At 74.8% G+C, this 225,490-nt stretch carries 218 protein-coding genes (2 of these 218 cut by a window edge); 112 read left to right on the forward strand and 106 right to left on the reverse strand.

The features are described from left to right. Positions 1–104 carry the 3' portion of an AraC family transcriptional regulator gene (locus tag K1J57_RS25090; RefSeq protein WP_220561116.1) on the forward strand. 847 nt of this gene lie to the left of the window's left edge, so only the last 104 of its 951 coding nucleotides appear in the window; its start codon lies off the left edge, out of view; it ends in the stop codon at positions 102–104. A 181-nt stretch (positions 105–285) separates the two neighbouring features. On the opposite strand, the gene chrA is transcribed toward K1J57_RS25090, so the two are convergent. Further along, positions 286–1,509 carry a chromate efflux transporter gene (chrA, locus tag K1J57_RS25095; RefSeq protein WP_220561118.1) on the reverse strand — a complete coding sequence of 408 codons (1,224 nt, stop codon included), beginning with the start codon at positions 1,507–1,509 and terminating at the stop codon, positions 286–288. A 904-nt stretch (positions 1,510–2,413) separates the two neighbouring features. Here chrA and iscB point away from each other — a divergent pair. Further along, positions 2,414–3,721 (forward strand): RNA-guided endonuclease IscB, encoded by a 1,308-nt coding sequence (iscB, locus tag K1J57_RS25100; RefSeq protein WP_220561120.1) that lies wholly within the window; start codon positions 2,414–2,416, stop codon positions 3,719–3,721. Between the two features lie 129 nt (positions 3,722–3,850). After that, positions 3,851–4,597 carry an alpha/beta hydrolase gene (locus tag K1J57_RS25105; protein ID WP_220561122.1) on the forward strand — a complete coding sequence of 249 codons (747 nt, stop codon included), beginning with the start codon at positions 3,851–3,853 and terminating at the stop codon, positions 4,595–4,597. 3 nt (positions 4,598–4,600) lie between these two features. On the opposite strand, the gene K1J57_RS25110 is transcribed toward K1J57_RS25105, so the two are convergent. Beyond that, entirely contained in the window at positions 4,601–5,074 is a 474-nt protein-coding gene (locus tag K1J57_RS25110; protein WP_220561125.1) for an Rrf2 family transcriptional regulator, read from the reverse strand. Positions 5,075–5,163: 89 nt separating this feature from the next. On the opposite strand from K1J57_RS25110, the gene K1J57_RS25115 reads away from it, so the two are divergent. Both K1J57_RS25115 and K1J57_RS25120 read left to right on the forward strand, forming a co-directional pair. Continuing rightward, on the forward strand, positions 5,164–5,922 hold the full coding sequence (locus tag K1J57_RS25115; protein WP_220561127.1) for an SDR family oxidoreductase: 759 nt from the start codon (positions 5,164–5,166) through the stop codon (positions 5,920–5,922). 126 nt (positions 5,923–6,048) lie between these two features. Beyond that, on the forward strand, positions 6,049–6,396 hold the full coding sequence (locus tag K1J57_RS25120; protein ID WP_220561129.1) for a hypothetical protein: 348 nt from the start codon (positions 6,049–6,051) through the stop codon (positions 6,394–6,396). A gap of 8 nt (positions 6,397–6,404) precedes the next feature. Here K1J57_RS25120 and K1J57_RS25125 read toward each other — a convergent pair whose 3' ends face one another. Then, positions 6,405–7,019: a TetR/AcrR family transcriptional regulator gene (locus K1J57_RS25125; RefSeq protein ID WP_220561131.1), complete on the reverse strand. Its 615-nt coding sequence runs from the start codon at positions 7,017–7,019 to the stop codon at positions 6,405–6,407. 76 nt (positions 7,020–7,095) lie between these two features. Here K1J57_RS25125 and K1J57_RS25130 point away from each other — a divergent pair, with 76 nt between their 5' ends. Then, positions 7,096–9,504 (forward strand): PEP/pyruvate-binding domain-containing protein, encoded by a 2,409-nt coding sequence (locus K1J57_RS25130; RefSeq protein WP_220561133.1) that lies wholly within the window; start codon positions 7,096–7,098, stop codon positions 9,502–9,504. Positions 9,505–9,645: 141 nt separating this feature from the next. Here K1J57_RS25130 and K1J57_RS25135 read toward each other — a convergent pair whose 3' ends face one another. Beyond that, positions 9,646–10,134: a macro domain-containing protein gene (locus tag K1J57_RS25135; RefSeq protein ID WP_220561135.1), complete on the reverse strand. Its 489-nt coding sequence runs from the start codon at positions 10,132–10,134 to the stop codon at positions 9,646–9,648. Positions 10,135–10,245: 111 nt separating this feature from the next. On the opposite strand from K1J57_RS25135, the gene K1J57_RS25140 reads away from it, so the two are divergent. After that, entirely contained in the window at positions 10,246–10,665 is a 420-nt protein-coding gene (locus K1J57_RS25140) for a MarR family winged helix-turn-helix transcriptional regulator (protein ID WP_220561138.1), read from the forward strand. 6 nt (positions 10,666–10,671) lie between these two features. On the opposite strand, the gene K1J57_RS25145 is transcribed toward K1J57_RS25140, so the two are convergent. Together K1J57_RS25145 and K1J57_RS25150 are read right to left on the reverse strand one after the other, a co-directional pair. Next, the gene (locus K1J57_RS25145; RefSeq protein WP_220561140.1) at positions 10,672–11,232 is read right to left on the reverse strand and encodes a GNAT family N-acetyltransferase; all 561 of its coding nucleotides are present in this window, start codon (positions 11,230–11,232) and stop codon (positions 10,672–10,674) included. 99 nt (positions 11,233–11,331) lie between these two features. Then, positions 11,332–11,979: a TetR/AcrR family transcriptional regulator gene (locus tag K1J57_RS25150; protein ID WP_220561142.1), complete on the reverse strand. Its 648-nt coding sequence runs from the start codon at positions 11,977–11,979 to the stop codon at positions 11,332–11,334. 67 nt (positions 11,980–12,046) lie between these two features. Between K1J57_RS25150 and K1J57_RS25155 the strand changes: the two genes are divergently transcribed. After that, positions 12,047–12,733 carry a GAP family protein gene (locus K1J57_RS25155; protein ID WP_220561144.1) on the forward strand — a complete coding sequence of 229 codons (687 nt, stop codon included), beginning with the start codon at positions 12,047–12,049 and terminating at the stop codon, positions 12,731–12,733. Between the two features lie 100 nt (positions 12,734–12,833). Beyond that, entirely contained in the window at positions 12,834–14,720 is a 1,887-nt protein-coding gene (locus K1J57_RS25160; protein WP_220561146.1) for an ABC transporter ATP-binding protein, read from the forward strand. Between the two features lie 55 nt (positions 14,721–14,775). Here K1J57_RS25160 and K1J57_RS25165 read toward each other — a convergent pair whose 3' ends face one another. Further along, the gene (locus tag K1J57_RS25165) at positions 14,776–15,666 is read right to left on the reverse strand and encodes an NAD(P)-dependent oxidoreductase (protein WP_220561149.1); all 891 of its coding nucleotides are present in this window, start codon (positions 15,664–15,666) and stop codon (positions 14,776–14,778) included. 134 nt (positions 15,667–15,800) lie between these two features. Between K1J57_RS25165 and K1J57_RS25170 the strand changes: the two genes are divergently transcribed. Beyond that, entirely contained in the window at positions 15,801–16,124 is a 324-nt protein-coding gene (locus K1J57_RS25170) for a helix-turn-helix domain-containing protein (RefSeq protein ID WP_220561151.1), read from the forward strand. Positions 16,125–16,175: 51 nt separating this feature from the next. Here the strand turns inward: K1J57_RS25170 and K1J57_RS25175 are convergent, their stop codons facing one another. From K1J57_RS25175 to K1J57_RS25185, 3 genes are all read right to left on the reverse strand, one after another. Further along, on the reverse strand, positions 16,176–16,718 hold the full coding sequence (locus tag K1J57_RS25175) for a sugar O-acetyltransferase (RefSeq protein ID WP_220565782.1): 543 nt from the start codon (positions 16,716–16,718) through the stop codon (positions 16,176–16,178). A gap of 134 nt (positions 16,719–16,852) precedes the next feature. Next, positions 16,853–18,022, reverse strand: coding sequence for an acyltransferase (locus K1J57_RS25180; RefSeq protein WP_220561153.1), 1,170 nt, complete (start codon positions 18,020–18,022; stop codon positions 16,853–16,855). A gap of 33 nt (positions 18,023–18,055) precedes the next feature. Then, positions 18,056–18,676, reverse strand: coding sequence for a TetR/AcrR family transcriptional regulator (locus K1J57_RS25185; RefSeq protein ID WP_220561155.1), 621 nt, complete (start codon positions 18,674–18,676; stop codon positions 18,056–18,058). Positions 18,677–18,804: 128 nt separating this feature from the next. Between K1J57_RS25185 and K1J57_RS25190 the strand changes: the two genes are divergently transcribed. Together K1J57_RS25190 and K1J57_RS25195 are read left to right on the forward strand one after the other, a co-directional pair. Then, complete coding sequence (locus K1J57_RS25190; RefSeq protein ID WP_220561157.1) at positions 18,805–19,422, forward strand: bifunctional 2-polyprenyl-6-hydroxyphenol methylase/3-demethylubiquinol 3-O-methyltransferase UbiG; 618 nt, start codon at positions 18,805–18,807, stop codon at positions 19,420–19,422. Between the two features lie 229 nt (positions 19,423–19,651). Further along, positions 19,652–20,383 carry a hypothetical protein gene (locus tag K1J57_RS25195; protein ID WP_220561159.1) on the forward strand — a complete coding sequence of 244 codons (732 nt, stop codon included), beginning with the start codon at positions 19,652–19,654 and terminating at the stop codon, positions 20,381–20,383. A gap of 84 nt (positions 20,384–20,467) precedes the next feature. Here K1J57_RS25195 and K1J57_RS25200 read toward each other — a convergent pair whose 3' ends face one another. After that, positions 20,468–21,517 carry a saccharopine dehydrogenase NADP-binding domain-containing protein gene (locus tag K1J57_RS25200; protein ID WP_220561161.1) on the reverse strand — a complete coding sequence of 350 codons (1,050 nt, stop codon included), beginning with the start codon at positions 21,515–21,517 and terminating at the stop codon, positions 20,468–20,470. Between the two features lie 72 nt (positions 21,518–21,589). Here K1J57_RS25200 and K1J57_RS25205 point away from each other — a divergent pair, with 72 nt between their 5' ends. Continuing rightward, positions 21,590–22,546 carry a GlxA family transcriptional regulator gene (locus tag K1J57_RS25205; RefSeq protein ID WP_220561163.1) on the forward strand — a complete coding sequence of 319 codons (957 nt, stop codon included), beginning with the start codon at positions 21,590–21,592 and terminating at the stop codon, positions 22,544–22,546. Positions 22,547–22,601: 55 nt separating this feature from the next. Here K1J57_RS25205 and K1J57_RS25210 read toward each other — a convergent pair whose 3' ends face one another. Next, positions 22,602–24,869, reverse strand: coding sequence for an excinuclease ABC subunit UvrA (locus K1J57_RS25210; protein WP_220561165.1), 2,268 nt, complete (start codon positions 24,867–24,869; stop codon positions 22,602–22,604). Positions 24,870–24,939: 70 nt separating this feature from the next. On the opposite strand from K1J57_RS25210, the gene K1J57_RS25215 reads away from it, so the two are divergent. Further along, a complete protein-coding gene (locus K1J57_RS25215; RefSeq protein WP_220561168.1) occupies positions 24,940–25,752 on the forward strand; it encodes a TetR/AcrR family transcriptional regulator in 813 nt (270 codons plus the stop codon). Here the strand turns inward: K1J57_RS25215 and K1J57_RS25220 are convergent. Continuing rightward, entirely contained in the window at positions 25,741–26,580 is an 840-nt protein-coding gene (locus K1J57_RS25220) for an alpha/beta fold hydrolase (RefSeq protein WP_220561170.1), read from the reverse strand. The genes K1J57_RS25215 and K1J57_RS25220 overlap by 12 nt on opposite strands. 136 nt (positions 26,581–26,716) lie before the next feature. On the opposite strand from K1J57_RS25220, the gene K1J57_RS25225 reads away from it, so the two are divergent. Both K1J57_RS25225 and K1J57_RS25230 read left to right on the forward strand, forming a co-directional pair. Next, entirely contained in the window at positions 26,717–27,052 is a 336-nt protein-coding gene (locus K1J57_RS25225) for a hypothetical protein (protein ID WP_220561172.1), read from the forward strand. 118 nt (positions 27,053–27,170) lie between these two features. Then, positions 27,171–27,527, forward strand: coding sequence for a hypothetical protein (locus tag K1J57_RS25230; protein WP_220561174.1), 357 nt, complete (start codon positions 27,171–27,173; stop codon positions 27,525–27,527). Here the strand turns inward: K1J57_RS25230 and K1J57_RS25235 are convergent. After that, positions 27,524–28,270 (reverse strand): class I SAM-dependent methyltransferase, encoded by a 747-nt coding sequence (locus K1J57_RS25235; protein ID WP_220561176.1) that lies wholly within the window; start codon positions 28,268–28,270, stop codon positions 27,524–27,526. The two genes, K1J57_RS25230 and K1J57_RS25235, sit on opposite strands and share 4 nt — an antisense overlap. Before the next feature lie 157 nt (positions 28,271–28,427). On the opposite strand from K1J57_RS25235, the gene K1J57_RS25240 reads away from it, so the two are divergent. Both K1J57_RS25240 and K1J57_RS25245 read left to right on the forward strand, forming a co-directional pair. Continuing rightward, on the forward strand, positions 28,428–29,006 hold the full coding sequence (locus K1J57_RS25240; RefSeq protein WP_220561179.1) for a TetR/AcrR family transcriptional regulator: 579 nt from the start codon (positions 28,428–28,430) through the stop codon (positions 29,004–29,006). A gap of 9 nt (positions 29,007–29,015) precedes the next feature. Then, complete coding sequence (locus K1J57_RS25245) at positions 29,016–30,176, forward strand: GDSL-type esterase/lipase family protein (RefSeq protein WP_220561181.1); 1,161 nt, start codon at positions 29,016–29,018, stop codon at positions 30,174–30,176. Here K1J57_RS25245 and K1J57_RS25250 read toward each other — a convergent pair. The 8 genes from K1J57_RS25250 to K1J57_RS25285 form a co-directional block, all read right to left on the reverse strand. Further along, the gene (locus K1J57_RS25250) at positions 30,173–30,646 is read right to left on the reverse strand and encodes a MerR family transcriptional regulator (protein WP_220561184.1); all 474 of its coding nucleotides are present in this window, start codon (positions 30,644–30,646) and stop codon (positions 30,173–30,175) included. The two genes, K1J57_RS25245 and K1J57_RS25250, sit on opposite strands and share 4 nt — an antisense overlap. A gap of 9 nt (positions 30,647–30,655) precedes the next feature. Beyond that, on the reverse strand, positions 30,656–31,522 hold the full coding sequence (locus K1J57_RS25255) for an SDR family NAD(P)-dependent oxidoreductase (protein WP_220561186.1): 867 nt from the start codon (positions 31,520–31,522) through the stop codon (positions 30,656–30,658). 54 nt (positions 31,523–31,576) lie between these two features. After that, on the reverse strand, positions 31,577–31,912 hold the full coding sequence (locus K1J57_RS25260) for a helix-turn-helix transcriptional regulator (RefSeq protein ID WP_220561188.1): 336 nt from the start codon (positions 31,910–31,912) through the stop codon (positions 31,577–31,579). Positions 31,913–31,990: 78 nt separating this feature from the next. After that, positions 31,991–32,773 carry a MerR family transcriptional regulator gene (locus tag K1J57_RS25265; protein WP_220561190.1) on the reverse strand — a complete coding sequence of 261 codons (783 nt, stop codon included), beginning with the start codon at positions 32,771–32,773 and terminating at the stop codon, positions 31,991–31,993. A gap of 12 nt (positions 32,774–32,785) precedes the next feature. Beyond that, positions 32,786–33,616, reverse strand: coding sequence for an alpha/beta fold hydrolase (locus tag K1J57_RS25270; protein WP_220561193.1), 831 nt, complete (start codon positions 33,614–33,616; stop codon positions 32,786–32,788). A gap of 175 nt (positions 33,617–33,791) precedes the next feature. Further along, a complete protein-coding gene (locus tag K1J57_RS25275; protein WP_220561195.1) occupies positions 33,792–34,238 on the reverse strand; it encodes a nitroreductase/quinone reductase family protein in 447 nt (148 codons plus the stop codon). An 82-nt stretch (positions 34,239–34,320) separates the two neighbouring features. Then, positions 34,321–34,827, reverse strand: coding sequence for an NUDIX hydrolase (locus tag K1J57_RS25280; RefSeq protein WP_220561197.1), 507 nt, complete (start codon positions 34,825–34,827; stop codon positions 34,321–34,323). A gap of 99 nt (positions 34,828–34,926) precedes the next feature. Next, entirely contained in the window at positions 34,927–35,721 is a 795-nt protein-coding gene (locus K1J57_RS25285; protein ID WP_220561200.1) for an SDR family NAD(P)-dependent oxidoreductase, read from the reverse strand. 85 nt (positions 35,722–35,806) lie between these two features. Here K1J57_RS25285 and K1J57_RS25290 point away from each other — a divergent pair, with 85 nt between their 5' ends. Beyond that, on the forward strand, positions 35,807–36,658 hold the full coding sequence (locus K1J57_RS25290) for a helix-turn-helix transcriptional regulator (protein ID WP_220561202.1): 852 nt from the start codon (positions 35,807–35,809) through the stop codon (positions 36,656–36,658). A gap of 19 nt (positions 36,659–36,677) precedes the next feature. Here K1J57_RS25290 and K1J57_RS25295 read toward each other — a convergent pair whose 3' ends face one another. Both K1J57_RS25295 and K1J57_RS25300 read right to left on the reverse strand, forming a co-directional pair. Further along, positions 36,678–37,730 (reverse strand): serine hydrolase, encoded by a 1,053-nt coding sequence (locus K1J57_RS25295; protein ID WP_220561204.1) that lies wholly within the window; start codon positions 37,728–37,730, stop codon positions 36,678–36,680. Continuing rightward, positions 37,727–38,275, reverse strand: coding sequence for a PadR family transcriptional regulator (locus tag K1J57_RS25300; RefSeq protein WP_220561207.1), 549 nt, complete (start codon positions 38,273–38,275; stop codon positions 37,727–37,729). The genes K1J57_RS25295 and K1J57_RS25300 overlap by 4 nt, the downstream gene beginning before the upstream one ends. 304 nt (positions 38,276–38,579) lie before the next feature. Here K1J57_RS25300 and K1J57_RS25305 point away from each other — a divergent pair, with 304 nt between their 5' ends. Continuing rightward, positions 38,580–39,026, forward strand: coding sequence for a hypothetical protein (locus K1J57_RS25305; protein WP_220561209.1), 447 nt, complete (start codon positions 38,580–38,582; stop codon positions 39,024–39,026). Positions 39,027–39,099: 73 nt separating this feature from the next. On the opposite strand, the gene K1J57_RS25310 is transcribed toward K1J57_RS25305, so the two are convergent. Then, a complete protein-coding gene (locus tag K1J57_RS25310) occupies positions 39,100–41,892 on the reverse strand; it encodes a LuxR C-terminal-related transcriptional regulator (protein ID WP_255646581.1) in 2,793 nt (930 codons plus the stop codon). A 91-nt stretch (positions 41,893–41,983) separates the two neighbouring features. On the opposite strand from K1J57_RS25310, the gene K1J57_RS25315 reads away from it, so the two are divergent. Continuing rightward, positions 41,984–42,817: a metalloregulator ArsR/SmtB family transcription factor gene (locus K1J57_RS25315; RefSeq protein WP_220561213.1), complete on the forward strand. Its 834-nt coding sequence runs from the start codon at positions 41,984–41,986 to the stop codon at positions 42,815–42,817. After that, the gene (locus tag K1J57_RS25320) at positions 42,814–43,413 is read left to right on the forward strand and encodes a dihydrofolate reductase family protein (RefSeq protein ID WP_220561215.1); all 600 of its coding nucleotides are present in this window, start codon (positions 42,814–42,816) and stop codon (positions 43,411–43,413) included. Before K1J57_RS25315 ends, K1J57_RS25320 begins: the two co-directional genes overlap by 4 nt. 67 nt (positions 43,414–43,480) lie before the next feature. Here the strand turns inward: K1J57_RS25320 and K1J57_RS25325 are convergent, their stop codons facing one another. After that, entirely contained in the window at positions 43,481–43,906 is a 426-nt protein-coding gene (locus K1J57_RS25325) for a hypothetical protein (RefSeq protein ID WP_220561218.1), read from the reverse strand. A gap of 154 nt (positions 43,907–44,060) precedes the next feature. On the opposite strand from K1J57_RS25325, the gene K1J57_RS25330 reads away from it, so the two are divergent. From K1J57_RS25330 to K1J57_RS25340, 3 genes are read left to right on the forward strand one after another with little or no spacing between them, the layout of a single operon-like run. Then, positions 44,061–44,708 (forward strand): DUF998 domain-containing protein, encoded by a 648-nt coding sequence (locus K1J57_RS25330; RefSeq protein ID WP_220561220.1) that lies wholly within the window; start codon positions 44,061–44,063, stop codon positions 44,706–44,708. 40 nt (positions 44,709–44,748) lie between these two features. Then, positions 44,749–45,120 (forward strand): YciI family protein, encoded by a 372-nt coding sequence (locus K1J57_RS25335; RefSeq protein WP_220561222.1) that lies wholly within the window; start codon positions 44,749–44,751, stop codon positions 45,118–45,120. After that, positions 45,117–46,352, forward strand: a complete 1,236-nt coding sequence (locus tag K1J57_RS25340; protein WP_220561224.1) for an RNA polymerase sigma factor — start codon at positions 45,117–45,119, stop codon at positions 46,350–46,352. Before K1J57_RS25335 ends, K1J57_RS25340 begins: the two co-directional genes overlap by 4 nt. 10 nt (positions 46,353–46,362) lie before the next feature. Here the strand turns inward: K1J57_RS25340 and K1J57_RS25345 are convergent, their stop codons facing one another. Further along, on the reverse strand, positions 46,363–46,773 hold the full coding sequence (locus K1J57_RS25345) for a RidA family protein (protein WP_220561226.1): 411 nt from the start codon (positions 46,771–46,773) through the stop codon (positions 46,363–46,365). An 82-nt stretch (positions 46,774–46,855) separates the two neighbouring features. On the opposite strand from K1J57_RS25345, the gene K1J57_RS25350 reads away from it, so the two are divergent. The 3 genes from K1J57_RS25350 to K1J57_RS25360 all read left to right on the forward strand — a co-directional run bounded on the left by K1J57_RS25350 (position 46,856) and on the right by K1J57_RS25360 (position 49,056). After that, on the forward strand, positions 46,856–47,233 hold the full coding sequence (locus K1J57_RS25350; protein ID WP_220561228.1) for a helix-turn-helix domain-containing protein: 378 nt from the start codon (positions 46,856–46,858) through the stop codon (positions 47,231–47,233). Between the two features lie 252 nt (positions 47,234–47,485). Further along, the gene (locus K1J57_RS25355; RefSeq protein ID WP_220561230.1) at positions 47,486–47,872 is read left to right on the forward strand and encodes a DoxX family protein; all 387 of its coding nucleotides are present in this window, start codon (positions 47,486–47,488) and stop codon (positions 47,870–47,872) included. 56 nt (positions 47,873–47,928) lie between these two features. Continuing rightward, the gene (locus tag K1J57_RS25360; RefSeq protein ID WP_220561232.1) at positions 47,929–49,056 is read left to right on the forward strand and encodes a barstar family protein; all 1,128 of its coding nucleotides are present in this window, start codon (positions 47,929–47,931) and stop codon (positions 49,054–49,056) included. A gap of 3 nt (positions 49,057–49,059) precedes the next feature. Here the strand turns inward: K1J57_RS25360 and K1J57_RS25365 are convergent, their stop codons facing one another. From K1J57_RS25365 to K1J57_RS25375, 3 genes are all read right to left on the reverse strand, one after another. Further along, entirely contained in the window at positions 49,060–49,536 is a 477-nt protein-coding gene (locus K1J57_RS25365; RefSeq protein WP_220561234.1) for a hypothetical protein, read from the reverse strand. Between the two features lie 179 nt (positions 49,537–49,715). Continuing rightward, on the reverse strand, positions 49,716–51,314 hold the full coding sequence (locus tag K1J57_RS25370; RefSeq protein ID WP_220561236.1) for an OmpA family protein: 1,599 nt from the start codon (positions 51,312–51,314) through the stop codon (positions 49,716–49,718). Between the two features lie 86 nt (positions 51,315–51,400). Then, on the reverse strand, positions 51,401–54,304 hold the full coding sequence (locus K1J57_RS25375) for a LuxR family transcriptional regulator (protein WP_220561239.1): 2,904 nt from the start codon (positions 54,302–54,304) through the stop codon (positions 51,401–51,403). A gap of 226 nt (positions 54,305–54,530) precedes the next feature. On the opposite strand from K1J57_RS25375, the gene K1J57_RS25380 reads away from it, so the two are divergent. Then, positions 54,531–55,019: a DUF1772 domain-containing protein gene (locus tag K1J57_RS25380; RefSeq protein WP_220561241.1), complete on the forward strand. Its 489-nt coding sequence runs from the start codon at positions 54,531–54,533 to the stop codon at positions 55,017–55,019. A 10-nt stretch (positions 55,020–55,029) separates the two neighbouring features. On the opposite strand, the gene K1J57_RS25385 is transcribed toward K1J57_RS25380, so the two are convergent. The 7 genes from K1J57_RS25385 to K1J57_RS25415 form a co-directional block, all read right to left on the reverse strand. Further along, positions 55,030–57,636, reverse strand: coding sequence for a hypothetical protein (locus K1J57_RS25385; RefSeq protein ID WP_220561244.1), 2,607 nt, complete (start codon positions 57,634–57,636; stop codon positions 55,030–55,032). Between the two features lie 183 nt (positions 57,637–57,819). Then, complete coding sequence (locus tag K1J57_RS25390; RefSeq protein WP_220561246.1) at positions 57,820–59,268, reverse strand: FAD-dependent oxidoreductase; 1,449 nt, start codon at positions 59,266–59,268, stop codon at positions 57,820–57,822. 98 nt (positions 59,269–59,366) lie between these two features. After that, the gene (locus tag K1J57_RS25395; protein ID WP_220561247.1) at positions 59,367–61,454 is read right to left on the reverse strand and encodes a molybdopterin oxidoreductase family protein; all 2,088 of its coding nucleotides are present in this window, start codon (positions 61,452–61,454) and stop codon (positions 59,367–59,369) included. Continuing rightward, on the reverse strand, positions 61,451–62,851 hold the full coding sequence (locus K1J57_RS25400; protein WP_220561248.1) for an MFS transporter: 1,401 nt from the start codon (positions 62,849–62,851) through the stop codon (positions 61,451–61,453). The genes K1J57_RS25395 and K1J57_RS25400 overlap by 4 nt, the downstream gene beginning before the upstream one ends. 199 nt (positions 62,852–63,050) lie before the next feature. Further along, positions 63,051–63,689: a maleylpyruvate isomerase N-terminal domain-containing protein gene (locus K1J57_RS25405; RefSeq protein ID WP_255646582.1), complete on the reverse strand. Its 639-nt coding sequence runs from the start codon at positions 63,687–63,689 to the stop codon at positions 63,051–63,053. A gap of 188 nt (positions 63,690–63,877) precedes the next feature. Next, positions 63,878–64,045 carry a hypothetical protein gene (locus K1J57_RS25410; protein ID WP_220561249.1) on the reverse strand — a complete coding sequence of 56 codons (168 nt, stop codon included), beginning with the start codon at positions 64,043–64,045 and terminating at the stop codon, positions 63,878–63,880. A gap of 94 nt (positions 64,046–64,139) precedes the next feature. Next, positions 64,140–64,607 carry an Lrp/AsnC family transcriptional regulator gene (locus tag K1J57_RS25415; protein WP_220561250.1) on the reverse strand — a complete coding sequence of 156 codons (468 nt, stop codon included), beginning with the start codon at positions 64,605–64,607 and terminating at the stop codon, positions 64,140–64,142. Positions 64,608–64,728: 121 nt separating this feature from the next. Here K1J57_RS25415 and K1J57_RS25420 point away from each other — a divergent pair, with 121 nt between their 5' ends. Together K1J57_RS25420 and K1J57_RS25425 are read left to right on the forward strand one after the other, a co-directional pair. Further along, positions 64,729–65,139 (forward strand): DUF2000 domain-containing protein, encoded by a 411-nt coding sequence (locus K1J57_RS25420; protein WP_220561251.1) that lies wholly within the window; start codon positions 64,729–64,731, stop codon positions 65,137–65,139. Positions 65,140–65,178: 39 nt separating this feature from the next. Then, positions 65,179–66,171: a GNAT family N-acetyltransferase gene (locus K1J57_RS25425; protein WP_220561252.1), complete on the forward strand. Its 993-nt coding sequence runs from the start codon at positions 65,179–65,181 to the stop codon at positions 66,169–66,171. 15 nt (positions 66,172–66,186) lie between these two features. On the opposite strand, the gene K1J57_RS25430 is transcribed toward K1J57_RS25425, so the two are convergent. Together K1J57_RS25430 and K1J57_RS25435 are read right to left on the reverse strand one after the other, a co-directional pair. Beyond that, positions 66,187–66,744, reverse strand: a complete 558-nt coding sequence (locus tag K1J57_RS25430; RefSeq protein ID WP_255646583.1) for a hypothetical protein — start codon at positions 66,742–66,744, stop codon at positions 66,187–66,189. A 102-nt stretch (positions 66,745–66,846) separates the two neighbouring features. Further along, positions 66,847–67,035, reverse strand: coding sequence for a CsbD family protein (locus K1J57_RS25435; protein ID WP_220561253.1), 189 nt, complete (start codon positions 67,033–67,035; stop codon positions 66,847–66,849). A 169-nt stretch (positions 67,036–67,204) separates the two neighbouring features. On the opposite strand from K1J57_RS25435, the gene K1J57_RS25440 reads away from it, so the two are divergent. Beyond that, on the forward strand, positions 67,205–67,990 hold the full coding sequence (locus K1J57_RS25440; protein WP_220561254.1) for a DUF4253 domain-containing protein: 786 nt from the start codon (positions 67,205–67,207) through the stop codon (positions 67,988–67,990). A gap of 4 nt (positions 67,991–67,994) precedes the next feature. On the opposite strand, the gene K1J57_RS25445 is transcribed toward K1J57_RS25440, so the two are convergent. Together K1J57_RS25445 and K1J57_RS25450 are read right to left on the reverse strand one after the other, a co-directional pair. Beyond that, complete coding sequence (locus K1J57_RS25445; protein ID WP_220561255.1) at positions 67,995–68,516, reverse strand: NUDIX domain-containing protein; 522 nt, start codon at positions 68,514–68,516, stop codon at positions 67,995–67,997. A gap of 88 nt (positions 68,517–68,604) precedes the next feature. Then, positions 68,605–69,243, reverse strand: coding sequence for a bifunctional 2-polyprenyl-6-hydroxyphenol methylase/3-demethylubiquinol 3-O-methyltransferase UbiG (locus K1J57_RS25450; RefSeq protein ID WP_220561256.1), 639 nt, complete (start codon positions 69,241–69,243; stop codon positions 68,605–68,607). A 72-nt stretch (positions 69,244–69,315) separates the two neighbouring features. Between K1J57_RS25450 and K1J57_RS25455 the strand changes: the two genes are divergently transcribed. Further along, positions 69,316–70,215: an NADP-dependent oxidoreductase gene (locus K1J57_RS25455; protein ID WP_220561257.1), complete on the forward strand. Its 900-nt coding sequence runs from the start codon at positions 69,316–69,318 to the stop codon at positions 70,213–70,215. A gap of 39 nt (positions 70,216–70,254) precedes the next feature. On the opposite strand, the gene K1J57_RS25460 is transcribed toward K1J57_RS25455, so the two are convergent. Continuing rightward, positions 70,255–71,019 (reverse strand): MerR family transcriptional regulator, encoded by a 765-nt coding sequence (locus K1J57_RS25460; RefSeq protein WP_220561258.1) that lies wholly within the window; start codon positions 71,017–71,019, stop codon positions 70,255–70,257. Between the two features lie 135 nt (positions 71,020–71,154). Between K1J57_RS25460 and K1J57_RS25465 the strand changes: the two genes are divergently transcribed. After that, positions 71,155–71,970: a thioesterase family protein gene (locus tag K1J57_RS25465; protein ID WP_220561259.1), complete on the forward strand. Its 816-nt coding sequence runs from the start codon at positions 71,155–71,157 to the stop codon at positions 71,968–71,970. Positions 71,971–72,257: 287 nt separating this feature from the next. Here the strand turns inward: K1J57_RS25465 and K1J57_RS25470 are convergent, their stop codons facing one another. Then, positions 72,258–73,019 carry a metallophosphoesterase gene (locus K1J57_RS25470; RefSeq protein ID WP_220561260.1) on the reverse strand — a complete coding sequence of 254 codons (762 nt, stop codon included), beginning with the start codon at positions 73,017–73,019 and terminating at the stop codon, positions 72,258–72,260. Between the two features lie 105 nt (positions 73,020–73,124). Here K1J57_RS25470 and K1J57_RS25475 point away from each other — a divergent pair, with 105 nt between their 5' ends. Continuing rightward, positions 73,125–73,724 carry an ABATE domain-containing protein gene (locus tag K1J57_RS25475; RefSeq protein WP_255646584.1) on the forward strand — a complete coding sequence of 200 codons (600 nt, stop codon included), beginning with the start codon at positions 73,125–73,127 and terminating at the stop codon, positions 73,722–73,724. A 79-nt stretch (positions 73,725–73,803) separates the two neighbouring features. Next, complete coding sequence (locus K1J57_RS25480; protein WP_220561261.1) at positions 73,804–74,238, forward strand: hypothetical protein; 435 nt, start codon at positions 73,804–73,806, stop codon at positions 74,236–74,238. Here the strand turns inward: K1J57_RS25480 and K1J57_RS25485 are convergent. From K1J57_RS25485 to K1J57_RS25495, 3 genes are read right to left on the reverse strand one after another with little or no spacing between them, the layout of a single operon-like run. Next, complete coding sequence (locus K1J57_RS25485) at positions 74,217–75,098, reverse strand: metal ABC transporter permease (RefSeq protein ID WP_220561262.1); 882 nt, start codon at positions 75,096–75,098, stop codon at positions 74,217–74,219. The two genes, K1J57_RS25480 and K1J57_RS25485, sit on opposite strands and share 22 nt — an antisense overlap. Beyond that, positions 75,086–75,850, reverse strand: a complete 765-nt coding sequence (locus tag K1J57_RS25490; RefSeq protein WP_220561263.1) for a metal ABC transporter ATP-binding protein — start codon at positions 75,848–75,850, stop codon at positions 75,086–75,088. The genes K1J57_RS25485 and K1J57_RS25490 overlap by 13 nt, the downstream gene beginning before the upstream one ends. Beyond that, positions 75,847–76,791: a metal ABC transporter substrate-binding protein gene (locus tag K1J57_RS25495; RefSeq protein WP_255646585.1), complete on the reverse strand. Its 945-nt coding sequence runs from the start codon at positions 76,789–76,791 to the stop codon at positions 75,847–75,849. The genes K1J57_RS25490 and K1J57_RS25495 overlap by 4 nt, the downstream gene beginning before the upstream one ends. Before the next feature lie 235 nt (positions 76,792–77,026). Between K1J57_RS25495 and K1J57_RS25500 the strand changes: the two genes are divergently transcribed. The 3 genes from K1J57_RS25500 to K1J57_RS25510 all read left to right on the forward strand — a co-directional run bounded on the left by K1J57_RS25500 (position 77,027) and on the right by K1J57_RS25510 (position 80,236). Further along, positions 77,027–78,811 carry a serine/threonine-protein kinase gene (locus tag K1J57_RS25500; RefSeq protein ID WP_220561265.1) on the forward strand — a complete coding sequence of 595 codons (1,785 nt, stop codon included), beginning with the start codon at positions 77,027–77,029 and terminating at the stop codon, positions 78,809–78,811. 97 nt (positions 78,812–78,908) lie between these two features. Further along, complete coding sequence (locus K1J57_RS25505) at positions 78,909–79,388, forward strand: GbsR/MarR family transcriptional regulator (RefSeq protein ID WP_220561266.1); 480 nt, start codon at positions 78,909–78,911, stop codon at positions 79,386–79,388. Further along, positions 79,385–80,236: an alpha/beta fold hydrolase gene (locus K1J57_RS25510; protein WP_220561267.1), complete on the forward strand. Its 852-nt coding sequence runs from the start codon at positions 79,385–79,387 to the stop codon at positions 80,234–80,236. Before K1J57_RS25505 ends, K1J57_RS25510 begins: the two co-directional genes overlap by 4 nt. 52 nt (positions 80,237–80,288) lie before the next feature. Here the strand turns inward: K1J57_RS25510 and K1J57_RS25515 are convergent, their stop codons facing one another. Beyond that, on the reverse strand, positions 80,289–80,915 hold the full coding sequence (locus K1J57_RS25515) for a TetR/AcrR family transcriptional regulator (protein ID WP_220561268.1): 627 nt from the start codon (positions 80,913–80,915) through the stop codon (positions 80,289–80,291). 53 nt (positions 80,916–80,968) lie between these two features. Here K1J57_RS25515 and K1J57_RS25520 point away from each other — a divergent pair, with 53 nt between their 5' ends. After that, on the forward strand, positions 80,969–81,916 hold the full coding sequence (locus K1J57_RS25520; RefSeq protein WP_255646586.1) for a saccharopine dehydrogenase: 948 nt from the start codon (positions 80,969–80,971) through the stop codon (positions 81,914–81,916). Between the two features lie 4 nt (positions 81,917–81,920). On the opposite strand, the gene K1J57_RS25525 is transcribed toward K1J57_RS25520, so the two are convergent. Next, entirely contained in the window at positions 81,921–82,589 is a 669-nt protein-coding gene (locus K1J57_RS25525; protein ID WP_255646587.1) for a winged helix-turn-helix transcriptional regulator, read from the reverse strand. A 66-nt stretch (positions 82,590–82,655) separates the two neighbouring features. Between K1J57_RS25525 and K1J57_RS25530 the strand changes: the two genes are divergently transcribed. The 6 genes from K1J57_RS25530 to K1J57_RS25555 all read left to right on the forward strand — a co-directional run bounded on the left by K1J57_RS25530 (position 82,656) and on the right by K1J57_RS25555 (position 89,154). Then, positions 82,656–83,534, forward strand: coding sequence for an alpha/beta fold hydrolase (locus K1J57_RS25530; RefSeq protein ID WP_220561269.1), 879 nt, complete (start codon positions 82,656–82,658; stop codon positions 83,532–83,534). Positions 83,535–83,936: 402 nt separating this feature from the next. After that, the gene (locus tag K1J57_RS25535; protein WP_220561270.1) at positions 83,937–85,091 is read left to right on the forward strand and encodes a Gfo/Idh/MocA family protein; all 1,155 of its coding nucleotides are present in this window, start codon (positions 83,937–83,939) and stop codon (positions 85,089–85,091) included. Next, positions 85,088–86,248: a dihydrodipicolinate synthase family protein gene (locus K1J57_RS25540; RefSeq protein WP_220561271.1), complete on the forward strand. Its 1,161-nt coding sequence runs from the start codon at positions 85,088–85,090 to the stop codon at positions 86,246–86,248. The genes K1J57_RS25535 and K1J57_RS25540 overlap by 4 nt, the downstream gene beginning before the upstream one ends. Next, positions 86,245–87,141 carry a sugar phosphate isomerase/epimerase gene (locus K1J57_RS25545; RefSeq protein ID WP_220561272.1) on the forward strand — a complete coding sequence of 299 codons (897 nt, stop codon included), beginning with the start codon at positions 86,245–86,247 and terminating at the stop codon, positions 87,139–87,141. Before K1J57_RS25540 ends, K1J57_RS25545 begins: the two co-directional genes overlap by 4 nt. A gap of 26 nt (positions 87,142–87,167) precedes the next feature. Continuing rightward, entirely contained in the window at positions 87,168–88,073 is a 906-nt protein-coding gene (locus K1J57_RS25550; RefSeq protein WP_220561273.1) for a 5-dehydro-4-deoxyglucarate dehydratase, read from the forward strand. A gap of 4 nt (positions 88,074–88,077) precedes the next feature. After that, the gene (locus K1J57_RS25555) at positions 88,078–89,154 is read left to right on the forward strand and encodes a mandelate racemase/muconate lactonizing enzyme family protein (protein WP_220561274.1); all 1,077 of its coding nucleotides are present in this window, start codon (positions 88,078–88,080) and stop codon (positions 89,152–89,154) included. A gap of 122 nt (positions 89,155–89,276) precedes the next feature. Here the strand turns inward: K1J57_RS25555 and K1J57_RS25560 are convergent, their stop codons facing one another. From K1J57_RS25560 to K1J57_RS25570, 3 genes are all read right to left on the reverse strand, one after another. Continuing rightward, entirely contained in the window at positions 89,277–89,483 is a 207-nt protein-coding gene (locus tag K1J57_RS25560; protein WP_220561275.1) for a hypothetical protein, read from the reverse strand. A 41-nt stretch (positions 89,484–89,524) separates the two neighbouring features. Beyond that, the gene (locus tag K1J57_RS25565; RefSeq protein WP_220561276.1) at positions 89,525–90,424 is read right to left on the reverse strand and encodes an SDR family oxidoreductase; all 900 of its coding nucleotides are present in this window, start codon (positions 90,422–90,424) and stop codon (positions 89,525–89,527) included. A 108-nt stretch (positions 90,425–90,532) separates the two neighbouring features. Next, the gene (locus K1J57_RS25570; RefSeq protein ID WP_255646590.1) at positions 90,533–91,429 is read right to left on the reverse strand and encodes a LysR family transcriptional regulator; all 897 of its coding nucleotides are present in this window, start codon (positions 91,427–91,429) and stop codon (positions 90,533–90,535) included. A gap of 81 nt (positions 91,430–91,510) precedes the next feature. Between K1J57_RS25570 and K1J57_RS25575 the strand changes: the two genes are divergently transcribed. Then, on the forward strand, positions 91,511–91,693 hold the full coding sequence (locus K1J57_RS25575) for a hypothetical protein (protein WP_220561277.1): 183 nt from the start codon (positions 91,511–91,513) through the stop codon (positions 91,691–91,693). A 7-nt stretch (positions 91,694–91,700) separates the two neighbouring features. On the opposite strand, the gene K1J57_RS25580 is transcribed toward K1J57_RS25575, so the two are convergent. The 5 genes from K1J57_RS25580 to K1J57_RS25600 form a co-directional block, all read right to left on the reverse strand. Then, on the reverse strand, positions 91,701–92,735 hold the full coding sequence (locus K1J57_RS25580) for a LacI family DNA-binding transcriptional regulator (protein WP_220561278.1): 1,035 nt from the start codon (positions 92,733–92,735) through the stop codon (positions 91,701–91,703). Positions 92,736–92,817: 82 nt separating this feature from the next. Next, a complete protein-coding gene (locus tag K1J57_RS25585; protein ID WP_220561279.1) occupies positions 92,818–93,711 on the reverse strand; it encodes an NAD(P)-dependent oxidoreductase in 894 nt (297 codons plus the stop codon). 52 nt (positions 93,712–93,763) lie between these two features. Further along, positions 93,764–94,606: a PmoA family protein gene (locus K1J57_RS25590; protein WP_255646591.1), complete on the reverse strand. Its 843-nt coding sequence runs from the start codon at positions 94,604–94,606 to the stop codon at positions 93,764–93,766. After that, a complete protein-coding gene (locus K1J57_RS25595) occupies positions 94,603–95,763 on the reverse strand; it encodes a Gfo/Idh/MocA family protein (RefSeq protein WP_255646592.1) in 1,161 nt (386 codons plus the stop codon). The genes K1J57_RS25590 and K1J57_RS25595 overlap by 4 nt, the downstream gene beginning before the upstream one ends. Further along, positions 95,760–97,073: a Gfo/Idh/MocA family protein gene (locus K1J57_RS25600; RefSeq protein ID WP_220561280.1), complete on the reverse strand. Its 1,314-nt coding sequence runs from the start codon at positions 97,071–97,073 to the stop codon at positions 95,760–95,762. The genes K1J57_RS25595 and K1J57_RS25600 overlap by 4 nt, the downstream gene beginning before the upstream one ends. 422 nt (positions 97,074–97,495) lie before the next feature. On the opposite strand from K1J57_RS25600, the gene K1J57_RS25605 reads away from it, so the two are divergent. From K1J57_RS25605 to K1J57_RS25615, 3 genes are read left to right on the forward strand one after another with little or no spacing between them, the layout of a single operon-like run. Next, positions 97,496–98,464: a carbohydrate ABC transporter permease gene (locus tag K1J57_RS25605; protein WP_220561281.1), complete on the forward strand. Its 969-nt coding sequence runs from the start codon at positions 97,496–97,498 to the stop codon at positions 98,462–98,464. Further along, positions 98,454–99,332: a carbohydrate ABC transporter permease gene (locus K1J57_RS25610; RefSeq protein WP_220561282.1), complete on the forward strand. Its 879-nt coding sequence runs from the start codon at positions 98,454–98,456 to the stop codon at positions 99,330–99,332. Before K1J57_RS25605 ends, K1J57_RS25610 begins: the two co-directional genes overlap by 11 nt. 22 nt (positions 99,333–99,354) lie before the next feature. Beyond that, positions 99,355–100,665, forward strand: coding sequence for an ABC transporter substrate-binding protein (locus K1J57_RS25615; RefSeq protein ID WP_220561283.1), 1,311 nt, complete (start codon positions 99,355–99,357; stop codon positions 100,663–100,665). Positions 100,666–100,737: 72 nt separating this feature from the next. Here the strand turns inward: K1J57_RS25615 and K1J57_RS25620 are convergent, their stop codons facing one another. From K1J57_RS25620 to K1J57_RS25635, 4 genes are read right to left on the reverse strand one after another with little or no spacing between them, the layout of a single operon-like run. Continuing rightward, complete coding sequence (locus tag K1J57_RS25620) at positions 100,738–101,379, reverse strand: response regulator transcription factor (RefSeq protein WP_220561284.1); 642 nt, start codon at positions 101,377–101,379, stop codon at positions 100,738–100,740. Positions 101,380–101,407: 28 nt separating this feature from the next. Further along, positions 101,408–102,577, reverse strand: a complete 1,170-nt coding sequence (locus tag K1J57_RS25625; protein WP_255646593.1) for a sensor histidine kinase — start codon at positions 102,575–102,577, stop codon at positions 101,408–101,410. 22 nt (positions 102,578–102,599) lie between these two features. Next, complete coding sequence (locus K1J57_RS25630) at positions 102,600–103,433, reverse strand: ABC transporter permease (protein WP_255646594.1); 834 nt, start codon at positions 103,431–103,433, stop codon at positions 102,600–102,602. Beyond that, positions 103,433–104,350 carry an ABC transporter ATP-binding protein gene (locus K1J57_RS25635; RefSeq protein WP_220561286.1) on the reverse strand — a complete coding sequence of 306 codons (918 nt, stop codon included), beginning with the start codon at positions 104,348–104,350 and terminating at the stop codon, positions 103,433–103,435. Before K1J57_RS25635 ends, K1J57_RS25630 begins: the two co-directional genes overlap by 1 nt. 272 nt (positions 104,351–104,622) lie before the next feature. On the opposite strand from K1J57_RS25635, the gene thrS reads away from it, so the two are divergent. Together thrS and K1J57_RS25645 are read left to right on the forward strand one after the other, a co-directional pair. Next, positions 104,623–105,846 (forward strand): threonine--tRNA ligase, encoded by a 1,224-nt coding sequence (gene thrS, locus K1J57_RS25640; protein ID WP_255646595.1) that lies wholly within the window; start codon positions 104,623–104,625, stop codon positions 105,844–105,846. 99 nt (positions 105,847–105,945) lie between these two features. Beyond that, positions 105,946–106,911, forward strand: coding sequence for an exonuclease domain-containing protein (locus K1J57_RS25645; RefSeq protein ID WP_220561288.1), 966 nt, complete (start codon positions 105,946–105,948; stop codon positions 106,909–106,911). Positions 106,912–106,973: 62 nt separating this feature from the next. Here K1J57_RS25645 and K1J57_RS25650 read toward each other — a convergent pair whose 3' ends face one another. After that, complete coding sequence (locus K1J57_RS25650) at positions 106,974–108,119, reverse strand: hypothetical protein (protein WP_220561289.1); 1,146 nt, start codon at positions 108,117–108,119, stop codon at positions 106,974–106,976. Positions 108,120–108,371: 252 nt separating this feature from the next. Between K1J57_RS25650 and K1J57_RS25655 the strand changes: the two genes are divergently transcribed. Further along, positions 108,372–109,238 (forward strand): AraC family transcriptional regulator, encoded by an 867-nt coding sequence (locus K1J57_RS25655; RefSeq protein WP_220561290.1) that lies wholly within the window; start codon positions 108,372–108,374, stop codon positions 109,236–109,238. Here K1J57_RS25655 and K1J57_RS25660 read toward each other — a convergent pair. Next, the gene (locus tag K1J57_RS25660; RefSeq protein ID WP_220561291.1) at positions 109,178–110,497 is read right to left on the reverse strand and encodes an MFS transporter; all 1,320 of its coding nucleotides are present in this window, start codon (positions 110,495–110,497) and stop codon (positions 109,178–109,180) included. The genes K1J57_RS25655 and K1J57_RS25660 overlap by 61 nt on opposite strands. A 150-nt stretch (positions 110,498–110,647) precedes the next feature. Between K1J57_RS25660 and K1J57_RS25665 the strand changes: the two genes are divergently transcribed. Further along, positions 110,648–111,226, forward strand: coding sequence for a TetR/AcrR family transcriptional regulator (locus K1J57_RS25665; protein WP_255646596.1), 579 nt, complete (start codon positions 110,648–110,650; stop codon positions 111,224–111,226). Then, a complete protein-coding gene (locus K1J57_RS25670; RefSeq protein WP_220561292.1) occupies positions 111,223–112,743 on the forward strand; it encodes an MFS transporter in 1,521 nt (506 codons plus the stop codon). Before K1J57_RS25665 ends, K1J57_RS25670 begins: the two co-directional genes overlap by 4 nt. Before the next feature lie 52 nt (positions 112,744–112,795). Here K1J57_RS25670 and K1J57_RS25675 read toward each other — a convergent pair whose 3' ends face one another. Both K1J57_RS25675 and K1J57_RS25680 read right to left on the reverse strand, forming a co-directional pair. Further along, the gene (locus K1J57_RS25675) at positions 112,796–113,602 is read right to left on the reverse strand and encodes an alpha/beta fold hydrolase (protein WP_220565792.1); all 807 of its coding nucleotides are present in this window, start codon (positions 113,600–113,602) and stop codon (positions 112,796–112,798) included. A gap of 326 nt (positions 113,603–113,928) precedes the next feature. Then, complete coding sequence (locus K1J57_RS25680) at positions 113,929–115,239, reverse strand: MFS transporter (protein ID WP_220561293.1); 1,311 nt, start codon at positions 115,237–115,239, stop codon at positions 113,929–113,931. 424 nt (positions 115,240–115,663) lie between these two features. Between K1J57_RS25680 and K1J57_RS25685 the strand changes: the two genes are divergently transcribed. Next, complete coding sequence (locus K1J57_RS25685; protein WP_220561294.1) at positions 115,664–117,211, forward strand: alkaline phosphatase; 1,548 nt, start codon at positions 115,664–115,666, stop codon at positions 117,209–117,211. A 46-nt stretch (positions 117,212–117,257) separates the two neighbouring features. Here K1J57_RS25685 and K1J57_RS25690 read toward each other — a convergent pair whose 3' ends face one another. From K1J57_RS25690 to K1J57_RS25700, 3 genes are all read right to left on the reverse strand, one after another. Further along, a complete protein-coding gene (locus K1J57_RS25690) occupies positions 117,258–117,956 on the reverse strand; it encodes a metal-dependent transcriptional regulator (RefSeq protein WP_220561295.1) in 699 nt (232 codons plus the stop codon). A gap of 64 nt (positions 117,957–118,020) precedes the next feature. Continuing rightward, positions 118,021–118,224: a hypothetical protein gene (locus tag K1J57_RS25695; RefSeq protein WP_220561296.1), complete on the reverse strand. Its 204-nt coding sequence runs from the start codon at positions 118,222–118,224 to the stop codon at positions 118,021–118,023. A gap of 305 nt (positions 118,225–118,529) precedes the next feature. Beyond that, positions 118,530–118,736: a hypothetical protein gene (locus K1J57_RS25700; protein WP_220561297.1), complete on the reverse strand. Its 207-nt coding sequence runs from the start codon at positions 118,734–118,736 to the stop codon at positions 118,530–118,532. Between the two features lie 108 nt (positions 118,737–118,844). Between K1J57_RS25700 and K1J57_RS25705 the strand changes: the two genes are divergently transcribed. From K1J57_RS25705 to K1J57_RS25715, 3 genes are all read left to right on the forward strand, one after another. Beyond that, a complete protein-coding gene (locus K1J57_RS25705; protein WP_220561298.1) occupies positions 118,845–119,762 on the forward strand; it encodes a LysR family transcriptional regulator in 918 nt (305 codons plus the stop codon). A gap of 217 nt (positions 119,763–119,979) precedes the next feature. Then, the gene (locus tag K1J57_RS34205; protein ID WP_370634692.1) at positions 119,980–120,282 is read left to right on the forward strand and encodes a GNAT family N-acetyltransferase; all 303 of its coding nucleotides are present in this window, start codon (positions 119,980–119,982) and stop codon (positions 120,280–120,282) included. A gap of 91 nt (positions 120,283–120,373) precedes the next feature. Next, a complete protein-coding gene (locus K1J57_RS25715; RefSeq protein ID WP_220561299.1) occupies positions 120,374–120,793 on the forward strand; it encodes an SgcJ/EcaC family oxidoreductase in 420 nt (139 codons plus the stop codon). A gap of 54 nt (positions 120,794–120,847) precedes the next feature. Here K1J57_RS25715 and K1J57_RS25720 read toward each other — a convergent pair whose 3' ends face one another. Continuing rightward, the gene (locus K1J57_RS25720) at positions 120,848–121,858 is read right to left on the reverse strand and encodes an alpha/beta hydrolase (protein ID WP_220561300.1); all 1,011 of its coding nucleotides are present in this window, start codon (positions 121,856–121,858) and stop codon (positions 120,848–120,850) included. 231 nt (positions 121,859–122,089) lie between these two features. Here K1J57_RS25720 and K1J57_RS25725 point away from each other — a divergent pair, with 231 nt between their 5' ends. The 3 genes from K1J57_RS25725 to K1J57_RS25735 are packed head-to-tail and all read left to right on the forward strand — an operon-like array spanning position 122,090 to position 123,693. Further along, complete coding sequence (locus K1J57_RS25725) at positions 122,090–122,689, forward strand: molybdopterin-dependent oxidoreductase (RefSeq protein ID WP_220561301.1); 600 nt, start codon at positions 122,090–122,092, stop codon at positions 122,687–122,689. Between the two features lie 3 nt (positions 122,690–122,692). Next, positions 122,693–123,418, forward strand: coding sequence for a ferredoxin reductase (locus K1J57_RS25730; RefSeq protein WP_220561302.1), 726 nt, complete (start codon positions 122,693–122,695; stop codon positions 123,416–123,418). Next, entirely contained in the window at positions 123,415–123,693 is a 279-nt protein-coding gene (locus tag K1J57_RS25735; protein WP_220561303.1) for a DUF6510 family protein, read from the forward strand. The genes K1J57_RS25730 and K1J57_RS25735 overlap by 4 nt, the downstream gene beginning before the upstream one ends. 371 nt (positions 123,694–124,064) lie before the next feature. Here K1J57_RS25735 and K1J57_RS25740 read toward each other — a convergent pair whose 3' ends face one another. Next, on the reverse strand, positions 124,065–125,087 hold the full coding sequence (locus K1J57_RS25740) for an acyltransferase domain-containing protein (protein WP_220561304.1): 1,023 nt from the start codon (positions 125,085–125,087) through the stop codon (positions 124,065–124,067). 210 nt (positions 125,088–125,297) lie between these two features. On the opposite strand from K1J57_RS25740, the gene K1J57_RS25745 reads away from it, so the two are divergent. Beyond that, entirely contained in the window at positions 125,298–126,905 is a 1,608-nt protein-coding gene (locus K1J57_RS25745) for an AMP-binding protein (protein ID WP_220561305.1), read from the forward strand. A 58-nt stretch (positions 126,906–126,963) separates the two neighbouring features. Here K1J57_RS25745 and K1J57_RS25750 read toward each other — a convergent pair whose 3' ends face one another. Further along, positions 126,964–127,254: a 4a-hydroxytetrahydrobiopterin dehydratase gene (locus tag K1J57_RS25750; protein WP_220561306.1), complete on the reverse strand. Its 291-nt coding sequence runs from the start codon at positions 127,252–127,254 to the stop codon at positions 126,964–126,966. A gap of 347 nt (positions 127,255–127,601) precedes the next feature. Here K1J57_RS25750 and K1J57_RS34055 point away from each other — a divergent pair, with 347 nt between their 5' ends. From K1J57_RS34055 to K1J57_RS25770, 4 genes are read left to right on the forward strand one after another with little or no spacing between them, the layout of a single operon-like run. Further along, complete coding sequence (locus K1J57_RS34055; protein WP_220561307.1) at positions 127,602–129,839, forward strand: ATP-binding protein; 2,238 nt, start codon at positions 127,602–127,604, stop codon at positions 129,837–129,839. 5 nt (positions 129,840–129,844) lie between these two features. Beyond that, on the forward strand, positions 129,845–130,261 hold the full coding sequence (locus K1J57_RS25760; protein WP_255646597.1) for a roadblock/LC7 domain-containing protein: 417 nt from the start codon (positions 129,845–129,847) through the stop codon (positions 130,259–130,261). Next, a complete protein-coding gene (locus tag K1J57_RS25765) occupies positions 130,258–130,605 on the forward strand; it encodes a DUF742 domain-containing protein (RefSeq protein WP_255646598.1) in 348 nt (115 codons plus the stop codon). The genes K1J57_RS25760 and K1J57_RS25765 overlap by 4 nt, the downstream gene beginning before the upstream one ends. A gap of 24 nt (positions 130,606–130,629) precedes the next feature. Continuing rightward, a complete protein-coding gene (locus tag K1J57_RS25770; protein ID WP_220561309.1) occupies positions 130,630–131,208 on the forward strand; it encodes an ATP/GTP-binding protein in 579 nt (192 codons plus the stop codon). Positions 131,209–131,297: 89 nt separating this feature from the next. On the opposite strand, the gene K1J57_RS25775 is transcribed toward K1J57_RS25770, so the two are convergent. From K1J57_RS25775 to K1J57_RS25785, 3 genes are read right to left on the reverse strand one after another with little or no spacing between them, the layout of a single operon-like run. Then, positions 131,298–132,107 carry an ABC transporter ATP-binding protein gene (locus tag K1J57_RS25775; protein ID WP_220561310.1) on the reverse strand — a complete coding sequence of 270 codons (810 nt, stop codon included), beginning with the start codon at positions 132,105–132,107 and terminating at the stop codon, positions 131,298–131,300. Between the two features lie 39 nt (positions 132,108–132,146). Then, positions 132,147–133,232, reverse strand: coding sequence for an iron chelate uptake ABC transporter family permease subunit (locus K1J57_RS25780; RefSeq protein WP_220561311.1), 1,086 nt, complete (start codon positions 133,230–133,232; stop codon positions 132,147–132,149). After that, positions 133,229–134,263, reverse strand: a complete 1,035-nt coding sequence (locus K1J57_RS25785) for an iron ABC transporter permease (protein WP_220561312.1) — start codon at positions 134,261–134,263, stop codon at positions 133,229–133,231. Before K1J57_RS25785 ends, K1J57_RS25780 begins: the two co-directional genes overlap by 4 nt. Before the next feature lie 239 nt (positions 134,264–134,502). On the opposite strand from K1J57_RS25785, the gene K1J57_RS25790 reads away from it, so the two are divergent. Further along, complete coding sequence (locus K1J57_RS25790) at positions 134,503–135,444, forward strand: iron-siderophore ABC transporter substrate-binding protein (RefSeq protein ID WP_255646599.1); 942 nt, start codon at positions 134,503–134,505, stop codon at positions 135,442–135,444. 56 nt (positions 135,445–135,500) lie between these two features. Here the strand turns inward: K1J57_RS25790 and K1J57_RS25795 are convergent, their stop codons facing one another. From K1J57_RS25795 to K1J57_RS25820, 6 genes are all read right to left on the reverse strand, one after another. Continuing rightward, positions 135,501–135,764: a LapA family protein gene (locus K1J57_RS25795; protein WP_220561314.1), complete on the reverse strand. Its 264-nt coding sequence runs from the start codon at positions 135,762–135,764 to the stop codon at positions 135,501–135,503. 252 nt (positions 135,765–136,016) lie between these two features. Next, positions 136,017–136,937, reverse strand: a complete 921-nt coding sequence (locus K1J57_RS25800; RefSeq protein ID WP_220561315.1) for an SPFH domain-containing protein — start codon at positions 136,935–136,937, stop codon at positions 136,017–136,019. Between the two features lie 104 nt (positions 136,938–137,041). Then, the gene (locus tag K1J57_RS25805; RefSeq protein ID WP_220561316.1) at positions 137,042–137,812 is read right to left on the reverse strand and encodes a TSUP family transporter; all 771 of its coding nucleotides are present in this window, start codon (positions 137,810–137,812) and stop codon (positions 137,042–137,044) included. 174 nt (positions 137,813–137,986) lie between these two features. Further along, entirely contained in the window at positions 137,987–138,622 is a 636-nt protein-coding gene (locus K1J57_RS25810) for an alpha/beta hydrolase (RefSeq protein ID WP_255646601.1), read from the reverse strand. Beyond that, positions 138,619–139,569, reverse strand: a complete 951-nt coding sequence (locus tag K1J57_RS25815) for a ring-cleaving dioxygenase (protein WP_220561318.1) — start codon at positions 139,567–139,569, stop codon at positions 138,619–138,621. The genes K1J57_RS25810 and K1J57_RS25815 overlap by 4 nt, the downstream gene beginning before the upstream one ends. A gap of 33 nt (positions 139,570–139,602) precedes the next feature. Then, positions 139,603–140,892 carry an MFS transporter gene (locus K1J57_RS25820; RefSeq protein WP_255646602.1) on the reverse strand — a complete coding sequence of 430 codons (1,290 nt, stop codon included), beginning with the start codon at positions 140,890–140,892 and terminating at the stop codon, positions 139,603–139,605. 70 nt (positions 140,893–140,962) lie between these two features. Here K1J57_RS25820 and K1J57_RS25825 point away from each other — a divergent pair, with 70 nt between their 5' ends. From K1J57_RS25825 to K1J57_RS25840, 4 genes are all read left to right on the forward strand, one after another. Beyond that, complete coding sequence (locus K1J57_RS25825) at positions 140,963–141,901, forward strand: LysR family transcriptional regulator (protein ID WP_220561320.1); 939 nt, start codon at positions 140,963–140,965, stop codon at positions 141,899–141,901. A gap of 51 nt (positions 141,902–141,952) precedes the next feature. Further along, entirely contained in the window at positions 141,953–142,732 is a 780-nt protein-coding gene (locus K1J57_RS25830) for an SDR family oxidoreductase (RefSeq protein ID WP_220561321.1), read from the forward strand. A 215-nt stretch (positions 142,733–142,947) separates the two neighbouring features. After that, on the forward strand, positions 142,948–143,646 hold the full coding sequence (locus K1J57_RS25835) for a GntR family transcriptional regulator (RefSeq protein ID WP_220561322.1): 699 nt from the start codon (positions 142,948–142,950) through the stop codon (positions 143,644–143,646). 83 nt (positions 143,647–143,729) lie between these two features. Then, positions 143,730–144,656 (forward strand): sucrase ferredoxin, encoded by a 927-nt coding sequence (locus K1J57_RS25840; protein WP_220561323.1) that lies wholly within the window; start codon positions 143,730–143,732, stop codon positions 144,654–144,656. 37 nt (positions 144,657–144,693) lie between these two features. Here K1J57_RS25840 and K1J57_RS25845 read toward each other — a convergent pair whose 3' ends face one another. Together K1J57_RS25845 and K1J57_RS25850 are read right to left on the reverse strand one after the other, a co-directional pair. After that, a complete protein-coding gene (locus K1J57_RS25845; protein ID WP_220561324.1) occupies positions 144,694–145,383 on the reverse strand; it encodes a hypothetical protein in 690 nt (229 codons plus the stop codon). A 201-nt stretch (positions 145,384–145,584) separates the two neighbouring features. Then, positions 145,585–146,070, reverse strand: coding sequence for a MarR family winged helix-turn-helix transcriptional regulator (locus tag K1J57_RS25850; protein ID WP_220561325.1), 486 nt, complete (start codon positions 146,068–146,070; stop codon positions 145,585–145,587). Between the two features lie 124 nt (positions 146,071–146,194). On the opposite strand from K1J57_RS25850, the gene K1J57_RS25855 reads away from it, so the two are divergent. After that, a complete protein-coding gene (locus K1J57_RS25855; protein ID WP_220561326.1) occupies positions 146,195–147,403 on the forward strand; it encodes an NAD(P)/FAD-dependent oxidoreductase in 1,209 nt (402 codons plus the stop codon). A 7-nt stretch (positions 147,404–147,410) separates the two neighbouring features. On the opposite strand, the gene K1J57_RS25860 is transcribed toward K1J57_RS25855, so the two are convergent. Continuing rightward, complete coding sequence (locus K1J57_RS25860; RefSeq protein WP_220561327.1) at positions 147,411–149,249, reverse strand: serine/threonine-protein kinase; 1,839 nt, start codon at positions 149,247–149,249, stop codon at positions 147,411–147,413. A 283-nt stretch (positions 149,250–149,532) separates the two neighbouring features. Here K1J57_RS25860 and K1J57_RS25865 point away from each other — a divergent pair, with 283 nt between their 5' ends. The 5 genes from K1J57_RS25865 (at position 149,533) to K1J57_RS25885 (ending at position 154,925) form a co-directional block, all read left to right on the forward strand. Beyond that, a complete protein-coding gene (locus K1J57_RS25865; RefSeq protein WP_220561328.1) occupies positions 149,533–150,786 on the forward strand; it encodes a cytochrome P450 in 1,254 nt (417 codons plus the stop codon). Between the two features lie 3 nt (positions 150,787–150,789). Next, positions 150,790–151,947 (forward strand): endo-1,4-beta-xylanase, encoded by a 1,158-nt coding sequence (locus K1J57_RS25870; protein ID WP_255646603.1) that lies wholly within the window; start codon positions 150,790–150,792, stop codon positions 151,945–151,947. Positions 151,948–151,958: 11 nt separating this feature from the next. Then, positions 151,959–152,873, forward strand: a complete 915-nt coding sequence (locus tag K1J57_RS25875; RefSeq protein WP_220561329.1) for an aminoglycoside phosphotransferase family protein — start codon at positions 151,959–151,961, stop codon at positions 152,871–152,873. A gap of 104 nt (positions 152,874–152,977) precedes the next feature. Beyond that, a complete protein-coding gene (locus K1J57_RS25880; RefSeq protein ID WP_220561330.1) occupies positions 152,978–153,946 on the forward strand; it encodes an alpha/beta hydrolase fold domain-containing protein in 969 nt (322 codons plus the stop codon). Positions 153,947–153,965: 19 nt separating this feature from the next. Continuing rightward, the gene (locus tag K1J57_RS25885; RefSeq protein ID WP_220561331.1) at positions 153,966–154,925 is read left to right on the forward strand and encodes a helix-turn-helix domain-containing protein; all 960 of its coding nucleotides are present in this window, start codon (positions 153,966–153,968) and stop codon (positions 154,923–154,925) included. On the opposite strand, the gene K1J57_RS25890 is transcribed toward K1J57_RS25885, so the two are convergent. Next, positions 154,893–155,861, reverse strand: coding sequence for an AraC family transcriptional regulator (locus K1J57_RS25890; protein WP_220561332.1), 969 nt, complete (start codon positions 155,859–155,861; stop codon positions 154,893–154,895). The two genes, K1J57_RS25885 and K1J57_RS25890, sit on opposite strands and share 33 nt — an antisense overlap. Before the next feature lie 74 nt (positions 155,862–155,935). Between K1J57_RS25890 and K1J57_RS25895 the strand changes: the two genes are divergently transcribed. Beyond that, entirely contained in the window at positions 155,936–156,763 is an 828-nt protein-coding gene (locus K1J57_RS25895; RefSeq protein WP_220561333.1) for an SDR family oxidoreductase, read from the forward strand. On the opposite strand, the gene K1J57_RS25900 is transcribed toward K1J57_RS25895, so the two are convergent. Both K1J57_RS25900 and K1J57_RS25905 read right to left on the reverse strand, forming a co-directional pair. Beyond that, positions 156,747–157,448, reverse strand: coding sequence for a pentapeptide repeat-containing protein (locus K1J57_RS25900; RefSeq protein ID WP_220561334.1), 702 nt, complete (start codon positions 157,446–157,448; stop codon positions 156,747–156,749). The two genes, K1J57_RS25895 and K1J57_RS25900, sit on opposite strands and share 17 nt — an antisense overlap. Before the next feature lie 48 nt (positions 157,449–157,496). Further along, positions 157,497–159,065, reverse strand: a complete 1,569-nt coding sequence (locus K1J57_RS25905) for a PucR family transcriptional regulator (RefSeq protein WP_220561335.1) — start codon at positions 159,063–159,065, stop codon at positions 157,497–157,499. 224 nt (positions 159,066–159,289) lie between these two features. Here K1J57_RS25905 and K1J57_RS25910 point away from each other — a divergent pair, with 224 nt between their 5' ends. From K1J57_RS25910 to K1J57_RS25970, 14 genes are all read left to right on the forward strand, one after another. Then, positions 159,290–160,162 (forward strand): xanthine dehydrogenase family protein subunit M, encoded by an 873-nt coding sequence (locus K1J57_RS25910; RefSeq protein ID WP_220561336.1) that lies wholly within the window; start codon positions 159,290–159,292, stop codon positions 160,160–160,162. Continuing rightward, positions 160,153–160,677 (forward strand): (2Fe-2S)-binding protein, encoded by a 525-nt coding sequence (locus K1J57_RS25915; RefSeq protein WP_220561337.1) that lies wholly within the window; start codon positions 160,153–160,155, stop codon positions 160,675–160,677. The genes K1J57_RS25910 and K1J57_RS25915 overlap by 10 nt, the downstream gene beginning before the upstream one ends. Then, positions 160,674–162,044: an 8-oxoguanine deaminase gene (locus K1J57_RS25920; protein WP_220561338.1), complete on the forward strand. Its 1,371-nt coding sequence runs from the start codon at positions 160,674–160,676 to the stop codon at positions 162,042–162,044. Before K1J57_RS25915 ends, K1J57_RS25920 begins: the two co-directional genes overlap by 4 nt. Continuing rightward, complete coding sequence (gene pucD, locus K1J57_RS25925; protein WP_220561339.1) at positions 162,044–164,443, forward strand: xanthine dehydrogenase subunit D; 2,400 nt, start codon at positions 162,044–162,046, stop codon at positions 164,441–164,443. Before K1J57_RS25920 ends, pucD begins: the two co-directional genes overlap by 1 nt. 219 nt (positions 164,444–164,662) lie before the next feature. Beyond that, positions 164,663–166,102: an NCS2 family permease gene (locus K1J57_RS25930; protein ID WP_220561340.1), complete on the forward strand. Its 1,440-nt coding sequence runs from the start codon at positions 164,663–164,665 to the stop codon at positions 166,100–166,102. Positions 166,103–166,276: 174 nt separating this feature from the next. Further along, entirely contained in the window at positions 166,277–167,944 is a 1,668-nt protein-coding gene (locus tag K1J57_RS33705) for a serine/threonine-protein kinase (protein WP_255646604.1), read from the forward strand. Between the two features lie 172 nt (positions 167,945–168,116). Then, a complete protein-coding gene (locus K1J57_RS25940; protein ID WP_220561341.1) occupies positions 168,117–170,717 on the forward strand; it encodes a molybdopterin-dependent oxidoreductase in 2,601 nt (866 codons plus the stop codon). Beyond that, positions 170,714–171,649 carry an FAD binding domain-containing protein gene (locus tag K1J57_RS25945; RefSeq protein WP_220561342.1) on the forward strand — a complete coding sequence of 312 codons (936 nt, stop codon included), beginning with the start codon at positions 170,714–170,716 and terminating at the stop codon, positions 171,647–171,649. The genes K1J57_RS25940 and K1J57_RS25945 overlap by 4 nt, the downstream gene beginning before the upstream one ends. Positions 171,650–172,120: 471 nt before the next feature. Continuing rightward, positions 172,121–172,900, forward strand: coding sequence for a phytanoyl-CoA dioxygenase (locus K1J57_RS25950; protein ID WP_220561343.1), 780 nt, complete (start codon positions 172,121–172,123; stop codon positions 172,898–172,900). A gap of 6 nt (positions 172,901–172,906) precedes the next feature. Further along, complete coding sequence (locus K1J57_RS25955; protein WP_220561344.1) at positions 172,907–173,479, forward strand: DUF6309 family protein; 573 nt, start codon at positions 172,907–172,909, stop codon at positions 173,477–173,479. After that, positions 173,476–177,642 (forward strand): AMP-binding protein, encoded by a 4,167-nt coding sequence (locus tag K1J57_RS25960; protein WP_220561345.1) that lies wholly within the window; start codon positions 173,476–173,478, stop codon positions 177,640–177,642. Before K1J57_RS25955 ends, K1J57_RS25960 begins: the two co-directional genes overlap by 4 nt. A 38-nt stretch (positions 177,643–177,680) precedes the next feature. Next, positions 177,681–178,541: a TauD/TfdA family dioxygenase gene (locus K1J57_RS33710; RefSeq protein ID WP_255646605.1), complete on the forward strand. Its 861-nt coding sequence runs from the start codon at positions 177,681–177,683 to the stop codon at positions 178,539–178,541. Continuing rightward, on the forward strand, positions 178,538–179,296 hold the full coding sequence (locus K1J57_RS33715) for an SDR family oxidoreductase (RefSeq protein WP_255646606.1): 759 nt from the start codon (positions 178,538–178,540) through the stop codon (positions 179,294–179,296). Before K1J57_RS33710 ends, K1J57_RS33715 begins: the two co-directional genes overlap by 4 nt. Before the next feature lie 183 nt (positions 179,297–179,479). Next, complete coding sequence (locus K1J57_RS25970) at positions 179,480–180,442, forward strand: S1C family serine protease (protein ID WP_220561346.1); 963 nt, start codon at positions 179,480–179,482, stop codon at positions 180,440–180,442. A 63-nt stretch (positions 180,443–180,505) separates the two neighbouring features. Here K1J57_RS25970 and K1J57_RS25975 read toward each other — a convergent pair whose 3' ends face one another. Beyond that, positions 180,506–181,456, reverse strand: coding sequence for a D-alanine--D-alanine ligase (locus K1J57_RS25975; protein ID WP_220565797.1), 951 nt, complete (start codon positions 181,454–181,456; stop codon positions 180,506–180,508). 48 nt (positions 181,457–181,504) lie between these two features. Continuing rightward, positions 181,505–182,737, reverse strand: coding sequence for a PLP-dependent aminotransferase family protein (locus tag K1J57_RS25980; protein WP_220565798.1), 1,233 nt, complete (start codon positions 182,735–182,737; stop codon positions 181,505–181,507). A 543-nt stretch (positions 182,738–183,280) separates the two neighbouring features. Between K1J57_RS25980 and K1J57_RS25985 the strand changes: the two genes are divergently transcribed. Continuing rightward, complete coding sequence (locus K1J57_RS25985; protein WP_220561347.1) at positions 183,281–183,793, forward strand: hypothetical protein; 513 nt, start codon at positions 183,281–183,283, stop codon at positions 183,791–183,793. Between the two features lie 280 nt (positions 183,794–184,073). Here K1J57_RS25985 and K1J57_RS25990 read toward each other — a convergent pair whose 3' ends face one another. Next, a complete protein-coding gene (locus K1J57_RS25990) occupies positions 184,074–185,393 on the reverse strand; it encodes a GAF domain-containing protein (protein ID WP_220561348.1) in 1,320 nt (439 codons plus the stop codon). Between the two features lie 309 nt (positions 185,394–185,702). Next, the gene (locus K1J57_RS25995; protein WP_255646608.1) at positions 185,703–187,199 is read right to left on the reverse strand and encodes a PucR family transcriptional regulator; all 1,497 of its coding nucleotides are present in this window, start codon (positions 187,197–187,199) and stop codon (positions 185,703–185,705) included. Positions 187,200–187,428: 229 nt separating this feature from the next. Between K1J57_RS25995 and speB the strand changes: the two genes are divergently transcribed. Next, positions 187,429–188,382 carry an agmatinase gene (gene speB, locus K1J57_RS26000; protein WP_220561349.1) on the forward strand — a complete coding sequence of 318 codons (954 nt, stop codon included), beginning with the start codon at positions 187,429–187,431 and terminating at the stop codon, positions 188,380–188,382. Between the two features lie 389 nt (positions 188,383–188,771). On the opposite strand, the gene K1J57_RS26005 is transcribed toward speB, so the two are convergent. The 3 genes from K1J57_RS26005 to K1J57_RS26015 all read right to left on the reverse strand — a co-directional run bounded on the left by K1J57_RS26005 (position 188,772) and on the right by K1J57_RS26015 (position 191,597). Next, entirely contained in the window at positions 188,772–189,389 is a 618-nt protein-coding gene (locus K1J57_RS26005) for a TetR/AcrR family transcriptional regulator (protein WP_220561350.1), read from the reverse strand. A 207-nt stretch (positions 189,390–189,596) separates the two neighbouring features. Beyond that, complete coding sequence (ddaH, locus tag K1J57_RS26010) at positions 189,597–190,442, reverse strand: dimethylargininase (protein WP_220561351.1); 846 nt, start codon at positions 190,440–190,442, stop codon at positions 189,597–189,599. A 207-nt stretch (positions 190,443–190,649) separates the two neighbouring features. After that, positions 190,650–191,597: a Ku protein gene (locus tag K1J57_RS26015; protein WP_220561352.1), complete on the reverse strand. Its 948-nt coding sequence runs from the start codon at positions 191,595–191,597 to the stop codon at positions 190,650–190,652. A gap of 159 nt (positions 191,598–191,756) precedes the next feature. Between K1J57_RS26015 and K1J57_RS26020 the strand changes: the two genes are divergently transcribed. Next, the gene (locus tag K1J57_RS26020) at positions 191,757–192,851 is read left to right on the forward strand and encodes a zinc-binding dehydrogenase (protein WP_220561353.1); all 1,095 of its coding nucleotides are present in this window, start codon (positions 191,757–191,759) and stop codon (positions 192,849–192,851) included. 34 nt (positions 192,852–192,885) lie between these two features. Here the strand turns inward: K1J57_RS26020 and K1J57_RS26025 are convergent, their stop codons facing one another. After that, complete coding sequence (locus tag K1J57_RS26025) at positions 192,886–193,701, reverse strand: hypothetical protein (protein WP_220561354.1); 816 nt, start codon at positions 193,699–193,701, stop codon at positions 192,886–192,888. A gap of 1 nt (position 193,702) precedes the next feature. Next, positions 193,703–194,506: a hypothetical protein gene (locus tag K1J57_RS26030; protein ID WP_220561355.1), complete on the reverse strand. Its 804-nt coding sequence runs from the start codon at positions 194,504–194,506 to the stop codon at positions 193,703–193,705. A 238-nt stretch (positions 194,507–194,744) separates the two neighbouring features. Between K1J57_RS26030 and K1J57_RS26035 the strand changes: the two genes are divergently transcribed. Next, positions 194,745–196,406 (forward strand): FAD-binding dehydrogenase, encoded by a 1,662-nt coding sequence (locus tag K1J57_RS26035; RefSeq protein WP_220561356.1) that lies wholly within the window; start codon positions 194,745–194,747, stop codon positions 196,404–196,406. 68 nt (positions 196,407–196,474) lie between these two features. Here the strand turns inward: K1J57_RS26035 and K1J57_RS26040 are convergent, their stop codons facing one another. Together K1J57_RS26040 and K1J57_RS26045 are read right to left on the reverse strand one after the other, a co-directional pair. Then, positions 196,475–196,696, reverse strand: a complete 222-nt coding sequence (locus K1J57_RS26040) for a hypothetical protein (RefSeq protein WP_220561357.1) — start codon at positions 196,694–196,696, stop codon at positions 196,475–196,477. A gap of 15 nt (positions 196,697–196,711) precedes the next feature. Further along, a complete protein-coding gene (locus K1J57_RS26045; RefSeq protein WP_220561358.1) occupies positions 196,712–197,638 on the reverse strand; it encodes an SPFH domain-containing protein in 927 nt (308 codons plus the stop codon). A gap of 108 nt (positions 197,639–197,746) precedes the next feature. Here K1J57_RS26045 and K1J57_RS26050 point away from each other — a divergent pair, with 108 nt between their 5' ends. Beyond that, positions 197,747–198,244 carry a PH domain-containing protein gene (locus tag K1J57_RS26050; RefSeq protein WP_220561359.1) on the forward strand — a complete coding sequence of 166 codons (498 nt, stop codon included), beginning with the start codon at positions 197,747–197,749 and terminating at the stop codon, positions 198,242–198,244. Beyond that, positions 198,241–199,941 (forward strand): PH domain-containing protein, encoded by a 1,701-nt coding sequence (locus K1J57_RS26055; RefSeq protein ID WP_220561360.1) that lies wholly within the window; start codon positions 198,241–198,243, stop codon positions 199,939–199,941. The genes K1J57_RS26050 and K1J57_RS26055 overlap by 4 nt, the downstream gene beginning before the upstream one ends. Positions 199,942–200,105: 164 nt before the next feature. Here the strand turns inward: K1J57_RS26055 and K1J57_RS26060 are convergent, their stop codons facing one another. Then, a complete protein-coding gene (locus K1J57_RS26060; protein ID WP_220561361.1) occupies positions 200,106–200,444 on the reverse strand; it encodes an STAS domain-containing protein in 339 nt (112 codons plus the stop codon). 360 nt (positions 200,445–200,804) lie between these two features. Between K1J57_RS26060 and K1J57_RS26065 the strand changes: the two genes are divergently transcribed. Continuing rightward, positions 200,805–201,341 (forward strand): NUDIX hydrolase family protein, encoded by a 537-nt coding sequence (locus K1J57_RS26065; protein WP_220561362.1) that lies wholly within the window; start codon positions 200,805–200,807, stop codon positions 201,339–201,341. A gap of 83 nt (positions 201,342–201,424) precedes the next feature. Continuing rightward, positions 201,425–202,105, forward strand: coding sequence for a nucleoside/nucleotide kinase family protein (locus tag K1J57_RS26070; RefSeq protein WP_220561363.1), 681 nt, complete (start codon positions 201,425–201,427; stop codon positions 202,103–202,105). A 10-nt stretch (positions 202,106–202,115) separates the two neighbouring features. Here K1J57_RS26070 and K1J57_RS26075 read toward each other — a convergent pair whose 3' ends face one another. Continuing rightward, on the reverse strand, positions 202,116–203,309 hold the full coding sequence (locus tag K1J57_RS26075) for an NAD(P)/FAD-dependent oxidoreductase (RefSeq protein ID WP_220561364.1): 1,194 nt from the start codon (positions 203,307–203,309) through the stop codon (positions 202,116–202,118). Positions 203,310–203,590: 281 nt separating this feature from the next. Between K1J57_RS26075 and K1J57_RS26080 the strand changes: the two genes are divergently transcribed. Continuing rightward, complete coding sequence (locus tag K1J57_RS26080; RefSeq protein ID WP_220561365.1) at positions 203,591–204,955, forward strand: MFS transporter; 1,365 nt, start codon at positions 203,591–203,593, stop codon at positions 204,953–204,955. A 51-nt stretch (positions 204,956–205,006) separates the two neighbouring features. Here the strand turns inward: K1J57_RS26080 and K1J57_RS26085 are convergent, their stop codons facing one another. After that, positions 205,007–205,612: an HAD family phosphatase gene (locus K1J57_RS26085; RefSeq protein WP_255646609.1), complete on the reverse strand. Its 606-nt coding sequence runs from the start codon at positions 205,610–205,612 to the stop codon at positions 205,007–205,009. A gap of 467 nt (positions 205,613–206,079) precedes the next feature. Between K1J57_RS26085 and K1J57_RS26090 the strand changes: the two genes are divergently transcribed. Further along, on the forward strand, positions 206,080–207,858 hold the full coding sequence (locus tag K1J57_RS26090) for a GAF domain-containing sensor histidine kinase (protein WP_220561366.1): 1,779 nt from the start codon (positions 206,080–206,082) through the stop codon (positions 207,856–207,858). Between the two features lie 55 nt (positions 207,859–207,913). On the opposite strand, the gene K1J57_RS26095 is transcribed toward K1J57_RS26090, so the two are convergent. Next, the gene (locus K1J57_RS26095) at positions 207,914–208,567 is read right to left on the reverse strand and encodes a response regulator transcription factor (protein WP_220561367.1); all 654 of its coding nucleotides are present in this window, start codon (positions 208,565–208,567) and stop codon (positions 207,914–207,916) included. 324 nt (positions 208,568–208,891) lie between these two features. Here K1J57_RS26095 and K1J57_RS26100 point away from each other — a divergent pair, with 324 nt between their 5' ends. From K1J57_RS26100 to K1J57_RS26110, 3 genes are all read left to right on the forward strand, one after another. After that, positions 208,892–209,446, forward strand: coding sequence for a pyridoxamine 5'-phosphate oxidase family protein (locus tag K1J57_RS26100; RefSeq protein ID WP_220561368.1), 555 nt, complete (start codon positions 208,892–208,894; stop codon positions 209,444–209,446). A 152-nt stretch (positions 209,447–209,598) separates the two neighbouring features. After that, complete coding sequence (locus tag K1J57_RS26105; protein WP_220561369.1) at positions 209,599–210,735, forward strand: SPFH domain-containing protein; 1,137 nt, start codon at positions 209,599–209,601, stop codon at positions 210,733–210,735. 141 nt (positions 210,736–210,876) lie between these two features. Continuing rightward, on the forward strand, positions 210,877–211,878 hold the full coding sequence (locus tag K1J57_RS26110) for a hypothetical protein (RefSeq protein ID WP_255646610.1): 1,002 nt from the start codon (positions 210,877–210,879) through the stop codon (positions 211,876–211,878). Positions 211,879–211,893: 15 nt separating this feature from the next. Here the strand turns inward: K1J57_RS26110 and K1J57_RS26115 are convergent, their stop codons facing one another. Beyond that, positions 211,894–212,508 (reverse strand): transcriptional regulator, encoded by a 615-nt coding sequence (locus K1J57_RS26115; protein WP_220561371.1) that lies wholly within the window; start codon positions 212,506–212,508, stop codon positions 211,894–211,896. Positions 212,509–212,580: 72 nt separating this feature from the next. Between K1J57_RS26115 and K1J57_RS26120 the strand changes: the two genes are divergently transcribed. Beyond that, entirely contained in the window at positions 212,581–213,819 is a 1,239-nt protein-coding gene (locus K1J57_RS26120; RefSeq protein WP_220561372.1) for an MFS transporter, read from the forward strand. A gap of 44 nt (positions 213,820–213,863) precedes the next feature. Continuing rightward, positions 213,864–214,655: a phosphotransferase gene (locus K1J57_RS26125; protein ID WP_220561373.1), complete on the forward strand. Its 792-nt coding sequence runs from the start codon at positions 213,864–213,866 to the stop codon at positions 214,653–214,655. On the opposite strand, the gene K1J57_RS26130 is transcribed toward K1J57_RS26125, so the two are convergent. Then, positions 214,652–215,353: a class I SAM-dependent methyltransferase gene (locus K1J57_RS26130; protein WP_220561374.1), complete on the reverse strand. Its 702-nt coding sequence runs from the start codon at positions 215,351–215,353 to the stop codon at positions 214,652–214,654. The two genes, K1J57_RS26125 and K1J57_RS26130, sit on opposite strands and share 4 nt — an antisense overlap. Before the next feature lie 419 nt (positions 215,354–215,772). Between K1J57_RS26130 and erm the strand changes: the two genes are divergently transcribed. From erm to K1J57_RS26145, 3 genes are all read left to right on the forward strand, one after another. Next, a complete protein-coding gene (gene erm, locus K1J57_RS26135; protein ID WP_220561375.1) occupies positions 215,773–216,552 on the forward strand; it encodes an ErmE/ErmH/ErmO/ErmR family 23S rRNA (adenine(2058)-N(6))-methyltransferase in 780 nt (259 codons plus the stop codon). A gap of 54 nt (positions 216,553–216,606) precedes the next feature. Beyond that, the gene (locus K1J57_RS26140; RefSeq protein WP_220561376.1) at positions 216,607–217,185 is read left to right on the forward strand and encodes a hypothetical protein; all 579 of its coding nucleotides are present in this window, start codon (positions 216,607–216,609) and stop codon (positions 217,183–217,185) included. Between the two features lie 63 nt (positions 217,186–217,248). Further along, the gene (locus tag K1J57_RS26145; protein ID WP_220561377.1) at positions 217,249–217,728 is read left to right on the forward strand and encodes a hypothetical protein; all 480 of its coding nucleotides are present in this window, start codon (positions 217,249–217,251) and stop codon (positions 217,726–217,728) included. A 60-nt stretch (positions 217,729–217,788) separates the two neighbouring features. Here the strand turns inward: K1J57_RS26145 and treZ are convergent, their stop codons facing one another. The 3 genes from treZ to treY all read right to left on the reverse strand — a co-directional run bounded on the left by treZ (position 217,789) and on the right by treY (position 222,998). Beyond that, positions 217,789–219,588 (reverse strand): malto-oligosyltrehalose trehalohydrolase, encoded by a 1,800-nt coding sequence (gene treZ / locus K1J57_RS26150; protein WP_255646611.1) that lies wholly within the window; start codon positions 219,586–219,588, stop codon positions 217,789–217,791. Between the two features lie 102 nt (positions 219,589–219,690). Next, positions 219,691–220,527 (reverse strand): putative RNA methyltransferase, encoded by an 837-nt coding sequence (locus K1J57_RS26155; protein WP_370634693.1) that lies wholly within the window; start codon positions 220,525–220,527, stop codon positions 219,691–219,693. Positions 220,528–220,610: 83 nt separating this feature from the next. Then, complete coding sequence (treY, locus tag K1J57_RS26160; protein WP_220561379.1) at positions 220,611–222,998, reverse strand: malto-oligosyltrehalose synthase; 2,388 nt, start codon at positions 222,996–222,998, stop codon at positions 220,611–220,613. 211 nt (positions 222,999–223,209) lie between these two features. Here treY and pstS point away from each other — a divergent pair, with 211 nt between their 5' ends. Then, positions 223,210–224,325, forward strand: coding sequence for a phosphate ABC transporter substrate-binding protein PstS (gene pstS / locus K1J57_RS26165; RefSeq protein ID WP_220561380.1), 1,116 nt, complete (start codon positions 223,210–223,212; stop codon positions 224,323–224,325). 12 nt (positions 224,326–224,337) lie between these two features. On the opposite strand, the gene K1J57_RS26170 is transcribed toward pstS, so the two are convergent. Further along, positions 224,338–225,490: the 3' portion of a glycosyltransferase family 2 protein gene (locus K1J57_RS26170; RefSeq protein ID WP_255646613.1), read on the reverse strand. 494 nt of this gene lie beyond the right edge of the window; 1,153 of the gene's 1,647 nt are visible here — the last part of the coding sequence; its start codon lies beyond the right edge, outside the window; its stop codon occupies positions 224,338–224,340.

Below are 225,490 nucleotides of genomic sequence, written 5' to 3' on the forward strand. Positions count from 1 at the left end.
AGAGCGCGTTCAGCACCGCGTTCCGCCGGGTGGTGGGCGTGTCACCGGCCCGGTTCCGGTCCCGGGCGCGCTCGGCCGCCGGCGTGAAGGCTCGGCCGGCCTGAGCCCGCACGGAGGCGGGCCGGTGACCTCGCCCCTCGCCCGCCCGCGGGAGGCGCGGCCGAGGAGTCGGGGAAGGCGCACGGCGTCACGCTGGGACCACGAGTCCCCGGGCGGCCGAAGGCCGCTCCGGGGCCGCGCCTTCCTCGTGGTGACGGGCCGCGGCGGGTCCGCCGCCCGGCCGGGTCACAGGAGCAGGAAGCCGATCGCGCCGGACGCCGCGACGACCGCCCAGGCCGGGGCCCGCCACACCGCCAGCGCCACGAACGCGGCCGCGGCCAGCGCCATCGTCGCGGGCGAGACCACGCCCTGGAGGAAGACCGGGTCGTACAGCGCCGCGGCCAGGATGCCCACCACCGCCGCTCCCGCGCCGGCCAGGGCCCGCCGGGCGCGGGCGTCGCCGCGCAGCCGCTCCCAGAACGGCAGGGCGCCCACCACCAGCAGCGCCGAGGGCAGGAAGACCGCTACCAGGGCCAGCGCGGCGCCCAGCAGCGGGCTGCCCGCCACGGGCATGAGCGCCCCCAGGTAGGCGGCGAAGGTGAACAGCGGTCCCGGCACGGCCTGCGCCGCCCCGTAGCCGGCCAGGAACGAGGTGTGGTCCACCGCTCCGGAGCCCACCGTCTCGGCCTCCAGCAGCGGCAGGACCACGTGGCCGCCGCCGAAGACCAGCGACCCGGCGCGGTAGAAGCCGTCGGCGGTGCCCAGGGCCGCGTTGCCGGTCAGCGCGGCCGCCGCGGGCAGGCCCGCGAGCAGGACGGCGAACACCGCCAGGCAGGCCAGGGCCGTGCGGCGCCGCACCGGCACGCCGGCCCCGGTCGTGTCGCGGTCGGCCGACGCCCCGGAGGAGAGCCAGAGCAGGCCGGCCAGGGCGCCCAGGGCGATGGCCGCCACCTGGCCCAGGGCCGAGGGCACCAGCAGGGCCAGGACCAGTGCGGCGACCGCGATCGTGGCCGGGCGGCGCCCCGCGGCCAGGGTCGCGGCCATGCCCAGGACGGCGTGGGCGACCACGGCCACCGCCGCGGCCTTGAGGCCCAGCAGCCACCCGGCCCCGGGTTCGGCGCCGATGGCCTGCACCCCCAGGGCGAAGCCCGCCATGAGCACGGCCGAGGGCAGGGTGAAGGCCGTCCAGGCGGCGGCCATCCCGGCGTAGCCGGCGCGGCGCAGTCCCAGGGCCATGCCGACCTGGCTGGAGGCGGGGCCGGGCAGGAACTGGCATAGGGCCACCAGGTCGGCGTAGGCGGCCTCGGAGAGCCACCGGCGGCGCACGACGAACGCCTCGCGGAAGTAGCCCAGGTGCGCCACCGGTCCGCCGAAGGAGGTCAGGCCCAGCAGCAGGAACGCGCCGAAGACCTCGCCGGCCGTCCCGCGGTCCGCGGGGGCAGTGGCGGCGGTCGGGTCCGTCTCGCTCACGCGGGCACCGCCCGGGCGGGCGGGGGCGGGGATGGGCGCACGGTGCTGTTCCTCCCGGGAGGGCGCACGCCGTCCCGGCGTGCTCCGATACGGCCGAACGCTATCGGAGGGCGTCAGCGTGCCGCCGTGCGGGGTGTCCGGCAGGGTCGCCCCCGGGGAGCGGCCTGCGGGCGGTTCACCTGCGGGGCATTTCATATCAGGACATAAGCCGTCGAAATACACGGTGAATCGAAAAGGCGAACGATAAAGAAGCGAATTCGGGCTTCGCGGCCGTCCGGCCGGCCCTAGACTGCACACGAGAACACGATCCATGTCCCCCATGTCACGGAAAAAATCGGATCCTCCCGGTACCACCAACACCCTGACGACTTCCGACCGACCCCCATCCTGCTGAACCAGGAAGGCGGCTAGGCGTGAATTCCAGTCCCTCGATTGCGCACACCCAAAACTGGAGGAAAATCCTCGCTCCTATCCCCCGCAAACGCCCCAAGGGGGCGATGGGCCGAATCGGACCGCCCAACGAGGAGGTGGTACCCGTAAAGGGATCCCGGGCCAAGCATCCCGGGCTTTCAGCCCATGTGGTTGGGGGCCGCCTTTACCAGACCCGGCCATCACCGCATAGGAGGTGACCTCGATGGCTACGTTCCGCACAGGACAGAAGACCCACCAGGCCGTGCTTCCTCAGCGGCCTGCTCTGGAATCCGCGTCAGCAGACACTCCCCGGATCGGGAACGAAACGGGACGCGGACACCGCCGCTCGACGGCGGTACCCGGTGCGGAACATGGTCGAGGGGAGACCACCGGCATCTCACCTGGTGCCGGTGGCGTCACCCCCGAGCCCCTCGGGGCCGGGGAGCGGGGCCGTGAGGCCCATGGCAACACCACCAGAACCACCCACCCGTGCGTGTTCGTCCTCGACAGGCACGGCACGCCCCTGCAGCCCTGCCCACCGGCCAGGGCCCGCAGGCTTCTGTCCCGGGGCCGGGCGGTGGTCGCCCGGCACACCCCGTTCACGATCCGGCTCAAGGACCGCACCGCCGCCGACTCCGAGATCGACGGCGTCGAGATCGGTATCGACCCCGGATCGAAGCACACCGGCATCGCCGTGTTCACCTCCCAGGGGGGTGAGCGGCGGGGCCGGTACGCCCTCCAGATCGACCACCGGGGTGCGGCCATCCGCAAGAAGATGGGCCAGAGGTCCGGGTACCGGCGGCGGCGCCGCACCGCGAACCTGCGCCACCGCGCCCCGCGCTTTTCCAACCGCACCCGGCCCCGGGGGTGGCTCGCTCCGAGTCTGCGCCACCGGGTGGAGACCACCCTGTCGTGGGTGGACCGGTTCGCCCGGTGGGCGCCCGTCACGGCGGTGCACGTGGAGCGGGTCGCGTTCGACACCCACGCCCTGTCCGCGGGGAGGCCCCTGGAAGGGATCGAATACCAGCAGGGCACCCTGCACGGGTACGAGGTCCGCGAATACCTGCTGGCCGAGTTCGACCGCGCCTGCGTCTACTGCGACGCCACCGGGGTGCCGTTGAACATCGACCACGTCCGCCCCCGCTCCCGCGGCGGCTCCGACCGGGTCGCCAACCTGGTCCTGGCGTGTGTCCCGTGCAACCGGGCCAAGGCCGACCGACCTATCGAGGAGTTCGTCGCCGACCCCCGCGTCCTGGCCAGGGTCAAAGCCCGGGCCAAGGCGCCGCTCAGGGACGCCGCCGCGGCGCAGTCCACCCGATGGGCGCTCTGGCGCGCACTCGACCGGCGCCTGCCCACCCGTGTGGGCTCGGGCGGGCGCACGAAGTGGAACCGCGCCCGCAACCGACTGCCCAAGTCCCACACCCTGGACGCGCTGTGCGTCGGCAAGACCGACACCGTCACCCAGATCGTGGGCACGGTGCTGATCGCGGGGTGCACCGGGCGTGGCACGTATGCCAGGACTACGCCTGACCGTTATGGCTTCCCCCGGCTGCGGCGGGGCCGGGTCAAGCGGCACTTCGGATTCACCACCGGCGACCTGGTACGCGCCGTCGTCCCGGCCGGGAAGCGACGGGGTACCCACACCGGCCGGGTCCTGGTCCGCGCCGGGGGCAACTTCGACATCACCACCGCCCAGGGCCGCCGTCCCGGCATCAACCACCGACACGTCCGCCTGCTCCAGCGAGCGGACGGCTACGCCTACACCACCAGAAAGGAAAAGGGCGTTCCCTCCCCGGCCTGAAGACCGAGTCCTCCACACCCGACAATCAAGTCAAAGCTGTATCGACATGGGTGCTCCCCTGCGGGGTCACGGTCGGGCGATAGGTCGCCCGGGAGCGCCGTCCACGAGCACTCCCGAAGGAACACGACCATGCACTTCACCTCCGAACAGCGCCTCGACGGCGGTCTCCTCGAGCGCGCCTTCACCCTCGGCGACGTCCCCGGCATCCTGTGGACGCCCGAGTCCGCGACCGCCTCCTCGCCGGCCCCGCTGGTCCTGCTCGGCCACCCCGGCGGCCTGCGCGGGATGTACCCCCGCCTGGCGGCCAGGGCCCGGCGGTGCGCCGCGGACGGCTTCGCCGCGGCCGCCGTCGAACTCCCCTGGAGCGGCGACCGGCCCCGGTCGGACACGGCCGAGCAGGCCCGCGCCGACCTGCGCCGCGCACTGGCGGCCGGCGAGCGGCCCGGCGAGGACCTCGTGGACCGGCTGGTCCTGCCGGTGGTGGAGGCGGCGGCCCCGGAGTGTCGGGCCGCCCTGGACGCCCTCCTGGCCCTGCCCGGGATCGGCGGCCCCGTCGGCTACTCGGGCGGGATCGTCTCCCTCGGCGTCCGGCTCGCGGCGGTCGAGCCGCGCATCGCCGCCGCCGTCCTGTTCGCCGGCAGCTTCGTGCCCCGCTCGGTGTTCGACGAGGCCCGCCGGGTCACCATCCCGCTGCACCTGCTGTTGCAGTGGGACGACGAGGGCAACGACCGGCAGTCGGCCCTGGACCTGTTCGACGCCTTCGGCTCCCCGGAGAAGGCGCTCAACGCCAACATGGGCGGGCACACCGGCGTCCCGGCCTGGGCCGGGGAGGACGCGGCCCGCTTCCTGGCCCGGCACCTGGGCGGAGAACGGTAGGGGTCAGCGCACCGCCGCCAGGCGGGCGCGGGTGCGGGCCGGGGCCCCCGGGGGCAGCGTGGCGAGGATGTCGGCCAGGCTGCTCCCGGCCAGGCTCCGGCGCCACGCCTGGTGCGCCTCGGCCATCCTGCGCGCCAGCACGCAGGTGTCCCGGCACTCCTCGGGCGGCAGCGCCCCCGCCCCCCGCTGCCGGATCTCCGCGCACAGGTAGGGCGAGGAGGCGCCGTCGACCGACTCCACGATCTGGAGCAGGTCGATCTCCCGGGCGGGACGGGCCAGCCGGAACCCGCCCCGGGGGCCCGGCGTCGCGCTCAGCACACCGGACCTGACCAGGGCCTTGAGCTGCTTGGCCAGGTAGGGCGCGGGCAGGTCGAAGTACAGGGACAGCTGGGCCGTGGAGGCGGTGTCCCCCGGTTCGAGCTGGGCCAGGGTGGTGGCGCAGTGCAGGACCCATTCGGTGCTCGCGGGAAGCTTCATACCGCCAGCCTATCGAAGACATTGTGGATCTGTTTGGTCCACGATATGTTCGGCTTCGGGACCACCACCGAGCGAAAGAAGGAACCGCCATGCGTGTCGCCGTCGCCGGGGCCACCGGCAACATCGGCTCCCTCACCTGCGCCGCGCTGCGCCGGCAGGGCCACGAGGTCGTCGGGATCAGCCGCTCCCTCGGCGTGGACCTGGCCACCGGGGAGGGGCTCGACCAGGCCCTGCGCGGGGTGGAGGCCGTCGTCGACGCCACCAACATCGCGGCCGCCGACCGCGAGGGCTCGGTGGAGCGCTTCGCGCACCTGACCCGCGCCCTGCTCGCCGCCGAGGAGCGCGCCGGGGTGGGCCACCACGTCCTGCTCTCGATCGTGGGCATCCACCGGGTGGAGGGCAACCCCCACTACGCGGGCAAGCGCGAGCAGGAGCGCCTGGTGGAGAGCGGGCCCGTGCCCTGGACCATCGTGCCCGCCACCCAGTTCCACGACTTCGCCGCCATGGTGGCCGGGTGGACCGAGCAGGACGGCGCGGCCGCCATCGCCCCGCTGCTGGTGCAGCCGATCGCCCCCGCCGACGTCGCCGAGATCCTCGCCGAGGTCGCGGTGGGCGGGCCGGTGGGCCGCCACCCCGACATCGCCGGGCCCCAGACGCAGGACCTGGTGGACATGGCCCGGCGCACCCTGGACGCCCGGGGGCGGCGGGTGCGCCTGGTGCCGACCTGGTCGGGGGTCTTCGGGACGTCCATGGCGGGCGAGGTGCTGCTGCCCGGGGAGGGGGCGCGCATCGCGCCGACGACCTTCGAGGAGTGGCTGGACTCCCAGACGGCCCCCTCCGCACCCTGACCGGGACCGCCGCGAACGGGCGCGGGGGCCGGCGCCGCACCCGGCCCCGCGTCCGTCCCGGGGGCTGGGCCCCGGGGCGGGAGCGCCCTACACTACGGGGACATCTCGCCCGGGAGGGGAAGGCGCATGGGGTACAGGGAACGGCGGGCCGCCATGGTCGCGGAGCGGGCCGCGCCGCACCTGGAGCCCGGCGAGCGGGTCCAGACGGGGTTCATCGCGCTGACCGGATCGGGCATCTTCACCGTCCCGGCGGCGACGTTCGTGGTCACCGACCGCGCGATCCTGGTGGTGGACCGCGAGGGCGCGCAGCGCCTGCCCCGCGACTTCCACTTCGGCGACCCGGCCGGCTTCTACCACCGGATCGAGTACGGCGGCGCCTACAAGGTGCACCGGCAGTTCTACCCGGAGGTCAACGCCGCCAACGAGGCCCTGCGGCAGATGCGGGCCCGCGGCAACCCCCCACAGGACGGGTAGGCCCGGCCTCACCCCGGCGGGGCGCCGCCCGCCGGCGCGGGCGCCGGGGCGAAGACCAGGTCCAGGTGGGCGTCCAGCGCGGCGACCGCCTCCCGCGCCCCGCACTGGCGGGCCAGCACCTGCAGCCCCAGGCCGTCGACGAGCGCCAGCAGTCCGGCCGCCGCGCGTTCGGGGTCCACCCCCCGCGCCCCGCCCGCCCGCAACTGCCCGGCCAGGAAGGCGCGCATCTGCGCGGCCTCCTCCCCCAGCCCCGAGACCATCGACGGCTTCGTCGCGGCGTAGGCGAGGAAGGCGAGGGAGACGTGGCCCTCCAGGCGGCGCGTCTCGTCCAGCGGCAGGATCTCCAGCAGCAGGGCGCGGACGAGCGCGCGCGGCTCCTGGGGCGCCTCCCGCGCCGATGACCGCTCGCGGATCCGGTCCATGACCATCGTGACGGCGAACGCCATCATCTCGTCCTTGGTGCGGAAGTAGTGCTGCACCATCCCGGTCGAGACGCCCGCCTCGGCCGCCACGTGCCGCAGGCTCACCTTCTCCAGGCCCTGCGCGGCGGCCAGGCGCATCAGCGCGTCGGCGAGCAGCTCGCGGCGCTCCCGGCGCTCGCGGTCGTCGATCTTTCGGGGCATGCGGCCCACCTTACATTGCGACTGTATTGCCACGCATGTACATTGCAGTCGTATTGAAAAAAAGGGGGGTGCCGGAATGGACGTGCTCGAACTGTCGGAGGTCGACCCGGGCCGGCGTGACCTGGTGGGCGGCAAGGCAGCGGGCCTGGCCGCGCTGATCCGCCTGGGCGAACGGGTCCCGGACGGCTTCTGCGTCACGACCCGGGCGTACCGGCGCGGCGAGGTGCCCCGCCGAGAGGTGCTCGCGGCCTACGCGCGGCTCGGCGGCGGGCCGGTCGCCGTGCGCTCCAGCGCCACCGCCGAGGACCTGCCCGAGGCCGGCTTCGCCGGACAGCACGACACGTTCCTGGCGGTGGAGGGCGCGCAGGACCTGCTCGCGGCCGTGCGCGCCTGCTGGGACTCGCTCCACAGCGACCGCGCCGGGGCCTACCGCGAGGCCGCCGGGATCGCCCACGGGGACGCGCACATGGCCGTGGTCGTCCAGCGGATGGTCGACGCCGAGGCGGCGGGCGTGCTGTTCACCGCCGACCCGCTCACCGGCACACGCGGCCGGGCCGTCGTCGAGGCCGCCCCCGGCCCGGGCACCGCCGTGGTCGAGGGGACCGCGGCCGCCGACCGCTACGTCCTGGACGGCTCCGCGCCGACCGGGCACGGCTGCCTCACCCCGGACCGCCTGGACGAGCTGCGCCGGGCCGGCGAGCGCCTCCGCGGCGCCCTCGGCGCCGAACAGGACCTCGAGTGGGCCTACGACCGCGAAGGCGCCCTGTGGCTGCTGCAGTCGCGGCCGATCACCACCCTGTTCCCGCCGCCCCCGCGGGGCGCGGCGCCGGGCCCGCGGCTGTACGTCGAGTTCGGGCACGTCCAGGGCATGCTCCGCCCGGCCACCCCCATGGGCATGGCGACCCTGAAGTCGGTGCTGGCGGGCATGCTCGCCTCCTTCGGCCTGGCCGTCGAGATCGTCGACATCGGCGGGCGGCTCTACGGCGACCTGACCGACGCGATGCGCGACCCCGCGACCCGGCGGCGCCTGGTGGGGCTGATGGCGGTCGACTTCGGGCCGCGCGCCCAGGCCGTGGTCGAGCACATGCTCGACGACCCCCGCTTCGCCCCGCTGCCCGCCGCGCGCAGGCGCGGCGCGGTCGCACTGGCGGCCGCGCCGCCGGCGGCCGCCGGGATCCTCGGCGCGCTGGCCCGCCCCGGGGCCGCGCGCGCCCGCGTGTTCGACGAGCTCGAACGCCTGCGGCTCCGGCCCGTCGCCGACCCGCCCACCCTCGGGGAGCTGCTGGACCTGGTCGAGGAGGGCGAGCACCCGCAGGAGCGCCCCGACCCGGTCCTGTGGCCCGTCGTCAGCGGCCTGGCGGTCTGCGCCGCCCTGCCCCCGCTGCTTCGGGGGATCGCCACCGACGAGGAGATCCGCACCGTCCTGGGCGGCATGCCGCACAACGTCACCCTCCAGATGGACCTCGCGCTCTGGCGGATGGCCCGCAAGGCCGAGCCCTACCGGGAGCGGCTGCTGGGCACCCCGCCCCAGGAGCTCGCGGCCGCCCACCTGGCCGGCGAACTGCCGGACTTCGGCCTGGACGCCTTCCTGGACCGCTACGGCGTCCGCTCGGCCGCCGAGGTCGACGTCGGCGTCCCGCGCTGGTCGGAGGACCCCGCACCGGTCTTCGCGGCCCTGGCCGGCTACCTGCGGGTCACCGACCCCGGGCAGGCCCCCGACCAGAGGTTCGGGCGGGCCGCCGCCCGGGCCGAGGCCATGCTCGCCGAACTCTCCGCTCGGGCGCGCCGCGCCCGACCGGTGCGCGGCCGGGTCGCCGCCTTCTTCCTGCGCCGGGCCCGCGAACTGGGCGGGCTGCGCGAGGCGGGCAAGTTCGCCGGGCTGTACGCGCTGCGCGACCGGCGCAGGCGCCTGCTGCTGATCGGTGCCCGGCTCTACGGGCAGGGGCTCCTGGACCGGGCCGGGGACGTCATGTTCCTCGACCCGTCCGAGCTGCGCTCGGTGGCGGAAGGCGGCGCGGACCCGCGCGCCGAGGTCGCCCGGCGCCGGGAGCTCCACGCCCGGGAGCTGCGGCGCCGGCGGGTCCCGGTCGCCCTGCTCGACGACGGCACCGACGTGGAGACCCTGCTGCCGCCCCGGGCCGCGGACGGCAGGGCGCTCACCGGCACCGGGGCGGCCCCCGGGCGGGTCACCGGCCGCGCCCGTGTGGTGCGCGACCCGGCGACGGCGTCGGTGGAGCCGGGCGAGGTCCTCGTCGCGCCCACGACCGACCCGGGGTGGACGCCGCTGTTCCTCACCGCGGGCGGGCTCGTCACCGAGACCGGCGCGGTGATGGCGCACGGGCCGACCGTGGCCCGCGAGTACGGCATCCCGGCGGTGATCTGCGTCCCGGAGGCCACCGAGCGCATCCGGACCGGGCAGACGGTCACCGTGGACGGCGCCGCCGGAACGGTCACCGTCCACGGGCCCGAGGGCCGGGTGGACTGATCCGGGAGGCCGGGGACGCGGGAGGCGGGAGGCCTGCGGGAGCGGCCCCCGGGGGAGAGCCCGTGGCCGCAGGCCGTCCGTCGGGGGCCTTTGGCCGCTCGTAGGGCGGGCCGAAGCGGCGGCGGCTCGAAGGGGTGCGGGCTAGTCGACGTCGTAGACGGTGACGGCCACGCCGCGGGCGCACAGCTCCTCCCGCACCAGCGGTTCGACGCGCTCCCACCTGCCGCCCGCCAGGCCGCAGCCGATCCGCGGCATGTGCACGGTGGCGCCCAGCTCCAGGGCGTGATCGGCCACCGTGCGCAGGCCGGTGGCGATGGCCTCGTAGCGCACCGGCGGGCCGCCGCTGCCGCGCCTGGTGCCGTGCTGGCCGACCATGTTGGCCACCCAGGTGTCGGCCCTGACCCGCACCAGGCGCACCGCGCCCAGGCCGAAGCCGTTGCGGGCCCGCTCCCGGTGCCAGGCGCGGTAGTCGCGTTCGGGTTCGGGCCAGCGCTTGGAGAGGGCCAGCACGAACCCCTTGCCCCAGCCGCCGCGGTCGTTGCACACGTGGGCGATGATCTTGGGCCCGGCGGCCTGGGGGACGGTGGCGTCGCCGCGGACGATGCGCAGCGGGGCGGGGGTGTCGGGCATGGCGGCCAGGTTAGCGGGCGGGTAGGACACAGACGGGGGACGACACCGGAACCATAAAGATGTATCTTTACCGATGTCGATAGTAAGTGACTGTCTCCAAAGGGGGAGAGCATGTCGGACCTGCCCATCGGCTACTGGCTCAAGCACCTGGACCGGCTCATCGAGAACGACTTCGACCGGACCCTGGCCTCGGAGTCGCTGGGCCGGCGCCACTGGCAGGTGCTCCACTCCCTGTACGAGGAGCCCGGCACCCTGGCCGACCTGGACCGCAGGCTCGCCGCGTTCCTGGACGACAGCGAGGTGAGCACGGCCCCCGCGGTGGAGGACCTGCGCCGGCGCGGCTGGCTGGAGGGCCTGGTCGCCCTGGACCTGACCGACGCCGGCCGCCGGGCCCACGACGACCTGTTCGGGAAGGTCCGGGCCTCCCGCGAGCGCATCTCGCGCGGTATCAGCTCCGAGGAGTACCGGGCCGCCGTGAGCGTCCTGGAACGGATGTCGGCCAACCTGGAGGCCGGGCCCGACGCCGACTGAGGCCGCTCAGGCGGGCAGTTCCCGGGTCAGCTCCACGAAGGCCAGGTCGTCCCGGCGCGGCAGCCCGAAGGCCTCGTCCCCGTAGGGGAACGGCTCGGTGCGGCCGGTGTTGGTGTAGCCGCGCCGCTCGTACCAGGCGATCAGCTCCGGGCGCTGCTTGAGGACCTTCATGCGCATCAGGCGGCAGCCCCACTCCTGGGCGGCGGTGCGCTCGGCCTCGGCCAGGACGCGCCGGCCCAGGCCGCCGCCCTGGATGTCGGGGCGCACGGAGAACATCCCGAAGTAGGCGCCGTTGACGCCGCGCTGGAGCTCGCAGCAGGCCACCAGGACCCCGTCGGCCTCGGCGAGCAGGATGAGGGTGTTGGTGCGCTCCAGCAGCGCGGCCAGCCCCTCGGCGTCCACGCGCTGGCCCTCCAGCAGGTCGGCCTCGGTGGTCCACCCCCGGCGGGAGGAGTCGCCGCGGTAGCAGGAGTTGACCAGCTCGACCAGGGCGGGCACGTCGTCCCGGCCGGCGTGGCGGTAGGTCAACTCCGGCCCGGTGGCCTTCTCCGTGCTGTCCGTGGTCACCCGTGCCCCCCGTGGTGGTGTCGCTGGGCTCACACCCTAACGGCCCGGGCGCGGTGCCCAGAATCCGGACCTTGGTCACATCGGGCACCAAAGGGCGCTTCAGTCATCGTTCGGGGCGTTCTTCTCGCGGTACTCCGCCGCCTCGGCGACCCGGGCCAGGAAGGCGCGCAGCCTGCGGCGGCAGTCCTCGGGGTCGGTCATGCCCGGGGTGACCATCAGCTGTAGGGCCAGGCCGTCCACGATCGAGTGCAGGTGCGTGGACCACTCCTCCACCCACGGGTCGGCGTGGGGGCTCTCGGAGTCCTCGCCCACCTCGACCCCGGCCAGCGCGGAGACCAGGCGGCGGTACAGGCCGCGCTGCTGCTGCCAGCGCCGGGCGCGGTCGCGGTCCTGTTCCCGGAGGATCCCGGCCGACTCCCAGGCCCGGTACTCGGCCCGGCGGTCGTCGTCCAGCGGCAGCAGCTGCTCGGCGTAGGCGGCCAGGGTCTCCAGCATGGACAGGCCCGGCTCCAGGTGCTCGTGCAGGCGGGTGATCCGCTCCACGGCCCGGGCCTCGGACAGGTCCATCGCGAACAGCAGCAGCTCCTCGCGGGTGGGGAAGTAGTGGCGCAGCGCCCCCGGGGACCAGCCCGCCTCGGCGGCGACGGAGCGGATGGACACCCCGGCCGGCCCCTGGGAGGCGACGATCCGCCACAGGGCGTCGGCGAGCTCGCGACGACGTTGTTCATGGTCAACGATCTTCGGCATGCGTACTTTCTAACACACCTGTGTTATTTTATTTCGCACAGCCGTGAGAAAAACAGAGGAGCCCCCCGTGCCGTCTCTGAACGTCCTGTTGCCGGTCGCCGGGCTGGCCCTGCTGGACACCCTCAGCCCCGCCGTCATCGGCGTCTCCCTGTACGTGCTCCTGAGCGGGGCGCGCTCGGTGGCCCGCCCGCTGCTGGCCTACCTGGGCACCGTCGCCGCGTTCTACTTCGCCCTGGGCTGCGCGCTCATGTTCGGCGCCGGCGTCGCCCTGGAGGGGATCGGGGGCCTGCTCGACGACACCGCCCTGGGCTGGGTCCTGACCGTGGCGGGCGGCGCGGCCCTCGTGTACTCGTTCTTCATGTCCACCGAGCCGCGCCCCCGGCGCCCGGAGTCCCTGCGCGTGGGGGCGATGGTCGCCCTGGGGCTGGGCACCGGGCTGCTGGAGGGCTCCACCGCCCTGCCCTACTTCGGCGCCATCGGCATCATGACCGCCGCCGGCCTGTCCCCCGCCGTGTGGCTGCCGGTGCTGGCCGCCTACAACCTCGTCATGGTCGCGCCGGGCCTCCTGCTCTACCTGGGGTACCGGGCCCTGGGCGAGCGGGCGCGCCCCCGGCTGGAGAAGTGGCGGACCGGGATCGAGTCGAGCGGGCGCGAGGCGCTGCCCTGGATCGTGGGCATCGTCGGCTTCCTGGTGCTGCGCCAGGGCCTGTGGCTCTCCGGCGCCCTGGAGAGGTTCGGGGTCCACGTCGGCTGAATCCGCCGACACGGGCCGGCCCCGGAAGTTGACCTCAACATTGGTTCAGGTCGTAACGTTCCGGTATCCGCAACTCCCCGAACGGAACCGGTGACCGCCCATGAGCATGGAGATGGCCGCGTGGAACTCGATCTACCACGCCATGCACGCCCGTGAGGACCGCCGACCCTTCTCCTTACCCGTCCTGCGCCGCATCGCGGGCTTCGCCCGGCCCCACGCCCGCGTCCTGACCTGGTTCCTCGCGTTGAGCGTGGCCGTCTCCGTCCTGGCGGTCGCCTCCCCGCTGCTGGCCGGCCGGGTCGTGGACACCATCGTCAGCGGCGGGGCGCCCCGCACCGTCCTGCTGCTGGCCGGTCTCATCGCCGCCGTCGCCCTGCTGGAGGCCGCCCTGGGCCTCATCGTGCGGCGCCTGTCGGCCGGGCTCGGCGAGGGCCTCATCCTGGACCTGCGCACCACCGTCTACGACCACGTCCAGCGCATGCCGGTCGCGTTCTTCACCCGCACCCGCACCGGAGCCCTGGTCAGCCGCCTCAACAACGACGTCATCGGCGCCCAGCGGGCCTTCAGCAGCGTCCTGTCCGGGGTGGTCAGCAACCTGGTCACCCTCGTCCTGGCGCTGGCCGTGATGCTCACCCTGTCCTGGTGGATCACCCTGGCCGCCTTGGTCATGCTGCCCGTGTTCGTCTACCCCGCCCGCCGCATGGGCGCCCGCCTGGCCCGCATCGAACGCGAGCGCACCCAGCACAACTCCGCCATGAGCACCCAGATGACCGAGCGGTTCTCCGCGCCCGGGGCCACCCTGGTCAAGCTCTTCGGCTCCCCCGAACGCGAGTCCGCCGAGTTCGCCCGCCGCGCCGACCGCGTCCGCGACATCGGCGTGCGCACCGCCATGGTCCAGGAGGTGTTCTTCACCGCCCTGACCCTGGTCTCGGCCCTGGCGCTGGCTCTGGTCTACGGGCTGGGCGGCTTCAGCGCCCTGTCCGGCGGCCTGGACGCCGGCACCGTCGTGGCCATGGGCATGCTGCTCACCCGCCTGTACGCGCCGCTGACCGCCCTGGCCGGGGCCCGCGTGGAGGTCATGAGCGCCCTGGTCGCCTTCAGCCGGGTCTTCGAGGTCCTGGACCTGGAGCCGCTGGTGCGCGAGGCCCCCGGCGCCGCCGACCTGCCGCCCGGGCCGGCGTCCCTGGAGTTCGACCGGGTCTCCTTCGCCTACCCCGCCGCCGACAAGGTGTCCCTGGCCTCCCTGGAGGAGGTCGCCGTCCTGGACCCCGCCGAGGGCCGGCAGGTCCTGCACGAGGTGTCCTTCACCGTCGAACCCGGCACCACCGTGGCCCTGGTCGGCTCCTCCGGGGCCGGCAAGTCCACCATCGCCCAGCTCGCCCCGCGCCTGTACGACCCCGACTCCGGGACCGTCCGCCTGGGCGGGCGGGACGTGCGCGAGCTGTCCTTCTCCTCGATCCGCGGGGCCCTGGGCATGGTCACCCAGGACGGCCACCTGTTCCACGAGTCCATCCGCGCCAACCTGACCCTGGGCCGCCCCGACGCCGGCGACGAGGAGGTCTGGGACGCCCTGCGCCGCGCCCGCCTGGCCGACCTGGTGGCCTCCCTGCCCGACGGGCTGGACACCGTCGTCGGCGAACGCGGCTACCGGTTCTCCGGCGGGGAGCGCCAGCGCCTGACCATCGCCCGGCTGCTGCTGAGCGACCCCCAGGTCGTCATCCTGGACGAGGCCACCTCGGCGCTGGACTCCACCTCCGAGGCCGCCGTCCAGGCCGCCCTGGCCGAGGCCCTGGAGGGGCGCACCGCCCTGGTGATCGCCCACCGGCTGGCCACGGTCCGCGCCGCCGACACCATCCTGGTCGTGGAGGGCGGGCGGATCGTCGAACGCGGCGACCACGCCGGGCTGCTCGCCCGGGGCGGCCGCTACGCGGAGCTGTACCGCACCCAGTTCGCCACCGGGGAGCCCTCCGCCGCCGCCCCCTCCTGAGGGGCCGACCGACCCCGTCCCCCGGTGGCGCCACACCGGGGGGCGGTCACCTTCGTCAGGACACCGGCTCGGGCCGCCGGAGCAGCTCGTACAGCGCCGCGATGCTCCGGTCGCCGAGCCCCTGCGCGACGGCCCGTTCGAGCAGTTCGTCCATGGCCTCGCGCCAGGCGGTGTCCACGCCGGCCTCCCGCGCCGCGTGGGCGGCCTCGGGGATCCCCGCGTGGAAGGTCGCCACCGTGGAGACCGGATCGGAGTAGTCGCCGGAGTCGATCTCCCGCGCGAACAGGGGCAGGACCGAGGCGATCATCTCCAGCCATCTGACGGAGTAGGGCACCAACGCCGCCGCCTCCAGCCCCCGCTCGCGCATCAGGGCCGCCCCCTCGAAGAAGCCGAGGAGGGCCGGCAGCAGCGGGACGCCCACCGCCGTCTCGTACAGGGCGGCCAGGTCGGGCTCGGACCCCAGGTGGACGGTGTCGCCGCCCAGGACCCGCAGGACCGGCTCATGCTCCTCGAACACCTCGCGGTCGCCGCCGTAGTACAGCAGGGTGTCCGCTCCCCCGACCGCGGTGGGCACGTCCTTGACCGCGCCGTCCAGGAACCGGGCGCCGTGCCCGGCCGCCCACCGCGCCATCCGCCGCGCCCCCGCCGGGGCGCCGGAGTTGAGGGTGACCAGGGTGCGCCCCCGCAGCCCGGAGGCGGCCGGGCCCAGCGCCGCGAGCGTGGCGTCGTAGGTGCTCAGGCACGCGATGACCAGCGGGCTCGCCGCGACCGCCGCCGCGACCGACCCGGCGGCCCCGGCCCCCTCGGACACCAGCGCGGCCGCCTTGCCGGGGCTGCGGTTCCACACCGTCGTCGGATGGCCCGCGCGGACGAACGCCCGCGCCAGCGCCGAGCCCATGAGCCCGAGTCCGATGACGGTCACCGCCGTGCGCCGCTCTTTCGCCATGTCGTTCTCCCCGTCCTCGAAGGAATCCCCGGGCCTGCGCCCGGGTCCGCTCCCATGCTGGTCGGGGTACGAACATTTCTTCAAGTACCGATATTTTTATCGGGTACCGGCATTTTTATCAGTGAGGAGGGGCGATGGGCGGGCGGACCTACATCTGCGGGCTCGACGCGGCGATGCACGCCATGGGGGGCAAGTGGAAGGCCCTCATCCTGTGGTGGCTCCAGGAGAGGCCGCTCCGGTTCGGGGAGCTGCGCCGCACGGTCGAGGGCATCAGCGAACGGGTGCTCATCCTCCAGCTGCGCGAACTGGAGGCGCACGGGCTGGTGCACCGGCACGTCCACGAACAGGTCCCGCCCCGGGTGGAGTACTCCCTCACCGACTTCGGGCGCTCCCTCGTCCCCGCGCTGAACGCGCTGGGGGCCTGGGGGGAGGAGAACATGGACCGCCTCCAGGGGTGAGGGGCCCGCCCGCGGGCGGGCCCCTCACCGCGGCCCGTCACAGCGGGGTGCTCAGGACTCGGGGTCGATCTCGCGGATCACCCGGGCCGGGTTGCCCACCGCGACCACGTTGGCGGGCAGGTCGCGGCTGACCACCGCGCCCGCGCCCACCACCGTGTTCTCGCCGATGCTCACGCCCGGGCAGACGATGACGCCGCCGCCCAGCCACACGTTGTCGCCGATGGTGATGGGCTCGGCCGCCTCCCACTTGTCGCGGCGCGGCCCCGGCTCGATCGGGTGCGTGGGGGTGAGCAGCTGGACGTTGGGGCCGATCTGCACGTCCGCGCCGATCCGGATCGGGGCCACGTCCAGCATCACGGCCCCGCAGTTGACGAACGAGCGGGGGCCGATGGTGATGTGGTAGCCGAAGTCCACCCGCAGCGGCGGCCGGATCCAGGTGTCCTCGCCCAGCCCGCCCAGGAGTTCGGCGAGCGCCTCGCGGCGGGCGGGGTCGTCCGGCTCCATGGTGTTGTAGCGGTGCGCGAGCTTCTCCGCGCGGATCAGCTCGGCCTGGAGCTCGGGGTCGTCGGACCGGTAGAGCTCACCGGCGAGCATGCGTTCCTTCTGACTGGCCACACGGGTCCTTTCCCAGGGATGGTCGACCCCCGCACCCTAGCCGTCCCGCCTCCCCGCGGGCACCCGGAAAAAAAGGGGGGCCGCCCCGTGCGGGGCGGCCCCTCCGGATCAGGTCACAGGATCCTCTTGACGCCCGGGACCGCCCGGACCGCGGCGGCCAGTGCCCAGCAGCCGGGCACCGCCAGCGCGGACAGGGCCAGGAACTTCACCGCCGCGGGCGCCTCCCACCCGGCCAGCAGCACCCCGCCGGCGACCAGCACCAGCGGGTGCAGGACGTAGACGGCGAACGCGTTGGCGGACAGGAACCGGGAGAGGGGCCCGCCGCCGGCGACGAACCGGCGGAAGAACACCAGCAGCGCCAGGATGGTGCCCACCGACAGGAAGGTCTCCAGCACCATCAGGGCCAGCGCCTGCGGGGTGCCCGCCGCGGCCTCCGCGCCGCCCAGCGCCCCCTGGGCCGCGAAGAAGGCGACCAGGGCCGTCAGCGCCGTGCCCGCCCCGTACCACCCGGCCGCGCCGGGCAGGCGGGTGGCCCAGTTGCCGCGGAACGCGAGGATCCCGACCACGAACAGGGAGACGTACTGGGGCAGGTAGTTCGGGCTGGGCAGGCCCAGGACCGGCCAGTAGTAGGGGGCCGGGTTGACCCACCGCCACAGGAACGAGACCACGGCCAGCGCCAGGGTGAACCCCACCACCGGCCACAGCCAGCGCAGCCGCGCGTCGTCGGCCGGGCGGGGCTCCGGGGCCCGGCCGCGGTCCCGGCGCAGCCGCCGGACCAGCGCGTAGGCCAGGCCGAAGACCAGCAGCACCTCCACGAACCACATCGGGCCCGGGTCGTAGGCCACGATCGCGAACAGCCAGAACGGCATGTCGCCGGCCAGGCCCTGGGCCACCGCGTCCTGGTAGGGCGGGATCATCAGCAGCGGCCGCACCAGCAGCACGAACAGCAGGAAGGGCACCCCCAGGCGGACCAGGCGCTCGCGCACGAACCCGCGCACACCCCTGCGGTCCGCCGAACCGGGCGTGAAGTAGCCCGCCAGCAGGAAGAACAGGCCCATGAAGTAGGTCTGGTTGAGGACGATGAACAGGTCCAGCAGCCCGGCCGAGGCGTCCCCCACCGGTTCCAGGTAGAACCACACGGGGATGTTGCTGTAGGTCAGGGCCGCGTGGTGGAGCACGACCAGGATGGTCAGCGCCACCCGCAGGTTGTCGATGTAGTGCAGGCGGGTGCGGGGCCCGCCGCCGGGTCCGGCGGCGGTGCTGGGTGGGGCGTGCTGTGACATGGTGTCCTCGTCCAAGGGGATGGGGGGTACGGCTCAGTCGGGCCGCACCGCGCGTACCAACAGGTCTGCGAGCTCGCGGGCGTGGGCGAGCAGGTCGGTCTCGGGGCGGGAGATCCAGTAGCCGAACATCGCGTCGATGGCCGACTGCTGGGTGACCGCCATGACCCGGACGTCGAATTCGCGCAGCTCCCCGCGCGCCTGCCCCTCGCGGTAGAGCCCCTCCAGGGACTCGTACAGGGGCTCGGCGGCCACGGCGCCGTAGCGGGGGACCCCGTCGGCGCCGCGGTCGTGCACGAAGATCTCGGTGAGCGCGCGCAGCCGGTCCGGGTGGGCCAGGGCGTACTCGGCCACTCCCAGGACATGGGCGCGGACGACGTCGGTGGCGCTCTCCTGCTCGGCGAGCCGGGGCAGGAGCGTGTCGGCGATCTCGGTGTACACCGTGACGACCACTTGGTCCACCAGTTCGTCCTTTCCCGCGAAGTGGTAGGAGATGACTCCCTTGCTGACGCCCGCCGTGGCGGCGATCCGGGCCAGGGAGGCCTTCGGGAAGCCCACCTCGGCGATGGTCTCGACCGCCGCCGCGATGATCTGCTTCCGCCGGGCCTCCTCGATGAAGGACCTCTTCTGACCGCCCGTCTCATTTTTTGACCGCATGGCCAGAATCTAACACGGGCGGCCTGGAATCCATCGGGGATGCCCCTGAGCCGCCCCCGACCCGCCCCCGGGGTCCGGATGCGGAAAACCCCTCGCCCCGCATCGGCCGTGCGGCTAGCGTCCCCGGCATGGACACCGACCCCAAGGAGACCGTGCGGCGCGGCTACGACGCCCTGTCCCACCGCTACGACGAGGCCTTCGGCACCGATGCCAAGTACGGGCCGTGGATCGCCGACCTCCTGGGCCGGCTGCCCGGGCAGGCCGAGGTGCTGGACCTGGGCTGCGGCACCGGGGTGCCGGTGGTCCGCGACCTGGCCGCGGCCGGGCACCGGGTGCGCGGGGTGGACATCAGCGCGGTGCAGATCGCGCGGGCGCGCGCCCTGGTGCCCGCCGCCGCGTTCGCCCGGGCCGACATCGCCGCCCTGGACCTGCCCGGGGAATCCCTGGACGCGGTGGTGTGCCTGTACGCGCTCATCCACCTGCCCCTGGCCGAGCAGCCCGCGCTGCTGGGCCGGATCGGCCGGTGGCTGCGGCCGGGCGGGACCCTGCTGGCCACCACGGGGCACCGCGCCTGGACCGGGACGGACCCCGACTGGCTGGGAGGCGGCGTCCCCATGTGGTGGAGCCAGGCGGACGCCGCCCGCTACCGCGAGTGGATCACCGGGGCGGGGCTGGTGGTGGAGGCGGAGGAGTTCGTGCCCGAAGGGGAGGGCGGACACGCCCTGTTCCTCGCCCGCCGCCCCTGAACAGGGCCGTCGGGACACCCGCGCGGGGCGGGCGGGCTTGGAGGAACCGGTGGGGACGGAGTACCCTGGAGGTGTGGCGCCGTCCCGCGCCCAACCCCCGGTTCCGGCGCCCACGCCGCCGGCTGAGAGGGGGCAAAGGGGACCTGAGAGTCCTCGGGACGCCGGTCTGATGCGCCCTACCGGCGGGGTGGACGAGCGTGGGTCGTGCCGCCGTCGCCCAGGAGCCGTCATGACCAGGCACAAGTCCTTCAAGCAGCAGGTCCGCACCCGGATGGCCAAGACCGGGGAGAGCTACACCGCGGCCCGCGCCCACCTGCTCCCCGACGGGGCCCGCCCCGCGGCCGGGGAGGCCCCCGCACCCGCCGCCACGGCACCGGAGCCGGCCGCGCCCGCCGCCCCGGAGCAGACCACCGCGACCATGCGGGCCCGGGTGTCCTCCGACGCGGTGCGCGAGCGCACCGGGCGCGGCTACGACGAGTGGTTCGCCGTGCTGGACGCCTGGGGCGCCACCGGTCGCACCCACAAGGAGATCGCCGCCCACCTGGTCCGGGAGCGGGGCGTCGCGGGCTGGTGGGCGCAGTCGCTGACGGTCGCCTACGAGCAGGAGCGCGGGATGCGCGCCCCCGGCCAGCGCAAGGACGGCTACTCGGCCAACGCCTCCAAGACGGTGCGCGCGCCGGCGGAAGAGGTCTTCGCGGCGCTGTCGGAGAAGGACGTCCGCGAGCGGTGGCTGGCCGACGCCGACCTGACGGTGCGCTCGGACAACCCGCCCAAGCGGGTCACCGCCGACCTGGGCGACGGCACCCGGGTGGTCTTCTACCTCACCGCCAGGGACGCCGACCGGGTGTCGGTGGCGGTGGAGCAGTCCCGGCTGGCCGACCCGGACGCGGCCACCGGGGCCAAGGAGTTCTGGCGCGAGCGCCTGGGCCGCCTCAAGGACCTGGTGGAGCGGGATTCCTGACCTGTCCCCTCGCAGGTCCGGTGCGGCCGCCCGAGCGGGCGGCCGCACCGGGAACACGCGGTGCCGGGCCTCGGGGCCGCCGCCCTAGGGGACCGGGACCGCTGCGGGCAGGGTGAGGGCCAGGGGGTCGGGGGCCAGCGCCGACAGGAAGTCCGCGGCGTCGAACACCTCGCCCGGGGCCAGGGCCCCGACGGCGCGGACGCGCCCGTCCAGCAGGCGCACCACCGCCTCGGCCAGCAGCGGCGCGGTCACCGCGTAGATGTCCTGCCCCGAGGCGGTGGCCCGCCGCTCGGTCCCCTCCACCCGCACCCGCACGTCGACGGCGAACCGCTGGGCCGACCTGCCGGTGGCGTCGGCGGCCTCGGGGCCGGGCGTGGCCGGGTCGCGCAGCTCGGCCAGGGGCCCCTCGTTGAGGTAGGAGGTGATCCGGTCCGCGCCCAGGTGGCGGTGGAGCAGCACGATCTCGGAGAAGGGCAGGGGGACCGTCGCCTGGCGCCCCAGCGGCCCGGGGAAGTCCCAGTCGCGGCCGGCGGGCGCGACCTCCTCCAGCCGCACGAGCCGGCCCCCCTCGACGAGCAGGCGCGGGGCCGTGTTGCGCTCGCCGGTGACGCGCGTGCCCTCGGTGGGCCGCCACCCGTCCAGGCCCACGGCCACGGTGACCTCCTGCACCGGGTCGCCGCCGGCCGCGGCGGTGGCCAGCAGGTCGGCCAGCCCACCGTAGAACGCCATCGCGGGCAGCACCGCCACCCCCGCCGCCGCGGCGGACGCGGCGTGCTCGCGCAGGGTCGCCGCGGCGGCGGGCTGCTCGGCGGTCACGTCCAGGTAGTGGGCCCCGGCCGCGACGGCGGCCGCCGCCACCGGCCCGGCGGTGTCCAGGAAGGGGCCGGCGGCGTTGACCACCGCCGCGGCGCCCGCCACCGCCCGGCCCAGCGCCCGCGCGTCCGGGGCCGGGCGCACCTCCAGGCCGGGGTGGGCCGGGGCCAGGTCCGCGAGGCGGTCCGCGTTGCGCCCGGAGAGCACCGGCTCCAGCCCGCGCCGCAGCAGTTCGGCCACCACGAACCTGCCGGTGTGCCCGTAGGCCCCGTACACCACTACCCTGCCGCGCGCGGACCGATGAGTCGTCGAGGAGTTCATGACCCCTATCCTCGGGCCCGGCAGGCCCCACCGACCAGCGTCCGATCCGACGCCCTGCGTACACTTTCGGACATGCACACGGTCGGGATCGCCCTGCACGAGCACACCATGCCCTACGAGACGGCGATCGCCGCCGAGGTCTTCGGGGTGGACCGCTCCGACCTGTCCGCCGACGGCGACTGGTACCGGCTGAGCGCGCACACCGCCGACGGCGCCCCCGCCCCCCTGCTGCCGGGGGTGCCCGCCCGCCGCTGGGAGGACCTGGCCGCGGTGGACACCGTGGTCGTGCCCGCCTCCCACCGGCCGCTGGAGGAGCCCGACCCGGTGTTCCTGGCGGCGCTGCGCGCCGCCCACGCCGCCGGGCGGCGGGTGGTCTCGCTGTGCACGGGGGCGTTCGTACTGGCCGCCGCGGGGCTGCTGGACGGCCTTGCGGCCACCACGCACTGGATGCACGCCGGTGAGCTGGCCCGCCGCCACCCGCGCGTGGACGTGCGCGCCGACGTCCTGTACACCGACGGCGGGCGGGTGCTGACCGCCGCGGGCAAGACGGCGGCGCTGGACCTGTGCCTGCACGTGGTGCGCACCGACCACGGGGCCGCCGCGGCCAACGGGCTGGCCCGGCGCCTGGTCGCACCGGCCCACCGGCCGGGCGGGCAGGCCCAGTTCATCGCCCCGCCCGCCGTGCCGCGCACCCGCGACGGGCTGGGCGAGGCCCTGGAGTGGGCCCGCGCCCGGCTGGACCGGCCGCTGACCGTGGCCGACCTGGCCCGCCGGGCGGGGCTGAGCCCGCGGCAGCTGGCCCGGCGCATGCACGCCGAGGCCGGGGCGTCCCCGCTGGAGTGGCTGCACCGCCAGCGCGTGGGCCTGGCCCGGGAGCTGCTGGAGGGCACCGACGCGAGCGTGGAGCAGATCGCCGCCCGCTGCGGCATGGGCACGGCCGCCACGCTGCGCCGCCACTTCCACCGCGCCGTCGGGGTGAGCCCCCTGGCCTACCGCTCGGCCTTCCGCTCCCTGCACCCCTCCCGCTGACCCGCCCGCCGCGGGGAGCGCGGCGGGCGGGCCGGCGGCACCGCCGCCCGCCGGGTCAGCGGCCCAGGTAGGTGCGCAGGTGGCGGGCGGTCAGGGTGTCGCCCTTCTCGACCAGCTCGGCCGGGGAGCCCTCGAACACCACCCGGCCGCCCTCGTGCCCGGCGCCCGGGCCCAGGTCGATGATGTGGTCGGCGTGCGCCATCACCGCCTGGTGGTGCTCGATCACGATCACCGTGTTGCCGTCGTCCACCAGCCGGTCCAGCAGCGCCAGCAGCCGGTCCACGTCGGCCAGGTGCAGGCCGGTGGTGGGCTCGTCCATCACGTACACCGCGCCCTGGCGGGCCATGGAGATCGCCAGCTTCAGCCGCTGGCGCTCGCCGCCCGACAGGGTGGTCAGCGGCTGGCCCAGGCCCAGGTAGCCCAGGCCCACGTCGTGCAGCCGGTCCAGGATGACCCGGGCGTTGCCGGAGGCGAAGAAGTCCCGGGCCTCCACCACCGACATGGCCAGCACCTGGCTGATGTCCTTGCCGCGCAGGGTGTGGGCCAGCACCTCGGGGCGGAACCGCTTGCCCTCGCACTGCTCGCAGGTGGTGGCCACCCCGGCCATCATCGCCAGGTCGGTGTAGATGACCCCGGCGCCCTTGCACTCGGGGCAGGCGCCCTCGGAGTTGGCGCTGAACAGCGCCGCCTTGACCCCGTTGGCGCGGGCGAAGGCGGTGCGGATCGGGTCCAGCAGCCCGGTGTAGGTGGCGGGGTTGGAGCGCCGCGACCCCTTGATCGGCGACTGGTCGACCACCACCACGCCCTCGCGGCCCGGCAGCGCCCCGTGGATCAGCGAGCTCTTGCCCGACCCGGCGACCCCGGTGACCACGGTGAGCACCCCCAGGGGGATGTCCACGCTGACGTCCTTGAGGTTGTGGGAGGTGGCGCCGGTGATGGACAGCACTCCGCGGCCGGTGCGCACGTCCTCGCGCAGCCGCGCCCGGTGGTCCAGGTGGTCGCCGGTGAGGGTGCCCGAGGCGCGCAGGCCCGCCACGTCGCCGGTGTAGGTGATGCGCCCGCCCGCGGGGCCGGCGCCCGGTCCCAGGTCCACCACGTGGTCGGCCAGGGAGATGGTCTCGGGCTTGTGCTCGACCACCAGGACGGTGTTGCCCTTGTCGCGCAGGCTCAGCAGGAGGTTGTTCATCCGCTCGATGTCGTGCGGGTGCAGGCCGATGGTGGGCTCGTCGAACACGTAGGTGACGTCGCTGAGGCTGGAGCCCAGGTGGCGGACCATCTTCACCCGCTGGGACTCCCCTCCCGACAGGGTGCCCGACTCCCGGTCCAGGCTCAGGTAGCCCAGGCCGACCTCCACCAGGGAGTCCAGGGTGTGGCCCAGCCCGTCCAGCAGCGGCTTGACCGAGGGCTCGTCCAGGGCGCGCACGAACGCGGCCAGGTCGTCGATCTGCATCGCCGAGCACTCGGTGATGCTGCGCCCGGCGACCTTCACCGACCGGGCGGCGGCGTTGAGGCGGGTGCCCTCGCACTCGGGGCAGGTGGAGAAGGTGACGGCGCGGTCGACGAACGCGCGCAGCCCCGCCTGCATCTTCTCGCGGTCCTTGGACAGGTAGGTGCGCTTGATCTTGGGGACCAGGCCCTCATAGCTGATGTTGTTGGTGCCGACCTTGACCTTGGTGACCGGGTGGTACAGGAAGGTCTCGCGCTCCTGCTCGGTGTAGTCGCGCACCTTCTTGTCCGGGTCCAGCAGGCCGGAGCCCGCGAAGACCTGCCAGTACCAGGTGCCCACCCCGTAGCCGGGGGCGGTGATGGCCCCCTCGTTCAGGGACAGGTCGGCGTCGACCAGTTCGCCGATGTCGATGGCGTTGACCCGGCCCAGGCCCTCGCACTCGGGGCACATGCCCTCGGCGTTGTTGAAGCTGAACGCGCTGGAGGGCTCCAGGCGGGGGGTGCCCACGCGGCTGAAGACCACGCGCAGCATGGCGGCCGCGTCGGTGGCGGTGCCCACGGTGGACCGGGAGTTGGCGCCCATGCGCTCCTGGTCGACGATGATCGCGGCGCTGAGGTTGCGCAGCGCGTCCACCTCGGGGCGGCCGACGTTGGGCATGAACGACTGGATGAAGGTCGTGTAGGTCTCGTTGATGAGCCGCTGGGACTCCGCGGCGATGGTCCCGAAGACCAGGGAGGACTTGCCGGAGCCGGACAGGCCGGTGAAGACGGTCAGGCGGCGCTTGGGGATGTCGACGTCGACCCCCGCCAGGTTGTTCTCCCTGGCACCGCGGACCTGGATGGTGTCGTGGCCGTCGGCCGGATGCTCGGTTCGCACGCTGTTCTCCAGGTTTCCTTATGCGATAAACTCTCAGACCGATCGAGTTTATGCCATAAGGAGGACATTCGTGGTCGTGTACCCCGGGCGCGGAGACGCACGCCGCACGATGTCCCTGCTGTGGCGCTCCCCGGCCGGGGCGGCCCCCGCCCCGGCCGCGGGCCGCCGGCCCGAGCTCACCGTGGACCTGGTGGTGGCCACCGCCGTGGAGGTGGCCGACGCCGAGGGCATGGAGGCGCTGTCCATGCGGGCGGTCGGGGAGCGCCTGGGCCGCACCGCCATGTCCCTGTACACCTACGTGGCCAGCAAGAACGAACTCGTCGAGCTGATGTACGACCACGTCTTCGGCGAGCCCGCCGACGCCGCGGAGGCCGACCGCTCCCCCGGCTGGCGCGCCGCGACCGAGGCCTGGGCCGTGCGGCTGTGGGACTTCTACCTGCGCCACCCCTGGACCCTGGAGGTCTCCACCGCCCGCCCGGTGCTGGGCCCCAACGAGTACCGGCTCTTCGAGTCGCTGGCGGCGGTGCTGCACCGGGCGGGCCTGCCCCCGGCGCGCATCCGCACCGCCTACGGGACCCTGTTCAACCTGGTGCGCGGCCAGGTGCAGGTCGCCGCCGAGGCCCGCCGGGCGGGTGCGGTCACCGGGATCCCCGAGGACGTGTGGTGGCACGAGCGGTCGGGCCTGCTGGACGAGGTCGCCCCGGACTTCGGCGCGCGCTTCCCCACCCTGACCGCGATGGCGCAGGCGGGGGCGTTCGCCAACGGGGACGAGTCCGAGCCCTACCTGGAGCAGGAGGCCCGCGAGACGTTCCGGGCGGGGCTGGCCTCCGTCCTGGACTCCCTGGAGTCGCAGCTGGAGGTCCCGGAGCGCTCAGGCGCGTAGGAAGTCCAGCACCGCGGGGCCCTGCCCGATGACGGCGTGCCCGACGCCGGGTAGCACGGTGACCTCGGCGTGCGGGACGTGGGCGCGCAGCCGCCGCGCGGTGTCCGCCGAGTCGAGCATCAGGTCCCTGTCACCCACGACCGCCATCACCGGCATGTCCAGGGAGCACAGGTCGGCGTCGGAGAACACGGGCAGGGTCTCGGTGCGCGGCCGGAACTCCCCGAAGGCGGCGGCGACCTCCTCCACCAGCGGCGCGTACCGGGGGTCGTGCAGCCCCAGGACGGCGCGCACCGAGCGGAGCCTGCCCCACCGGCCGAAGGGGGTCCAGGCCAGGGCCGGGGCCAGCCGCAGCGGGGTCTGGCGGCCGATGCCGCCGGGGCACACCAGCGCCAGCCGCTCGACCCGGCCGGGGCGGCGGACGGCGTGGTCCAGGGCGGCCCACCCGCCCAGGGACATCCCGACGAAGGCCGCCCGGGACAGGCCGAGCCCGTCCATGACGTCGTCCAGCCACAGGGCGACGGCGTCGGAGCCCAGGGCGGGGCGCGCGGGGGCGCTCAGCCCGGGCTCGCCGACCAGGTCCACGGCGTACATCCGCAGGTGCCGCGACCAGGTGGGGGCGTCGCCCGCCCACACCGCGGAGTTGGCCCCCGAGCCGTGCAGCAGCACCACGGGCGGCGCGTCGCGCGGGCCGCAGACCAGGACGAACGTCTCGCCCTCCCGGGTGGGCAGGCGCACCCGCTCGGCGGGTACCGGCCAGGCGTCCAGCGCCTCCAGGTACCGCCGCCGGACCTCCCGCTCCCCGGCCTCGGACCGGTAGATGGCGTTCATCGGAACTCCCTTTCCTTCCCTACCACTCCCCACTGGAGTGCTTTTTTGTACTCTAAACCTCCCTTTCGGGGGGAGTCAAAGGGAATGTTGGGGAGTAGTGGCCACGGCTGTCGCACCCCTGGCCGATACTCACCCCATGACGACCAAGGCATGGAACGAGAGCGGGCGGACGGTCCACGCCCCCACCCCCCGGGACGTGGACACGATGGTGGCGGGCCTGGAGGCGGGCAACGAGTTCCTCATCGTCGAACGCGCCGACGACCACTACGTGCAGGTGCTGTGGAGGCATCGGGAGGGCAGGTACCAGCTCGAGTACCGCGACGGCGGCCCGACCGAGCACCACCGCACGTACACCGAGTCCCCCGAGGAGGTCGTCACCGCGATGTCGGGCTGGCTCACCGGCGCCCCCGCCTGGCGCGAGCCCTTCACGTGGGAGGACATCTCCCACTACTTCACCGGCGACGGCTCCTGAGCCCGGACCGCGGCCAGGGGCGGCGCGGACCCGCCCGCGGTGCCGGCCTGCGAAAACCGGGTGCGCGGCCCGGGCGGCGGGACTATCGTCGACCGGGCCCGCACCGAGGAGGGACCCCATGAGCGCCGACCGGCCCCGCACCTTCGAGATCCTCGTCCCCGGCTTCGCCACCGGCGAGGAGGCCCTGGCACAGGGCGAGGCCGTCGCCCGCCTGCTGTGCCCCGAACCCGAGCACGACGGCCCCTGCCCGATCCCCTGGAGCACGGGCGCGCGCCTGGAAGAGGAGGAGCCCGACCCCGTGGGCACCGGCCACACCGTCGTCGCCGGGGTGTACGCCACCGCCGGCGCGGCCCGCGCGGCGGCCGAGCGGATCGGGGAGACCCTGGGCCGGCCGGCCCACCTGGTGGAGGTGCCCGCGCGGGAGTACCCCGACCTCGCCGAGCAGTACCGCATCGAACGCGGCCTGGAGCCCTAGGGCACCTCGGCCGCCACGAACAGGAAGTTCGGCATCCGGACGTACGCTCCGACGCCCGGATCCGCCGCCACCGCCCCGCGCGCCGCGTCCGGGTCCAGCCCCGGCTCGGCGACCTCGCGCAGCCGCAGCCCCAGGGCGGCGACCTCGTTCAGGTACGCCGACAGCGGCCGGTGGAAGTCCGGCGCGGCGGGGCCGTGCACCACGTACTCCTCCAGGTAGCGGTCCTGCCGGTACTCGCCGTGCCGGCGCCAGCTCCCGGCCAGCCCCTCGAAGGCCGGGTGCACGATCCCGAAGACGAACAGCCCGCCCGGCCGCAGCGCCCGCGCGCAGGCCGCCATCGCGGGCCGCCAGTCGGGGACGGCCATCAGCACCATGCTGCACACCACTGCGTCGAACGGCCCGCCCGGGACGGGCGTCCGGGCCAGGTCCCCCTGGACGTACTCCACCCCCAGGGGGTCGCTCTCCTCCCGCTCCCGGGCGAAGGCGACCATCGCCCCGGCGGGCTCCAGGCCCACCACCCGCGCCCCGCGCGCGGCCAGCATCCGGCTCAGGTAGCCGTCGCCGCTGCCCGCGTCCAGGACCCGCAGCCCCGACACCGGCCCGAGCATCCGCAGCAGGGCCGGATTGGCCAGGTGCCGTTTGGCGAAGTCGCCGTCCCGGCCGTGCGCCTCCATGGCCTCCCGGGTGGCGGAGGCGTCCCACCGCGCGATCGCGGCCTCGTCGGTCCATTTCCGAGGGTCCATTCGCCGAACCTATGCTCCGGCCCGGCCCGTGGGAAGGGCCCCGCGCGGCCGCGCGGGCGGACGGCGTGAGCGGGATCGCATTCCTTACAGGAATCCAGCGATTTCCTAAACCCTTTAGGCATATGTAGGGTCGCTGTAGCCGAAAAGGGAGGTCACGATGGCACGCGCCGGGCTCAGCACCGGACTCCTCGTCCGGGCGGGGGCCGACCTCGCCGACGAGGCCGGGTTCGAGCACGTCACCCTCTCCGAGGTCGCCCGCCGGTTCGACGTCAAGGTCGCGAGCCTGTACTCGCACCTGAAGAACTCCCACGACCTCAAGACCCGGATCGCCCTGCTGGCCCTGGAGGAGCTCGCGGACCGGGCCGCCGACGCCCTGGCCGGGCGCTCGGGCAGGGACGCCCTGGCCGCCCTGGCGGACGTCTACCGCGACTACGCCCGCGAGCACCCCGGCCGCTACGACGCCACCCGGTTCCGGCTAGACGCCGCCACCGCGGCCGCCGGCGCCGGCCCCCGGCACGCCAGGATGACCCGGGCCGTCCTGCGCGGCTACGACCTGCCCGGCGCCGAGGAGACCCACGCCGTCCGGCTGCTGGGCGCCACCCTGCACGGCTACGTGAGCCTGGAGATGGGCGGGGGCTTCGACCACAGCGCCCCCGACACCGAGGCGACCTGGTCGCGCACCATCGACGCCCTCGACTCCCTGCTGCGGAACTGGCCCGCACCCGACCACCACTAGGAACCCGCCATGGACCCCGTCACCACCCCGGTCACCGCCGACCTGCTGCGCGGAGCCGTCGAGATCCGGCCCACCGACCACGGCCCCCGCCCCATGCGCCTGCCCCGGCGGGCCCTGGCCCAGGCGCCCGACCCGATGATGGACCACATCGCCGCCCAGACCTCCGGCGTCCGCCTGGCCCTGCGCACCCGCGCCACCGTCGTCGAACTCGACGCCCTGCCCACCAAGCGCACCTTCACCGGCGCCCCGCCGCGCCCCGCCGGGGTCTACGACCTGCTCGTGGACGGGCGCCTCACCGCCCAGGGGCACGTCGACGGCGGGGACACCCTGGTCATCGACATGGCCACCGGTGCCGTCGAGCACCGCCGCGGCCCGGTCGGGACCGTCCGCTTCACCGGCCTGCCCGACCGGGACAAGGACGTGGAGATCTGGCTGCCGCACAACGAGGCCACCATCCCCGTCGCCCTGCGCACCGACGCCCCCGTGGCCCCCGCGCCCGCCGGCGGGCGGCGCGTCTGGCTGCACCACGGCAGCTCCATCAGCCACGGCTCGGACGCCGCGGGCCCCACCGCCACCTGGCCCGCCGTCGCCGCGCTGCGCGCCGGGGTCGACCTGGTCAACCTGGGCCTGAGCGGCAACGCCATGGTGGACCCCTTCACCGCCCGCACCCTGCGCGAGGTCCCCGCGGACGCGATCAGCGTCAAGCTCGGCATCAACGTCGTCAACCAGGACGCCCTGCACCGGCGCGCCTTCGGCCCGGCCGTGCACGGGTTCCTGGACACCGTCCGCGAGGGCCACCCGGACACGCCGCTGCTGGTGGTCTCCCCGATCCACTGCGCCATCCACGAGGAGGTCCCCGGGCCCACGCAGATGGACATGTCCGCCCTCGCCGAGGGCCGACTGTCCTACCGGGCCGGGGGCGACGCGGCCGCGCGCGCGGCCGGGCGGCTCGCGCTCGCCGACATCCGCGGCGAGCTGGCCCGCATCGTCGCCGACCGGGCGGCCGACGACCCGCACCTGCACTACCTGGACGGCCTGGAGCTGTACGGGGAGGCGGACGCGGCCGAGCTGCCCCTGCCCGACTCCCTGCACCCGGACACCGCGGCGCACCGCCGCATCGGCGAGCGGTTCGCCGACCTGGCCCTGGGCGCCGGCGGCCCCCTGGCCTAGACCCCCTCGGGGCCGGCCGCTCCCCCGTAGGTCGCGATCTTGTAGTCGATCGCGGCCAGGGACAGGGCCAGTCCACGCATCCGGCGGCGGGTGGCCTCGCGGTGCTCGAGCAGCATGGACAGCCGCTCGGGCACCGTGTGCTCCCCGGCGTCGACCAGCTCCACGTAGCGGCGCAGGTCGCGCACCGCCATCCCGGACAGCCGCATCCGGGTCAGGAACACCAGGCGCCGCACCGCCCCGGCGTCGTACACCCGGTGCCCGCCGGCGTCGCGGGCCACCCGGACCAGCCCCACGCGCTCGTAGTAGCGCAGCGTGTGCGGGGACAGCTCCAGCCGGTCCGCGACCTCGGCGATCGTCATCGGCCCGGCGGCGACGGCCGGGTCGGTGAGCCGGTGGATCGCCTCGACCGACGGCGGGGCGCCGTCCTCCAGGGCGGCCAGGGCCCGGTTCATCAGCTCATCGGTGGCCATGGCGCCAGACTAGACCGGCCGGACCGAGGCCGGCACCCCGGCGAAGTCGGCGTCGCGGGCGGTCCCGGCCCACCGCTCCAGCTCGGCCAGGCCGCGCCGGTGGGCCGCGCCCAGGCGTTCGACGGCCTCGCGGCCCAGCGGCAGCCGCAGCGGCACCTCCCCGCCGCGCACCAGGGACACGATGATCCCGGCCGCGCGCCCGGGGTCGCCCTCCTGACGGCCGTCCGCCCCCGCCATGTCGGCGCGCACCGCCGCGAGCACGTCGCGGTAGACCGCCGAGTCGGCGGCGAACTCCAGCACGTCGGCGCCGTTGAACCCGGTCCGGAACCGGCTGGGCTCCACCAGCATCACCCGCACCCCGAACGGCGCGACCTCCCCGGCCAGGGACTCCGACCAGCCCTCCAGGGCGAACTTGGACGCGGAGTAGGCCGACACCCCGGGGAAGGAGATCCGCCCGCCCTGGCTGCTCATCTGCACGATCGTCCCCGCGCCGCGGGCGCGCATGGCGGGCAGCACGGCGCGGACCAGGGCGGCGGGGCCGAACAGGTGCAGGTCCATCAGCTCGCGCAGCGGGCCGTCGCCGACCTCCTCGGCCGCTCCGACCACGGCCCGCCCCGCGTTGTTGACCAGCACGTCGATGCTCCCGAACCGGTCCAGGACCGCCCGGGCCAGGGACGGGGCGGCAGCGGTGTCGCGGACGTCGTGGGCCAGGGCCAGGAAGCGGTCGGGGTGCCCGGCGGCCAGGTCGGCGACGCCGCCGGGGTCGCGCACGGCGGCCGCCACGCGCTCGCCCGCGGCCAGGGCCGCCTCCGCCAGGGCGCGCCCCAGGCCGCGGGAGGCGCCGGTGATGATCCAAGTGTTCGGTGTCGTCGTCATGCGCGGGACGCTAGGCCTTCGAGCGCGCTCGAACGCAAACCCGCGCGGCGGACCTCACCGGGCGGCGGCCCGCTCCGCCCGGTCCGCGGCCACGACCGACTCCAGCAGGCCGGGGAAGGCGGCGTCGATCTCCCGGCGGCGCAGCGTGTTCATCCGCGAGGTGCCCTCGTAGTACTGGCGGATGAGCCCGGCCTCGCGCAGCACCCGGAAGTGGTGGGTGGCGGTGGACTTGCCGACGGGCAGGTCGAAGCCGCCGCAGGCGACCTCGGCCGGGGCGTCGTAGAGCTGCTCGACGATGCTGCGCCGCACCGGGTCCACCAGCGCCTCCAGGAGCCGCTGCAGGGTGAGGGCCGCGACGTCGGGGTGCGGGGGGATCCGCTCGGTGTGCATGCGGCCATTGTACGAGCGGGATCGAAGTTCGGCGCCGTACGGGCCGGCCGCCACGCCTGCGGGCCGTCCGCCACGGCCTCACCGGGGGCCGGTGTCCCCCTCGACCCGTGCGAGCCTGGTCCAGCCGGACCAGCCCCGGCCGCGCAGCAGCTCGATCAGCCGGCGGGCCTGCGGCACGGTGTCGAAGGCCAGCGCGTCCATCAGGCCGGCCATCGTCGGCTCCACGTCGACGTCGTCCACATAGGCGTCCCCCATCTCCTCGGCCAGCCCGGTGATGTAGGACGCCAGCCCGTCGGCGAGCTCCTCCAGCCGCGGGTCGTCGTCGCGGTCCAGGACCGAGCCCAGGGTCCGGTAGAAGCCGGCGAACCGCGGGTCGCGGATCTGGTCCGTCTTGCGCGCGATCCACTCCGGGATCCGCTCGGGCGCGTGCGCGGCCAGCGGGATCCAGCCGTCGCGCTCGGCCCGGACGATCCGCTCGTCGACCCCGAGCTCCCGGAGCCGCTCCAGGTACCCGACCACCTCCGGCGGCAGCACCAGGCCGTCCCCGGCGGCCAGGCGGGCGATCTGCTCCCGGTGGTGCTGCAACCGCAGGATCTCGGCCCGCAGCCGCGCGTCGATGTCGTCCACGGCCGCGGCGAACCCCTCCCGGTCGGCGCGCAGCAGCTCCCGCACCCGCGACAGCGGGACCCCGGCCCGGGCGAGCGTGCGGATCCGGATCAGCTCGATCACGGCGTCGGCGCCGTACCGGCGGTAGCCGGAGCGGTCCCGCTCCGGCTCCGCCAGCAGCCCCTCGGCGTGGTAGTGCCGCACGGCACGCACCGTCACCCCGGCGTAGGACGCCAGTTCCCCGATGGTCAGCATCGGACCAGTCTCCTACGCGGTCGTCGCCGGGCCGCCGTGCGCCCCGCGGATGATCCGGGCGATCTCCGCGGCGTGGGTGAACGGCATCCGGTGGTCGGCGTCGAGCCGCGTGACCGCGACGCGGGGCAGCTCGCGCACCAGCCGGTCGATGCCGGCGCGCCAGTTCCGGTCCAGGCGCTCCCCGTGCGCTCCCGCGCCGCCCCCGGACAGGGAGGCCGAGGCGATCACGGTGACGGGCGGGACGATCCTCCGGTAGCGGTCGAGGATCCGCGCCCGGACCGCGTCGACCTCGATGTTGAGGTCCAGGATCTCGCGGCCGGTGAGGAGCACCTGCCGGTCGGTGCCCAGGTCCGCCGCGCGCCGGGCCGCCGCGTCCTCCCACATCGCACGGAACAGCGGCAGGAGGTCCTCGGTGACGAACGGCTCGGGGACCGGGTTCGCCCCGTCGATGAGGACCAGTCCGGCGACGCCGTCCGGGTGCTCCGAGGCGTAGTGCACGGCCAGGTCCGCGCCCAGGGAGTAGCCCACCAGCAGGGGCGCCGTTCCCGGGCGCCGCGTGCGCGCCATCACGGCGGACAGGTCGCCGAGGAACGCCTCGAAGGTGTAGCGGCCGGCGGCCGGGGAGAGGCCGTGGCCCCGCAGGTCGAAGGCCACGACGTCGTGGTCGCGCCGCAGCAGCCCGACCAGTTCGCCCAGCTCGGCCCGGGTCGTGTCGAGGCCGGGGCACAGGACCAGCGGGCGGCCCCGGCCGCCGCGGGAGACCGCGATGGCGACTCCGTCGTGGTGGATCGTGAAGTGGCGCATGGGCTCGCAGCCTTTCTCGGTACGGGTGGTGCGGCCCATGCTGGGGGGTTGACCCTGCGGCAGGGTCAAGCCCCGCGGCGCCGCGTCCCCGTCACGGAACCCGGCCACGGCGCGCGCGGCGATCGACGTCGCGCCGCTCTCCCCCCGGACTCACCGGAACCGGCTCCGCCTCCACGCCCAGGCCATCGCCCAGGCCGCCGCCTCATAGCCCCGGTCAGGCCGGGTCCAGGACGACCACCGGGATGGTGCGGCGGGTGCGGGGCTCGTAGTAGGTGCGGTAGACCGGGGCGCGCTCGGCCATCATGGCCCACAGGCGTTCGCGTTCGGCGCCTCGGGCGGTGCGGGCGCGCATGCGCAGGCGCCGGTCGCGCACCTGGACCTCCACCTCCGGGTGGGCGGTCACGTTGAGGTACCACTGCGGGTGGGTGTGGGTGATCGCCGCCCCCGAGGCGACCAGCACCAGCGAGTCCCCGTCGGTGCCGAAGAACAGGCCGGTGCGGTAGAGCCGCCCCGAGGTGCGGCCGCGGTGGGTGAGGACGAGGTTGGTCGTCCCGCCCTCCAGGTAGCCGCTGGCGCCGCCGGTGGCGATGTACCGGCGCACGTGCTCGGCGACCGAGGGGTCGGGGCTGTCGATGGGGCCGCTGTCGGCGGGTGTGCTCATACCCGTGAGAGTGCCCGCCCCGGGTCCGGACAGGCTCACGGCCGCCTCAGGAACACCTCAGGGTCCGCCCCGGCGGGCGCGCTCAAGGCCCCAGGACGGGGTGGCCGTTCTCCAGGTACACGGTCTCCCCCGCCGCGGCGGCGGCCAGGCCCGCCGCGACCCGGCGGGCCGTGTTCGGGGCCAGCAGGCCGCCGACGCGGCCGGGGTCCGCCCACATCCACCCGGACAGCTCCTCCGGGGGAAGCCGGAGCCGGGCGCCCCCGGGCAGCTCGGCGGTGAACAGCCAGTGCAGGGCGGTGGTGCGCACCCCCTCGGCCGCCACCCAGTCCACGGCGACCAGCCGCCGGACGGCGGCCGCCACCCCCAGCTCCTCGGCCAGCTCCCGGCGGCAGGCGGCCAGCGGGGACTCGTCGCGCTCGACGACGCCGCCCGGCAGGCCCCAGGGCGAATCGGGCCGGTAGGTGCGCTCCACCAGCAGGACCTCCCCCGCCGGGGACAGGATCAGCGCCCCGGCCGCCCCCCGTGTCGCGGGCAGGCCCGCGAAGAACCGCCGCTCCGCCGCCTCGTCGGCCGCACTGTCGTCTCCCACCGCGCTGGGTCCCTCCGGTCTCGGCTCGAAGGCCCCCCGCGGGGGCCGCCGGGATCCCTACCCGGGAAAGCGCCGCCGGCCCCCGCGGCCGCGGGCGGGTCACGCCGTGTGCAGCCCCCCGTCCACCGGCAGGACCACCCCGGTCACGTAGGAGGCCCGCTCGCTGAGCAGCCAGGCGGCCGCCTGGGCGATCTCCCCGGGCGCGGCCGCCCGGCGCAGCGGGGTCCGGGCGTTGAGGGCGTCGACGATGCCCGGGGACACTTCCTCCCAGGCGCTCACCATGTCGGTCAGCGTGGTGCCGGGCGCGACGGCGTTGACGCGGATGCCCTCGGGCCCGTAGGTGATCGCGGCCGACTCGGTGAGGCTGTTGAGCGCCCGCTTCATCGCCCCGTAGGCGGGCAGGAGGGCGTTGCCCCGCCAGCCGCCGACGGAGGAGCAGTTGACGATGGCGCCCGTGCCCGCGGTGGCGCGGATGGCGGCGACCTGGGCTGCCAGGGCCGCCCAGGTGCCCTTGAAGTTCACGGTGTAGATCAGGTCCAGGTCGGCCTCGGGGGCCTGGTCGAGCGGGCCGGGTGGCAGGGCGACCGCCCCGTTGTTGAAGGCGGCGTCGAGCCGGCCGTACACCTCGACGGTGCGCTCGACCGCGGCGCGGACGGCGTCCGTGTCGCCCAGGTCGCAAACCGTGTACTCGGCGGTGCCGCCGGCGGCCCGGATCTCCTCGGTCACGGCCTCGAGTCGGTCCCCGGTCCGGGCGGTGAGCATGACCCGGGCCCCCTCGGCGGCGAACAGGCGCGCCGCGGCGGCGCCGATGCCCCGGCTCGCGCCGGTCACCAGGACGGTCCGGTCCGCCAGCAGGCCGGGGGTGCGGGTGTGGTGTTCGTTCACAGTGTCCATGGCCATGAGCGTGGGCCCGGCGGCGGAACGGATCCAGGTACCGGCGGTACCTGGATCGGCCCCGCCGCCCGGGCACACTGGGAGGGTGGACAGACGAGAGCTGGCCGGCTTCCTGCGCGGCAGACGCGAGCGCATCACCCCCGCCGACATGGGCCTGTCCGCCGGTCCGCGGCGCCGCACCCCGGGGCTGCGCCGCGAGGAGGTGGCGCAGCTGGCGTTCATCTCCACCGAGTACTACACGCGGCTGGAGCAGGCGCGCGGCCCGCACCCCTCCCGCGAGGTGCTCGCCGGGCTGGCCCGGGCGCTGCGCCTGTCGGACGCCGAACGCGACCACCTCCACTACCTCGCCGGCTCCCCGCCCGGACCGCCGGCCGGCCCCTCCCGCGAGGTGCGCCCGAGCATCCTGCGTCTGCTGGGCAAACTGCCGGGCGCCGCGGCGGTCGTGCTGTCGGCGACCTACGAGGTCATCGCCTGGAACGACCTGGCGGCCGCCCTGATGGGGGACTTCTCCGCCCTGTCCCGCCAGGAGCGCAACCTCGTGCGGCAGGTCTTCCTCGCCCCGCCGGGGTCGGACCGGCGACGGTACCGGCTGTCGGACCTGGCGGCGTTCTCCCGGATCGCGGCCCGGGACCTGCGCGTCACCGCCGCACGCTACCCCGACGACCCCGAGGTGGCGGCCCTGGTGGGCGACCTCCTCGCGGGCAGCGCGGAGTTCGCCCGGCTGTGGGCCGCCCACGACGTGGGCCCGGCCCCCGCCCTGCGCAAGACCATCGAGCACCCGCTGGTCGGGCCGGTCACCCTGGACTGCGACGTCCTGGACGTCGCCGACCGGGACCAGCGGGTCGTCATCTACACGGCCGAGCCCGGCTCCCCGTCGGAGGGCGCCCTGCGCCTGCTCTCGGTGGTCGGCACCCAGCGTCTGGACACCCCCGGCTGAACCGGGCCCGGGCCGCCCCTCAGAACCGGGCGACGAGCTGCGCCACCAGGCCGTGCACCAGGGAGCGCGGCTCCATCTGGTTGACGGTGGCCGCCACGTACAGGTCCCGTCCGGGCAGGTGGTAGAGGGCGTTGCCGAAGGCGCCGGAGTGGCCGACCATCGTCGGGACCGGCGCGAACGGCGACAGCACGCGGGGCACCCGGAACCGCATGATCCCGGTCCCGTAGTCGATGGGGGTCAGGCGCGAGAAGACCGGGTTCCAGCGCGCGGTCATCTCGGCCAGGTAGTGCTCCGGGAACAGCCGGCCGCCGGTGAACGCCCGTAGGAACCGCAGCTGGTCGGAGACGGTGGAGACCACCGCGCCGTCGGGCGGGAACGAGGCGATCGCCCGGGGGATGTGCAGGGCCCGGCGGCGGTGCAGGAGCGGGGCGACCTCGCCGTAGCGATCCAGGGTGTCCGGGGTGAGCATCCAGGTGTCGCGCAGGCCCAGCGGGCCGGTGATCCGGGTGCGCAGGGCCTCCTCCTGGCTCTCGGAGGTCACGGTCTCGATGATGCGCCCGACCAGCTGGTAGTTGGTGTCGCTGTAGTACGCCCGGCCCGGGGTCGAGGGGGCGAACGGGCTGGGCAGGCGGCGGGCCATGTCGATGAGCTCGTCGGTGGTCCAGGCGGCGTCGGCGCGCAGGACGTCGTCCAGGAAGGTGGTGCCGTCGGGGCGCTTCTGCTCGAAGTAGTCGGGGATGCCGGAGGTCTGCGACAGCAGCTCGCGCACCGTGATGCGCGGTCCGTGGTCGCGTCCGCCGTGGGTGTTGAGGCCGCGCATCGTGTCCGCGCCGATCAGGTCGGCGGCGGGGGTGTCCAGGGTCAGCGCGCCCTCGTCGCGCAGCTGCATGACGACCGCGACGGTGTACAGCTTGGTGATGCTGGCGATGAAGTAGGGGCGCTCGGTGTCGCCGTGGCTCCAGGAGAACCCGGTGGAGGGCTGCTCGATCGCGGCGGCGAAGGCCGACACGGTGGGCCTGGCGGCGTAGCGGGCGGCGATCCGGTGCAGCCGGGCGGCGGGGGGCGGGCTCATGGGGTGATCCGTTCGAGTCGTTGTTCGGTGGCGTCGAGCCAGGCGAGCTCGGCCCGGGCGTGGGCGATGCCGTTGTCGAGGGCGGCCAGGCGCAGCTGGTAGCCCAGCGCGGAGACGCCCTCGGGCAGGTCGGCGGGGTCGGGGGTCTCCACGGCCTCCAGTTCGGCCAGTTCCGCGGCGATCTCCCGGCGGCGGGCGTCCAGGAGCGCGCGGACGTCCTCGGGCGGCAGGCGGTCGGCGAAGAACACCCGGGCCAGGAAGGCGTCGCGGGTGGGCGGGGTCTTGAGGGGCGAGGCGAGCCAGCGGTCGAGCTCGGCCAGTCCGGCCTCGGTGACGGTGTGGGGGTGCAGGGTGGGGCGGCCCTCCTGGACGACGGTGCCGCGGGACGCCAGCCCCTCCTCCACCAGGGCGGAGAGGGTCCGGTAGATCTGCGACTGGTCGGCGGTCCAGAAGTGGCCGACGCTGCCGTCGACGGCCTTCTTGAGGTCGTAGCCGCTCATGGGTCGGATGGACAGGATGCCGAGGATGGCGTGCCGCAATGACATGGATAGAGGATAGCGCACATATATGCATGGTCTGATAAGTGCGCGGTCCTCTAGCGTCTCCGCCGACCACCGGCCGTCGGGACCGGCAGGGCCGGCAGGGCCGGGACCGCCCTGCCGGGCCGAGGACGTGCGGCCCGCGGCCCGGTGCGGCGCCGCCGGACCCTGCGGGACCACCGGGACCGCGATCCGTGGTGGTCTCCGTGGCCACCACGGAGGCGCCCCTGACCCGCGCCGGGGCAGGATGGTGGTCACAGGGGGCCGGGACGACCCGGCCGGGCACCATCCACGACGACGGGGAGCGACCATGGCCGACAAGGGAACGTACGAGGGGTTCACCGCCGAGGAGCGGGCGGCGATGAAGGAGCACGCTCAGGAGCAGAAGAAGGCGTCGCGGCGGGCCTCGCGCGAGGAGAAGGCCGCCGAGGCGGTGCGGGACGTGCTCGCCAAGATCGCCGAGATGCCCGACGAGGACCGGGTCCTGGCCGAGCGCGTGCACGCCATCGTCACCCGCGAGGCGCCCTCGCTGGCGCCCAAGACGTGGTACGGGATGCCCGCCTACGCGCTGGACGGCAAGGTCGTCTGCTTCTTCCAGAGCGCGGCCAAGTTCAAGGCGCGCTACGCCACGCTGGGGTTCAACGACCCGGCCCTGCTGGACGAGGGGCCGATGTGGGCGACCGCGTTCGCCCTGGTGGAGGTCACCGACGAGGTCGAGAAGCGGATCGCCGACCTGGTGCGGCGGGCGGCGGGCTGAGCCCCTCCCCCGGCGGGGCCGCCTCCGCGCGGACCCGCTGCGGCCCCCGCGGAGGCGGCCCCGGACGGGCCGCTCAGGTCCCCGGGACCAGGCCCAGGGCGGTGAGCGCGGCCTCGCCCGCCGCCCGGTGCCCGCCCCCGGCGAGCACCAGGGTGCGGGCCGCCTGGTAGCGGCAGCCCGCCGCCTCGAACGCCGCCGCGATGGCCGGCAGCCCCGGCGCGTCGCCGTCCAGGAGCGCCCGCGCCCGCTCCACCTGGGCGGTGGCCACCGGGTTCCCGGCCACCACCGCCCGGGCCGCGTCGACCAGCTCCCGGGCGTCGGCGCGCCCGGCGAGCACCGCCGCCTCCGCCCGCAGCGCCGTGTACCAGTGCAGCCACACCCAGCACACCCACTTCCACACCCGCCCCGGTTCAGGGGCGACGCGCTCCAGGGCGCTGTCGGCGTCCCCGTGGTGGAGCAGGAGCAGGGCGTCGAAGACCGCCCCGTAGCCCAGGCGGTGGTCGTCCCCGGGCCCCGCCCGGTCGATGACCTCCAGCCACTCGGCCCGGGCGTCGGGGTCCCCGCGCAGGCCGTGGACCATCGCCACCGCCGCCGCGGCCGGGCCCAGGGAGCGCGTCCGCAGCCGGCCGCTGCGCTGCCAGGCCTCCTTGAACCTCTCGGCGCCCGCGAGCACCCCCTCGACCTCGCCCGCGAACGCGTCGGCGACCAGGAGCCAGGAGGCGGCGTGGTGCCCCGCCTCGGACAGCAGCGGGTGGTCGGCCATCCGCCGGCCCCACCGGCGGGCCCGGGGCAGGTCGCCGACGCCGATCGCGGTCGCCGCGGCCATGGCCAGGGCGTCCATCAGCTCGTGCGTGGCGGCGGGCGAGGGCGGGACGCGGTCCAGGATCTCGATCCGGCGCCGGGACGCCTCCGCGGAGGCGAAGGAGTCCCCGGTCCAGCACTGGGCGCCGGAGAGCGCGTCCAGGGCGGCGGACTCGGCCACCGGGTCCCCCGCCTCGCGGGCGAGGTCGACGGCGTGCCGGGCGCTGGCCACCGTCTCCGGGGCCGGGTTGTCCGGGTCCCCCTGGAGCGCCCCGAAGGCGTCCGCGACCACCGCGGCCTCGGCCAGGGCGAGCGCCGCCCGCGAGGCCGGGGAGTCGTCGGCCAGCTCGCGGGCGCGCGCGAGCGCCTCCTTGACCTCCTCGGCGGGGGGAAGCTGCGCGAAGGACGTGGAGAAGCGGTACGCGACCACGGCCGAGTCGGCCAGGTCCCGTGCCGCCGCCGGGCCGTCGCCGGCGCGCTCCGCGGCCACGGCGGCCCAGCGGTGCAGGCGGTAGGAGTCGCCGTCCAGCCCGCGGCACCCGGCCACCGCGGCGGCGCTGCGCAGCGCCGCGACCGCGGGGCCGCCCCGGTCGGCGAGCCCGGCCGCCTGCACGTACCGCTGCTGGGCCTCGCCGAGCAGGGTGCGGGTGAAGGCCAGGCCGCCCATGGACAGGGCGAGCCGGTGGACCCCGGCGCGGTGTTCGGGCCGTTCGGCGGTGGCGGTGAGGGCGGCGCGCAGGTCCTCGGCGACGGCGTCGAACCGGGTGCGCCAGCCGGCTCCCCCGCCGCCCTCCAGCTCGGCGGCGCGGGCCAGGCACCAGCGCAGGTGGCGGGCGCGCACCTCGTCCTGCTCGCCGGCCCCGGCCAGGTGCTCGGCCCCGTACTGGCGGATGGTCTCCAGGGCGTGGTAGCGGGTCCCGGTCGAGGAGGGGGCGACCGAGAGCAGGCTCTGCTCGGCGAGCCTGCCCAGCCCGTCGACCACCGCGGCCTTGTCCAGGGGCGCGAACCCGGCGATCTCGGCGGCCGCCTCGGGGGTGAACGGCGCCACGAACACCGAGACGCGGCGCAGCAGGGCCCGGTCCTCCGGCTCCAGCAGTCCGTGGCTCCAGTCCAGCACCGCGCGCACCGACCGGTGCCGGTCGTCGGCGCGGGGGCCGCCGGTGAGCACGCGCAGCTGGTCGGCGAGCCCGGCCATGAGGCCGTCCGGGCCCAGCGTGGACCACCGGGCCGCCGCCAGCTCGATGGCCAGCGCCATGCCCCCGAGCCGTTCGCAGACGGCCGCGACCTCCTCGCCCACCGACGTCCCCGGCGGCGGGCCGACCGCCGCGGCGCGCTCCAGGAACAGGGCCGCCGCCTCGGAGTCCTCGCCGCCCTCCAGCGACAGCGGCGGGAGCGGGAAGGTGCGCTCGAAGGGCACCAGCAGCCGGGCGCGGCTGGTGACCAGCACGTGCAGCAGCGGGCAGGCGGTGAGCAGCCGCTCCAGGAACGGGGCGACGCCCTCGCGCACGTGCTCGCAGTTGTCCAGGACCAGCAGGGCCCGGCGGTCGGCCAGGGCCTGCGACACCGCCTCGTCGAAGTCGCCGCCGGGGCGCTCGCCCACGCCGACCGCGGCGGCCACGGCCGCCCCCACCCGCCCGGGCTCGGTGAGCGGGACCAGGTCAGCGAACCACACCCCGTCGGGGAAGTCGTCGGCGGCCTGCGCGGCCACCGCCAGGGCCAGGCGGGTCTTGCCCACCCCGCCGGCGCCGGCCACGGTCACCAGGCGGTGCCCGCGGACCGCCTCGGCCAGGTCGCGGCGCTCCCCCACCCGGCCGACGAACGTCGTCAGCGGCGCGGGCAGGGCCGGAGCCGACCGGTCCCGCCCCCCGCCGCGGGAGCGCTCGGCAGCGGCACGGGCGAGCGCCCGGCGGTCGGGCATTCCGAGCTTGCGCAGCAGGGAGGAGACGTGCGACTCGACGGTGCGCACGGAGATGAACAGCCGTGCGGCGATCTCCGCGTTGCTGAGGTGCCCGCCGAGCAGGTCGAGCACTTCGGCCTCACGGGCCGAGATTTCCGGGGTGGTCACCGGGACATTATCGGGCCGGGTCGGGCGGGGTCCGGCACCCGAACCGGAGTATTCCTTGACAGGAATATTCCCTTTGGTGAATACTCGGGTCATGCACGAACGACTGGAGGCGCTGGGCGAGCCCGCCCGGCTGCGCATCGCCCGCATCCTGGCGGAGCGCCCGCTGTCGGTGGGCCTGGTCGCCGAACGCGCCGGACTGCGCCAACCGCAGGCGACCAAGCACCTGCAACGCCTGGAGCGGGCGGGCCTGGTGACCTCCCACCGCACCGGCAACCGGCGCATCTACGCGCTGGAGCCCGGACCGCTCCGCGAGCTGGCCGGCCTCCTGGAGGGGCTGGCCGGGCAGGCGCGGGAGCACCGCGGGTCCTTCGACGCCTACGCCGCGTCGCTGGCCGCCGAGACGCGCGCCGCCGACCGGGAGCGCTGGGCCGACGAGCGGAGCTTCGCCTTCACACGCGTACTGGACGCGCAACGGGAGACCGTGTGGCGCCACCTCACCGAGCCCGGCCTGCTCGCCCGCTGGTGGACTCCGGACGACCTGGCCGTCACCGAGGCCGTCCTGGAGGCGCGGCCCGGCGGCCGGGCGGTGCTGGCCTACCGCGACGCCGCCGACACCTCCGGCGCGGACGGTGTCGTGGGCCGCGCCGAGGGGGTGGTGGACGAGGCCGTCCCGGGCGAGCGGATCGCCTTCCGGCTCTCCCCGCTGCTGCCCGGGGGCGGCGTCGCGTTCACCGGCCACTACGGGTTCGCGCTCGAGGACGCCGGCGGCGGGACCCGGCTCCGCGTGCGGCTGCGGATCACCGACAGCACCGTCGCCTCCGCCGACTTCGTCGCCGGCATCGGCCTGGGCTGGGACCAGGCCCTGGACCGGCTCGCCGCCACCGTCGGCGGCACCCCTTCCGACACCCCGAGGAGCACGAAATGACCGGACACGCCGACCGCAGGGTCATCGCGAACATGAACCTCTCCCTCGACGGGAGGTACTGCGGGCCCGGCGGCCCGCAGGACCACGCCTGGGTGGTGCCGTACGCCGTCACCGACGTCGCCCGCGACCACCTCACGGACCTGTGGCGGACCGCCACCACTGCGCTGATGGGGCGGGTCAACGCCGAGGGGTTCCTGGGCTACTGGCCGCCGGTGGCCCACGACGAGGCGGCCGACCCCCGCGACCGGGGGTTCGCCGCCTGGCTGGCCGAGACCGAGAAGGTGGTCCTGTCCCGGACCCTGGCCGCCTCCCCGTGGGAGGGCACGCGGATCGAGAACGCCCCCGCCGCCGAGGTGGTCGACGGGCTCAAGACACAGGAGGGCGGGGACATCCTCGTGCCGTGCAGCGCCAGCCTGATCAGGCCGCTGCTCGCCGCCGACCGGGTCGACCGGCTGGCGCTGATGATCGTCCCCGAGTTCATCGGCGGCGGCCCGCGCCTGTTCGAGGACGGCCTGCCCGCCGAGAAGTGGGCCCTGGCCTCCCACGCCGCGGGCGAGCACGGGACGGTCACCCTGGTCTACGACCGCCTGCGCTGAGGGCCGCCCCGCACGGCCCGGGGCCCGCACCGTGCGGTGCGGGCCCCGGGCGCGACGGCCCCCGGCCTCAGATCCGGGTCATGGTGGAGTCGTAGCCGCCCCCGCCGGGGTAGACCCACGCTCCGGTGACGGTGGAGCCGTCCGCGGAGAACTCCCCCGTGAAGTAGGCGGGGCCGCCCCGGACGCCTCCCCAGATGGTCAGGGTGTCGCCGACCAGCTCGTAGACGTAGTCCAGGGTGTTGCCCCGGGAGTCGTAGAACCGGGACACCACGTCGGAGCCGACCGGCTCCCCGAACGGGTGCGGGTTGCCGATGACCTCCATGCCGGTGACCGGCTCGCCGAACTGGGTGAGCTCCACGTGCTGGAGCAGGAAGAACCCGCCCTCCATCCACTCGTACCGCACGGTGCCCTCGGCGCCGCCGGTCACCGCCCAGGTGCCCACGAGCCGGTCCAGGGCCGTGACCGCTTCGCTCGGCCGGGTGTTCTCGTTCATGCCGTCCTCCTCGATCGGGGTTGCACCGACACCTCGCGGCCGGGCCCCGGGCTTCGACACCCTCGAAGTGTGACTTGGATCACATCAAATGGGTGTCGAGATCCCCCGGGCGGCCCCGAGGTGACGGCGAGAACCCACCAAGGAGGACACACGCATGAGCACCGTCACCGCCCCCGCGCCCGGCACCTCGGCGACCGCCGCCACCCGGCGCCTGCTGGCCGCCGGAGCCCTGGCCGGGCCGGTCTTCTTCACGTCCGCTGTCGCCCAGATCCTCACCAGGGAGGGCTTCGACATCACCCGGCACCCCATCAGCCAGCTGGCCACCGGCGACCTGGGCTGGATACAGATCGCCACGTTCGCCACCGCCGGGCTCGGCGCGCTGGCCCTGGCGGCGGGCACCGCCCGCACCCTCACCGAGGGCCTCGGCCGGCGGGCGCTGCCGGTCCTGGTCGCCGTCTTCGGGGTCGGCCTCATCGCGGCCGGGGTGTTCACCATGGACCCCGAGTACGGGTTCCCGGTCGGCACCCCGGACGGGCCGGTAGAGGAGATGTCCTGGCACAGCATCGCCCACTCGGCCGCCGCCGCGGTCGCGTTCACCGCCCTGGCCGTCGCCGCCGCCGTGCTCGCCGTCCGCCACGCCCGGAGGCGGGCGGTCGCGCCCGCCGTGCTGAGCGGAGCGGCCGCGGCCGTACTCCTCCTCCCGATGTCGCCCGACCACATGAGCGTGCAGATCGCCGTCAACGGCCTGGTCGCGTTCACCTGGGCGACCGCCGTGGCACTGTGGCTGCGCCGCACCGCCTGACCGGTACCGTACCCGCATCGACGACAGAGACGAGGACACCGTGAAATACCTGCTCCTGGGCTACACCCCGGCCGCGGCCTGGGACGCCGCGACCGCCGACACGCCCTCGCAGGACGCGCTCGACGCGTTCGCCGCCTACCAGCGGCTCGAAAAAGAATTGCTCCACAGCGGCGAGCTCGTCGCGACCGAGGGACTGGGCCACCCCGCCGTCAGCACCACCGTCCGCCGCTCACCCGAGGGGGTGGTCGCCACCGACGGGCCCTTCGCCGAGCTCAAGGAGGTCCTGGCCAGCTTCGCCGTGATCGACGTGTCCGGCCACGAGCGCGCCGTCGAGATCGCCTCCCGGATCGTGGAGGTGCTCGGGGAACCCGTGGAGATCCGGCCGATCATGGGTGAGGACTTCGCCGCGTGAACCCCGAGACCGAGCACCTGCTGCGCACCGAGGCGCCGCAGGTGCTCGGCGCCCTGGTGCGCCGCTTCGGCCGCTTCGACCTCGCCGAGGACGCGGTGCAGGAGGCCCTGCTGGCCGCGAGCCGGACCTGGCCCGAGGAGGGGGTCCCCCAAGAGCCCCGCTCCTGGCTCATCCGGGTCGGCTACCGACGCATGGTCGACCTCCTGCGCTCCGACCAGGCCAGGCGCCTGCGCGAGCAGCGGGCGGCCGAGTCCGTCCTGCTCGACCCCGGCCGGTCCGCGCCCCCGGCGCCGGCCACCGACGACAGCCTCACCCTGCTCCTGCTGTGCTGCCACCCGGTGCTGGGCCCGGCGGACCGGGCGGCCCTGACCCTGCGCGCCGTCGGCGGCCTGACCACGGCCGAGATCGCCCACGCCCACGGCACGACCGAGGCGACCATGGGCACGCGCATCAGCCGCGCCAAACAGCGCCTGGCCCGCGCGGGCGCCCGGTTCGCCCCGCCGACCGACGAGGACCTGGAGCAGCGCCTGGCCTCCGTGATGCGGGTGCTCTACCTCGTCTTCAACGAGGGGTACACCGCCACGACCGGGGGAGCGCTGGCCCGCACGGACCTGTCCGCAGAGGCGATCCGGCTGGCCCGCATGCTCCGCGACCTGCGCCCCGACGACGGCGAGGCGGCCGGGCTCCTGGCGCTGATGCTGCTCACCGAGGCGCGGCGGCCCGCCCGCACCGGGCACGACGACGAACTCCTGACCCTGGACGACCAGGACCGGACGCTGTGGGACCGCGCCCTGGTCGACGAGGGGACGGAGCTGCTCGACGCCGCCTGGGACCCGCACGAGACCGGGCCGTACCGGCTGCAGGCGGCCATCGCGGCCGTGCACGCCGCCGCCCCGGCCCCGGGGCGGACGGACTGGACCCGGATCGCGGTGCTGTACCTGTGGCTGGAGCGCCTCTCCCCCAGCGCCCCGGTACGGCTGGCCCGGGTGGTGGCGGTCGCCCGCGCCTACGGCGCGCAGCGGGGGCTGGCCCTGCTCGCGGACCTGGACCGGCGCCACGGCCTGGCCGAGGACCCGCTGACGCGGCGCAGGCACCCGGCGGTGCGGGCCCACCTGCTGGAGGAGACCGGGGACGCGGCGGGCGCCGTCGCGGCCTACCGCGCCGCGGCCGCCCTGGCGGTCAACCCGGTCGAGGAGAAGTACCTCCTGGACCGGGCCGCCCGCCTCGCCTGAGCCCCGGGGGTCAGTCCAGCAGGGCCGTGGCCTCGACCTCGACCAGCACGTCGGGCTCGAAGAGGTGGTCCACGCCGATGAGCGACGCCGGGGGCATCGGCCGCGGCAGGCCCAGCTCCACCGACACCTGCTCCACGCCCTCCATGAAGGCGCCGATCTTCTCCGGCTCCCAGTCGGTGACGTAGAAGGTCAGGCGCAGCACGTCGGCGAAGGTCGCCCCCGCCCCGGCCAGGCCGGCGGCGGTGTTGCGCAGGGCATGGGCGACCTGCCCGGCCAGGTCCCCGGGGGCCGACGGGGAGCCGTCGGCGGCGCGGGCGATCTGGCCGCTGACGTGCACGTGCCGGGTGCCGGTCCCGACGGCGACGTGGTGGTAGGGGACGGGCTGCATCATGCCCTCGGGGGTGAAGCGGCGGACGGCCATGGCGGTCTCCTCGTGACGGGTGCCGAAGTGGTTTACCCTTGGTACCTGGTATCCGAAAGAAACTTCAACGAGACCAGGTGTCATGCCGGAAACCTCCCCGCGGGCCCACGACGCCCTGGAGATCACCGCACCCCACCGCGAACTCCTAGACCAGGTCCTGGACAAGTGGTCGCTGGAGGTGCTCGCCGTGCTGTGCGAGAGCCCCTCCCGGTTCAACGGGCTGCGCCGCGCGATCCCCGCCGTCACCCAGAAGTCGCTCACCGCCACCCTGCGCCGCCTGGAGCGCAACGGCATCGTGGAACGGGAGGTGGTCGCCACCCGGCCCGTCGCCGTGGAGTACCGGATCACGCCGCTGGGCAAGACGATGCGGGAGCCGGTGGACGTGCTGCTCGCCTGGATCCGGGACCACACCCCCGAGGTCGAACGGGCCCGCGACCGCTTCGACGCCGCCGGCACCTGACCCCGGCGGCCCGAACCCCTGCGCCGACGGACCTCGCGCACACGGCGGCCCACCGCCCGTCCATTCCGAGCCCGACCTGTCCGGCCGCCCGTCCCCCGACCGCGCCCTGGAGATGTCGGCCGCCGCCGTCCTGCTTGCGGTGCGCTCGCCGACCGGGGGGAAGGGGGCGGGCTGAGCCGCGCCGCCGGGGCCCTGTCACATTCGGCCGGGGACCGGTGTCCACAGGGGTGAGAACGAACGAGGAGGACCCCTGTGGACATCGCGCTGTGGATCGTCGCCGGACTGCTGGCCGCCGCCTACTTCTTCGGCGGCGGCGGCAAGATCCTCATCCCCAAGGAGAAGATCCTCGCGACCGGGGCCGCCGCGCAGTGGGTCGAGGACGTCCGCCCCGGCACGGTGAAGGCCATCGGCGCCCTGGAGGTGCTGGGGGCGCTGGGCCTGATCCTGCCGCCGCTGCTGGGCATCGCCCCGGTGCTGGCGCCGCTGGCCGCCATCGGCCTGGCCCTGATCATGGTCGGCGCGGCGATCACGCGCATCCGCCGCCGCGAGTTCAAGCTGATGGCGGTCGACCTGGTCTACCTCGCCCTGAACTGCTTCGTGGCGTGGGGCCGCCTCGTCGCCGAGCCCTTCACCGGCTGAGACACGGGCGCCGGGCCCCGTAGAGTGCTCGGAGCACACGGGCACGGAGGGCGCGGATGGAACGGGCGGACCGGGGCCGGGACGTGCCGTTCCGGTACCTGCTGGTACACGAGGAATCCGACCGCGGCGAGGTGCCCTGGGCCCGGTGCACGATGGTCCAGGGTCTGTTCGCGCCGCCGCGCACGGCACGCAACCTTTTGCGGCTGCGCGGCTGCGACCCGCGCGGGCGGCTGGACGCGGCCCTGGACCCCGACGGGCCCGGGCCGGCGGCCGGACTGTCGGTGGAGGTCGACGGCGGGCACGAGGACCGGGTCCAGTGGTTCCTGCTGAGCGGCGTCCACGTGCTGGGACGGCGGCCCGACCCCGAGGACCCGCGCCTGTGGGAGGTGTTCCTGGAGGCCGACGTGGTCTCCCACGACCGTCCGCTCGCCCATCCTCCGGGGCCGTGGGCCCGGTACACCGTGTACCCGCGGCACCGGGCGGACGAGGGGTCGCGGGCGCACTGCCGCCGCGTGGACGGCCTGTACGACTACACGCCACCGTCGCAGCCCCCGCTGCGGCTGCTGGGCTGTGAGCCGACGGCGGAGCTGCGCGGGGTGCTGCGCCGCCCGCGGCGGTGGCGCGGCGCACAAGGCCTGCTGCGCGCGCTGGACCGGGACGGGCGGGTGCTGCGCGACGTCCTCCTGGATTCGGAGACCGTCGAGACCCGGCCGTCCGTCCTGGGCGGGACGCTCGTCGACATCACCCTGGAGGACGAGGGCGACGACCGGCCGGACCCGCAGTCCCGGCCGGTGTGGGAGCTGTGGGGCCGCGGCGTCCCCCGGGAGGCGGGCCTGTGGCGGCCGCTGCCGACGGCGGCCAGGTGGGAGTGGCTGCGCCTGGCCATGGCGAACAGGAGCGGGGGACCCGATCGTGCGGGCGGCGCCTTCCTGCTGGACGGCGCCGCGGTCACCGACGAGCCCGGCCTGTACTGCGCGCTGGCGGAGGCCCTGGTCGGACCGGGCCGGTACTACGGCTGGAACCTGGACGCCCTGGACGACTGCCTGCGCGGCGGCTTCGGGCCGCTCCCGCCGTTCACCCTGGTCTGGGAGCACCTGGAGGAGTCCCGGCGGCTGCTCCCCGACCTCGTGGACGCCGCCTTGGAGGTCCTGCGGGCCCGCGGGGTGGGGGTCCGCGGACGCTGACGGCTACCGGTCGCGGCCGCCGTTGTACTGGACGCCGATCACGTCGCGGCCCGCCGTGGCCCCGGACCGGTCGATGCGGTCCCCCTGAATGGTGTCGCCGACACCGCCGCCGACGTCGCGGGCCTGCACCACCACACCGCCCGAGACACCGCCGTCGACGGTGTTCGCCGTCCCCTCCGGGGCGGGCGCGTCCAGCCTCCGCAGCAGGTCCCCGAGCCGCTCCGCCGCCCCCGGGTCCGCCTCCAGCAGCCGCCGCAGCTTGGGGCGCCACTCCCCCGCCGCCTCCGGCGCCAGGTCGGGCCGGGCGGCCACCTCGGCGCGGGAACGCTGCAGCTCCGCAGCGGCCACGTGGCTCGCCCTGGCGAAGAGCTCCGCGTAGCCCTCCAGGGTGAGCCGCCACTGCGGGGCCTCGTCACCGGCCATGGACCGGATCAGGGCGTCGGTGGCCCGGGAGACCAGCCGGGAGGTGTCCTCGTGCACGGTGGCTGCACCCGCTTCCTCGGTTCGGGAGTGCGTCGGGGCCACGGTAACCCGCCGGAAGGTGCTTTTGCGGGGAAGCGTCCGCTCTGCGGCGGGCCGCGTCGGCCCGGACCGGCGGCGGCCCCGGGGCGAACGGGCGCCGGGCCGGGCGGCGGGGCGCGGCCCGCCACCGCGCCCTCCTACCGGATGGGCACGTCGGGGAACTCCCCGAAGGCGCCCGCGTGCAGGGTCATCGACTCCACCTCCGGACCCGGGGCCGGGAACACCGCCAGCGCCAGGTACTCGTCCCCCGGCGACAGGGTCAAGACCTCGTCCGCGAAGTCCTCGTAGCCGTCCTCGGTGACCAGGCGCACCACGTACCGGGTCGTCCCGCCCGGCTCCAGCAGGCGGAACCCGCCCAGGGTGCCCTCGGTGACCCGGTCCGGCCCGCCCGCCTCCTCCCCGGCGGCGCCCAGGTCGGCCTCCAGGTCCGCCAGGGTCGAGTTCCCCAGGCCCACCATCTGGAACAGGTACGCGCCGTCGCGCACCAGCGGGTACACGTTGAGCTCGACGTCCCCGTGCTCGGCGGCGGCCACCGGTTCCAGGTCCTCGAAGAACACCGCCGGTCCGGCCACGTGCCGGGCCGCGGACTCCAGCCCCCCGTCCCCGCCCGCCGCGGCGGCGTCGGGCACCGTGAAGACGAACTCCACCCGCCGGTTGCGGGCCCGCGCCTGCTCGTCGTCCGCGCCGCCCTCCTCGGCGACCGGGTCCCGGGAGCCGCGCCCCCGCGCCGTGAGGGTGAAGCCCTCCCCCAGCTCCTCGGCCAGCAGGTCGCGCACGGCCTCCGCGCGGCGCAGCGACAGCTCGTCGTTGTGGGCCTGCGAGCCGCTGCCGTCGGTGTGGCCGACCACGGTGACCTCGCCCGACCCCGGGTTCTCCCGCAGGGTCAGGGCGGTGCGCCGGATGGTCTCGGCCGCCTCGGCGGTGGGCTCGGCGGCGTCCACGTCGAACATCCGGTCGGCGTGCAGGGAGATGGTCTCGGTGTCCCCCGACCGGGTGGTGGACGACTCCGGGGTGTCCACGAAGCTCTCGATGCCCTGGCGGAACCGGGACACGTCCATCCCCGGCTCGGGCACCTTCTCCGGGTAGTGCAGCTCCTCGGGCAGCTCCTCGGCGGTCCTCTCGGCGTACTCGTTGAAGTAGTCGTGGATGTCGGGCTCGGGCGAGGGGGTGAACTCGTCCACGTACTCCACCGGCAGCCCCGGCACGTGCCCCAGCCCCGACCCGGTGAAGGTCAGGTGCTCCGCGTCCCGGGAGGGCGCCGGGAAGTACCGCCGGAAGGTGGTGGGGACGCCCTCGTGGACGGGGGTGATGTCGGAGCCCTCGTTGAAGTAGGTGCCCAGCGACAGGTCGGTCCCGGGATCCTTGATGGCGCTCAGGACCTCGCCGGTGACCGGGTCGAGCAGGCGCAGGGGGGCGGTGCGGTCGGTGGCCGTGCCGCCGGTGCGCAGGGGCTCCAGGAAGTCGTGGTCGACCTCGAGCATGAGGTACTCGCCGTTGTGCTGGAGCCTGCGGAAGGTGACCTCCAGCATGACGTCGCTGCCGCCCTCCAGGAACATGCGCCCCTGGCGGGTCAGGGGCAGGTCGCGGTGGGCCGGGGCGGCCTCCGGCGAGGCCGAGGGGGCCGGATCGCCGGCGTCCCCGTCCCCCGCGCCCAGGCCGGGGACGATCCCGCAGGAGGTCAGCAGCAGGCTCAACGCCAGGGCGGCGCAGGTCGTCGCGGGCACTCGTGCGGTCATCGGGCGCGGTCTCCTCGGGGGGTCGGCACCGCCGTGCCGGAACCGGGGAGCGCGGGTCTGGGGGCGGGGAGGGCGGTGCGGGGTGCTCAGTCGGGGGGAGGGGTCAGGTCGCGGCGCGACCGCAGCCCGAGTTTGGACAGGGCGTTGGCCACGTGCGTCTCCACAGTACGCGGGGACAGGTGCAGCAGCGCGGCGATCTCCCGGTTGGTGCGGCCGCGCGCGGCCAGGTCGGCGATCTCCCCCTCGCGCGGGGAGAGCCTGCGGTCGTGGTGGGGCCGGGCCGGGGCGGCGGCGGGGGTGACGCCGTGGGAGCGCATCAGGCGGCGGACCCGGGCTGCGTCCCAGGTCGCGCCCAGCCCCGCGTACTCCTTCAGGGCGGCGCGCAGGGCGGCCACCCCCGGTTCGGCGCCCTCACCGCGGGGGCGGGCGAAGTGGACGCGGGCACAGGCCTCGCGCACCTGGGCGGCGTCGTAGGGGCGGGGCATGGCGCGGTAGGCGTCCTCGGCCTCGGCGTACAGCAGCAGGGCCCGGTCGTGGTGGCCGCGGTGGCCGGCCAGGGCCGCCTCCAAACGCAGCAGGCAGGCGGCGGCGGCCGGGGCGTCGGTGTCGCGCAGCCCCGCGCGCAGGCGGGCGCACAGGTCGCGGGCGACGGCGCCGCGACCGCACTCCACCAGGGCCTCCATACCGGGGAGCAGGTCCGCGGCCCACACCCAGATGCCCTTGGCCGCGATGAGGGAGACCAGGTCCTCCACATGCCCCCAGGCACGGGCCGGCTCGCCCTGGGCGGTGGCCATGCGGGCCAGCAGCCCGGCGGCGAAGGCCCGCACCGGAACGGTGTAGTCGGGCGGGGCCTCCTGCCCGCCGCCCCCCACCGGACCGCCCGGGGCCTCTGCGGCGCCGCCGGGCCCGGGGCGGATACGGACCAGCAGGGTGCGGGCCAGCCCGGGGTCGCCCTGGGCCAGGGCCAGGGCGGCGCGCAGCAGCCCGAGCTCGGCGGTGACCGAGTGCAGGTGGGCCAGGCGGGGCGATTCGCGGTGGCGGTCGACCTCCTCGGCCAGGCCCTGCCAGCGGCCGCGCGCCCAGTCCAGGGTCAGGCGCAGCGCGCGCACGCTCTCGTGGATGTAGGGGGCGTCGTCGGCGCCCGACCACGCGGCCGCGTCGTCGAGGTGGCCGTCGGCGCGCTCGTAGTGGCCGAGCATGACGGCGGCGTCGGCGAGGTTGAGCGAGCCCCGGGCGAACTCGCGGCGGCGGGCCAGGGTGTCGGGGGTGGGCGGGTCGTGGGGTGTGCCCGGGGCGGGCAGCTCCACCTTCCAGGCGGCGGGGTCGCCGACCTGGGCCAGCAGGGTGGCGTGGTTGACGGCCACGGTGTGGGCGACGGTGGTGTCGTGGCTGCTGTGGGCGGCGGCCAGGGCCTGGTCCATCCAGCGGCGGTGGGTGTCGACGGAGTCGGGGGTGCTGCGGGGCACGGCCAGCGCGCACATGGCGCGGGCGGCCAGGTCGGGGCGTTCGGCGAGCTCGGCGGCGGCACGGACCAGCTCGCCGCGGGCGCTGCGGTTCTGGGCGGCCTGGTTGAGCAGCAGCAGGCCCAGTTCCATGCGCAGTTCGCCGCGCTCGGCGGCGGGCAGGCCGGGGGTGGCCAGGACCTCGCGCAGCCGGGCGATCGCGTGCTCGGCGGAGATACCGGTCAGGGCGGCCCGGCCGAGCTTGAGGGCCAGGTCGCGGCGGCGCCGCGAGGGCAGGTCGGGGCGGGTCAGGGCGTCGCGCAGCAGGACCACCGCCGTGCTGTCCTCACCCTGCTCCAGGGCATGGTCGGCGGCGCGTTCGGCGTGGTCGGTCCACTCCTCCAGCAGCCCCGCCTCGCGGGCGTGGCGGGCCAGCCGGGCGTGGGGCGGCTCCGCCGACAGGGCCAGGGCGGCCAGGGCGACGCGGTGCAGGCGGCGGCGCTTGCCGTGCGGCAGGGACGCGTGGCAGACCTGGGCGAGCAGCGGGGTGGCGGGGGCCAGGGTGGCCGGGGCGGTGGGGGTGAGCAGGCCGCTGCGGCAGGCGCGGGACAGGGCCCTGTCGGCACGGGCGGGGGTGAGCTCGGCGACGTGGGCGATCAGGGGCTCGGTGGCGGGACCGCCCAGGACGCAGGCCGCGCGCACCAGGCGGCGGGCGTCCCCGTCCAGGGCGTGCAGGCGGTCCAGGAGCCAGTCGCGCAGGGAGGGCGGCACGGGCGGCCGGTCGGGGATCCGCGGCCGGGGGTCGGAGCCGTCCCCGGAGGCGGCGAGGCCGTACAGGGTCTCCACCGCGGCCAGGGGCAGCCCCCCGGTCCAGGCGTGCAGGCGGCGGGCGTCCTCCAGGGTGGGCGCACCGCCGGGGAGGGCGTGCTCGGCCAGGGCGAGCAGGTCGTGGGGGGTGAGGGGGCCCAGGGTCAGCTCCCGGTGGCCGGTGCCGGGGGGAGTGCGGGCGGCCAGGGCGGCCACCGGGAAGGAGCGGGGCAGGTCCTCGGGCCGGTAGGTGAGGACCAGGCCCAGGTGGGCGGGCAGCCGGGGGGTGAGGTAGGCGAGCAGGTCGCGGGTGTCCGGGTCGGCCCAGTGGACGTCCTCCAGGACCAGGACGGTGGGCTCCAGCGCGTCGAGGAGCTCGGTGAGGGCGCGGTACAGGCGGTGGCTGCCCGACGCCGGGTCGGCGGCCGGCTCCGGGGCCGGGGGAAGGCGGTCGGCGTGTTCGGGGAGCAGGGCGCGCAGGGCTCCGCACAGGGGGCTGAGCCCGCCGGGGACGGGGACCCGGCGCAGGGCTTCGATGAGCGGCGCGAAGGGGAACGGTTCGGCGCCCGGCGGGCAGTGTCCGGCCAGGACCGCCGTCCCGTGCGGGTCGTGCAGTTCCCGGACCAGGCGGGTCTTGCCGGTTCCGGCGGCGCCCGCCAGGAGGGTCACGGTCCCGGGGGTGGCCGCCGCGCGCAGTAGCCGTCGTTCCCGCTCGCGCCCCACGAGCGGGGAGGAGCACATTACCCGACGGTATAGCGATACGACCTTCCGGAAAAGAGGGATAATGGTGACATTCCGTGGTCATATTCATGTAACCGCGGAGAAAGTATTCATGTTCGGCCGGGTGTGCGGCGCATTCCGCCGATTCTTACAGGCCTTGAGGACATGGCCGCGACGGTGACACCGGGCGTACAATCCGCCCAGATACTGCGGGCTTCACGAAAAAAGAGCATGGGGTGGCCGGTTGTTGGCGGGCATGGTGTACGCGGTGGTGCCGGTGTTGTCCGTGGTGTTGACGGGATTGTTCGCCGGCCTGTTCTTCGCCTTCTCCATCGCGGTGATGCCGGGGCTGGGCCGGGCGGGCGACCGGTCCATGGTCGAGGCGATGCAGGGCATCAACGTCGCCATCCTCAACCCGTTCTTCGCGGTGGTGTTCATCGGCGCCCCCGTGGTCCTGCTGGGGCAGACGGTCCTGCACTGGGCCGCGGGCCACACGTCCTCGGCCTGGTGGGCCGGGGCGGCCCTGGCCCTGCTGGTCCTGGTGCTGGTGGTGACGTTCGCCGTGAACGTGCCGCGCAACAACGCCCTGGACCGGGCCGGGTCGGCGGAGCGGCTGGCCGACCCGGCCGCGGTGCGCGGCGACTTCGAGGCGGTGTGGGTGCGCTGGAACCATCTGCGCACCCTGGCCTCCGCCGCGGCCCTGCTGTGCACGGCCCTGGCCGTGACCACCGGCTGAGCCGGGACGCTCAGGCGCCGGCGCCCCCGGGGGCGCGCGCGCCGGTGAGCGCGGCGCGGTCGGCGCGGACGCGCTCCACCAGCTTCTCGCGTCGGACCCCCAGCTCGGCGGTGGCGGCCACCACGCGGACCACACCCGCGCGGACCTCCTCGCGCACCACCCCGGGCAGGTGCTCGTCCAGGGCCTTGAGCACTCCCGCGGCCCCCTCGGCCGAGTGGGCGTCGACCAGCGCCCGGGCCCGCCCGGGGTCGGCGCCGCGCAGCGCGGCGGAGGAGCCGGGGTCGCGGGGCCGCAGGAAGTGCCAGAACCCGACGGGCGGGTAGAACGGCAGGTCCCCATGCCCGGAGTCGGGCGACGTGCGCACCTCCCACTGGAGGGTGTCGTCCTCGACCGCGACGCCGAAGGCCTCGTTTCGCCGACCGTAGCCGGGCCCCCAGGTGACGACGAGGTCGACCCCGGTGCCGGGGAACCGCAGGATCCCCATGGGCCCGCCGGTGGCGCCCCGCACCAGGTGGCGGGCCCGGCGGCCGTCCGCCCCCTCCAGGACGTGCTCCCCCGTCCCGCCGTGGTGGTCCTCGACCGCGGCCCGCAGCCCGCTGAGCCCGTCCTTGTGGCCGAGCGGCGAGTCGACCCCCTCGGGCAGGCGGACCAGGGACAGGTGCTCCGAATCCCAGCGCATCCCCTCACCGGGGCCTCCCGCGAAGAACCCGGGCAGGGACGTCCTCTTCTCGACCCCCGCGCCGGTCAGCACATGCCAGGTGTACCGCTCGAAGTAATCGTGGTGGACCCAGACGGCCGTGCCGTCGCTCATCTGCCGCATGACGCTGTGCTGTGACGGACTCGGCGCGAACCGGTACCCCGAGCGCTCGCCCTCGTCGCGGAGGGACTGCTGCTCGGACCAGTTCACGATGTCCGGGTCCGCGGTGGGGGCGAGGACGAACGTGTCGCCGGGCCGGTCGGACCAGTACGCACTCCCGGACACCGCGACGAGGAAGCGGCCGTCCAGATAGCGCACCACCGGGATCTCGCCCTTCCCGGACGAGAACCCGATCGAGTCCCGGCGGCCGGTGTGGTCCACGGCGATCGCACGGTCGGCGCCCACCAGGGTGAGCACCGGCCAGGAGGGGCACAGCCGCCGCACCCCGCCCGGCCCGCCGAGCTCGGCGACGGCCTCGTCGAAGGCGGGCCAGCCCAGTTCCTCGGGCAGGCCGCCGTGCAGGGCGCGCAGCAGCGGGCGCAGCGGGTCGACCGCGGCCAGCTCGTCCTCGATCCCCTCCAGCGCCGCGACCGCGGCGCCGTCGAGCAGGTCGTCCAGCTCCCCCAGCGCAAAGCGGGCCTCGGGCAGGCCCGCCCGCCCGACCCGGGAGAGGCACCCCTCGGCCCGGACGCGCACCACCGGGACCGCCTCGGGCACCCCGGGGTAGAACCCGATCGCGCTGCGCACGCCGGGCGGCGCGCCGGTGTGGTGGCGGTGCAGGCGGGAGATCTGGAGCTCCGCGCGCGGCCCCAGCACGGGGTGCGCGAGCAGGACGCCCAGGTGCGGAGAGTCCTTGATATAGGAGAGCTCCATCGTGCGCGGCGGGATCAGGACCGGGATGCCGTGGGCCAGGCAGGCCGCGAGCAGCATGCCGTCGAGATTGCCGTGGCCCGAGCCGGAGGTCCAGGTGTCCAGGAGCCGACCCTCGGCCCGCAACCGCGGGGCCAGGCGCGGCAGGAGCGCGTACAGCTCCGGCGGCATGCGCTGCACGATGACCCCGTCACCGGAGGCGACGAACAGGTGCAGGCGGACGAACCGCTGGAGCCAGCCCGCCACCCCCGCCTCGGGGGTCACCTCACCGCGGACCAGGGCGTCGACCGCCCCGGAGGCGTCGAGCATGCGCAGCCACGTACCGCCGTCGTTCTTGGCGTAGCGCCCCGGCGGGAACAGCTCCCAGAACGCCGCCAGGTGCCCGGCGGGCGGCGGGGTCCGGGCGAACACCCCGGCCGCCCCCGTGAACAGCGCGGAGGGGACCGCGGTCCCACGGGAGGCGGCGAGCACCCCGGCCAGCGCCCGGGACTGCTCCTGCTCCCCCACCCCGGCGGCCTTCGCGCTCTTGGCCAGCAGGGTGTGGGTGCCCGCCGCCGGTGCGCTGCCGCCCGCGGCGCGGGCGGTGATCAGCCCGGTCAGGGCGGGGTAGGCGCGCTCGGGGGGCAGGGTCTGCGTGATCCACGTCTGGAAGGCGCGCACCTCCTTGGCCGGCAGGACACCGCTGCGGGCCACGAAGAGGGTGTGGGAGGCGTGGTGGTCGGGGTCCACGGGCAGGCCGTGGTCGGCCTCGGCCCGGCGGGCCCGGGCGTGGGCGCGGGGCGCCGCCCACCGGCACTTGTCCCCGCCCTGCAGCAGCAGCGCCTGGGTGACACCGTCCCAGAACCAGGGACGCAGTTCCGGGGGCAGGTCCTCGGCCCGGCGGTCCATGAACCGGAGGAACCGGTCGGCCTTGCGAACGGCCGCCGGGAGCTCCCCGTGCATGTCCTGCTGGGCCTTCTCGGCGGCGGGCAGGTCGGCGGGGCGATTCTCGCGCGTCCAGTCGACCAGCAGGGACACCTGGTCGCGGGAGGTGGGAAGGGCGAAGGTCATGCCCGCATGCTGGCACGGCCCGGTGACAGCCCGTGTCCCGGGCCCCGCTCCGCGCCCTCCCGCCCCGGGGGAGGGCACGGCCCCGTCCTGGCCGACGGGGCCGTGCGCGCCGCCCGCCGCCCGGAGAGGGGCGGTGAGGGAAGGGGGCCGGGCCGCGGGCGGCCGTCCTTCAGCGCACCGGCCTCAGGACACCGGGGCCTTGGTGTCCCACCCCGACAGCAGGGCGTTGACGTCGCGCACGCACCCGCCGCAGCCCGTGGTCGCCCTGGTGGCGGCCGCGATCGACTCCCGGGTGCGCGCCCCGTCCAGCCACGCCTGCTCCAGGTCGTCGCGGGTCACCGCGTTGCACCGGCACACCACCGGCGCCGGCCGCTCCCCCGCCTCCCCGGCGGGCGCCGCGGGCACGGTCCCCTGGAGCAGGGCCAGCCGGTCGGCGGGCACCGGGGCACCGGAGTCGTGCAGCTGCGACAGCACCGCCGCGGCCTCCGGGAACCCCAGCAGCACCGAGCCCACCAGCCGGTCCGCGCGCACCACCAGCTTGGCGTAACGGCCCCCGTGCGGGTCGCTGACGGTCAGCATCTCCAGGTCCCCGCCGTCCTCCTCGTCGGTGTGCACCTCACCGAACGCCGTCAGCTCGATCCCCTCGGCCTTGAGCCGCGTCACCGGCCGCGAACCGGTGTAGCGGGCCTGCGGCTCGGTCCCGGTCAGCCGCCGGGCCAGCACCGCGGCCTGCTCCCAGCCGGGCTGCACCAGGCCGGCGCCCCCGCCGGGGTGCTGGGCGCAGTCGCCGATGGCGTGCACGCGGGCGTCGGAGGTGGCCAGGGCGTCGTCCACCAGGACCCCGTGCTCCACCTCGATCCCCGCGTCCTTGGCCAGCTCGATGTTGCCGCGCACCCCGGCGGTCACCACCAGGGCGTCCCCCGGCAGCACCCGCCCGTCGTCCAGCTCCAGACCGGTACCGGGGATCCAGCGCGAGGCCACCCGCCAGGAGTGCACCTTCACGCCCAGCGCGTCGTAGCGGCGCCGCAGGATGTCGGCGGCCGCGCGGTCGATCTGGCGGCGCATGATCCACGGCGAGGACTCCACCACCGACACCCGGGCCCCGCGGCTCTGGAGCCCCCGGGCGGCCTCCAGGCCCAGGACGCCGCCGCCCAGCACCACCACGGGGGCGCCGGGGCGCACCAGGGCCAGCAGCCGGCGGCAGTCGTCCAGGTCGCGCAGGGCGCACACCCCCTCCCCCGGGGCGCCGTCGGCGGCCGAGACCCCCGTGACGGGCGGGAAGGCCGCGCGGGCACCGGTGGCCAGCACGAGCTCGTCGTAGTCCAGGCCCGTGCCGTCGTCCAGGGCGACGGTGCGCGCCGCGGTGTCCAGGGAGACGGCCGACAGGCCCGTGCGCACGGTCACCCCCGGCGTGTCGGGGACGGGCAGCCGGATCTGCTCGGCGGTGTAGTCCCCCGCCACCAGACCCGACAGCAGGACCCGGTTGTAGGCGGGGTGGTGCTCGGCCCCCACCACGGTCACGTGGACGCGCTCGCCCGCCGGGTCCAGGCGGGCCACCTCCTCGGCGAACCGAGCGCCGACCATTCCGTTGCCGACGACCACGATCCGGCGTGCACCCTGCACGGTGTTCAACTGCTGCCTCCTACGGGGTGGGGTGTCGCGCCGGACGGCGTCGGCCGGGCGGGGACGGGCACGGGGCGCGGGCCGCGCGTGCCCGGGGCTCTGCGGGGTCACGGGCCCGGTTCCGGCGGGGCCGGCTCCAGGCGCACGGCGCTCACCTTGAACTCGGGCATGCGGCTGACCGGGTCCAGGGCCGGGTTGGTGAGGTTGTTGGCGGCCTGCTCCCCCGCGTAGTGGAAGGGCAGGAAGACCGTGTCGAGGCGGGCCGCGGGCTCCAGCCGCACCCGGGCGCGCGTGGCGCCCCGGCGCGAGGTGACCAGCGCCGCGTCGCCCTCGCCCAGCCCGGCACGGGCGGCCGTGTCGGGGTGCACCTCCACGTACACCTCCGGCTCGGCCCCGGCCAGCTCGGGCACCCGGCGTGTCTGGGCGCCGGACTGGTAGTGGCCCATCAGCCGCCCGGTGGTGGCGATCAGCGGGAAGGCCGCGTCGGCCGACTCGGCCGGCGGCCGGTGGGCGACCGGGACCAGGCGCGCCCGGCCGTCGGGGTGGGCGAAGCAGTCCAGGAACAGGCGCGGCGTGGGCCCGGCGCCCCGCCGCACCGGCCAGTACAGGGCCTCGCCGGCGGCCAGCCGCTCGGGGGTGACCCCGGAGTAGTCGGCCGGGGCGCCCTCGGTGGCCCGGCCGAGCTCGGCCAGCACCGCGTCGGGTTCGGTGGGGAACCGGTCGGCGGGCTGGCCCAGCCGCACCGCCAGCCCCGCCAGCACCTCCAGGTCGGTGCGCACCCCCTCGGGCGGCGCGAAGGCGCGGTTGCGGCGCAGCACCCGCCCCTCCAGGTTGGTCATGGTGCCCGACTCCTCCGCCCACTGGGCGACCGGCAGCACCACGTCGCCCAGGGCCGCCGTCTCCGACAGCACGAAGTCGGCGGTGACCAGCAGGTCCAGGGACTCCAACCGGGAGCGCACCCGGGTGCTGTCGGGGGCCGACACCACCGGGTTGGAGCCGAACAGCAGCAGGGCGCGGGCGCCGCCGCCCTCCCCCAGGGAGTCCAGCAGCTCGAACGCGGAGCGGCCCGGCCCGGGCAGGGCGCCCGGGTCCACCCCCCACACGGCCGCCACGTCGGCGCGGGCGGCCGGGTCGTCGATACGGCGGTAGCCGGGCAGCTGGTCGGCCTTCTGGCCGTGCTCGCGGCCGCCCTGGCCGTTGCCCTGCCCGGTGATGCACCCGTACCCCGAACCCTCCCGGCCGGGCAGGCCCAGCGCCAGGGCCAGGTTGATCCAGGCGGTGACGGTGTCGGTGCCCTTGGCGTGCTGCTCGCTGCCCCGGCCGGTGAGGATGTAGGCCGAACGCGCCCGGGCCGCGGCCCCCAGCACGTCGGCGGCCTCGCGCAGGCGGACGGCGGGCACCCCCGTGACCTGCTCGGTGCGCTCGGGCCACCAGGCGGCGGCGTGCGCCCACGCGTCCTCGAACCCCGTGGTGCGCTCGTCCAGGTAGGCGCGGTCGATCCAGCCCCGCACCCCGGCCAGGTGCAGCAGCCCCAGGGCCAGCGCCAGGTCCGTGCCCGGCCGCGGGGCCAGGTGCAGTCCCCCGTTGTCCAGGGCCACCCGGGCGGTGGCCGAGCGGCGCGGGTCGATGACGATCAGGCGCGGCGCCGACAGGTGGCCCATCATCGGCGGCATGGTCTCGGCCGGGTTCGCGCCCGCCAGCACGACGACCTCGGAGGCGCCCACGTCGGTCAGCGGGAACGGCATCCCCCGGTCCAGGCCGAACGCCCGGTTCCCCGCCGCGGCCGCCGAGGACATGCAGAACCGGCCGTTGTAGTCGATCTGGGAGGTGCCCAGGGCCAGGCGGGCGAACTTGCCCAGGGCGTAGGACTTCTCGTTGGTCAGCCCCCCGCTGCCGAACACGGCCACGGAGTCCGGGCCGTGCTCGGCGCGCAGCGCCAGCAGGCGCTCGGCGACGTGGTCCAGCGCGGTGTCCCAGTCGACCTCGCCGAACCCCCCGGTGCGGTCCTTGCGCAGCAGGGGGCGGGTGAGGCGGTCGGGGACGCCCAGGACCTCGGCGGAGGTCCACCCCTTGCGGCACAGCCCGCCACGGTTGGTGGGGAAGGGGGCCGGCCGGGCGGCGGGGCGGCCGTCCGGACCGGTCTCCAGGTGCATGGCGCACTGCAGCGCGCAGTAGGGGCAGTGGGTGGTGGTCATCGCTGCGCGGACTCCACGGCGTCGTCGGTGCGGTCGGCGGTACCGGGGGCGGCGGCGCGGGGACGGCGCAGGTAGACCGCCCAGGTGACCGCGGCGCACACCAGGTAGAAGCCGAGGAAGGCGAGGAACCCGGGGGCGGCCGACTCCGTCATCCGGAAGGACTCCCGGAAGACCAGGTTGATGGCCACACCGCCCAGGGCGCCCATCGCCCCGATCAGCCCCAGCATGGAGCTGGCGATGCGCTTGTTGTAGGAGTGGGCCTCCAGGGGGTCCTCGCCCCGCGAGACCGCGTCCTGGGCCCGGGCCGCGTAGATGGACGGGATCATCTTGTACGTCGAGCCGTTGCCCAGGCCGGTGAGGACGAACACCACCCCGAAGGCGCCCACGAACAGGGGCAGCGAGTCGGCGTTGATCGCGAACACGACCACCGCGGTGCCCGCGACCATCGCCAGGAAGTTCCACAGGGTGACCCGGGCGCCGCCCAGCCGGTCGGCCAGGCGCCCGCCCACCGGGCGGACCAGCGAGCCGATGGCCGGGCCCAGGAAGGTGATGGAGGCCGCCTGGAGGGGCTCCAGCCCGAACTGGTTCTGCAGCAGCAGGCCGAAGGCGAACCCGAACCCGATGAAGGAGCCGAAGGTGCCCACGTACAGGAACGACATGATCCAGAAGTGCCGGTCCCGGGTCGCCGCCAGCTGCGCGGCCACATCGGTGCGGGCACCGGTGAGGTTGTTCATGTGCCGGAACGCGACCCAGATGGCCAGGAGCAGGAAGGGCACGTAGAAGAGCGGCACCAGCCGGGCGCCGTCGAGGGTGAACAGGGCGATGACGCCCAGGCCCACCAGCTGCACCGTGGCCACGCCGATGTTGCCGCCGCCGGCGTTCAGGCCCAGCGCCACCCCCTTCTCCCGCTCGGGGAAGAAGAAGTTGATGTTGGCCATGGACGAGGAGAAGTTGCCCCCGCCCAGCCCGGCCGTCGCCGCCAGGACCACGAACACCCAGTAGGGGGTGTCCGGGCTGCCGATCAGGTACACGGCCAGCAGGGTGGGCAGCAGCAGCGCGGCCGCCGAGATGATGGTCCAGTTCCGGCCGCCGAAGAACGGCACCGCCAGGGTGTAGGGGACGCGCAGGACCGCGCCCACCAGGGAGACCACCGACACCAGCAGGAACTTCTGCTCCGGGGACCAGTCGAACCCCGTCTGGGGGGTCATGAACAGCACCAGCACCGACCACAGGCTCCACACGGAGAAGCCGATGTGCTCGGAGAAGATGGACGCCCACAGGTTGCGGCGGGCGGTGCGGCGGCCTCCGTCGTTCCAGAAGGCGGTGTCCTCGGGATCCCAGTGGGAGATCCAGCTCTTGCCCGTGCGCGGTGCGCGGCGGCCTGTCTCGGGGGTCACGGCCGGCCCTTCCTGTTCGGTGTCGGCTGACGTTATCGAAGGTAGGAAGGGTGCGTTGCCTGGACGTGTCGGGCCGTAACACGGGGGAAACAGTGGGCTCACCCGGAGGCCGGGGCGTCCGTGAGAACCCCCTGTTCGCGCAGGTTACCGGCGGTGCCGAAGGCCCGGGTGTGGCCTTCGACACCTGTGTCACCTCGTCTCAGCCGACCCGGGCCGACCCCCGCCACGCCTTCAGGGCGCGCCGGTCCCCGGCCAGGGCGCCGGGGGCGGGCTCGGCCCGGTTCCACAGCACCAGGTACAGCTCGGCCGCCGGCGCGGCCAGGACGGCGTCGGGGGCGTCGGCGTCCCCGCGGGCCGGGGACGAGCCCTGCGGGGTCATGGCCGCGGTCCAGGCGTGGCCGGTGTCGGTGGAGCGCACCGCCAGGGTCAGCGGCGGGTCGGAGGCCGGCCGGTTCTTCGGCCGGGCCAGGAAGCCCATGAGGAGCTCGTCGACGCCGTCGGCGGCCACCTCGGGGGCGACCGCCGGGTCCGGCGCGTCCGCCGGGGGGCGCAGCGCGCTCTGGGCGTCGATGCGGTGGACGGTCGTCTCGTGGCACTGCCGCCGGGCCCAGAACGCCAGCGGGGAGGGGGCCGGCAGGAAGGCGAAGCACTCGGTGCCGGGGGCGGCGCCGGCGAGCGTGCCGACCAGGGCGGCGTGCCCCTCGCGGAACCACGACAGGAGGCGGGCGTCCTCGGGCAGGCGGCCTGCGCGGGCGGGCCGCCGTTGCCCGAGGCCACGTGCGAGGCGGCCCAGCGGTGGACGCGGCCGGTGTGGGCGAGCAGGTCGCGGACCGTCCACCCGGGGCAGGTGGGGACGGGGGCGTCGAGCCCGGCGCGTTCGGCGGCCTCGGCCAGGAGGCGGCCCTCGGCGGCCAGGGCGTCGATGTGGTGGGGAATGTCCATGGGGACATCCTGGCCGGGGGCGCCGGGGCCGGACCGCCCCGGGGTGCCTCGACGACCGCCCCACCCCCGGCGCGGGCGGCGGGGTCAGGAGTCGTCGCGCTTGGAGCCGGCGGCGGACGCCCCGGCCCCGAAGGCCACACCCAGGGCCACGCCCATGGCGATCCCCAGCGCGATGTTGTCGAAGAGCATGCCGAAGACGATGCCGAAGGCCACGCCGAGCGGCAGGGAGAAGGCGGCGTTCTTCGCGTTCATGGGCGGCCTTTCCGGACGGTGCGGGTTCCCCCCTCTGACGCACCCGACCCCCCGCCGGTTCCCCCGCCCCGCGTGCGCACCCCCTTTTCCCGGCTCAGCCGGTGCCGGGCTCCAGCGGCTCGGCCACCGTCTTCACGACACTGTCGTAGATGATCTGGCTGCGAAAGCCCGCCACCTCCCGGCGCTCGGTGAGCCGGTCGATGAGGAAGGAGTGCAGCGCGTCCAGCGACGGCGCGGACACGTGGACCAGGAAGTCGTGCTCCCCCGCGACCACGTACACCGCCGACACCTCCGGCAGGGCGTGCATCGCCGCCTTGAAGCCCTCGATCGCCCGGCGGCTGGGCGGGCGCAGCTGCACCGACACGAACGCCTGCACCCGGCGCCCCAGCGCCTGCGGGTCGATGTCGGCGTGGAAGCCGCGGACGACGCCGCGCCGCCGGAGCAGGCGCACCCGCTCCAGACAGGTGGAGGGCGCCACCCCCAGCTTCGCGGCCAGCGCCCGGTTGGTCTGCCGCGCATCGCGCTGGAGTTCGCGCACGATCGCCGAATCTAGTTCGTCCACGGTCCGTTCCCCGCCCCTCGCTCCGAATGATGTTCGGCATTGCACCATCGACGGCATCCAGCTGTCTAGCCTGATGCGCGTCCACTTGGCGGATGAACGGAACACGGGAGCGAGGCGGACCATGGCAATGGACACCAAGATCGTCGTCGTACTGCGCGAGGACCTGCCGCCCGGGCAGGCGGCCAACGCGGGCGCGGTGCTCGGGCTCGCACTGGGCGGCCGGCTGGAGCACTCGGTGGCGGCCGACGGCAAGGACGCGGGCGGACGGGTGCACGCCGGCCTCAACCCGCACCCGGTGCCCACCCTGACCGCCACCGGGGAGCAGCTGCGCGAGATCAAGGAGGAGGCCGAGGACCAGGGGCTGCTGGTGGTCGGGTTCAACGAGGTGGCCCGCCGCTCGCGCGACTACGTCGCCTACCTGGACGCGCTGGCCGACACCGCCCCGGAGGAGGTGGAGTACACCGGGCTGGCGCTGCTGGGGGCGCGGGGGGAGGTCAACCGGCTCACCAAACGGCTGTCCTTGCTGCGCTGAACCGGGACAGGGGCGGGGGTGGTGTGAAACGGTGGACGTGTGAGTCCAGTGGTGGAGGTCTTCGATCCCCTCACGGCCGCCCCCGCCGACCTGGCGGCGTGGAGCGCGGTCCATGTGGCGGGGCGACGTGAACTGTCCGCAAGCGCCCCCGAGCCCGACGAACTGGCCCAGCGGCTGGGGCAGGGGCGCGGCGGCCGGGCCTGGCGGTGGGCGGCCCGCCCCGACCAGGGGGGACCGATCCTGGGCACCGCCGAGCTGCGGCGCCAGCCCCACGACGAGGGCATCGGGTTCCTGCGCCTGTTCGTGGACGCCCCCGCCCGCCGCCGCGGCCTGGGCACCCGGCTGCGCGCGGCGGCCGCCGCGCGGGCCCGCGCCGAGGGCATGACCCGGCTGCAGAGCACCGTCCTGGCCGGCCGGGCCGGGGAGGCGTTCGCCCGCACCAGCCCGAACCTGCGCACCCTGCTGCACCTGGAACTCCAGGTGCAGACCTTCGACGAGGAGACCCTCCAGCGGTGCTGGCGGCTGGCGTCGGCGCCCAAACGCGGGTACCGGATCACCCACTGGGTGGGGTCGGCGCCCCCGGCGCTGGTGAAGTCCTTCGGCGAGGTGATGAACCACCTGCTGGACGCGCCCGGCGCCGCCTTCCAGGAGGAGCCGCGCCGGTGGGGCCCCGACGACGTGCGGGCCTGGGAGCGGAGGATCACCGAGGACGGCTCGCGGCTGCTGGTGGGCGCGGTGGTCGACCGGTTCTCCGACGAGGTGGTGGCGGCCACCGTGTGCACCGTGACGCACGGGCCGGTCGCCGACCAGCACGACACCGCCGTGCTGCCCGCCCACCGGCGGCGGGGCCTGGCCAGCCGGGTCAAGGCCACCCAGACCCTGCGGGTACACGACAACTTCCCGCACGTGCAGGCGATGGCGGTGACCCTGAACCGGGAGAACACCGCGATGCTCCAGGTCAACCGGCTGCTGGGCTACGAGAAGACCGCCGAGCGGCTGCTGGTGGAGGAGGACCTCACCGCACAGGGCTGAGGCGCCCGGGCCCGGTCACCGGCGGGCCGCCAGGCGCAGCAGCTCATCGAGGGAGGCCACGCTCTCCACCTGGGCGTCGGTGAGCCCGTCGATCAGGCGGCGGTAGGCCTGGGCCTGCGCGGTGGTCGGCATGCGGCCCGCGTACACCTCGGGCAGGCTCAGCTCCATCCCGCACACCGCGCGCGGCCCATACCGGTGCGGATGGCGGGCCACCGTCCAGGCCACCCGCACCGCGTGCTCGTTGCGCGGCGCGACGGCGGGGCGGTCGACCTCGCGGGCGGCGTACCGGTTGCCGTCGGCCAGGTCGCAGGGGCCGCAGCCGCGCTCCCCCGACCCCAGGGGCGCACCGCAGTCGGGGCAGGCGAGCAGGTCCAGTGCGGCGTCCACGACGCGCCACTCGAACCGGTCGGGCGCGTCGGCGACCAGCGCGGCCAGGTCGCGCTCGGCCGGGGTGCCCGGGGCCGCGCCCCACTCGGCCAGGGTCCGTTCCCAAGCGCGGTCGGCCTCGGCGGCGATGGCCGCCACCGTCTCGGCCAGCGCGGGGGCGCGCCAGCGGGTGCGGGTGATGTTCACCGGGGTACGGTAACCGCCCCCGGCCGCCCCGTGCCAGGCGTTTTCCCGCACCCCCGGGCAGGTGAGGGCCCCGCCCTCCCGGGCGGGGCCCTCACACCGCGCTCAGCGGTTCTTGTCGTCGGAGGTGAAGGCGTCCTTCACCTTCTCGCCGGCCTGCTTGAGCTTGGCCTTGTTCTGCTCGACCTTGCCCTCGGCCTCCTGCTCGCGGTTGCCGGTGACCTTGCCCGCCTGCTCCTTGGCCTTGCCGCGGAGCTCGTCGAACTTGTTCGGGCCCTTGTTCTCCTCGGCCATCGTGTCCTCCTGTTGCTCCGGATCGTTCTCCTACCGGGGCCACTGACCGTCCGGGGGATTTTCATGCATCGCCGCGGACCCGCACCCCTCCGGGGAGTGGCCCGCCCCCGGGAGTCGGTACTCTGCCTGCGCGATCCGAGCGTGGTCGAAGGAAGACGAGGAACCCCCTATGGACCCCCAGGCCGACATCTCCATCCAGCTCCCGCCGGGCAAACCCGCGCTCTCCGGGGCCGGCGAACCCGTCATGTGGATCAGCGACGGCACCGCCCCCGACGGGCTGTGGCAGGAACTGCGCGCCGCCCACGCCGACTCGGGGTGGTGGCCGCTGCTGCTGACCTCCATGAGCGACGAGGACGGCGACCGCCCCTGGGAGACCGGCGAACTCTCCCCGCCCGCCCCGGGCGCGGCCGCCGACCACGACGTGGAGGCCGTCCTGGCCAAGGCCTGGAGCGGCTCCACCGAGGTCGACGAGGAGTACGACCACCTCGTCCCCGAGCAGCGGCTCGCCGTCACCGCCCCCCACGGCCTCACCTGGCCGGGCCTGGCCCCCGAGGCGCCGCTGACCGCCGACCCCGGCGAGTGCGCCGACCGCAGCGCCGCCTGGCTCGCCCAGCGGCCCGACCCCCGCCTGGGCCTGGTCCGGGCGGCCTCCGGCGCCGAGGCGCTCAGCGTCATCGGCTGGCAGGGGGCGGTCAACCACGGCCTGGACGTCACGGCGATCTCCGCGGTCCTGGCCGACTGGGAGCGCCGGTTCGGGACGCGGCTGGTGATGGCCGGGTTCGACACCCTGGTGCTGAGCACGGCCTGCGTCGTCACCGACCGCGAGCGGGCGATGCGCGTGGCCGCCGAGCACTTCGCCCTGTGCCCCGACAACGTCTGGCAGGGCACGGGCAGCCTGGAGTCCTACGCCGAGTCGCTGATCGGCGACGAGACCTGGTCCTTCTGGTGGGACTGACCGCTCACGCCCGGCAGAGCAGGTAGAGGAGGGCGCTGACGGTGGTGGCGCCGACCAGCTCGCCGCGGGCGACCAGCGCGGGGACCTCCGCCAGCGGCACCCAGTCCCGGCGCTCGGACTCCCAGGCGTCGGCGGGCTCGCCTACGCGCACCGCGTCGTCGGTGACGAACACGTGGTGCTCGCTGTCGGTGAGGCCGCTGGAGGGCTGCACCCGCAGCAGCGGCTCCAGGGTGCCCGGCCGCCAGCCCGTCTCCTCCTCCGCCTCACGGGCGGCGGCCGCGCACGGGTCCTCGCCCTCGTGGACGCCGCCCATGGGGATCTCATAACCCCAGGTGTCGGTGATGAACCGGTGCCGCCACAGCAGCAGCACCCGGCCGCCGTCGCGCAGCACCGCCCCCGCGCCGCGGGGGCGGCGGATCAGCCGGTGGTCGAGGTGCCGGCCGTCGGGGAGCTCGACGTCGGCGACGCGCACGTCCAGCCACGGGTCGGTGTAGAGGGGGCGCTCCGAGTGGACGGTCCAGCGCACGGGCGGCTCACTTCCCAGTGAATTCGGGCGTTATGTGGATTTTCCTGTGGAACTGTGCACCGTGTCCGCGCCGACACGCCACCCGTTTTCACCCTTCCGCCCGCCACAGCAGGGAGTGGCGCCAGAACAGGTGCCGCCGCAGCCGCACCCCCGGCAGGATCCGGCCCGCCTCGCGGGCGATCTCGGGCAGCGTCATGGCGGCCGGCGCGGTGCGGGCCGTCATCGCCTCCGGGCGCGGGCGGCGCCCGCGCGCCCAGCCCACGGCGAGGTTGGCCGGGACGGCGGCGGCGCCCAGCAGGTGGTCGGTGAACTGCGACGGCTCGTGCACGCCCAGCACCAGCAGCGTCCCGCCCGGGGCGAGCCGGTCGCGCATCCGCTCCAGGGCCGGGGCGAACGGCAGGTGGTGCAGCACCGCCACGCAGGTGACCACGTCGAAGGGCCCCTCGGGCAGCTCCTCGGCGGCGTCGGCCACCCGGAAGGAGACGCCCGGGCACCGCCCCGTCGCCGCGCGGGCCAGGTCCACCACACGCGGGTCGGCGTCCACCCCCACCACCTCCGCGGCCCGCCCGGCCAGCGCCCGCACCAGGTCGCCGGTACCGCAGCCCACGTCCAGGGCGCGGTCCACGCGCGCCGGGAGCTGTTCCAGGAGCCACCGGTGGTAGTGGGCGTTGTGGTCCCAGGGGTGGGCGTCGTTGAACCGGTCGACGGCGGCCAGGAGTCCGGGCATGTCTCCTCGTTCGGGACGGGGGCGGGGCGGGCACGTTAGGTTAGACCACCCGTGGGACGAGAGGAACGCCCGATGCACACTGTCCGTTTCGCCGAGTACGGCGCCCCGTCGGTGCTCACCGTCGAGGAGGCCGACCGCCCCGAACCCGGGCGCGGGCAGGTACGGGTGGCGGTCAAGGCGGCCGGGGTCAACCCGTTCGACGTCAAGGTGCGCTCGGGCGCCATGCGGTTCGGGACCCTGCCGCGCGGCCTGGGCTCGGAGGTCGCCGGAACGGTCGACGCCCTGGGCGAGGGCGTCACCGACACGGCGGTGGGCGAGGCGGTGGCGGGCTGGGCGCTGACCGGCGGATACGCCGAGTACGCGCTGGTGGGGACCTACGCGGCCAAGCCCGAGGAACTGGACTGGGCGCAGGCCGCGGCACTGCCGGTGGCCGGGGAGGCGGCGCTGCGCGGACTGCGGGAGCTGGCGCCCCGCAAGGGCGAGACGCTGCTGGTGCACGGGGCGTCCGGAACGGTCGGGGCGATCGCCGTGCAGTTCGCGGTGGCCGGCGGGGTGACCGTCGTCGGCACCGCCGGGGAGGCGAACCTGGAGCGGGTTCAGGCGCTGGGCGCGATCCCGGTCGCCTACGGCGAAGGGTTGGCCGACCGGGTCCGCGAGGCCGCTCCCCAGGGGGTGGACGCGGTGCTGGACGCCGCCGGGCACGGGGTGCTGCCGGACGCGATCGCGCTGCGCGGCGGCACCACAGAGCGGATCGTCACCCTGGCCGACGGCGCCGCCCAGGAGCTGGGGGTGCGGTTCTCCTCCGGCGGCGCGGCGGGGCAGACCCCCGAGGTGCTGCGCACCCTGCTGGACGCCCAGGCCCAGGGGCGGCTGGTGATGCCCGAGCCCCGCCTGATGAGCCTGGCCAACGCCGCCCAGGCCCACGCCGAACTGGAGGCGCACGGCTCGGGCAAGATCGTCCTCATCCCCTGAGCCCTCGCTCCCGCCCCGGGTCGCCCCGGGGCGGGGCGGTCAGGGGCGTTCGCGGCGGTCGGCGTTGGCGGCGAAGGCCTCGCGCAGGTAGAGGCTCAGCCCCGGGGCGCCGGCGTCGATGGTGGCGGTGAACCGCTCGTCGTCGACGTACAGGGCGCCCAGGCCGCGGTGGATCTCGGTGGTGCAGTCGTAGTACCAGCGGGTGATGTGCTCGCGGTGGCGCTCGGCCAGGTCCATGGCCCGCTCGCCGTCGGCGGGCGCCCCCTCGGCCATCGCGTCGGCCAGGGCCCGGTAGATCTCGGCGGCCTCGGCCTGGTTCCGTCGCCAGTCCTCCTTGGTGTAGGAGCCCACCTTGCGCTGGGACTGCGCGTAGGCCTCGCAGCCGCCCCAGCGCCGTTCGGCCTCGGCGGAGTGGGACTCCACGTCGAAGTCGCCGAAGAGCTCCAGGCGCTCCTCGGGGGTGATGTTCAGTTCCATGGTGTCGGCCTCCAGCAGGAGTTCCAGGCTGCGCGCCAGGGCGCGCAGGCGTTCGATGCGTTCGGTCACCAGGCCGTGCTGGCGCAGCAGGTGGGAGCGGGTGTCGGCGGCGGGGTCGTCGAGGATCCCGGCGATCTCCTCCAGGCCGAAGCCCAGCTCCCGGTAGGTGAGGATGCGGCGCAGCCGCTCCAGGTCCCCGTCGCTGTAGCTGCGGTAGCCGGAGGGGGTGCGCTCGGCCGGGACGAGCAGCCCGATCCGGTCGTAGTGGTGCAGGGTGCGCACGGTCTGCCCGCTCAGGCGGGCGACCTCGCCCACGGTGCGGCCCATCGGCCCTCCTTGTGTCCGCGCAGGTGACGGGGGTGTTCCCGGTCCCTCCGACGCTAGGCCCTGACGCCGCGTCAGGGTCAACCCGTTTCGCCTCCGCGCCCCCGACCGGCCCCTACTCGCCGGTAACATTGCGGCATGAGCCCTGACCCCATCACCGAGCAGTACCGGTTCGACCGCGACACCCGCGTGGAGAAACTGGCCGACGGCGAGTTCGCAGCCACCCTCACCGACGCCTGGACCACCTTCACCTCCCACCCCAACGGCGGGTACGTCCTGGGCACCGCCCTCAACGCCCTGCGCCAGAACCTCGGCCAGCCCGACCCCCTGGCCGTCTCCGCGTTCTTCCTGCGACCCGCCGCGCCGGGCCCGGCCACCGCCCGCACCGAGGTCATCCGCGAGGGCCGCCGCACCGCCACCGGCCAGGTGGTCCTGGAGCAGAACGGCAAAGAGGTCATCCGCGCCACCGCCACCTACGGCGACCTCACCCCGAACCCCGCCGCCCGGGTGCTGACCCTGGACACCCCGCCCGACCTGCCCGCCCCCGGGGACTGCCCCGTCCCCGACGAGTTCGCGGACAAACCCGACGGGCTCGGCATCGCCCACAGCGTCGAGTACCGCTACCCCACCCGCCCCGGCTGGCTGGACGGCAGGAAGGACGGCCGCCCCCACGCCGAGTTCTGGATGCGCTTCGCCGACGGCCGCGAACCCGACGTCCACGCACTGCCCGCCATGGTCGACTTCGCCCCGCCCGCCGTCCTCGACATCGGAGAGTTCACGACCATCACCGTCGAACTGAGCGTCCACGTGCGCGCCCGGCCCGCCCCCGGCTGGCTGGCCTGCCGCGTCTTCACCAAGCACGTCTCCGGCGGCCTGCACGAGGAGGACATGGAGATCTGGGACTCCACCGGGACCCTGGTCGCCCAGTGCCGCCAGCTCGCCATGCTCCTCTGACCGGGACCGGCGACTCCCCCCGCTCGCCTAGAATCCCAACGGGTCCGACGGCGCCCGGCCCGACCTGCCCGGGCCCGTCGAACCGGGAAGCGCTCCGACCAGGCCGCGCCCGCGCGGCCACCGGTTCGGTCGGGACCTTCCGCCCGACGGGGCCGCCACCGACTCGTGGCGGCCCCGAAGTGCTCCCCGGCACCGCCGCCCCCGCGCACACCACCCGCCCCCCGACGGCATGGCCCGACCGGCGAAAACGCGGCGCCACCCCCCGCGCGCACGGCGCGCCCGCCCGCTCAGACCTCCGCCCCGGCGCGCATCACCGCACGGAAGTGCGTGCTCAGCCGCTGGTCCTCGTCCAACAGGTGGAACGCCACCCCCGGCGGCTGGGTGCGGTCGGCCACCGGCTCGCCCTCCCAGGGCATGCGCAGCGTCCACGTCACCCCCGGCGCCAGCAGCAGCGGCCGCCCCGCGAACATCGTCGCCCCGCCGGTGTGCATGTGGCCCACCAGGATGCCCGCCACCCGGGGGTGGGCGCGCAGCAGCCCCGCCAGGTCGTCGGCGTTGCCCAGGCGCATCGAGTCCGGCAGCGGGTGGTGCATCCGCACCGGCGGGTGGTGGAAGGCCAGCAGCGCCGGAACGTCCGCCGGCAGGTCGCTCAGCGTCTCGTTGATCCACACCAGCGTGGCCGTGTCCAGCCGCCCGCCGTCCTCGCCCGGAATGGTGGAGTCGCAGGCCAGCACCGCCGCCCCCGCCACGTGGTGCACCCGGTTGAACGGCTCCGCCGACGCCCCCTCCCCCAGCAGGTGCGTGCGCAGCCCCGCCCGGTCGTCGTGGTTGCCCGGGCACACGATCACCGGGAACGGCAGGTCCAGCAGCCGGGCCGCCTCCTCGTACTCCTCGCGCGCGGGGGTGTCGGCGATGTCCCCCGTGACCAGCAGGGCGTCCGGGGCCTGCGGCAGGTCGCGCAGGTAGGCCACGGTGCGCTCGGCGCGCTCGGTGGCGCGCTCGGAGCCGTCCAGGTGCAGGTCGCTGATGTGCGCGAGAAGAAGAGTCATCGGGGTCCTTTCCGGGTTCACCGGAGACGAGGTTCTAACGGATAAGTTAGTGTTAACCGTTAGAACGCTAGCCCGTGGGGAAGGATGCGGGCAAGTGGGGTTGCGGTGAACGAACGGGGGATCATGGACGGCCGACTGGCACTCGAACTGGCCGGGACGATCCGCCACGACGGCTCCGGCGTGGCGGACGACCTGGACGGCGTCGAGGGGACCGCGCACTGGCTGGCCGCCGCGGCCCACCTGCTGCCCGAGGGCGCGGCACCGCCGGTGGACGAGGAGCTGCACGCCCAGGTGGTGACCCTGCGCGGGGCGGTGCGCACGCTGTTCGCCCGCGTGGTCGGCACGGCCCGGCCCGACCCCGCCGACACCCGCCTGCCGCCCCCCGACCGGGAGGCGCTCGCCCTGCTCAACGCCGCGGCGGCCCGCCAAGCCGTGGTGCCCCGGCTGCGCTGGGAGGGACCGGACGTGCCCACCGTGGAGTTCGCCCCCGGCGGCGGCTGCCCGGACACCGTCGCGGCACTGGCCCGCGCCGCCATCGCCTTCCTGGAAGGGCCCGACCGCGAACGGCTGCGGGTCTGCACCGCCCCGCGCTGCGAGCGCTACTTCGTCCAGGCCCACGGACGCCAGCAGTGGTGCGGCACCTCCTGCGGCAACCGGGCCCGCGCCGCCCGCCACTACCGCCGCCACGCCGCCGCCCGCACCTGAACCGGGCACCGGCCCGCCCCCCGACCGCCCGGCCCACGGCGCGGGGCCGAATGTCGCGGGGATGCGGTGTACTGGCGCCATGCCGATCTACGACTACCTCGCCGCCGCCGACGACACCGCGGCCGCCGCCCTGCTGGAGGCCGACCTCACCGAGGCCGGCGTGCCGCTGCTGTCCGTCAAGGGGGTCCACCCCGCCGTCGACCTGGGCGGGCTGGAGGCGGCCCTGACCGGACTGCCGGCCGACGAGGTCGGCCGGGACCCCCGGGCGGCGGCACTGCTCACCGACCCGGCCCACGGCGGCATGTGGATGATGGCGCTCACCGACCGGCTGCGCGACGCCCTGGCCGCGGCCACCCCCTCCGAGCGGGAACGCGCCGCGGCCGCGTGGGCGGCCGGCCTCCTCCCGGACGGCGCCGACACCTCGGGCCCGGCCGGCTTCACCGAGGGGCTCGCCGACCTGGCCCGCACCGCGGCCGCCCGGGGACACCGCCTCTACTGCCGGGCCGTGCTCTGACCCGCAGGCCGGCGCCGCCGCCGGCCCAGAACACCGTGCAGCGGCGAGAACAGGTAGGCCAGCGCGAACGCCGTCGCCTGCGCCAGCACCACGGACCCGCCGGTGGACACGTTCAGGTGGTAACTGGCGAACACCCCCGCCACCGCCGCCACCACGGCCACCCCCACCGAGATCACCAGCATCCGCTCGAACCGGTCGGTGAGCAGGTAGGCGGTCGCCCCCGGGATGATCACCATGGCCACCACCAGGATGATCCCCACCGCCTGCAGCGCCACCACCACCGTCACCGCGAGCAGCCCCAGCAGCAGCGTCTCCAGCAGGCGCGGGTTGATCCCCACCGCGTGGGCGTGCACCCGGTCGAACGCGTACAGCGTCAGGTCGCGGTGCTTGAACCACACCACGCCCAGCACCACCGCCGCCAGCACCAGGATCTGCACGATGTCGGCGTCGGACACCCCCAGCACGTTCCCGAACAGGATGTGCCCCAGGTCGGTCTGGCTGGGCACCGCCGACACCAGCACCAGCCCCAGCGCGAACATCGCGGTGAACACCACCCCGATGACCGCGTCCTCCTTGACCCGGGAGGTGCGGTTGACCACCCCGATCAGCGCCACCGACCCGGTGCCGAACACCAAAGCGCCCAGCGCGAACGGCAGCCCGAACATGTACGACAGCACCACCCCCGGCAGCACCGCGTGGGAGACCGCGTCGCCCATGAGCGACCAGCCCACCAGGGTCATCCAGCACGAGAGCACCGCGCACACCACCCCGGCCGCCACGGCCACCAGCAGCGCGCGGCGGACGAAGTCGAACTGCACCGGCACGGCGAACCAGTCGACGACCGCGGTCAGCGCCTCCACCGCTCCCCCTCCTCCTCGACGTGGACGCCGAAGGCCTCCATGACGGTCTCCGGACGCAGCACCTCCTCGGGCGCGCCCCGGGCGACGACGCGCCGCTGCAGCAGCACCGCCTCGTCGCACAACTCCGGCACCCGGGCCAGGTCGTGGGTGGACAGCAGCAGGGTGCGGCCCTCGTCACGCAGCCTGCGCAGCAGCGCGGTGATGGTGGCCTCCGACCCCTTGTCGACCCCGGCGAAGGGCTCGTCCAGCAGCAGCACGTCGGCGCCCTGGGCCAGGGCGCGGGCGACGAACGCCCGCTTGCGCTGGCCGCCCGAGAGCGCGCCGATCCGGCGCTCGGCCAGGCCCGTCAGGTCGGTGCGCTCCAGCGCGTGCTCCACCGCCTCGCGGTCGGCCGCGCGCGGGCGCCGGCGCGGCCCCATGCGCCCGTAGCGGCCCATCATGACCACCTCGCGCACGCTCACCGGGAAGTCCCAGTCCACCTGCTCGGTCTGGGGCACGTACCCCACCAGCCCCCTGCGGCGGGCGGTGGCGCCGTCCAGGCCCAGCAGCCGCACCCGGCCGCGGTCGGCGCGCACCAGCCCCAGGACGGTCTTGAACAGGGTGGACTTGCCCGAGCCGTTGGTGCCCAGCAGCCCGCAGATCCGGCCCGGCCCCACCGACAGGGACACCCCGTCCAGGGCGAGCACGTCGCCGTAGTGGACGGTGGCGTCCACGACCTCCACCGCGGGCGCCGGAGGCGCCGCGGCGCTCACGGCCGCCCCCCGGCGAGCCCGGCCACGATGGCCTCGGCGTCGTGGCGCAGCAGGTCCAGATAGGTGGGCACGGGGCCGCCCTCCTCCGACAGGGAGTCGACGTACAGGGGTCCGGCGAACTCGGCCCCGGTCGCCCGGGCGACCGAGCGCTGGGTGCCGTCGTTGACGGTGCTCTCGCAGAACACCGCGGGCACCCCGTTGTCCTCGACGTACCGGGTGACCTCCGCGATGCGCTGCGGGGTGGCCTCGCTCTCGGCGTTGACCGGCCACAGGTACATCTCGGCGAGCCCGGCGTCGCGGGCCAGGTAGGAGAAGGCGCCCTCGCAGGTGACCAGGGCGCGGGCGGGCTCGGGGACGGAGCCCAGCTCCTCCTCCAGGTAGTCGCCGACCTCGGTGATCTCGGCCTTGTAGGCCTCGGCGGCGGCCGTGTACCCGGCCTCGCCCTCGGGGTCCAGCCCGACCAGGGCGTCGCGGATGTTGTCGACGTAGACCAGGGCGTTGTCGGGGGACATCCAGGCGTGCGGGTTGGGTTCGCCCTCGTAGTCGCCGGAGGAGATGGGGATGGTCTCCACGCCCTCGGAGAGCACGGCGGTGGGGGCGTCCACCCGTTCGGTGAACTGGGCGAACCAGGCCTCCAGGCCCAGGCCGTTCTCCAGGATCAGGTCGGCGTCCTGTCCGCGGACGAGGTCGTCGGGGACGGGCTCGTAGCCGTGGATCTCGGCGCCGGGGCGGGTCAGGGAGGCGACCCGGACGCGGTCGCCGGCGACGTTCTCGACCATGTCGGCCAGGACCGTGAACGTGGTCAGGACCAGGGGGCGCCCGTCGTCGGCGCCGGCGGAGGAGGAGCCCGCCGGGGAGGAGCAGGCGGTCAGGGCCAGGGCGAGGACGAGCGGAGCGGCGGCCCAGCGCGGTGAAGGGTTCCAATCTCTGAAGTTCGGCACACCTAACTTTTTACCACGTACGGGCGAAACCATGCGTGTCGGACGTGGCGTCCCCCATTCCCGCCCCCACCCGCGCCCCGCCCCTCCCAGCTCAGGCCGGTGCGCACCCGCCGACGGGCCGCGGCCCCGCACCGGGGGCGGTCCGGGGCGGGCGCGCACATCACTACAATCGTGCCCTGGCCGCCCCCCGTGCGCGCCTCTTCCGTACACGACGGCCCGCACCCGAGGGAGCCCGATGGGGTCCGAGACCGAACCCGAGCGCCTGCTGCGCGAGCGCTACCGCCTCACCGCCGAACTCGGCCGCGGGGGGATGGGGCGGGTCTGGAAGGCCCACGACGACGACCTCAACCGCACCGTCGCCGTCAAGGAGATCCTGTTCGGCCCCGGGCTGAGCGAGGAGGAGCGGGCCCGCGCCGCCGCCCGCGCCCGCCGCGAGGCCCAGGCCGCCGCCATGGGGTCGCACCCCAACATCGTCACCGTCCACGACGTCTTCGAAGAGGACGACCGCCCCTGGATCGTCATGGAGTTCCTCACCGGGTGCTCCCTGTACGAACTGGTCCGCCGGGAGGGCGTCCGCCCCGCCCAGGAGGTCGCCCGGTGGGGCCTGGACCTGCTCAGCGCCCTGGACACCGCGCACCGGCAGGGCATCACGCACCGGGACGTCAAACCCGAGAACGTCATGGTGACCGACGGCGGCCGGGTGGTGCTCACCGACTTCGGCATCGCGACGATCGCCGACACCACGGCCGTCACCCAGACCGCCGGGATCATGGGGTCGCCCGCCTACCTGCCCCCCGAACGCCTCTCGTCGGGGCCGGCCACCCCCGCGGGCGACCTGTGGTCGCTGGGGGCGACCCTGTACCTGGCGGCCACGGGGATCTCCCCGTTCCGCCGCGAAGGGGTCCCGGCGACCCTCAACGCCATCCTCCACCAGGAACCGCCGGAACGGCTGGCCCCGGGGCCGCTGCGCGAGGCGGTGCACGGACTGCTGGCCAAGGACCCGCAGCGGCGCCTGGACGCCCGGCGCTGCCGGGCGCTGCTGGAGGCCGGGACGGCCCCCGCGCCCGCCCCCCGGGCCCCGGCGGCCACGGCCCTGGCCCCTGCGGCGGCGCCCCAGGTCCCCCCGCCCGGCACCGGACCCCAGGCGCCGGCCGCACCGCCGGCCCCTGTCGGCCCCCCGGTACAGTCCGGCCCCGCGGCGGCCGGCACCACCCGGCAGGTCGCCCTCACCGGCTCCTTCATCCCGCCCCGCACCGCCCCCACCCTCCCGGTCCAGCCCCCGCCCCCGGGCGCCCCCGACGGGCGCCCCCGGCCCCGCGCGGGGCGGCCCGCCCCGCGCGGCCGCCTCTCCTGGCCGGTGGTGGTCCTGACCCTGGGCCTGGCCCTGGTCGTCGCCGGGGCCGCCGTCCTGGTGGTGGTCGACCCCTGGGGCGCCCCCACCGGGACCGCCCTGTCCGACGGCTCCGGCCCCGGCGACGGCGCGCCCTCCGACGACGCGGACGCCGCCGACACCACCGCAGCCGCCGACGCCACCCCCGGGACCGGGCAGACCCAGGAGGAGCCGCAGGAGCCCGCCCACAGCGGCATGACCTGGACACCGGACCCCGAGAACGGCTTCTCCATCCTGGTGCCCGACGGGTGGATCCGCCGGGTCGACGGCACCAGCGTCTTCTACGACTCCCCCACCGACGCCACCTACCTCCAGATCGACAGCGCCGAACACCCCACCGAGGACGAGTACCAGCACGTGCTCGACCAGGAGCAGGGGGTCATCGACTCCGGGCGGCTGCCGGACTACCGGCGGATCCTGGTCGAGGACGTCACCGACCGCACCCCCTTCCAGTCGGCCGCCGACTGGGAGTTCGGCTGGACCGGCGACGGGCAGCAGCGCCGCGTCCTGGCCCGCAACATCACGGCCTCCCCCGGCGTGTACTACACCGTCGCCTGGGCCGGCCTCGAGGGGGACTGGGCCGGGTACGAGGACATGCGCGCGGCCGCCCTGGACTCCTTCGCCCCCTGACCCGCCCCGGTCGTCGGCGGCCGTCCACGGCACCACGCCCCCCGCACACCCATTACCGTTGTTGCAGTCATGACTGCAACGACGGTAATCTGTTCGCATGAGCGCACCCACCGACGACGAGGCCGCCTTCGTGGACGAGGTCGCGGAGTTCTTCGCCCGCGAGGGCCTGCCCCTGATCTCCGGCCGGGTGGTCGGCTGGCTGCTGATCTGCGACCCGCCCCAGCAGAGCCCCGCCCAGATCGCCGAGGCCCTCCACGTCAGCCGCAGCTCCCTGAGCACCGCCGCCCGCCTGCTCACCCCCAGCGGCCTGGTCGAGACCGTGCGCCGCCCCGGCGACCGCAACGCCTACCTGCGCATCTCCGCCGACGGGTGGAGCCGCATGCTGGAGCGCCGCTACGCCCAGGCCTCCGGCTTCCGCGAGGTCACCGAGCACGGCCTGCGCGTCCTGCGGGACGCCTCCGCGCAGCGCCGCGAGCGCCTGGCCAACGTCAACGAGCTGTACCGGTTCCTGGAGTCGGAGCTGCCCGCCCTCTTCCAGCGCTGGCAGCGGACCCGCGGAAAGGACCCCGCACCGTGACCCACGACCCCTTCGACCGCACCGTCATCACCCGCCCCGAAGGCCCCCTCAGCGTCGCCGTCGCGGGCGACCAGGGCCCGCCCGTCCTCCTGCTGAGCGGCGCGGGACAGGACAACGCCCTGCTCAGCTGGCGGCACCTGATCCCCGCCCTGGCCGCGGACCACCGCGTGTTCGCCCCCGACTGGCCCAAACAGGGCCGCAGCCGCCCCTGGCGGGGCACCGCCGACCACCACGTGCTGCTGAGCGTCATCGACACCGTCCTGGACCACTTCGCCCTGGACCGGGCCGCCCTGGTGGGCCTGTCCCAGGGCGGCGCGCTCACCCTGGCCTACGCCATCGAACACCCCCGCCGGGTGGAGCGCCTGGTGGCGATCGCCCCCGCCGGAACGCTCTCCTTCCCGCCCGTGGTGCACCAGCTGCTGTGGCTCACCGCCCGCAGCCGGCTCCTCAACACCACCCTGCCCGGGATGATGATGCGCTCGCGCGCGGGCGTGGAGCGCTTCGTGCGCTCCGCCCTGATCCCCGGGCCCGTCGAGGACTTCGACGCCATCGTGGACGAGGTCCTCCAGGAGGCCCGGACCAACGGCACGGGCTCCTCCGACTGGCAGAACGCCTCCATCGGCCCCATCCGCATGAACGTGGACCTGCGCCCGCGCCTGGGCGAGATCTCCTGTCCGGCCCTGTTCGTCCAGGGCGACCGCGACATCGGCGTCGCCCCCGCCCGCACCGCCGCGGCGGCCGCGGCGGTGCCCGGGGCGCGGCTGGAGGTGGTCCAGGGGGCCGGGCACTGGGTCAACCGCCAGTGCCCGGACCGCGTGGCCGAACTGGTCCGCGGCTTCCTGGCCTGACCCCCGGGCCGTTCAGGACCCCGAGCCCGGAACCGGGCAGGGCGGCCCCCGGTCAGGACCGGACCACCTGGAGCAGCAGCGCGTCGGCGGTGTGCTCGCGCCACCACTCCACCGAGCGGCCCAGGTGCACGGTGTACAGGGTGAACAGCTCCGGGGAGAGCAGGCCGACCATGAGGTCGGCGGCCTGTTCGGCGTCCAGCCCCGGGCGCAGCGCCCCCCGGTCGGCCAGGGCGCCGGCGAACACCCGCTGCACGGTACGGCGCTGCTCGACGTTGGTACGCCACAGCCCGGCGAGGTCGGGGTCGGCGGCCCCGCCCCGCACCGCCTCCAGCAGCCCGGCGACCCGCTCCATCACCGCACCGGTCCCGGCCACCTGCAGGCGCACCTGGCCGCGGGCGTCGGGGGCGGCCAGCGCCTCGCGCACCCAGGGGCGCTCCAGGGTCGGGACGGGCTCGGCGTCCCCGGCCACGGCCTGGTCCACGGCCTCACCGAGCACCGCCGCCTTGGTCTTGAACGTGTAGTACACCGTCTGCACACCCACCCCCGCCTCGGCGGCGATCGCCGCGACGCTGGTGGCGGCGTACCCCCGCGCGGTGAACAGGGCGGCGGCGGCCCGCGCGATCCGGGCGCGGGTGGCCAGGGAGCGGGCGGTGCGCCCGTCGACGGCGTGCGTGTCCATGGCCACGATCCTAGGACTTGACTGTAGTGCCACTCCACATATCTATTTGGAGTATGACTACAAGAACTCTGCGGGTGCTGGCCCTGGGCGGCTACGGCGCGGTGGGCGCGCCCGCCACGGCCGCACTGCGCGCGGCCGGACACACCTGCCTGACCGCCGGACGCGACCCCCGCCGCGCCGACCTGCCCCTGGACCTGACCCGCCACGACGACTACCGCGACGCCCTGGAGGGCATCGACGTCGTGGTCAACGCCGCCGGGGCCGAGGACCCCGCGCTGGCCGCGATCGCCGCCGACCACGGGGCGGCCTTCGTCGACCCCACCGCCACCGCCGGCTACACCGCCCGGCTCGAACGCCTGGCCCCGCGCGCACCGGTACTGCTCAGCGTGGGCCTGGCCCCGGGCCTGACCACCCTGCTCGCCGCCGACCTGCACGCGGCCCACCCGGGCACCGACCCCATCGACGTGGCCGTGCTCCTGGGCGAGGGCGAGGCCCACGGGGCGGCCGCCACCGCGTGGACCCTCGGACTGCTCGGCCGCTCCTTCCCCGACCCGGCCACCGGCGAGGCGGTGCGCAACCTGTCCCGGGGCGCACGGCTCGACCTGCCCGGGCAGGGGCGGCGACGGCTGCTGCGCGCCGACTTCGCCGACCAGCACGTGCTCACCCGCGACCTGGGCCGCCCGGTCCGCACCCACCTGGGACTGGACTCCCCCGCCCTGACCCGGGGCCTGGGGCTGCTGGCCCGCCTGCCCGGCGCGGGCCGCCTGCGCGGGGTCCCGCACCTGCCGGGCACGGACGCCTGGACGGCGGCCGCCCGCAGCGGCCCCCACCTGCGCCGGGCGCGCGGCCGCGGCCAGTCACGGGCCACCGCCCTGGTGACCGCCCACGCGGCGGTCCTGGCCGCGAATCTGCCGCCGGGCGTGCACCACCTGCACCGGGTCACCGCACTGGCCGACCTGCCCGCCCTGCCCGGCGTCACCCTGGACCCCCGCGGCGCCTGAGCCCCTACCCGGCGGCAGGGGGCGGCGCCGCGGCCGCGACGAGGCGCTCCAGCAGGTCCGGATCGCCCTCGACCTCCAGCCGGCCCGCGGCGACCGCGCCGGCCACAGGCTCCTCCCGCGCCAGGACCCGCCGCCAGGCCTCCTTGGTGGTGCGCACCACCACGTCCGCCCCCTCCGGGTCCCGCCCCCGGGCCAGGTGCGCCAGCCGCCCCCGCTCGACACCGATCCGGTAGCGCTCGCGCCCCAACAGCACCTCGTAGCGCGCCGACCAGGGCTCGTGCCCCTCGGGCGGGGAGAAGAAGGTCCGCAGGCCCAGCATCACGGAGTCGGCGCTGACGTGCCCCGACAGCGGGACGACCGGGGAGCGCGCCCCCCACCGGGCCAGCGCCCGGAAGACCGGCTCCAGCTCCGCGCCCCACTCGGTCAGCTCGTACACCCGGCCCGCCGCGGGGGGCTCCAGCTCCCGGCGGCGCAGGACACCGACGGCCTCCAGGTCCTTCAGGCGCTGGGAGAGCACGGTGGGCGCGATGGCGGGCAGCGCCTCCTGCAGGTCGCTGTAGCGGCGCGCCCCCAGCCGCAGCTCCCGGACGACGAGCAGCGCCCACCGCTCGCCGACCAGGTCCAGGGAGTGCGCGATCGGGCACCCCTCGCCGTAACTCCTCTTACCGGGCACTTGTCCTCCTCGCAAAACTATGAAAATAATAGTAGCAGCTATTAATTCAGTAGTTAGGAGAGCGCCATGTCCACCGACCCCGCCCGCTCCGGAGAACTGCTCCTGCCCTCCGGCGACGCCCTGATCTGCGCACAGGCCTTCGGCTCGGCCCAGGACCCCACCGTCCTGCTCATCGGCGGCGCGGCCTCCTCCATGGACTACTGGGAGGACGGCTTCTGCGCCCGGCTCGCCGCCGCCGGACGCCACGTGGTCCGCTACGACCTGCGCGACACCGGCCGGTCCACCGCCTACCCGGCCGGAGCGCCCGCCTACACCCGCAAGGACCTGGTGGCCGACGCCCTGGCCGTCCTGGACGGGGTGGGCGCGCACACCGCCCACCTGGTGGGGATCTCCATGGGCGCCGACCTCGCCCAGCGCATCGCCCTGGACCACCCCGGGCGGGTGGCGACCCTGACCCTGCAGTCCACCACCCCCGGCGGCACCGGCGGCCCGGACCGGCCCGAACTGCCGCCGATGGAGCCGCGGCTCCAGGCCGTGTTCGCCGACCAGGGACCCGGGCCGGACTGGAGCGACCGCGAGGCCGCCATCGAGGCGATGGTCGAGGGCGAGCGCGCGTTCGCCGGGTCGGTCTTCGACGCCGAGCGCTCGCGCGCGCTCTCCGCGCGGGTCTACGACCGCACCGCCGACATGGCGGCGACGCAGACCAACCACTGGATCCTGGAGGAGGACGGCTCCTCCGACCCCGACCCGGCGGCCCTCACCGTTCCCACGCTGGTGCTGCACGGCACCGAGGACCCGATGTTCCCCCTGCCCCACGGGCGGGCGATGGCCGCGGCCGTCCCCGGCGCCCGGCTGGTGCCGCTGCCCGGCGTGGGCCACCAGTACCCGCCCGAGCCGCTGTGGGACCTGGTGCTGGCCGAGGTCACCGCGCACACCGCCCGCTGACGCCCGGCCCGCCGCCCCGTCCGGGGCGGCGGGCCCGATCCCCGGAAATGTAAGCGCTTTCCGTTTTCCGGGGGCGCGATCGGCCCCCCGGAGCACCGGCGGCCCCCGGTGGGGCCGCCCCCGCGGGGCGCCCGCGGCGGCGGAGTCCGCCCAGGTCGGGCCCGCCGGGAAAACCGGGGAAAGCGCGCCCGGTCCGCCGCGGCGCGCGGCCGCGGCGGATCCAGCCCGCGTCCGGAGCCGCGGCGGACCCCCGCCCCCGCCGCGACCGGTGACCAGCCCCTTCACCCTCCCGACCACTGCACCCGGCCGCCCCCGCCGCCGGCCGCGTGCTTCGCCACTGGTGTGGAGGCGAACTTTGCCGTAAGGTGGAAAGCGCTTTCACAAGAGAGGTGGTCACATCAGATGAGCGATCGCGTACTGGGCATCGCCATGAACGGCGTCACCGGGCGCATGGGATACCGACAGCACCTGACCCGGTCCATCCTGGCCATCCGGGACGACGGCGGCATCGCACTGCCCGACGGCTCCCGGCTCCTGCCCGAACCCATCCTGATCGGCCGCTCCGAGCGCAAACTGCGCGAGATCGCCGACCGGCACGGCCTGACCCGCTGGTCCACCGACCTGGACACCGTCCTGTCCGACCCGCAGGTCTCGGTCTACTTCGACGCCCAGATCACCCACGCCCGCGAAGCGGCCGTCCGCTCGGCCATCGCCGCCGGCAAGCACATCTACGTCGAAAAGCCCACCGCGTCCACCCTGGACTCGGCCCTGGACCTGGCCAAACTCGCCGAACAGGCGGGCGTGCGCAACGGCGTCGTCCAGGACAAGCTCTTCCTGCCCGGCCTGCTCAAACTGCGCCGCCTGGTGGACTCCGGCTTCTTCGGCGAGATCCTGTCCGTACGGGGGGAGTTCGGCTACTGGGTCTTCGAGGGCGACTGGCAGCCCGCCCAGCGCCCCAGCTGGAACTACCGCGCCGAAGAGGGCGGCGGCATCGTCCTGGACATGTTCCCCCACTGGCACTACATCCTGGAGCACCTCTTCGGCCCGGTGCGCACCGTCACCGCCCGCACCGCCACCCACATCCCCCGCCGCTGGGACGAGGACGGCGCCCCCTACGACGCCACCGCCGACGACGCCGCCTACGGCATCTTCGAACTGGAGGGCGGCACCGTCGCCCAGATCAACTCCTCCTGGAGCGTGCGCGTGGACCGCGACGAACTCGTGGAGTTCCAGGTCGACGGCACCCACGGCAGCGCCGTGGCGGGCCTGCGCTCCTGCCGCGTCCAGCCCCGCGCCCTCACCCCCAAGGCCGTCTGGGACCCCGACGCCGCCGACCCCGGCCGCTACCGCGAGCAGTGGGAGCACGTCCCCGACAACACCGACTTCCCCAACGGGTTCCGCGCCCAGTGGGAGGACTTCCTGCGCCACGTCGCCACCGGCTCCCCCTTCCCCCACGACCTGCTCTCGGGGGCGCGCGGCCTGCAGATGGCCGAGGCCGGCCTGGAGTCGGCCCGCACCGGCCGCACCATCGAACTCGGCGAGGTCTCCATCCGATGAGCCCCCTGCTGCTGCCCGAGGGCGACGGCACCCTCGCCCCCTTCACCCCCGCCGGCCCCGCCGCCGACGCCTCCCCCCTGCCCCCCGCCCGCACCCGCACCGCCTACGCCGCCGCGCACGTGGTCGCCGACCCCCTGCTGCCCAACGCCCCCGGCGCCCCGGCCCGCCTGGACTGGGACGCCACCCTGGCCTTCCGCCACCACCTGTGGGACCAGGGCCTGGGGGTGGCCGACGCCATGGACACCGCCCAGCGCGGCATGGGCCTGGACCCCGACACCGTCGCCGAGCTCATCCGCCGCTCGGGCGCCGAGGCCGCCGCCCGCGGCGCCGCCCTGGCCTGCGGCGTGGGCACCGACGGACTGGAGCCCTCGCACGCCGATCTGGAAAGCGTTATCACCGCCTACGGCGACCAGCTCGACCTGGTCCACAAGGCCAGGGCCGTCCCCGTCCTGATGGCCTCGCGCGCCCTGGCCGCCGTCGCCACCGGACCCGCCGACTACACCCGCGTCTACTCCACCCTGCTCGACCGCGCCCAGGGCCCGGTGATCCTGCACTGGCTGGGCGCCGTCTTCGACCCCGCCCTGGACGGGTACTGGGGCTTCCCCGACCCGGCCGACGCCATCGAACCCGTGGCCGCCCTCATCGCCGACCACGCCGACCGCGTCGACGGCATCAAGGTCTCCCTCCTCGACGCCGGCCTGGAGGTCCGGCTGCGCCGCCTGCTGCCCCCCGGAGTACGCCTGTACACCGGCGACGACTTCCACTACCCCGACCTCATCGAGGGCGACGACCACGGCCACTCCCACGCCCTGCTGGGCGTCTTCGCCGCCATCGCCCCGGCCGCCGCCCGCGCCCTGGCCGCCCTGGACGCCGGCGACACCGACCGCTACCGGGCCCTGCTCGAACCCACCGTCCCCCTGGCCCGCCACCTCTTCGGCGCGCCCACCCCCCACTACAAGACCGGCATCGCGTTCCTGGCCTGGCTCAACGGCCACCAGCACGGATTCCACATGGTCGGCGGCATGCAGTCCGCCCGCGACCTGCCCCACCTGGCCCGCACCCTGCGCCTGGCCGACACCGCCGGAGTCCTCACCGACCCCGACCTGGCCGTCGAGCGCATGCGCGCCCTGCTGCACGTGGCGGGGGTGCACCAATGAGCACCCCCGTCCCCACCCCCGTGGACGTCCCCACCGGACTCCCCGCCACCGTCCCCACCCCCGAACCCGGCGACCCCCGCCTGGCCCGGCTGTCCCTCAACCAGGCCACCGTCCGCCCCGCCACCCTCGTCCAGGCCGTCGACGGCTGCCTGCGCGCCGGCGTCCCCGCCATCGGCCTGTGGCGCGAACACGTCGCCGACCTGGGCCTGGACAAGGCCGCCGCCCTCGTTCGCCGCTCAGGGCTGCGGGTCACCTCCTACTGCCGGGGCGGCTTCCTCACCGGCCACGACCCCGCCCCCGCCCTGGACGACAACCGGCGCGCCATCGACGAGGCCGCCGCCCTGGGCGCCCCCGTCCTGGTCATGGTCGTGGGCGGCCTGCCCGAAGGCGACCGCGACCTGCCCGGCGCACGCGCACGCGTCGCCGACGCCCTGGCGGCCCTGGCCCCCTACGCCGCCGAGCGCGGCGTCCGCCTGGGCCTGGAACCCCTGCACCCCATGTTCTGCGCCGACCGGGCCGTGCTGTCCACCCTGGGCCAGGCCCTGGACCTGGCCCGGGACCTCCCCGCCGAAGCGGTCGGCGTCACCATCGACACCTACCACGTGTGGTGGGACCCCGACGTGCGGACCCAGATCGCCCGCGCCGGCCGCGAGGGACGCATCGCCCTGTTCCAGGTCTGCGACTGGGTCCTGCCCCTGCCCGCCGACGCCCTGCTGGGCCGCGGCATGGTCGGCGACGGCCACATCGACGTGCGCTCCCTGCGCGAATCGGTGGAGGCCGCCGGCCACACCGGCGACATCGAGGTCGAGATCTTCAACGCCGACATCTGGGCGGCCGACACCGACGACGTCATCGCCACCACCGCCCGCCGCCACATCGAACACGTCCTGTGACACCCCCCTTCCCCCCGAGGAGAGCCATGCGCTTCGACGGAATCCTCTTCTTCCCCCTCACACCCTTCGGCCCCGACGGGGCCGTGGACCTCGACGTCCTCGCCGACCACGTCGCCTCCGGCGTCGCCCACGGCGCCGGAGGGGTGTTCACCGCCTGCGGCACCGGCGAGATCCACGCCCTGTCGGCCGCCGAACACGCCGCCGTGGTCGCCCGCACGGTCCACACCGTCGCCGGCGCCGTCCCGGTCGTCGCCGGCGCCGGCGGCAGCGTCGCCACCGCCGTCGAACAGGCCCGCGCAGCCAAGGAGGCCGGCGCCGACGCCATCCTCCTCCTGCCCCCCTACCTCGTCACGGCACCCCGCAAGGGAATGGTCGAGTACGTGCGCACCGTCGCCGCCGCGGCCGACCTGCCGGTCATCGTCTACCAGCGCGGCACCCTCGTCCTGACCCCCCAGACCGCCGCCGAGATCGCCGCCCTGCCCTCGGTGGTCGGCATCAAGGACGGCATCGGCGACCTGGGGCTCATGCACCGGATCGTCCTCGCGGTACGCAAGGTCCGCGGCGACGACTTCACCTTCTTCAACGGCCTGCCCACCGCCGAACTCACCGTCCCCGCCTACCGCGGCGTAGGCGTACCCCTGTACTCCTCGGCGGCGTTCGCCTTCGTCCCCGAGGTCGCCGACGCCTTCCACAAGGCCGTCCAGAACGGCGACCCGCTGGCCGACCGCCTCCTCGCCGAGTTCTTCGACCCCCTCGTGGCCCTGCGCGACCGCTCCCCCGGCTACGCCGTCTCCCTGGTCAAGGCGGGAGCACGCCTGCGCGGCCTCCCCGTGGGCGGGGTCCGGGCCCCCTTCACCGACCCCACACCCGAGGAGGAGGCCGACCTGGCCGCACTCATCGAGACCGGCCTGGCCCTGGTCGGAAAGGGCTGAACACGTGCGCGTCACCGCAATGCGCGCCCGCGCCCACCGCCTGCCCCTGCACCGGGCGTGGGACGGCGGAGTGGACCGCAACGACATCGTCGTGGTGGAGGTGGACACCGACACCGGCCTCACCGGAACGGGGTTCTCCTGGACCCCGCTCATCGGCGCCCGCTCGGTGCGCGCCCTCCTCGAAGACGACCTGCGGCCCGCCCTCCTGGGCGGGCCCGCCCACCCCTCCCGCTGGGACGAACTGCGCCGGCACCTGCGCGAGGCGGGCACCAGCGGCATCACCCTCATGGCCCTGGCCGCGGTCGACATCGCCCTGTGGGACCTGACGGCCAAGGCCGCCGGCCTGCCCCTGGTCGAACACCTGGGCAGACGCCGCACGACGGTCCCCGCCTACGGCAGCGGCGTCAACCTGGACTACCCCCTCACCGACCTCCAGGACCAGGTCCGCCGATGGCTGGCGGCCGGACACCGGGCCGTCAAGATCAAGGTCGGCTCCCCCGACCCCGCCCGCGACGCCGAACGCGTACGGGCGGTACGCACCCTCCTGGGCGCCGACGGCCTCCTCATGGTCGACGCCAACCAGCGCTGGGACGTGCCCGCCGCGGCCCGCGCCCTGACGGCACTGGCCGAGCACCGACCCCACTTCATCGAGGAACCGCTGCCCGCCGACGACCTGCGCTCCCACGTCCGGCTGCGATCGCGCACCCCCGTGCCCTTCGCCCTGGGCGAGAACCTGCGCACCGTCGAGGAGTTCGAACGCTACATCGACGCCGGGGTGTGCGACATCGCCCAGCCCAACGTCGTACGCGTGGGCGGCATCACCCCCTTCCTGCGCATCGCCGAGGCGGCCGACCGCCGGGGCGTCCCGGTCGCCCCCCACCTGCTGCCCGAACTGTCCGGGCAGCTGGCCCTGTGCCTGTCCCGACCCGCCATGGTCGAGGACATCGACCGCGCCTCCTTCGCAGACCTGGGGGCATTGGCCGCCCCCAGCGGCGTGCGGGTGGAGCGCGGAGCGCTGTCGGCGGACACCGGCCTCGGGCACGGTGTGGTGTTCGCCGACACGCTCAACCCCCTCCCCTAGCACCGGACGGGACGTGTCGCGGCGGACCGCCACGGTCCGCCGCGACACCCGGCACCAGGGCCACCGCCCGCCCCGGAGACCGGAGAAACCGTGGGAGGGTGAGGGCCGCTCAGCCCTCCTGATCAGCGGGTGAACCCGGCGCGACCAGCGGCGTAGAGCTGACCGCTGCTGTCGAGCCCCTCAGCGATGAAGAGGTTTTCGAGTTCGTCCCGGGTGGCTGGGGCGGGATCGTCGCGGCCGCAGTTCGGACAGGAGCGCACCGGGGTGCCGATGATGGCCTCGCAGTCACGGCACCGGATCCCCTGCCCCTCCAGGCGGAGCTGATCCACCCGCCGGTACAAGGCGGAGCGGCCCACACCTGAGCGGCCGCTCACCGGTTACCCGTCCTGTTGCCGGGTGTCCGGGAGCTCCCCGCGCTGAGCCGGCCACCACCCCTTCCCGGCTGGTCCCGCCCGGCTCCCGAAGGACGCCGACCGTCGGGGTCGAAGACGCGCGCCATCATCAGGGCGTTCCAGCGTCGGCTCATGAACCGGCTCATGAACACGCTGAGCTTGTTGAGGTTCCCGTCGATGACGGCCGGTCCGGGGCTGCGGCGCTCGAGGTGGCGCAGCGTGGTGGTGACGACATCCTCGGGCGTGCGCAGCTTCCCGGCGGTCAGCACTTCGGCATCCGGCCCCATCCCGGTGGTGAAGTCGGTGGCGGTGGCACCGGGCGAGACGGCGAACACGGTGAGGCCGGTGCCGCGCAGCTCCGTCCACAGTGACTCGGTGAAGCTGAGCACAAATGCCTTGGTGGCACTGTAGACGGCCATCCGGGGAGACGGGAGGTAGGCGGAAACACTGGCGAGGTTGATGACGAAGCCGTTGCCGGCGTTCACCATCTGGGGCAGGAACGCCGCGGTCAGCTGTACCGGCGCCATCGCGTGGACGGCGATCTCGGCGGTGAGCCGCCCAGGATCCGCGCCGGGGAACAGGGCGAACGAGCCGAACCCCGCCCCATTGATCAGGCTCGTGACCCGGATGCCCCGATCGGCGACCGCCTGGTGGAGTTCGTGTGCGGCGGACGGGTGAGAGAGATCCGCCGGGATCGCCTCGATACGGGCAGCTGTGGTGCGGCGCAGCTCGTCCGCCATCGAAGCCAGCCGCTCGGCGCGCCGGGCGACGATCACGAGGTTCGAACCGCGTGCGGCCAGGGCTTTGGCGAAGGCGGCTCCGATCCCGGAGCTGGCCCCGGTGAGCAGAACGGTCTGTGCGCGGTAGTCAACGGTCATGCGACCAGTCAACGGGTTCGACGGCGGCCCCGTCCAAGACCTGTTCCGCAACCCGTCATGCAGCTCCTGCATGACGGGCGGGACCTATCGGGCCGACAGCGCCGGAGATCAGGTGTGCCGGACGAGGAACCGCTTGGCGGACTCGACGAACTCCGCGACGAGGGGGCCGGTGTCCGCGGACCGGGTGGCGACGACGACCCGGCAGGGCTCGACCTCCTCGACCGGAACGGCGATCAGGCCGGGGCGGAGGGTGTGGCGCAGGTCGCCTGACGGAACGACGGCGACGGCGTTCCCCTCGGCGATGGCCTCGATCTTGTCATCGTAGGTATCGGCAAGGGTGGGGCCCAGCGGGGCGGGGACATCGCCCGGCCGGGGTTCGAGCCGCCAGAAAGCGGTCCAGTCGGCACCCGCACCGGTGCAGCCGACGAGCGGCTCCGCGGAGATGTCGGCGACCGTGACCGACTCCTTGCCTGCGAGGCGGTGGGACGCGGGCACGAGCAGGACCCGGGGCTCGGCGTAGAGGACCACAAGGTCAAGGCCGTCGGCCGGGATCGGCAGCGGTGTGCGGATGACCAGGGCGTCGACCTGCCGGGCGGGCAGGGCGCCGGCGTCCCGCGAGCCGAGGTGGCGGGTGCGGACGTGGGCGTCGGGACACCGGTGGCGCAGGTCGCGTACAGCGGGCGTGATGATCAGATCGTCGGCGTACCCGATGGTGACCGTGCGCGCCGGCGCGGCAGCGCGTGCGGTGAGCACCGCCTGCCGGGCGTCGTGCACCAGCCGCTGAGCCCGGGGAAGGAACGCCGCGCCGGCGGCGGTGAGCCGGCTGCCCTGGGTGGTGCGCTCCAGCAGGCGCACGCCGAGGGCGTTCTCCAGCCGCTGGATCTGACGGCTCAGGGAGGGCTGGGCGACCCGCAACTCCTCGGCGGCACGGGCGAAATTCAACTGCTCGGCGACGACGGTGAAGTACCGGACCAGCCGCAGATCCAGATCGGGAGGCATGCTCATGCCGCACAACCTATCCGTTATGCGATTCACGCATGACGAGGTACAGAACAGGCCGCCAAAAACGGACTGCTCGCCGGCCCCATGGCCGGCGCCGCCGCACGGGCCTTCGCCCAGGACGCCCTCTACCCCGTCCGCCTCGCCGCCAAGGACATCGCCCTGGCCACCACCACCGCCGACCTGCCCGTCCTCACCCGGGTGCACGCACTCCTGACCGCACACCCCGGCCTCGCCGACCGGGACCTGTCCGCCGTCCTCACCGGCTGACCACCCCTCAGGGGGCGGTGGGCGGCGCGGTGCTCTCCCGCGCCACCACCTCCCCCGGCACGGTCACCACCCGGAACTCCCCCTCATGGTCGGCGTCCAGGGCCAGCTCCGCGGCCTTCTCCCCCATCTCCTCCAACGGCAGCCGCACCGTTGTCAGCGCCGGCGTCAGATCACGCAGGGTCGGAATGTCGTCGAACCCCGCCACCGACAGGTCCTCGGGCACCTTCATCCCCAGATCCCGCAGAGCCGCCATCGCCCCCGTCGCCATCACGTCGTTCACCGCGAACAGACACGTCGCGTCCGTCCCCAGCGTCATCAGCCGCCGCGTGGACTCATACCCCCCGTCCCGCGTGAACGCCCCATGCATCACGTTGTTGTGGTCCAACGCGATCCCCGCCGCCGACAACGCCCCGTGGAACCCGTCCAACCGCTCCCGGGCCGTACGCAGATCACTGGGCCCGGCCAGGATCGCGAACCGGCGGTGCCCCAACCCCACCAGGTGCCGGGCCAGGGCCGCGGCCCCCGACGCGTTGTCGGGACTGACCGTGTCCGCCGGCAGCCCCGGCTGGGAAACGCACGCCACCCGCCCGCCCTGACGCCGGAACGCCTCGATCTCCCGGGCCAGCCGGGCGTTGCTCTCCTCATCGGTGGAACGCGACCCCACCAGGATCACCGCCTTGGCCCGGTGCGAACGCAGCGCCGCCAGCACCCGCCCCTCCTTCTGCACCGACCGGCCGGTGGTGCCCAGCACCAGCACCAGCCCCTGCTCCTCCGTGCACCGCGTCACCCCCGCCGCGATCGACGAGAAATAGGGGTCGGAGATGTCGTGCACCAGCAACCCCACCAGCGAACTGCTGTTACGCGCCAACGTCTGGGCCGAGGCGTTGGCCAGGTACCCCAACTGCTGCGCACTGGCCGTGACACGGTCCCGCAGCCGCTGGCTGACCTGCCGGGTACTGCCGTTGATGACCCTGGAGGCGGTCGCCAGGGAGACCCCGGCGTGCTCGGCCACCTGCTCCAGCGTTACGTAACCCGAGTCCACGCCCCTGGCCCTTCTCGTCCCACGTCCTGGAAAACTCTTTCCCAGCGTAGCCGAGCGGGCGGCGCCCCGACGCTGCACCGCCTCACCCCGCCCGGTCGACGCGCAACCGGTCACGCCAGGTCCCACGGGGCTCCCACCCCAGGTCCCGGCGGGCCTTGTCACTGGAGAACACCGCACGCCCGTCCGCCAGCGCACCGGCCACCGGCGCCGACCCCGGGTGCAGACGCGCCATCAACCCGTCCACCGGCCCCTCCGCCAACGGATCGGCCGCCACCGCGTTGTACACCCCGCCGTGCTCGACCCGCTCCGGGGCCTCCACCACACGCGCGAACAGATCCGCCGCATCGGCCGCGTCCACATAGTTGAACAGCGACACCCCCGCCAACTCCGGATCCGCCACCCGCTCGGCCATCGTGTGCCCCAACTGGGTGGGCGCCCCCTCCCACTCCTGCGGCGCCACCACGTACCCCGGCCGCACCGCGCACAGCACACAGTCCCCCGAGGTCCGCGCCAGCGCCCGCACCGCCTCCTCCACGATGAGCTTGCTCAGCCCGTAGGCGTGCCAGGGCGCCACCGGGTGCTCCTCGTCCAACGGCAGGTACCGGGGCCGCCACCCCGGGGTGTTGTAGCCGTACACCGTCGGACTGGAGGCGGCCACCGCCACCCGGGCACCGTGCTCCACCGCCGCACCCAGCACCGCCCAGGCCAGACCCGTGTTGACCTGGAGCGTCTCCACATCCGGACGCGCGAACGGCACCGCGATCCCGGCCAGGTGCACCACCGCCTCAGGACGCACCTCGGCGAAGACCCCCGACCGCGCCTCCGCGTCCAACAGGTCCGCCACCACCCCCCGCACCCCCGGCGGCCCCTCGGCCGGCGCCACGTCCACCGAGACCACCTCGTGGCCCCGGGCGGCCAGACCGGCCACGACACTGCGGCCCAGCCGCCCCGAACCTCCGGTGACGAGCACACGCATGCGGGTCTTCCCTCTCTCGTTCTTCGATTCCGCGTACATCCCGACGCACCGCTCAGGGCAGGGCGACCACGGCCGCCGCCAGGGCGTCCAGGTCCCCGGGGTGCCCGTCCACGACGGCGGTGCGCAGACACCTGGTCAGCTCCCCTCCCGCCGGGAGCGGCAACCGCTCCTCCCAGGCCAGCGCCGGACCCACCCCCGGGTACTCCCGCGCACGCACGAACCAGGGATCGGTGTGCCCGCCCGGCTGGTGGAACAGCAGCGTCCACGGCCCGCCCGCGTCCCCCTCCAAAGCCAGCCACCCCGCACGCGACCCGTGCAGCCCCTCCTCCCCCCGCACACCCTCCGGGCCCAGGACCCGGGGCGCCGAAGGGCCGATCGGGGCCCGCCAGAACAGCCCCCCGTACCCCGCCCCGGGACGGCCGTTGGTGGCCGGGCTGCCGATCGACAGGTCACGGCCGCCGGTGTTGCGCAGCGTGCACTCCAGGTCCAGCACCCACGCCGACCCGTCCAGGCCGCGGACCCGCCACCGGCGCTCCTCGCGCAGCAGCTCACCCCGCCCCGGACCGGTCCAGGACACCTCCTCCACCCACACGCCCCCCGGCCCGGCGACCGGGCCCCGCGAACTCTGGCGCCCGTGGTTGTCCAACATCACCGACCCCCGGTCCGGGGTGAAGGTGCGCCCGCCCCAGAACGACGTACCCGACACGTCCGGCACCGCCACCCCCACACCCAGGTGGTGGCGGTGGTCCTCGGGCACCACCTCGGTCACCACCACCCCGGCCCGGGTGCGCACCGGGTGCAGGTACGGGCGCGGCGACAGCCGCGGCTCCACACCCGCCCCGTCGTTCCACACCGCCACCGCCGCACCGGCCCCGCCGGGCGCCATCCTCGTCATGAACCCGCCTCCGCATCCACCCGCGCCCAGGGAACATCCAGCTCGCGGAACAGGGACAGGGACTCCGCGGCACGCGACACCAGGTCGGTGACACCGTCCACCGTCCGGTGGACCACCCCGTCCTCCTCCCACACCCGCTGGTGCTCCGGGCCGATCGGCACCGGATCGGGCCCGGTCCGCACCGCCTCCAACACGTGCATGAACCCCCGCGTCGCCCCCGGCGGCACCAGCAGCGGCGTCCCGTGCCGCAGATGGTCCACCAGGTCCGCCACCAGGTGGCGGCGCGGATGGGTCGCCGTCACCGGCGCCCGACCCGGCCGGTGCACACTCACCCGGTCCAGCGTGTACTCCAGCTCGATCCGCCCCCGCTCGCCGTGCACCAGCAGCCGCGGCGGGACCTCCGCCGGCGCGCACAGGCTCGTCGCCAGCACCACCGGCACCCCGCCCGCCGTGCGCAAACGCAGCGCCGAGGTGTCATCGCTCTCGATGGGATGCGCCCGGTACAGGTCCAGCTCGATGTCCGAGGGCGCGTGGGCCCCCTCGCCGACCAGCGCCAGCGCGGTGGCCGTCGCGTGCGCGAACGGGTTGGTGATCGCCCCGTCCACCACCTCGCGCCCGTCCAGGCGGCGCCGCCCCGCCCACGGCGCACGCCCGTAGTAGGCCGAGGTGCGCACCCACGCGGCCCAGCCGCCGATACCGCGCACCCGCCCCACCGCACCCTCGGCGATCAGGGCCCGCACCGCGTCCACCGCCGCCGACCCCAGGCTCTGGAACCCCACCTGGCAGGCCAGCCCGGAGGCGTCGACCGCCTCCACCAACCGGTCCAGCTCTGCCAGGGTCGCCGTGGTGGGCTTCTCCAACAGCACGTGCGAACCGTGCTCCAGAGCGGTCAGGGCCAACGGCAGGTGCGTGTGGATGGGGGTCACCAGCACGGTGACACGCGCACCGGTCCGCCCCAGGGCGGTGGCCAGGTCGTCGAAGAACGGCACCGCACCGTGCCCCTCCAGGTCGTCGCCCGCCGCCGGCGCGACCCGGTCGCACACCCCCGCCAGCCGCACCGTCCCGGCCTTGACCAGCGGCAGCAGCGAACGCAGGTGGGAGCGGCCGTGGCCGTGCAGGCCCACCAGCAGCAGCGGCACCGGGCCCGCGGCGCTCACGCGTCCTTCCCCGCGACCAGGTCGGCGACGCGCACCGGCGCCCCCGAGGCCATGGAGGCGTTCGCGGCCAGCCCCGTCAACAGCGCGTTGCCGCCGTCGGCGTGGTCGGGGCGGATGCCGTCGTCCAGCCGGCCCAGCAGCGCGTCGAGCATCGCGGTGTCGCCGCCGCCGTGGCCGCCTGTCCCCACCTCCACCGGGACCTCCTCGGGCTCGCTCCAGTGGCGGCGCAGCACCAGCCGCGAGACCGTGTCCTCCTTGGGGGCGGGCATGCCCCGCACCGGGTTGTCCTCGGTACGGCCCGCCACCGTGCGGTCGAACTCCACCATGTCCAGCTCCAGGCGGCCGCGGCTGCCGGTCACGGCCAGCCGGTACCCCTCCCAGGGGGCGTACGCGGTGAGGTGGTAGGTCAGACGGGCCCCGGTGTCGTAGCGCACCAGCACCGACATGTCGTCCTCGATGGTGATGCCGGGACCGAACACGTTGAGGTCGCGGCGGTAGCCGTCCTCGTGCTCGGCGTCCAGGTACAGGGCGCTCAGGTCGGGGCTGTCGGCCAGGTGCAGGGCGAAGGGGTCGGCGTCGGCGGCCGCCGAGCCGTGGCCGCGCTCGTAGTCGGCGGCCAGCCCGTGCCGGCGCCCGTTCTCCTCCCCGTAGAAGAACAGCCGCCCGGAGGCGAACACCTCCTCCGGACGCGCGGAGATCCACCAGTTCACCAGGTCGAAGTGGTGGCTGGCCTTGTGCACCAGCAGCCCCCCGGAGTTGGCCTTGTCCCGGTGCCAGCGGCGGAAGTAGTCGGCGCCGTGGCGCAGGTCCAGCATCCACTCGAAGTGGACCGAGCCGACCTCGCCGATCGCGCCCTGGGCGATGAGCTCGCGGACGCGGCGGTGCACCGGGTTGTAGCGGTAGTTGAAGCCGACGGTGACCCGGCCGCCGGTGCGCTCGCGCGCCTCCTCGATGCGGCGCAGCCCCTCCAGGTCGGTGGTCATGGGCTTCTCGGTGATGACGTCGGCGCCGTGCTCCAGGGCGGCGACGATGTAGTCGGCGTGGGTGTGGTCGACGGTGCACACGATCACCTCGTCCACGGCCTGCTCGGCGAGCATGCGGGAGAAGGCGTCGGCGGCGTAGGCGGGCACGGGGTCCAGGCCCGCCTCGGCGACGATCCGGTTGTGCACGGCCATGCGGGTGGCGTTGGTGTCGCACAGGGCGACGAGGGCTCCGTGGCGGCGGTGGGTGGCGGCCAGGGCCCGGGTGTACATCCGGGCCCGGGAACCCGTGCCGACGATCGCGTACCTGCGTTGCGTGGTGTGGTTCACACCAGGATGGTAAACGCTTTCCCATTGGAACCACAATGCCCGGGAGCGATCCCATGACCGAAACGGGTGGGGCGCACGGGGCGAACAAGGGGATGAAACGGGCACAAGGGGGCAGGAAGTTCCGGCCGAAACCCCGGCTCAGCGGGCGAACCGGAAGGTAACGATCCGGGCGGCGCTTGCCCCGCAAGGGGAAACCGGGCGTTGACACCCTTGTAACCCGGTGCTAGAAACTGAGCATCCTAATAGCTGGATAGCGCTTACCAACCCATAACCTGCGCTTTTCCGCAGTGTTCTCGGACACAGGGGCCATCGGCCCCGGTCCGCGCCCCTCCCCGATCAGATTGGCGGTCCGTGACCATGCACCCTGGTACGCGCGTCTCCACCTCACGGTCGGAGACCGCCCCCACAGGAGGCGGATCCCTGTGAGCGCGCTCCTCCAGCGCGGCACCCGCCCGGCGGCGGCGCCCGCGGCCCCCGCCGGCGGCGGCCGACGCGCCCCCAAAGGCGGCACCGGCCGCCGCAAGCGCGAGAACCTCGCCGCCTACGGCTTCCTCGCCCCCTGGTTCGTGGGCCTGGCCCTCATCACCGCCGGCCCCCTGCTGGCCTCGCTCTACTTCTCCTTCACCGACTACAACCTCATCGGCGACTACGAGTTCGTGGGCTGGGCCAACTACGAGCGGATGCTCGAGGACGCCCGCCTGCACAGCGCCCTGCGGGTCACCTTCGTCTACGTGTTCGTGTCGGTGCCCCTGCAGCTCGCACTCGCACTCGCCCTGGCGATGGTCCTGGACCGCGGCGTACGCGGCCTGGCCCTGTACCGGTCGGTGTACTACCTGCCCTCCCTGCTGGGCGGCAGCGTCGCCGTCGCCATCCTGTGGCGCCAGGTCTTCGGAGCCGAGGGCCTGGTCAACCAGGTACTGGCGTTCTTCGGCATCCAGGGCGAGGGCTGGGTCTCCCACCCCGACCACGCCCTGAGCACCCTCATCGTGCTGAACGTGTGGACGTTCGGCGCACCCATGGTCATCTTCCTGGCCGGGCTGCGCCAGATCCCCGCCATGTACTACGAGGCCGCCGCCGTGGACGGGGCCGGCAGACTGCACCGCTTCTGGCACATCACCGTCCCCATGCTCACCCCCATCATCTTCTTCAACCTGGTGCTGCAGATCATCAACGCCTTCCAGACCTTCACCCAGGCGTTCATCGTCAGCGGCGGCACCGGCGGCCCCTCCGACTCCACCCTCTTCTACACGCTCTACCTCTACCAACGGGGGTTCGGCGCGTTCGACATGGGCTACGCCTCGGCGATGGCCTGGCTCCTGCTGATGATCATCGGGGGATTCACCGCGGTGAACTTCCTCGCCTCCAAGTTCTGGGTCTTCTATGGCGACTGACACACGGCTCCCCGCCCGCCCCCGCGGCACCCGCGACCGCAACGACCGCATCCGGCGACTGCTCACCCACATCGGCCTGATCGGCTTCGGCCTGATCATGCTCTACCCGCTGCTGTGGATGCTGTCGAGCTCCTTCAAACCCACCGCCGAGATCTTCCGGGAACCGGGCCTGATCCCCTGGAACTTCACCCCGGAGAACTACAGCGAGGGCTGGAACGCCCTGCAGTACCCCTTCCACCACTACCTGCTGAACTCCGCGATCGTGGTGGGCGGCTCCATCGTCGGCAACCTCATCGGCTGCTCCATGGCCGCCTACGCCTTCGCCCGCCTGGAATTCCGCGGCAAGCGGCTCTTCTTCGCGATCATGCTGGCCACGATCATGCTGCCGATCCACGTCGTGATCGTCCCCCAGTACATCCTGTTCGCGGAACTGGACTGGATCAACACCTTCTACCCCGTCATCGTCCCCAAGCTGCTGGCCACCGACGGATTCTTCATCTTCCTCATGGTCCAGTTCATCCGCGGCCTGCCCCGCGACCTGGACGAGGCCGCCCGCATCGACGGCTGCGGACACGTGCGCATCTTCCTGCGCATCATCCTGCCCCTGTCGATGCCCGCCCTGGCCACCACCGCCATCTTCACCTTCATCTGGACCTGGAACGACTTCTTCAGCCAGCTGATCTTCCTCACCCGGCCCGACATGTACACGGTCCCGGTGGCGCTGCGCACCTTCGTCGACTCCAGCTCCCAGACCTCCTGGGGTCCCCTGTTCGCCATGTCCGTGGTGGCCCTGGGACCCGTGTTCGGATTCTTCCTCGCCGGCCAGCGCTACCTCGTCAAGGGCATCGCGACCACCGGCATCAAGTAGATATCGAGAGGACCCACCCCCTATGTCCCCCGTGAACAAGCGCCGCGCCCGCCGGCCACTGGCCCTGGCCGCCACCATGACAGCACTGGCCCTGGCCGCCACCGCCTGTGGAGGCGGAGGCTCCGAATCCGAGGACGGCGTCGTCGAACTGCGCTACTCCTGGTGGGGCGCCGACGACCGCCACTCCACCCTCCAGCAGGTCATCGACATCTTCGAGGCCCAGAACCCCGACATCCGGATCGTCGCGGACTACACCGACTGGGGCTCCTACTGGGACAAGCTCGCCACCGCCACCGCCGCCGACGACGCCCCCGACATCATGATGCAGGAGGAGCGCTACCTGCGCGAATACGGCGACCGCGGCGCCCTGGCCGACCTGTCGCAGATGGAAGGCCTGGACCTGTCCAAGATCGACCCGCTGGTCGCCGAGAGCGGCGACCTGGACGGCGCCACCTACGGCATCGCCAGCGGCGTCAACGCCTACACCATCCTGGCCGACCCCGAGGCGTTCGAGGCCGCCGGCGTGGAGATGCCCGACGACACCTCCTGGACCTGGGAGGACTACATCGAACTGTCCGCCGAGATCACCGAGGCCTCCGGCGGCGACATCGTCGGCACCCAGAGCATGGGCTACAACGAACAGGGCTTCCAGATCTTCGCCCGCCAGCGCGGCGAACGCCTCTACAACGAGGACGGCACCCTGGGCTTCTCCGAGCAGACCCTCGTCGAATGGTTCGAGCTCAACCAGGAACTCCTGGAGACCGGCGGCCAGCCCGAGGCGGCCCAGAGCGTGGAGATCGAGGCCGGCGGCCCCGACCAGTCCGTGCTCTCCACCGGCACCGGCGCCATGGCCCACTTCTGGACCAACCAGCTGGGCGGCATCACCGAGTCCTCCGGCCACGAGATCGAACTCCTGCGCTACCCCGGCGAGTCCACCGGCGAGCGCACCGGCATGTTCTTCAAGCCCGCCATGTTCTACTCCATCTCCGCCGGCTCCGAGCACCCCGAGGAGGCCGCCCGCTTCGTCGACTTCATGCTCAACAGCACCGACGCCGCCGAACTGATCCTGGCCGACCTGGGCCTGCCCGCCAACGTCGACGTCCGCGGCAGCATCCTCAGCTCCCTGCCCCCCGCCGACGAGCGCAGCGCCGTGTTCATGTCCGAGATCGAGGACGGCATCGTCGACGGCAACCCGCCGCCGCCCATCGGCGCCGGCCAGGTCGTGGAGATCACCAAGCGCGTCACCGACTCCCTCGCCTTCGGCGAACTCACCCCCGAGGAGGCCGCCCAGCAGTGGATCTCCGAGGTGGAGGCCGCCATCGGCGCCCAGTGACCCCCTGACCCCCCACCGCGGGGCCGCACCCCGGGCCGGGTGCGGCCCCGCCGCCGTACCCGCCCCGGCCCCTCACGCCCCCAGATAGCGCAGCACCGCCCGCACCCGGCGGCTGTGCCCCGTCCCGTGGTCCAGGTCCAACTTGTCGAAGATCGCGTTGACGTGCTTCTCCACCGCGCTCAACGACACGTGCAACCGCTCCGCGATCGCCGGGTTGTTCCACCCCTGCGCCATCTGCTCCAGTACATCGCGCTCACGCGGCGTCAACCGGGCCAGCGGATCGGGCCGGGCGTGCGCCAGCAGCCGCCGCACCACCTCCGGGTCGAACGCCGCCCCGCCCGCCACCACCCGCTCCAGCGCCGCCAGGAACTCCCCCACATCCGCCACCCGGTCCTTGAGCAGGTACCCCACCCCGCCCGGCGACCCCGTCAACAGCTCGGTCGCATAACGCCGCTCCACGTACTGCGACAGCACCAGCACCGCCACACCCGGATGCCCCGCACGGATCTCCAGCGCCGCCCGCAACCCCTCGTCGGTGTGCGTGGGCGGCATCCGCACGTCCACCACTGCCGCATCCGGCGCGTGCCGCACCACCTCGGCCACCAGCGCCCCGGCATCCCCGACCGCCGCCACCACCTCGTGCCCCTCCTCCTCCAAAAGGCGCACCAGACCCTCCCGCAACAGGACCGAGTCATCGGCGATCACCAGACGCATGAACCCTCCACCCTCCTCGAAACGCCCCTCACCCCGGCAGCACCGCGCACACCGTCGTCGGCCCGCCCACCGGACTGTCCACCGACAGTGTGCCGTCCAAAGCCGCCACCCGCCGCGCCAGCCCCGTCAACCCGCCCCCCGCCGGATCCGCCCCGCCCCGGCCGTCGTCCCACACCCGCAACTCCCAACCACCGCCCCCACCCGTCAGGTGCACCGCCACCTGACCGGCCCCCGCGTGCTTGACCGCGTTCGTGATGGCCTCCCGCGCCACGAAGTACAACGCCGTCGCCGGCACCCCCACCGGCACCGGATCGGCCGACACCCGCACCGCCACCGGCAGCGGACACCGGTCGGCCACCTCCGTCAACGCCGCCTCCAACCCCAACGTGTCCAACGCGTTGGGGTACACCCGCCAGGCCACGTCCCGCAGCTCCTCCAACAGCACCAGCGCCTCGGCGTGGGCATCGCGCACCAGCCCCGCCGCCCGCTCCGCGTCCCCACCGCGCCGCGCCCGCCCCAACAGCATCGACAACGCCACCACCCGCTGCTGCACCCCGTCGTGCAGGTCCCGCTCGATACGGCGCCGCTCCTCGTCCACCGCCCGCACCACCTCCGACCGCGTACGGGTCAGCTCATCGATACGCCGCACCATCAGATCCCGGGTACTGGGCCCCACCAGGCGCCGCGCCAACAGCGCCTCCACCGACGCCACCGCCTCGGTGCCCGCCCACAGGAGCCCGGCGGTGCCCAGGCCGAAGATCGCCCCCAACGACAACGAGGACACGTGCATCCGCACCCCCGTCATCCGGATGTCCACCGCGGAGGCGCCCCCGGTCAACGCGTCCCACACCAGACCGACCCCGAACAGCACCGCCAACCCGCCCAGCACGAACAGCAGCAGCGACGCCACCAACGCCACCGGCAACCGCGCCACCAGGTACAGCACCCGCGCACGCACCCCCGGATCGGGGTGCACCGCCCGCCCGTACCAGCGCGCCAACCGCCCCAGGTCCCACTCGGCGACCCGCACCGCCCACCCCGCCACCGCGGGCCGCAACGGCGGCCACAGCGCCGCCGGCGCCGCCACCACCCACAGCACCGTCACGGCCGCCGTCACCTGCCCCGCCCACGCCCCCGCCAGGGACCGGGCGAACCGCCCCGCCACCGCCGCGACCGGCTCCCACCAACGACCCGCCACCGCGGCCCTACCCCCGCTCACCTCAGGCGTCGCGGCGGGCGAGCACCACCGCACCCGCCGCCAGCGCCACCGCCGACCAGCACAGGAGTACCACGCCCGCCGCGAACGGCCCGATCCCCACCGGCCCCAACGCCAGATCGGTGTCCATGAACCCCGCACCGGCCACGAACAGCGTCCGCTCGCCCAGCACCACCGACAGCTCGCCGCCCATCATCAACAGCATCACCGGCAACCCCACGATCAGCAGGAACAGCGTGGTCAGCGCCCCGGCCACCGACCGCAGCGCCGCACCCGCCCCCAGCGCCGTCACCGCCACCAGCGCCAGGTACACACCCTGGCGCAGCACGGACACGACCGCCTCGCCCGCCTCCAGCGTCCCGTACCCCGCCAGGTAGGGGTGGGACATCACCGCGAACGACAGCACCGTCCCGACCGCCGCGGCCACCACCCCCAACACGAACACGAACCCCGCCGCCACCACGGCCTTGGCCGCCAGCAGCCGCCACCGCACCGGCACCGCCTGCAACGACGCGTGCAACGACCGGGAGGAGTACTCGGTGGTGATCACCGGCAGCACCAGGCCGACCACCACGAACTGCACCACCCACAAAGTGGCGTAGGCCGCCATCTCCGAAGCCGGCACCTCCGCCACCGGCACCGACCCGTTCTGGGCGTTGGACACGGTGGAGACCGCCACCGACGGCGCCACCGCGCACATCAACGCCAGCGCCACCGCCGCACCCCACCAGGTGGTGCGCACCGACCGCAGCCGCACCCACTCCGCGGACACCGCCGCACCCAGGTCCGACAGGGCACGGCGCAACCCGGCCGGCCTTCCCACAACGGCAACGGACATCATCGCCCTCCCCCGTTCCGGGCGGTGTACTGCACCGCGTTCTCGGTCAACTCCCGGTAGGCCTGCTCCAGCGAGGCGTCCCGGGTGCGCAGCTCGTGCACCACCACCCCCGCCCGGTGGGCCAACTCCCCCACCCGCTCCATCCCCAGGCCGGTGACCACCAGTTCGGTGGGGCCCGGCCGCTCCACCCCCGCGCCCTCGGCCTCCAGCGCGGCCACGAGGTCCTCCGGGTGGGGGCTGCGCACCACCACCGCCGTCCACGCGCTGTGCGCCAGCACCTCGGCCAGCGGCGCGTCGGTGATCAGCCGACCCCGCCCGATCACCACCAGGTGGTCGGCGGTCAGCTGCATCTCGCTCATCAGATGGCTGGAGACGAACACCGTCCGACCCTGCCCGGCCAGCTCCCGCATCAGCTCACGGATCCACCGCACCCCGTCGGGGTCCAGCCCGTTCACGGGCTCGTCGAACAACAGCACCCCCGGATCCCCCAACAAAGCCGCGGCGATCCCCAACCGCTGGCTCATCCCCAGCGAGAACGTCCCCGCCCGCCGCCGCGCCGCACCCTCCAGCCCCACCTGCTCCAGCACCTCGTCCACCCGCCGGTCGGGGATGCGGTGGGTACGCGCCAACGTCAACAGGTGGGCGCGCCCGCTGCGCCCCGGGTGCACGGCACGGGCGTCCAGCACCGCACCCACATGGTGCAGCGGCCGGTCCAGCTCCCGGTAGGGGCGCCCGCCCACCAGCGCCCGCCCCGACGTGGGGTGGTCCAAACCCAGCACCATGCGCATCGTGGTGCTCTTGCCCGCACCGTTGGGCCCCAGGAACCCGGTGACCCGCCCCGGGCGCACCTCAAGGTCCAACGAGTCCACCGCCAACACGTCGCCGTAGCGCTTGGTCAATCCCCGCAGGGTGATCATCGGCTCTCCCGTCCTCGCTTCCCGACGGTGCCCATGCTGGCCGCCGCGCCCCGGCCCCGGCCATGGTGCCGCCCGCCGAAGAGGGGTGCGGTTTACCGCAGGACACCCCGCCGCGACCTCTGGTAGGGTCACACCATGCAGCGCGCCCACAGCACGACGACGCCGGAGATGCCACCGGCGCGCTGACTCTTGCACTCAACGAAGCCCCGGGGCGCACCTCCCCGGGGCTTCGCGCATCCGGTGGTCCGCCCCCGCACCCTCGGGAGGAACCCGTGACCACCGCCGACCACCGCCGCCTGGGCCGCGACCTGGACCTGTTCGACACCGACCCCCTCATCGGCGCCGGGCTGCCGTTCTGGCTCCCCGACGGCGCCACCGTCCGCCACACCCTGGAGGAGTACGTGCGCGGCCTGGAACGCGAGGCCGGGTACGTGCACGTGTACTCCCCCGCCCTGGGCAAACGCGCCCTGTACGAGAAGTCCGGCCACTGGGCCCACTACCGCGACGGCATGTTCCCGCCCCTGGACGACGGCGGCGACCAACTGGTGCTGCGCCCCAGCCTGTGCCCCCACCACGCCCTCCTCTACCGCTCCCGCGGCCGCAGCCACCGCGAACTGCCCCTGCGCGTCGCCGAACTCGGCGACATGTACCGCCACGAGCCCTCCGGATCCCTGGGCGGCCTCACCCGCGTACGCGCCATCCGCCTCAACGACGCCCACATCTTCTGCACCCCCGACCAGGTCGTCGACGAGACCGCCGACGCCCTGGACCTCATCGGCCGCGCCCACCGCGCCCTGGGCATCACCCCCCTGCGCCACCGGCTGTCCCTGCCCGGCCCCGGCGGCAAGTACGCGGGCGAGGCGGCCACCTGGGAACGCGCCACCGGCCTGCTGGTATCCGCCCTGGAACAGGCCGGCCTGGACTGGGAGGAGGGCCCCGGCGAGGCCGCGTTCTACGGACCCAAGATCGACGTGCAGATCGCCGACCCCGCCGGACGCGAATCCACCCTGTCCACCGTCCAGGTCGACCTGCACCAGCCCGAACGCTTCGACCTGCACTACACCGGCCCCGACGGCGCCCGCCACCGGCCCGTCATGGTCCACCGCAGCGTCATCGGCAGCATCGAACGGGTCGTCGCCCACCTCATCGAGGTCCACCAGGGCGCCTTCCCCGCCTGGCTCGCACCCCTCCAGACCATCGCCCTGCCCGTGACCCCCGACCAGGAGGCGGCCGCCGCCCACCTGGCCGACCGGGCCCGGCGGCGCGGACTGCGCGCCGACACCGCCCCCGCCGGCACCGGCGCCCTGGGCGCCCGCATCCGCACCCACCGCCTGGTGCCCTACCAGGCCGTCATCGGCGCCCGCGAGGCCGCCCAGGACACCGTCGCGGTACGCCTGCGCGACGGCCGCCGCCTCCCGCCCCTGCCGGCCGAGGAGTTCCTGGACCGGGCCGCCGCCCTGACCGCCGCCCACACCACCGACCTGTGGGACGAATGAAACCCCCGGTACCGGGGGCCGGCCGACCAAACCGCGCCCCCGGCACCGGAATACGACGGTAGCCTCAACGCGTCAACACAGTGCGGGGAGGAGAACAGGGTGACGGACAGCTGGACCGCGATCGACTTCGAGACCGCCAACCAGGACCGGGGCAGCGCCTGCGCCGTCGGCCTGGTCAAGGTGCGCGACGGAATCATCGCCGACCGCCACACCACCCTGATCCGCCCGCCCGCCGGGATCGACTTCTTCTCCCGCCACAACATCGCCGTCCACGGCATCACCCCCGACGACGTCGCCGACGCCCCCACCTGGCAGAGCGTCCACGCCCGCATCGTGGAGTTCGCCGACGGCGACCCCCTGGTCGCCCACAACGCCCCCTTCGACATGGGCGTCATCGCCCAGGCCTGCGCCCGCACCGGCCTGACCACCCCCGACTGGGACTACGCCTGCACCCTGGCCCTGTCCCGCCGCACCTGGGCCGAACTGCCCGACCACCGGCTGCCCACCGTCAGCGCCCACATCGGCCACCGCGTCACCCACCACCACCGGGCCGACGCCGACGCCGAGGCCGCCGCCCGCATCGCCATCGCCGCCATGGAACGCCACGGCACCACCTCCCTGGCCGACCTGGCCCGCGCCGCCGGCAGCGCCCTGCGCCGCCTCACCCCCCTGCCCCCCGCGGCCCCCGGGGCCGCCGCACCGGCCCCCCAGGCCTTCGGCGAGGACCGGTTCGCCCGCTGGCAGCGCGCCGCCCGCACCGACCTACCCGCCCCCTCCCCCGACGCCGACCCCTCCGGCCCCCTGTACGGCAAGGTCGTATGCGTCTCCGGCGACCTGGAGACCATGGACAAACCCGAGGTGTGGCGGCGCATCGCCGAGGCCGGCGGCACCCCCGCCAAGAACGTCACCAAGAAGACCGACATCCTGGTCATCGGAGGCCACGACGGCCCCGGCAAGACCTCCAAGCACCGCCAGGCCGAGACCTACGCCGAACGCGGCCAGGCCATCGCCTTCCTCACCGAGGCCGACCTGCTCCTCCACCTGGGCATGACCACCGGCGCCTGAACACACGACACGAAAAAACGGGGGCCGCCCGCACCGCGGACGACCCCCCTCGCTCCTGCCCGTCACCGCTCCGCGCGCTGGCGCGGGAACCGCAGGATCGCACCACTGCCCGCGGCGGGCTCACCGTCGTCCAGCACCTCACTGAACCCCGCATCAGCCATCACCGCCGACCGCAGCATCAGCGCACTGGCCGGAGCCCGGAACGCCGCACCCGGATCGTCCAACCCCTCGGGCTTGGCCGCCACCAGGATCGGCGCGGTGGAAGACCCCCACAGCTCCGGCTCACCGTCGCGCTCGGCACCCAGCAGCAGCGTGCGCACCCGCGCCTCCGACAGCATCGGCAGCGTCGACTCGGTACCCCGCACCGCCTGGTCCTGGGCGAGCTTCTGCTCGAACTCCTCCAACGCCCCCTTCTGGGAGTCGGCCACGAAGGCGCGCAGCGCCTGCGCCGCGGCCTGGTGCAGGCGCTGCTCCGCATCGGGCCCGCCGCGACCGCCCGGCACCACCTCGATCGGGATGGAGAGCCTGCGCTCATGGATGTTGTCGCGCAGATACGAGATCGCCTCGTCGTCCCCGCCCACGATGATGATCCGGGCATCGACCTCCGCCACCGCCTCACGCACCAGCTCGGCCAGCCTCGCCGTGTTCTCCCGCCAGGTCTCCAAGTGGTACTGCTTGCGGACGTAGTCGCCGTTGTACCCGCCCAGGCTCCCCGGCCCCCCGCGCCCCATCGTGTCGATGTTGTGCAGGTCCGCACCGGTGAAGTCCCTCTCCGACACCGGCCTGGGATCGGGGTCGCCCGCATAGGCGAACACCTTCGCCTTGACCCGGTCCAGGGCCACCAGCGCGTACGGCAGGTGCCGGCCCCGGTCCACCACCACCGGCAGCGCGTCGGGGACCGGCGCCCACAGCGCCCGGTCCCGCGCCGGCGGCTCACCCAGCGTGTACTCGCCCAGCAGCCGCCCACCCGACGCGAACAGCGCCTGGCCGTGGTCGCCGTAGGCCCGGGAGGAACCCTCCCCGACCGCCTCCTCCAGCACGTCCAAGGTCGCCTCATCGGCCCCCTGGGCGCTCAACCGCTCGCGCAGGTGCCGCCAGCGCAGCTCGATCTTCTTGTCCGCGTCGGTGGTGTCACGGCTGGTGTCCAGATGCACCGAGGCCACCGGGGCGTCGTTGTCGTACAGCGGTCGCAGAAAACCAAGGTCCATGTATCCGCGGGGCGCGATCCTGGCCTCGCCCCGCCCACCTCCTTCTCGGGGTCGGCCTGTCGGGCCATCCTCAGCTGAGGGTGATGCCACCGTAACCGCCCACGTCGGGGGCGACGCAAGTCCTTGCCCAACGATTCCCCGACCTTGCCCGAAGCCCGGGCGTGCGACCCGACACGACACGCACGCCCCCGGTCGGGTACGCACACCCCCGCACCCCCTAGCGTCGAAGACCGGACCGAAAGGAGCACGACCGTGCTGGAGGCACTGAACCGGGCACTGGACCTGGTGGAGGAGGACACCTCCCGGCCGGTGGACGTGGCACGGATGGCGCGCGCGGCACTCACCTCCGAACACCACCTGCGCCGCATGTTCACCTCCCTGGCCGGGATGCCCCTGTCGGAGTACGTGCGCCGCCGCCGGCTCACCCTGGCCGCGGTGGAGGTCGCCCAGGGCGACGCCACCCTGCTGGACATCGCCGTCCGCTACGGCTACGGGTCCGCCGAGGCGTTCGCCCGCGCCTTCCGCGCCCTGCACGGGGTCGGCCCCGGCCAGGCCCGGCGCACCGGCGCGGTCCTGACCTCCCAACCGCGCATGACATTCCGACTGACCGTGGAAGGAGGTACCGCCGTGCGGTACCGGATCGTGGAGAAAGAGGCGTTCCGCCTCGTGGGCTACCGGGCACGCGTACCCCTGGTGCACGAAGGCGTCAACCCGGACATGGACGCGTTCGTCCGCGGCCTGGGCGAGACCGCCTGGGAACGCCTGGCCGCCCTGTCCGACGGCGAACCCGGCGGAGTCGTCTCGGCCGTCGACAACATCGAACCCGAACGGGCCGAGGGCAGCCTGCTGGACTACTACCAGGCGGCGGTGAGCACCGCCCCCGCCCCCGAGGGGATGGACGTCCTGGAGGTCGCGGCGGGCACCTGGGTGGTGTTCCCCTTCGAGGACGCGCCCTTCCCCGAGGGCATCCAGCGGGTATGGGTCGACGCCTACGGCCAGTGGTTCCCCTCCCACCCCACCCACCGCACCGCCCCGGGCCCCGAACTCGTCACCGCCGACTACGGCGAGGACGGGTCCACCGCCTCCGGAGAGGTCTGGGTGCCCGTCGAACGCGTGTGAGACCCGGCCCCCGCCTCGGCCGCGCGCACCGCCCGCGTGGTCAGGCGGGCCGCCGACACCGCCACCAGGACCGCACTGAGCACCCCCGCCGCCAGGAACGGCGCCGACAGCGCCCACACCCGCCCCACCACCGGCTCCAGCATCGCGGCCAGACCCCCCGCGGCCAGCGCCCCCACCGGCGCGGTCCCCCACCCCACCGTGCGGTAGGCCGCCAGCACCCGCGACAGCAGGTGCCCGGGAACGATGCGCTGGCGCAGCGACACCGTCACCACGTTCCACCACATGGTGAAGAACCCCACCGCCACGAAGCACACCGCGAACACCCACACACGGTGCACCGACCCCACCAGCAGGTAACCGACCGCCTGCACCGCCAGGGCGGCGGCCAACGCCACCCCCGGCGCCACGAGCGGCACCAGCCGGTGCACCACCTGCGCCCCCAGCACCATCCCCACCGACACCGCCGTCAACAGCAGCCCGAACCCGGCCGCCCCCACCCCCAGCACGTCCCGGGCGAACAGCACCAGCACCGCGGCGTTCATCGACGCCGCCAGATTGGACAGGCCCAGCACCACCGCCAGGGTGCGCAGCAACCGGTGCCCCCACAGCCACCGCACCCCCTCACCCACCAGGACCCGCAACGGCACCGCCGCCCCCGCCCCGGCCACCGGCGTGAAATCCCCGCGCAGGGCCAGCAGCGCCCCCACCGCCCCCGCCGCCAACAGGGCCTGCGCCCCGAACGCCGCCGCCGCGGACACCGCCACCAGCACCCCCGCCAACGGGGCGCCCGCGAACCGGCCCGCGACCTCCTCCACACTCCACAGCATCCCGTTGGCGCGCTCCAGGCGCTCGCGCGGCACCACCATCGGCATCAGGGACTGGGCCGTGTTGTCGAAGAACACCTCGCACACCCCCACCAGCAGCGCCGCGGCGACCACCACCGGCACCGGCGCCGCCCCCACCGCCGCCAAAGCGGCCAGCACCACCAGGACCAGCGCCTTGCCCGCCCCCGCCCGCACCATCAGGCGGCGCCGGTCCATCCGGTCGCCCACCGCCCCGGCCACCAGCGCCCCCAACCAGGGCAGCCGCCCCGCGGCCGCCACCACCGCCACCGCGACCGGGTCACCGGTCAACGTCGCGGTGTACCAGGGCAGCGCCACCAGGGCGATGCCATCCCCCAGGTTGCCCAGCGCCCCGGCGGCCAGCAGCCGCCGATACCCCGGGCCCAGCGGCGGGAGCGTACTGCCAGGAGCCGCCATGGGGCCTCGCCTCCTCGGTCCGGGAACGGTGCGCGCCATCCTGGCACACCCCGCCGCCCCACAGGGGCCGCTCTGCGCACCGCAGAACCCGAACCCCCCACATGTACACTTGTACATGTACGTTTGTTCCAGAAACCGTGGAGCGCCCCCGTGACCGACACCGACCGCGACCCACCCCGCCCCCGCGACCCCCAACGCCGCCGCCGCGCCATCATCGAAGCCGCCGCCGACCTCATCGTCGGAGAAGGCGCCGCCCACCTCACCCACCGCCGCGTCGCCGCCCGCGCCCAGGTCCCCCTCGGCTCCACCACCTACTACTTCGCATCCCTCACCGAACTCAAGACCGCCGCCCTGGAACACCTCACCCGCGAAAGCGACACCTGGCTGGAACAGGTACGCACCACCCTCGCCGACCACCACGGCGACCCCCGCGGCCTATGCGACCTCATCGCCCACTACCTCGCCGACCGCGACCAGGTCGCCACCGACTTCGCCCTCGCCACCGCCGCAGCCCACGACCCCGCCCTCCGCCCCCTGGCCCTGACCTGGTTCAACGGCCTCGTCGACGCCCTGACCACCTACACCGACCCCCACACCGCCCACGCCATCGCCGTCTTCACCGACGGCGCCCTCATCCACGCCCTCCTCCACGACACCCCCCTGGACACCGACACCCTCTACCGCTCCATCACCGCCCTCACCCACACCGCCCACCCGAGGACCCCATGACCACCCACCCCCCGCCCACCACCACCCGGCGCCGCCGCTGGGCCGGCCTGGCCGTCCTGTCCGCCGGCCTCCTCGTGGTCGCCATGGACATGACCGTCCTCAACGTCGCCCTCCCCGACCTGGCCGCCCACCTGCGCCCCACCGCCGCCCAACAGCTGTGGATCATCGACATCTACTCCCTGGTCCTGGCCGGCCTACTCGTCCCCATGAGCGCCCTGGCCGACCGATGGGGCCGCCGCCTCCTCCTCCTCACCGGATTCACCGTCTTCGGCGGCGCCTCCCTCCTGGTCCTGCTCGCCGACACCCCCGCCACCGTCATCGCCGTACGCTCCCTCCTGGGCGCCGGCGGCGCCATGATCATGCCCACCACCCTGTCCATGATCCGCAGCCTCTTCCCCGACCCGCGCGAACGCGCCACCGCCCTGGGCGTCTGGGCCGCCACCTCCTCCCTGGGCATGGCCGTGGGCCCCATCCTGGGCGGACTGCTCCTGGAACACTTCACCTGGCACGCCGCGTTCCTGGTCAACGTGCCCGTCATGGCCGCCGCCCTGGCCGCCGGCCTGCTCCTGCTCCCCGAAGCCCGCGACCCCGCCCCCGGCACCTGGGACGCCACCGCCACCGTGCAGGCCATCGTCGGCATGGTCGCCCTGGTCTGGGCCATCAAACACTTCGCCAAGGCCGGCCCCGGCGACCCCGCCGCCTGGGCCGCCCTCGCCGCCGCCCTGGCCGTGCTCACCTGGTTCGTCCTGCGCTGCCTGCGCCGCCCCGACCCCCTGCTGGACGTGCGCCTGTTCGCCCGCCCCCAGTTCACCGCCGGAGTCCTGGCCGCACTCACCTCCATGCTGGCCATGGCGGCCCTGCTGCTCCTGGTCGCCCAATGGCTCCAACTGGTCCTGATGCTGTCCCCGTTCATGGCCGGAATCCACCTCACCCCCATGGCCGCGGGCGCCGTGATCGCCTCACCCCTGGCCCCCCGGGTGGCCGACCGCATCGGGGCGCGCGCCGCCCTGTCCGGCGGACTGGCCGTCGCCGGAGCGGGCCTGGCCCTGCTCCACCTGGCCCCGCCCCTGGTCCCCGTCGTCCTGACCGCACTGCTGCTCATCGGCTGCGGCGCCGGCGCCCTCACCATCGCCTCGGCCATCATCATGTCCGGCACCCCCGCCGCCAAGGCCGGCAACGCCGCCGCCATCGAAGAGACCGCCTACGACCTGGGCAACGTCCTGGGAGTGGCCGTCCTGGGCTCCACCGCCGCCGCCCTCTACCGCGCCCGCCTGGACACCGCCGGCATCACCGGCCCCACCACCACCGAACTGGCCCACGCCCGCGAATCCCTGGGCGCCGCCCTGGAGATCGCCGAACGCACCGGCACCACCGAACTGGCCGCCCGCGCCGGCACCGCCTTCACCGACTCCCTGTCCCTGACCGGCCTCATCGGCGCACTCGTCATGCTCACCGCCGCCGCCGCGGTCTTCGCCCTGGTCCCCCGCCGACTGGACCTGCACACCCAGCACCACTGACACACACCGCCCCCGCCCCCAAAGAAACGGGGGCGGGGGCGGGGACAGCAGGTCAGATACCGGTCCGGCTCAACCGCGTACGCGAACGCTCCAAGAACCGGCGCAGCACCTCGTTGAACCGCTCGGGCCGCTCCAGATTGGGCAGATGACCCGCCCCCTCGATGATCTCCACCACCGAATCCGGGATGCGCACATGCATCGCCTCGGTGAACTCCGGCGGCGTGAACCCGTCCTCCTGCCCCGCCACCAACAGCGTCGGCGCCGAGATACGCCGCAGCAACGGCAGATGGTCGGTACGCTCGGCCCGCCCCAGCAGCGCCGCCGCCGCACCCTCCGCCGGCGCCGCGTACATCATCGCGCGCACATGGTCGGCCACCGCGGGCAGCGCCCGCACATTGGCCTCGGTCATCATCCCCACCAGCATCTCGTCGGTGTAGCCCACCATCCCCTCGGCCCGCAGCCGCGCCGCCACCGCCCGCCGCGACGCCCGCCCCTGCTCGGTCTCGGCATAGGGGTTGGTGGCCGCCAGCGTCAGGGAGTCCACCCGGTCCGGGAAGAGCCGGCACAGCTCCAGGGCGATCTGGCCGCCCATCGACAACCCCACCACCCCCACCGAGTCCAACCCCACATGCTCCAGCAGCGCCGCCAGGTCACGGGCGAAAACATCCATGGTGGTGACCCCCGGAACGACCGTCGTACGGCCGTACCCGCGCAGATCCGGCACGACCACCCGGAAACCGCGCCCGGCCAGCGCCCGGACCTGCGGCTCCCACAAGGTGTGGTCGAAGGGGTGCCCGTGCACGAACAGCAGCGGATAGCCCACGCCGCGGTCCACATAGTGGACGTCGATACCGCGCACGCGGGCTGTACCCGTTCCGTCACCGTTCACCGGGTTCGTCTGATGTGCCACAAGAAACGATGCTATTCACGCGCGCAAGAGCATCGATCCGTGGGGTACCGCCCACCCACGGGGAAGGGCCGTAGGCGGTCCCTCGACACCTACGGCCCCCGCGCACCGCGACCTCCGTCCTCGGCCACGGTGCCCGCGTGGCGAACACCACGCCCCCCTCGGGGTCCAGGACACCCGATCACAGGAGGAGACGCCCCGGGAACCGGTCGGGTTCGGCCCCCGCGGCGACTTCATCGCAGGAATCATCCCCCCGCGACCCGACCGGCGAAACTTTCCTACCCGCCCGAACGCCCCCTGCGCCCCAGCACCCACGCCGCCACCAGATAGGGCGCCGCGAACACCGCGAACGCCCACCCGTGCCCCGTCAGCGCGAACACCACCGCGTACAACGGATACGCCGCCGTCGTCACCAGGTCCGTGCCCAGCCCCGCCACCGACGTCACCGTGGCCCGGCTCGACCCCGTGATCCGCTCCTGCAACCGGGCATCGGCCACCACACAGGCCGCCTGGCACACACCGAACCCCGCACCCAGCAGCACCCACCCCACGGCACCGCCCAGCAGCGCCCCCGACGCCACGGCCACCGCCGCCGCACCCAGCAGCACCGCGAACACACCGGCCGGCAGACGCGAGACCGGGCCGGCCAGCAGACCGCCCACCGTCACCCCCGCCCACACCACCGCCAGCACCGCGGGCACCCCCGCGGCCGCCACCCCGTGGCCCGACACCAGCAACGGCACGTACTCGTCCAGCATCCCCCAGAAGGAGGTCACCACCACCAGCAGCACGACAGCGCCCCGCACCCGCCGGTCCCGGCGCACCTGCACCAGCCCGGCGCGCAGGACCGCACCGTACTCCCGCAACGTGGCGGGCTCGGGGTCCTCATCCCCGTCCCCACCGACCTCCGCGGCGGACGGGACGGCCGGGGCCGAGGGGTGGTGGGGCCGGTGCGGACCCGCACCCACCGCACCCGGCGCCCCCGAAGCGACCCCCGAGCCCGGCCGGTACTCGGGCAGCACCAGACCGGCCAGCGCGCACACCCCGCACACCGCCACACTGGCCGCACCCACCGCCGCGTACCCGCCCCAGGCCATCACCGGCACCGCGGCCAGGGTGGCCGCACCCACCGCCGCCACCCCCAGCGCCCGGGCCACACCCATCACCCGCGCATAACGGCCCACCGCACCACGGTGCGCCAGCTCGTCGTGGACCAGCGCCTCAAGACAGCCCGAGGACAGGGAACCCCCCACCCCCCACAGCACGAACCCCGCAGCGAACGCACCATAACCCGGCGCCAGCAGCCACAGGGCGAAACCGGCGGCCGTGAACACCGGGGCCGCCGCCAACAGGTACCGGCGCGGGACGACGTCGGCCAGCGCCCCGGCCGGCACCGAGAACACCAGCCCCACACCGGACCAGAGCATGAAAAGGGAACCGATCTGCGCCACCGACAGGCCGTGGTCGGCGAACAGCAGGGCGTACACCGGATACAGGAGGACGAACTCCTCCGCCGCCGCGTACACGTACAGCGGCCCGGTCAGCCGGAACACGCGCGCACCCGGGGCGCGCACGGACTTGACAGTCATGGATGAGGTCTTTCGGTCGAACGTGCAGGGACACCAAAGAGCGGTGCCGCCGGGCGGGGCCCGGGCACGGACCGAGGACCGTCGTAGGACTTAATGTCGCTTGCGCATGCCGCCAGCATACGCCGCCCCGCCCCTCCACGGGCAGGGGCGGGGCGCCCACCCCACCCGACAGGACCGGAACCGGGCTCAGGGGGCGGTGCGACCACCCGCCACCCCCGGCGGACACACCGACCACGCACACACCCCGCCCCCGCCCCCGCGAAAGCAAAAGGTTCCCCAGGCCCGTCGCGCACCGTCACCGATTCGCCACCCCATGTCAGAAGATGTTCACCCCGGCAAGACCGGAGAGTTCGCCCCCCTGTGACCGGATGGAACACGGCCCCGCCACCCCCGGCGGGCACCGACCCCGCACCGAGGAGAACCCATGCCGGACACCCCCATCACCCGCCGCCGCGTCCTGGCCGGCGGCGCGGCCCTGGGCGCCGCCGCCCTGGCCGGCGCCACCCCCTGGCACACCCCCGCCGCCGCGGCCGCCCCCCGCCCGGCCCCGCGCACCGACCCCTTCACCCTCGGCGTCGCCTCCGGCGACCCCGACCACACCAGCGTCGTCCTGTGGACCCGCCTGGCCCCCGACCCCCTCGCCCCCGACGGCCGCGGCGGCATGCCCGACCGGGCCGTCGACGTCCACTGGCAGATCGCCGAAGACGAACACTTCACCCGCCCCACCGCCTCGGGAACCACCACCACCGGCCCCGCCGACGCCCACGCCGTCCACATCGAGGCCCGCGGCCTGCGCCCCGGCGCCCACTACCACTACCGGTTCCGCACCGGCACCCACATCAGCCCTATCGGACGCACCCGCACCACCCCCGCCCCCGGCGCCCGCACCGACCGCTTCGCCTTCGCGTTCGCCAGCTGCCAGAGCTTCACCCACGGCCACTACACCGCCCAACGCCACCTCGCCGACGAGGACCTCGACCTCGTCGCGTTCCTGGGCGACTACATCTACGAGACCGGCGGCACCGGAACGGCCGGCCGCCCCCACATCCCCGCCCGCGAAGTCCACGACCTGCCCGGCTACCGCATCCGCCACGCCCAGTACAAGACCGACACCGACCTCCAGGCCGCCCACGCCGCCTTCCCCTGGGCCGTCGTCTTCGACGACCACGAACTGGAGAACAACTGGGCCGACGACCACCCCCACGGCGGACAGCCCTCCCCCGAGTTCACCCGCCGCCGCACCGCCGCCCTCAAGGCCTACTACGAACACATGCCCCTACGGCCCGCCCAACGCCCCCACGGCCCCGACCTGCACCTGTACCGCACCCTGACCTTCGGGCGCCTGGCCCGCCTGCACCTGCTCGACACCCGCCAGTACCGCGACGTACAGTCCACCCCCGACCGCGAGGACCCCGACCGCACCCTCCTGGGCACCGAACAGAAACACTGGCTGCTGGACGCACTGGCCACCACGCCCGCCCAGTGGAACATCCTCGCCCAGCAGGTGTTCTTCTCCCAGCGCGACTTCGCCGCCGGCACCCCCCGCGGCTTCAGCGACGACGCCTGGGACAACTACAAGGCCGAACGCGACCAGGTCCGCGACCACCTGGCCGGCGTGCGCAACCCCGTGGTCATCACCGGCGACGTGCACGCCAACTACGTCGTCGACGTCAAGGCCGACTTCGACGACCCCGCCTCCGCCACCGTCGCCACCGAACTCGTCGGCACCTCCCTCACCAGCGGCGGCGACGGCACCCACCACAACCCCGGCGACGCCGTCCAGCTCGCCGAGAACCCCCACATCACGTTCATCGACCGCACCCGCGGCTACGTCCGCAACACCCTCACACCCACCCACTGGCAGGCCGACTACCGCACCGTGGAACGCGTCTCCGCACCCGGGGCGCCCATCGCCGACCTGGCCCGGTTCACCATCGCCGACGGCACCCCCGGAGCAATCCCCCAGGCATGACACACCCCCTGTGGGACCCGCCCCCCAGGGCGGGCCCCACAGGGGGTCAGGATTCCGCCGGCGCGATCCACAGGGCCTCGGCGGCCACCAGCCCCAACGACCGGTCCCGCCCCCGTCCCCCCGGCCCCGAACGCACCGTGATGCGCAACGACCCCGCGAAGGGCAGCCGCTCCTCGACCCGCACCGTCATCCCGATCCCGATCTCGATATCGGCCAGGTACCGCAACAGGTCGGGGTCGGTGTCGTTGACCCGCACCACCGTGCCCTCCACACCCTCCTCGGCCTCCGACAGCAGCACCGAGGGCCGCTCCACCACACGCCCGTCACTCGTGGGGATCGGATCACCGTGCGGATCGACCACCGGATCGCCCAGATACGACGCGATCCGGTCCACGAACTTGTCCGACACCACGTGCTCCAGGATCTCGGCCTCGTCGTGCACCTCGTCCCAGGAATAGCCCAGCGCCGCCACCAGGTACGTCTCCAGCAGACGGTGGCGGCGCAGCACCGACAGCGCCGCCTTGGTCCCCTCCTCGGTCAGGCGCACCGACCCGTACCGGCGGTGGTCCACCAACCCCAGATCGCCCAGCTTGCGCAGCATCCCCGACACCGAGGAGTTGGAGACCGACAACCGCTCCGCCATCCCGGAGATGGTCACCGGACCGGTACCGCGCTCCTGCAGGTCGTAGATGACCTTCACGTAGTCCTCAACCGACGTGGACGGTCGTGTCGGGGTGTCGTTCATGGTCGTAACCGTATCGCGGACCACCCCCGCGCCACGATTTCCGCACCGCCCCCCGCAACGGCCCTCACCGGCCGGGGGAGGCGAAGGACAGGCCCCGGGCGGCCAGCTCCTCCTCCAGGATCCGCACCGCCTTGGGGCCCACCCCGTGGATCTTCAGCAGATCCGCCGCCGTCACCCGCGTCAGGTGCTCGAACCGGGTGTAGCCGTGCAGCGCCAGCTCACGCGGCGCCACCTTGCCCATCCGCCGGGGGAACTCGGTCGCAGGCACACCCTCCTGCCCGTCCATGGCGACCCTCCCGCCACATCGACGACACGTCCGGGATGAGCCTAGACGCCGCCACCGACACCGCCCGACGGGGTTCTCCAGGCCCACAGGAGCGGTCCCCGAGGGAGGCCTGTGACGTAGGCCGACCGTCGAGGGCGGCGGCGGGTGACGGGCGGGCGAGGACCGCGACGGAGGTTCTGGAGATCCCGCCCTCGGGGTACCGGGTACGGCGGCCGAGCTGCGGCCGCAGGCCGCCCGTTGAGGACCTCCTGAGGACCTCAGCACAGCCCGGACGCCGACACCGGCCCTCAGGCCGGGCAGCCGTCACCGCCCGGCACCAGGTCCGGACGCCCCCGCGAGACCACACGCACCCCCGCCACGCCCACCTCGCGGACCTGCAGGGAACCGCACGCACAGCGCACCCACACCGTCGACCCGGCCGCCGTCACATGCCGGGACACCACACGGAAGGGCTGGGAGTCGGGCCAGCCGCAGTGCGGGCAGGTGCTCGTCATCGTCGTCCTCGATTCCTTCTCCTCGGAGACCGGACCACTCCAGCCTCCCTCTCCACACCATCAATGTCCACGTTGAATTTCTGGACAAGACCATGAAGCATGGACTACATGATCGACCTACGGCGCCTGCGCGTCCTACGCGCCGTCGCCCACTACGGAACCGTCACCGCCGCAGCCGAAGCCCTCCACATGACCACCTCGGCCGCATCCCAACAGATCCGCCTGCTCGCCGGAGAACTCGGCGTCCCCCTGCTCGAACCCCGCGGCCGCGGCGTACGCCTCACCCCCGCCGCCCACGACCTGCTCACCCACGCCGACGACATCACCGCCCGCTGGGAACAGGCCGAGATCCAGATCCGCGGCCTGGGCACCGAACCCGCCGGACTCCTGCGCGTCGCCTGCTTCCCCGTCGTGATGTCCCGCCTACTGGCCCCCATGGCCGCCCGCCTGTCGGCCGACCACCCCCGACTGGACGTACGCCTCACCGAGACCGAACCCGGACCCGCCCTGGACCTGCTCTTCCAGGGCGAGGTCGAACTCGCCGTCATCGAAGCCGCCCCCGGCGTCCCCCCGCCCACCGACACCCGCTTCGACCAGACACCCCTCCTGGACGACGTCCTGGACCTCGTGGTCCCCCACGGCCACCCCCTGGCCGACCTCACCGAGGTACCCCTGGCACAGGCCGCCGACCAGACCTGGGTCCTACCGCCCCCCGACACCACCTGCCACGCACACGCCATGTCCGCCTGCGGCGCCGCCGGCTTCACCCCCCACGGCCCCCACCGGGCCCGCGAGTGGAGCGCGGTCGCCGCCCTGGTCGCCCACGGCCTGGGAGTCGCACTCATCCCCCGCCTGGCCGACCTGCCCGCCCTGCCCATCACACGCGTCCCCCTGAAGGGTAAGCCGTCCCCCGCGCGCAAAATCCTCACCTGCACCCGCCGCGGCTCGCGCACCCACCCCGCCGTCACCGCCGCCCTGACCCTCCTGACCGGCCTGGCCGCCGACCTCGCCCACCCCCGCCCCTGAACCGCACCCCCCGCCGCCCGCACCGCAGTGCCCACCATCACACCCGAAAGGCACCGCCATCACCCACACCATCACCCCGGGCACCACCGCCGACCACCCCGCCTGCGCCGACCTGTGGACCGCCGCCCTCGCCCACCGCGACGGCACCGCCCCCGACCCCCAGGCCCGCGCCCGCGCCCGCCGCGCACTCCGGCACACGCCCAGCCTGCTCCTGCTCCTGCGCGCCCCCGGCCACCCCCCAGGCGGCTACACCCTCACCCACCTGCCCACCGCCCCCGACCGCACCGCCCACCTGGCCTACCTCGCCATCGCCCCCGCCCTCCAGGGCGGCGGCCGGGGACGCCTCCTGCTGGACACCACCCTGGAACACCTGGCCCGGGCCGCCGACGCCGTCACCCTCCAGGTCGCGCCCGCCAACACCGCCGCCCGCGCCCTGTACGAATCCACCGGCTGGCAGCCCCTGGGCCCGGACCGCTTCGACTCCGGCCGCCCCGCCCTGCGCTACCGCAAGACCCTATGACCCCACCCCTTGACCTCAACATTGGTCGAGGTTGTCGAATGGTCGGCGACACCCCGCCCCCACGGGCCCCACCCGACCACCGGAGCACCCCATGACCACCATGACCGTCGGCCCCATCACCGACACCGACCGCACCGACGCCACCGCCACCGTCCACGCCCTCCAGGACGCCTTCAACACCAACGACCCCCACGCCCTGGGCGCCCTCTACACCGACCACGCCTCCTGGACCAACGCCGCCGGCACACGCCTGGACGGCCGCACCCAGATCACCGCCTTCGCCGAAAAAGCCATGACCGGCCCCCTCACCGACTCCCGCGCCCGCTACGACATCGTCAAACTCCTGTCCCTGTCCCCCGACCTCATCGCCGCCAACGTCCACCAGACCCCCGTCGACACCACCGGACACCCCGCCCCCGGACCCCACGGACGCGCCCTGTACATCCTCGCCCGCACCCCCTACGGATGGCGCATCGCCGCAGGCCAGAACACCGCCATCGACCCCACCTGAACCACACGCGAAAGGCGGGGCCCCACCGGGCCCCGCCCCCGCACACCACGACCGTCAGCGCACCGCCGCCCCCGTCCGCCCCGCCTGCTGACGCGGCACCGACGGCCGGACCTCCAGCACCCCCGCCAGGAAATCCGACACCAACAGCAGCGCCGCCCGGTTCGCATGCGTATCACGCATGCTGTCCACCATCATGAAATCGTGGATCATCCCCTGGAAGCGCACCGCCGTCACCGGCACCCCCGCCTCCCGCAACCGACGCGCGTACGCCTCACCCTCATCACGCAGCACATCCGCCTCACCATTGAGCACCATCGCCGGCGGCAGCCCCCGCAACTCCTCCAACGACGCCCGCAACGGCGAAGCATAGATCTGCGCACGCTCCTGCGGATCGGTCGTGTACTGGTCCCAGAACCAGATCATCCCGTCCCGGTTCAGGAAATACCCCGTCGCGAACTCGTGGTACGAACCGGTGTCGAAATCCGCGTCGGTCACCGGGTACAGCAGCGCCTGCCCCTTGAGCTCCACACCCCCGCGGTCCTTGCACATCAGCGCCAGCACCGCGGACATGTTCCCGCCCACCGAGTCCCCGCACACCGCCATACGCGACCCGTCCAGGCCCCTGCCCGCCCCGTGCTCCACCACCCACCGCGCCGCCGCGTAGTTCTGCTCGATCGCCGTCGGGTACTTCGCCTCCGGCGCCCGGTCGTACTCGGGGAAGACCACCGCCGCCCCCGTCCGCACCGCCAGCTCCCGCACCAGCCGGTCATGGGTGTTCGCACTGCCGAACACCCAGCCCGCCCCGTGGATGTAGAAGACCACCGGCAAGGTCCCGGTCGCCCCCGCCGGGCGCACGATCCGCACCGGCACCTGCCCCGTCGGACCGCCCTCCACCGTGACCCACTCGTCGGTGACCTCCGGCTTGGGCACACCCTCACCGCTCTGCACACCCTCCAGGACCTCCCGGCCCTGCTCCGGCGGCAGCTCGTAGATGAACGGCGGATTCGCGTTGGCGTCGGCGAACTCCTGGGCGGCCTGCTCCAGGACCACCTTCTTCTCGGACATCCATCCCCCCGTGGAAAAACCCCGGACCGCGCTCCCGCGGCCCGGGGCCACCCTTTTCCACCGCACCGCCCCCGCAAACGGCCGATTCCCCTACCCTGACCAGGCCATCACCCACCCATGCCCCACCTGCCCCCGCACCCGCCCGCCTCTTTACCCCCACCCGGCCCTGACCAGGCACACCCCCGGGTACGACGCCCGGGACGACACCACCACCGGCGAGGGACCACGCACATGAACCTCATCACCAGGGGCTTCCACGGACGCCGCGGCGGCGACCCCGACCGCATCCCGCCCGGCCAGTACCAGACCCACGACTTCCCCGTCCTGACCGTGGGCCCCACACCCCGCGTCGACACCGACACCTGGACCCTCACCATCACCACCGAGACCGGCACCCGCCACACCTGGACCTGGCGGCAACTCCTGGACCTGCCCCAGGAGAACCCCCACACCGACATCCACTGCGTCACCCGCTGGACCAAACTCGACACCGACTGGACCGGCGTCAGCCTCGACACCCTCCTCCACGACGTCGAGACCACCGCCGACTACGCCCTGGCCCACTCCCACGGCGGCTACACCACCAACCTCCCCCTCCAAGACCTCACCGACGGCCAGGCCTGGATCGCCCACACCTTCGACGGCCGCCCCCTCACCCCCGAACACGGCGGCCCCGCCCGCCTCCTCGTCCCCCACCTGTACTTCTGGAAATCCGCCAAATGGATCAGCGGCCTCACCCTGCACCACGAAGACGAACCCGGCTTCTGGGAACAGGCCGGCTACCACGACTACGGCGACCCCTGGCGCGAACAGCGCTACCGGGGGGACTGACCCATGGCCCCCTGGACCCCGGCCACCCTGGAAACCGACCGGTGGGAGACCCCCACCGCCCGCACCCTGGTCCTCTCCGTCCCCGGCTGGACCGGCCACCGCCCCGGACAACACGTCGACCTGCGCCTGCGCGCCCCCGACGGCTACACCGCCGAACGCTCCTACTCCATCGCCTCCGCCTCCGGCCCCGACCGCCTGGAGATCACCGTCCAACTCGACCCCGACGGAGAGGTCTCCCCCTACCTCGTCCACGACTTCACCCCAGGCGACCAGGTCGAACTACGCGGCCCCCTCGGCGGCTGGTTCGTCTGGGACACCACCTCACCCGACCCCGTCGTCCTCATCGGCGGCGGCTCCGGCATCGTCCCCCTGGCCGGCATGGTCCGCGAACGCCGCCGCACCGGAAACAGAGCCCTCTTCCGCCTCCTGTACTCCCTGCGCACCCCCGACGACCGCTACTACCGCACCGAGCTGGGACCCGCCGCCGGCCCCGGCGTCGACGTCTTCCTCGCCTACACCCGCACCGCACCCCCCGGATCGGCCCGCGGCCCCAAACGACTCAGCGTCGCCGACCTCAACACCCACGGCCTCCCCGCCGAACTCACCCCCGTGTGCTTCGTGTGCGGACCCACCCCCTTCGTCGAGACCGTCGCCGACGGCCTCCTCGCCCTGGGCCACGACCCGCACCGGATCCGAACCGAACGCTACGGCAGCGGAGGCGGACGATGAACCCACCCACCACCCGCACCCACCTCGACGCCAACGTCCTCGCCGGACCCCTCTCCGAGGTCTTCGCCGTCGACATCACCGCCGCCGAACGCCTCTGCGCCCACTGCGGCGACCACGGCGCCTTCGCCCGCCTGCACGTCTACACCGACGGCCCCGGCCTCATCGCCTGCTGCCCCACCTGCCAGACCCTGGTCCTACGCCTGGTCCGCACCCCCCGCGGACTCGTCCTGGACCTGGGCGGCACCGGTTGCATCACCCTGCCCGCCCCCGACTGAACCACCCACCCGACCGGCCCACAGCACCCCGCCGCACACCCCAGGACGACCACACCCGAAACAGGGACAAAGACCCCGTGTCATCCCCGCACCCACCACCACCGGGAACCTATCCTGCGCCCATGCACATCCGCATCCTGTGCCGCACCTGCATAGGCACCGGCCGCCGCACCCTCATCACCGCACGCCTCGAAGACGACCACACCCTCACCCCCACCCTCCTCACCCACCCCTGCACCGACTGCGACAGCCACGGCCACACCACCCAGACCGCCACCATCCACCCCGACACCACCCACCCCCCACATGACCCCACCCCCCACACAAAAAAAGGGGGGGCGCCGACCACACCGCCGACACCCCCCGAACACTCACCCCGCCAACGGCAACCACCCCGTCCGCACCTGCCAGCCCCCACCCGCCTCCAAACGCTCCACCACCGCACGCTCCAAACGCGTCCGCCGCGACGCACGCGCCACATCCACCTCAGGCAACCCGAACACGAACCGGAACACATCCGACTCCCCCGGCACACCCCCACCCACCAACGTGAACCGCCGCTGGAACCCCACGATGTTCGACCCCTCCCCCAACACCTCACCCCACCGCGGATCCAACAACCACGACGTACACGTCGCCACCACCGGATCCATCCCCAAATGAGCCCGCGCGAAAGGCCGCGCCCGCCCCAACGCATCCGACACCGACACCGGATCCAACCCACCCGACGGAATGTGCAACCGCAACACCGGATCCCCCACCCCGAAACCGGGACCCAACCCCGCCGCCTCCTCCCGCGAATACCACTCCACCCCGCCCTGAGGCCCTAACACCGCAGGCTCCAACTGCAACCCGCCCACCCAGAACAACCGCCCACGGAACTGCGCCGCCACCCACGACGCCGTCTCCACACCCACCCGACCGAACATCCGCCGCGAACGCCCCACCTGCACACCCACATCCGCCAACGTCGCCCGCGTCACCGCCGGATCCACACCCAACGCACCATGAGCCGCATACTGCGCCGGCACCCGCGCCGCAAAAGCCACCAACGACGCCACCCGCACCCGCACATCGTCATAACCCACCAACGACGGCCAATCCACCCACGTCCCCACAGGCAACCCCGCATCCGCCGCCAAACGCCGGTACATACCCACCACCAGCGCCCACGCCTCCGCAGACCACCCCTCACCCGACGGCCCAGGCCACACCGCCGCCACATCCGCCCGATCCAACGGCTCCAGACCGAACTCGTCCCACACCCGCTCCGCATCCGCCCCCTGCGGCACCCGCAACGGCTCCAACGGCTCCGGCAACCCCCGCGCCGCGATCAACCAACGACGGTCATCCTCCGCCAGACCCAACCGGTCGGCCACCATGTCAGCGTTCATCCGCACATCATGGCCGAACACCCACCCCCGACGCGAGCGCCCGAAAAACCCACCACGAACACAACGACCACAAACGAACCCCAACCCCCACACCACGCGTCCCACCCAGGGAAAACCCCCTTCACCCCCACAAGAAGGTCTGGACAGTGGGCATAGTGTTGACATGTCCCGCCCCTAGCACCGCACCCACCGAGACGAGGACGACCTCCGATGCCCCACCCGGCACACCGTGTACGTGAGTGGCTCACCGCCTACGACTCCCCGACCACCTCGGTACCCCACGTGCTGTGCGACCGCCACCACCCCGACCGCACCGCCATCACCCAGATCGGCCCCGACCTCACCCCCACCACCCTCACCTACGGCCAACTCCGCGAACGCTCCCAAGCCCTCGCCAACGGACTCGCCGCCCACGGCATCCGCCCCGGCGACCGCATCGCCACCCTCATCCCCAAAGGCATCGACCTCGCCGTCACCGCCCTCGCCACCTGGCGCCTCGGCGCCGTCCTCGTCCCCCTCTTCACCTCCTTCGCCCCCTCCGCCATCCGCGAACGCCTCACCTCCTCCCACACCCGCCTCGTCATCGTCGACGACCACCACCGCACCAAACTCGACACCGACGACACACCCCCCTGGACCATCGCCACCACCGGCACCCACCCCCTCCGCGACGGCGACACCACCCTCACCGCCCTCTCCACCACCGACGCACCCCCCACCCCCGACACCGCCGTCGGCGGCGACGGCCTCCTCGCCATCGTCTACGTCTCCGGACTCGTCGGCCCACCCCGCGGCGTCCCCGTACCCGTCCGCGCCCTCGCCGCCATGCACGCCTACCACCACTACGGCCTCGGCGTCGACGACCACGACACCTACTGGAACACCGCCGACCCCGGCTCCGCCTTCGGCCTCTACCACGGCCTCATCTCACCCCTGCTCGCCGGACACGCCTCCATCGCCCTCCGAGCCGGATTCTTCGACCCCGAACTCACCCTCGACGTCCTGGGCATGTACGAGGTCACCAACCTCGCCGCCGACCCCACCACCTACCGCACCCTGCGCGCCGCCACCAAGACCCTGCCCCCCGAGATCGTCGTCCAACGCCTCACCAGCTTCGGCGAACCCCTCGCCCCCGACGTCATCGACTGGGTCACCGACCTCTTCGGCATCCCCGTACGCGACCACTTCGGCCAGACCGAACTCGGCTGGTGCGTCGGCATCCCCAACGGCGACACCGGCCAGGACACCGGCGACGCCACCCCCGGCGCCATCGGCCCCGCCCTGCCCGGCTGGAAGGTCACCGTCCTGGAGGCCATCTCCGACGAACCCGCCCCCCTGGGCGCCTACGGCCGCATCGCCGTCGACCTCGAACACAGCCCCCTGGCCTGGTTCACCGGCTACCTCGACAACGACGCCGCCTCCCAGGTCCGCTTCACCCCCGACAAGGCCTTCTACCTCACCGGCGACACCGGCATCCTGGACCGCCGCGAATGGCTGTTCTTCTCCACCCGCGACGACGGCGCCATCCTCAGCCGCGGCTACCGGATCGGCCCCACCGAAGTGGAGGCCGTCCTCAACGAGCACCCCGCGGTGGACGAGTGCGGCGTGTACTCCATCCCCGACGAACTCGCCGGACAGCTGATCGGCGCCCGCGTCGTGCTCGCCCCGGGCACCGAGGCCTCCGAGGAGCTGGCCGCCGAACTCAAGGACTGGGTGGGCACCCGGTTCGCCACCCACGCCGCACCGGACGTGGTGGACTTCGTGCCCGAGCTGCCGCGCACCGCCTCGGGCAAGATGCGCCGGTCCCGGCTGCGCTGACCGGACCGGGGTCCCCGGACCCCGGGGACCCGCCGGGGCGGAGCCGGCGCTCCGCCCCTCAGCCCTGCGGCACCAGCTCGTCGATGCGCGCGGCCAGCGCCATGTCCTTGTCGGTGATCGCCCCGACCGAGTGGGTGGACAGGGCCAGGTGCAGGGTGTCGTAACGGATGTCCATGTCGGGGTGGTGGCCGACCTGCTCCGCCGCCTGCGCGATGGTGTTCACCAAAGACACGACGGCCGGGAAGTCCGCCAGACGCAGGGTGCGCCGCAGCACCGGCCCCTGCGAATCCAGCTGCCAGCCGTCCAGGCGCTCCAGGCCGTCGCGGATCTGTTCCTCGGTGAGCTTCACGGTGACCCTCCCCGGTAGGCGTCCGGTGTGCACGCCGCACCTTACCCGCCCCGGACCGGCCCCAACCAGGCTGTTCATCAGGAGAGGGGTGCGGCGGAGCCGCACGCCTTCTTGTTGTTATGGGCCTTTGGTCAAAAGAACCCCCGCCTTTACGACGTAGATTCTTCAGGGGAGCACAGCGTTCCCACTGCTCCGTTACCAACCTGAGCCCCTGCCCCTGACCAGGCACGACGCCCCTCCCCGCCCCCGGGCGCCCCACCCGCCCCTTGCACTCTCCCCTGGTGACCGGCTTCACTCGGGTGGATCCGGTACCCCCTACCCCCCGACACCGGCCCGGAAGCGAGCCCATGCCCCCCACGAAGCGCCGGTCGCTCCGCGCCCGCATGATCACCCTGGTGCTCCTGCCCAGCACCGTCCTCCTCCTGGTGTGGTCGCTCTTCACCGCCCTGCTCGTGGGCGACATCCGCGCGCTGCGCACCGAGACCGCCCTCACCCGCGAGGCGGGCACCGCCGTCTCGGCGGTGATCGGCGCCCTCCAGGACGAACGCCTGGCCACCGCCGCCTCCGCGAACGGCGCCCAGAGCAGCCTGCTGGCCCTGGAGGACTCCCGCGCCGCCACCGACGCCGCCGTCGACGAACTGGCCGGGGTCCTGGGCGGCTTCGACACCGACGTGCTGCCCGTCCAGGCCCTGCACCTGCAACGGGACCTGGGGGGACTGGCCCACCACCGCGCCATCGTCGACGCGCTGCCGCCCTACCGCCGCGAACTCGTGCAGACCGCCGCCGCCTACCACGACCTGGTCGAGCAGGGCCTGCGCTTCTGGGACTCCCGCGTCGAGCACGCCGAACCCGCGCAGATCCCCCGCCTGCGCTCCCTGACCTCCCTGATGCGCGCCCGCGAACTGCTGGCCCGCCAGAACACCGTGTTCACCCACGCCGTGGCCACCGACACCTTCACCCCCGGCGCCCACACCGAGTTCGTCGCGGCCGCCGGCGCCCAGCGCCACACCTGGGACCGCATCGGCGCCGAACTCGCCCCCGAGGACGCCCGCACCTACCGGCTCCTGGAGACCTACGACTCCCTCCGGCGCGTGCGCGACCTGCAGAACGAGGTCATCGCCGCACCCCAGCACACCCGCCCGCCGGTCAACGCCTCCGCCTGGCAGGGCGCCGCCGAGGCCTCCGACCAGCGCATGCGCTCCGTCGAACGCGGCCAGCTCCGCCTGCTGGCCGACTACGGCGACGCCCGCTCCGCCGACCTCGCCCGCACCGCCCTGCTGACCAGCCTCCCGATCCTGGCCGTCGCCCTGGCCTCGGCGGCCGTCGCGATCACCGGCGCCGTCCGCATGGGCCGCCGCCTGCACCGCCTGCGCACCACCACCCTGGAGTACGCCCGCGTCCACCTGCCCCGCCTCACCGCCCGCCTGCGCGCCGGGGAGGAGGTCGGACCCGAGCCCGCCCCGGTGCCGCGCACCCGGGGCGACGAGATCACCGACGTCGCCGACGCCTTCGACGACGCCCGCCGCGCCGCCGTGGCCGCCGCCGTCCAGGAGGCGCGGCTGCGGGCCGGGGTGAGCGCCATGTTCGGCACCATCGCCCGCCGCACCCAGTCGCTGGTCCACCGCCAGCTGGCCGTCCTGGACCGGCTGGAACGCGACGAGACCGACCCCGACGCCCTGGCGGCCCTGTTCCGCGTCGACCACTTCAGCGCCCGGCTGCGCCGCAACGCCGAGAACCTCATGCTGCTCAGCGGCGGCGCCCCCACCCGGCGCCCCCGCGCCCCGATGCGGCTGCACGAGGTGGTGCGGGCCGCCGCCGGGGAGATCGAGGACTACACCCGCGTCCAGCCGCGCGGCCTGCCCCCGGTGGCGCTGCGCGGCGACACCGCCGCCGACACCGCGCGGCTGCTGGCCGAGCTGCTGGAGAACGCCACGGCGTTCTCCCCGCCCGACACCGAGGTCGAGGTCGGCGCGGCCCTGGGCGACGGCTGCCGCATCGAGGTGACCGACCGGGGGCTGGGCATGGGGGAGGCCGCCCTGGAGGAGTACAACGCCCTGCTGGCGGACCCGCCCCGGTTCGACGTCGCCGGGCTGGTGGAGGACTCGCCGCTGGGCCTGTTCGTGGTCGCCACCCTGGCCGCCCGCCACGGGCTGCGGGTGGAGCTGTCCGCCGCACCGGGCGGCAGCGGCGTGCGCGCGACCGTGCACGTGCCCGCCGACGCCCTGGTCGAGCCCGGCCCCGCTCCCGCTCCCCCACCGCCCGCCGCCGTCACCGCTCCCCCGTCGCCGGAGGACACGGTGCCCGGCGGCACGGTGTCCGAGAGCACTGTGTCCGAGAAAACGGTGCACGTGTCCCCCGCGGCCCCGGCGAACGGGGACGGCCCGCACGGGGGCACCGACGCCGACCACTACATGGGGCTCCCCCGCCGCCGGCGGCGCGCCGTCGACCCGGCACCCGAACCCGTGACCACCACCGATGACGACGACCGCTCCCCCGAGCGGGTCCGTTCGCTGATGAGCGCCTTCCAGGCCGGAACCCGGCGCGCCCGCGCCGCCGGACCGGACGGCGACACCGAGGAAGGATGAGGATGATGTCCGCCCAAGCCGAGGAGAACGGGACCGGCACCCTGGACTGGCTGCTGGCCGACCTGGTCGAGAGGATCGCGCATTCGCGCAGCGCACTGCTGCTGTCGGCCGACGGGCTGCCGCTGGCGGCCTCCCCCGGCATCGACCGCGAACACGGCGAGCGCCTGGCCGCCATCGCCTCGGGGTTCGCGTCCCTGGCCAGGGGCGCCCGCGCACCCCTGGGAGCGTCCAAGGTGCACCAGACCGTGGTCGAACTGGACACCGTGTTCTTCTTCGTGGTCGACGCGGGGCAGGGCGCCTCCCTGGCGCTGGCCGCCGGGACCGACTGCGACATGGGCCAGGCCGCCTTCGAGATCAACCGGCTGGTACGCCGGGTCGGCCCCCACCTGGCCGCGCTCCCGCGCCGGGGCGGACGCGGGTGATCCCCGACCACGGCGAGGGGCCGGACCTGATCCGCCCCTACGCGCTGACCGGGGGCCGGACCCGCCCCTCCCGGTCGGACCTGACCCTGACCACCTCCGTGGTGGCGGTGTCCGAGGTGGTCGAGGACGATCCGGAGTGCCGGCGGATCCACGCCCTGTGCGGCCGGCCGGCGACGGTGGCCGAGGTCGCCTCCCGGTCGGGGCTGCCGCTGGGCGTGGTCCGGGTGCTGCTGGCGGACCTGGTGGACCGGGGATACGTGCTGGCCCGCTCCCCCGCACGGGGGCGGGACCGGCCCGACGAGGCGACACTGCGCGCGGTACTGGCGCGCATCAAGGAACTCTGAGGCGCATTGAACGGAACGACGACGATGGACGCACCGGGAGTGTTCGGGCAGGCGCCCGACACGCTCAAGATCGTGGTGGCCGGCGGTTTCGGCGCGGGCAAGACCACGCTGGTGTCGGCGCTGAGCGAGGTCGAGGCGCTGCACACCGAGGAGGAGATGACCGTCGCCGGGACCGGCGTGGACGACCTGGAGGGGGTGGAGGCCAAGACCACCACGACGGTCGCCCTCGACTTCGGCCGCATCACCCTGGACCCCGCCACCGTGGTGTACCTGTTCGGTACACCGGGGCAGCGGCGCTTCTCGCACATGTGGGAGGAACTGGTGGAGGGGGCGCTGGGCGCGGTGGTGCTCGCCGACACCCGCCGCCTCACGGACTGCTTCGACGTCATCGACTTCTTCGAGGCGCGGAGGGTCCCGTTCGTGGTGGCGGTGAACTGCTTCGACGGACAGCGCTCGCACCGCGCCGAGGACGTGCGCGTGGCACTGGACGTGGCCGACCCGGTTCCGGTCATGCTCTGCGACGCCCGCGACCGCTCCTCCGTCAAGGAGGTGGTGGTGGAGCTGGTCGAGCTGGTGCTGCGCCTGGAGCTGTCGGGCGCCTGACCCGCGTGGGCCCGCGGGGCCCGGCCCCGGGCGGCCCGGAGGGGCGGGCGGGAGCGCTGCGGCGCCCCCGCCCGCCGTGCCGCGCGGGGTCAGCCGCCGTTGCGGCGCCGGTCCACCGGCACGATCAGCGGGGTGTGCGTCTCGGGGTCGGGGATGATCCGCACGGGCAGCCCGAACACGTGCTCCACCAGCTCGGCGGTCACGATCCGGGAGGGCTCCCCCTCGGCGACGATCTCCCCGTCCTTCATCACGATCAGGTGGGAGGCGTACCGGCAGGCGTGGTTGAGGTCGTGCAGGACCGCCACCAGGGTGTGCCCGCCCTGGTCGTGCAGCCGCGCGCACAGGTCCAGCATGTCCATCTGGTGGGCGATGTCGAGGTAGGTGGTGGGCTCGTCCAGCAGCAGCAGCGGCGTCTGCTGGGCCAGCACCATCGCCAGCCACACCCGCTGGCGCTGCCCGCCCGACAGCTCGTCCACCGACCGGTCGGCCAGCTCGGCGACGCCGGTGGACTCCATCGCCTCCGCCACCACCCTCTCGTCGTCCTTGGACCACTGGCGCAGGAACCCCTGGTGGGGGAAGCGGCCGCGGGCCACCAGGTCGGCCACGCCGATCCCGTCGGGGGCGATGGAGGTCTGCGGAAGCAGCCCCAGGCGCCGCGCCACCTCCTTGGCCGGGTAGGACGAGATCGCCTGCCCGTCCAGCAGCACCCGCCCCTGGGCGGGCTTGAGGGTGCGCGACAGCGCGCGCAGCAGCGTGGACTTGCCGCAGGCGTTGGGCCCCACGATGACGGTGAACGAGTTGTCGGGGATGGTGACGGCGAGGTCCCGGGAGATGACGCGCTGGTCGTAGGCGAGCGTCAGCTCCTGGCCGCTGAGGCGGTCGATGTGGTGGACGGTCATGTTCTTCCTCGTGGGGATGGGTGCGCGGGTCGGGCGGGCTCAGGCGCGGCCGCGCCGCCACTCGGTGTACAGGAGCCAGATCAGGTAGCCGCCGCCGATGACCGCGGTGACCACGCCGACCGGCAGCTGCGTGGGGGCCAGGGCGCGCAGCGCCACCAGGTCGGCCACCGCCAGCAGGGCGGCGCCCATGAGTGCCGCGCCGACGAAGGTGGTCCCGCCGGTGCGGGTGAGGCGGCGGGCCAGCTGCGGGGCGGCCAGGGCCACGAACCCGATGGGGCCCGAGACGGCGATCGCCGCGCCGGTCAGCGCGCTGGCGGCGGCCAGCGCCGCCATCTGCGTGGCCTGGGTGTTCACGCCCAGGGCGCGCGCGGTGTCGTCGCCCAGCTCCATGAACCTCAGCCGGCCGCCGAGGTAGACCAGGACCGGGCCCAGCAGCGCCAGGCTCGCCCACACGGCGATCACCTCGCTCCAGCCGCGGGCGTTGAGGCTGCCGATCATCCAGATCTGGGCGCTCATGGCGTCGGTGAGCTCGGCGCGGGTCAGCAGGTAGTCGCGGACCGCGGTCAGCATCGCCGAGATGCCGATGCCGACCAGCACCAGCCGGTATCCCTGGACGCCGTTCCTCATGGCCAGCAGGTACACGACGGCGGCCGTGAGCAGGCCGCCGGCGACGGCCCCCGCGGACACCATGATCCGGCCGCCGCCCACCAGCAGGATCACCGCGACGGCGCCGGTGGCGGCGCCGCTGGTGAACCCGATGATGTCGGGGCTGCCCAGGGCGTTGCGGGACAGGCTCTGGAAGACCGCACCCGCCAGGCCCAGGGCGGCGCCCACCCCCAAGGCGGTCAGCGCCCGGGGCAGGCGCACGCCCTGGACGAAGAACACGTCCAGGCGCTCGCCGACGCCGGCGATGGCGGCGGGCACCGCCGCGATGGGGATCTCGTAGTCGCCCACCGACACCGAAACGACCAGGGCGGCCGCGGCGGCCGCGACCAGGACCAGCGCCACGACGAGCGTGCGCGGGCGCACCAGGAGCGAGACGCGGTCGCCGAAGCGCAGGGCGAAGGAGCCGCGCGGGGTGAGCCGGCCCCCGGTGCGGGGGCGCGGCGGGGTCAGGGTGCTCACAGGGCTGCCATCTTTCTGCTGCGGACCAGGGCGATGAACAGGGGGGCTCCGACGAACGCGGTGATGATGCCGACCTCCAGCTCGGCGCCGGGGACGACGACCCGGCCCAGGGTGTCGGCGGCGGTGAGCAGGATCGCGCCGAACACCGCCGAGTAGGGCAGCAGCCACCGCTGGTCGGGGCCGGTGACCATGCGGGCCACGTGCGGGATGATCAGCCCCACGAACCAGATGGGCCCGGCCGAGGCGGTCGCCGATCCGCACAGCAGGATCACGGCGATCGCGGTCAGGGTGCGGATCGTCGGGATGCGCGCGCCCAGGGAGGCCGCCAGGTCGTCGCCCAGGGCCACGGCGTTGAGGGAGGGGCCCAGCAGCAGGGTCAGCACCACACCCCCGATGAGGAACGGGGCGACCTGCCAGAAGATCTCCAGGTCGCGGCCGACCAGGGAGCCCACCTGCCAGAACCGGATGCGGTCGAACACGAAGTCGTTGAGGACGATCACGCCGAAGATCAGGCCCTGCAGGACCGCGGCCACGGCGGTGCCCGCCAGCGCCAGCCGCACCGGGGTGGCGCTGGCCGGCCCGCGCGACCCCAGCATGTAGACGGCGACCGAGGCCAGTGCGGCGCCCAGGAAGGCGGGCCAGATCAGCGCCGACCCGGCGGCCCCGAACGCGAACACCGCGACCACCACCGCGGCGGCGGCACCGGAGTTGACCCCCAGGATGCCCGGCTCGGCCAGGGGGTTGCGGGTGAGCGCCTGCATGAGCGCCCCGGCCAGGCCCAGTGCCGCCCCCACGAACACGCCGATGACGGTGCGCGGTACGCGCAGGGTGCGGATGACGTTGTGGTCGTAGGTCCCGTCGTAGGCGGTCAGCGCGGCCCAGACGTCGGCGACCGGGATGGGCTTGGCGCCGACGGTGATGCTGAGCAGGACGCACACCGCCAGGGCTCCCAGGGCCGCGAGCAGGCCGACGGGCCGGACGATGCGCCGGGTCGGGGTGGGGGGTGCGAGGGTGGGCGCGCGCAGGGCCACGGCTTCCCCGTTCGTCGTGTAGGTGATCGTGGGCGTCGTCCGGGGGCGTCCCGGCGTGGACCGTTCCCACCACCGCGGATCGACCAGGACAGGTTAGCCTTACCTGGGTCGTCCTCGCACGGAAGGGTCCCCCCATGTACTTCTCCCGCAGCCTCCGTCCCGGCCGCCGGACACCCCCGGCGCGCCCGTCCGGAACAACGGTCACCCTAGCGGCATCGGCGCTGGTCCTCGTCCTGGGGGTGACCGGTTGCTCCGGCGCCGGGCCCGCTCCGGCCTCCGAGGGGGCCGGGACCCGGACGGTGGAGGGCGCCAACGGGACCGTCGAGGTGCCCGCGGACCCGCAGCGGATCGCCGTCCTGTGGCGTCCGACACTGGCCGCCGTGACCCTGCTGGGCCACCACCCGGTGGCCGCCATGGGCACCCCCGGCGCCCCCGGACAGGGTCTGGCCCCCTTCCTGCCCGAGGACGTCGAGGGCGACATGATGAACCTGGTCACCAACTCCCCCGCCGAGGACGATGTCAACCTGGAGGCGCTGGCCCTGGCCGGACCCGACCTCATCATCGGGGTGTCCACACAGGTCGGCGCGCAGGACGCGATCGAGGAGGAGCTGTCGGCGATCGCGCCCACCGTCCTGCTGGAGTGGGAGGGCACCGGGTCCTGGCGCACCCACCTGCACGACGTGGCCGCCGTCCTGGGCCGGGAGGCCGAGGCCGAGCGGGCCGACGCCGCCTACGACGCGGCGGTGGAGGAGGCCCGGGACGCGATCGGGGAGGCGGGGGTGGACCCGGCCACCGAGGTGTCCCTGGTCCGGCTGCAGAGCGACACGGAGGTCCGCCTGGAGACCGCCGCGTCCTTCCCCGGCCAGGTCATCGGCGACCTGGGGCTGGCCCGGCCCGAGGGGCAGGCCGAGCCCGAGGGCGGGACCGACTTCGTCCCGCTGTCGTACGAGAACCTGGACCGGGGCGACGGCGATGTGGTCTTCGTGCTGGCCGGGTCCGGGTTCCCCGACGCCCCCGACACGTTCTCCGACGGGGTGTGGGCCGGCCTGGAGGCGGTGCGCGGCGGACGGGTGTACCGGTTCGACTACGACGTGTGGGGCGCCTCCAACCTGCACGCCGCCCACCGCATCGTCGAGGAGGCCACCGCGGCGCTCACCGGCCGGACCGAGCCCGCCCTGTAGGCGCCCGCGGGCCCCGGGGACCTCCCCGGGGCCCGCCGCGCCGGCGTCCGGCGCCGTCAGCGGCCCCTGCGGGCGGCCCGGCCGGTGCGGGTGCTCCCCGAGGGGCGCAGCAGCCAGCCGATGAGCCCGCCCACCACCACGGCCGCCGTCAGGGTCACCCACAGCGGGGAGGTCACGGAGACGAGCAGCAGCCTGATCTCGGTGGGCTCCCGGTTCTGCACGATGAACACCACGACCCCGACCAGCAGGACCAGGGCCACCCACAGCTTCGGCGAGGCCAGCGGCCCCCGTCCGTTCTCCACCGTCGTCGGATCGGTCATGGCGTCCCCCTTCGTCCGCGGCCGGCCCGGCCGCGTCTGAGCCCGGCCCCGCCCGGCTCCCGGCCGCCGGGGCCCGCCGGGGGCCCGCCGGGCGTGGACGGCCGGACCCGCGCGGGGCCTCTCCTGCCACGTCACCGGCGGCGGGCGCGAACAAACCCCGCGGAAGGTGAGCAGTTCTTTACCCTGCGTGCCCCCGGCGGGCGCGCGGCGGCCCGGTCGGGGCGGGCGCCCGCCCCGACCGGGCCGCGGGGCTCAGTTGCCGCCGCGCGGGGCGACGTTGACGCCGCTGCCGTAGGGGATAGGCAGGAAGTCGACCTTCCCGTCCTTGAGGGCCTGGTAGAGGATGTAGCCGTCTGGGCCGAGCACCTCCACCAGCGCCTCGATCGCCTCCAGCTCCTTGTCCACCCGCTCGTTCTCCTGCTCCTGGGCGGTGGTCATCTCCACCGCCTCCTGGGCCAGGGTCAGCGCGTTGCGGACCTCCTCGGGCGGGGTGGGCTGCTGGATGGTCAGCTGCGGGGTGCCGCACTCCTCCTCGCCGGTGTAGACGGGCGAGCAGAAGAACTCGCCGCCGCCCTGCTCGTCGATGTAGGCCGCGGTCAGGTCGCCGACCTTCTGCTCCCACTCGGCCTTGGCGTCGGCGCTGGTGTACAGGTCGCGCCAGGCGTACTCCTTGGTGGCGTCGTCCAGGGCCCGGTTGAGGGGCTGGCCGATGTAGTCGCGCAGCAGGTCGATCCAGCCGGCGTCCTCGTAGGCGGTGTACTTCAGGCCCAGCCGCTCGTGGAACTCCTGGAGCTGGTCGCACTCGATGTTGAGGCTGAAGGTCACCAGCCCGGTGACGGTGAGTTCGAGGTCGTCCTTGGACACCACCGTGGAGGAGGCCATCTCGGCGGCGTCGGAGCCGGAGAACTCGAAGGTGCGCTGCCCCGCGGGGTAGAGGTAGGTCTCGTCGCCCGGGCCGTGGTACTCGCGGTTGCCGGGGTCGATGCAGCTGTCGAAGGTGGTGGAGGAGAAGGCGCCCGCGTCGTACTCCAGGCCCGCGCTGTCGGGTCCGGCGTTGGCCGAGCAGGCGGTCAGGGCGAGGGCGGCCGCGGCCGCGGTGAGGGCGGCGAGGGTGCCGGTCCTCCACCCGCGGGTGCGGCGGGGCTGCGTGCGGCTGGTCGTGCGAGGGGGCATGGGCGCACCATTCGTCTCAGAGGGGGAATCCGTCCTCACCTCTCGGACGGTCGCGGAGCGCCCGCGGATCCCGGTGACCTGCACAGGTCACCGGGATCGGGGCCTCACGACGCGAAGATGTCCCAGCCCATGCGCAGGAGCAGTCCGGCGATGACCACCAGCAGGACCGCGCGGACGAACCCCGAGCCGCGCTGCAGCGCCATGCGGGCGCCGATCTGGGCGCCGATGACGGTGGACACCGCCAGCCCCAGGCCCAGCAGCCAGTCGACGTGGCCGCCGATCGCGAACACGGTGAGGGCGCCGAGGTTGGTGCAGACGTTGACGATCTTGGCGGCGGCGGAGGCGGACACGAAGTCCATGCCCAGCACGGCGGTCAGGGAGATGATGAGGAACACGCCGGTGCCCGGCCCGATGAGCCCGTCGTAGAAGCCCACCCCCAGCCCGGCCAGGGCGATGGCGGCCAGCAGCCGGTTGCGGGTGCGCAGGCCCGGGACCTCGGCGGCGCCCATGGCGGGCCGCAGGTACACCAGCAGCGCCACCCCGGCCAGGACGACCATGATGACGGGCTTGAGGACGTCGGTGGTCAGGGCGGCGGCCAGGGCCGCCCCGCCGCCCGCGCCCAGCAGGGCCAGGGTCGCGGTGGGCAGCACGACGGCGCGGTCCACGGGCACCTTGCGGGCGTAGGCGACGGCGGCCGAGGCGGTGCCGAAGATCGCGCCGAGCTTGTTGGTGCCCAGCAGGGTGGCCAGCGGCGTGGTGGGCGCGGCGACCAGCAGGGCGGGCAGGAGCAGCAGGCCGCCGCCGCCCACGACGGCGTCGACCCATCCGGCGGCGACGCCGACCAGGAGGAGCAGGCCGAGGATCTCGGGGTCCACGGGTCACCGCCCCCGCAGCACAGGGATGATCATGGGTTCTTTTCGAGCGGGGATGTGCGGGATGAAGAGGGAGAAAGGGGGTGTCCGCGACGAATTCTAGCGGGGTGCGGGCATCCGGAGACGCACCGCACCCCGCCTGACGGCGGCGCCCGGGTCCGGGGGCGCCGCCGTGGTCTAGTGGGGCCCGTAGCGGTCCTCGAACCAGGCGCGGGCGCCCTCCACCACCCGCGGGGGCACGCTGTGCCCGCCGGGGTGCTCCAGCAGCTCCACCCGCGCGCCCAGGGCGGCGAGGTGGTCGGCCAGCAGCCGGGCCTGGTCGGGGGTGCTGATCGGGTCGGCCGCCCCCGCGCCCAGGAAGGCCGCCCTCCCCGCCAGGTCGACCCGGTCGGGGTCGCGGCCCTGCAGCGGGTAGCCGGCGCCCAGCAGCACCGCGCCGTCCAGCACGTCCGGGTGCAGGAGCATCAGGGCGGCGGCGATGTTGGCGCCGTTGGAGAAGCCGACGGCCACCACCGGGGCGCCCAGGCCGTGGTGGTCCAGGGCGGCGGGCACCCAGTCGGCCAGCTCGGCGGCGCGGGCGATGACGTCCCCGACGTCGAAGACGCCCTCGCGCAGCCGCCGGAACCAGCGGTTCATCCCGTTCTCGTCCACCCTGCCGCGCGGGGAGAGCAGGGCCGCGCCCGGGGCCAGGGTCCGGCCCAGCGGGAGCAGGTCGTGCTCGTCGGCGCCGGTGCCGTGGAGCAGCAGCAGGGTGGGCGCCTGGGGGCGGCGGGCGGGTTCGACGACGTGGACGAAGTCGGCGACCGCGCTCACCGGTCGGCGTCCAGGGGCGGCAGGGCCGCGGCGATGGCCTCGCGGTCCGGCTCCAGCCACGGCGGCAGCCGCAGGGAGCGGCCCAGTTCGAGCAGGGGCTCGTCGTAGTCGAAGCCGGGTCCGTCGGTGGCGATCTCCAGCAGCACCCCGCCGGGCTCGCGGAAGTAGATGGAGGTGAAGTAGTTGCGGTCGCGGACCTCGGTCACGCCCACGCCCCGGGCGAGGAGGTCCTCGCGCCAGGAGGCCTGGACGGGGCCGTCGGGTGCGCGGTAGGCGACGTGGTGGACGGTGCCGGCGGCCACGTGCCCGCGTTCGGCGGACGGCCGCGCGAGCACGTCGACGATGGTGCCCACCGCCTCGCCCGCCGCGGCGGTGCGGAAGCGCACCCGGTCGGCGGTCTCGCCCTCCAGCCGGAAGCCCAGCTGGTCGGTGAGCATCGCGGCGGTGTCCTCGACCCGGTTCTCGGTGAGGGTGACCGCGCGGATGCCGCGCACGGCGTGCTCGGTGGGGATGCCGCCCCCGTCCCAGGGATCGGTGTCGTGGTGGTCGGGGGCGGCGGCCAGCTCGATGACCAGGCCGTCGGGGTCGCGCAGGGACAGCACGTCCTCGGCGCCGCGCTCGGCGGGCCGGGTGAAGTCGACGTCCAGGGCTTTGAGGTGTCCGGCCCACCAGCCCAGCGACCCCTCCGGGACGGAGAAGGTGGTGACGGTGGCCTGCCCGGCGCCCTGGCGCCCGCGCGGGGCCCCGGGCCAGGGGAAGAACGTCATGACGGTGCCGGGGTTGCCCGCCCGGTCCCCGTAGTAGAGGTGGTAGGTGGTGGGGTCGTCGAAGTTGACGGTGCGCTTGACCAGGCGCATGCCCAGAACGTTGCGGTAGAAGTCGGCGTTGGCGGCCGGATCCGTGGCGATGGCGGTCACGTGGTGGATCCCCGCGGGGCGTACGTCCATTCGGCACCTCTTTCGAGACCAGGTGGTTGAATCTTAAACCACTTTGGGCGGCCTTCCCCCTCCACGCTCCCCCGCACCGCTCCCCGTTCCGGTCAAGGACACCCCGGCCCCGGGCAATACCTCTTTCCCCGGCCGCAGCCCCAGCCCCGCGACCAGCGCCGACGCGCACAGGAACCCGGCGAACACCAGCGCCGCGCCCCACCCCCAGCGGTCGTAGAAGAGTCCGCCGGCCCAGCCCAGCACGCTCGCCCCCACGTAGTAGGCCAGCGTGTACACCGAGGACGCCTGCGCCCGCCCCTCGCCGGCCCGCCGGGCCGCCCAGGCCGAGGCGGTGGCGTGCGCGCAGAAGAACACGAACGTGAACACCACCAGCCCCACCGCGACCACCGGAAGCCAGGGCACCGCCAGCACCGCCGCCGCGGCGCCCATCACCGCGACCGAGACCGCCAGCACCCGGTAGGGCCCCCACCGGCCCGCGCCCCGCCCCGACCAGGCCGACCCGGCCATCCCCGCGGTGTAGGCGACGAACAGGGACGACGCCACCGCCTGGGAGAGCCCGAACGGCTCGCCCGTCAGCCGGAACCCCAGCAGGTTGTAGACGGTCATGAACGCGCCCATGAGCAGCAGCGCCTGCGCGTACAGCGCCGCCATCCCGGGGGTGGCCAGCGCCGCCCGCCACCGGGAGCGGCCGCCGACCCCGCCGGCCCCGGACCGGGGCGCGCCGCGGGTCCGGCGCGGCAGCGCGCACACGAACACCAGCCAGGCCAGGACTCCCACCGCGGTGGAGGCCGCCACCCCCCACTGCCACCCCCCGGCGGCGGCCGCCCACCCCGAGACCAGGCGCCCGCCCATCCCGCCCAGCGGGTTCCCGGCGATGTACACACCGATCGCCCGGGCGGCGTCGGCCGGGTGCAGCACCTCGGACAGGTGGGCCACCGCCGCCGCGGGCACCCCGCCCAGCGCCGCCCCCTGCACCGCCCGCAGGGCCACGAGCAGCCACAGGTCGCCGGCGAAGGGTGCAGCGCAGCCGACCAGGGTGGCCACCGCCAGGGACACCGCGATCACCCGGGTGCGCCCGAACCGGTCCCCCAGCCCGCTCCACACCAGTGCGAACCCCGCCAGCGCGCCGGTGGCCGCCGACACCGTCAGCGACACCCGCGCCGCCGACTCCCCCAGGTCCTCCGCCAGCTCCGGCAGCACCGGCTGCACCGACCACAGCTGCGCGAAGGTCGCCACCGCCACGGCCACCATCGCCACCACGGTGCGCCGGTAGGCGGAGGTCCCCGCCCGGGGGCGGTCGTCGTCGGTGTGCGCGGAGTCCATGGAACCCACGCTAGAAACCGGCGACCCATACGTCCAATGCATGGACGGGCGCTGATCCATACTGGAACGCATGGAACCCGAGGACGCCGACCGCATCACCCGACTGCTGGCCCCCCGCCTGCACATGCTGGCCGCCCTGGCCCGCACCGAGCACGTCACCCGCGCCGCCGAATCCCTGGGCATGCCCCAGCCCACCCTGAGCAGGGCGATCGCCCGCCTCCAGGAGGACACCGGGCTCACCCTGGTCGAACGCACCGGGCGCGGGGTGCGGCTGACCCGCACCGGCCGCCTGCTGCTGCCGCACGTGGAACGCGCCCTGGCGGACCTGGCCCGCGGGGTGGGCGAGATCACCGACGCGGGGCAGGGCCGGGTCGGCCTCACCTTCCTGCCCACCCTGGGCGTGGAGGTGGTGCCCGCCCTGCTGCGCGACTTCCGCCGCGCCCACCCCGGCGTGCGCTTCACCCTGGTCCAGGAGCCCTGGGCCGACTCCCTGCACCGCGTGGCCGAGGGCGGCGCCGACCTGGCGCTGACCTCGCCGCTGCCCGCCGACCCGCGCCTGGCCTCGACCGTGCTGCACACCCAGGCGCTGCGCCTCGTGGTGCCCGAGCACCACCGGCTGGCGGCCGCCGACCGCGAGATCGCCCTGGCCGAGGTGGCCGCGGAGGAGTTCGTGCTCCTCAAGCCGGGCCGGGGGGTGCGCCACCTGACGGACCTGATCACCGACCGGGCGGCGCTGACACCCGAGGTCGCCTTCGAGGCCGACGACATCGCCACCGCCCGCGGACTGGTCGGCGCCGGGCTGGGGGTGTCGGTGCTGCCCGCGCGCCCGCGCGGCCCCCTGCCGGGCACGGTGGAGCTGGCCCTGGCCGACCCGGACGCGGTGCGGCCGATCGGGGTGGTGCACGCGGCCGGGGGCTCCGGCGGCGGCTACACGCCCCCGGCCGTGGCGACGTTCCTGGACCACGTGCGCCGCCACGGGCCGCGGCTGATCCCCGACCTGACCGGCTGACCCGCGAAAACCCCTTGCCGGGGGGCGGGGGCGGCCGCCACGCTGGCCGCCATGACACGAGAGCGCTCTTCCGAACGACCCGTGGCCCTGGTCACCGGAGTGGGCCGCACCCGCGGCATCGGGGCGGCGGTCGCCCTGCGCCTGGCCGGGGCCGACTGGGACGTCGCCTTCACCCACTGGGCCCCCTACGACGCCCGCATGCCCTGGGGCGCCGAACCCGGCGCCGCCGAGCGGGTCGGCGCCGCCCTGGCCGAACGCGGGGCCGCCCACCTGGCGCTGGAGGCCGACCTCGCCGACCCAGCGGTCCCCGACCGCGTCGTGGAGCGGGTGGGCGCCGAACTGGGCGCGCCCGCCGCCCTGGTCCTGTGCCACTGCGAATCGGTGGACACCTCGCTGCTGGACACCGGTGTGGAGTCCTTCGACCGGCACTTCGCGGTCAACGCCCGCGCCTCCTGGCTGCTGGTGCGCGCCTTCGCCCGCGCCTTCACCGCGCCCCGCGGGTCCGGCCGGATCGTCGCGCTGACCAGCGACCACACCGTCGGCAACCTGCCCTACGGCGCGAGCAAGGCGGCGCTGGACCGGATCGTCGTCGCCGCCGCCCGGGAGCCGGCCCACCTGGGCGTGTCCGCCAACGCGGTGAACCCGGGGCCGGTCGACACCGGGTGGATGACCCCGGAGCTGAAGCGGGAGACGGCCGGGTACACGCCGCTGGGCCGCACCGGCACCCCCGAGGACACCGCCGACCTGGTCGAATTCCTGTGCTCGCCGCGCGGCGGGTGGGTCAACGGGCAGCTGCTGCACAGCGACGGCGGGCTCTCCGCGCCCTCCTGAGCACACGGGGCGGCCGCCGTGTTCCGGATCAGGACGGTATCCGGACCGCGGCGGCCGCGCGCCCCATAGTCGGCCGTAACTTGTCCGAATGTCAACAAAACGGGGGCGGGGCGCCACCGCCCGCAACCGTACCGAGACCCGGACGGTTCTCACTCTCTACTGCGTGCGCCCTACACTTTCCCAGCACCCGACCATCCCGTCATCCGAGGAGGCGCATGCGCAGGGCCCGGCGGCGCGGGCTCGCCCACGAGGCGGCCGACCGCATCCGCGAGTCCATCCTCCAGGGCACCGTGCCCCCCGGCGCACCGCTGCGCGAGGTCGACCTGGCCACCCGCCTGGACGTCAGCCGCGGCTCCGTCCGCGAGGGGCTGGCCCTGCTGGAGCGCGACGGCCTGGTCGTCAGCGAATGGCACCGCGGCGCCCGCGTCATCGAGCTCACGCCGACCGACGTCGACGAGGTCTACACCGTGCGCGGCGCCCTGGAGCGCCTGGCCGCCCACCGCGCCGCCGCCCGTGTCACCGACGCCCGCCTGGCCGAGCTGTCCGGCCTGGTCGACGCCCTGGACCGGGCGCTGTCCGACGACACCGACGCCGTCGAGCTGCTCCGCCTGGACCTGGGCTTCCACGACCTCCTCTACGAGATCGCCGCCAACACCCGGCTGGCGGGCGCCTGGCAGGCCCTGCGCTCCCCGGTCCACCTGTTCCAGCTCACCCGCATCCGGCACTGCCACCCGCACTACCGCCGGGACTCGGTGGAGGAGCACCGCGCCCTGGTCGACCTGCTCCGGCGCCGCGAGGCCGACGCGGCGGCCGCCTGCGCCGAGGCCCACGTGGCCGCCTCCCGCGACGCGCTGATCGCCATGCTCGACACGCGCCCCTCCGGCACCGGCGACGGCTTGGATAGGCTAACCTAACCTCGGCGCGCAAAGGTGCCCGGGCACGTCCCGGGCACCCCGCGCTCCCGTGTGCCCGCTCCCGCCCCCGATTGGACCGACCCGTGCGCCTACCCACCGCCCCGGACGGCAGCCGGGGCTGCTCGGCCCTGGCCCGCTACACCGGCGAGCAGATCGCCGGAACGGCCGGACGCACCGTCGGATGGCTGCTCATCGAGCACCCCGGCCCCTGGCGCCACCCCGCCTTCACCAGCCCCGGGCTGGACGGGGGCGTCGTCTCCGCCCTGGCCGCGCGGATCGCCGGCCACGACGTCAGGCCCCAGCTCATCAAGCGCCCCGGCGCCGCGCGCGACGCCGACGGGCCGCGCCGCGCCTACCTGGCCCACGTCAGCCGCACCTCCCCCTGGGTGCGGCGCGTCGACTTCACCGACCAGGCCGAGCTGCTGGACATCGACGTCACCGCCGCCGAGCGCCCCGTACCACCGGACTTCGGCACCCCCGTCGACCACACGCTGTACCTGGTCTGCACCCACGCCAAGAAGGACCCCTGCTGCGCCGTCCTGGGCCGCCCGGTGGCCGCCGCCCTGGCCGACACCGACGCCGAGGTCTGGGAGACCACCCACGTGGGCGGCGACCGGTTCGCCGCCAACCTGGTCGCCCTGCCCCAGGGCGCCTACTTCGGCCGCCTGGACCCCGTCTCGGCCGTGCACACCGTCACCTCGCTGGAGAAGGGGCTGCTGGTCCCCGACAACTTCCGCGGCCGGTGCAGCGACTCCTCCGCCGTCCAGGCGGCCGAGGCGGCGCTGCGCATGCGCCTGGGCACCGTCGGCACCGACGAGGTCACCCACCTGGGCGAGGAGGAGGTTCCCGGCGGCGTCCGCGTCACCCTGGGCCACGACCGCGGCCTGTACACGGTCGCCGTCGCCCGCGAGGAGGGCGCGGCCTGTCCGGCCACCTGCTCGGCGGCCGAGCCCAGCCGCCCGGTCCACCACCGCGTCACCGAGATCGAGGGCCTGCCCGCCCACGTCTGACGGCGCGGGGCGGTGCGCCCCCGGCCCGGACCGGGCTTCACCCCCGGCCGGAGCCGGGCACCCGCACGTGCGCGCACCGGCCCGTGTCCGCGTCCACCCGCCACCCGGCGGCGCGCAGCGCGTCCGCGTAGGCGCCGACCTCCGCGGTGAACCACCCCCCGTCCTCCCGCTGCGAGCGCCGGCCCTCGCCGTGGTAGACGTACAGGAGCCGCCCGCGCGGCTCCACGTAGAAGCCCCTGGGCTCCCCCGCCGCCGTCCAGTCCATGGGCGCGTGCCCGGCCGCCCGCAACACGGCCACCGCCCGGAGCACCCCGGGGGGCGAGCCCTCCCACGCCGGCGTCCCCTGCCCGCCCCACCACTCCGTGCCCGCCGCCTCCACGGGCGCGGCCTCACCCCGTGCGCGCCGCGCCAGGGCCGCGTCCAATCCGGCACGGGAGGCCAGGACCCCGCGCTGGATGCCGTACTCGTTCCCGGAGCGGTACGGCAGCCCCTGGGACTCGCGCTCCTCCAGGTGGTCCAGGTGCTCGCGCAGCGCGGCCAGGCCCGCCTCCGTGACGCGGAAGGCGTAGCCGCGGCTCGGGGGGTCGCACGGGGCGAGGAGCCCGGCGCCGACCAGCCACTCCCGGCGCCGCCGGTCGCCGACGGAGGTGCGGAGGGCGAGGAGGTGCGGTCTGGCGCCCAGGTCGTAGAGGTCGACGAAGCGGGCCGGGGTGAGGCGGCCGGGCATGGGGGTCTCCCTTGTGTCGGGGGCGGTGGCGGGGCGCCCGCCCGGGTGCGGCGGAGGCGGCCACCGCCACCTTGGCCGGTCCCTCCGACAGTCCGCGCTCCTGCTGTTCCGTCCAGGGCGTCGGAGCTGCGCTGTCGCGTCCCCGACCGCGGCGATGAGCGCACCGCCGTTCGCGGCCGGCGCCGGTCGCCGGAGGCCGTCCTATCCGCCGGCGGGCTCCCCCGCCGGCTCCGCGCCCCCGGCGACCTCGGCGGTGGCGCGGGTCTGGGCGGCCGCGGCCCGGGTGAGGTACCCGGCGATGAGGGCGAGCTGGTCGGCGTCGTAGCCGGCGTGGACCTCGCCGAGCTCGCGCATGAGGGGGCCGAACACCTCGGCGGCGCGCTCGGCCGGGACGCCGGTGAGGGTGACCACGACCCGGCGGCGGTCGCTCTCGTCCCTGCCGCGCGTGATCATGCCGCGGCGCTGGAGCCGGTCCAGGACGCCGGTGACCGAGGCGGGGGCCAGCCCGGAGTGGCGGACCAGCTCGCCCGCGGTACAGGGGCCGTGCCGCTCCAGCAGGTCCATCATCTTCCAGTCGCTGGGACCGATGCCCAGGCGCTCGCCCACCGCGGTGTGGAACATCACCGCCGCGGCCGAGAGCACGCGCCCGGCCTCCTCGACCTCGCGCAGCGCCCTGTCCCGATCCATGCCTTCTCCGTTCCGCCGGTCTCTTCGCACGCCCGCGGGGCACCACGCCCTTGACCGCGGCGACCCCTCCGAATATATTTCGTTCGACCGAACGAAATAATATCGCCTCTTCCAGGAGACCATCATGCGCGTACTCGTCAGCGGCGGCGGCATCGGCGGCCCCGCACTGGCGCTGGCCCTGCGCCGGGCCGGCATCGACGTCCGGACCTTCGAGGCCCACCCCGGCCCCGCCGCCGGCCTGGGCTCCCACCTGGGCCTGGCCCCCAACGGGCTCGCCGTCCTGCACGCCCTGGGCGCGGGCGAGGACGTCATCGCCCACTCCGCCTTCCCCAGCGACACCATCGAGTTCACCAACGGCCGCGGCCGCGTCCTGGGCCGCCTCCGCGACGGCTCCGCCGAACACGGCGACCGCCTGCGCACCCGCACCATCACCCGCGGCCGACTCCAGACCGTCCTGGCCGAGGCCGCCGCGCGGGCCGGGGTCCCCGTCGCCTACGGCAGGCGGCTGGTCTCCCACACCGACCACGGCGACCACGTCACCGTCTCCTTCGCCGACGGCGGCACCGCCCGGGGCGACGTCCTCATCGGCGCCGACGGCATCCACTCCCCCGTCCGCCGCACCATGGACCCCGCCGCACCCGGCCCCGCCTACACCGGCCTGCTCAACATGGGCGGCTCCCTGCCCGCGCACCTGCTGCCCGCCACCCCCGCGGGCACCACCCGCATGGTCTTCGGCCGCCGCGCCTTCCTCGGCTACCAGACCGGGGAGGAGACCGCCCTGTGGTTCGTCAACCTGCCCCACCCGGACGTCGGGCCCGACACCCCCGCGCCCGCGGGCGGCTGGCAGCGGTACGTCCTGGACCGGTTCTCCGGCGACGCCCCCTACATCGCCGCCGCCCTCGCCCACGCCGACCCCGCCGCGTTCACCCCGACGGGCATCCACGACATCGCCTCGCTGCCCCGCTGGAGCAGGGGCCGCGTCGGCCTGCTCGGCGACGCCGCCCACGCCATGGCCCCCTCCAGCGGGCAGGGCGCCTCCCAGGCCCTGGAGGACGCCCTGGTCCTGGCCTCCTGCCTGCGCGACATCGACGACCCCGCACAGGCCCTGGCCACCTACGAGCACCTGCGCCGCGACCGCGTCGAACGCGTCGTGGCCCTGGGACGGCGCCAGGGCTCCCCCAAACTCGCCGGAAACGCCGTCAGCGCGTTCCTGCGCGACCTCGCCCTGCCCCTGGTGTTCAGGGCCGTCGCCCGCACCGACCCGCACCGCGAGGTGTTCTCCCACCGCATCGACCCCGACCGGCCGGTCCGGCCCGCCGGGGTCGTCCGGTGAACGCCGCTCAGCCCCAGAAGCCGAAGCTGTACAGCAGCCCGTTGGTCGCCGCCATCACGCCCAGCGCCAGCACCGCGCCGGTCACGAACGAGGTCCGCAGCGACCGCACCAGGAACTCCAGCGACACCAGGTTGTTGAGGATGAAGTAGCCCAGCATCGTCGCGTGCCAGAACCCGTCCATCGACAGGGGCTCGAACACGAAGACCGAGCCGTTCCACACGTCGGTCTCGGTGGTGAACCACTCCCACGCCAGCGCCGCACCGTACCCCAGCGGGATCTGGATGAACGGCAGGATCAGCAGCGGCAGCAGCTTGGCGAAGCTCCACAGGCTCGGCCGCCCCGCCTCGCGGGCCTCGGCCTGCGCCCGGCGCGCCGCCTCCTGCTCGGCGCGCACCCGCTCGCGGTGGGCCCGGTCCGCCTCCTGGCGGCGTCGGTGCTCCACCTGCTCCTCGTGGCGGCGCCGCTGCTGGGCCGCGTACTCCTCCTGGCGGCGGCGCTCCTGCTCCTGGCGCTCCTGCTGGGCGCGCAGCTGCTCCTGGTGGCGCTCGTACTCGCGGCGGCGCAGCTCCTCGGCGTCGGCCCCGGGCGCCCCGCGCCGCCCCCCGTACAGGTCGGCGTAGGGGTCGTTCGGAGCGGACGCCCCCGAGCCGTACCCCTGGTCCTGCGCGGGCATCCGCCGGGTGGAGTCGTGCCCCTGCCCGGCACCGTACGGCTGCGCCTGCTGCGTCGCGTCGTAGCCCTGGGCCTGGCCCGCGCCGTACTGCTGCGTGGGCGCGTACCCCTGTCCCTGTCCCTGTCCCAGGACCGAGGTCGCCCCCTGGTCCTGGGCCGCGGGAGGCGTCACCCGCGTGGCCGCGTCGTCGCCCCACGCCCCGGCCGCCGCTCCCGCGGCACCGCCGGCCACCGCGCCCCACACCCGTGTCGGGTCCGCGGAGCCCTCGCCGCGGCCGTGGGCGCCGGTCGGCTCCGCCGACGACAGCGCCCGGTTGACCGTCGCCACCTGCTCCTGCACACCCGCCATCACCGCGGGCGGCAGCCACGCGGCCCCGGCGGGCACCTCGCCCAGGTAGTCCAGGATCTCGCCCGGCGTGGGGCGGCCCCGCACGTCCTTGCTCAGGCAGGCCGCCACCAGGTGCCGCAGCGACTCCGGCACCCGCGACAGGTCCGGCTCGCTGCTGATGATCCGCATGACCATCGTCGGCATCGCCCCCTCGCCGAAGGGGCCCGTGCCCCCGGCCGCGTATGCCAGCACCGCACCGTAGGCGAACAGGTCGCTGGCGGGGGTCAGCGTCTCCCCCTGCACCTGCTCCGGGCTCATGAACCCCGGCGTGCCGATGATCGACTGCGTCGCCGCCGTCCCGTCCGTGGCCCGCGCGATCCCGAAGTCGATCACCCGCGGCCCGTCCTCGGCCAGCAGCACGTTGCCGGGCTTGAGGTCCCGGTGGATCAGCCCCACCCGGTGGATCTCCGCCAGCGCCTCGGCCAGGCCGGCCGCCAGCACCCGCACCGTCGGCTCGGGCAGCGGGCCGTGGGCCGCCACCGCGTCGTCCAGCGGCAGGGAGGGGACGTAGGAGGTGACCAGCCACGGCACCTCGTCCTCGGGGCCCGCGTCGATCACCGGCGCCGTGAACGCGCCGCTCACCTGGCGGGCCGCGTTCACCTCACGGGCGAACCGCTCCCGGAACGCGGCGTCGGTCGCCATGTGCGGGTGGATCCGCTTGATCGCCACGGCCCGCCCGCCCGCGGACCGGCCCAAGAACACCTGGCCCATACCGCCCGCCCCCAGGCGTGCGATCAACCGGTACCGGCCGATGCGATCGGGATCGGTGCTCTCAAGGGGACCCAACGTCCTCAGTCCTTCCGCATTCGCCGAGTCTGGTCGCGCCTCGTACACCACACGTGCACCAGACCCCAGCGATCGTAGCCAACCCGGCGGGTCCCGCGGACCCGCGGCGCCCCGCGCCGTCGGGCGCGCCGCTCCGCACCTGCGGTCCGCTCCCCCCGCGGTGCGCCGACAACGCCCCACCGCCCCCGGGAGTTCCCCCCTGGCCTGCATCGGCCAACTCGTCCCGGGCCGCAGCGCCCCCGCACCCGGCCCGCCTAGGGTCGTAGCGTCGAGAGGAGCGCCCATGCAGGTCCTGAACTCCCTGCGGACCGACGCCCGCCTGCGCATGTTCCAGGCGATGACCTGGGCCGCCGCCCAGCGGGGGGACCACGCCTCCCGCCTGATGCACCACCCCTGGCGCGCGAACCCCTACCCCACCCACCGGCGCCTGCGAGCCCAGGGGGCCCTCGTCCGCAGCCGGTTCGGGTTCCGCACCGCCACCTCCCACGCCCTCGTCCAGGGCATCCTGCGCGACCGCTCCCTAGGCGTGCGCCCGGAGGGCCCCACGGCCGAACCGACCGGCGTGGACCTGATCGACCTCTCCTTCCTCACCCGCAACCCTCCCGAGCACACCCGGCTGCGCGCCCTGGCCCGGCCCGCGTTCACGCCGCGCATGATGGAGCGGTACGCCGTCGAGATCGAGAAGATCACCCACGACCTGCTGGACCGCGCCCTGGCCAAGGGGCGCTTCGACCTCATGGCCGACTTCGCCCAGCCGCTGCCCATCGCGGTCATCACCCGGCTGCTGGGCGTGCCCGACGACGACCACGCCGCGTTCGTGGAGATCGGCGCGGCCATCGGGTCGTCCCTGGACGGGCCCCGCTCCGCCCGCCACCTGCGCCGCATCCAGGACGCCTCGGACCGCCTGGACGCCCTGTTCGACCACCTGATGCGGCTGCGCCGCGCCGACCCGCGCGAGGACGTCGTCTCCTCCCTGACCGCCGCCACCGACGCCGGGGAGATCACCCCCCGGGAGATGGCCGCGATGTGCCGGCTGCTGCTCGTCGCCGGGTTCGAGACCACCGTCAACCTCATCGGCAACGGCACCGCCGCCCTGCTGCGCCACCGCGACCAGTGGGACCTGCTCACCGCCGACCCCGGCCTGGCCGGGAACACCGTCGAGGAGGTCCTGCGCTACGACCCGCCGGTGCAGATGACCTCCCGCTGGGTGAACCGGGACACGTCCATAATGGGACACGAACTGCGCCGGGGGAGCTACATCCTGTGCTCCATCGGGGCCGCGGGACGCGACCCCGACCGCTTCGCCGACCCCGACCGGTTCGACATCACCCGTACCGACGCATCCGACCACCTCGCCTTCTCCGGCGGCATCCACTACTGCCTGGGGGCGCCGCTGGCACGGCTGGAAGGGCGCATCGCCCTGCACGCCCTGGCCACCAGGGCACCGCGGCTGCGCCCCGCCGGCCGGCCCGTCCACCGGCCCACCACGACCCTGCGCGGCCTGGCCGCCTTCCCCGTCACCACGGGAGAGGGGTGAGGGGTGACCGGGCACCGCACCAGCGGGCACGGCAGGCCCGCGCCCGTCAACGGAAAGGGGGTGCTGTTGACCGCCGCCGCCCTGTGCGCCGTCGTCCTCACGGTCACCGGCGTCCTCGTCGCCGTCCTGCCCGAACCAGAGCAGGAGGGCCACCTGCTGCCCGGGCTCGCCCGCGCCCGGGGCATCGACCTGGGCGTCGCGGTGGCCGTCGACCCCCTGGCCCACGACCGCCGCTACCGGGGCATCGTCGAGGACCACTACACCTCGGTCACCGCCGAGAACACCATGAAGTGGGAGCACGTCCAGCCCGAACGGGGCGAGTTCGACTGGAGCGGCCCCGACGCCGTCGTCGACTTCGCCGCCGAGAACGGCCTCAACGTGCGCGGCCACACCATGCTCTGGCACAACCAGCAGCCCGACTGGCTCGCCGGCGGCGACTGGGACGCCGAGAGCCTGAGCGCGGTCGTCCACGAGCACGTCACCACCGTCATGGAGCGCTACCGCGGCCGCGTCTCCGCCTGGGACGTCATCAACGAGCCCCTGGAGGACGGCGGCCCGGACATGCGCCGCAACCTCTGGTACGAGGTCCTGGGCCCCGACTACATCGCCCAGACCCTCTACAGCGCCCACGCCGCCGACCCCGACGCCGAGCTCTACATCAACGAGTTCGGCATCGAGACCGCCGGCCCCAAGGCCGACGCCCTCTACGCCCTGGTGTCGGACCTGGTCGAGCGCGGGGTCCCGCTGCACGGCATCGGCTTCCAGTCCCACTTCGTGCACGGCAACGTGTCCGAGGACCTCGCCGACCAGATGCGCCGCTACACCGACCTGGGCCTGGAGGTCGCCGTCACCGAACTGGACGTGCGCATCCCCGAGCCCGTCACCGACGAGGACCTGCGGGAGCAGCGCGGCGAGTACCGCGACGTCCTGGCCGCCTGCCTGGAGGTCGAGGGCTGCGTCAACGTGACCGTCTGGGGCGTCACCGACGCCCACTCCTGGATCCCCGAGTGGTTCCCCGGCACCGACGCCGCCCTGCCCTTCGACACCGCCTACCGGCCCAAGCCCGCCCTGTCGGGCATGGTCGACGCCCTCTCCCGGCGCGGCGGCCGCCGGCCGGCGCCGGCCGGCGACCCCGGTCGGCGCACCCGCCCCGCCCGCTAGGCTGCGGCACCATGACCGTCCGTGTGCCCGCCCGCGTCGCCGCCGCCCTCACCCGCTTCTGCGGGCCCGACTGGGTGGCCGACCTGCCCCGCCGGGCCGCCGAGCGCCTGGACGCCTGGGGCCTCGCCCCCGCCGGCGACCCCCTGCACGGCGCCGTCTCCCTGGTCCTGCCCGTCACCACCGCCGACGGCCGCCCGGCCATGCTCAAGATCCAGCCCGTCGACGCCGAGACCCGCGGCGAACCCGACGCCCTGCGCGCCTGGGACGGCGACGGCTGCGTCCGCCTCCTCGACCACGACCCCGGCAGCGGCGACCTGCTCCTGGAGGCCCTGGACCCCGGCCGCGACCTGGACTCCACCATCGACGCCCACGGCATCGACCGGGCCCTGGAGACCATCGCCGGACTGCTCACCACCCTCAACGCCCGCCCCGGGCCGCCCGGCCTGCGCCGCCTGGGCCCCATGACCGAACGCCTCGTCGCCCGCGCCCGCCGCCTGCGGGCCGCCGCCGACCCGCCCGGCGACCTGGACGCCGCCCTGGACCGGTGGGCGGGTGTGGCCGCCGCCGTCGCCCCCGAGGCCGGGGACCGCCTGCTGCACTGGGACCTGCACTACCAGAACGTCCTGGCCCCGCTCCCGGGCACCGGCCGCGGCCCCTGGCTGGCCATCGACCCCAAGCCCCTGGCCGGCGACCCGGGCTACGAGCTGCTGCCCGCCCTGTGGAACCGCTTCCCGTCCGGCCCCGGCGCCGAGCGCCTGCTGCGCCGCCGCTTCGACCTGCTCACCGAGGCCACCGGCGCCGACCGGGAGCGGGCCCGCGCCTGGACCCTGGTCCGCGTCCTGGAGAACACCGTCTGGTCCCTGGAGGAGGGCGACACCGCCCGCCCCGCGCAGATGCTCGCCCTGGCCCGCGCCCTGGGGTCCTGACCCCGCCACACGGCGGGCACCACCCCGCCGCACGCCGCTACCGCCCCGCCCGGCGGCGTCCGCACAATGGGGTCCCGCGCACCGACACCGACGGGAGACCTCCGTTGACCACACCGCCTCCGCCGCCCTTCGACCCCGAGCTGTCCGCCGCCCTGGCCCTGATCGGCGACCAGATCACCCCCTCCATCACCCCCGACCTCATCGACGCCATCCGGACCGCCCGCGCCGGCCTTCCGGTCGAGGGCGACTTCGCCCACGGCGGCGACTTCACCGAGCACGCCCTCACCTTCCCGGGCCGCGACGGCGCCGACGTCCCCCTGCTGCTGTGGCGGCCCACCTGGACCACCGAGCCCACCGGGCTGCTGTACTGGATCCACGGCGGCGGCATGATCCTGGGCACCCACCGCGGCCCCGAGATCCCCGACCTGCTCGCCACCGCCCGCGAACTGGGCCTGGCGGTGGCCTCCGTCGGCTACCGGCTCGCCCCCGAGCACCCCCACCCCACCCCCGTGGAGGACTGCTACGCCGGGCTGGTCCACCTCACCTCCGGCGCCGCCGCCCACGGCCTGGACACCGCCCGGGTCGTGGTGGGCGGGGCCAGCGCCGGCGGCGGCCTGGCCGCGGCCACCGCCCTGCTGGCCCGCGACCGCGGCGGCCCCGCCCTGGCCGCGCAGCTGCTGATCTACCCGATGCTCGACGATCGCAACGACAGCGTCTCCGCCCACCAGATGGCGGGCCTGGGCGTGTGGGACCGCACCTCCAACGACACCGGCTGGAACGCCCTGCTGGGCGGGGCCGCGGGCGGTCCCGACACCTCCCCCTACGCCGCCCCCGCCCGCGCCGCCGACCTGTCGGGGCTGCCCCCGGCGTTCCTGGACGTGGGCTCGGCCGAGACCTTCCGCGACGAGGTCGTCGACTACGCCGCCCGCATCTGGCGGGCGGGCGGCGTCGCCGAACTCCACGTGTGGCCCGGCGCCTTCCACGGCTTCGACTCCTTCGCCCCGCACGCCGCCCTGTCCCGCCAGGCCACGGCCGCACGCCTTCCCTGGCTGCGCCGCACCCTCGGCGTGTGAGGCAGGGCACACTGGTTCCATGAGGGAACTGCTGGGCCGCATCAGCGCACTGGACCCCCAGGCCGGGGACGCCGTCAAGGTCATCGCCTACTTCGACCGGCTGCACGGCACCGGCCTGGAACCCCTGGTGCGCGGTGCGGCCGCCCTGGCCGGGCACCCCGCCGCGCTCACGGACCCGGCCCGCGCCCTGTCCCTGCGCGCCCTGCCCGACGGCCGCCTCACCCGCGCCCCGCAGCCGCCCCCGGACCCGTCCTGGCCGACCGCCACCGCGGGGACCGCCCTGCTGTGGCTGGAGGTGCCCGGCCCCGCCGGACCGGTCCTGGACATGGTGCTGGAGCGTGCCGCGGTCGCCGTCCTGGACCACCTGGACCGCTCCCCGGCCCCCGCCCTCCCCCTGGCGGCGGTGCTCACCGACCCCGCCCGCGGCGAGGACGAGCGCCTGGCCGCGGCCCGCCGCGCAGGGATCGGGCCCGCCGCCCGCCGCGCGGTCCTGGCCCCCCGCCGGGGCCCGGTGCGCCTGCTCTCCCCCGGCGAGGACCCCGGCACCGCCCGCGCCGGGCTGGGCCCGGCCGTACCGGTCGCCGACCTGCCCGCGTCCCTGGCCGACGCGCGCCGCGCCCTGCGCTTCACCGCCGCCGGGTCGGGCGCCGACCCCGGCCCCCGCCTCGTCCGTGCCGAACACCTGGGCGCCCTGCTGCCCCTGGCCGACACCGTCGCCCCCGGCGACGCGCCCCCGCCCGACGTGACCGCCCTGGAGCGGCTGGCCCGCACCTCCACCGCCCTGATCGCCCTGGCCGACGCGCTGGCGACCGCGTCCAGCGTGCGCGCGGCCGCCACGGCGCTGGGCGTGCACCACTCCACCGCCCAGCAGGGCCTGGAACGGCTGGAACGCCTCCTGGGCTGGAGCGTGCGCACCGTCCCGGGGAGGCTGCGCCTCCAGGTGGCCCTACACGTGCGCCGCCTCCACCTGCCCGACTGACCCCCGCACGCCCCGGCGGTGGTCGGTCGGCGACACCCCGCGCACCCGCTTGAACGCGGCGCTGAACGCGAACGCGTCCGCGTAGCCCACCCTGCGGGCGATCGCCCCCACCGTCTCGGCGGTGTCGCGCAGCAGGTCCGCGGCCAGGGTCATCCGCCACTCGGCCAGGTACGCCATCGGCGGCACCCCCACCAGCGCCGTGAAGTCCCGGGCCAGCGTCGCCCGCGACACCCCGCACACCTCGGCCAGCCCCGCCACCGTCCACGCCGCGTCGGGCCGGTTGTGCACCGCCCGCAGCGCCGCCCCCACCACCGGGTCGGCCAGCGCCGTGTACCAGGCGGGCGGGTCGGCCTCGGGCCGGTCGAACCAGGTCCGCAGGGTCGAGACCAGCGCCAGGTCCAGCAGCCGGTCCAGCACCACCTGCTGGCCCGGCACCTGGCAGTCCACCTCGTTGAGGATCATCTGCGTGAGCGGGTCGTGGCAGGCGTCGGCGGGCACCACCAGCACCTCCGGCAGCGCCGACAGCAGCCGCCGCCCCACCTCCCCGGTGACGTCGTAGCCGCCGCTGAGCAGCAGGTCGGGGGCGTCGAACGACCGGCCGTAGGTGCGCACCCCCAGCACGACGTCCTCGTCGAGGGGCTCGCCGTCCGGCCCCAGGCAGACCTGTTCCGACAGGACGGTGCAGGTGGTGGCGGCGTCGGCCGGGTGGGCGACGGTGTGGGCGCCGGGCCCGCGCAGCACCGCGATGTCACCGGCCTCCAACGGCAGGGGGCCGCCCCGCCCGGGAGCGACCCAGGCCCGGCCCCGCACCATCGTGACCAGTGTCAGGGGCAGGGCGTGGTCGAAGCGCACCGACCAGGGCGGCTCCATCAGGGAACGGCTGAACAGGGCCCCGCGGGCCCGGACCCCGTCGAGGAGGTCGGAGAGTGCGTCCATGCCGTAGACGATCGCACATGCAGGCGAGACTCGCGACCATGGATCGTCTCAGCCGGGGGTGATGGACTTCCCCCATGACGAACACCGACCCCATCCTGGTCATCGGCGGCACCGGCACCACCGGTCGCCGCATCGCCCGCCTGCTCGCCGAGCGGGGCCGCGCCGTGCGCGTCGCCTCGCGCAGCGCGGCCCACCGCTTCGACTGGACCGACCCCGCCACCTGGGACGCCGCCCTGGACGGGGTGCGCACCGCCTACGTCGTCCCCAACGACACCGAACCGCACACCCCCGAGCTCGTCGCCGCCGCCCGGGACCGCGGCCTGGAGCGCATGGTCCTGCTCTCGGCCCGCGGCTCCGACGACCCCGGCTACTACGCCGACCGCCGCAACACCGACAACGGCCACCTCCAGGGCGAGCAGGCCCTGTCCGCCAGCGGCCTGGAATGGACCGTGCTGCGCCCCACCTGGTTCGCCCAGAACTTCACCGAGGGGTTCTTCTCTCCCCTGGTCGAGGCGGGGGACCTGCGCCTGCCCACCGGGGAGGGCGCGTGCCCGTTCGTCGACGCCGACGACATCGCCGAGGTCGCCGTCGCCGCCCTCACCGGCGACGGGCACCAGGGCCGCACCTACGAGCTGACCGGGCCGCGCCCCCTGACCCTGCACGAGGTCGCCCGGGTGTTCACCGCCGCGACCGGCCGCACGGTGGTCCACACCCCCGTCACCCCCGACGCCTTCATCGCCGAGCAGACCGGGGCCGGCGTCCCCGCGGACCTCGCCGAGGTGCTGGCCGACCTCATGGGCCCGCTGGCCCGCGGGCGCGAGGCCCACCCGTCCACCGGGGTGGAGGACGCCCTGGGCCGCCCGCCCCGCTCCCTGGAGGACACCCTCAGTCGGCGAGGGTGATCCCCAGCGCTCCCAGCAGCAGGCGCGCCTGCGCGGGGCCGATCATCGCCCCGCGCAGGTACTGCGCCTGCTCCACCGTGAACTCGCCCAGGTCGGCGCCGCGCAGGTCCGCGCCCGCCAGCCTCGCCCCGACCAGCGAAGCCCCGCGCAGCCGCGAGTCCACCCACACCGTCTCGCGCAGGTCCGCCGCCGACAGGTCCGCCTCGTCCAGCCGCAGCCCCTCCAGCACCCGGCCCCGCAGGTCGATGCCCTTGCACCGGGCCAGCATCAGGTTGCAGTGGTCGAACGCGTACCCCACCCCGCGCAGCGACGTCAGCCCCGCCCCCGTCATCCGGCACCCCGAGAACACCGCGTCGGTCAGCAGCGCCCCCTGCCACCGGGTGTTGGCCAGGTCCACCCGCTCGAACCGCGCCTCGGTGCACTCGGCCCCGCCGAACACCGCCCCCGCGGCCCCGCCGCCGACGAACCGGGTCCCCTCCAGCTCCGCGCCCTCCAGGCGCGCCCCGTCCAGCCGGCAGTCCCGCACCACCGCCTCGGCCAGGTCCACCCCGCGCAGGTCCGCCCCCGACAGGTCGCACCCCACCAGCTCCCGGGGCGCGCCCCCCGCGCTCCCCCACTCCTCCCGCAGATCGGCCCCCGCCAGATCCGCGCCCTGCAACGACTCCCGAGAAACATCCGTGCCCATGGGCGCGCACCCTACCGTGCACCGCCGACAACGCGCCGCCGGAACCGCTCAGTCGCGCAGCTTCAGCGCCAGGAACAGGTCCACCCGGTGCTCCAGGTTGCTCAGGTCCCGGCCGGTCAGCTCCTCCACCCGGCCGATCCGGTACCGCAGCGTGTTCACGTGCACGTGCATCGCCGCCGCGCACCGCTGCCAGGACCCCGAGTGCTCCAGGAACCGCTCCAGCGTCTCCACCAGCTCCGACCGGTGGTCCCGGTCGTAGGCCACCAGCGGGCCCAGCAGCCGCTCCCGGTAGGAGCTCTGCACCTCCTCCGGCACCGACGCCAGCAGCAGCTCGTGGGAGTCGATCTCCGCCCCCGCGATCACCCGCCACCGCCCGCCCCGCAGCTCCGCCAGCCGCCGCGCGTGCCGGGCCTCCACCGCCGCGCCCCGCAGCTCCGGGACCCCGCGCGCCGCCGAGGACGACCCCAGCGCCAACCGGTGGTCCAGCAGGCCGCCCTCCAGCACCCGGGCCCCGGCCACCAGCACCGTGCGCACCCGCTCGGCCGCCTCCCGGGGGTCGCCGCCCGCGGGCACCGGGACCAGCGCCAGCGTGTCGCCGTCCCCGTCCCCGGTGACCACCGCGCCGGGCAGGTCGGCCACCAGCTCGGCCACCACGTGCCGGGTCAGCTCGCCCGCCCGCGGCGCGGGCAGCATCACGGCGCTGACCACCACGTGGTCCTCGCCCCCGCCCTGCGGAGTGCCCCGCAGCAGCGCCGCCACCTCGTCGAACCGCTGCGCCGCCAGCAGCCGGGCCACCCCCTCCAGGTGCCGGGCCTCGGTGCTCCACCGGTCCTCCACCCGCCCCCGGGCCAGCACCGCCACCGACCCCAGCTCGGCGACCGTCTCGCGCTCCTCCTCCGACCACACCGCCTCGTCGCCGGCGCACACCAGCAGCCACCGCGACAGCGGATGCGACCGCGACGTGGCCACCTCCCGCACCGTCACGACCGCCTCCCCGGCCCCCGGCACCCGAGTGGTGTGCGGCAGCAGCGGCCACGCCAGGGCCCGGGCCGCCAGCCACTCCCGCTCGGCCGCGCCCAGCCCCGCGCCGTCGCCGGCCACCAGCCGGCCCGTCGGCGAGACCACCCACGCGCGCACCCCGACCTGCGCCGACGCCCGCGCGAACACCTCCGCGAAATCCGCGCCGGCGGCCACCTCCGCCACCGCCTGGCGCAACCGGTCCCGGTGCCGCGCCAGCCCCGCGAACCGGCGCCGGGTGTGCGAGCCCAGCACCTCCTCCGTCACCGCGCCGAACGACGTCTCCGGCGGAACCTCCACCAGCGGCATCCCCCGCCGCAGGCACGCCTGCACCAGGTCCTCGGGCACCGAGCCCAGCGCCGTCCCCGCCCCGATCGCCACCGCGCCGGCCGACTCCACCGACGCCACGAACCGGTCCGAGTCCCCTGGACCCTCACGCCACATCATCCCGGTGAGCACCAGCTCGCCCCCGCGCAGATACCGCGCGGGCTCCAACAGGTCGGTGGTGTAGGCCCACCCCACCTCGCGGTCGGCCTCCTCCGCCCCCGCCAGGAAGCGCAGGTGCAGCCGCTCGACCGCGATCAAATCGCCAAGACGCATGAACGTCCCTCTTGAGTCCGTGTGTCGATGATGGTCCCCGAGACCTTACGGGAGTTCAGTGGTGGGGAAGTACGAACCCTCCCACGGGCACCACTTGGAGGAAACGACCAACGATAACCGTTCGTTCCGCCATCACTTCATGTCATCGCCGCCTGGAAGCGACGACACCGGAGTGCTGTACTTCACACAACCCACCGGTCAAGTCAACGCGAGGACCCTCACACATGCGATTCCTGAGCCCCTCCACCCTGCAGGAGGCGCTTGAGGCCAAGGCCGAGCACCCCGACGCCGTCCCGATCACCGGCGGCACCGACGTCATGGTCGAACTCAACTTCGACAAGCGCAGGCCCGACATCCTGCTCGACCTGACCCGCGTCGCCGAACTCTCCCGCTGGGAGGCCGCCGGCGACGGCCACACGCGCCTGGGCGCCGCGGTCCCCTACAGCCGCATCATCGCCGAGCTGCCCGCCCTGGCACCGGGACTGGCCAAGGCCTCCCGCACGGTCGCCTCACCGCAGATCCGCAACCGCGGCACCGTCGGCGGCAACCTCGGCGGCGCCTCCCCCGCCGGGGACGCCCTCCCGCCGCTGCTGGCCGCCGACGCCACCGTCGAACTCGCCTCCACCCGGGGCACCCGCCGTGTCAGGGCCCGCGACTTCTTCCTCTCGTTCCGCACCACCGCGCGCCGGGACGACGAACTGATCACCGCGATCCTGCTGCCCGCACCCGCCGGTCCCCAGCACTTCGCCAAGATCGGCACCCGCAACGCCATGGTCATCGCCGTCACCTCCTTCGCCCTGGCCCTGGACACCGGCGCACGCACCGTCGGCACCGGCATCGGCTCCGCCGGACCCACCCCGCTGCGCGCCGAGGCCGCCGAGGACTTCCTCGCCCAGGAGATCGACTGGGACTCCCCCGGGCCCCTGCCCGAGGCCACCGTCCGCCGCTTCGGCGAACTCGTCGCCGCCGCCGCACGCCCCATCGACGACCAGCGCGGCAGCGCCGCCTACCGGCGCCACGCCCTGTCCGTCATGGCCCGCCGCACCCTGACCTGGTCCATCACCGACTACCGCAAGGAAGCCGCCGCATGCGCGTGAACATCAACGTCAACGGCCAGGACGTCACCGCCGACGACGTCTGGCCCGGAGAGAGCCTCCTGTACGTCCTGCGCGAACGCCTGGGACTGCCCGGCAGCAAGAACGCCTGCGAACAGGGCGAATGCGGCTCCTGCACCGTCTACCTCGACGACGTCACCGTCTGCTCGTGCATGGTCGCCGCGGGCCAGGCCGAAGGCCGCCGCGTCCGCACCGTCGAAGGCCTCGCCGACGGCGCCGGCAAGGGCGGCGACCGCCCCCTGAACACCGTGCAGCAGGCCTTCCTGGACGCCGGAGCCGTCCAGTGCGGCTTCTGCACCCCCGGCCTGCTCGTCCAGACCGACGACCTGCTCAACCGCACCGTCGACGCCGGCCGGCCCGCACCCACCGACCCCGAGATCCGCGAAGCCCTCGCCGGCAACCTCTGCCGCTGCACCGGCTACGAGAAGATCCTCGACGCCGTCCACCTGGCCGCCGCACGCCGCGCCGGCACCGACACCGCCGGGAGCACCGCATGACCGACCACCGCTCCCTCGTCATCGAAGGCGCCCACATCGCCACCGTCGACGGCGCCGAACACCCCGACGGGCACATCATCGCCCGCGACGGCCTCATCACCGCCGTCGGCGACGGACCCGCGCCCGCCCACCTGGTCCCCGACGACGCCACCCGCGTCGACGGCCGCGGCCACCTGGCCACCCCCGGCCTGGTCAACACCCACAACCACCTCTACCAGTGGGCCACCCAGGGCCTGTTCACCGACGGCACCCTCTTCGAATGGCTCGTCGGCTCCTACGAGATCTGGCACCGCCTCGACGCCCGGGTCGTCGCCGACACCACCACCGCCGGCCTCGCCCACCTGGCCCTGTCCGGCTGCACCACCGCCTCCGACCACCACTACATCCACCCCTCGGGCCGCGGCGACATCGTCGACGCCCAGGTGCGCGCCGCCCTCGACGTGGGCGTGCGCCTGGACCTGGCCCGCGGCTCCATGGACCGCGGCCACAGCCAGGGCGGCCTACCACCGGACAGCGTCGTGGAGACCCTCGACGACGCCCTCCAGGGCACCGCCGACGCCATCGACACCCACCACGACCCCTCGCCCGGGTCCATGACCCGCATCGCGGTCGCCCCCTGCTCGCCCTTCTCCGTCAGCCGCGACCTCATGGTCCAGGCCGCCCACCTGGCCCGCGACAAGGGCGTCCGCCTGCACACCCACCTCGCCGAGACCCTCGACGAGGAAGAGCAGTGCCGGGCCGAGTTCGGCTGCACACCCGTCGAGTACGCCGAGAAGCTCGGCTGGCTCGGCCCCGACGTCTGGTTCGCCCACGCCGTCCACCTCTCCGACGACGCCATCGCCCGCATCGCCGCCACCGGCACCGGCGTCGCCCACTGCCCCACCTCCAACGCCCGGCTGGGCGCCGGCATCTGCCGCACCACCGAACTCCTCGCCGCCGGGGTCCCCGTCGGCCTGGGCGTGGACGGCCCCGCCTCCAGCGAACTCACCCCCCTGGCCGGGGAGATGCACCAGGCCCTGCTCATGGCCCGCGCCCGCAAGGGCCCCCAGGCCCTCTCCGCCCGCCAGGCCCTGCACATGGCCACCCTCGGCGGCGCCCGCGTCCTGGGCCGCGACGCCGAACTCGGCTCCCTGACCGTCGGCAAACTCGCCGACATCGCCCTGTGGCGCGTCGACGGCTTCGGCTACGACGTCATCGAGGACCCCGTCGTCGCCGCCGTCTTCGGACCCACCCCGCCGCTGACCCACCTGTGGGTCGGCGCCCGCCCCGTCGTCTCCGGCGGGGAGCTCACCACCGTCACCCGCGAGGCCGCCGCCGCCCGCGGCCGCAACGCCCACGCGCGACTCACCCAGGAGGCGAACCGCTGATGCCGGCGACCACCGTCACCGATCTCACCAGCACCACCAGGGACGGCATCGGCGCCAGCCCGCCGCGCCCCGACGGCACCCTCAAGGTCACCGGGGAATTCGCCTACTCCTCCGACATGTGGATGGAGGACATGCTCTGGGGCGCCACCCTGCGCAGCCCCCACCCCCACGCCGAGATCCTCTCCATCGACATCACCGAGGCCCTCAAGGTCCCCGGCGTCGAGGCCGTCCTCACCCACGAGGACGTCCCCGGCACCAAGCGCTACGGCCTCGAATTCGAGGACCAGCCCGTCCTGGCCTACGGCAAGGTCCGCTACAAGGGCGAACCCGTCGCCATCGTCGCCGCCGACCACCCCGAGACCGCACGCCGCGCCATGGAGCGCATCCGCGTCGACTACCGGGTCCTGGAACCCGTCACCGACCCGCGCCGCGCCGCCATGGACCCCCACTGCCCCCTGGTCCACGAACCCGGCACCGTCCCCGACCACCCCGAGTACAACCAGCGCGGCAACCGCCTGCGCCACCAGCCCATCCGCACCGGCGACTTCGCCCAGGGCGACCCCGACACCGCCCTGGAGGCCCTGCGCGCCCGCGCCGACGTCGTCGTCGCCGACGAGTACGAGGTCGGCATGCAGGACCAGGCCTTCCTCGGCCCCGAGTCCGGCATGGCCGTCCCCGCCGAGGACGGCGGCGTCGACCTCTACGTCGCCACCCAGTGGATCCACGTCGACCAGCGCCAGATCGCCCCCGCCCTCGCCCTGCCCCAGGACAAGGTCCGCATCACCCTGGCCGGCGTCGGCGGCGCCTTCGGCGCCCGCGAGGACCTGTCCATGCAGATCCACGCCTGCATGCTCGCCCTGCACACCGGCAAGCCCGTCAAGATCGTCTACAACCGCGAGGAGTCCTTCTACGGGCACGTCCACCGCCACCCCGCCAAGATGCGCTACGAGCACGGCGCCCTGGCCGACGGCACCCTGCTCTACGCCACCGCCGAGGTCATCGTCGACGGCGGGGCCTACGCCTCCGCCACCCCGGCCGTCGTCGGCGTCGCCTCCTCCCTGGGCCTGGGCCCCTACGAGATCCCCCACGCCCGCGTCGACGCCTACGGCGTCTACACCAACAACCCGCCCTGCGGCGCCATGCGCGGCTTCGGCGCCGTCCAGGCCTGCTTCGCCTACGAGTCCCAGATGGACCGCCTCGCCCAGGCCCTGGGCATGCACCCGGTCGACCTGCGCATCAAGAACTCCATGAGCCAGGGCTCGCGCATCATCACCGGCCAAGAGGTCGACATGCCCCTGCCCATGGCCGAGATGCTCGCCCGCGCCAAGGACCTGCCCCTGCCGCCCGCGCGCGACGCCCTGCCCGACCCCGCCGACCTGCGCACCCTGCCCGGCGGCGTCGCCGGCACCACCCACGGCGAAGGCGTCGTCCGCGGCATCGGCTACGGCGTCGGCCTCAAGAACCTCTGCTTCTCCGAGGGCTTCGACGACTACTCCACCGCACGCGTGCGCCTGGAGGTCGTCAACGGCGAACCCGTCGCCCTCGTCCACACCGCCGCCGCCGAGGTCGGCCAGGGCCTGGTCACCGTCAAGGGCCAGATCGCCCGCACCGAACTGGGCGTGGAGAAGGTCGTCATCGCCCCCTCCGACACCAGTGTCGGCTCCGCCGGATCCTCCTCCGCCTCCCGCCAGACCTACATGACCGGCGGCGCCGTGCGCACCGCCTGCCTGGCCGTACGCGAGGAGCTCTACACCCTGGCCCGCGAACGCGGCCACATCCCGGCGACCCTGGACGACGAGGACCTGTCCCTCACCGGAGGCAAGGTCGTCTCCCGCACCCTGGGAGCCCTGGTCTCGCTCACCGACCTGCTCGGCGACGGCACCGTCGTGGAGCAGACCCGCGAGTACCACCACCGGCCCACCGAGATGCTCGACCCCACCCTGGGGCAGGGCTCCTCCCACACCCAGTTCGGCATGTGCGTCCACCGCGCCGTCGTCGACGTCGACGTCGAACTCGGCCTGGTCAAGGTCATCGCCCTGGACGCCGTCCAGGACGTCGGCAAGATCATGCACCCGCTCCAGCTCATCGGCCAGATCCAGGGCGGCTCCACCCAGGGCCTGGGCCTGGCCCTCATGGAGGAGGTCCAGGTCGGCGACGGGCAGATCCGCAACCCCTCCTTCACCGACTACCTCATCCCCACCATCCTCGACACCCCGCCCATGCGCATCGAGGTCCTCGAACACCCCGACCCGCACTCGCCCTACGGCGTCCGCGGCGCCGGGGAACCGCCCACCCTGTCCTCCACGCCCGCCATCGTGGCCGCCGTCCGCGACGCCACCGGCAAGGCCCTGACCCACGCCCCCGTGCGGCCCGAGGACATCGTCGGCATCCCCCTGTAAGACCACCGGCGGTGCGGCGGCCACCCCGCCGCACCGCCCGACCTCCCTCACCCACCCGGTGAGCGGCCCACCGGCGCACGCGCCCATCCGCGCACGCGCGCGCCACCGCCCTGGGCACGGGGCGACGACGCCCCCGCACGCCCACGGACGATCACTCTGCGTGATCATCCACTCTCATCAGGCGACCGAAGGCCGCCCCGTTTCCCTCCAGGAGGGGACATGACCACACGCGACAGCGCCCAGCGCCCGCAATCCACCCCCCACGAAGGTCGATCCTGGCTCGACCGCTACTTCTCCATCACCGCCCGCGGCTCCACCCCCGCACGCGAACTCCGCGGCGGACTCACCACCTTCATGGCGATGGCCTACATCATCGTCCTCAACCCCGTCATCCTGGGCGGCGCCACCGACATCAACGGCGACCACCTCGACCCCGCCCAGCTCACCACCATGACCGCCCTGTCCGCCGGGCTCGTCACCATCATGATGGGCGTGGTCGGACGCGCCCCCATCGCCTGCGCCGCCGCCCTCGGGGTGATGGCCGTCGTCGCCTACCAGGCCGCACCCAACATGACCTGGCCCGAGGCCATGGGCCTGGTCGTCTGGCAGGGCCTCATCATCATCGCCATGGTCGTCACCGGCGTCCGCACCGCCGTCATGAACGCCCTGCCCCGCGACCTCAAGATCGCCATCGGCGTCGGCATCGGCCTCTTCGTCACCCTCATCGGCCTCAAGAACGCCGGCTTCGTCAGCCGAGGCGAGGGCGGAAGCCTCCTCCAGCTCGGCGCCGAGGCCGACGGCGGACACCTGCTGGGCTGGCCCGTCCTCATCTTCGTCATCGGCCTGACCCTGGCCTCGGCCCTGCTCGTCCGCGGCGTCCCCGGCGCCATCTTCTACGGCATCGTCGGCGCCACCGTCCTGGCCGTCGTCGTCCACTACGCCTTCGGGCTCGACGCCGCCCAGTGGGGCGGCGGCGCGCCCGAACTCCCCGCCTCCCTGGTCGCCGTACCCGACTTCGGACTCCTCTTCCAGGTCGACCTCCTCGGCGCCTGGACCACCGCCGGGCCCACCACCGCCGGCGTCATCCTCTTCACCCTCGTCCTGGCCGGGTTCTTCGACGCCGTCGGCACCATCCTCGCCATCGGCGCCAAGGCCGGGATCACCGACGAGAACGGCGCCATGCCCCGCGTCAACCAGATCCTCGTCACCGACGGCACCGGCGCCGTCGTCGGCGGCCTGACCAGCTCCTCGGCCACCCTCGTCTTCGTCGAGTCCACGGCGGGCGTCGGCGAGGGGGCCCGCACCGGGCTGTCCAGCGTCGTCACCGGCGCCCTGTTCCTCACCGCGATCGTCTTCGCACCGGTCTTCTCCATCGTCCCCGCCCAGGCGGCCTCGGTCGCCATGGTGCTGGTGGGGGCGCTGATGATGACCCACGTCGCCGACATCGACTGGTCCGACATGGGCGTGGCCGTCCCCGCCTTCCTCACCATCGCGATGATGCCCTTCGCCTTCGACATCGCCGGCGGCATCGGCATCGGCATCATCGCCCACACCGTCCTGCGCACCGTCCAGGGACGCGTCCGCGACGTCGGCTGGCTCATGTGGATCCTCACCGGCGTCTTCGTCTTCGACTTCTCCATGCACGCGCTCGGGCTCTGACGGGCCCGTCCCACCCGGAGACCGGTTCGCGCGGTATGCGGACCGGTCTCCCCCGTCGTCCGGAAAAAGCAAGGTGATTATCACCGGCGGGCAAGGTCCCCCCGGCCCCCGGGCCACGTCACAGTGAGCGATGGAGACCGCAGCGGGCGACTCCCCACCGACAGGGCGCGAACCATGACCACACCGCTCCTCCCCACCGACCCGGCCGCCATCGGCCCCTACACCGTCACGGCCCGTATCGACAGCGGCGGACAGGGCACCGTCTACCTCGCCCGCGCCGCCGACGGCACCCGGACGGCGGTCAAGGTGCTGGGCCGCACCTGGGAGGGCGACTCCCGCCAGCGCGACCGCTTCGCCCAGGAGCTCACCGCGGCCCGCCGCGTCGCCCCCTTCTGCACCGCCGCCGTCCTGGACGCCGACATGGACGCCGACCCGCCCTACATCGCCAGCGAGTACGTACCCGGCCCCACCCTGCGCGCCGCCGTCGAGAACGGCGGCCCCCGCACCGGCCCCGACCTGGACCGGCTGGCCATCGCCACCATCACCGCCCTGGCCGCCGTCCACGAGGCCGGGGTCGTGCACCGCGACCTCAAGCCCGGCAACGTCATCCTGGGCCCCGACGGCCCCCGCGTCATCGACTTCGGCATCGCCCGGCTGGTCGACGCCACCCGGCAGACCACCACCGTCGCCGGGACCCCCGCCTACATGTCCCCCGAGCAGATCCGCGGCCGCGCCGCGGGGCCGGCCGGCGACCTGTTCTCCTGGGCCTGCGTCCTGGTCTACGCCGCCACCGGCCACCGCGCCTTCCACGGCGGGACCACCCTGGCCATCGTCGACCAGGTGCTCACCTCCCCTCCGGACCTGACCGGCGTCCCCGACCGGCTGCGCCCCGTCCTGGAGCGCTGCCTGGACAAGGACCCCGACCGGCGGCCCACCGCCATGGAGGTGCTGGGCGCGCTCATCGGCGGCGGCCCCCTGCCCGCGGCCACCCCTGCCACCCTGCTGCTGGAGCAGACCTCCACCGCCGTGGACACCGACACCGCCCGCATCCGCGCGGTCCCGGAGGTGCCCGGACCCCGGCGGGGGGCCGCACCCCCGTCCGACGGCGGGCCCGCCACCGGGCCGCTGCCCCCGGTCGGCCCCGCCGGGGGCGCCCCCGAGGGCGGGGCGGCACCCGGGGAGACCGCCGGAGGACCCTGGCGGACCGGGCCCGCCGCACCCGGGACGGAGACACCGCGCACCCGGGTGTCCCCGCGGACCGCACCCCGCACCGCGGGCCACAACCGCCCCGGCGGACCGCCCGACGGCGCTCCCCCGGCACCCGCCGCGGAACGGCCCCGGCGGCGGCGCCCCGCGGCCGGGTGGGTGACGGCCGGGGCCCTGGCGGTGCTCGCAGCCCTGGGCGGCGCGCTGTTCTGGGTCTACGTCCAGAGCACTCCCCCGCCCGTGGAGCCGGTCGGCAACACCCCGACCTCCGAGGAGGTCGCGGTGGTCCCCTCCGCCTCCGGCGAGGGGCCCGTGGAGGAGGCCCCCTCCGAGGGGGAGGGCACCGGCGGGGAGGGCGGCACCTGGACACCGCCCACCGAGGAGACCGGCGGGACCGGGGGCGGTACCGGGACCGACTGCCACACCGACCCCCACCATCCCGACTGCGTCACGGTCGACCCGACCGACTGCGGGACCGACCCCGACGCCTGCTGGAACCCCGGCACGGGCGAGGGTGAAGAAGGCACCGGTGAGGGGACCGGGACCGGTGATGGAGGGACCGGCGGCGGAACCGACGGGGGGACCGGGGACGCGGGCACTGACACCCACGGGGGTACGGACACCGAACTCCCGTGAGCCGGGGTCCCGGGAACCGGAGATCTATGGAATGTCCGAAACCGCCACCTTTACGAGGTAGATCACATTCGGACGCGGCGACACCCGCCCGAAGACACCGTTGACACCCCGTGGGCGCCCCCCATAAGTTGTCATTGACAACATCCTCTTCGGGAAGAACACACAGAGCACTATGGACGCCCACGTCAACGGCTCACCCGCCACCGTCCCCGACTCCCCCGCCACCAGCGCCGCCGCGCACATCCGCGACGGCCTGGGCCTGACCGGCACCAAGATCGCCTGCGGCACCGGCGTCTGCGGTGCCTGCACGGTCCTCGTCGACGGCTCCCCCACCGTCTCCTGCCTGCTGCCCGCCGACCGGCTCACCGGGCGCGACGTCACCACCGTGGAGGGCCTGGGCGGCGACCACCCCGTCCAGCGCGCCTTCGCCGCCCACGACGGACTCCAGTGCGGGTTCTGCACGCCCGGGTTCGTCGTCGAGGCGTCGGTGTTCGTCGACGCCTGGCGGGCCGAGCACGGCGACACCCGGCCCGACCGGGAGCGGATCGCCGACGCCCTGGCCGGGCACCTGTGCCGCTGCGGCGCCTACGAGGGCATCTTCGCCGCCGTGGCCGCCGCCTGCGCCGGGGAGTTCGACGGCGAGCCCGACCGGGACCCGCCGCGCGTGGACGCCCTGGACAAGGTCACCGGCCGCGCCCGCTACAGCGGCGACCACGCCCCGCCCGGCACCTGGGAGGGCGTCATCGTCCGCTCCCCGCTCCCCCACGCCCGGGTCCGCGCGGTGCACGCCGCCGACCCCGCGACCCCGCTGGTCGACCTGCTGCCCCCGGACCGCACCGTCCGCTACGTCGGCCAGCCGATCGCCGCCGTCGCCGCGCCCACCGCCGAGGCGGCCCGGTCCGCGGCCGCCGCCGTGGCCGTCGCCTACGAGCCCCGGCCCGCCGTGGCCGGTGTCGACGCCGCCCGCGCCCCCGACGCGCCCCTGGTCCACCCCACCCGGACCGACCGGTCCGGCGCACCCTCCTACGGCGAGGCCCCCACGCCCCCGGCGCCCTGGACCGGGAACGTGCGCGGCCCGGGCACCCTGAGCTGGCGCGGCCCCACCGCCGTGCGGCGGCTGCGCGCCGCCGCCGAGGCGGGCGACCCGCTGCTGGTGGCACAGGAGTACACCACCGCGACCCAGGTGCACACTCCGCTGGAGCCGCACGTGTGCGTCGCCCACTGGAGCGGGGACGGCCTCCGTCTGTTCGCCTCCACCCAGTCCGTCAGCAGGCTCGCCGACCGGGTCGCCGCCCGTTGGGGGCTGGACCGGGACCGGGTGCACGTGGTGACCGAACACGTCGGCGGCGGCTTCGGCGCCAAGAACGGCATCTCCGTCGACATCGAGGCCGCCGTCGAGCTGTCCCGGGCGGCCGGGGCCCCGGTCCGGGTCGCCTTCACGCGCGCCGAGGAGCTCACCGACGCCGGGCACCGCCCCGGCACCCGCACCCGCGTGGCGCTGCTGGCCGACCGGGACGGCGGCCTGGCCGCGATGAGCGTCGACTCCCACGGCGACGGCGGCGTCTCCGTGGGCTCCACGACCGCCACCCTGGCCTTCCTCATGTACGGGCGCGCGCCCCGCCGGGTGCGCGACTTCGACGTGGTCACCAACCGCCCGCCCGGCATGCCCATGCGCGGCCCCGGCGGACCGCCGATGGCCTGGGCGCTGGAGCAGGCCGTGGACGAGATGGCCCGCCGGCTGGACGAGGACCCCCTCGCCCTGCGGCTGCGCTGGGACGGCAACCCCAAGCGGCGCGCCCTGTACGAGCGCGCCGCGCGCACCCCGCTGTGGCGGGAGCGGCCCCGGGGCCCGCGCACCGGCCGCTTCCGGCGCGGGGTGGGCGTGGCCGCCTCCAACTGGCTCTACCTGTTCGGCCCCCGGGCGCAGGTGGAGCTGGTCGTCCGGGGCGGGGAGCTGGTGGCCCGCGCGGCCACCCAGGACCTGGGCACCGGCATCCGCACGGTGCTCTCCGACACCGTCGCCGAGCGCCTGGGCCTGCCCGCCGGGGGCGTGCGCGTGGAGATCGGCGACTCCTCGTCGGTGCACGGCACCGGCTCCTACGGCAGCCGCACCACTCCCTCCATGGGGCCGGCCGCCGCGGACGCCGCGGACCGGCTGCGCGCCGCACTGCGCGAACTCGACCCGGGCGTCCCCGCCCAAGGCCCCATCGACGAGCACGTGCTCAAGGAGGCGCTGGCCGCCGCCGAGGGCCTGAGCGTGGTGGGCGGCCGCGGCCGCGACCGGTGGGGGGCGCTGACCCCCGAGATGTCCGGCGACCTGGCCATCGGCCGGGGCATGAGCGGCGCCGTGCACGTCATGGAGGTGGAGGTCGACACCCTGCTGGGGCGGGTGCGCCCCACCCGCTGCTGGGCGGGGATCGCCGCCGGGCGGATCTACTCCGAGCGCACCGCCCGCAACCAGTGCGAGGGCGCGGTGGTGCAGGGCGTGGGCTACGCCCTGTTCGAGGAGCGCCGCCACGACCCGCGCACCGGGGCGATCCTCACCGACGACCTGGAGGACTACCGCATCCCGGGCATGGGCGACGTGCCCGAGACCGAGGTGCACTTCCACCAGGAGGGGTTCGAGCACGTCCCCGGCGGTGGGGTGGGCCTGGGCGAGGTGTCCGTGGTGGGGGTGGCCGCCGCCCTGGGCAACGCCGTCTTCGACGCCACCGGGTGGCGTCCCCGGGAGCTGCCGCTGCGCCCGGACCGACTGATCGAGGGGATCCGATGAGCACCGTCGTCCGACCCGACTCCCTGGACGGGGCGCTGGCCGCCCTGGCCACCGGGGCCCGCCCCCGCGCCGGGGGCATCGAACAGGCCGGGAGCGCCCCGGTGGTGGACCTGACCGGTATCGCCGGCCTGCACGGGACCGCCCGCGACGGGGACGGGGCGACCCGGGTGGGGGCGCTGACCACGGTCGCCGCCCTGGCCGGGCTCGACGGGTACCCGGCGCTGGCCCTGACCGCCGGTGCGCTGGCCACCCCGCAGGTGCGGGGCACCGCCACGGTGGGCGGCAACCTGCTCCAGCGCGGCCGCTGCGCCTACCTGGACCACCCGGCGTTCCCGGACGCGCACGCGCCGGGCCGGGAGTGCCCCTCCCGGGAGGGCGACCACCTGCACGGGGTCGTGTTCGACAGCGGCGGCTGCACCTCCCCCCACCCGTCGTCGCTGGCCGTCGCACTGCTGGCCTACGACGCGGCGGTGGAGGCCGTCGGCCCGGGCGGGACGCGCACGTTCCCCCTCGCCGACCTGTACGGACCCGCGGAGCCCGGCCGCGACCACCTGCTCTCCCCCGACGAGGTGCTGACGGCGGTGCTGCTGCCCGCCCCGGTACCGGGTGAGCGGGCCGCGCACCGGCGCGCGGCCGGGCGTGCCCGGGCGGAGTGGCCGCTGGTGGAGGCCGTGGTCCGGCTGCTGCCGGGCCCGGACGGGACGGTGGAACGGGCGGCGGTGGCCGTCGGGGCGGTGGCCCGGGTACCGCTGAGGCTGCCGGAGGTGGAGGACGCCCTGGCCGGGGCGGCGACGGGCGCGGCGCCCGGCCCGCGGGTGGCGGCGGCGCTGGACGCGGTCGCGGCCCGCACCACCCCGCTGCCGGGCACCCGCTACAAGGCCGCCCTGCTGCGGGCCGCCCTTCAGGACACCGTCGAACGCGCCCTGCGATAACGGGCGAACGGGCGATAACGGTCGCACCGAACAGGAGGAACGCCGCCGGGACGGGATCTCCCCCGCCCCGGCGGCGTTCTTCGCAATCCGGGAGAACACCGACACCGGAGGGAATTCCAGGAACCGGCGAATTCCTCGACCCCTTGCGTCCCATCGGCCACACGCGTCGTTCCCACACCTGAATTCACCCCAGGAAAACATCTGACCTGCGGTTTTTCGGAATCCATGAGGTATTCGAGGGATAACCCAAGGTCACAAGCCGATTCTCCGGGGAGCCTTGACACGACTCCGGGCCGATGGAAAATTGATCCCGGGAATAAGCGGAACTCACCCCCTCCGGAAACCCCCCGTTGTTTTCCACCGGGAAACACCGACCGAAGAACATCGGCCGGTGTCCCCGCGATGAACAATTCCGGCACCCCTGAAAACCGACGTGCGAATCCGGGTGGTACCTTGACCCTCCCCCCTTCCGTGCGCGACGAGAACGCGGACGACCTCAGAGAACGCTTCGCCGCATCCGGCCACCTCGTCCTCCCCGGCCTGCTGCCCGACGACCTGTGTCGGCGCCTGCTGCCCGAGGTGGACCACTGGGTCGACCGCGGGCTCCGAGAACGCTCGATCGCCTCCTCCCTGGCCCCGGACCGGCACGGTCCGCCCCCGCTCGTGGAACTGGAGATGCCCGCCCACGCGGAGCTCCTCACCTTCACGCCCCTGCTGGAGAGGATCGCCGCGCTCATGGGCGGCCCCTTCGTCCACCACCACCTGCACAGCGCCCGGCACGGCCCCGACACCGAGGGCAAGCCCTGGCACCACGACCGCGAACCGCACGACGGGGACCGCGCGGACCTGCTGATGGTCCACGCCCTGCACTACCCCGCGGGCCTGGACGCCACCATGGGGCACCTGGCGGTGCTGCCCGGCTCGCACCGCGAGCGCGCCGGCAAGACCGCGCGCGCCCACCTGGGGACCGCCGTCCTGCCGGGCGAGACCGTCATCGCCGACCTGCCCCCCGGCTCGACGGTGCTGCTCGACTCCGCCCTGTTCCACGCGCGCCGGGCCGTGCCGCACCGAGGCGGGGGCCGCGACCGCTACTTCATCGACGCCTCCTACTGCCAGGTCGGGGGGAGGTGGCGGCCCGCCAAGCCCCACTGGCGCGACATGCTGCGCCGGGCCCGCCGGCTCGAGCTGGGCGGCGACCGGTGGCCGGAGCTGTTCGCCGAGCGCCACTTCACCGAGTACAGCGCGGGCTGAGGTCCCGTGGAGCGGCTCGGAGAGGTCCCCTTCGACGAGGTCCTGGCCGCCTACCGCGGCGACCACCCGCGGGACCGGCCGCACGAGGCCAACTCGAACGGGGACGGCGAGGAGAACCTGGAGCGCGCCGAGCGGATGCTCGGCACCTGGTCCCGGGTCCGGCTGACCGCCCGGGAGGCCCTGGGCGTCGTCCTGCCCTGGCACCTGGCCGAGGGCGGGGCCCGGGAACTGGTGCCCCGCACCGGCCTGACCGTCGCCCGCGCCGCCGAGGTCCTGCGCCGGGGAGGCCCGGAGCTGGCCCGGGCCAACCCGGTGTGCGCGGCCAAGCTCGACCTGCTGGCCCGGGCGCCCTTCACCCCCGTGTACCTCAGCACCCGGCCGGTGGACCACGACGACTACGCGGACCTGCGGGTCCGCGGCGGCCTCGTCCACCTGGACGGGCTGCACCGGATGCTCGCGTGGGAACTGGCCGGACGGCTGGGACCGGGAACGCGCCTGACCGCCTTCGTCGCCGGCCTGCCCGGCACCGCCCCGCCCCGGGCCCGCCCGGGGACACCGACCGCGGAACGGAGAACATGACCGCGCCCCACCGCCCCGCCCCCTCCCTGCCCGACCTCCTCGACCTGGCCGCCCGCCGCCACCCCGAACGCCCGGCCCTGACCGACGGCGACCGCTCGCTCGACCACCGCGGGCTCCGTGCGGCGGCCCTGCGCACCGCGGCGGCCCTGGAGCGGATGGGGGTGCGCCGGGGCGACCGGGTCGCCCTGGCGGGGCCCCGCGACGCCCGGCTCCCGGCCCTGCTGCACGGGACCCTGTGGGCGGGCGCCGCGGCGGTGCTGGTCGACCCGGGCTGGAGCGGCGCCGACCTGGCCCGCCGCCTGGACGCGGCGGGGGTCCGGTACGCGCTGGCCGCCGAGGAGGGGGCCGGGATACCCGGCGCGCGCAGGGTCGAGGTCCTGGACCCCTTCCGGGCCGGACCCGGCACGGTCCCGGCGGTCCGGCCCGCCGCCGCCCCCCGCGACACCGCCTACCTGTCCTTCACCTCGGGTTCCAGCGGCGAGCCCAAACCCGTGGCCGTCACCCACGCCAACGCGGTCCACTACGCCCGCGCCCTGCGGCGGCGGCTGGGCCTGACCCGCGCCGACGCACCGCGCCTGGCCCACGTCACCACCCTGGCCGCCGACCTCGGCCACACCGCCTGGCTCCTGGCCCTGGCGACCGGCGGCTCGGTCCACGTCGTCCCCGACGGCCTCGCCCGCGACCCCCGGGCCTTCTGGCCGTGCCTGGCCCGCCACGGGACGCGCTGGCTCAAGACGACCCCCTCCCACCTCGCCGTCCTGCTGGAGGGGCGCCCCGCCGACGCCCCGCCCCTGGACACCCTGATCCTGGGCGGTGAGGCCCTGCCCCGCGCCCTGGCCGCCGACCTGCTGGAGCGCGGGGTCGCGCACCGCGTGGTCAACCACTACGGCCCCACCGAGACCACCGTCGGCGCCACCTGCTTCACCGCCCGGGAGGCCGCCGGGCTGCCGGCCGACGAGTCCACCGTGCCCATCGGCACCCCCATCGGGGACGCCGTGCTGCGCCTGGTCGGACCCGACGGGAACACCGTCGCGGGGACCGGCGAGGGGGAGCTCCTCATCGGGGGGAGCGGGGTGGCCGCGGGCTACCTGGGCCTGCCCCGGGAGACGGCCGAGCGCTTCGTCCGGATCGACGGCGGGCGCGTGTACCGCACCGGCGACGTGTGCCGCCGCCGCCCGGACGGCAACCTGGTCTTCGTCGGCCGCACCGACCGGCAGGTGAAGGTGCGCGGCTTCCGGGTCGACCCGGACGGGGTCGAACGGGTCGCCGAGGCGTGCCCGGGGGTGGCCCGCTGCGCGGTGGTGGTCCGCACCACCCCCGACGGCCCGCGGCTGGCCGCCGCGGTGCGGCTGTCCCCGGGCGGGGACCCGGAGGCCGTGCGCGCCCTCCTGCGCGAGCGGCTGCCCGACCACGCGGTCCCGGCCCCGCTGGTGGCCCTGCCCGAACTGCCCACCACCCCCAACGGCAAGCTCGACCGGGACAGGATCGCCGCGGAGATCGACCGCGTGCTCGGCTCCCGGGCCCGGGAGACCGGGCCACGGGCACCGGAGCCGGAGGCGCCGGAGCCGGAGGGGCCCGGGACCGCCGACGCGATCGCCCGACTGTGGGCCGCGGCCCTGGGTGTCCCCGCCATGGCCCCCGACGCCGACGTGCTGGCCCTGGGCGGCGACTCCATCCTGGCGATGCGCACGGTCTCCCTGCTGCGCAGGCTGGGACGGCGGGCCCGGTTCGAGGACTTCTACCGGTACCCGACCCCCGCGGGGCTGGCGCGGGCGTCCCGCCCCGGGGAGGCCGCGGCCGGCCCCGGGGCGGGGCGGGGGAGCCGGACCCGGCGGCCGCACGGCGCGGCGGCCCCGGCCCAGCGCTGGCTGCTGGGGACCCCCCTGAGCGACCCGCGGCACTGGAACCAGTCCGTCCTGCTGCGCTGCGGGCGCCGGGTCGTCCCCGAGGCGCTCACCGCCGCCGTGCAGGCCGTCCTGCACCGGCACGAGGCGCTGCGCCGCCCCATCGGCCCGGCCGGGCCGGGCGCGCCCCGGGCCGCCGACGGCCCCGGAGCGGTGGGCTTCTCCCCGCTGCCGGACGACCCCGCGGACGCGCCCGCCGCGATCCACGGGGTCTGCACCGAGCTCCACCGCTCCCTGGACCCCGGATCGGGGCGCCTGCTGCGGGTCCACCTCTTCCGGGGCGGCCCCGGCTCGGACGACCGCCTGGCGGTGATCGCCCACCACCTGGTCGTGGACGGGGTGTCCTGGCGCATCCTGCTGGACGACCTCGCCCACGCCTACCGCCGCGCCCTGGTCGGGACCCCGGACACCGCACCGGCCGGGGACTTCTACCGCTGGGCCGCGCGGGCCCCGCAGGCCGGCCCCCGGCCCGCCCCCGCCCCCGCCCCGGCGCCGCGCGACGGCGCCCGGCCCCGGGCCCTGGTCTGGTCCCTGCCCCCGGACGCCACCACGGCGCTGTCCCGGGCGGGCGGCCGCCGGCTGGAGGCCCTCCTGCTCGGCGCCTTCGCCCGGGCCCTGGGGCACCGCTGCGGACCCGGCGGGACCGACGTGGAGGTGGAGGCGCACGGCCGGGACACGACCGCGGCGGGCGACCCCTTCCTCGACACCGTCGGCTGGTTCACCGCGGTGCGGCGGGTACGGCTGCCCGGCACGGCCTCGCCCCGGGACGTGGAGCGCGCCCTGGCGGCCGCCCCCGAGATCCCCCTGGACGCGCCCGGCGAGCGGCCCGCCACCGGCTTCAACTTCCTGGGCGCCTTCCGGCCGCCGCGGGAGCCGTCCCTGCGCTGGTCCGCGGCCCCCGAGCAGGCGGGCGTGGCGCGGTGCGACGACGGCGACACCCTCCAGGACCTGCGCCTGACCGCGCGGGTGGTGGACGGCCGCCTGGTCGCCGACCTGGTGTACGCCCACCCCCGGGTCGCCGATTCCGAGGCCGGGCAGATCGTCGCCCGCTTCGGCGCGGAGGTCGCCGCGGCCGCCGGGGCGGAGCCCCCCGCGGCGGTGCGGGTCCCGGCCTCCACCTCCGGCCAGCCGCTGCTGGCCGGGGCGCCCCCCGAACCCCGGACCCGGGTGTCCCGCGAACCCGTGCGGGTCCTGCTCACCGGCGCCACCGGGTACATCGGCGGCCACCTGCTCACCGAGCTCCTGGACCGGGGCGCCCGGGTCACCTGCCTGGTGCGCGCCTCCACCGACGCCGAGGCCGTGCGCCGGGTCGGCGGCGGCACCGGCGCGGTCGAGGCCGTGCGCGGGGACATCACCCGCGAGGGGCTGGGGATGGACGAGGCGGCCGTGCGCCGGGCCGGGCGGGCGCACGCCGTCGTCCACGCGGCGGCCGACGTGCGCCTGGTCGCCCCGCCGGCCGAGCTGGAGAACGCCAACACGGCCGCGGTGCGGCGGCTGGTGGACTGGATGGACCGGCACGCCCCGGGCGCCCGGCTGCACCACCTGTCCACGCTCGCGGTGTCCGGGACGGCGGCGGGCGGCCCCCGCACCTTCGGGGAGGCCGACCTGTGGATCGGGCAGGAGTTCCGCACCCCCTACGAACGGGCCAAGTTCGCCGCCGAGGAGGTGCTCCGCTCCTGGGCCGCCTCGGGCCGCCCCTGCCACGTGCACCGCAGCGGCCACGTCGCCGCGCACAGCCGCACCGGGGCGTTCCAGGCCAACATCGCCGACAACCGCGTGTACCAGCTGGTGCGCGGCTACGTCCTGTCCGGCGCCGCCCCCCGGCGGCCGGACGACTCCTTCGCGTTCTCCTACGTGGACACCGTGGCGGCCGCCATCGCCTCCCTGGCGCTGCACCCCCACACCGCCCCCGGCGTGTACCACGTGGAGAACCCGCACACCGTCGCCCATGATGACCTGGTGCGATGGATCAACGCGTGCGGCCACCCCGTCGCCCTCGGGGACGACGCCGCCTTCGCGGCGGCCCTGGAGCGCGCCGAGCGGCTCCACCCGACCGAGATCGGCCTGGCGGCGGCCTGGTCGCGGCTCGGGGAACGCAACGTGACCGTGGACTCCGCCTACACGGTGTCCGTCCTACGACGGCACGGCATCGCCTTCGCACCGCCCACCCGGCGCTGGTGGGCGGCCGCGCTGGCCTGGGCCTCGGACGCCGGGTTCCTCCCCCCGGTGCCCGTGCCCCGGGAGAGCGTCACCCAGTGAACAGCCGCCACTCCTTCCCACGACCCCAGGAGAGAGCCTTGACCGACCGCAGCACGCTCGAACTCGGATGGACCACCGACGACCTGGAGAACCGGCCCTCCCTGTGGACGACCCGGCTGGACGACGCGGAGCGCGACGCCCTGTGGGCCGACGCGGCGAAGGGCGACTGGAACGGGGCCGTACCGGTGCGCGAGCGCCTGCGCTCCTTCCTGTCCGGCGGGCTGGGGGCGGTCGGGTTCGCGCACGTGTCCAACGCGGCGGTGGCCTCCCGACCCGAGTCCGAGCTCGCCTCGGGCCTGCTGTTCCTGCTCCGCGCCCTGGGCGAGGTCATCCCCCAGAACACGGAGGGGGCCCTGACGCGGATCCTGCGCGACCAGGACGGCGACGGCGCCACGGAGCTGGCGTTCCACTGCGACACCTGCGACGTCCTGGTGCTGCTGTGCCTCCAGCCGGCCGCCGACGGCGGCGGCCGGACCCGGCTGGCCAGCGCCCGCACCGCGCGCGACATCATCCGCCGCGAGTACCCCGGCGCCCTGGCCGAACTGGAGGGCGACTGGACGTTCGACCGCACCGGCCGGGCCGGGGAGCAGGTGGTGGTCACCCCCATCCTCTTCACCGGGCCGGACGGGACGTCGAACTGCTACTACCAGCCGCGCACCGTGCGCACCTCCCCGGAGCGGGGCGGCCCCCCGCTGACCGACCGCCAGTGGGAGGCCCTGGAGACCCTGGACGGTGTGCTGTACCGCCCCGAGGTCGCCTTCACCCTCGGCATGGAGGCGGGCGACCTGCTGCTGCTCCGCAACAGCCGGGTCCTGCACGCGCGCACCGCCTACACCGACGAGCCCGGGCCCCGCGCCCGGCGGATCCTGCGCGCCTGGATGAGCGCGGAGGAGCTGTGAGCGGCACGGGGCGCGGCGTCTGCGTCGTCACGGGGGGCGGCAGCGGCCTGGGGCGGGCCGCCGCCCTCGCCCTGCTGGGGGACGGGTGGCGGGTGGTCGTGGCGGGCCGCCGCGAGGAGGCCCTCAAGGAGACCCTGCGGCTGGCCGGGAGCGACGCCGGGAACGCCCTGGCCGTGCCCACCGACATCCGCGACCCCGAGGCGGTCCGGGCGCTGTTCGCCGCCGCGGTCCGGGAGCTGGGCCGGGTGGACCTGCTGTTCAACAACGCGGGCGCGGCCGTCCCGCGGGTCCCCGTGCCCGAGGTCGACCTCGCCGACTGGCACACGGTCCTGGACACCATCGTCACCGGGACCTTCCTGTGCTCGCGGGAGGCGTTCCGGGTGATGCGCGACCAGTCCCCGCCCGGCGGCCGGATCATCAACAACGGCGCGCCCTCCGCCCACGTGCCCCGGCCGCACGCGATCGCCTACACCGCGGCCAAGCACGCGGTCCTGGGCATCACCCGCTCCCTGACGCTGGACGGGCGGGCCCACGGCATCGCCTGCGGGCAGATCGACGTCGGCAACGTCGCCCCCGCGGACGGGGGGCCTCAGCCCGCGGCGCTGCAGGCCGACGGCTCCACGGCCGTGGAGCCGGTGATCCCGGTGGAGCGGTTCACCGAGGCCCTGCTGCTGATGGCGGCGATGCCGCCGGGGGCGAACGTCCACTCGCTCACCGTGCTGCCCACCGCCATGCCCTACACGGGAAGGGGCTGATCCCGGCTCCGCCCCCCTTGCCCGGCACCGGCGGGGCGTGGTGTCATCGGGGCGTCGGGCCGGTGACACGGGTCCGACCGAGCCGGTGGGCCGCCGTGGCGTGGCGGCCCGCCGGCCCGCGCGTTCGCCCTGGGCGCAAGGGCTTCCCGGCATCAGCGGGGGCCGGCCGGTGTTGGGGTGCACATGGACGCTGAGAAGAACACAGCGCAGACACCGGACCAGGAAATCCTCGACTCCTACAGTTCCACCGTCACGGCCGTCGCCGAGACGGTCCTGCCCAGCGTCGCCGCCCTGACCCTGCGCGGCCCCCGCGGCTCCGGCTCCGGATCGGGCGTGGTCTTCACGCCCGACGGGCTCCTGCTCACCAGCGCACACGTCGTCGACGGCGCCGACCGGGGCCGGGCCGCGTTCGGCGACGGCTCCGAGGCCGCGTTCACCGTGGTCGGCGCCGACCCCCTCTCGGACCTGGCGGTGCTGCGCACCGAGCGCGACCTCGCCCCGCCCGTGACCCTGGGGGACGCCGACACCCTGACCGTGGGCCGCCTGGTGGTGGCCGTCGGCAACCCGTTCGGGCTGTCGGGATCGGTCACCGCCGGGATCGTCTCCGGGCTGGGCCGGTCGCTGCCCGCCCGGGAGGGGCGGCACGTGCGGCTCATCGACGACGTCATCCAGACCGACGCCGCCCTCAACCCGGGCAACTCCGGGGGCGCGCTGGCCGACTCCCGGGGCCGGGTGGTGGGCGTCAACACCGCCGTCGCCGGGTACGGGCTGGGCCTGGCGGTGCCGATCAACTCCACCACCCGCGGCATCATCGCCGACCTGGTCTCCCGGGGCCGGGTGCGGCGCGCCTGGCTGGGGGTGGCCGGGGTCCCGGCCCCGCTGCCGCCGGAGATCGCCGGGCGCACCGGCCGCACGCGCGGCCTGCGCGTGGTGGAGGTGGTGCCGGGCAGCCCCGCCGGGGTCGCCGGGATCCACCTGGGCGACGTGGTCCTGCACGCCGCCGGCCACCCGGTCCAGGACGGCCAGGGGCTGCAGCGGCTGATGCTGGGCACGGCGATCGGCTCGCGCATGCCCATCACCGTGCTGCGCAAGGGCGCGCTGGTGGACGTGGTGGCCGTCCCGGAGGAGCTGGCCCCGGCCCGCTGAGCCGGGCGCGCGGAACACGGAGAGGGGCCCGCCGGACGGCGGGCCCCTCTCCCCCGGTCCGGGTCAGCCGCGCAGCAGCGCCTGGTGGGCCAGCTCCCGGCACAGGACCGCGAAGTCCAGCCCGGCAGCGGCCGCGGCCATCGGGAAGGTGGAGGTCTCGGTCAGCCCGGGGGCGACGTTGGCCTCCAGGAAGATGACCTCGCCCCCGTCGGTGACGATGAGGTCGGTGCGGGACAGGTCCCGCAGCCCCAGCGCGCGGTGCGCGGTCAGCGCCACCTCGCGGGCCGCCGCCAGGACCTCCTCCGGCAGCCGGGCCGGGCAGAAGAACTCGGTGCGGCCGGCGGTGTAGCGGGCGGCGTAGTCGTACACCCCGCCGTCGGGCACGATCTCCACCGGCGGCAGGGCGGTGGGCCCGTCGCCGGTGTCGAGCACGCCCACGGCCAGCTCCGTGCCCTGCACCTGCTCCTCGACCAGGGCCGAGTCGCTGTAGGCGAAGCACGACACCAGGGCGGCGGACAGGTCCTGCACCCCGGTGACGGGGGTGGCGCCGAACGCCGATCCGCCCCGGTCGGGCTTGACGAACAGCGGCGAGCCCAGCCGGTCGGCGAGCCTGGCCAGCAGCGCCGGGGCGCCCAGGTCGTGGAAGGCGGACTTGGGCAGGACGGCGCCGCGCGGCACCCGCACGCCGCGGGCGGCCATGAGCGCCTTGGCGGTGGGCTTGGCGTAGGCCAGGCGGCAGGCGGCGGGGGCGGCCCCCACGTAGGGAACTCCGACCAGGTCGAGGACCTCGCGGATGGTGCCGTCCTCGCCCGCGGACCCGTGCAGGACGGGGAAGACCACCTGGGGCGGGTCCGCGGTGAGCCGGTCCAGCAGGGTGGCGTCGACGTCGGCGACCTGGACCTCCACGTCCAGTCGGCGCAGCGCCTCGGCGACACTGCGTCCGGAGTGGACGCTCACCTCGTGTTCGGGGGACAGGCCCCCGGCGAGAACGAGAACGCGGTCAAGGTCGGCCACGGCGCGGACCTCCTTCTGTGCTGTCATGTTGCTCGGTGCCCCTCGGGGTCAGGGCGTGTCGGGGGCGGGGGCCTGGTCGCCCTCGGTGGGCGGGGCGAGGGTGCTGCCGAACGTATCACGCAGGTCCAGCTCGCCCTCGATGGCTCCGACCAGGCGCCGGACTCCCTCGCGGATCTGCTCCGGGGTGGGGTAGCAGAAGCTCAGCCGCATGCTCTGGCGGCCGCGGCCGTCGGCGTAGAACCCGGTGCCGGGCACGTACGCGACGCGTTCGGTGACGGCGCGGGGCAGCATGGCCTTGGCGTCGATGCCCTCCGGCAGGGTCGCCCAGACGAAGAAGCCGCCCTCGGGGCGCGTCCAGGTGCAGCCCTGGGGCATCATCGCGGTCAGCGCGGAGAGCATGGCGTCGCGGCGCTCGCTGTACATGCCGTTGAACGCCTTGATCTGCTCCTTCCACGGGAACTTGCGGAAGTAGCGGCGCACCACCAGCTGGTTGAAGGTGGAGTGGCTGAGCATCGCCGACTCGGCGGCCAGGACCAGTTTGGCGCGGACCGCGGCCGGGGCCAGGGCCCAGCCGATGCGCAGGCCGGGCGACAGGGTCTTGGACAGCGAGCCGAGGTAGACGACGTTGCCCTCGCCCTGGGAGTACAGGGTGGGCTGCGGCTCTCCGTCGTAGCGCAGCAGGCCGTAGGGGTTGTCCTCGATGATGAGCACGCCGTGGCGGCGGCAGGTCTCGACGACGGCGGTGCGCCGCGCGGCGCTCATGGTGATCCCGGCCGGGTTCTGGAAGTTGGGGATCGTGTAGAAGAACTTGACCGGCCGCCCGTCGAGCTCGGCGCGGACCAGCGCCTCCTCCAGCTCCTCGGGGACCACGCCCTGCTCGTCCATGCCCACGTGCCGGATGTCGGCCTGGAACGCGGTGAAGGTGTTGATGGCGGTGACGTAGGTGGGCGCCTCGGTGAGCACGACGTCGCCGGGGTCGACGAAGACCCGGGTGATGAGGTCCAGGGCCTGCTGGGAGCCGACGGTGACGATGACGTCGTCGGGGGCGGCGTGGATGCCCTCGAGTTTCATGTACTCGCACAGCTGCTCGCGCAGGACGGGGTCGCCCTGGGCGGAGCCGTACTGGAGCGCGGCCGCGCCCTCCTCGGCGACGACGTCCTTGACCAGCTCGCCCAGCGGCTCCAGGGGGAGCGCCGCGACGTTGGGCATGCCGCCGGCGAGGGAGACGACCTCGGGGCGCGATGCGACGGCGAAGAGTGCCCGGACCTCCGATGCGACCATGCCCTGGGCTCGGCGCGCGTAGCGGCCGATGTGCGGGTCGATGCGCGAGCCCTGGCGATCGGGCTGTTGCTCTCGGGGGTCAGTGGACACGATCCACCTCCGTTGGGAAGGACGGTCGGGCGGGCCGGTGCGGCGCCGCCGGGATCATCGTTGGTCCTGGTTTCGACGCCCTCGACGGGCCCACGGTTCACACGGGTCGTCCGTGGCGGCCGGGCCGGGGGCGACGCCGATGCGACGGTCGGGTCGGGTGAGCCGTGCGCGAACACGGTTCGGTAAATGCAGCGAGTGTAACCCAGTGCACCGCCATGACCCCCGCCGGACAAGGGATTCGTGCTGTTCATCACGCTTTCCCCTTTCGCCCGATCAGTCCGCATCGTCTCTGAGGAGTACCCGCCCGGATCCGGTGACCCGCACGGCGATGACCGGATCTTGGACGATATTTCACTCTCGGTGACCGTGTCGGAACGGTGCGGCCGGGCGCCCCTCGGCGACCGTGGGGGCGGGCCCGCCGCGGAGGCGGGCCGACCGGAGGAAGGGGAAGCCATGGGAGTCCGCTCGACCGGGACCCGCGCGCCGCTGGCGGTCCTGCTGGCGGGCGCGGCCTGGGCCGTCGTCTCGTGCTCGCCCGCGGCGGAGACCGACCCCGCCGCGGTGGAGCTGCGGCGGACCGCCGAGGCCCTGTCGGTGACGGTGCTGCGCCCGGGGGCCGAGCGCGCCTTCGCCCGCGAGGGGCACCCGCTGGAAGGCGCCCTGGAGTGCGGCACGACCCCGCCCGCCGACGCCTCCCCCTCCCGGGAGGCCGACGCCGAGGCCGGCGGCACCACCGTCGTGCACTGCACCGGCACCACCGAGGAGGGCGCCCCGGTGCGGTTCGAGGGCGAGCTGTCCCGAGAGGCGCTGATCGCCCGCCCGGCGGGCGACGACGGTCTGCCGGGCACGTTCGTGGGCACCGTCGACGGCGAGGAGGTGTTCCGGATGGACTGCCTGCAGTGCGCCCCGGCCGCCGAGGACGCCGACGGGCAGAAGGACACGGCCTCGGCCCGCACCGAGGACTGAGGGCCCCGGAAGGGTGCCGGGGCGGCGTCCCGGAGAGACCGTACCGGGACGCCGCCGATGCGCGGACGGTCCGGACTCCCCCGAGGTCCCGGACCCACCTCCGGCCTGTGGACGCGCCCGCCGCGGCTCCTCGGCCCCCCTCAAGGCCTCGGATACGGCGGGCGCCGGTACCGCTCCCGGTTGCTGCGGCCGTCGCGCCCTCTCTTGCCCGACGTCCGCCCCGGCAGGGGCCGCGCACGACCCATCAAACGCGCCCGGGACCCCGTCCGCAACGGTTGCACTAGGTTGCGACCTCGACACCGAGGGGAACCGCTCCGTCACCCGATCCCACCCGGGACCGCAATTCGCGCACCCCGGGGGAGTGCGAACCCGGCAGCAGGTCCTCGGGGAAGTCGGGCAGCACGACGCGCACCACCACGTCCTCGCTGAACCGGTAGGGGCGGCTCTCCACGATGCCGCCCAGGTGGCGGCGGAGCCGGGACAGCTCGGCCCGGACGGTCACCACGTGCCCGACCGCCCCGAACACGTCGGTGGACAGCTCGGCGGCGGTGCGCCCGGACCGGTGCACCGCCAGCAACAGCAGCAGCTCCGCGTGGCGCGGGGTGGGCCGGTGCGCCCAGCTGCCGCTGCTGCCCTCGACCGTGACCTCCGGGGCGGGCCCGGACAGGTCCAGGGTGACGACCGAGGGCGCCGTGCACTCGGCGGGCCTGGGGCGGACGAGCCAGCCGCCCGGCAGCGGCTCCAGAGAGCACTCCCCCAGGGCGGGCAGCCAGGCGGTACCGCTCTCGCGGTGCGTGGGCAGCAGCACCCGGCGGATGGGCTCCATGTTGACGGCGGCGGCCGTCCACCCGGTCTCGTCGACCACCAGGGCCCGCTCCCGCATCCCGGCCAGCAGGGGCGCCGAGACCGCCCGCAGCCGCTCCAGGTGGGTGTGGTGGATGCTCTGCAGGTGCGCCTCGGCCAGCTGGGCGACGGCGCTGACCAGGGCCAGGGTGGAGGGGTGGATGGTGGAGACCGGGCCGGTGACGTCGATGGCGCCCAGCAGACGCCCGTCGCGCGGGTCGTGGATGGGGGCGCAGGCACAGGTCAGGGTGTGCAGGCTGCGCACGAAGTGCTCGGCCGAGTACACCTGCACCGGCCGGCCCACCACCAGGGCGGTGCCGATGGCGTTGGTGCCGGTGCTGCCCTCGTTCCAGTAGGAGCCCTCCACGAGTCCGACCCGGTCGCCGACGCCGCGCATGCGGTGCGAGCCGTCCCGCCACAGGATCTGGCCGGAGGCGTCGGTGACCAGCATGATGTGGTCGGCCTCGTCGGCGACCGACACCAGGGACCGGCGGATGAGCGGCAGGACCTCGGCGATGGGGGACTCCTGCCGGCGGCGGTGCAGCTCGTCGGTGGACACCAGGCGCGGCGGCGGCCCGGCGTCGGGGTCGATGCCGAAGCGGCGCATTCGGTTCCAGGAGTCCTCGATGACCGGCCGCGGCCGGACCGGGCCGGGGCGTCCGCTCAGGGACGCGTCGTGCATCCGGCGCAGTGCGAGGGCGTGTTCGCGGGCGTCGACCCCTGCGGGCAGGGCCGTGTCCAGCGGAGGAAACGACATGGGGCTCCCTGACCTCGTGTTCACGGTGGCGTCCATCCAGTGTCCTGCCTCGAATCCGGCGTCGTTGAGCGAACCGCGACAGACGCGCGTTTCGGAGGCCGATGGCACTGTCCACATCCGTTTTCTGTGAGAGGTGACGGGTGGCCGAAGGCACGGGAGGCGGAGCGCGGCCACCGGGTCCGGACGCCGGGGTGGCCCTTCAGCTTCCACCATCTCCGGGGCCGGGAACAGCCGACGTGCAAGGGATACCGCGCGATTGGCCGAAAACGGCCACCGCGCCTCCCCGGCCCGGCCGCCGCGGGCCGCGGCTCAGCCGCCGGGCAGGCGGGTGAGGGCGAACCACAGCCGCATCCGCTGCTCGGGGTCGCCCAGGTCCACTCCCAGTTCGCGTTCGATCCGGCCGATCCGGTAGCGGACGCTGTTGCGGTGCACGCCCAGGTCGGCGGCGGCCCGGTCCCAGCCGCCGTGCCGGGTCAGCCAGGCCCGCAGGGTGCCGCGCAGCATCCGGGCGGTGTCGTCCCGTCCCGCCAGCGGCCCCAGCACCCGGCGGGCGAGGGCGTCGGCGGCGGCCGGGTCCAGGAGTTCCGCGAAGGGGTCGGTGCCCTCCTCCCACAGCAGCGGCGTGCCCGCGGCGCGGGCACGGTCCAGCAGCGCGGCCGCGCGGCGGTCGGCCCCGGGCAGGTCCCCGGGCGGCACCGGGTCGCCGACCGCACCGGTCCAGCCGTACAGGGCGAGGCCGTCCAGGTCGGCCCGGTGGGCGTCGGCGCCCCGGTCGGCCAGGACGGCGCGCAGGGTCCCGTCCGGAAGGGCGCCCGCGACGGCGGTGGGCAGCGGCGGCGGGGCGGGCCGGCCGGTCCCGGCCGGGGCGGCGCGCAGCACCCGGTAGCGGTCCGCCGACGGGTCTCCGGCCAGTTCGGAGAGCAGGGGCGCCGCCGCGCCGCCGGGCCCGCCGTCCAGCAGCAGCGCGGCGATCAGCGCCCCGGGGACCGGGGGCGGCGCGGGCGCGGTGCGCGCGACCAGGTCGAGCAGGGCGGTGGCGGTGCGCAGCACGGCGCGGTCGGTGAGGCCCAGCGGTTCGGGGCGCCCCACCAGCAGCACCCCGTACTCGCGGGGCGGTGTGCCGACGGTGTGCCAGAACACCTCGTCGCCCGCCAGGCGGGTCTTGGCGCTGCGCGGTCCGGCCGGCGCCGTCAGGCGGCCCAGCAGCTCGGCGGCCTCCGGCCCTGGGTCCTCGGGCGCCCCGGGGGCGGAGAACGCCACCGACCCGCCCGGCCCCAGGACCAGGGCCCAGGCGTCCAGGGCCGAGGCCAGCACCCGCAGGACGCGCTCGGCCGGGTCGGGGGCGGAGACGGCGCGGGCCATGTCGCGGTGGGCCTCGCCCAGGCGGCGCAGGTCGCGCAGCCGCACCTCCTCCAGCGCCTCGGCGACGGCCCGGGCCACGGCGGCGAAGGGGGTGGGGCGGGGCACCTCGAACAGGGGGAGCCCGTGCAGGCGGCACTGCTCCGCCAAGGCGGCCGGGACGGCGTCGTGGACCGGGGTGACGCCGAACCCGAGGGCGGCCACCCCGGTCTCCACCAGGGCGGCCACGTAGGCGCGGACCCCGGCCCCGTCCGCGGGCAGCCCGCTGCCGGCCGTCAGCAGCAGCTCGCCGCCGCGCAGGTAGGGGGTGGGGTCGGCCAGTTCGCTGGACACCGCCCAGGTCACCGCCGGGTCCCCTGCCTCCACGACCGGGCGCAGGCCCAGGTCGCGACGGGCCAGCACGGTGCCCAGCGCGATGCCGTCGGCCCCGCGGTGCTCCTCGTCCACCCGTCCCCCTCCCCCGCCCGGCCCTCGCCGGACGTCCCCCGGCCCCTGGAGCGGCCTTGGATACTCCGTCCATGGGAACACACCCGGTTGTGCTTTTCGTCCACTGGAGCGGTCCCGGGTTCCCGCCTACCCTGACCGGAGCGCGTGCGGCCGACGCCGACGACGTCGCCGGTCGCACCCCGACCCGCCGCGCAGAGCGCGCCGACCACGAGAGGGACACCACCGCCCGATGAGCGCACCGATCGGACCCACCGACTCCAGCCTCGTACCGCGTTTCGCCGGACCCGCGACGTTCGCGCGGCTGCCCCGCATCGACCAGGTCGAGCGGGCCGACATCGCCGTGGTCGGCGTCCCCTTCGACACCGGTGTCTCCTACCGTCCGGGCGCCCGGTTCGGCCCCTCCGCCATCCGCGAGGCCAGCCGCCTGCTGCGCCCCTACCACCCGGGCCTGGACGTGTCCCCGTTCGCCACCGCCCAGGTGGTCGACGGCGGGGACATCGCGGTCAACCCGTTCTCCATCGGCGACGCCGTGGAGACCATCGACGAGGCCGCCTCCGGTTTCGTGCGTGCGGGCACCCGCCTGGTCACCCTGGGCGGCGACCACACCATCGCGCTGCCGCTGCTGCGTTCGCTGTACCGCGAGCACGGCCCCATCGCGATGCTGCACTTCGACGCCCACCTGGACACCTGGGACACCTACTTCGGCGAGCCCTACACCCACGGCACCCCGTTCCGCCGGGCCGTGGAGGAGGGCATCCTCGACACCGAGGCGATCAGCCACGTCGGTACCCGGGGGCCCCTGTACGGCAAGAAGGACCTGGAGGACGACCGCCGCTTCGGCTTCGGGATCGTCACCTCCGCCGACGTCATGCGCAAGGGCGTGGACGAGATCGCCGACGCGCTGCGCCAGCGCATCGGCGACCGGCCGCTCTACGTGTCGGTGGACATCGACGTGCTGGACCCGGCGCACGCGCCCGGCACCGGCACCCCCGAGGCGGGCGGGCTGACCAGCCGCGAGCTGCTGGAGATCCTGCGCGGGCTGTCCTCCTGCAACCTGGTGGGCGCCGACGTGGTGGAGGTCGCCCCGGCCTACGACCACGCGCAGATCACCTCGACGGCGGCCTCCCACGTCGCCTACGACCTGGTCAGCGTGCTCGCGCTGAACCACGCCCGCAGGGCCTGAGGCCGTACTCTTCCGGACCTTCCGCCCCGCTGCGGCCCGCCCGTCGCGCGGCGGAAGGTCCTCAAGGGCGTCGAGGACCGGTGTGGGGGCCGGCCTCGGCGCCCTTCCGGCTGCGCCCCGCGTCCCTCCGAACGGCCGCACGCCTCCTCCGGGCGGGCCCCGGGCCGGAGCGGCGGGGCGCTCCGGCGCACGCGGGCGCCCCGCCGCCAAGGCGTGTTCGGTGGATGCTCTCGTGTGGCCCGGCGCTCGCGCCGGGTGCCGGGAGCGGTCGTCGGGTGACTTCCCGCAAGCCTCCCGGCGAGGTCGGCCCGGGGTAGGCCGTCCGAGCCCAGGCGGCGCGGCGAGGTCGGCCCGGCGGCCGCGACCCGGAATGATCCGCCGGAGACGCCTTACGCTCCGGCCGGGGCGCCGCGTGCCTCCAGGTGCGCCCAGGTCAGGGCGGTGACGTGGTCGGCCATCGCCTCGGGGCTCTCCCCCGGGTGGTCCAGCAGCCAGTCGGCGAACGCGTCGGCGGTGCTCACCGCGATCCTGGCCAGCAGCGCGGCGTCGCGCTCGCGCACGTCCCCGGGCAGTCCGCCGCAGGTGGTGATGAGGTCGGTGACCTCGGCCAGCACGCGGTCGCGGGCCCGGGTCACCTCGGCGGCGAAGGGGCCGGCGGCGGCGCGCCGGTACAGGACGGTCCAGCTCTCCCTGTTCTCGACCACGAATCCGAAGAAGGCGCGGATTCCGCGGCGCAGGGGGTCCTCCCCGCGCGGGGCGCGGGGGTCGTGGACGGCGGCGCGCAGGGTGAGCATGAGGCGTTCGGACTCGCGGCGCACGCAGGCGGTGAATATGCCTTCCTTGGAGCCCAGATAGTGGTACACCGTCGGTTTGGAGGTTCCCGCGGCCGCGGCGATCTGCTCGACGCGCACCGTGTGGTAGTCGCCCCGGGAGAATTCCGTGACGGCGGCGTCGATCATCAGTTGTTCACGGATCCGACGCGGTAGTCTGCGCTGTTTGCTCTTCACTCTGACGAACCCTATTGATCCGCCCTCTTTTGACCAGGGCCTCCCGGCACCCGTTTCCGGGCGCGGAGGGGCTTCGGATTCCGTGGCGGACGGATGACCTGTGACTACGAGTGAGTCCACCCTCACCCGTGGTGGTGTATCCCACATTCTCCGGGGTTTGGACGGCCGGATACCGCACACGGGTGCGCGGGACCCGGCCGCCTCCCGTCAGTCCGTCACGGCCTGCCCGTACGCCGGACGCAGCTCCAGCGTGCAGCACTTGGCGCCGCCGCCGGCCTTGCGCAGCTCGTCCAGCTCCACCGGGTGGACGGTCAGGCCCTCGGCGCGCAACCGGTCGGCCAGGTCCCGCGCCTCGGCGGCCAGGACCACGTTGCGGCCGTCGCAGACGGCGTTCAGGCCCAGGACGCGGGCGTCGTCCTCGGTGGCGAGGAGGGCGTCCGGGAACAGCGCCTCCAGCACCCTGCGGCTGCCCGCGGAGAACGCGCCCGGGTAGTAGGCGACGCGCTCGCCCGACAGCGCGAACAGGGCCGTGTCCAGGTGGTAGAAGCGGGGGTCCACCAGTTGCAGGGTCACCACCGGGCGGCCCAGGAAGCGCTCGGCCTCCTGGTGCGCGGCCGCCTCGGTGCGGAACCCGGTGCCGGCCAGGACCACGTCGTCGAGGGTGATGAAGTCGCCCTCCCCCTCGTTGACGTGCTTGGGCTCCCGGGTCTCGGTGTACCCCGCGGCCCGGAACCACTCCAGGTAGGCGGGCCCCTCGGGGGTGCGTTCGGCGCTGGCGAAGCGGGCGCCGTAGACCCGGCCGTCGACCACCAGGGCGCCGTTGGCCGCGAACACCATGTCCGGCAGCCCCTCGATGGGCGAGATCTCCTGGACCTCGTGGCCCAGCTCCAGGTAGAGGTCGCGCAGCGCCTCCCATTGGCGGATCGCCCGCTCCCGGTCGACCCGCACGGCGGGGTCCATCCAGGGGTTGATCGCGTATTCGACCGCGAAATAGGTGGGGCGGCACATGAGGTAGTGCCGTCGAACCGCCACCGGACCGGTCGGGTTCTTCATTGAACCTCCCAGTGAGACCGTCGGGAATCACGGACCCCCGCGGCGGCGCGGCCTTCACCACCGTGCGCCGCCTCGGGGTTCGTCCGTTCGATGTGGGGATACCCGCACCGGGGCCGGGCCAAGGGGCACGGTTCGGTGAACACGCGGTCCCCGGCACGGGCCGCCCCCGCGCCCGGACGGGCGCGGGGGCGGCCGCGGGGCGGGCGGTCAGCGGCCGCCCGCGCGGGCCACCGCCTCCTCCAGTTCCTCACGGTTCATCTTGGAGCGGCCCGGCACGTCCAGCTCCGAGGCGCGCCGGAGCAGTTCGCGCTTGGTGCGCCGGCCCTCGCCGCGGGCGGGCGGGCGCGGCCCGGGGGCGCGCCCGTGCGGGAGGCTGCGGCGCAGCGCCTCCTGGAGAGCGCCGTCCCTGGAGGACCCCTCGGTCCGGCGCGGCCGGTCCTCCCCGCCGGGCCGGTGGGTGATGGTGCCTCCCCTGGCCTTGGCCCGCACCAGTTCGGTGAGGCGGTGGCCGTAGCTGTCTTCGTAGCGGGCCGGGTCCCAGTCGACCGACAGCGAGTCGACCAGTTCGGCGGCCAGCGCCAGCTCCTCCTTGCCCAGCGCGGGGTAGGGCACCGGCGGCATCACGTCGTCGGGGGCGCGCACCTCGTCGGGCCACCACAGGGTGGAGGCGGACAGCACGCCGCGGGTCGGCTCGATGAGCACCGGGGACTCGCGGTCGCGCAGGACGACGGTGGCCGTCCCCGCCCGGCGCGTGCGGTCCAGGGCCGCGTAGAGCAGCTGGTAGGGCTGGGCGTCGGCGGGGTCGCGCGGGGCCATGTAGTAGGTGGAGGCGTACCAGAGGGGCCCGACCGACCCCTCGGAGACGAACCCGTCCAGGCGCATGGTGCGCGACCCGTGCGGGAGGATCTCCTCCAGTTCCTCCGGTTCCAGGACGACGTACTCGTCCTCGACGGCGGTGCGGGCGCCGCGCACGATCTTCTCGGCGGGGACCTCCTCGCCGGTGCGCTCGTTGACGCGGACGTAGCGGATGCGGTCGGCGGTGCCGCGTTCGAACTGGTGCAGGACCGGTCCGCGGCGCTCGCGGGCGCTGTAGAGGCGCACCCCGATCGGCACTTCGCCGAACATGAGGGTGCCCACCCAGACAGGATTGACCATGGTGCCTCCCTAGTCCCCATGATCACCGGGGGCGGGCAAAATACCGGTCGAAAAGAACAAAGAACCAGTCATGGGACTTTTCCGACAACCGAACCCCGTTCTTTTACCGACCGGTCGGTATCGCTAGGATCGCGGCAGTCCGTGATTGGAGTTCCTCCCATGAGTACGACCGTCAAGGCCGCCGTCTTCTCCGCGCCGGGCACGCCACCCGAGATCCGCGACCTGGTGCTGCCCGACCCCGGCTCCGGCCAGGTGCGGGTGCGCATCGCCGCCGCCGGGGTCTGCCACTCCGACCTGTCCCTGTCCAACGGGACCCTGCCCCAGAAGTGGCCCGCCGTCCTGGGCCACGAGGGCGCCGGGACCGTCGAGGCCGTCGGCGAGGGCGTCACCTCCGTCAGCCCCGGCCAGCACGTCATCCTCAACTGGGCCCCGGCCTGCCGGGCCTGCTGGTTCTGCCGCAACGGCGAACCCCACCTGTGCGAACACGCCCTGGACCGGGCCGCCGTCCCCTACGCCCACCTCACCGACGGCACCCCCGTCCACCCCGGCCTGGGCTGCGGGGCGTTCGCCGAGGCGACCGTGGTGGGGGCCGACGCCGTCGTGCCGCTGCCCGACGGCCTGGACCCGGCCACCGGCGCCGTCCTGGGGTGCGCGGTGCTCACCGGATGGGGCGCCGTCAACAACTCCGCCGCCGTGCGCCCGGGCCAGTCGGTCGTGGTCATGGGCCTGGGCGGGGTGGGCCTGTCCGTGCTCCAGGCGGCCCGCATGGCCGGGGCCGACCCGGTGGTCGCGGTGGACGTCTCCCCCGCCAAGGAGGAGCTGGCCCGGTCGCTGGGCGCCACCGAGTTCCTGCTCTCCGACGAGCACCTGTTCAAGGCGGTGCGGGCGCTCACCGGCGGACGCGGCGCCGACCACGTCTTCGAGGTGGTGGGCTCGGCCCAGGTGGTGCGCACGGCCTGGAACATCAGCCGCCGCGGCGGCACCATCACCGTGGTGGGGGTGGGGTCGGTGAAGGACGAGGTGTCGTTCAACGCCCTGGAGCTGTTCCACCAGGCCCGCACCGTGCGCGGGTGCGTCTTCGGGTCGAGCGACCCCGACCGCGACCTCCCCGTCATCGCCGAGGGCGTGCGCTCGGGCGGGCTGCGGCTGGGGGCGATGGTGACCGACGAGATCCCGCTGTCGGGCGTGCCCGACGCGTTCGAGCGGATGCGCCAGGGCAAGGGCGGCCGGTCGCTGGTCCGCTTCGGGGCGTGAACGCGGTGGGGGCGCGGCGGCGCCCCCACCGTGCTCAGCGCCGCCCGGGGTCCTCCACCGTCACCTCCAGCACCTCCAGGGGCGCCTCGTCGTCGGCCCGGTCGGCGAGGGCCGAAAGGACCCGGTGGAAGAGGATCGCCCGGTGCACGCCCATCCCGACCATGAGCAGCGCCCCCGGGACCGGGAAACCCGGAAGTCCCAGGGCGTAGAGCAGGGCGGCGAACACCCCGAAGAGGGTGCCCGCACCGACCCCGCCGTTCATGGGGCAGCGCCAACTGCGCCAGCCCCACATCCAGCCCGCCGCCAGCACCGCCGCCCAGGGGTCGACCAGGACCGCCACGGTCGGGTAGAGGACCAGGGCGAACACGAGCACCCCGGACAGCCCGTCGAGCACCGGAACGGCCAGGAGCAGCCGCCACCCGGCGGCGGTGCGCGGCACGAGCCGCTCGGCGGGCGGCGGGGGCTCCCCCGGGCCGCCCCGGTGCTCCCACCACACGAGCACGGCGAGCAGCGCGAACCCGCCCAGGGCGACGCCGGCGGCCGGGCCGAACCAGTGCCCGGCCCCCTCCGGCATCCACAGGTGCTCGGGCCCCACCGCCATCGGGTCCAGGCCCAGGGCGGCCGGGGTCGCCGCGTGCAGGGTGTAGAGGAAGGCCACCGACAGGACCACCTCCGCGAGGACGAACCCCAGGTGGACGACGGCCAGCTGAGTGAGAGGGGCGGGCGCCCCGGGGGCGTCCGCGTACGTCCGCGTGGAGAAGAGCGGACGCACGAGCATCACGAGCAGCAGGGCGGCGGCGACCGCCAGGGCGGTCGGCCCGGGCTCGAAGCCCGGCGGGACGAAGTACACGTCAGCCCTCCCGCCGCGGCACCGGCGCGCCGTCGGCGTCCAGCACCGTAACCTCCAGGACCGGTTCCCCGAGTTCCCCGAGGCGCTGCCTCGCCGCCATCCGGCCGAGCACCACCCCGAACAGGGACCACAGGAGCAGGGGCGCGGCCAGCCCTCCCGGAAGCACGAAGGCGTAGAGCCCGAGGAGGCCCGCCTCGATCACACAGCACCAGAGCATCACCGCGGGCCCGGACGTCCGGTACTGGCACCCGGACACCAGGGCGACCGCCAGCACTCCGGTCAGCGGCCCGAAGTGCGCCGCCAGCAGCGGGTACAGCACCAGGTAGTACGCGGCGACGCCGCACGACAGCCCCAGGGGCAGGGACGCCCGGTACAGCAGCATCTCCCCGCCCGACCAACGGGCCAAGGGGGTGTGCCGCGGCTCGGGCACCCGTGCCCGTTCGCGCACCGCCCACACCACGAAGATCGCGAACAGGGCGGCGACCGCACCGGACACCAGCCACAACGGGGGCTCCTCCCCCACCAGGGCCCGCCACCCGGGCACGGTCTCCTGGAACCCCCGGGGCACCAGGTCCCCCAGGGAGAGGCCATGCACCGCCGTGGTGTGGAAGGCGATGACCGCCGCCACCTCCACGGCGGACAGGAGCAGGGTCAGGGCCACCAGGCCGGACGGCCGCGTGAACACGGGCGCGATCCGGGGCAGGGCGGACACCGCGTAGGGGACCGCGAGCAGGAAGAGCAGGAGCGCGAAGCCGATGACGGTGGCCGCGGGGCCGGGGTCGAAGGCCGCAGGGGGAAAGTACACGGGGGATCCTCGGTCGACGGTCGGGGCGGGGACCTGCGCGGGCGCGGTCGAGCGGGGAGCGGGCGCACGCGGGCCGAATGATCATGCCGGATACCTGCGGGTTTGTCACAGGCTGACAAAAGCTGTGGCGTACGGCACACATGGCCCTTGCCCCGCGCCCGGCGAAGGAGCACAGTCGTCACCATCGCGCACAGCGTGCCGCGGGCACGGCCGACCGAGTCGAGGAGACACGACCCCCATGAGCAGCGCAGCGGATCAGGCCGACGCGATCGTCGTCGGCGCGGGACTGGCGGGCCTGGCGGCGGCGGCCGAACTGGCCGACGCGGGCAAGCACGTGATCCTGCTCGACCAGGAACCCGAACAGTCCCTGGGCGGACAGGCGTTCTGGTCCTTCGGCGGCCTGTTCTTCGTGGACTCCCCCGAGCAGCGCCGGATGGGCATCCGCGACTCCAGGGAGCTCGCCCTCCAGGACTGGATGGGCACCGCCGGCTTCGACCGCCCCGAGGACGCGTGGCCGCGCAGGTGGGCCGAGGCGTACGTGGACTTCGCCGCCGGGGAGAAGTACTCCTGGCTGCGGCAGATGGGCCTGCGGCTCTTCCCCATCGTGGGCTGGGCCGAGCGCGGCGGCTACCTGGCCGACGGGCACGGCAACTCCGTCCCCCGCTTCCACATCACCTGGGGCACCGGTCCGGGCGTGGTCGCCCCGTTCGAGCGCCGGGTGCGCGCCGCCGCCGAGCGGGGGCTGGTCTCCCTGCGGTTCCGCCACCGCGTCGACGAGCTGGTCGTGACCGGCGGGGCCGTGACGGGCGTGCGCGGCACCGTGCTGGCGCCCAGCGACGCCGAGCGCGGCCGGGCCAGCAACCGCGACGCCGCCGGGGAGTTCGAGCTGTCCGCGCAGGCGGTCGTCGTCACCTCCGGCGGTATCGGCGCCAACCACGATCTGGTGCGCAAGAACTGGCCCGAGCGGCTGGGCACCCCGCCCGAGCACATGCTGTCGGGCGTCCCCGAGCACGTGGACGGGCGCATGCTCGGCATCACCGAGCAGGCGGGCGCGCAGATCATCAACCCCGACCGCATGTGGCACTACACCGAGGGCATCCAGAACTGGGACCCGATCTGGTCCCGCCACGGCATCCGCATCCTGCCCGGGCCCTCGTCGCTGTGGCTGGACGCCACCGGCAAGCGGCTGCCCGCCCCGTACTTCCCCGGGTTCGACACCCTGGGCACGCTGGACCACATCATGAAGAGCGGCCACGACTACACGTGGTTCGTGCTCTCCCAGAAGATCATCGAGAAGGAGTTCGCGCTGTCGGGCTCGGAGCAGAACCCCGACCTGACCGGCAAGGACGTCCGGCTCCTCCTCAAGCGCGCGCTGCCGGGCGCGCCCGGACCGGTGGAGGCGTTCAAGGAGCACGGGGTGGACTTCGCGGTCGCCGGCCGGCTGCCCGCGCTCATCGAGAAGATGCGGGAGATCGCCGGGGACGGGGTGCTGGACCCCGACACCGTCACCCGCGAGGTGGTGGCCCGCGACCGGGAGATGGTCAACACGTTCACCAAGGACCTCCAGGTGACGGCGATCCACGGGGCCCGCAACTACCGGGGCGACAAGCTGATCCGGGTGGCGTCCCCGCACCAGATCCTCGACCCCAAGGCGGGCCCGCTGATCGCGGTGCGCCTGCGCATCCTCACCCGCAAGACGCTGGGCGGGCTGCACACCGACCTGGACGCGCGGGTGCTGCGCGCCGACGGCACCCCGCTGCCGGGCGTGTACGCGGCGGGCGAGGTCGCCGGGTTCGGCGGCGGCGGCGTGCACGGCTACCGCGCCCTGGAGGGCACCTTCCTGGGCGGCTGCCTGTTCTCGGGCCGGACCGCCGGCCGCGCCGCCGCGGCCGCGCTCTGAGGCCCTGACGGAGGCGAGGCGCCGGACACCCGTCGCGGGTGTCCGGCGCCTCGTGCTCGCAGGGGGTGTCAGCCATCCGAGTCCGGGGACCCGGGCCCCTCCTTGCGGGGTCGGCCGCGGCGGGGGATGTCCCCGGCCTCCTTCGGCATCCGCCCCGCGTCGTCGAGGGCGCGGCGCAGAAGGAATTCGATCTGGGCGTTGGTGCTGCGCAACTCCTGGCCCGCCCACCGCGCCAAGGCGTCGTGGACGGCGGGGTCGAGCCTCAGCAGCACCTTCTTGCGCTCCGGCACGGCCACCTCACCCCGTTACTGGTACAGCGTCCCCGTGTTCACGACCGGGCTGGCGGGGCGGTCCGAGCACAGCACGACCAGCAGGTTGCTGACCATGGTGGCCTTGCGCTCCTCGTCGAGCTCGACCACGTGCTCCTCGGACAGCCGCGACAGGGCCCGGTCGACCATGCCCACGGCGCCCTCGACGATCTCCTGGCGGGCGGCGATCAGGGCGCCCGCCTGCTGGCGCTGGAGCATGGCCTGGGCGATCTCGGGCGCGTACGCCAGGTGCGTGAAGCGGGACTCCACGATGCGCACGCCCGCGGCCTCGACCCGCTGTCCGACCTCCTCCGACATGCGCTCGGTGATGGCGTCGGCGTTGTCGCGCAGGGACAGGGCACCCTCGGCGTCGTAGGAGTCGTACGGGTAGTGGCCGGCGATGTGGCGCACGGCGGCCTCGGTCTGGATGGACACGAACTCCACGAAGTCGTCGACCTCGAAGGTGGCGCGGGCGGTGTCCTCCACCTGCCACACGACGACGGCGGCGATCTCGATGGGGCTGCCCGAGGCGTCGTTGACCTTCATGACGGAGGTCTCGTGGTTGCGGATGCGCGTGGAGACGGCGTTGCGGTCGGTCAGCGGGTTCACCCAGCGCAGGCCGTCGGTGCGCACGCTGCCGACGTAGCGGCCGAAGAGCTGGACGACGCGGGCCTCGTTGGGGGAGACCATGGTCAGCCCCAGCATGAGGAAGAGGCCGACGACGGCGATGACGGCGCCGACGATGATCGCCGCGAGGAGCGGCACGGCCTCGACCAGGAAGGGCGAACCGGCGACGGCGGCGCCGACGAGCACGATCAGCAGGGCCAGCAGGAACATGCCGATGCCGTCGCGGCTCTTGGCCGTGGTCTCACGGTACTGCGGGGCCTCCCGGTAGCCGGGGGCGGGGGCGGCGGATTCGGTCATGTGCGTTCCTTCTCTCTCAAGTGATGACGCGAGCATAGCATTGTGATATCACTTTTTATAGGAGCCGGGCCACAGGGGCCCACAAGACCGAGAGGAGACGTGGACGCGATGACCACCGACACACCGCGTTTGCGCCCGCCGCACCACCGCGTGGACCCCCGGGCCGTCCGCTGGTGGACCACCCGTTCGCTGATCGCGACGGTCGCCCTCACCGCGGTCCCCGTCGTCCCCGCCCTGATCTGGGAGCCGGTCCGCTTCTGGTTCCTGCTCGCGGCCGCCGCCATCGGGGTCCCCGGCCTGCTGATCACCTTCGTGATGCCGCAGTGGCGGTACCGGGTCCACCGCTGGGAGGTCACCGACACCGCCGTCTACGCCTCCAGCGGCTGGTTCTGGCAGGAGTGGCGGGTGGCCCCCATGTCGCGCATCCAGACCGTGGACACCGCGCGCGGGCCGCTCCAGCGGGCGTTCGGGCTGTCCAGCGTGACCGTCACGACCGCCTCGGCCGCCGGGCCGATCGAGATCGCGGGCCTGGACCACGCCCTGGCGACCCGGGTCGCCGACCAGCTCACCGAGACCACCCAGGCGGTTCCGGGGGATGCCACGTGACCACCGCGCAGCGACCCCCGACCGAACGCCCGCTGGGCGACTGGCAGGGCCTGAGCCCGCTCAGCGTGTGGGCCAACACCGCCGCCGGCGCCCTCTTCATCGTCCCCGCCGCCGTCGTGGGCACCGTCGTCCTGATCGTCCTGGACCTGGCCTGGTGGGCCCTGGCCCCGCTGCCCGGGGCCCTGGCGCTCATCGCCGGGCTCACCGCCCTGGACATGATGGTCCTGAAGGCGGTCTCCTACCGCGTCACCGACGAGCGCATGGAGATGCGCTCGGGCGTGGTCGCCAAGGCCTACCGCTCGGTGCCGCGCGAGCGCGTGCGCAGTGTGGACGTGGCGGCGCCGGTCTACGCCCGGCCCTTCGGCCTGTGCGTCGTCACCGTCGGCACCGGCGAGCAGGTCGACTCCGGATCCGACCAGGTCAAACTCCAGTTCGTCACCGCCGCCCAGGGCGAGCGGCTGCGCCGCGAGCTGCTGTACCGCGAAACGCCGGCCGCCGGGAGCACCGAAGGGGCGGAGGGCGCGGGGGGCGCGGAGGAGGCCGACGGCCTGGAGCTGGCCCGCCTGGACCGGCGGTGGTTCGCCTACGCCCCGGCCACCACCGCCACCCTGGGTATCGGCATCGGTGCCATAGCGGCCCTGATCGGCGCCAACGCCCAGTCCGAGGGCTGGATCTACCGGTGGATCTCCGAGCAGGCCGGGCTGCCCAGCACCGCGGAGATCGGCGCGTTCGTCATGGCCCGGCTGCTGTTCGTCGTCCCGGCGGCGCTGGTGGGCCTGCTGGTGTCGGGCACGGTCGTCCTGGTGGCCGTCGCGGTGGAGACCTGGTGGGACTACCGGCTGACCCGGGAGTCCAACGGAACGGTGGTCATGCGCCGGGGCCTGCTCAACAGCCAGTCCCTGACGATCGAGGGCCGGCGCCTCAACGGGGTCACCCTGCACGAGCCCCTGGTGCTGCGCTCCGCCGGAGGCGCGGACGTGCGCGCGGTCGCCACCGGCCTGGGGGCCGCGGACGCGGAGAAGACCCAGGCCAAGAGCCGCCTCTCCCCGCCGATGCCCCGGGACCGAGCCCGGGAGCTGGCCGCGGACCTGATGCGCACCCCCGAGTCGCCCCTGGACCTGCCGCTGACCGCGCACCCGCGGTCGGCCCTGAGCCGCCGCCTGGTCCGCGCCGGGTGGGCCTCGCTGGCGGGCTTCGCCGTCGCCGGCGGGCTGGCGTGGCTGCACACGCTGGCCGAGGCCGCGTGGTGGGACGCCGCCCACGAGATCGAGGAACAGCTCAACCCGCTGCCGGTCGTCACCCACCTGGTGGAGGCCGCCCCGCCCTGGGGCTGGTGGCTGCTGGGGGCCGCGTTCGCGGTGGTGGCGTTCTGGTACGCGGTCGGCTCCCACCGGGCGCTGGGGCACGGCCTGCACCCGCGCTACCTGGTGGTGCGCCGGGGCATGGCGGTGCGCGACACCACGACCCTGGAGCGGTCGGCGGTGATCGGCTGGCGGATCACCCGCACGCCGTTCCAGCGCCGGGCCGGGCTGGCGCACGTGTCGGCCACCACCGCCTCGGGCAAGGGCATGTACACCGCCGCCGACGTCGGGCTGGGCCAGGGGCTGGCCTGGGCGGCGCTGGCCGTCCCGGACCTGCTGACCCAGTTCCTGGAGCGCGACGGGGAGCCGGAGGGGGCGGACGGGGAGCGCGGCTGAGCGCTCCCCCGGACCGGGGGCCGGTACGGCGCCGGGCGGCCCCCGTCGACGACGTGGCCATCACGGCCGGGGGGCACCGCATCCCGGGCCCCGCCCCCGGCCCGAAGGCCCCGGTCCGCGCTCCGGCCCCCGGCGCGTTTCCCGCGCCGGGGGCCGGGGTGTGCTCAGCGGGCGGCCGGGGCGGGCACGATCTCGAAGACCCGGTCCAGGCCCAGGATCCCCAGGACCCGGGAGACGACCGGGCGCGGCCGGGCCAGCACGAGGCGGCCGCCCCGGGCGTTCATCGCCCGCTGCGCCGCCACGAGGGCGCCCACGCCGCTCGCGTCCAGGAACCCCACACCCGCCAGGTCCACGACCAGGCACTCACAGCCCTCCTCGCGGGCCGCCGCCGCCAACCGGGCGCGCAGGCCCGGGACGGTGGCCAGGTCGATCTCGCCCTCCACCGATACCACCGTCACACCGGTGTGCGGGAGACATTCCTGGAACCGGACATCCCGTGCCACTCGAGGCCACCTCTCACCGGACGTAATCTTTCCACTACGCAACCGCGTACGAGATCGTAACCTCTCCAGAGAGGTTCCGTCAGGCTTTTGCGAGGAAAACCCCCGAAAACTCGCCGATGTGGCCGCGGGGACAGGTTCACCTCACCCCCGGGCCGGCGTCCTCGGCCTCCGGGGAAGGCCCGCACACCTCTCTCGGACACACCCGGACGCACCCCCGCACCGTGCCCCGGGCGCCCGAGTGCGGTAAAAGCGGTAGGGACACATGGTGTCCTTGAGGCCCCGGGCCGACGCACAGCGCACAGAAGGGAGGGAGCGGCGCACCCCTTCCGCCCTGCCGGGCGGGACCGCGCCGCGCACCCCATGACCGAAACCGCCGAGACCCGACCCGGCTGGTTCTCAGCCCAGGAGCTGGAGGGCATCCGCGGCCGCATGCCCCTGGTGTACGTGCAGGCCGTCCCGGTCCGGGTCGACGAGGTCGGCCAGGTCACCCACGTCGGCCTGCTGATGCGGGCGACCCCCGACGGCCGGTTCCACCGGTCGGTGGTCTCGGGCCGGGTCCTGTACCACGAGCGGGTCCGCGACGCGCTGCTGCGCCACCTGGAGAAGGACCTGGGCCCGGTGGCACTGCCCCGCGTCCCGGCCTCCCCGCAGCCGTTCACCGTCGCCGAGTACTTCCCCACCCCCGGGGTGACCCCGTTCCACGACCCGCGCCAGCACGCGGTGGCGCTGGCCTACATCGTGCCGGTGTCGGGCGACTGCCAGCCCCGCCAGGACGCCCTGGACCTGGTGTGGCTCACCCCCGCCGAGGCCGCCGACCCCGTGGTCCACGCGGAGATGAACGACGGCCAGGACGTCCTGCTGCGCCAGGCGCTGGCCCACGTGGGGCACGCCCCCTGAGCCGGGCGGGCCCCGCGGCGGCGCCGCGGGGCCCCTTCCCCGCCCCCGGGCACGGGGACACCGCGAGGGCGTACCCTCTACCCATGCCCGAAGCCCTGGCCGCCCTCGTCGACGACGCCCTGGCCCTGGTCCCCGCCCGGGGCCGCGCCCTGCTCGGCCTGACCGGCGCCCCCGGGGCGGGCAAGTCCACCCTGGCCCGGCAGCTGGTCGCCGAGGCCGACGCCCGGACCGCCCCGGGCACCGCCGGCTACCTGCCCATGGACGGCTTCCACCTGTCCAACGCCCAGTTGGAGCGGCTGGGGCGGCTGGACCGCAAGGGCGCCCCCGACACCTTCGACGCGCACGGGTACGCCGCCCTGGTGCGGCGGCTCCTCACCGAAACCGACCACCCGGTCTACGTCCCCGACTACGACCGGCGGCTGCACGAGCCCGTCGCCGCCCGCCACGTGATCGGGCCCGGCACCCGGCTCGTCGTCACCGAGGGCAACTACCTGGCCTGGGACGCCGAGCCCTGGGGGTCCCTGCGCCCGCTGTTCGCCGAACTCTGGTACGTGGAGGCCGACGACGCGCTGCGCGAGGAGCGCCTGCTGCGCCGCCAGCTGGCGGGCGGCCGCGACGAGGCCGCCGCCCGGGAGTGGGTGGAGCGCAGCGACCGCGCCAACGGGGAGCTCGTCAAGCGCTTCAGGAGCGCCTGCACCCGCGTCGTCCCCACCGGCGCGGTGCCCCGGCGCCCCGGGGGCGCCGAGGGGGCCGCGGGCGGCTGAGCCCCGCCGCTCAGGCGGCCCGGCGCAGGAACCGGCGGGCCGACCCGCGCACCAGCCACAGGTACCCCTCGGCGGAGCCCTGCTTGCCGCTCCCCCGGAGCCCGCCGTAGGCGGACGACACGATCATCTCCTTGTAGCGGGCGGCCAGGCCCCCGGTCAGGAAGGCCCCGCGCGGGGAGTCGTCGGCGTGCACGAACTGGATGAGCCCGTCACGCCGCCCCAGGCTGACGCACTGGAACAGGTAGCCGAAGGGGGCGGCGTCCGGCTCGCGCCCGGCCAGCCGGGCGGCGACGGCATCGGCCGCCGCGGTCCCCATGGGCAGCCCCATCGCGCAGGACATGCGCAGCTCCCGGCCGTCCACGGCGTCGGCGTGGGCGGCGTCGCCCACCACGTACACGTCCGGGTGGGAGACCGACCGCTGGGTGCCGTCGACGAGGGCCCGCCCGGAGCCGTCCACGGCCAGCCCGGCCCCGGCCGCCAGCGGGGAGACGTCGAACCCGGCGTTCCACACGGTGAGGTCGCTCTCCAGCAGGTCCCCGTCCTCCAGCTTGACGTGGCCCGCCTCCACCGCGGCGACCCGCGTGTGCTCGCGGACGGAGACGTCCAGGCGGTCCAGGACCCGGCGGACGTGGGCCCGGCCCCTGGCGCCGACGCCGGCCGCCACCGGGCCCGAGGTCACCAGCCGCACGTCCATGCCCGCGTGGGCCTCGGCGATCTCGGTGACGGCCTCCAGGCCGGTCAGTCCGCCGCCGACGACGGTGAGGGTGCGGGGGCGCTCCCGGGCGATGCGTCGGGCCACCTCGCGGGCGCCCTCCAGCCCGGCCAGGGTGACCGCGTGCTCGGCGGCCCCGGGTGCCGCGTCGGCCGCGGCGGTGCTGCCCAGCGCGTACACGAGGGTGTCGTAGCGCAGGGTGCGGAACCGGTCCCCGGTGCGGACGTCGACGGTGCGCGCCTCGGTGTCCACGGCCTCCACCCGGCCGACGACGAGATCGATGGCGGGGTTCAGGGAGTCGGCCAGGGGGTGGACTCCGACGTCGCGCCCGGCGGCCACCTCGTGCAGGCGGACCCGTTCGACGAACGTGTCGGTGGCGTTGACCAGGGTGACGCGCAGCCCCGCGCCGTTCGCGCGAACGTGGTGGGCGGCGCGCCGGGCGGCGGCGAGTCCGGCGTATCCGGCGCCGAGGACGAGGAGTTCGTGGACCATGGGTGCCTCCCGGTGGAGTGTTCCGTCGCCCCATGGACGGTTCGGGCCGCCGCGGATGTGACATGCCCGCGCGCCGGTCCCCCGGGTGTGGCCGACGCCATAGGCCCTCCCGGACCCCCTGCGGGAAAGGCGTTCCGCGGTTCCGCGCCCTCTCGGGGAGTGGACGCACCCCCACCCCCTTGTCCATATGGCGAGACAAATATCCCACATAGTGTCCATTAGGTCTACGATCCGGTCATCCTCCCTTTGCAGACCATCGCTCTGACCTGGAAAGAAGTCCCATGACGGACGTCGCCGAACAGCACCCGGCACCGGAGCGCGGCACCCCCGCGCCGGTGGACCCGCCGACCAACCCGCGACGCAAGGTGCTCACCGCCAGCCTCGTGGGCACGTCCGTCGAGTTCTACGACTTCTACATCTACGCGACCGCCGCGGTCCTGGTCTTCCCGGCGCTGTTCTTCCCCGAGGGCGACATGATGGCCGCCCGCCTGCAGTCGCTGGCCACCTTCGCCATCGCGTTCGTGGCCCGCCCCATCGGCTCCTGGGTGTTCGGCCACTTCGGCGACCGCGTCGGCCGCAAGGCCACCCTGGTGGCGTCCCTGCTCACCATGGGCATCGCCACCGTCGGCATCGGCGTGCTGCCCACCTACGCCCAGGTCGGCGTCCTCGCCCCGCTGCTGCTGGCGCTGTGCCGGTTCGGCCAGGGCCTGGGGCTGGGCGGCGAGTGGGGCGGGGCCGCCCTGCTGGCCACCGAGAACGCACCCGCGGGCAAGCGCGGCTTCTACGGGACGTTCCCGCAGCTGGGCGCGCCCATCGGGTTCTTCCTCGCCAACGGCGTGTTCCTCATCCTGAGCCAGGCCATGAGCGAGGAGACGTTCCTGGCGTGGGGCTGGCGGGTGCCGTTCCTGCTGTCGACGATCCTCATCGTGGTCGGCCTGTGGGTGCGCCTGAGCCTGCACGAGACCCCCGCGTTCGCCAAGGTGCTGGCCGCGGGCGAGCAGGTGCGCACGCCCATCGTCGAGGTGTTCCGCCGCAACTGGGCCGCCCTGATCCTGGGCACCCTGGTCATGGTCGCCACGTACGTGCTCTTCTACCTCATGACGGTCTTCTCGCTGGGCTTCGGCACCGACCCGGAGACCGGCCTGGGCTACGACCGCTCCCAGTTCCTGGTGTTCCTGCTGGTGGGCGTGGTGTTCTTCGGGATCTTCACCCCGGTCGCCGGGCTGCTGTCGGACCGGTTCGGCCGCAAGCCCGTCCTGGTGGCGGTGACCGCCGCGATCATCGTCTTCGGGTTCGCCATGGGCCCGCTGCTGGGCTCGGGGACCGTCGGGGTGCTGGCCTTCCTGGTCATCGGCCTGTCGCTGATGGGCCTGACCTTCGGCCCGATGGCGGCGGTGCTGCCGGAGCTGTTCCCGACCAACGTGCGCTACACCGGCGCCTCGGCCGCCTACAACCTGGCCGGGCTGCTGGGCGCGTCGTTCGCCCCCTACATCGCGACCTGGCTGGCGGGCACCTTCGGGATCGCGTGGGTGGGCGGCTACCTGGTGCTGGTCAGCGTGATCACGCTGGTCGCGCTGCTGCTGACCCGCGAGACCCGCGACGACTCGCTCGACGACACCCCGGTCAGGGTCACCGCGCGCGGCTGACCCCCGGCGGCGGGCCCGGGGAGCGGTGCGCTCCCCGGGCCCGCCGTGTGTCTACAGGCGCGCCTCGAGGGCGGCGCGGCCGGTGAACAGGTGCCCGGCCATGCCCAGCGCCTCGGCGGCCGCCACGTTCTCGCCGCGGTCGTCCACGAACAGGGTGTCCCCCGGGTCGACCGCCATCCGCTCCAGGCACCACAGGTAGACCTCGGGCTCGGGCTTGGCCACCCCCAGGCGGCCGGAGAAGGCGCGCACCGAGAACGCCGCCAGCCACGGGTTGTCCTTCTCGAAGCGGTCGGCCAGCTCGACCGGGATGTTGGACAGCAGTCCCACCGTGCGGCCCCGCGAGGCCAGCCGCTCCACCAGGGAGACCATGTCGGGGTCCACCGCCCGCCAGCTGTCGATGTCGGCCGCGATCAGCGCGGCGGCCAGGGGCGGGTCCACCTCGCGGCCCAGCCGCTCCCCCACCGCCCTCCAGTAGGCGGGCCCGTCCAGGTCCCCGCGGTCGTAGGGCAGGCGCAGGTCCCAGTAGGCGTCCCAGAACGCGGCGGGGTCGGCCGCGCCCATGGCGGCGGTCAGGCGCTCCTTCCCCTCGGCGGACTGGTGGCGGGCGATCACGCCGAACAGGTCGAACAGGACGGCTCCGGGTTCGGTCTCGGGCAAGGAGGGCTCCTCGGGGTCGGTGGGCGGCTCACTCCAGCCGTACCCGATGGCGGTCCTCCGCGCACACGGAACCGGGGGAACGGGCGGGAGGCCGGCCCTGTGGACAACCCGCCCGGGCGGGCCGGACCGGCCTACCCTGAAGGGGCGGAGGGTCGTGGGCGCCGAGACCCTCGGGGAGGGGTCCTCGGTGGTCCGGGACTCTCCTCGGGATGCGATCCACTGGTGATCGGAAAATCGCGCTCCGCGGCCCCTCCAGGCAGGGGACGGAAAATCAAGGGAAGAAGGTCCCATTTTCCCGATAAAAAGAGTTCAACCTTTGATCTCTATGGATCTGGAAACTCAGGAAGGCCTGTGACCTCGTGGGATGCGACCGTGGGCACCGGGGGTTCGGCACTCCGGATACGGGTGGCGGAAAGGCGCCCCTAGACTCGGAGGAGACCTTCGGAGAAACGGTGGAGAGAGCGCCCATGAGTGACGGTGAAGGCACCGCCCCCGGCCAGGAGCGGCTGTCCCTCCCCGAGGTGCGGCTGGACGACCTGCTCGACGAGGTGCGCTCCCGGCTCAGCGAGATCTCCATGACCCAGGAGCGCATCCGCACCCTGCTGGAGGCGGTCGTCTCCATCGGGGAGGGCCTGGAGCTCGACCCCCTGCTGCTGCGCATCACCGAGACCGCGAGCAGCCTGGTCGACGCCCGCTACGGGGCGCTGGGCGTGATCGGGCCCGACGGCGAGATGAGCCGGTTCATCCCGGTGGGGCTGCGCCCGGACGAGATCTCCTCCATCGAGCACTGGCCCCGCGGCGAGGGCATCCTGGGGCTGCTCATCAAGGAGCCCGAGCCCCTGCGCCTGGGCGACGTCTCCGACCACCCCGAGTCGGTGGGCTTCCCCAGGGGGCACCCGGTGATGCGCACCTTCCTGGGGGTGCCCATCCGCATCCGCGACCGGGTGTTCGGCAACCTGTACATGACCGACAAGCGCGACGGCGGGCAGTTCACCGGGGACGACGAGCTGCTGCTGCGCGCCCTGGCCACGGCGGCGGGCACCGCCATCGAGAACGCCCAGCTGTTCGCCGAGACCCAGAGCCGGGAGACCTGGCTGGACGCCTCCGGGCAGATCACCACCCGGCTGCTGTCGGGCGCGCCGCCCGAGGAGGTGCTGCGGCTGGTGGCCCGGCGGGCGCGGCTGATGGCGCACGCCGACCTCTCCGTCATCGCCATGCCGGGCGAGGAGCCGGCCACCCTCACCGTGCGGGTGTGGGACGCCCCGGAGGGGGACGGGTCGCCGGAGGGGGCGGTGCACGGCCGCCGCGGCGCGTCCCTGGCTGCCGGGGTGCGGGGCGCCACGCTCGCGTGCACCCCGGGCACCCTGCTGGGGCGGGTCTACCTGAGCGGCGACCCGATCCGCACCGACATCTCCGAGCACTGCGACCCGGGCATCGAGTTCCTGGCCGAACTGGGCCTGGGGGCGATCCTGGTGCTGCCGTTCGGGCCCCCGGGCGGGGCGCGGGGCGTGCTGCTGCTGGCGCGCGCCGCGGGCCGGGAGGAGTTCCCGACCGCGTGGATGGGCATGCTGGCCGCCTTCGCCGACCAGGCGGCCGTGGCCCTGGAGCTGGCCGAGGCCCGGCTGGACTCCGAGCGGCTGAGCGTCCTGGAGGACCGCGACCGCATCGCCCGCGACCTGCACGACACCGTCATCCAGCGGCTGTACGCCACCGCGATCACCCTGATGGGCACGGTGCGGCGGATCGACGACGCCACCTCGTCCCAGCGGGTGCAGAACGCGGTGACCGACCTGGACGACACCATCCGGCAGATCCGTTCGACGATCTTCGCCCTGCAGAGCTCGGGCGAGGACTCCTCCCGGCTGCGCTCGCGGGTGCTGGACCTGGTCAACGGGGCCACCGACCCGCTGGGGTTCGCTCCCCGGCTGCTCACCCAGGGGCCGGTGGACACCGCCGTGGACGAGGCCACCGGCGGGCACCTGGTGGCGGTGCTGCGCGAGCTGCTGTCCAACGCCGCCCGGCACGCGCACGCCACGGCGGTGGACGTGGAGGTGTCGGTGGCCGACGGCCGGGTGGTGCTGCGGGTCTCCGACGACGGCGCGGGCATCCCCGAGGACGCGCACCGCAGCGGCCTGCGCAACATCGTCTCCCGCGCCGAGGAGCTCGGCGGTTCGGTGGAGATCGACTCCGCCCCGGGCGGGGGCACCACGGTGCGCTGGGCGGTGCCCGCCCGCGCCCGCGCCTGAGCGGGCGCGCCCGGCCCGGGCGGGGCGCGCCCCGGCGCCGCGCCCGCCCGACCGGTCAGGAACCGCCCAGGGACAGGCGGACCGCGTAGGCGGCGGCCTGGGTGCGGCGGGCCATGCCGAGTTTGGCGAGCACCCGCGAGACGTAGTTCTTGACGGTCTTCTCCGCCAGGTACATGCGGGCGCCGATCTCCCGGTTGGTCAGGCCCTCGCCGATCAGCTCCAGCACCCGGCGCTCCTGGTCGGTGAGCTCGCCCAGCGGGTCCTTGCGGCCCGCCTCCTCGCGCAGCCGCTCCAGCATGCGCGTGGTGGACTCCGGGTCCAGCAGCGAACGGCCCTGGGCGACCGTGCGCACGGCGCCGACCAGGTCGGTGCCGTGGATCTGCTTGAGGATGTAGCCCGACGCCCCGGCCATGACGGCGCCGTACAGGGCCTCGTCGTCGGAGTAGGAGGTGAGCATGAGGATGCGCGTGTCCGGGAGCAGGGAGCGGATCTCGCGGCAGACGGTGACCCCGTCGCCGTCGGGCAGGCGCACGTCGAGCACCACCACGTCGGGGGCCAGCGCGGGCACCCGGGCGAGCGCCTGGGCCGCGGTGCCGGCCTCGCCCACCACCTCGACGCCGTCCTCGTCGTCCAGCAGGGAGCCCACCCCCCGGCGGACGATCTCGTGGTCGTCGACCAGGAACACCCGGATCGTCTCGTCGCCGTGCATCAGGTACGCACCCCATCTCCTCACCGGTGGTCCCGGTCCCGGGCCGCCGAGCCCCATTGTGGGGCAGGGGGCCGCGGGTGCGCGCCGTCCGAACGGCGCTGCCACCGGTGACACAGGTCCCGTTTTCCCAGCTTAGACAACGGGCGTTGTCGCCTATGGGGCACAACGTCCCTTTTTGTTTGGGGACTAGGGCCTCCCGGGTAGGCGCTCGGAAGAGGACCTCCGCCGGCGTCCCGGGGACCGTAGGGCACCAGCCCCGCCCCCGTTGAACAGCGACGATGGTGGGGATCGAGAAAAACGGGGAACCGATCTCGGGGGGTCGCAATGGTGCGTGAAAGCGGTGTCGGAACCGCGCGGGAACAGACGGCGGTGCCGTCCGGCCGGGCTCACGGCGACGATCTGCTGGCCGGGACCCACCGGCTCGACGAGGACGCCGCGATGCTCCTGGGCACCGATCTCGCGGAAGGGGAGACCGAGGCGACCTTCACCGTCCTGGAGCGCCGGACGTGCTTCAACCTGGCCGCCACCCGCGACATCGGCCGGATCGCCTTCACCATCGACGGCGACGCGGCGCCGACCGTGCTCCCGGTCAACTACGCCCTGGTGAACGAGACCATCGTGCTGCGCACGAGCCTGGCGGGCACCGTCATGCGCTACTCCCGCGGCTACGCCTCCTTCCAGGTGGACCACTTCGACGACGAGCGCCGCGAGGGCTGGAGCGCCCTGTTCACCGGGCGCTGCCGGTGGGTGCGCGACGCGGGGGAGCTCTCCCGCATCCCGCAGGGACGGCTGCCCGTGCCCTGGGCGAAGGGGCCGCGGGACCAGGTCCTGCGGATCGTGCCCAACCGCGTCACCGGCCGCCGGATCCAGCGCCCCTGAGCCCGGCGCCGGCGGTGCCGGACCCGCGCCGCGGCCCGTGACCGGACCCGGCCGCGACCGTGAACGGCGCGGCCGACCGGCCCGGGCGAGGAACCTCTCGGTGTGCCCGAGCGTCCACCCTGATGACGAGGGAGATCTCAGGGAGGGTACACGTGGGCCTGTTCGACGCCATCCGTGGCGAATTCATCGACATCATCGAGTGGACCGACGACGGTCGCGACACGATCGTCTGGCGCTTCCCGCGGCACGACAACGAGATCAAGATGGGCGCACGGCTCACCGTGCGGGAGTCCCAGATCGCGGTGTTCGTCAACGAGGGCCGGGTGGCCGACGTGTTCGCGCCCGGCATGTACACCCTGGAGACCCGCAACATCCCGATCCTCAGCACCCTCAAGGGCTGGAAGCACGGGTTCGACTCGCCGTTCAAGGCCGAGGTGTACTTCGTCAACACCCGCCGGTTCAGCGACTTCAAGTGGGGTACGCAGAACCCGGTCATGGTGCGGGACCCCGAGTTCGGCCCGGTGCGGCTGCGCGCCTTCGGGGGGTACTCGGTGCGGGTGATCGACCCGCCGCTGTTCATCGGGGAGCTGGCGGGCACCGATCCGCAGTTCCGCACCGAGGAGGTGGAGGGCTACCTGCGGCAGATGATCGTCAGTCGCCTGGGCAGCGCCCTGGCCGCCGCCGCCCGCGACGTCCCGGTGCTGGATCTGGCGATCCACCAGCACGACCTGGGTCAGCGCATGTCCCAGGCGCTGACCCGGGACATGGCGTCGGTGGGCCTGGAGATCCCGGACTTCAACGTCGAGAGCATCACCCTGCCGCCGGAGGTCGAGAAGGCCCTGGACAAGCGCTCCCAGATGGGCGTGCTGGGTGACCTGGACCAATACACGAAGTTCCAGACGGCGGGCGCGATCGGCGACGCCGCCACGACCCCCGGCAGCGGAATGGGCGAGGCCATGGGCATGGGCATGGGGCTGGCCACCGCCCAGCAGATGGCCCAGAACATGAACCCGCAGGCCCGGCCGCAGCAGCCGCAGCAGGCACAGGCCCCCGCTCAGCCCGCCGCCGCCCCGCCGCCGCTGCCGCAGGCCCAGTGGTTCGTGGGTGTGGACGGGCAGCAGTCCGGGCCCTTCGACGTCAACGCCCTGTCGCAGCAGGTCGGCGGTGGTCGCCTGACCCGCGACACCCTGGTCTGGAAGGCCGGCATGGCCCAGTGGACCGCGGCCGGACAGGTCCCGGAGCTCTCGGGACTGTTCGCGGCGACCCCGCCGCCCATGCCGCCCGCCTGACCGGGCACCGCGTCTCCCATCCCCCGACCCCAGAAGGCCGATATGTCCGACACCGCCGTTCCCCCGTCACCGACATCCCCCCACGAGTTCCCCTGCGGCTCATGCGGGGCCCGACTGGAGTACTCCGCCGGTACACGCCGGATGCGCTGCCCGTACTGCGGCAGCGAGGAGAAGATCCCCGAGGCCACCCGCGAGGTGCGCGAGCACGCGGTGGAGACCCTCTTCGCCCGCAGGCCGGCGGCGCAGGTGGCCGGGCACCGGTTCGTCTGCCAGGGGTGCGGAGCCCACATCCAGGGCGACCACCTCGCCCGGACCTGCCAGTTCTGCACCGCGCCGCTGGTCACCGACGACTCGGCGGACGTCCAGGTGCCGCCGGAAGCAGTGCTGCCCTTCACCGTGGAACGGCGGGCGGCCCACGACTCGCTGGCCCGGTGGGCCGGCAGCCGCTGGTTCGCGCCCAACAGTTTGAAGAAGGTCAACGAGGCGGAGCGGTTCAAGAGCACCTACCTGCCGCACTGGACCTTCGACGCCCGGACGGTGTCGGACTACAAGGGCAGGCGCGGCGAGTACTACTGGGTGACCGAGACCTACACCGCCCAGGAGAACGGCAAGTCGGTCACCAGGACCCGGCAGGTCCGCAAGACCCGCTGGTACCCTGCCCGGGGCCGGGTCTCGCGGTCCTTCGACGACGTGCTGGTCAACGCCACCACCCAGGTGGCCCCGGAGAAGGTGGACGCGCTCAAGCCGTGGCCGCTGGAGAAGGCGCGGCCCTACGCCCACGAGTACCTGGCCGGGCACGAGGCGCTGCGCTACGACGTGGAGCCCGAGCAGGGGCTGGGCGAGGCCAAGCGGATCATGGCCCGCACCATCGAGCGGGACTGCAAGCGCGACATCGGCGGTGACGAGCAGCGGGTGACCTCGGTGGACACGGCCTATTCCGAGGTCACCGGCAAGCTGCTGCTGGTGCCGGTGTGGGCGGGCGCCTACCTGCACGGCGGAAAGACCTGGCAGGTCGTGGTCAACGGGTGCACCGGCGAGGTGCAGGGCGAGCGCCCCTACTCGGCGGCCAAGATCGCGGCGGCGGTGCTGGCGGTCGTGCTCATCGTCCTGGCGGTGTTCCTGTACGTGCGGTACGGGGGCTGACGGGGTCGCTTCCGTTCACGGGGCGTCGGTGCCGCGGGCGCCGGCGCCCCGCTCCGTGTCCGGGTCCGGGCCGCCCGCCCCGGCGGGCCGGTGCAGCAGGAACATGCCGCTGTAGCGGGGGCTGTCCCGGCGCTCGCCGTCGGTGGCGACGAACTCGTCCAGGACCGCGACGATGCGCCGGTCCAGCTCGGCGATGTCCTCGTCGGACAGGTGCAGGGTGAACCGGGAGAAGGTGCGCACCGCCCCGGGCCCGGCCTCGTCGAGCTCGCGGCGGAAGGCCTGCACGGGGGCGTGGGCGGCGGCGGGCCCGGCGTCCTGGAGGGGGCTGTCCAGCCACCAGGTCTCGCCGGTGGCCCGGTAGGGCTTCTCCAGGGCGCCGCTCGGCCCGGTGCGGGGGATGCCGGGGACGAGGAAGCCCACGTCGACGAGGCGGCGCACGTGGTACAGGACGGTGCCCGGGGAGACGCCCAGGCGCTCGGCGAGCTCCTTGTTGGTCATCTCGTCCAGGCACAGGCGCAGGATGCGGACCCGCAGCGGATGCCCCAGCGCCTTGGTCTCCTCGGGGGTGGCGGGGCGGCGCTCACGCACGGGTGCGGCGGGCTCCGGCGCGTACTGCTCTGCGTCTGCCATGGTCGGATGCTACAACGATCGGGATTCGTCCAATCGATTGAGTTCTCTCGATCGCCCTGGCAGGATCGGACGATGACCTCCCCTTCCACCCCCCGTGGCCTGGGCCGCCCCTTCTGGAGCCTGTGGGCCTCGTCGTCGCTGTCCAACCTGGCCGACGGCGTCCTGAAGATCGCGCTCCCCCTGGCCGCACTGCGCTTCACCGACTCCCCCCTGCTCATCGCCGGGGTGTCCCTGGCCCTGTCCCTGCCCTGGCTGCTGTTCTCCCTGCCCGCCGGGGCCCTGGCCGACCGGCTGGACCGGCGCCGGATCATGCTCGCCGCCAACACCGCCCGCGCCGTGCTCGCCGCCCTCCTGGCCCTGTCCGCGGCCACCGGCACCGGCGGGATCTGGGCGCTGTACGCGGTCGCCCTGGGCGTGGGCGTCACCGAGACCCTCTACGACACCTCGGCCCAGTCGATCCTGCCCCAGCTGGTCCCGCGCGACCGGCTCGACAGCGCCAACGGCCGCCTGCACGCCACCGAGATGGCCATGAACCAGTTCGTCGGCCCACCCCTGGGCGGCCTGCTGGTGGCGACCGGTCTGGCGCTGTCCCTGGCGACCCCGGCGGCCCTGTGGCTGGTCGCCGTGGGGGCGCTGCTCCTGGTCCCGGGCCGGTTCCGGGTCGACCGCGAACGGCCCTCCACCATGGGCGCCGACATCGCCGAGGGGCTGCGCTACCTGTGGCGGCACCGCCTGCTGCGCGCGTTCGCCGCGATGGTCGGCATCAGCAACTTCGCGAGCAGCGCCGCCTTCGCCGTGTTCGTGCTCTACGCGGTCGGGCCGGACTCCCCCATGGGGCTGGCCGAGCCCGCCTACGGCGTTCTGCTCACCACCTCCGCGCTGGGCGTCATCCTGGGCTCCCTGACCGCCTCCCGCGTCGTGGGCCTGCTGGGCCGGTCCCTGTCCATGCGCGTCTCCGCGGTGACCTTCGTCGCCCTGGTCGGGGTGCCCGCCCTCACCGCCGACCCGTACCTCGTCGGCGCCGGGTTCTTCGTCGGCGGGCTCGGCATCGCCGTGTGGAACGTGACCACGGTGTCCCTGCGCCAGCGCATCACCCCCGACCACCTGCTGGGCCGGCTCAACAGCGGCTACCGGCTGCTGGCCTGGGGCACCATGCCCCTGGGCGCCGCCGCCGGCGGGGTCATCGCCCAGTTCGCCGGGCTGACCTGGGTGTTCGCTTCCATGGGGGTGTTGAGCGCGGTGGTCCTGGTGTGGCTGCTGTTCATCGGCGACGCCGACATGGACCGCGCCGAGGCCGCCGCCTCCAAGTGAAAAACCCTGGACACCCGCTCACCCGGCCCCGGACGATGGGCCCCATGACACCCACCCCTCCCCCGCCCCGCCGGGACGCCGAGGCCGAGGTCCTGCACGGCGGCAACACCTCGGGCCCGGTGCTGCGGGTCGGCGGCACCGTCCGCAAGCAGTGGCACCGGGCCGCGCCCTCGGTCGTCCACCTGCTGCGGCACCTGGAGAAGCACGGCTACGAGGCGGCGCCCCGCTCCTACGGGCGCTCCCTGACCGGGGACCAGCTGCTGGAGTACGTGCCCGGCACCCTGGCCGACCAGGGGCCGCCGCTCACCGCCGCCGAGCTGCGCCGGCTGGGCGGGCTGCTCCGCCGCCTGCACGACCTCACCGCCTCCTACCGGCCCCGCCACCCGCAGCAGGCGGTGTGGGACGTGCCCATCCCGGACCCGCGCGAGGAGGTCCTCTGCCACAACGACCCGGCCCCGTGGAACCTGGTGCGCGACGGCGACCGGTGGGTGTTCATCGACTGGGACGGGGCCGGTCCGGGCACCCGGATGGGCGACCTCGGCTACGCCGCCCACGGGTTCGTGCCCCTGCACCCGGGCGGCGACCCGCACGCCCAGGCCGCCCGCCTGCGGGCTCTGGCCGACGGCTACGGCTGCGACCGCGCCCAGCGCGAGGAGCTGCCCGACGCCGCCCACCACCGGGTGCGCGGCATGTACGACCTGCTGGTGGAGGGCGGCCGCACCGGCCGCGCCCCCTGGGCCGACCTGTACGCCCGGGGCCACGCCGACCACTGGGGGCCGGCGGCGGACCACATCGCCCGCCACCGCGCCCTGTGGCTGGAGGCCCTGCTCTCCTAGACCGCGCGCCAGGCGTAGGCGGCCGAGACCGGGTGGCCCCGGTACTTCTCCCACTTGGGCTTGGCCGCCACCCAGGTGTCGTCCACCACCCCTTCGACCATGTCCACCGGGGTCCACCCGGAGGCCAGCGCGGCGCGCAGCTGCCCGCTGATGAGGTGGACATGGGTGGTGATCGCCACCGACTCCCCCGTGGCGTCGGTGTAGTGGGTGGGCATCCCCGACACCATCGCGAACTGCGGGTGGTAGGACGCCAGCAGGAACAGGCCGCCGGGGCGGACCAGGCGGCGCGCCTCGGCGTAGAAGGGCGCCAGGTCGGGCAGGTGCTCGTCGATCAGCGAGGACACCACCAGGTCGTAGGCGCCGCCCGCCAGCCCGGTGTCGCGCACGTCCGCCTCGGCCAGGGTGGTGTGGGCGCCGCGCCCGCGGGCCCGCTCCAGCATGCCCGGGCTCAGGTCCACCCCGTCGATCGCGCCGGCCACCCCCTTGCCGCGCAGCCAGGCGGCGGTGCGCCCGGTGCCGCAGCCCAGGTCCGCGACGCGGCCCACCCGAGTCCAGTCGGGGTGGGGCAGGCGCTCCAGCAGCGCCAGGTCCATGGCGTCCAGGACCGAGTCCTCGTAGGTGGCCGACCAGCCGTCGTAGCCGGTGGCGACGTCGACGGTGCGGTAGTTGCGGGTGTCGTAGGCGGAGAAGTCGAGCATGGCCCCGAGTATCCCCGCTCCGGGCCGCAGGCCGCGAGCCATTAATAAATGCGTTGCCCGCGCCCCGGCCGTGCCCCTACGGTGAAGCCATGTCGGCCTTCTTCGGTGTGACCGACCGTGCCCCGGCCCGGTCCGCGCGCGCCCACGACCTCGAACTCCGGCCCCGCCCCAGCGGCCCGGGCCGGTGACCGGACCCCTCCGAGAGCACCGCCGTTCCCGTACCTTCCCCGGTGCGATGTCGGCGGTGCCAGGGGGTCCGTCCTTCCTCTGACAGCGCCCCGGTCCGGGCCCGACCGCGTCCCTTTTCCCTCGGGACGGGTCGGCGGGCCTCCTTTTCGTACGCGTGCCCTCGGGCCGCTCCTGCGGTGTGCCGCCCGTCCCCCGACGCCGCCCTTCCGGGCGGCCGACAAGGACCTCTCGTGGTACGCACCGTACGACCGCGCCCGGGGAACGACCGCCGGCGCCTGTCCCAGAACTTCCTCACCGACCCCGCCGCGGCCCGCCGCGTGGTGCGCCTGGCCGGGGTGGACCCCGACGGCCTGGTCCTGGAGGTGGGCCCCGGCGACGGGGCGATCACCCGCTTCCTGGCCCCGGCCGCGGGCCGGCTGGTCGCCTACGAGCTGGACGCCCGGCTCGCCGACCGCGTCTCCCGCCGCCACCCGGGCGTGCGGGTGGTGTGCGCCGATTTCACCCGGGTGCGGCCCCCGAGCGAGCCGTTCTCGGTGGTCGGCAACATCCCCTACTCCCGCACCGCCGACATCGTGCGGTGGTGCCTGGCCGCGCCCGCGCTGACCGGGGCGACCCTCATCACCCAGTGGGAGTACGCGGCCAAGCGCACCGGCGGCAACGGCCGCTGGAGCAGGCTCACCGTGCTCACCTGGCCGCGCTGGTCGTGGGAGCGGGCGGGCCGCATCCCCCGGCACCGGTTCCACCCGGTGCCCCGGGTGGACGCCGGGGTCCTGCTGCTGCGCCGACGCGCCGACCCGCTGCTCGGCCCGGCCGACGCCGACGGCTACCGCCGCTTGGTGGAGCTCGGGTTCTCCGGGGTGGGCGGCTCGCTGCGGGCGTCGCTGCGCCGCGCCCACCCGGCCCGCCGGGTCGACCGGGCGCTGGCGGCCGCGCGGGTACCCGGGGGCGCGCCCGTCGGGTTCGTCTCCCCCGACCAGTGGCTGACGGTGTTCGAGCACCTGCGCCGGTGAACGCCCGCGGGCCGGGCCGGCCGGGGTCCGGCCCGCGGGGTCTACAGTGCCCCCATGCGAAACGTCCCCCTGCGGAACCTCCCCTCACGCCTGGTGCTCCTGGCGCCGATCGCCCTTCTGGCGGCCTGTTCCTCTCCCGGCCCGGGGCTGGAGTTCCTCCCCGCCGGGTCCGGCTACGGCACGGGGCCGGGGCCCACCACCCCGCCGCCGGAGGCCCCCTCCCCGCGGGTGGACCCGTCGGCCCTCCCCGGCACGGAGCCGGCGGGCACGCCCTTCGGCGAGCCCGTGGCCGTGCCCTTCCCCGTCGGGGCCTACGAGCACGAGTACGACGGCACCGCCGACGTGCTGTACACCGTCGACGACGTGGCGGCCACCGCGCCGGGCACCGTGGGCTTCTCCCTCACCGTGGAGGTCCCCGACCTGGGCAGGGTCTTCGGGATGGGGAACATGGCCGTCACCTGCGACGCCGGGGACGGCCCGGTGGCGGCCGGCATCGACGACGCGCCCGGCGAGGCCGAGGCGGGCACCCACGCCTTCGCCATGGAGTGCCCGGTTCCCGAGGAATCCGTGGAACTGCTCGTCGCGGTCGAGCACCACGGCGAACACCTGGAGTTCACCGGCGTCCCCGGCTGACGCCCGCCCACACCCGCAGGACCGCGCCGACCGCCGCGCGGGGCCGGCGGTTAGGATGCGCACATGCGTGCTCTTCCCCCCGGCGTCGCACTCCTCGCGCCGCTCCTGGCCCTGACGGCCTGCTCCTCCCCCGACCCCCTGCCCGAGGGCACCCCCTTCGGCGAACCGGTGGCCGTCCCCTACCCGTTCGGGGTGGAGGGCGACACGGATCCGGGTGACACCGTGGACGTCCTCTACACCGTCGACGACGTCGTCGTCACCGCCGACACCGGGGACGGACGGCGCGTGGAGTTCGTCGTCACGGTGGAGGACCCCGGCCTGGGGCGCCCCTTCGACCTGTCCTCCCTGACGGCCTCCTGCGAGGTCGACGGCCGGCCGTACGAGGGCCGGAGCGAGACCCCCCTGCCGACCGTCGAGGGCGGCACCCATGACTTCACGATGGGCTGCACGGTCCCGGGCGGCACCGAGGCGCTGCGGATCATCGTCCAACGGGACCGGGCCGAGGCGGGGTTCGCCGGTCCCATCGACCTCCTGCCGACCTGACCCGGCGCGGGGGAGGCGGCGTGCCGGGACCCGCCGTCCGCGGCCTCCCCCGTCCGGGGATCACACCCGCAGGACCGCGAAGCACTCCCCCGGCATCCGCACCCGCCGCCCGTCGGTCTCCGGCATCCCGTTGGCCAGCAGCAGCTCGTGCGGGACGGCGTCCAGCACCGCCTCGGCGGGCTCGGCGCCCAGGTTGCACACCACCCGCAGCGATCCGCGCACCAGCACCAGACACCGCCCGTCCCCGGAGGCCGTCACCGCGAACCGGTCCAGCCGCGGGTCGGCCAGCTCCGGCTCGGCCCGGCGCAGCGCGATGAGCGCGCGGTAGGCCTCCAGGACCTCGGCGTGCCCCTCCCGCCCCGGCTGGGACCAGTCCAGCACCGCCCCGTCCCGGGTGGCCGGGTCCATGGGGTCGGGGATCTCCGAGGCGTCCCAGCCCAGGGCGGCGAACTCCCGCCGCCGCCCGTTGCGCACGCCCTCCACCAGGTCGGGGTCGGTGAAGGACGCGAAGAACGGCCAGGGGGTGGTGGCCGCCCACTCCTCCCCCATGAAGATCATCGGTGTGTACGGCGAGCACAGCAGCAGCGCCGCCCCGCACACCAGCAGCCCCGGGGACACGTGCTCGCCCATGCGGTCGCCGCGGGCCCGGTTGCCGATCTGGTCGTGCGTGGCCAGGTACCCCAGGAACCGGTACCCCGGCACGCGCGCGGTGTCCACCGGCCGCCCGTGGGTGCGGCCGCGGAACGACGAGTACGTCCCGGCGTGCCGGAACACCCCGGTCAGCACGGCGGGCAGCACGTCGGGCCCGGCGAAGTCGGCGTAGTAGCCGTGGGTCTCGCCGGTGAGCGCCACGTGCAGCGCGTGGTGCAGGTCGTCGGACCACTGGGCGGTCATGCCGGCCCCGCCCGCCTCCCGCGGCAGCACCGTGCGCGGGTCGTTGCGGTCGGACTCGGCGATCAGCGACAGCGGCCGCCCCAGGGCGGCGGCCAGCGCGTCCACCTCGGCGGACAGCTCCTCCAGGATCGGCACCGCCCGGTCGTCGCGCAGGGCGTGCACGGCGTCCAGCCGCAGCCCGTCCAGGCGGTAGTGGCGCAGCCACCCCAGGGCGTTGTCGATGATGTGGCGGCGCACGGGGTCGGAGTCGGGGCCGTCGAGGTTGAGGGAGGGCCCCCAGGCGTTCTCCCCGGAGAAGTAGGGGCCGAAGCGGGGCAGGTAGGCCCCGGAGGGGCCCAGGTGGTTGTGGACCACGTCCAGCAGGACGGCCAGCCCCCGCCCGTGGCAGGCGTCCACGAACTCCTTGAAGGCGTCGGGCCCGCCGTAGGGTTCGTGCACCGCGTACCAGAGCACCCCGTCGTAGCCCCAGCCGTGGGTGCCGTCGAACGCGTTGAGCGGCATCACCTCCACGTGGGTGACCCCCAGGCCGACCAGGTGGTCCAGCCGGTCGATCGCCGCCTTCAGGGTGCCCTCGGGGGTGAAGGTGCCCACGTGCATCTCATAGACCACCGCGCCCGCCAGGGGCCGCCCGGTCCACTCGGACTCCCAGGCGAACGCCCCGTGGTCGTACACCCGGCCGGGGGCGTGCACCCCGTGGGGCTGGTGCAAGGAGCGCGGGTCGGGCAGCGGGAGGGGGTCGTCGTCCAGCAGGTAGGCGTAGTCGGTGCCGGGCCCCGCCCCGTCGACCCGGACGCGCCACCACCCGTCGGGGCCGCGCTCCATGTCGACCACCCGGGGGTCGGGGTCCCCGGCCGCGCCCAGGCGCAGCCGCACCCGGTCGCGGTGCGGTGCCCAGACCGCGAAGTCGCCGTCCACTCCCAGTCCCGGTGTGGGGGACCCGTCGGTGATGATCTCCGATTCGCTCACGGACACCTGCCTACCCGAAGGCGCGGCGGCCCACCCGCGCGACACACGGGTTCCGGGGGCTTCCGCGGTTCCTCCCCGCCGGGCGGCCCCGCGGTACCCGGCTCAGCGCGGCCGGTACAGGTGCAGGCGCACCGAGGCGGTCACCGCGACCGGTTCGGGCAGGGCGGCGATCCGGCCGGCGAGTTCGGCGGGGTCGAGGTGGCGGGCGCTGGGGCCCATGCCCACGACGGTGGCGGCGTCCTCACGGGCGAGGTCCATCGTGAACCGGAGCGGTTCGACGCCGACGGGGTCGAAGCGCCCGTGCAGGCCCTTCTCCAGGCGCTCGTCCTTGCGCGGGTCCACCGACAGCAGCCCCAGCGGAGCACGCAGCTCGGCCAGGTGGTCGGCCCCGGGCACGACCACCACCAGGAGCCCGCCGGGCGCCAGCACACGGGAGAACTCCTCCGCGTTGCGCGGGGCGAACACGTTGAGCAGGACGTCGGCGGTGCCGTCGCGCAGCGGCAGCCCGCGCCAGGCGTCGGCGGTGACCGCGCCCGCGCGCGGGTGGGCCCGGGCGGCGCGGCGGGCGGCGAACTTGGACGCGTCCACGGTCAGGCCGACCGCGCCGGGGACCTCCTCCAGCACGTGCGCCAGGTAGTGGCCGGTGCCTCCGCCCACGTCCACCACGAACGGGGACCCGGGCGCCTCGCGGGCCACGGTCCGGGCCAGGGCGTCGCCGATGGGGGCGTAGTGCCCGGCCTGCTGGAACCGCGTCCGGTCGGCGACCATCGCCTTGTCGTCGCCGGTCCCGGGAGGGGTGGCGCCGGTGAGCAGGCTGACGTACCCCTCGCGGGCCACGTTGAACACGTGCCCGGCCCGGCACTCCACCCCCCGGCCGGTGGCGGCGAGGTCGAGCCCGCAGGCCGGGCAGGCCAGGGCGGTGAACGCGGTCTCGGGCATGCGCGGCCGCGGGCCGCCTGCGGTGTTCGTGCTCGTCATGATCGCCGCCAGCCTACCGGCGCCCCGCCCCGGCCCCGTCCCGGTCAGGAGCGGTGCAGCACCGCGACCGGGTACCGGTCCAGCAGGCCGGCCAGGGGCGGGGCGGTGAGCCCGTCGGGGCCGGTCGGGGCGATCTCGCGGCCGGTGAGCAGGTCGCGCCACACCCCCGGCCCCGAGGGCAGCGGCAGCACCGTGTCCGCCCAGCCCCCGGCGTCGGCCAGGGTGATCGGCAGCCGGGTCGCCACCGCGGCCAGGTCCGGGTGGGACGCGCCGCGCGAGGTGCGGGCGAAGGCCAGCGCGTGCCGGGCGGCCGGGCCGGAGGCCTCCAGCGGCAGGTACCCGCGCGGCTCCAGGTCGCGGCGGGCGCGCAGGCAGGTGCGCACCAGGTGGAGCTTGGCCGCGCCGGACCCGTCCACCGGCGGCAGCCACCCCTCCTCCAGGCGGGCCAGCAGCTCCTCGCGCAGCCGGTGGTCCACCGGGCGGCGGTTGTCGGGGTCCACCAGGGACAGGTCCCACAGCTCGGTGCCCTGGTAGACGTCGGGGACTCCGGGGCCGAGCAGGTGCACGGCCTTCTGGCCCAGGGCGTTGGACCACCCGGCCCCGCGGACCGACTCCACCACCGACAGCACCTCGCCGTGCAGGGACGGGTCGTCCAGGACCCGGCCGGGCCAGGCGCGGACGCGGTCCTCGAAGTCGGGGTCGGGCGCGGTCCAGGAGGTGCCCAGGCGGGCCTCGCGGGCGGCCTTGAGCAGGTAGTCGGTGAGCCTCTCGGCGTCGATGGGCCAGGCGCCCACCAGGGTCTGCCAGCCCAGCAGGTTCAGGGACGGCTCGGGCAGGGCGCACCGGTCCGTCCAGCGGCGCACCGCTTCGGTGAACCCCTCCGACACCTCGGCCAACGCCGCCAGGCGGGCGCGCACGTCCTCGGAGCGTTTCGTGTCGTGGGTGGACAGGGCCGTCATGGTGTGCGGGGCGGCGGCCTCGCGGCGGGCGGCGTCGGCGTGGAACTCCTGCGGGGCGACCGCGAAGTCGGCCGGGTCGCCGCCCACCTCGTTCAGGGCGGTGAACCGGGTGGCCCGGTAGAACGCGGTGTTCTCGGTGCCCATGGCCACGACCATGCCGCTGGTCTGCTGGATGCGCCGGGCGGGCTCCCCGCGCGGGTCGGCGCGGACCCGGTCGTCGATCGCCTCCAGGTGCTGCTCCAGGTCGGGGCGCCGGCGGGTGGCGGTCTCCACCGCCCGCGCCCAGGCATCCTCCCCCTCGGGCAGGTAGGAGCGGTACACGTCGAAGGCGCACAGCAGCTCGACCACCGCGTCGGCGCGCCGCTCCAGGGCCACGGCGTCCAGGGGGCGGCCGTCGCGCGGCGGCCGGGGCGGCACCAGGGCGGCGATGCGGCGCACCTCGGCGGCGAGCAGGTCGGTGGCGGCGGCGTGGCGGGCATGGGCGTCCACCGCCGCCATGTCCACCTCCACCCCCTGGTCGGCGGCCAGGGTGGTGAAGTCGGCCTCCCCGGACGGGGAGACGAACACGCCGCCGGTCACCCGCAGGGCGTCGTAGCCGGTGGTGCCGGCCACGGGCCAGGACCGGGGCGGGTCCTCGCCGGGGGCGAGGATCTTCTCCACCACGATCCAGCCGGGGAAGCGGGCGGCCAGGGTGCGCAGGTACCCGCCGGGGTCGGTGAGCCCGTCGACGTGGTCGACGCGCAGCCCGTCGATGCGGCCCAGGTCGGCCTGGCGCAGGATCTCGGCGTGCACGGCGTCGAACACGCCGGGGTCCTCCACCCGCACCGCGGCCAGTTCGCTGACGTCGAAGAACCGCCGGTAGGTGAGCTCGGAGTCGCCGCGCCGCCAGGACACCAGCCGGTAGTGCTGGCGCTCGTGGACGGCCCGCGCGTCGTCCCCGGGCGTGTACGTGCCCTCGGCCAGGGGGTGGAGCCTGTCGTGGTAGGCCAGGCAGCCGTCGACGACGCGCAGGTCGGCCAGGGCGGCCCGGCCGCCGTCGCCGTCGTCGGCCAGCACGGGGAGGAGGATCGGCCCCGCGTCGAAGTCGATGTCGAAGCACCGCGCGTACGCCGACCCCCGGCCCTTCTCCAGCACGTCCCACCACCAGGGGTTGGCGTCGGGGCGGGCCACCGACATGTGGTTGGGGACGATGTCCACCACCACGGCCATGCCGGCCTCGTGGGCCTTGGCGGCCAGCGCGGCGAACGCCTCCTCCCCGCCCAGTTCGGCGGAGATCCGTGTGGGATCGACCACGTCGTAGCCGTGCGCGGACCCCGGGGCGGCCTGGAGGACCGGCGACAGGTACAGGGCGCCCACGCCGGTGCGCGCCAGCCGGTCCACCACCCCGGCGGCGTCGACGAGGGTGAACTCCGGACGCAGTTGCAGGCGGTAGGTTGACGTCACGGGGACGGTCGGGATGCGGTGCGTGCTCATCACGCCCCTACCCTTGCCCGCCTCCCCCGCGTGTCATGCACGCCCGCGCCGCGGTCGCCGGCCCCGCCGGGGGCGGTGCCGGGCATCGCGGACGCAATGGTTAAATTCTTCGGCGGTGTTCCGTACACCTGCCAGAACGCGCCCACGGCGGGCGACGCGTCGGTGCACACCATGGGGTCACCGACACCGATGAAAGGGTGAGAAGCAAGTCGTGCTCCCGTCCAACAAGCGCTCCCGGACCCACGCCGCGGCAGGCGCCGCCCTCGCCGGACTGCTGCTGGCGGCCACCGCCTGCGGCAGCGACGACGCCGTGCGCGACGCCGCGCCCCCGGCCGTCCCCGACGACCTGGAGTGCTTCTCCGGCAGCCTGTCCGGGGCCGGGTCCAGCGCCCAGGAGAACGCGATGACGACCTGGATCGCCGGGTACCAGTCGGCCTGCGACTCGCGCGTCTACTACGACTCCATCGGCTCGGGCGGCGGCCGCAACCAGTTCATCGACGGCGCGGTCGCCTTCGCGGGCACCGACGCGGCGGTGGACCCGGAGGAGAACGCCGACGCCATGGAGCGCTGCGGCGGATCCGACACCATCAACCTGCCCGCCTACACGGTGGCCATCGCGGTGGTGTTCAACCTGGAGGGCGTGGACTCCCTCAACCTGCGCCCGGGCACCCTGGCGAAGATCTTCGACCAGAAGATCACCCGGTGGAACGACCCGGAGATCGTCGCGGACAACCCCGACGCCGACCTGCCCGACCTGGAGATCACCCCGGTCAACCGCGCCGACGACTCGGGCACGACCGAGAACTTCACCCGGTACCTGCAGACGGCCGCCCCCGACGAGTGGCCGCACGAGGCCGACGGGCAGTGGCCGGTCACCCCGCGCGAGTCGGCGCAGGGCAACAGCGGCATCGCCGACACCGTCAAGCGCGCCGAGGGCTCCATCGGGTACGTGGAGATGTCCCACGTGCACGGCATGTCCACCGTGTCGGTGGGTGTGGGCGACTCCTTCGTGGAGATCTCCCCCGACGCGGCCGCGCAGGTCGTGGCCGACTCCCCGCGCAGCGAGGACGCCACCAACGAGTACGACCTGGCCCTGGACCTGGACTACGGCACCACCGCCGAGGGCGCCTACCCGCTGGTCCTGGTCAGCTACGAGGCGGTGTGCCTGGACTACCCCGACGACGCCGAGGCCGAGCGGGTCAAGGCGTTCCTGCGCTACGTCATCAGCGAGGAGGGCCAGGAGGCCGCCTCCGCGGAGACCGGGTCCACCCCGATCAACGAGGCCCTGCGCGAGCAGCTGCTGACGTCCATCGACGCCGTGTCCTGACCCGCGGGGTCCTCACCCGCGGCCGCGGCGCCGGGCCAGCCCGGCCAGGCGTTCGCGCCAGCGGGCGAGCCGCCCGGCCCGCCGCTCCGGCGGCGGGTCCCCGGCCCGTCCGGTGTCCCCCCGGGTCCCGGCGTCCCCGGCCGCGGCGGTGCGCTCGACCCGCGGGACCGGGCGCGGGGGCGGCGGCACGGACCGGTACAGGGACAGGTCGGTGAGCGTGTCCTGCCCGGCGTGGATGCGGTAGCGGCCGTGCAGTTCGGCCACCACGTCCCCCAGGTCCTCGTCCTCTTCGCGCACCCGCAGCGCCCGGGCCAGGGCGCGGGTGCGCCACAGCCGCACCCCGGCGTCCCGGGTCGGCGAGGCCGCCGGGTACAGCTCGGTGAGCCCGGCGCGGGAGCGCTCGGCCCCGGCGAGCAGGCGCGAGAGCGCCACCTGGCCCAGCCCCCAGGCCACCGGGACCTGGAGCAGGAACGGCGAGGGGAAGCCGGTGCGCGGTGTCCGGGACGCGAACGAGACGCGGGGGTCGCGCAGGTAGTTGGCCTGGATCAGGCGCAGGTCCAGGTGCGGTCCGACCGGGGCACCGGGGGCGGTGCCCGCCCCCTCCCAGTCGGCGACCAGGGTCAGGGCCAGGTCGGTCTCGGCGCTGTCGAGCAGCCGGTCCGCGCAGCCGCGGACCAGGTCGTAGGGCGCCCCGGACACGTCGACCACGGCGTGCACCAGCGGGACGCGCCGCCGGTGCGCGGGGACGCGCTCGCGGTAGGCGTGCGGGTGGGGCATCAGCTCGGCCAGCACCTCGGTGCGGAACCGCTGTGAGGGCAGCCGGGTGCGGGCGGTGCCGGCCGGGCCCACGTGCCAGGCGGTGGCGGCGGGTTCGGGGATCATGACCGCCCCCGCCTGCCAGAGCCGGTAGCCGAACTCGGTGTCCTGGCCCAGGTCGAGGTCGGGGTCCACCCCTCCGGCCGCCTCGTAGAGGCTGCGCCGCACGGCCGCGGCCGCCCCCAGGTAGGCGTGGAATCCCAGGTGGTCGGCGTCGCGCAGGTCGTCGCTGTCGGCCAGGACGCGGTCGATCCACTCGTGGCCGCGCCCGGGGGCCATCTCGTCGTGCAGGGTGCCGGCCCGCACCTGGGCCAGCAGTTCCGCGGGGCTGTCGGGGGCGGAGTCCGCG

The sequence above is a fragment of the Nocardiopsis sp. MT53 genome (assembly GCF_019598965.1).
Classification (GTDB): Bacteria; Actinomycetota; Actinomycetes; order Streptosporangiales; family Streptosporangiaceae; genus Nocardiopsis; species Nocardiopsis changdeensis.

Bases quoted from the DNA above. Each gene is read 5' to 3' on its own strand.
- K1J57_RS25875 (WP_220561329.1), top strand. From the start codon at position 151,959: ATGACCGTCCGTGTGCCCGCCCGCGTCGCCGCCGCCCTCACCCGCTTC.
- K1J57_RS25565 (WP_220561276.1), bottom strand. From the start codon at position 90,424: ATGACCGTTGACTACCGCGCACAGACCGTTCTGCTCACCGGGGCCAGC.
- K1J57_RS25545 (WP_220561272.1), top strand. From the start codon at position 86,245: ATGAGCACCCCCGTCCCCACCCCCGTGGACGTCCCCACCGGACTCCCC.
- K1J57_RS25650 (WP_220561289.1), bottom strand. From the start codon at position 108,119: ATGGACCTTGGTTTTCTGCGACCGCTGTACGACAACGACGCCCCGGTG.
- K1J57_RS25360 (WP_220561232.1), top strand. From the start codon at position 47,929: ATGGAACGGGCGGACCGGGGCCGGGACGTGCCGTTCCGGTACCTGCTG.
- K1J57_RS25900 (WP_220561334.1), bottom strand. From the start codon at position 157,448: ATGGGCACGGATGTTTCTCGGGAGTCGTTGCAGGGCGCGGATCTGGCG.
- K1J57_RS25120 (WP_220561129.1), top strand. From the start codon at position 6,049: ATGGGGTACAGGGAACGGCGGGCCGCCATGGTCGCGGAGCGGGCCGCG.
- K1J57_RS26075 (WP_220561364.1), bottom strand. From the start codon at position 203,309: ATGGTCCACGAACTCCTCGTCCTCGGCGCCGGATACGCCGGACTCGCC.
- K1J57_RS25480 (WP_220561261.1), top strand. From the start codon at position 73,804: ATGCCGATCTACGACTACCTCGCCGCCGCCGACGACACCGCGGCCGCC.
- K1J57_RS25585 (WP_220561279.1), bottom strand. From the start codon at position 93,711: ATGCGTGTGCTCGTCACCGGAGGTTCGGGGCGGCTGGGCCGCAGTGTC.
- pucD (WP_220561339.1), top strand. From the start codon at position 162,044: ATGCCGGCGACCACCGTCACCGATCTCACCAGCACCACCAGGGACGGC.
- K1J57_RS25830 (WP_220561321.1), top strand. From the start codon at position 141,953: ATGACACGAGAGCGCTCTTCCGAACGACCCGTGGCCCTGGTCACCGGA.
- K1J57_RS25630 (WP_255646594.1), bottom strand. From the start codon at position 103,433: ATGTCCGTTGCCGTTGTGGGAAGGCCGGCCGGGTTGCGCCGTGCCCTG.
- K1J57_RS25845 (WP_220561324.1), bottom strand. From the start codon at position 145,383: ATGCCCGGCCGCCTCACCCCGGCCCGCTTCGTCGACCTCTACGACCTG.
- K1J57_RS25375 (WP_220561239.1), bottom strand. From the start codon at position 54,304: ATGTGCTCCTCCCCGCTCGTGGGGCGCGAGCGGGAACGACGGCTACTG.
- K1J57_RS25515 (WP_220561268.1), bottom strand. From the start codon at position 80,915: ATGGACACGCACGCCGTCGACGGGCGCACCGCCCGCTCCCTGGCCACC.
- K1J57_RS25680 (WP_220561293.1), bottom strand. From the start codon at position 115,239: ATGACTGTCAAGTCCGTGCGCGCCCCGGGTGCGCGCGTGTTCCGGCTG.
- K1J57_RS25295 (WP_220561204.1), bottom strand. From the start codon at position 37,730: ATGAGCCCGCCCCCCGCCGCCCGGCTGCACCGGATCGCCGCCCGCTAC.
- K1J57_RS25815 (WP_220561318.1), bottom strand. From the start codon at position 139,569: ATGGACGTACGCCCCGCGGGGATCCACCACGTGACCGCCATCGCCACG.
- K1J57_RS25915 (WP_220561337.1), top strand. From the start codon at position 160,153: ATGCGCGTGAACATCAACGTCAACGGCCAGGACGTCACCGCCGACGAC.
- K1J57_RS25700 (WP_220561297.1), bottom strand. From the start codon at position 118,736: ATGACGAGCACCTGCCCGCACTGCGGCTGGCCCGACTCCCAGCCCTTC.
- K1J57_RS26115 (WP_220561371.1), bottom strand. From the start codon at position 212,508: ATGGCAGACGCAGAGCAGTACGCGCCGGAGCCCGCCGCACCCGTGCGT.
- K1J57_RS25850 (WP_220561325.1), bottom strand. From the start codon at position 146,070: ATGGATCGGGACAGGGCGCTGCGCGAGGTCGAGGAGGCCGGGCGCGTG.
- K1J57_RS26050 (WP_220561359.1), top strand. From the start codon at position 197,747: ATGACCACCGACACACCGCGTTTGCGCCCGCCGCACCACCGCGTGGAC.
- K1J57_RS25865 (WP_220561328.1), top strand. From the start codon at position 149,533: ATGCAGGTCCTGAACTCCCTGCGGACCGACGCCCGCCTGCGCATGTTC.
- K1J57_RS25185 (WP_220561155.1), bottom strand. From the start codon at position 18,676: ATGCGGTCAAAAAATGAGACGGGCGGTCAGAAGAGGTCCTTCATCGAG.
- K1J57_RS25705 (WP_220561298.1), top strand. From the start codon at position 118,845: ATGATCGACCTACGGCGCCTGCGCGTCCTACGCGCCGTCGCCCACTAC.
- K1J57_RS25105 (WP_220561122.1), top strand. From the start codon at position 3,851: ATGCACTTCACCTCCGAACAGCGCCTCGACGGCGGTCTCCTCGAGCGC.
- K1J57_RS25920 (WP_220561338.1), top strand. From the start codon at position 160,674: ATGACCGACCACCGCTCCCTCGTCATCGAAGGCGCCCACATCGCCACC.
- K1J57_RS25980 (WP_220565798.1), bottom strand. From the start codon at position 182,737: ATGGTCGCATCGGAGGTCCGGGCACTCTTCGCCGTCGCATCGCGCCCC.
- K1J57_RS25285 (WP_220561200.1), bottom strand. From the start codon at position 35,721: ATGGACACTGTGAACGAACACCACACCCGCACCCCCGGCCTGCTGGCG.
- K1J57_RS25225 (WP_220561172.1), top strand. From the start codon at position 26,717: ATGACGACCAAGGCATGGAACGAGAGCGGGCGGACGGTCCACGCCCCC.
- K1J57_RS25305 (WP_220561209.1), top strand. From the start codon at position 38,580: ATGGCCGACAAGGGAACGTACGAGGGGTTCACCGCCGAGGAGCGGGCG.
- K1J57_RS25535 (WP_220561270.1), top strand. From the start codon at position 83,937: ATGAGCGATCGCGTACTGGGCATCGCCATGAACGGCGTCACCGGGCGC.
- K1J57_RS25320 (WP_220561215.1), top strand. From the start codon at position 42,814: ATGACCGGACACGCCGACCGCAGGGTCATCGCGAACATGAACCTCTCC.
- K1J57_RS25270 (WP_220561193.1), bottom strand. From the start codon at position 33,616: ATGGGCCGCACCACCCGTACCGAGAAAGGCTGCGAGCCCATGCGCCAC.
- K1J57_RS25420 (WP_220561251.1), top strand. From the start codon at position 64,729: ATGGCAATGGACACCAAGATCGTCGTCGTACTGCGCGAGGACCTGCCG.
- K1J57_RS25745 (WP_220561305.1), top strand. From the start codon at position 125,298: ATGCCCCACCCGGCACACCGTGTACGTGAGTGGCTCACCGCCTACGAC.
- K1J57_RS25140 (WP_220561138.1), top strand. From the start codon at position 10,246: ATGTCGGACCTGCCCATCGGCTACTGGCTCAAGCACCTGGACCGGCTC.
- K1J57_RS25855 (WP_220561326.1), top strand. From the start codon at position 146,195: ATGCGCGTACTCGTCAGCGGCGGCGGCATCGGCGGCCCCGCACTGGCG.
- K1J57_RS25905 (WP_220561335.1), bottom strand. From the start codon at position 159,065: ATGCGTCTTGGCGATTTGATCGCGGTCGAGCGGCTGCACCTGCGCTTC.
- K1J57_RS25200 (WP_220561161.1), bottom strand. From the start codon at position 21,517: ATGAACTCCTCGACGACTCATCGGTCCGCGCGCGGCAGGGTAGTGGTG.
- K1J57_RS26140 (WP_220561376.1), top strand. From the start codon at position 216,607: ATGCGAAACGTCCCCCTGCGGAACCTCCCCTCACGCCTGGTGCTCCTG.
- K1J57_RS25550 (WP_220561273.1), top strand. From the start codon at position 87,168: ATGCGCTTCGACGGAATCCTCTTCTTCCCCCTCACACCCTTCGGCCCC.
- K1J57_RS26020 (WP_220561353.1), top strand. From the start codon at position 191,757: ATGAGTACGACCGTCAAGGCCGCCGTCTTCTCCGCGCCGGGCACGCCA.
- K1J57_RS25220 (WP_220561170.1), bottom strand. From the start codon at position 26,580: ATGAACGCCATCTACCGGTCCGAGGCCGGGGAGCGGGAGGTCCGGCGG.
- K1J57_RS25635 (WP_220561286.1), bottom strand. From the start codon at position 104,350: ATGATCACCCTGCGGGGATTGACCAAGCGCTACGGCGACGTGTTGGCG.
- K1J57_RS25570 (WP_255646590.1), bottom strand. From the start codon at position 91,429: ATGAGCATGCCTCCCGATCTGGATCTGCGGCTGGTCCGGTACTTCACC.
- K1J57_RS25760 (WP_255646597.1), top strand. From the start codon at position 129,845: ATGTCCGCCCAAGCCGAGGAGAACGGGACCGGCACCCTGGACTGGCTG.
- K1J57_RS25835 (WP_220561322.1), top strand. From the start codon at position 142,948: ATGCGCAGGGCCCGGCGGCGCGGGCTCGCCCACGAGGCGGCCGACCGC.
- K1J57_RS25775 (WP_220561310.1), bottom strand. From the start codon at position 132,107: ATGACCGTCCACCACATCGACCGCCTCAGCGGCCAGGAGCTGACGCTC.
- K1J57_RS26155 (WP_370634693.1), bottom strand. From the start codon at position 220,527: ATGCCCGAGACCGCGTTCACCGCCCTGGCCTGCCCGGCCTGCGGGCTC.
- K1J57_RS25385 (WP_220561244.1), bottom strand. From the start codon at position 57,636: ATGACCTTCGCCCTTCCCACCTCCCGCGACCAGGTGTCCCTGCTGGTC.
- K1J57_RS25125 (WP_220561131.1), bottom strand. From the start codon at position 7,019: ATGCCCCGAAAGATCGACGACCGCGAGCGCCGGGAGCGCCGCGAGCTG.
- K1J57_RS25740 (WP_220561304.1), bottom strand. From the start codon at position 125,087: ATGAACGCTGACATGGTGGCCGACCGGTTGGGTCTGGCGGAGGATGAC.
- K1J57_RS25460 (WP_220561258.1), bottom strand. From the start codon at position 71,019: ATGGGCCGCACCGTGGGCGAGGTCGCCCGCCTGAGCGGGCAGACCGTG.
- K1J57_RS25205 (WP_220561163.1), top strand. From the start codon at position 21,590: ATGCACACGGTCGGGATCGCCCTGCACGAGCACACCATGCCCTACGAG.
- K1J57_RS33705 (WP_255646604.1), top strand. From the start codon at position 166,277: ATGACCACACCGCTCCTCCCCACCGACCCGGCCGCCATCGGCCCCTAC.
- K1J57_RS25940 (WP_220561341.1), top strand. From the start codon at position 168,117: ATGGACGCCCACGTCAACGGCTCACCCGCCACCGTCCCCGACTCCCCC.
- K1J57_RS25330 (WP_220561220.1), top strand. From the start codon at position 44,061: ATGAGCACCGTCACCGCCCCCGCGCCCGGCACCTCGGCGACCGCCGCC.
- K1J57_RS25800 (WP_220561315.1), bottom strand. From the start codon at position 136,937: ATGCCCCCTCGCACGACCAGCCGCACGCAGCCCCGCCGCACCCGCGGG.
- K1J57_RS26095 (WP_220561367.1), bottom strand. From the start codon at position 208,567: ATGCACGGCGACGAGACGATCCGGGTGTTCCTGGTCGACGACCACGAG.
- K1J57_RS25620 (WP_220561284.1), bottom strand. From the start codon at position 101,379: ATGCGTCTGGTGATCGCCGATGACTCGGTCCTGTTGCGGGAGGGTCTG.
- K1J57_RS25725 (WP_220561301.1), top strand. From the start codon at position 122,090: ATGAACCTCATCACCAGGGGCTTCCACGGACGCCGCGGCGGCGACCCC.
- K1J57_RS25260 (WP_220561188.1), bottom strand. From the start codon at position 31,912: ATGCACACCGAGCGGATCCCCCCGCACCCCGACGTCGCGGCCCTCACC.
- K1J57_RS25685 (WP_220561294.1), top strand. From the start codon at position 115,664: ATGCCGGACACCCCCATCACCCGCCGCCGCGTCCTGGCCGGCGGCGCG.
- K1J57_RS25160 (WP_220561146.1), top strand. From the start codon at position 12,834: ATGAGCATGGAGATGGCCGCGTGGAACTCGATCTACCACGCCATGCAC.
- K1J57_RS25455 (WP_220561257.1), top strand. From the start codon at position 69,316: ATGCACACTGTCCGTTTCGCCGAGTACGGCGCCCCGTCGGTGCTCACC.
- K1J57_RS26045 (WP_220561358.1), bottom strand. From the start codon at position 197,638: ATGACCGAATCCGCCGCCCCCGCCCCCGGCTACCGGGAGGCCCCGCAG.
- K1J57_RS25970 (WP_220561346.1), top strand. From the start codon at position 179,480: ATGGACGCTGAGAAGAACACAGCGCAGACACCGGACCAGGAAATCCTC.
- K1J57_RS25895 (WP_220561333.1), top strand. From the start codon at position 155,936: ATGACGAACACCGACCCCATCCTGGTCATCGGCGGCACCGGCACCACC.
- K1J57_RS25715 (WP_220561299.1), top strand. From the start codon at position 120,374: ATGACCACCATGACCGTCGGCCCCATCACCGACACCGACCGCACCGAC.
- K1J57_RS25130 (WP_220561133.1), top strand. From the start codon at position 7,096: ATGGACGTGCTCGAACTGTCGGAGGTCGACCCGGGCCGGCGTGACCTG.
- K1J57_RS25250 (WP_220561184.1), bottom strand. From the start codon at position 30,646: ATGGCCACCGATGAGCTGATGAACCGGGCCCTGGCCGCCCTGGAGGAC.
- K1J57_RS26120 (WP_220561372.1), top strand. From the start codon at position 212,581: ATGACCTCCCCTTCCACCCCCCGTGGCCTGGGCCGCCCCTTCTGGAGC.
- K1J57_RS25890 (WP_220561332.1), bottom strand. From the start codon at position 155,861: ATGGACGCACTCTCCGACCTCCTCGACGGGGTCCGGGCCCGCGGGGCC.
- ddaH (WP_220561351.1), bottom strand. From the start codon at position 190,442: ATGAAGAACCCGACCGGTCCGGTGGCGGTTCGACGGCACTACCTCATG.
- K1J57_RS25825 (WP_220561320.1), top strand. From the start codon at position 140,963: ATGGAACCCGAGGACGCCGACCGCATCACCCGACTGCTGGCCCCCCGC.
- K1J57_RS25345 (WP_220561226.1), bottom strand. From the start codon at position 46,773: ATGGCCGTCCGCCGCTTCACCCCCGAGGGCATGATGCAGCCCGTCCCC.
- K1J57_RS34055 (WP_220561307.1), top strand. From the start codon at position 127,602: ATGCCCCCCACGAAGCGCCGGTCGCTCCGCGCCCGCATGATCACCCTG.
- K1J57_RS26110 (WP_255646610.1), top strand. From the start codon at position 210,877: ATGCGCTGCCCGTACTGCGGCAGCGAGGAGAAGATCCCCGAGGCCACC.
- K1J57_RS26035 (WP_220561356.1), top strand. From the start codon at position 194,745: ATGAGCAGCGCAGCGGATCAGGCCGACGCGATCGTCGTCGGCGCGGGA.
- K1J57_RS25945 (WP_220561342.1), top strand. From the start codon at position 170,714: ATGAGCACCGTCGTCCGACCCGACTCCCTGGACGGGGCGCTGGCCGCC.
- K1J57_RS25265 (WP_220561190.1), bottom strand. From the start codon at position 32,773: ATGCTGACCATCGGGGAACTGGCGTCCTACGCCGGGGTGACGGTGCGT.
- K1J57_RS25170 (WP_220561151.1), top strand. From the start codon at position 15,801: ATGGGCGGGCGGACCTACATCTGCGGGCTCGACGCGGCGATGCACGCC.
- K1J57_RS25990 (WP_220561348.1), bottom strand. From the start codon at position 185,393: ATGTCGTTTCCTCCGCTGGACACGGCCCTGCCCGCAGGGGTCGACGCC.
- K1J57_RS25110 (WP_220561125.1), bottom strand. From the start codon at position 5,074: ATGAAGCTTCCCGCGAGCACCGAATGGGTCCTGCACTGCGCCACCACC.
- K1J57_RS25180 (WP_220561153.1), bottom strand. From the start codon at position 18,022: ATGTCACAGCACGCCCCACCCAGCACCGCCGCCGGACCCGGCGGCGGG.
- K1J57_RS25735 (WP_220561303.1), top strand. From the start codon at position 123,415: ATGAACCCACCCACCACCCGCACCCACCTCGACGCCAACGTCCTCGCC.
- K1J57_RS26080 (WP_220561365.1), top strand. From the start codon at position 203,591: ATGACGGACGTCGCCGAACAGCACCCGGCACCGGAGCGCGGCACCCCC.
- K1J57_RS25230 (WP_220561174.1), top strand. From the start codon at position 27,171: ATGAGCGCCGACCGGCCCCGCACCTTCGAGATCCTCGTCCCCGGCTTC.
- K1J57_RS25435 (WP_220561253.1), bottom strand. From the start codon at position 67,035: ATGGCCGAGGAGAACAAGGGCCCGAACAAGTTCGACGAGCTCCGCGGC.
- K1J57_RS25930 (WP_220561340.1), top strand. From the start codon at position 164,663: ATGACCACACGCGACAGCGCCCAGCGCCCGCAATCCACCCCCCACGAA.
- K1J57_RS25670 (WP_220561292.1), top strand. From the start codon at position 111,223: ATGACCACCCACCCCCCGCCCACCACCACCCGGCGCCGCCGCTGGGCC.
- K1J57_RS25465 (WP_220561259.1), top strand. From the start codon at position 71,155: ATGAGCCCTGACCCCATCACCGAGCAGTACCGGTTCGACCGCGACACC.
- K1J57_RS25175 (WP_220565782.1), bottom strand. From the start codon at position 16,718: ATGCTCGCCGGTGAGCTCTACCGGTCCGACGACCCCGAGCTCCAGGCC.
- K1J57_RS25530 (WP_220561269.1), top strand. From the start codon at position 82,656: ATGTCCACCGACCCCGCCCGCTCCGGAGAACTGCTCCTGCCCTCCGGC.
- K1J57_RS25450 (WP_220561256.1), bottom strand. From the start codon at position 69,243: ATGCCCGGACTCCTGGCCGCCGTCGACCGGTTCAACGACGCCCACCCC.
- K1J57_RS25370 (WP_220561236.1), bottom strand. From the start codon at position 51,314: ATGACCGCACGAGTGCCCGCGACGACCTGCGCCGCCCTGGCGTTGAGC.
- K1J57_RS25350 (WP_220561228.1), top strand. From the start codon at position 46,856: ATGCCGGAAACCTCCCCGCGGGCCCACGACGCCCTGGAGATCACCGCA.
- K1J57_RS25615 (WP_220561283.1), top strand. From the start codon at position 99,355: ATGTCCCCCGTGAACAAGCGCCGCGCCCGCCGGCCACTGGCCCTGGCC.
- K1J57_RS25240 (WP_220561179.1), top strand. From the start codon at position 28,428: ATGGCACGCGCCGGGCTCAGCACCGGACTCCTCGTCCGGGCGGGGGCC.
- K1J57_RS26065 (WP_220561362.1), top strand. From the start codon at position 200,805: ATGACCGAAACCGCCGAGACCCGACCCGGCTGGTTCTCAGCCCAGGAG.
- K1J57_RS25410 (WP_220561249.1), bottom strand. From the start codon at position 64,045: ATGAACGCGAAGAACGCCGCCTTCTCCCTGCCGCTCGGCGTGGCCTTC.
- K1J57_RS25275 (WP_220561195.1), bottom strand. From the start codon at position 34,238: ATGAGCACACCCGCCGACAGCGGCCCCATCGACAGCCCCGACCCCTCG.
- K1J57_RS25325 (WP_220561218.1), bottom strand. From the start codon at position 43,906: ATGAACGAGAACACCCGGCCGAGCGAAGCGGTCACGGCCCTGGACCGG.
- K1J57_RS26100 (WP_220561368.1), top strand. From the start codon at position 208,892: ATGGTGCGTGAAAGCGGTGTCGGAACCGCGCGGGAACAGACGGCGGTG.
- K1J57_RS25720 (WP_220561300.1), bottom strand. From the start codon at position 121,858: ATGTCCGAGAAGAAGGTGGTCCTGGAGCAGGCCGCCCAGGAGTTCGCC.
- K1J57_RS25610 (WP_220561282.1), top strand. From the start codon at position 98,454: ATGGCGACTGACACACGGCTCCCCGCCCGCCCCCGCGGCACCCGCGAC.
- K1J57_RS25795 (WP_220561314.1), bottom strand. From the start codon at position 135,764: ATGACCGATCCGACGACGGTGGAGAACGGACGGGGGCCGCTGGCCTCG.
- K1J57_RS25500 (WP_220561265.1), top strand. From the start codon at position 77,027: ATGGGGTCCGAGACCGAACCCGAGCGCCTGCTGCGCGAGCGCTACCGC.
- K1J57_RS25690 (WP_220561295.1), bottom strand. From the start codon at position 117,956: ATGAACGACACCCCGACACGACCGTCCACGTCGGTTGAGGACTACGTG.
- K1J57_RS26130 (WP_220561374.1), bottom strand. From the start codon at position 215,353: ATGCTCGACTTCTCCGCCTACGACACCCGCAACTACCGCACCGTCGAC.
- K1J57_RS25470 (WP_220561260.1), bottom strand. From the start codon at position 73,019: ATGACTCTTCTTCTCGCGCACATCAGCGACCTGCACCTGGACGGCTCC.
- K1J57_RS26125 (WP_220561373.1), top strand. From the start codon at position 213,864: ATGACACCCACCCCTCCCCCGCCCCGCCGGGACGCCGAGGCCGAGGTC.
- K1J57_RS25135 (WP_220561135.1), bottom strand. From the start codon at position 10,134: ATGCCCGACACCCCCGCCCCGCTGCGCATCGTCCGCGGCGACGCCACC.
- K1J57_RS26090 (WP_220561366.1), top strand. From the start codon at position 206,080: ATGAGTGACGGTGAAGGCACCGCCCCCGGCCAGGAGCGGCTGTCCCTC.
- K1J57_RS25190 (WP_220561157.1), top strand. From the start codon at position 18,805: ATGGACACCGACCCCAAGGAGACCGTGCGGCGCGGCTACGACGCCCTG.
- K1J57_RS25440 (WP_220561254.1), top strand. From the start codon at position 67,205: ATGGACCCCCAGGCCGACATCTCCATCCAGCTCCCGCCGGGCAAACCC.
- K1J57_RS26145 (WP_220561377.1), top strand. From the start codon at position 217,249: ATGCGTGCTCTTCCCCCCGGCGTCGCACTCCTCGCGCCGCTCCTGGCC.
- K1J57_RS25520 (WP_255646586.1), top strand. From the start codon at position 80,969: ATGACTACAAGAACTCTGCGGGTGCTGGCCCTGGGCGGCTACGGCGCG.
- K1J57_RS25165 (WP_220561149.1), bottom strand. From the start codon at position 15,666: ATGGCGAAAGAGCGGCGCACGGCGGTGACCGTCATCGGACTCGGGCTC.
- K1J57_RS25505 (WP_220561266.1), top strand. From the start codon at position 78,909: ATGAGCGCACCCACCGACGACGAGGCCGCCTTCGTGGACGAGGTCGCG.
- K1J57_RS25590 (WP_255646591.1), bottom strand. From the start codon at position 94,606: ATGACGAGGATGGCGCCCGGCGGGGCCGGTGCGGCGGTGGCGGTGTGG.
- K1J57_RS25150 (WP_220561142.1), bottom strand. From the start codon at position 11,979: ATGCCGAAGATCGTTGACCATGAACAACGTCGTCGCGAGCTCGCCGAC.
- K1J57_RS25575 (WP_220561277.1), top strand. From the start codon at position 91,511: ATGGCCGGCGCCGCCGCACGGGCCTTCGCCCAGGACGCCCTCTACCCC.
- K1J57_RS26015 (WP_220561352.1), bottom strand. From the start codon at position 191,597: ATGGTCAATCCTGTCTGGGTGGGCACCCTCATGTTCGGCGAAGTGCCG.
- K1J57_RS25315 (WP_220561213.1), top strand. From the start codon at position 41,984: ATGCACGAACGACTGGAGGCGCTGGGCGAGCCCGCCCGGCTGCGCATC.
- K1J57_RS25910 (WP_220561336.1), top strand. From the start codon at position 159,290: ATGCGATTCCTGAGCCCCTCCACCCTGCAGGAGGCGCTTGAGGCCAAG.
- K1J57_RS25660 (WP_220561291.1), bottom strand. From the start codon at position 110,497: ATGGCGGCTCCTGGCAGTACGCTCCCGCCGCTGGGCCCGGGGTATCGG.
- K1J57_RS25245 (WP_220561181.1), top strand. From the start codon at position 29,016: ATGGACCCCGTCACCACCCCGGTCACCGCCGACCTGCTGCGCGGAGCC.
- treY (WP_220561379.1), bottom strand. From the start codon at position 222,998: ATGAGCACGCACCGCATCCCGACCGTCCCCGTGACGTCAACCTACCGC.
- K1J57_RS25540 (WP_220561271.1), top strand. From the start codon at position 85,088: ATGAGCCCCCTGCTGCTGCCCGAGGGCGACGGCACCCTCGCCCCCTTC.
- K1J57_RS25885 (WP_220561331.1), top strand. From the start codon at position 153,966: ATGAGGGAACTGCTGGGCCGCATCAGCGCACTGGACCCCCAGGCCGGG.
- K1J57_RS25395 (WP_220561247.1), bottom strand. From the start codon at position 61,454: ATGACCACCACCCACTGCCCCTACTGCGCGCTGCAGTGCGCCATGCAC.
- K1J57_RS25255 (WP_220561186.1), bottom strand. From the start codon at position 31,522: ATGACGACGACACCGAACACTTGGATCATCACCGGCGCCTCCCGCGGC.
- K1J57_RS25820 (WP_255646602.1), bottom strand. From the start codon at position 140,892: ATGGACTCCGCGCACACCGACGACGACCGCCCCCGGGCGGGGACCTCC.
- K1J57_RS25960 (WP_220561345.1), top strand. From the start codon at position 173,476: ATGACCGCGCCCCACCGCCCCGCCCCCTCCCTGCCCGACCTCCTCGAC.
- speB (WP_220561349.1), top strand. From the start codon at position 187,429: ATGAGCGCACCGATCGGACCCACCGACTCCAGCCTCGTACCGCGTTTC.
- K1J57_RS25770 (WP_220561309.1), top strand. From the start codon at position 130,630: ATGGACGCACCGGGAGTGTTCGGGCAGGCGCCCGACACGCTCAAGATC.
- K1J57_RS25300 (WP_220561207.1), bottom strand. From the start codon at position 38,275: ATGTCATTGCGGCACGCCATCCTCGGCATCCTGTCCATCCGACCCATG.
- K1J57_RS25730 (WP_220561302.1), top strand. From the start codon at position 122,693: ATGGCCCCCTGGACCCCGGCCACCCTGGAAACCGACCGGTGGGAGACC.
- K1J57_RS25235 (WP_220561176.1), bottom strand. From the start codon at position 28,270: ATGGACCCTCGGAAATGGACCGACGAGGCCGCGATCGCGCGGTGGGAC.
- K1J57_RS25985 (WP_220561347.1), top strand. From the start codon at position 183,281: ATGGGAGTCCGCTCGACCGGGACCCGCGCGCCGCTGGCGGTCCTGCTG.
- K1J57_RS26070 (WP_220561363.1), top strand. From the start codon at position 201,425: ATGCCCGAAGCCCTGGCCGCCCTCGTCGACGACGCCCTGGCCCTGGTC.
- K1J57_RS25115 (WP_220561127.1), top strand. From the start codon at position 5,164: ATGCGTGTCGCCGTCGCCGGGGCCACCGGCAACATCGGCTCCCTCACC.
- K1J57_RS25195 (WP_220561159.1), top strand. From the start codon at position 19,652: ATGACCAGGCACAAGTCCTTCAAGCAGCAGGTCCGCACCCGGATGGCC.